Genomic DNA, 218,534 nt, shown 5'->3' with positions numbered 1-218,534 from the left:
CATGTCCTTTTTCGACAAGGGGCGCTTTGGCTTTAGGGCGCAGTGACTCTGATAGTTGTCTTTGAGGTACGAGCGGGCTTGCAAGCACGCTCGCACCTCCAGGTTCCGTGGTTACTTGCCCCCGCTGCCCGCGACGCTTTCGCCGCCTCGGGTCAGGTAGTAGGCGCCGAGAATGGGCAGCATCGTGACGATCATCACCAGCATGGCGACCACGTTGGTCACCGGCACATCCCGTGGCCGGCTCAATTGGTTGAGCAGCCAGATGGGCAGGGTGCGTTCATGGCCTGCGGTAAAGGTGGTGACGATGATTTCATCGAACGACAGGGCAAACGCCAGCATGCCGCCGGCCAGCAGCGCCGAGCCGAGGTTCGGCAGGACGATGTAGCGGAAGGTCTGCCAGCCATCGGCGCCCAGGTCCATGGAGGCTTCGATCAGGCTGTGGGAAGTGCGCCGCAGCCGGGCGATCACGTTGTTGTAGACGATCACCACGCAGAAGGTCGCGTGGCCGATCACGATGGTCAGCATGCCGGGCTCGATCCCCAGGCTCTTGAAGGCCGACAGCAAGGCGATCCCAGTGATGATCCCGGGCAGCGCGATAGGCAGGATCAGCATCAGCGAGATGCCTTCCTTGCCGAAGAAATCGCGTCGGTACAGCGCTGCCGATGCCAGCGTGCCGAGGACCATGGCGATCAGCGTTGCGAGGCAGGCGATCTGGGCCGAGAGCTTGATCGACTCCAGCACGTCGGGGCGCGAGAACGCCACGCTGAACCACTTCAGGGTGAAGCCCGGGGGCGGAAAGCTGAAGGCTGCGTCTTCGGTGTTGAAGGCGTACATGAAGATGATCAGGATCGGGAAGTGCAGGAACACCAACCCGCCCCAGGCGGCGATGCGCAGCCCCAGGGAAGCTTTTTCAGAGTGCATCGAAGGCCCCCAGGCGTTTGACGATGGAGAGGTAAATGGCGATCAGCACGATCGGTACCAGGGTAAAGGCGGCGGCCATGGGCATATTGCCAATGGCCCCTTGCTGGGCGTAGACCATGCTGCCGACGAAGTAGCCGGGTGGGCCGATCAGTTGCGGGACGATAAAGTCGCCCAGGGTCAGCGAGAAGGTGAAGATCGAGCCGGCCGCGATGCCCGGGATCGACAGCGGCAGGATCACCTGCATAAAGGTCTGGCGCGGCTTGGCCCCCAGGTCGGCGGACGCTTGCAGCAGCGAAGGCGGCAGGCGCTCCAGGGAGGCCTGGATCGGCAGGATCATAAACGGCAGCCAGATGTAGACGAACACCATGAAGCGTCCCAGATGGGAGGTCGACAGGGTGCTGCCGCCAACGCCGGGGATTCCCAGGACAAACTGCAACACCGGCTCCAGCCCCATGTGCTGGATAAACCATTGGGCGACACCGCCCTTGGCCAGCAGCAGGGTCCAGGCGTAGGCCTTGACGATATAGCTGGCCCACATCGGCATCATGACGGCGATGTAGAAGAACGCCTTGGTCTTGCCGCTGGTGTAGCGTGCCATGTAGTAGGCGATGGGGAAGGCGACGATGGCACTGGCCATGGAGACGGCGATGGCCATGCCCAGGGTGCGTAGGATGATGTCGAAATTCGCCGGGTTGAACAGGGCCGCGAAGTTGGCCAGGGTCAGGTCCGGCGTCACCGCCATGGTGAAGTCGTCGAACGTGTAGAAGCCCTGCCATAACAGGGTCAGTAGGGATCCCAGGTAGATCGCGCCAAACCAGATCAGTGGCGGGATCAGCAACATCAACAGGTACAGGTTGGGACGCCGATAGAGCAGGTTGGCAACGCTGCGCATCGGTGAGGCGCTTGGCGCAGTCGGGGTGATGGCGAGGCTCATATCACACCTCGCTCGCCAGCACGGTCATGGCTTCGCGGGCCCAGCGCGCGGTCAGGCGCTGGCCGCTCTGGTGCTGGGCGCTGGTGTCCAGCCATTGGTTGTTGGCCTGGCTGACATTGAGGGTCTGGCCGTTGTCCAGCTTCAGCTCGTAGCGCGTGGCGCTGCCCTGGTACTGGATGTCGTGCAGCAACCCACTGACCTCGACCTCATGGCTGGCCGCCGGGCCTTCGGCAAAGCGGATGTGTTCCGGACGGATCGAGAACGGTTGGTCGACACCACTCAATTGCCGGGCCAGTTCACCGCGCAGCACGTTGGAGGTACCGACGAATTCGGCGACAAAGGCGGTGGCCGGTTTCATGTACAGGTTGCGCGGGGTATCCACCTGTTCGATACGGCCCTTGTTGAACACCGCGACCCGGTCGGACATCGACAGTGCTTCGGTCTGGTCGTGGGTCACGAAGATAAAGGTGATGCCGAGCTGGCGTTGCAGCTTTTTCAGCTCGCTTTGCATCTGCTCGCGCAGCTTCAGGTCGAGGGCGCCCAGGGGTTCGTCGAGCAGCAGCACGCGCGGGCGATTGACCAGGGCACGGGCCAGGGCCACGCGCTGGCGCTGGCCGCCGGACAGTTGTGCCGGCTTGCGTTCGCCGTAGCCGCCCAGGGCGACCATGGCCAGGGCCTCTTCAGCACGGGCCAGGCGTTCTTGCTTGCCGACGCCCTTGACCTTCAGGCCATAGGCAACGTTGTCGCGCACGTTCATATGGGGGAACAGGGCGTAATCCTGGAATACGGTGTTGACGTCGCGCTGATAGGGCGGCAGGCCGGCGGCTTCGTTGCCGTGGATGCGGATCGAGCCGGCGCTCGGTTGCTCAAAGCCGGCGATCAGGCGCAGGCACGTGGTCTTGCCCGAGCCGGAAGGGCCGAGCATGGAAAAGAACTCGCCGTCCTGGATATCGATGGACACCCGGTCGACGGCTTTGACTTCGCCGAACTGTCGGGATACTTGGGTGAACTGGACTGCAAGTGTCATGGTGCGGTGCTCCCAATAGGCACGGGCTCTCGCAGGCCGTACCTGGACTTCTAAAAAAGGGTCAGTCGGATATCAGTGTTGATGAACGAATAGCATTGAGTCGGGAACAGTCGTTCAGGGCGCGTAGCGGGCGGCGATCAGCCGTGTCCGGCCAGCGCGCAACACCCGCCGCGTACTGAGGTACGTGAGGGTGCGAGCGCTGCCCGGGCGCGGATAATCGACCCGCAGTCGCTACCGCTATGACTGTTAGCGGCCGCCCATGATCGCGATGTAGTCCTGGGTCCAGCGGCTGTAAGGGACGAATTTGCCGCCCTCGGCCTGCGGGGTTTTCCAGAAGGCGATCTTCTCGAACTGCTCATAGCCGTTGGTTTTGCAGCCTTCGGCGCCCAGCAGTTCACTTTCCTTGCACGCGGCAGGGACGGTTGGCAGCGAGCCGAACCAGGCGGCTACGTCGCCCTGGACCTTGGGTTGCAGGGACCAGTCGAGCCATTTGTAGGCGCAGTTCGGGTGCTTGGCATCGGCGTGCAGCATGGTGGTATCGGACCAGCCGGTAACGCCTTCCTTGGGAATGGTCGAGGCCACGGGCTGTTTGTCGGCTTGCAGGCCATTGACCATGTAGCCCCAGGAGCTGGAAGCGACGACGCCCTCGTTCTTGAAGTCGCTCATCTGCACGGTCGCATCGTGCCAGTAGCGGTGGATCAGCGGTTGCTGGGCGCGCAGCAGATCGAGCGCGGCCTTGTACTGGGCTTCGGTCAGCTCATAGGGGTTCTGGATGCCCAGTTCCGGCTTGGCCGATTTCAGGTACAGCGCGGCGTCGGCGATATAGATCGGCCCGTCATAGGCTTGCACGCGGCCCTTGTTCGGCTTGCCGTCGGGCAGGTTCTGCGCCTCGAACACCACGCTCCAACTGGTGGGCGCCTCTTTGAAAACATTGGTGTTGTACATCAGCACGTTCGGGCCCCATTGATAGGGCGCACCGAATACCTGCTTGTTGACCACGTACCACGGACCGTCCTTGAGGCGCGGGTCGATATTCTTCCAGTTCGGGATCAGCTCGGGGTTGATCGGCTGGACGCGCTTGCCGACGATCAGGCGCAGCGAGGCGTCGCCGGAGGCGGTGACCAGGTCGTAGCCGCCCTTGGCCATCAGGCTGACCATTTCATCGGAGGTGGCGGCGGTCTTGACGCTGACCTTGCAGCCGGTTTCTTTTTCGAAACCGGTGACCCAGTCATAGGCCTTGTCGCTGTCGCCCCGCTCGATGTAGCCCGGCCAAGCGACGATATCCAACTGGCCTTCGCCGGCGCCAACTGCCTTGAGTGGCTCGGCGGCCTGGATGCTGGCGCTGGCGAGCAGCGCGGTGGTGATTGCACTGAGCAGTGCGGTCTTGTGCGCGAACATGGAGGATCCCTCTTTTTTAATTATCAGTCGGGGCAGTAAACGATACGGGTGACACTTTCTTTGTTGTTCTTAGCGTAGCTGCGCTGTGATTGATTCTAGTGATCGCTTACAGCTGATCTCCGTGTCTTGCCATGATGTGGCGGACGACGCTGTAGTCCTGCAATGAGTCGCTCGACAGGTCTTTGCCATAGCCCGAACGCTTCAGGCCGCCGTGGGGCATTTCGCTGACCAGCAGGAAGTGGCTGTTGATCCAGGTGCAGCCATACTGCAGGCGTGCTGCGACCTGCATGGCTTTGTCCAGGTTCTGGGTCCAGACCGAGGAGGCCAGGCCGTATTCGGAGTCGTTGGCCCAATCCACCGCCTGGCTCAGTTCGTCGAAGCGGGTCACGGTGACCACCGGGCCGAACACTTCACGCTGGACGATTTCATCGCTTTGCTTGCAGCCGGCCAGCAGCGTTGGCTGGTAGTAGAAGCCTGCGCCGGAATGCACCGCGGCACCGGTCACGCGTTCGATATGGGGTTGGCTGAGGGCACGCTCGACGAAGCTGGCCACGCGATCGCGCTGGCGGGTGCTGATCAGCGGCCCGATTTCGTTGTCGCTGTCGCGCTTGCCGGCAAAGCGCAGGCTGCTGACCGCCGCGCCGAGTTCGGCCACCAGGCGGTCGTGAATGCCGGCCTGGGCATAGATGCGGCAGGCTGCGGTGCAGTCCTGGCCGGCGTTGTAGTAGCCATAGCTACGCACGCCCTGGACCACGGCGTGCAAATCGGCATCGTTGCAGACAATGACCGGGGCCTTGCCGCCCAGTTCCAGGTGGGTACGTTTGACGGTCTTGGACGCCGCCTGGAGGATTTTCTGGCCGGTGACGATGTCGCCGGTCAGCGACACCATACGCACCTTTGGATGGCTGACCAGATGGCTGCCCACGCCTTCGCCACCACCGCAGATGATATTGATCACTCCGCGTGGCAGTACTTCGGCCAGGGTCGGGGCCAGGGCCAGGATCGACAGCGGGGTATGTTCGGACGGTTTGAACACCAGCGTGTTGCCGGCGGCGAGGGCCGGGGCGATTTTCCACGCGGCCATCATGATCGGGTAGTTCCAGGGGGCAATCGAGGCGATCACCCCGATGGGGTCGCGGCGCACCATGCTGGTATAGCCCGGCAGGTACTCCCCGGATAGTTGGCCGGTCTGGCAGCGTACGGCGCCTGCGAAGAAGCGAAACACGTCGACCGTGGCCGTTAGGTCGTCCTGGCGTGCCAGGTGCAAGGGTTTACCGCAGTTCAGGGCTTCGAGGCGGGCGAGCTGGTCGGCCTGTTTCTCCACCGCGTCGGCGATGCGCAGTAACAGGTTGGAGCGTTGCTGCGGCGTGGTCCGCGACCAACTGGCAAAGGCATGGTGGGCGGCCAGGATGGCGCTCTCGACCTGCTCGGTGCTGGCTTCGGCGATATGGGTCAGGACTTCCCCGGTGGCGGGGTTGATGATCGGTTCGACAAACCCCTGGCCGGCAACGAGTTCGCCGTCGATCAGTAACGAGGTGAACAGGGGAGTCGATTGCGCGCCAGCCATTTTTCGAGGTCTCTTTTGTTGTGTGGTCATGGGGCTTCCCGATGGGCGCCCGACCGTCTCTATAGGACTGCCCAGAGACTAGTGGTCGGGCTGGAGGTCGACAAATACTAAATACTGAAAGGTGCATTCGATTAAATAGATGGCTTGCGCCCGCCGTGGGGCTGTTCGCGGGCCACGGTCAGAAACGGATCGACCAGGGCCGGCCGTGCGGTACCGCGGCGCCAGGCCAGGCCGACATCGAGGGTATGGCTCAGGTCGGCCAGGGGGCGGGCCTCGATAATGTCGCCTTCCAGCGACCAGGGGCGATAAGTCATGTCCGGCTGGATCGACAGTCCGAGGCCGGCGGCCACCAGGCTACGCACGGCTTCGGTCGAGGCCGTGCGCAGGCTGATCCGTGGCTGCAGGCCGGCGCCGGACCACATGCGCTGGGCATTGCGGTCCATTTCATCGACATTCAGTTGGATCAAGGGCTCGCGAGCGACGTCGGCCAGGTTGATGCTGTCGTGTTCCAGCAGCGGGTGCTGGGCAGGCAGCCAGAGCCGATGGGGCGAATGGGTCAGTACCTCGGTCTGCAAGGCATGGCGGTCTTCAAGATTGGAGAGGATCAGCACCCCCACATCGATTTCACCGCTGACCAGCAAGTGCTCGATATAAGGGCGCTCGTCTTCCATGACGCGGATTTCCACGTTCGGGTAGGCGCGCTGGAAGCGCGTGAGCAGGTCGGCCAGGTAGTAGCCGGCGACCAAGCTGGTCACGCCGACGGTCAGTTGCCCGGCGACCTGGTCGGTGCTCTGCTGCAGGCTGCGCTTGGCGTTGTCGACGGTGGCGAGGATCAGGTGGGCCTGGCGCAGGAATTGATGGCCCTGGTGTGTCAGGGTCATGCCCTTGGCATGGCGGTTGAACAGGTTGACGCCGATTTCCTGTTCCAATTGCTGGATCGCGAGGGTCAGGGTCGACTGGGAAATGAATACCGCCTGGGCCGCGGCGGAGATCGAGCCGGTTTCGGCCACGGCGATAAAGTGGCGGATCTGGCGCAGGGTCATCATGGGGAAGTACCAATCGGCCGAAGGCCCTGGGTAGGGTGCCTGGTTTTATGAATAGATCTCAGTGTATATCTTTTTTATGGAGGTTCAGGCGCTAAGTGTCTTGAGGATGATTTGGCAAGAGCTTGGCAACATCTGGAAGCACTCAAGCTCGGTGCGCGCCCTTGCATCGCTCTAATCTGGCATCACTTTGAATCGATGAAACCCATACTCGCGGGAGGTTGCAGATGAACACCAGTGGATTGCTCGATCAATTGCTGAAGTCCGGCCAGCAATTGTTGCAAAACAAGGCGGGGGCTCAACCCGGTCAGGCTCAGGGCGCTGACAAAGGCGCCCTGGGTGGCCTGCTCGGCGGTTCCGGCGGGCTCGGCAGCCTGCTCTCCGGCGCGGGCGGCGGCGCCCTGGCCGCCGGGGCCATGGGCTTGCTGCTGGGTAGCAAAAAGGCGCGCAAGGTCGGCGGTAAGGTCGCCACCTATGGCGGTCTCGCCGCACTTGGCGTACTGGCCTACAAGGCTTACGGCAATTGGCAGGCGCAACAGGCCAATGCGCCCCGCGGCGAGCCGCAGACCGTCGACCGTCTGCCGGCAGCTCAGGCCGAAGAACACAGCCAGGCGATCCTCAAGGCGCTGGTCGCGGCCGCCAAGGCCGATGGCCATGTGGACGAACGTGAGAGGCTGTTGATCGAGGGCGAATTCATCAAGCTGAGCCGCGACCAGGAGTTGCACAACTGGCTGCATGCCGAGCTGCACAAACCGCTGGACCCGGCCGAAGTGGCGCGGGCAGCGAGCACGCCGGAAATGGCCGCGGAGATGTATCTGGCCAGCGTCCTGCTGGTCGATGAAGAGCACTTTATGGAGCGCGCCTACCTGGACGAACTGGCCAAGCAGTTGAAGCTGGCGCCGGGGTTGAAGACCGAGCTGGAACACCAGGTGCGCGGTGCGGCGAACGCCACGTCCTGATCTCGCTGCCCGCAGGCCTGGTGTGCGCAGATATGCATCAGGCCTGCTCCTTCAGAGGGCCAGGTCCTGCTCGAACTCGGCGGCGTCTTGGCTCTTGACCGCCAACAGCAGTAGCCGGTGTTGCCACTGCTTGTGGGTGCGCCACATCAGGCCGCGGGCCTGACCCTGCACGAAGCTGTCCTGCTTGACCACGTCCCAGGTCCGGTACAGGTACCGGCCCAGCTCGTTGAGTTCACGTTCCTGCCAGCGGCAGCCGTGTTTTCTGAGTAACGCCGTGATATGGCCTACCAGCACCGCCTCGTGTTCCTGCTCCAGACCATGCAGCGCCGGGATCACATCCATGGCCTGCCATAGCGCGCCATAGCCGGAAAACGCCTGCTCGATGCTGTCGACCATGTCGTCGAGCGCGTTCCAGGTTTCGATCAGGCCCAGGTCGCTGGCGTAGATGGCCTGTACGCGTCGGCGTATCTCTTCGAGCCACTGCTGGGCCAGGCGGTAGACGATCGCTTCCTTGTTCGGGAAAAAGCGGTAGAGCGACTTGATGTCGATCCCACACCGTTCGGCGATGGCATTGGTATTGAGTTGGGTAATGCCGCCTTCCTTGAGCAAGGCCAGCGTGGTCTGTTCGACCTTCCTGACGATCGCCTGGGTGCGTTGCTGCCCCGGCTCGCGGCGCATTCTCAAATCTTGCGAGGTCATCCAGTAGCCGGCCGTATGGTTCAGGGGACTGCATTTCACATGGCCTGCCGGGTAGTGTCAAACCTCGCGGATTGACGCCTCTGAGCAACGCTGGCAGAAGCAATAATTACACTATTTACTGTAATTATTCTGGAGGATATATGCGATTAAAATTAAAACAACACTTGGCGCTTTCTTCCTTTGCCCTGCTCGCTGCAATGTCCGGTTGCAGCCAGACCCCCAGCCCACGGTGTACCTCAACGGCGAGATCTATCCCCAGGATGCCTGCAGCAACGACTTTATCCGTGAGCAGTTTGTGAAGATGCAGCAGTTGGGCCTGCTGAAAATGCGGATCACCGCCGCCAGCTGCTTTATCGAGGACGACTATAAGGCCGAAGATTTCAAAAACTACGCCAGTGCGCTCGATACCGAGGGTTTCAGCATCCATGTCCACAGCGTGGGCGGTCGGGCCACGCGTGTGGCAATCCATGCGTTGGAGGCGGCTCGCCAGCGCAATGGCGACCGTCATATCCCCCACAGCATTAACGACTTGCTCTACAACAAAAACAGTTACACCTGGCGTGCGGTCTACCCGGTGCAGAGCAGCTACAAAGCCTGCGCCGTGCTGGTGGCAGGCAGTGATGCACCGGTCGACTCATGTGATCCGCGGCCCTTTATAAACATCGCGGCAGGCATTTGTGCAGAAAGGCGGGATCAGGTGGCCAGGTGGAAATGCGCCTGGCCTTTGCCTGCATGCTTGGCGCGATACAGCGCCTGGTCCGCCAGACCCAGTACATCGCTCAACTCCGAATCATCCTGAGGCCATAACGCACCGCCGATACTGCAGCCGATATGGGCCGAGATGCCATCGAGCTCAATGGGGCGCGCCAGGCTGGTGAGGACCCGACCGGCGATCAAACGGGCCTGGTTGAGGCTGTCATGGCCGGTCACCTGCAAGACCATCAGAAACTCGTCGCCGCCCAGCCGGGCAACCATATCGCCGTCGCGCAAGGCATGGCGCAGGCGGTCGGCGACCTCGCGCAACAGCTGATCGCCGCCCGCATGGCCGAAGCGGTCATTGATCGCCTTGAACCCATCCAGGTCCAGGTACAACAGCGCCAGGCTGCTGTTTTGCGACTGACTGCGCTGCTGTGCCCGTGGCAGGTATTTCTCCAGGGCGGCGCGATTCGGCAGCCCGGTCAGTGGATCGTGGTGGGCCAGGTTTTCCATCATGCCCAGCGCGGTCTGCTGGGAACTCAGGCTTTCCACCAGATGGCGGATCGACTGGCTCAGTTGAGCGATTTCACGGGTGCCATCGATCTGCGGGATTTCAATGATCTGCCCAGCACTCAGGCGGTCGGCGGCCCGGGCAATCTGGCGCAGGGGCCGGGTGAAGTGACTGGCCAGCAACCAGCCGATAAAGGCGACGATCAGTGCGGAAATAATCCCCCAGATCAGAATATCCCGACGCAGCTCTTCGGCTGGGGCGTAGGCTTCTTCCAGCGATTGTCGGGCCACGACGGTCCAGCCCAGCCCGGGATAGTCTTTGTAGCCGCTGCTCAGGGCAACGCCATTGAGGTAGTCCTTGCCGTCGGGCCAGGTCTGCACGCCCCAGCGGGGTTGTTCCGTACTGAGCTTGTCGAACAGTGGCAGGTTCAAGTGCTGGCCGAGCAGCTCCTGTGGTCCAAGGATGATCCGCCGTTCAGTGTCGAGTACAAAAAACTCCACGGTGTGGCGGCTCTGGGCGGGCCGCTTCATCGCCTCGCGCAGATCCTGGGCCCACTCCCAGGCCAGGTGGGCGGCCAGCACGCCGGTCTTTTCCTGATGGGCATTGAACACAGGCATGCTGATATCGAGGAATTTCAGGGTTTCGCCACTAGGGTTGGGCAGCAGCTTGGACAGCAGCGCGGCGTCATGCACATCACCGATAAACAGATGCTCACGGCCGTTGAGAAAGACCGGGCGCTGGGCAATGCTCGTGCCTTCGAGGAGGCCGCCGCTGGCGGCCTTGACCCGACCCTGGAGGTCGCTCAGGCCAATCCAGGCAAATTCGGGAAAGGCCTGGTGTAGATGGTCGAGCAGGGGGCGCACGTTATCGCCTTGCAATTCCTGCAGGCGACTGAGCACCTGGATGATATGACTGCGGGTTGCTATCCCGCGGTCCAGTCGGTCGAGCATCTGGTAAGCGGTTTCGGCCAGGTCCTGGCCGATCTCACTGCGCATCCGGGTGCTGGAATCGTGGGCGATCAGCGATCCCAGCAGCCAGCTCAACAGGCTGACCAGAATGGCGATCAGGAGGGCAAAGCGGCTGCGCAGGCTTGGACCTGTCATGAACTGAATTCCCTGTTCGATTGCCGCATGGAGGTGGCCAAAATACGGGCAATTTGTTCCTGAGCGACGCTGGCATTTTCCCTTCTCTGTCAAGGAAAGTACCTGGCATCCTCAATGCCATGGGCTAGTCAAGGTTTAATGCGTTTCGCCGTAGTACAGATAGAGGGTAAATGATGGCACACCCTCGGCTATACTGCTTTCCATTTGACATGGCCCTAGGGGACTGACTGTGAAGAACTGGACTTTGCGCCAACGGATACTGGCCAGCTTTGCGGTGATCATCGCAATTATGCTGCTGATGGTGGTCGCAGCGTATTCCCGCTTGCTTGCGATCGAGTCCAGTGAAGAGAAAGTCCGCGCCGATGCGGTGCCGGGGCTGTATTACAGTTCGATGATTCGCAGTGCCTGGGTCGACAGTTATGTGCGGACCCAGCAACTCACCGGGGTATCTCACGAACGGGGCCTGACAAGCGCCGACCGTGACCTGTACAAGAGCTATGAAGACCATCTGAACCGCGAGTTGGCCAGTTACCGTGAAACCGCTTTCGAAAAGGTCGATCTGGACGCTGTTGAAGAATTCGAGCGTTTGCACCAGGCCTATAATCAGGCGTTGAACGGTGTGCTCGACCTGTACCAGCGCAAGGAGTATCAACAGGCTCGCGATCTGCTCGACAAGGAGCTGACGCCGGCGTGGTCCGCCGGCCGCCAGCACCTCAATGGCATGATCGAGCGCAATCGTGATGCTTCGGCCGAGGCCACCGACGATATCGCCCGGGCGGTGTTTGAGGCCAAGATCAGCATGGGCGTTTCCCTGCTGCTGGCCGTGCTGGCCGCCGCCATTTGTGGCCTGTTGTTGATGCGCGCGATCACCGGGCCCATGCAGCGCATCGTTGAAATTCTCGAAGTCATGCGCACCGGGGACTTGAGCAGCCGCTTGAACCTGGATCGCAAGGATGAGTTCGGCGCGGTCGAGAGCGGCTTCAACGACATGATGACCGAGCTGACGTCCCTGGTGTCCCAGGCCCAGCGCTCTTCGGTGCAGGTCACCACGTCGGTCACCGAGATCGCTGCCACGTCCAAGCAGCAGCAGGCCACGGCCACCGAAACCGCCGCGACGACTACGGAAATCGGTGCGACATCCCGGGAAATCGCCGCCACGTCCCGGGACCTGGTGCGGACCATGACCGAAGTGTCCTCGGCCGCCGACCAGGCCTCGATACTCGCGGGCTCCGGCCAGCAGGGCTTGGCACGGATGGAAGACACCATGCACTCGGTGATGGGCGCGGCCGACCTGGTCAATGCCAAGCTGGCGATCCTCAACGAGAAGGCTGGCAACATCAATCAGGTGGTCGTGACCATCGTCAAGGTCGCCGACCAGACCAACTTGCTGTCACTCAATGCCGCTATCGAGGCGGAAAAAGCCGGTGAGTACGGCCGCGGTTTTGCGGTGGTCGCCACCGAGGTGCGCCGCCTGGCGGACCAGACGGCCGTCGCCACCTACGATATCGAGCAGATGGTGCGCGAGATTCAGTCGGCAGTCTCGGCCGGTGTCATGGGCATGGACAAGTTCTCCGAAGAAGTGCGCCGAGGCATGTCCGAGGTGCAGCAGGTCGGCGAACAGCTGTCGCAGATCATTCACCAGGTCCAGGCTTTGGCGCCGCGAGTGCTGATGGTCAATGAGGGGATGCAGGCCCAGGCCACCGGCGCCGAGCAGATCAACCATGCGCTGGTGCAGTTGGGTGATGCCAGCAGCCAGACCGTCGAATCCCTGCGCCAGGCCAGTTTCGCCATCGACGAACTGAGTTCGGTCGCGGCCGGCCTGCGTGGCGGTGTTTCGCGTTTCAAAGTCTGATGAGTGGGGCGATGCTCGAGCGCGGCGTGGAAAGGATGCACAAGAATCGCTTGTTCCTGTTGTTTCGCATTGGCGGGGAACGCTATGCCCTGGAGGCCGGCGATGTAGCCGAGGTCTTGCCGTGTCTGCCGCTCAAGCCGATTGCCCGGGCGCCGGTCTGGGTTGCGGGGGTGTTCGCCCATCGTGGCGTGATGGTCCCGGTGATCGACGTCAGCGCCATGACCTTTGGCCAGCCGGCCCCGGTGCGCACCAGCACGCGGATGGTGCTGGTGCATTACTGCGAGGGAGCCGGGCAGCCGCCACACCTGCTGGGCTTGATCCTGGAACAGGCCACCGAAACCCTGCGCTGTGCCCTGGAGGATTTTCAGCCCTACGGCCTGGATAACCGCGATGCGCCGTATCTGGGGCCGGTGCGCGAAGACGAGCAGGGGCTGGTGCAGTGGTTGCGGGTCGATGACCTGCTGGCCCCTTCGGTGCGCGACTTGCTGTTTCCTGATGGTCAGCCGCCCGAGGTGCAGCCATGAGCAGCGAGCAGCGGGTGATCGATTTTCTCAAGGCGCGGATCGGCCTGGATGTCGCGTCGGTGGGCGAAGCGATTATCGAACGGGCGATACGCCAGCGCTGCACCCAATTGCAGGTGCAGGGCAGCGATCAGTACTGGCTGTTACTGCAAGGCTCGGCCGATGAGCAACAGGCTCTGATCGAAGCGGTGGTGGTTCCGGAAACCTGGTTTTTTCGCTACCCCGAATCCTTCGCCACCCTGGCCCGGCTGGCGCTGGCTCGTCTGGGCGAGCTCAAGGGCGGTCGGGCATTGCGTCTGCTGAGTCTGCCGTGTTCGACCGGCGAAGAGCCCTACTCGATGGCCATGGCCCTGTTCGACGCCGGCCTGGCGGCGCACCAGTTCAAGATTGACGCAATTGATGTCAGCCCACTGTCGATATCGCGGGCCAAGCGGGCGATCTACGGCAAGAATTCCTTTCGTGGCCAGCCCACCGACTTTCGCGAGCGCTACTTCACCGCCACCGAAGCGGGCGACCTGCTCCAGGAGCGGGTGCGTGAACAGGTACGCCTGCGTGTCGGCAACCTGCTGGACCCTGGCCTGCTCGCGGGTGAGCCGCCTTACGATTTCGTGTTTTGCCGCAACCTGCTGATCTACTTCGACCTGGCGACGCAGAAGCAGGTGTTCGAGGTGCTCAAGCGCCTGACCCACGACGATGGGGTCCTGTTTATCGGCCCGGCCGAAGGCAACCTGTTGGCGCGTCTGGGCATGCGCTCCATCGGAGTGGCGCAGTCGTTTGCCTTCAAGCGGCATGTGGAGCCTGCGCCCGAGCCGCTGCCGGTGTTCAAGCCGCAATCGCTGCCATTGCCGGTGCGAACGCCGGCAATGGCAGTGGCCCGGCCTCGACCTTTTACAAGCAAGGTGCGCAGCAGCGCAGGGGTCAAGTCGCCCGTGGCGGCGCCGGTGGCCGATGATGCGGCGACCTTGCTCGGCCAGATCGCGACCTTGGCCAACGAAGGGCGTAGCGCCGAGGCCCGGGCCGCGTGCGAATGCTATCTACAGCAGTATGAGCCGGTGGCCCAGGTGTTCTACTGGCTGGGCTTGCTCAGTGATGTGGCCGGTAGCACCTTTGAAGCCCAGGGTTACTATCGCAAGGCCCTGTACCTGGAACCGCAACACCCCGAAGCGCTGGCGCACCTGGCCGCGTTGCTGGCTTCCCAGGGCGACCTGGCCGGGGCCAGGCGCTTGCAGGAGCGGGCGCGCCGTGAACGCAGTGCTGACAGCGAGCGTGGAACATGAGTCTGGAAGCGCTAAACCTGACCCTGGCAGACGCCGAGGCCATTGACGACTGCTGGAACCGCATCGGTGTGCATGGCGACAAGTCCTGCCCGCTGCTGGCGGACCATATCCATTGCCGCAACTGCACGGTGTACTCGAAAGCCGCCACGCGGCTGCTCGACCGTTATGCGTTGCAGCAGGAGCACTACGAAGGGGCGATCAGCGCCGGGCCGCAGAGCACCCTGGTGACCCGTTCGCTGCTGATGTTCCGCCTGGGCGAGGAGTGGCTCGCGCTGGCGACCCGCTGTCTGGTTGAAGTGGCGCCGCAACAGTCGATCCATTCCCTGCCACACCAGCGCTCGCGGGCGTTGCTGGGGGTGGCGAATGTGCGCGGCGCGCTGGTGCCTTGCCTGTCCCTGACCGAGCTGCTCGGGCTCGACACCAGCGTTACCGTGCCGGCCTCGGCGCGGGTGGTGCCGCGCCTGCTGATTGTCGCGGCGGCCGGCGGCCCGGTGGTGGTGCCGGTGGATGAAGTCGACGGGATCCACGCCATCGACGAACAGATCCTCGCCTCAGCGTCCGCCTCCGGTTCCCAGGCGAGTGCCAGGTACACCCTGGGCGTTTTTCAATGGAAAGGCCGTAGCCTGCGCTGGCTGGATGAAGAAGAGTTGTTGTCGGCCGTGACCCGGAGCCTTGCATGACCCCCGACCAGATGCGTGATGCCTCGTTGCTCGAATTGTTCAGCCTGGAAGCCGAGGCTCAGACTCAAGTCCTGAGTGCCGGCTTGCTGGCGCTGGAGCGCAACCCGACCCAGGCCGACCAGTTGGAAGCCTGCATGCGTGCCGCGCACTCGCTCAAGGGCGCGGCGCGGATTGTCGGCATCGACTTTGGGGTCAGCGTGGCCCACGTGATGGAAGATTGCCTGGTTAGTGCCCAGGAGGGGCGCCTGTACCTGCAGCCCGAGCATATCGATGCCCTGTTGCATGGCACCGACCTGCTGCTGCGGATTGCTTCGCCCGGGCAGATGATTGGGGCGCAGGATGTCGAGGCCTACGTCAGCCTGATGCAGCGGCTACTCGATCCGTCGGCGCCACAGGTGGCGGTGCCAACGCTTGAGCCCGAGCGCCTGCCGGTGGTGCCAGCGGCCAGCGAAGCAGAGGCGGTCGAGGAGCCTGAGTCCGAGCCGGAGCCGGAGCTTGTGGAGCCCGATGCAATGGCCTCGACGCTGCGCGAGAATTCGGCGCATGCCCTCAACCGCCGCGTGAGCGAGGGGGGCGAGCGGGTCCTGCGGGTCACGGCCGAACGGCTGAATGGCCTGCTCGACTTGTCGAGCAAGTCCCTGGTCGAGACCCAGCGCCTAAAACCCTACCTGGCCAGCCTGCAACGCCTCAAGCGTATGCAGAACAGCAGCCTGCGGGCGCTCGACAGTCTCAACGACCAGCTAAAGCTGGCCGACCTGGGGCTGGAGGCCCAGGAAGCACTCAATGAGGCCCGGCGTTTGTTGGCCGAGTCCCAGCAACTGCTGATCGAAAGCACCGGCGATCTGGATGAGTTCGCCTGGCAGGCCGGCCAGCGGGCCCAGACCCTCTATGACACGGCGCTGGCCTGTCGCATGCGGCCCTTTGCCGACGTGCTGGGCGGCCAGGTGCGCATGGTCCGTGACCTGGGGCGTAGCCTGGGCAAGCATGTGCGCCTGGACGTCGAGGGCGAGAAAACCCAGGTCGACCGGGATGTCCTGGAAAAGCTCGAAGCGCCCCTGACCCACCTGCTGCGCAACGCTGTCGACCATGGCATTGAAACACCTGAGCAGCGGCGCCTGGCCGGCAAGCCGGAGGAGGGCACGATTCGTCTGCGCGCTTCGCATCAGGCCGGGCTGCTGGTGTTAGAACTCAGTGACGATGGCGGCGGCGTCGACCTGCAACGCCTGCGTCGCAGCATTGTCGAGCGCCAACTGTCCACAGCGGAAACGGTCGAGCAATTGAGCGAAGAAGAGCTGCTGACCTTCCTGTTCCTGCCCGGCTTCAGCCTGCGCGATACCGTCACCGAAGTGTCGGGCCGGGGCGTCGGGCTCGATGCCGTGCAGCATATGGTTCGCCAGTTGCGCGGTGCCATTGTGCTGGAGCAGCAGGCCGGGCAGGGCAGCCGCTTCCATCTGGAGGTGCCGCTGACGCTGTCGGTGGTGCGCAGCCTGGTGGTGGAAGTCGGTGGCGAGGCCTACGCCTTTCCGCTGGCGCATATCGAACGCATGTGCGACCTGGAGCCGGACGACATTGTCCAGCTCGAAGGGCGGCAGCACTTCTGGCACGAAGGCCGGCATGTCGGGCTGGTCGCGGCCAACCAGTTATTGCAGCGTCCGGCGGCGCAGAGCAACGATGAGACGGTCAAGGTCGTGGTTATCCGCGAGCGCGAGGCGGTCTACGGGGTGGCGGTGGAACGCTTTATCGGCGAGCGCACGTTGGTGGTGCTGCCCCTCGATCCCCGTCTGGGCAAGGTCCAGGATATTTCCGCCGGCGCCTTGCTCGACGATGGTTCGGCGGTGCTGATCATTGACGTGGAAGACATGCTGCGCTCGGTCGACAAGCTGCTCAATACCGGCCGCCTGGAGCGCATCGACCGTCGTCAGCGCCAGGCCAGTGCCCTGGCGCGCAAGCGGATCCTGGTGGTCGACGATTCGCTCACCGTGCGCGAACTGCAACGCAAGCTGTTGCTCAACCGTGGCTATGATGTGGCAGTCGCGGTCGATGGCATGGACGGCTGGAACGCCTTGCGCGCCGAAGATTTCGACCTGCTGATCACCGATATCGATATGCCGCGGATGGACGGTATTGAATTGGTGACTTTATTGCGTCGGGACAATCGCTTGCAGTCGTTGCCGGTTATGGTGGTGTCCTACAAGGACCGCGAAGAAGATCGCCGTCGTGGCCTGGACGCTGGCGCTGACTATTATCTAGCCAAAGCCAGTTTCCACGACGATGCCTTGCTGGACGCCGTGGTGGAACTGATCGGGGGAGCCCAATGAGGATCGCTATTGTCAACGACATGCCCATGGCCGTCGAGGCGCTGCGCCGGGCGCTGGCGTTCGAGCCAGCGCATGAGGTGGTCTGGGTCGCGGGCAATGGCGCCGAGGCGGTGGCGCGGTGCGCGGAATTGACCCCGGACTTGATTCTGATGGACCTGATTATGCCGTTGATGGACGGCGTCGAGGCGACCCGACGGATCATGGCCGAAACACCGTGCGCCATCGTGATCGTGACCGTCGACCGTGAGCAAAACGTGCATCGGGTCTTCGAGGCCATGGGCTACGGTGCGCTGGATGTGGTCGATACCCCGGCGCTGGGGGGCGGCAATGCCCAGGAAGCGGCTGCGCCGCTGCTGCGCAAAATCCTCAATATTGGCTGGCTGATCGGCCAGCGCGGCAGCCCCGTACGCAGCGTTACCGCGCCTGTGCGCGAGTCCGGCCCGCGCCAGGGGCTGGTGGCGATTGGTTCTTCGGCAGGCGGCCCGGCGGCGCTGGAAATACTGCTCAAGGGGCTGCCGGTGAACTTTCCAGCGGCCATTGTGCTGGTCCAGCATGTCGACCAGGTCTTTGCCACGGGCATGGCCGAATGGCTGAGCAGTGCCTCCGGGCTCAAGGTGCGCCTGGCCCGTGCGGGTGAGCAGCCACAAAGCGGCACCGTGCTGCTGGCCGGCACCAATCATCATATTCGTCTGCTCAAGGATGGCACCCTGGCCTATACCGCCGAGCCGGTGAATGAGATCTATCGCCCCTCGATCGATGTGTTTTTCGAGAGCGTCGCCCACTACTGGAATGGCGATGCGGTGGGCGTGCTATTGACTGGCATGGGCCGCGATGGCGCCCAGGGCCTGAAACTGATGCGTCAGCAGGGTTTTCTGACCATCGCCCAGGATCAGCAGAGCAGCGCGGTTTACGGTATGCCCAAGGCAGCGGCCGCGATCGATGCGGCTTGCGAAGTTCGTCCACTGGACAAGATTGCGCCAAGGTTGCTGGAGATGTTTGCCAAATGACTGACAAAACCCGCTGCACTGGCTTGAAAGAACAGATTCAGGTGACCGCGCATGAATGAGATTTCGCTCGAAGACATCAAAACCGTGGACGAGAACGCCGCGATGGTGCTGCTGGTCGACGACCAGGCCATGATCGGTGAGGCCGTACGTCGCGGCCTGGCCAATGAGGTGAATATAGATTTTCACTTCTGCGCCGATCCGCACCAGGCCATTGCCCAGGCGATGCGTATCAAGCCGACGGTGATCCTCCAGGACCTGGTGATGCCGGGGCTCGATGGCCTGACGCTGGTGCGCGAGTACCGCAACCACCCGGCGACCCAGAACATTCCGATCATCGTGCTTTCGACCAAGGAAGACCCGCTGATCAAGAGTGCGGCCTTTGCTGCCGGGGCCAACGACTACCTGGTCAAGCTACCGGACAATATCGAACTGGTGGCGCGGATCCGCTATCACTCGCGTTCCTACATGACCCTGCTGCAGCGCGATGCCGCCTACCGCGCGTTGCGGGTGAGCCAGCAGCAGTTGCTCGATACCAACCTGGTCCTGCAACGGCTGATGAACTCGGACGGGTTGACCGGGCTGTCCAACCGCCGGCATTTCGACGAGTACATGGAGCTGGAATGGCGCCGAGCCATGCGGGAGCAGGCGCAAATCTCGCTCCTGATGATCGATGTCGACTACTTCAAGTCCTACAACGACAACTTTGGTCACCTGGAGGGCGATGAAGCCCTGCGCAAAGTGGCCACGGCCATTCGCGAAGCCAGCAGCCGTCCGTCGGATCTGCCGGCCCGCTATGGCGGTGAAGAGTTCGCCCTGGTGTTGCCCAATACCTCGCCGGGTGGGGCGCGGCTGGTGGCGGAGAAGCTGCGCCAGACGGTCGCCGGCATGCGCATTCCCCATGTTTTCCCCGCTGAAGGCTCGATCCTGAGCGTCAGTATCGGCCTATCGACCATGACGCCGGAGCCGGGCAGTAACTGCCGGCAACTGATCCTGGCGGCTGACAAGGGCCTGTATATGGCCAAGAACAACGGGCGTAACCAGGTCGGGATCGAATAGCCCCCCGAGAACCGCGTGGGTTGGGTGGCCAGGCCAGCCTGGAGCTTTTGCGCACTCAGGCCGTCGGGCGGGCTGCCGTGAGGACATGAGTGCGTTATACTCGCCGGCTTTCAAAAGTTCGCCAACGAGTGCTGCCCGCCATGGAAATCAACCCGATCCTTAACAGCATCAAGGACCTGTCCGAGCGCTCCGAAACTATTCGGGGGTATCTTTGACTACGATCAAAAGCATGAGCGTCTGACCGAAGTCAATCGCGAGCTTGAAGATCCGAGTGTCTGGAACAACCCCGAGTACGCGCAGAATCTGGGCCGCGAGCGTTCGCTGCTGGCACAGATCGTCGAAACCCTCGATGAGATGTCCAGCGGTCTGGCCGATGCCAAAGACCTGCTGTTGATGGCCGCCGAGGAAGAAGACCAGGGCGCCGTCGACGACGTTTCCCTGGAAGTGGAGCGCCTGCGCGAAGCCCTGGAGAAACTTGAATTTCGCCGGATGTTCAGTGGCGAGATGGATGCCAACAACGCCTACCTGGATATCCAGGCCGGTTCCGGCGGCACCGAAGCCCAGGACTGGGCCAATATCCTGCTGCGCATGTACCTGCGCTGGGCCGACAAGCGCGGTTTCGACGCGACCATCATGGAGCTGTCCGCCGGCGAAGTCGCCGGGATCAAGGGCGCGACCGTGCATATCAAGGGTGAATACGCCTTTGGCTGGTTGCGTACTGAAATCGGTGTGCACCGTCTGGTCCGCAAGAGCCCATATGACTCCGGTAACCGCCGTCACACCTCGTTCTCGGCGGTGTTCGTTTCCCCGGAAATCGATGACAACATCGAAATCGATATCAACCCGTCGGACCTGCGCATCGACACCTACCGTTCCTCCGGGGCCGGTGGTCAGCACGTTAACACCACCGACTCGGCCGTACGGATTACCCACGTACCGACCAACACCGTGGTTAGCTGCCAGAACGAACGTTCCCAGCATGCGAACAAAGACACCGCGATGAAAATGCTGCGGGCCCGTTTGTACGAACAGGAAGTGCAGAAGCGCAACGCCGCGTCCCAGGCCCTGGAAGAAACCAAGTCGGATATCGGCTGGGGTCACCAGATCCGTTCGTACGTTCTCGATGCCTCGCGTATCAAGGACCTGCGCACCAATATCGAACGCAGCGACTGCGACAAGGTGCTCGATGGCGACATCGACGAATACCTGATCGCCAGCCTCAAGCAAGGCCTGTAGGCCTCGCGGTAGCACAGCCGCCGCGCCCCCCTGCCGTCAGGTGGGGGCAACGAATCAGTGATGGAAAATTTAAAGACATGAGCGACCAACAACTCGATCCGCAAGCCCTGCAACAGGAAGAAAACGCCCTGATCGCCCTGCGCAAGGAAAAGCTTGCCGCCGAGCGTGCCAAAGGCCAGGCCTTCCCCAACGACTTCCGTCGCGACAGTTACTGCGAAGATTTGCAGAAGCGGTACGCGGACAAGACCAAGGAAGAGCTGGAAGCAGCCGAGATTCCGGTCAAGGTTGCGGGTCGCATCATGCTCAACCGTGGTTCGTTCATGGTGATCCAGGACATGTCCGGGCGCATCCAGGTCTACGTCAACCGCAAGACCCTGCCGGAAGAAACCCTGGCGGCCGTGAAAACCTGGGACCTGGGCGACATCATTGCCGCCGAAGGCACCCTGGCCCGTTCCGGCAAGGGCGACCTGTACGTTGAAATGACCCAGGTCCGCCTGCTGACCAAGTCCCTGCGTCCGCTGCCCGACAAGCACCACGGCCTGACCGACACTGAGGCGCGTTATCGCCAGCGCTATGTCGACCTGATCGTCAACGAAGACGTGCGCAAGACCTTCCGCGTGCGCTCGCAGGTCATCGCCCATATCCGCAGCTTCCTGATGAAGCGCGACTTCCTCGAAGTCGAAACGCCGATGTTGCAGACCATTCCTGGCGGTGCCGCAGCCAAGCCGTTTGAAACCCACCACAATGCCCTGGACATGGACATGTACCTGCGCATCGCGCCGGAGCTGTACCTCAAGCGTCTGGTGGTCGGTGGCTTCGAGCGTGTGTTCGAGATCAACCGCAACTTCCGTAACGAAGGCGTTTCGACCCGGCACAACCCCGAGTTCACCATGCTCGAGTTCTACCAGGCCTATGCCGACTACGAAGACAACATGGACCTCACCGAGGAACTGTTCCGTGAGCTGGCGCAGTTGGTGCTGGGCAGCACCGACGTGCCTTACCAGGGCAAGGTCTTCCACTTCGGCGAGCCGTTCGTGCGCCTGTCGGTGTTCGACTCGATCCTCAAGTACAACCCAGAAATTACCGCTGCCGACCTGCAGGACATCGACAAGGCCCGTGCCATCGCCAAGCAGGCCGGCGCCAAGGTCCTCGGCTTCGAAGGCTTGGGTAAGCTGCAGGTGATGATTTTCGAAGAGCTGGTCGAGCACAAGCTGGAGCAGCCGCACTTCATTACCCAGTACCCGTTCGAAGTGTCGCCGCTGGCTCGTCGCAACGATGAAAACCCGAATGTTACCGATCGCTTCGAGCTGTTTATCGGTGGCCGTGAAATCGCCAACGCCTATTCCGAGCTCAACGATGCCCAGGACCAGGCCGAACGCTTCCAGGCCCAGGTGGCCGACAAGGATGCGGGCGATGACGAAGCCATGCATTACGACGCCGATTTCGTCCGTGCCCTGGAGTACGGCATGCCGCCGACCGCCGGCGAAGGCATCGGTATCGACCGCCTGGTGATGCTGCTGACCGACTCCGCGTCGATCCGCGATGTGATCCTGTTCCCGCACATGCGCCCCGAGGCGTAATCGCGTTGAATAACAAGCCGCCTCATTCAGGCGGCTTTTTATTGCGCGCCGCAGACGGCGCGAAGCTGTGGTTTTCCTGGCAACTGAAGAGGTCTGCTCGTGAACTGTGCAATAGCGCCCCAGGGCGCGGCGGGGATCGCCACGGCGGTGGCCCAGAGTGTGCAATACCAGGGGCGCAAGGCGAGCCGGCAAGGCAGTGAGCAGCGCCGTCAGGCGATTCTCGACGCCGCCATGCGCATTGTCGTGCGTGAGGGCGTACGCGGCGTGCGTCACCGTGCGGTGGCGGCAGAAGCCGGCGTGCCGCTGTCGGCCACCACCTACTATTTCAAGGATATCGATGATCTGCTCACCGATACCTTTGCCCAATACGTCGAGCGCAGCGCGGCTTACATGGCCAAACTGTGGGAGAACACCGAAGGTTTGCTGCGCGAGCTGATGGCCCGCGGCGATGGCAGCGCCGAGTCGCGGGCGCAGTTGGCCGACGAGATCGGCCGCATGGCGGCCGACTACGTCAAGCGCCAGCTGGTCGGTCGCCGCGAGCACCTGATGGCCGAACAGGCCTTTCATCAGGAAGCCCTGCTGAACCCGCGTCTGGCGGTGCTGGTGCGGGCGCATCAGGAAATCCTCTTGCGCGGCACCTGTCAGATCTTTCAGGTCCTGGGCTCCAGGGCGCCCGAGCACGATGCCAAGGTGTTGACGGCCATGATCGGGCGGATGGAATATCAGGGCCTGCTGGACAGCGCGCAACCGCTGGCCGAGCAAGAGATTCTGGCTATTCTCACGCGGTGTATGCATCTGGTGCTGGCGGCTGTGTAAGCGCGAGCGGCTTCTGTCTAGGAGTGTCGAATGAAAGGTTGGCGCGTTGCCATGGTGTTGTCGTTTTTACTGTTGAGCGGTTGCCTGGTGACCTTCAAGCAGCCGTTGCCCGCCGATCAGGCGGCACCCGCAGCCCTGCTCGGCAAATGGACCAGCAAGGATGCCTGGGGCGAGTCGCTGAACCTTGAGATCAAGCCTGCCGGGAGCAATCGCTACCGCGCCATCAGCTACCCCAAAGGCAAGCCTGGCCAGCGTGACGAGTACCTGTTCAGCGTGGCCCGCCATGGCAGTCGCTGGTACCTCTCGGCGCCGGTGCCGGAAAAATTCGGCGGGCATTTTACCCTGGCCGGCTTTGAGCTGACCGACAAGCACGAACTGGTGGTCTACAACCTGGATATGGATCAGTTGCGCCAGGCCCAGGGCGCCGCCGCACTGAGCTGGGAAACGGTCGAAACCCAGGAAGGCGAAGGCCTGCTGGTCACCAGCGAACAGAAGCAGGTGTTTGCCTACCTCGACGACCCGGCGAACTCCGATGTGTTTGTCGAAGCGGCCCGCTATCAGCGCGCCGGCCAGTAAACCCCGATAGATTCGCAAGGAGCCACCCGTGGACGAGTACCAGCAGACGATACGCAGCCTGTCCGATCGCATCGTACTGGCGCAGGCGCCAATCCGGGTGCTGGATGCGGTGAAGTGGGACGATTCGATCCGGCGCGGCTTCCTCAAGGGCAAGGGCCGGGAGATGCCGGCGGTGGACCGCGCCTACTACGCCGGGCGACCGCTGTCCTTTGACTCCAGCGCGGTGAAGCTGGAGTTCCAGAATATCGAGCGCGATATCACTCGCCAGTTGGGTCAGTTCAACCCGGTCGGGCAGATCATGCGGCGCATGTGTAAGGAGTACCGGATGGTGGTGCGCATGCTCGAGGCGCGTGGCACCGAGGATTTCGGGTTGATCTCCCAGGAGCTCTATGGCGCTGCGTCCGATGCCTTCCATGCGGGTGATCCGACCCTGTCCGACCTGGGCCTGATGCTTTCCGACTACCTGAACAATATCGATGGCCGTGGCGACCTCAAGGACGAAGCCAAGACGTTGACCGCCAAGGATGCCGTTAGCCTGCTGCAGGGGCGCCTGAACAAGGTGTTTGGCGAGGCCGAGGAAACCATTCGGGTGTTCGAGTCCGACGGTATCGTCGCTGATGCCGCAGCCGGTGCCGACTACATCAAGATCCGCGCCGACGCGATGTTCAACGAGCGCGATGTGCGCGCCCTGGAAGTCCATGAAGGGCTGGTGCACGTCGGCACCACGCTCAACGGGCTGAACCAACCGATCTGCACTTTCCTGTCCAAGGGCCCGCCCTCGTCGACCGTGACCCAGGAAGGCCTGGCGATCCTGATGGAAGTCATTGCTTTTGCGTCGTACCCCAGCCGCCTGCGCAAACTGACCAACCGTACCCGGGCGATCCATATGGTCGAGGAGGGCGCGGACTTCCTCCAGGTCTATGAGTTCTTCCGTGAGCAGGGCTTCGAGATGGCCGAAAGCTATGGCAACGCCAGCCGGGTTTTCCGCGGTTCGGTGCCCAATGGACTGCCCTTTACCAAGGACTTGTCCTACCTCAAGGGCTTTATCATGGTTTACAACTATATTCAGCTGGCCGTGCGCAAGGGCAAGCTGGAGCAGGTGCCCCTGCTGTTTTGCGGCAAGACCACGCTGGAAGATATGCGGACCTTGCGCCAGTTGGTAGACGAAGGGCTGGTGGTGGCACCGAAATACCTGCCCGAGCAGTTTCGCGATATGAACGCCCTGTCGGCCTGGATGTGCTTCTCCAACTTCCTCAATCACCTGAGCCTGGACCGGATCGAAGCGGACTACTCGAATATTCTCTGAGGGGTCCATCCGCGGCCGCTACCGCCGGGCGACGTCCGCTGCGTAGCGTTTGGAGGATAGACCAGCACTCTGCGTGCGGACGCAACTGGCGGTATCAGGTGAATTTCACAGGGGGCCATGTGCCAATCAGGTTTTTCGGAGTTCTCGCGCTGCTGCTGGCCCTGGCCGGCTGCAGTTCGTTGCTGTTCTATCCCGAGCCAGGCCAGCCCTTCACGCCCCAGGCCGCCCATTTGCCGTATCGCGATATCAGCCTGACGGCCGCCGATGGCACGCGGCTGCATGCCTGGTGGTTGCCGGCCAAGGCCGGGGTGGCCGTCAAGGGGACGGTGCTGCACTTGCATGGCAATGGCGGCAATCTGGCGGGGCATCTGGGCGGCAGTTGGTGGTTGCCGGAGCAGGGCTACCAGGTGCTGCTGCTCGACTATCGCGGTTATGGCCTGTCGGAGGGGACACCAAGCCTGCCGGAGGTCTTCGAGGATATCGACGCGGCGTTTGCTTGGCTGCAAAACGCCCCCGAAGTGCAGGGCAAGCCGTTGGTGGTCTTGGGCCAGAGCCTCGGCGGGGCGCTGGCGATTCGTTACCTGGCCGACCACCCCGAGGCCCAGGCTCGCCTGCAGGCCCTGGTACTCGACGGCGTGCCGGCCAGCTACCGTGAGGTCGGCCGTTACGCGTTGAGTACCTCCTGGCTGACCTGGCCGTTCCAGGTGCCGTTGTCCTGGCTGGTGCCGGACGCTGACAGTGCGATCCACGCGCTGCCGGCGTTGACGGGCGTGCCGAAATTGATCTTCCACAGCCTTGATGATCCAATCGTGCCTCTTTCCAACGGCATCCTGGTGTATCAAGCTGCGCCGCCACCCCGGGTGCTGCAACTGACGCGCGGTGGTCATGTACAGACGTTCGCTGATCCGACTTGGCGCCAGGTGATGTTGAGCTACCTCGACGACCCGCAGCACTTTAATGGCCTGCGCCGCCTGGGCGAGATCCCGAATTACCCTGTACCCACGAATTCCAAAGTTGAGCCCGAGAGAACGCAATGAGTGAAGAACGCAACGCCATCCCCCTGATCATCACCGGTATCTGCAGCATCATTGGTACCGTGGCCTGCCTCTGGTACTACGGTTATCTGCATTTCGCCAAGCCTGAAGACGCGCTGTTGCTGAGCGACTTCACCATGCTCAAGACCGTACCGGGCGAGGACTACAAGATCTCCCTGACCCCGGCCACTGAAGTCGCGCAGTGCATCGATGGCGTGCTGGTGATGTTCGATACCGAGCAGAAAGGCCTGACCGGCGTGCTGGTCAACAAGAAGAAACAGGCCGTGCGTTGCATGGGCCAGGAAACCCCGCAGTTGCTGCAGCAGTAAGGTGGCTTGAGCCTCCATGAAAAAACCGCCCGAGGGCGGTTTTTTTGTGGCTCAGCGCACGATCAGTTGCGACTCATCGACGAACGTGGTGCGACCGGCTGATTGTCGTTGGAGATGGTCACTTCCACCCGACGGTTCATTGCCCGGCCCGAAACGCTGCCGTTATCGGCCACTGGATACTCTTTGCCATAGCCCTGGGTCACGATACGAGTGGGGTCGACGCCCATCTTGATCAGCGCCATTTTTACAGAGCCAGCACGACGTTCGGACAGGGTCAGGTTGTAGGCGTCCGAGCCGGTGCTGTCGGTGTAGCCCTCGACAATCACTTTACGGTCGGGGTTTTCCTGAAGGAACTGCGCCAGTTTGTTGATATTGACCAGGCCGCTGGACTTCAGGTCGGCTTTGTTGGTGGCGAACAGCACATCACCGAAGGTCACCAGGGTGCCGCGCTCGGTCTGCTTGGCGTTGAGGCTGTTCTGCAACTGTGTGATCTGCGCGTCGCGGGCGTCCAGACGGGCCTGGGCGCGCTGGGCGGCGGAGGTTTTGAGCTCGGCTTCGGCGGTGCGCAGCGCAATGGTCTGCTTGGCCACTTCGACGCGCTGGTTGGTCAGGTAGGCCAACTGGTCGACTTTCTTCTCGTCTTCGCGTTCCTGGTAGGCCCGGTCAGCCTTGTCCAGCCAGTCGCTGGCGTCCTTGGTCTCCAGGGCCGCGACCTTGCTGGCCTGCGGATTGGCCTGCAGGCCGGCGTAATTGGTCCGTGCCTGCTCCAGATTGACGTTCGGTTGCGAAGAGCAGGCCGCCAGGCCAACGCTCAGGGCGAGGAGGGCAGGGATCATCAATTGTTTGCGCATAATAATTCGTCCTTTAGATCGCGTAACGGGTAGCAGAGGGAGGTAGCCGGGTGCTTATTGCACGTTGCGCATGCCTTCCTGACGCAGTTCCTGAACGCCCTGTTTGGCGTCCTGTACGGCTTTTTCGGCCTTGGCCGCCTGGGCTTTGCGTTCGGCGACGCGGGCGTCCCATTCGGCCTGTTCGGCCAGGCGCCGGGCTTCGTCGTACTTTTTGTCATGCATGGCCAGTTCGGCTTGTTTGAGCTTGTCCTGAGCAGACTTCATTTCCACTGCGGCGAACTCGGTGCCACCAGCGCTGACCGCGCTGTTGACCGCCGATTGGGTCACCGCGTACTGCTCGCTCGGCGGGTTGCCGGCACACCCGGCCAGAACGAGGCTGCTGCCTAGGGCCAGTGTGGCGAGCTTGAGGCTGCGCAGCGGTTTGAACGAGGATGTGGCAGTGCTGATCTTCATGGTCTTCAACTCCATTGGGTACGCCTGATAACTTTGTCATCCACCCTGGTCTTGCAGGCTTCAAGAGCACTTATGAAACGGCTGTTCCAGCGATGGCTACTGGCTGTGACCCGAGGCTTTTTTGAATAGTTCAGCAAAGATGGCCAGATGCCTGGAAAAAAACCTGACACCTTGGACAGTGATTTTTTTACGGAACTTTTGCCTGTGTACAGGGGTATCCCCGGCTTTCTAACGGCCGGGGACAGGTGTCTGGGAGTGAGTGCAGGGGGCGTTGATCAGTGTTTTGGCTTATCTGTCGAAGCGCTCAGGTCGTGCAGATAACGCCGTGACAGAGCGAGGAAGCGTGGGGTGGGGCCGACATCTTCGTAGAGTGGATCGCCTTCTTCATCCGTGGCGATCACCTGCTGACCCCGGATGTAGGGGAAGCTGGCTTCCAACTCCTCCAGTGCCGCGCCCAGCAGTTCCCCGAGCAGTTCTTCGGGGGTGCGCTTGGGGTACATCTCGGCAATGGCGGCCAGCCGGGCAGCCGCTTCCATATCCAGGTGAATGGCGTAGCCGGTCGGTGTCAGGGGCCCTTTGGCGGTTTCTTCCCACTGCTGGGCGAGTTCGCGGATTTTCATAGCAACCTCGGTTGTTGCCTGCGGGGGCAGGCACAGGTGAGTGATCAGCCATGGCAATGGCTTAACTAGAGACTAGACCCGATGCCGCAGGTTCACGGCGATCTTGTAAGTCCGCGGCGCGGTGGGGCACTCTTGGGCTTTGCATGTCTTCAAGAGTCCGCTGGAGAAGTGGCTGATGAGCGATATCGATCTGCGTTTGCGAGAGGACGTCCACCTGCTGGGCGAGCTATTGGGCAATACCATCCGGGATCAGCATGGCGCTGAGTTCCTCGACAAGATTGAACGCATCCGCCACGGTGCCAAGGCTGATCGGGGTGGTTCGGTAGGCGAGGCCCTGGGCGCCAGCCTCGATCAACTGCGCGAAGACGAACTGCTGCCAGTGGCGCGAGCGTTCAATCAGTTTCTCAATCTGGCCAACATCGCCGAGCAGTACCAACTGATTCATCGCCGCGATGATTCTCAGCCGGCACCGTTCGAGGCCCGGGTCTTGCCCGAACTGCTGGCTCGGCTGCTGGCCGAAGGGCATGGGGCCGAGGCGCTGGCCCGTCAGCTTGGCCGGCTGGAAATCGAGCTGGTGCTGACCGCTCATCCGACCGAGGTGGCCCGCCGTACGCTGATCCAGAAATACGATGCGATTGCCGCGCAACTGGCTGCCCAAGACCACCGGGACCTGACCCGCGCCGAGCGGGACGAGATCCAGCAACGGTTACAGCGGTTGATCGCCGAGGCGTGGCACACCGAAGAGATCCGCCGCGTGCGGCCGACGCCGGTGGACGAAGCCAAGTGGGGCTTTGCCGTTATCGAGCATTCGCTCTGGCACGCCATTCCCCATTACCTGCGCAAGGCCGACCAGGCCCTGCATGCGGCCACCGGATTGCACTTGCCCCTGGAAGCCGCGCCGATCCGCTTTGCGTCCTGGATGGGCGGCGATCGCGATGGCAACCCCAATGTCACGGCGGCGGTGACCCGCGAGGTGCTGCTGCTGGCGCGCTGGATGGCGGCGGACCTGTATCTGCGCGATGTCGAGCACCTGGCGGCCGAGTTGTCGATGCAGCAAGCCAATGCCGAGCTGCAGGCGCGGGTGGGTGATAGCAGTGAGCCTTATCGCAGCCTGCTCAAGCAGTTGCGTGACCGTCTGCGTTCCACGCGTAGCTGGGCCCAGGCCGCGCTGAAAGGCAACGTGCCGATGCCGGCGGATCTGTTGCAGCACAACCGCGAGCTGCTCGAACCGCTGCAGCTTTGCTACAACTCGCTGCATGAGTGCGGCATGGGCGTGATTGCCAATGGCCCATTGCTCGATTGCCTGCGCCGGGCGGCGACCTTCGGCCTGTTCCTGGTACGCCTGGACGTTCGTCAGGACGCGTCCCGGCATAGCGCGGCGATGACCGAAATCACCGACTACCTGGGCCTGGGGCGCTATGAAGAGTGGGACGAGGAGACGCGGCTGAGTTTCCTGATGACCGAGCTGAACAATCGTCGCCCCCTGTTGCCAAGCCACTTCAAACCCGCAGCGGACACGGCCGAGGTCCTGGCCACCTGCCGGGAAATTGCCGGTGCGCCGGCTGCCTCGCTGGGTTCCTATGTGATCTCCATGGCCGGGGCGGCCTCCGATGTGCTGGCGGTGCAGTTGCTGCTCAAGGAGTCCGGGGTGTTGCGGCCGATGCGGGTGGTGCCGCTGTTCGAGACCCTGGCCGATCTGGACAACGCCGGGCCGGTGATCCAGCGCCTGTTGCTGTTGCCCGGTTATCGCGCGCGTCTGCAAGGCCCGCAGGAAGTGATGATCGGCTATTCCGACTCGGCCAAGGATGCCGGTACCACGGCGGCGGCCTGGGCCCAGTACCGGGCCCAGGAGCAACTGGTGGAGATCTGCCGGGAGCAGCAGGTCGAACTGTTACTGTTCCATGGTCGCGGCGGCACGGTCGGCCGGGGCGGCGGCCCGGCCCATGCGGCGATCCTGTCGCAGCCGCCGGGGTCGGTGGCGGGACGTTTCCGGACCACCGAACAGGGCGAGATGATCCGCTTCAAGTTCGGCCTGCCGGATATCGCCGAGCAGAACCTCAACCTCTATCTGGCCGCGGTACTGGAAGCGACCTTGTTGCCGCCACCCCCACCGGAGCCGGCCTGGCGCGAGGTAATGGACAAGCTGGCCGCCGATGGCGTGAATGCCTACCGCGCGGTGGTGCGCGAGAATCCGCAGTTTGTCGAATACTTCCGCCAGTCGACGCCGGAGCAGGAACTGGGCCGGCTGCCGCTGGGCAGCCGACCGGCCAAGCGCCGGGCTGGCGGGATTGAAAGCCTGCGGGCGATTCCGTGGATTTTCGGCTGGACCCAGACGCGCCTAATGCTGCCGGCCTGGCTGGGCTGGGAGGCGGCCTTGAGCAAGGCGCTGGCGCGTGGTGAGGGTGCGCAGTTGCAAGAGATGCGCGGGCGCTGGCCGTTCTTCCGCACGCGCATCGATATGTTGGAAATGGTCCTGGCCAAAACCGATGCCGATATCGCCAGGCTGTATGACGAGCGGCTGGTCGAGCCGGATCTGCTGCCATTGGGGGTGCATTTACGCGACCTATTGTCGCAGGCGTGCAGTGTGGTGCTGGGCTTGACCGGGCAGTCGCAACTGCTGGCCCATAGCCCGGACACCCTGGAATTCATCCGCTTGCGCAATACCTATCTGGACCCGTTGCATCTATTACAGGCCGAACTGCTGGCCCGCTCCCGGCGTGCGCAAGCGCCCCAGGGAAGCCCGCTGGAACAGGCGCTGCTGGTCTGTGTGGCCGGAATCGCGGCGGGCTTGCGCAATACTGGCTGACACTCCAGGGCAGGGGCGAATCACGGCAACTGGCCGATCCGTAGGGATTGGCTACCCTGCTCAGGCGGTACTTCATTAGCGGGTTGCGCCTTGGCCTACTGGCTTTTTGGCGTCTTATTGACGCAGGTTTCTCCGACTTTCGGCGGCTTGTGTGGGCCCGGTCGGCTGTGTATCTTGATCAGCCTTTGGCCGTTTGGGCGGCCATGACCCTATATTTGAGATTGGCCCCATGAGGCGAATCCGACGTTATCTTTATAAAAAAATTGAGGAGCACATCGATGCGCGTGATTTTGCTGGGAGCTCCCGGGGCCGGTAAAGGTACTCAGGCTAAGTTCATCACCGAGAAGTTCGCTATTCCGCAAATCTCCACCGGCGACATGCTGCGTGCTGCCGTCAAGGCCGGCACCGAGCTGGGCCTGATCGCCAAGGGCGTCATGGACAGCGGTGGCCTGGTTTCCGATGAGCTGATCATCAACCTGGTCAAGGAACGCATCAGTCAGCCCGACTGCGTCAACGGCTTTCTGTTCGACGGCTTCCCGCGCACCATTCCCCAGGCAGAAGCGCTGGTCAAGAACGGTGTCGAACTGGACCACGTGATCGAAATCGCCGTCGATGACGAAGAGATCGTTCAACGTATCGCTGGTCGTCGCGTGCACGAAGCCTCGGGTCGCGTTTACCACACCATCTACAACCCGCCGAAAGTCGAGGGCAAGGATGATGTGACCGGCGAAGAGCTGGTACAGCGCAAGGACGACACCGAGGAAACCGTGCGCCATCGCCTCTCGGTCTACCACTCGCAGACCAAGCCTCTGGTGGACTTCTACCAGAACCTGGCGGCCAGCCAGGGCAAGCCGAAGTACAGCCATATCGCTGGCGTCGGTTCGGTGGAAGCGATCACCACCAAGGTGCTTGAAGCCCTGAGCTGAAAGCGCGTTTAGCGACATCTTCAACGGCCCGCTTGCGGGCCGTTGCTGTTTATAATGCCCGAACTTTTTTCTCCGCCGATGGAAACCCCGATGAGTACCTTGCTGGCCCTGGATACCGCGACTGAAGCTTGCTCCGTTGCCCTGCTGCACGATGGCAAGGTGACGAGCCACTACGAGGTGATCCCGCGCCTGCACGCCCAGAAGCTGCTGCCGATGATCCAGCAGTTGCTGGCCGATGCGGGCACCACCCTGAAGGCGGTCGATGCGATTGCCTTCGGTCGTGGGCCGGGCGCCTTTACTGGCGTGCGCATTGCCATTGGGGTGGTCCAGGGCCTGGCTTTTGCACTGGAGCGCCCGGTGTTGCCAGTGTCGAACCTGGCGGTGCTGGCCCAGCGTGCCTTGCGCGAACACGGCGCGACCCAGGTGGCGGCGGCGATCGATGCGCGTATGGACGAAGTGTACTGGGGCTGCTATCGCGAAGAGGCCGGGGAGATGCGTTTGCAGGGGCACGAAGCCGTGCTGGCCCCCGAGCTGGCGGCATTGCCGGCGGGCGCCGAGGGTAGCTGGTTTGGCGCGGGCACGGGCTGGGGCTATGCCGAGCGAATCGGGCTCAAACCCTACACTTTGGATGCCGGGATGCTGCCCCATGCTGAAGACTTGCTGACACTGGCACGCTTCGCCTGGGCCCGTGGCGAAGCCATCGTTGCCGATCTGGCGCAGCCGGTGTATCTGCGCGATAAAGTCGCGACGCCGAAGAAGCCGGCCGTATAAACGAGCAGCAGTCTGGCAATCTGCAGATAAACCTTTTCCAGGTTATGTGGTCTGGTTATCACTCGGGCATTTGCTTGTTTTAGCAGGTGCCGCTAAATTGCCATCATCGATACTGAGTAAGCATCTATGCGTATAGACGGCTTTTCATCCCATTCTTATCCGGTCAAGCGCAAGCCTCGCAAGAGCCAGGCCCAAGCGCCTGACGACGATGAGGTGATCGAGTTCGAAACGCCGCCAGCCCCGCGAAATCAGGCTTCTGGCGAGCGTATCGCCTCTTTGCCGGCACGCCAGCAGGACTTGATTTTCCCCCGCGCCATGAGCAAAAGCGTCGCCACGGCGCTGACGAGCTACCTGACCACAGCCGGTTTTGTCGACTGGGAGATGGAAGTGTTGGGGCTCGACCTGTATATCTGAGCAATGACTGCTTCTGCCCTCCCTTATTTCCTCGGTTGTCCCTCCTGGAGTGAAAGCGCCTGGCGCGAGTTTCTCTATCCAGCGGATGCCCGCTCCGGCGATTTCCTGAGCCTCTACAGCCAGGTGTTCAATGCCGTCGAAGGCAACACCACGTTCTATGCGCGCCCGGCAGTGACGACGGTCGAGCGCTGGGCACAGATGATGCCCGAGCATTTTCGCTTTACCGCCAAGTTTCCTCGCGATATCAGTCACGGGGGCAACCTGCATGAGCAACTCGGTGCTGCCGAGGACTTTCTGCAACTGCTCAAACCGCTGGGCGCGCGCGTGGCGCCGCTCTGGCTGCAATTACCTGCGAGCTTCGGCCCACAACGCCTGGCCGAGCTGATCGGCTTTATCGAGGCCCTGGAACGGCCGGTGGCGGTGGAAGTGCGGCACCCCGAGTTCTTTGCCCGAGGTGATGCCGAGCGGTTGCTGAACCGCCTGTTGAGCGAGCGTGGTGTCGAGCGCATATGTCTCGATCCGCGCGCCTTATTCAGTTGCACCCTGACCACGCCGGCGGTGCTGCATGCCCAGTCCAAGAAACCGCGCGTGCCGCCACGCCCGACGGCGTTCAGTGGGTGCCCTCAGGTGCGTTTTATCGGCCATCCGGAACTGGAAGCCAATGATCCGTTTTTACGGCCGTGGGTCGAGAAAATCGCCGGCTGGATCGAGGAAGGGCGCACGCCCTATATCTTCTTGCACACCTCCGACAACCGTCTCGCGCCCGAACTGGCCCGGCGTTTCCATGGGCAACTGATGACGCGCCTGCCTGGTTTGCCGGGCCTGCCTGAGTTATACAGAGAGCCCGCCGTGGAGCAACTTGGGTTGCTGTGACGGTACGGTTGTCACGGAGTCGAGCCCATGAGTGTGCAAACGCGCCAAGGCGAAATGTTCAAAGCGCTGCATGAGCGCGAAGGGGCTTTTGTGGTCCCCAATCCCTGGGATGCCGGTTCGGCGAAAATGCTCGCAGGGCTGGGATTCGAGGCGCTGGCGACCACCAGCGCGGGGTTGGCGTTTTCCCTGGGGCGTCCGGATGCCGAAGGTGCGCTGTCGCGTGCCGAGGTCCTGGGCAATGCCCGGGCGATTGTCGATGCCACCGGGTTGCCGGTGGCGGCGGATCTGGAGAATGGTTTTGCCGATGATCCCGCAGGCTGCGCCGAGACCATTCGCCAGGCGGCCGCGGCCGGGCTGGTCGGTGGCTCCATCGAGGATGCCAGTGGCCGGGCGGACGAACCTATCTATCCCTTCCATCTGGCCGTCGAGCGCATTGAAGCGGCGGTCGCGGCCGTGCGACGCCTGCCATTCGCCTTTACGCTGACCGCGCGTGCGGAAAACCTGCTCAATGGGCGCATGGATCTGGAGGACACCATCCGCCGGCTGCAGGCCTTTGCCGAAGCGGGTGCCGATGTGCTCTATGCGCCGGGCCTGCGCAATGTTCAGGAGATTTTGGCGGTGGTCAGGGCGGTCGCTCCCAAGCCGGTCAATGTGCTGATGCCGAGCCATGTGGCGCTGTCGGTGGCGGACCTGGCGGCCATGGGCGTCAAGCGTGTCAGCCTGGGGTCGGCCCTGGCTCGTGCGGCCTATGGCGCCTTTTATGAGGCGGCTGCGCAGATCCAGGGGCAGGGCCATTTCGAACGGGCCAGCCAGGCAATGCCGTTTGCACGGATCAATGGGCTGTTTAAAGGCTGAGGTTCGGGATCAGGCGGCGATGCGCAGGTTCTGTACGATCAATGGCCGAGCCCAGGCCAGGTCGTAGTCCAGGTGACGCTGCTGCTCGACCAGTTCTTCGCTCGGGTAAGGCTTGGCCGGTTTGTCCAGCAACTCCAGCTCGAATTCGGCGATGGGCAGATGCAGAGGGCGCGGTTGTGGCGCCGGGCCTGGCTCGGGAAGCGGTTGGCCCGCCGTCAGGACGATGGGGCGGACCCAGCCGCTGTCGAAATTCTGTTGCTGCTGTTGGGCGACGATTTCGTCGTCCGGGTAAGGCGGGGCGAGCTTTTTCAGCAGGTCCAGTTCCAGCTCGGCGATCGGCAGGAACAACGGCTCCGGTGGCTTGACCTCGGTTTCGTGGACATCGCACTGGCGCTGGTCGACGATTTTCGCCAGCAGGTCGCTACCGGCACTGGGCTCAATGGCCGGGTCCTGCGGCAAGGCCAGGGCCTGGGCATCAACCTCTGGAGCATCACCGATTTGCTCCTGCAACGCACGCGCAAAGAAGTCCTGCCACAGATGGCTGACGCCGCTCAGTGCCTGGGAGTTCTGCAGGCCGTAGTCGCTGTAGGGCGATACGTAACCTATGGATGTGCGTTGAATGTCTGACATGGCTCTCGGTTGACGCGCAGGTCTGGCAAAATGCGGAATCATTCTGTTATCGGCAGCTTTTGCCGATCATTAAATTTTTGAGCGTGTTTTTCCATGAGCGAGCATCAAACGGCCAGTCTGGTCAGAGTCCAAGCCCTGGACGCAGCGCTGGAGCCGCAGGCCCGGCAGTGGGCGGAGCGTCTTGGCCTGCCGTTAGAGGCAGAAGAAGCGCAGTTTGTCCTGCAGGTCTGCGACCAGGGGTTGCAGTTGCAGCAGCTCGGGCTGGATGCGCCGGGGCCGGTGCGGGTCGACTTTGTCGAGGGCGGCGCGGCCCATCGGCGGCTGTATGGCGGCGGTAATGGGCAAATGATTGCCAAGGCGGTCGGGGTTCAGCCTGGCGTGCGCCCGCGGGTGCTGGATGCCACGGCCGGGCTGGGCAAGGACGCGTTCGTGTTGGCCAGCCTCGGCTGCGAGATGAGCCTGATCGAGCGCCAGCCGCTGATCGCCGCCTTGCTGGAAGACGGGCTGGCGCGCGGGCAGGGTGATCACGAGGTGGCGCCCATCGTCGCGCGTATGCGTCTGTTCAAGGGCAATGCCATTGAGGTGATGACCCACTGGGAGGGCGAGCCGCCCCAGGTGATTTACCTGGATCCGATGTTTCCCCATCGCGACAAGAGCGCGCTGGTGAAAAAAGAGATGCGTGTGTTTCGGCCCCTGGTCGGTGACGACCTCGACGCCCCGGCCCTGCTGGCCGCGGCCCTGGCCCTGGCCAGCCATCGGGTGGTGGTCAAGCGCCCGCGCAAGGCGCCCTGCATTGATGGCCCCAAGCCAAGTCATGGGCTGGAAGGCAAGTCGAGCCGTTACGATATCTACCCCAAGAAAGCCCTCAAGCCCTGATGACGTAGTGGTTGCTGCCTAGCCAGCATGCAGGCCGTGATCGGGGTGGTAGGCGCGCATGAACAGCTTGACCACTTCCTCGACATGCGCCTCGGCTGCGGCCCCGCTGAGCGGCTCGCCGCAACCGTAGAGCAGGCGGAAGTTGGCCGCGCCCTTGAGGAGACAGAAAAAGTGCTCGGCGGCGGTCTGGGGATTCTCGAAGTAGAGCAGGCCGGCGTTCTGGATTTTGCCCAGCAAACGCTCCATTTCCTGGAGCATGCGCTGGGGGCCGGCTTCGAAGAACAGTTGGGAAAGCTTGGGGTCCTGGCTGCCCAGGGCGGCGATCAAGCGGTGCATATTGATCGACTCCTCGCTGTTGATCAGCGTCTGGAAACCCATGCCGATGCTGCGTAGCACCATTTCCAGGGGAACCCCTTGGGGCAATTCGAAGAGCAGTTCGGGCAGTTGCGAGCGGCATTTGGCTTCGATGGCCGCAGCAAACAGGGTTTCCTTGTCGTTGAAGTGACTGTAGACCGTCAGCTTCGACACCCCCGCCTCGGTGGCCACCGCATCCATGCTGGTACTGGCGTAGCCGTTGCGCACAAACAGGTTTTTTGCGGCATCGAGAATGGCCTGGCGCTTGGCCAGATCCTTGGGACGGCCAGGGCCGTTGGGAGAGGAGAAATTAGTGGGCATTCTGCGCTTTTAATACTGGACTGGTGAGTTTGCTATTAATAACATACTGGCCAGTATAAATACTCCAAGCGTCGTTTGCGAAAGGTCCGCCGCCATGTTCCGCCATGCCTTGTCCCTCGCTTTGCCTCTCGGTCTGCTGTCGCTTTTGAGCGCCTGCGACCATCAAGCCGCTGTCCAGGTCAATATTCGCCCCGCGATGGTGGTTCATCCAGAACCTTCGGCGCAGGCGTTGGACAGCTATCCGGGAGAAGTCCGGGCGCGGTTCGAGCCGGACCTGGCGTTCCGCATTGGCGGCAAGGTCAGCCGACGACTGGTCGAGGAAGGCGAGCGGATCAAGGCCAACCAGGCGCTGGCCGAACTGGATCCGCAGGATGTGCGTCTGCAACTGGAGGCGATTCGCGCCCAGGTCGCGGCAGCCCAGGCCAACCTCAATCTGGTGCGTTCCGAACGTGATCGCTACAAGACCTTGATGGAGCGCCAACTGGTCAGCCGTTCGCAGTTCGATAATGCCGAGAACCTCTACCGCGCCGGCGAAGCGCGGCTCAAACAGGTCCAGGCCGAGTTCGACGTGGCCAGCAACCAGGCCGGTTACGCCGTGTTGCGCGCGCCCCAGGATGGGGTGGTCGCCAAGCGCCTGGTGGAAGTCGGCCAGGTGGTGGCTGCCGGCCAGACGGTCTTTGTACTGGCGGCCGACGGCGCCCGTGAAGTGGCTATCAGTCTGCCGGAGCAGGCCTTTGGCCGGTTCCGGATTGGCCAGGAGGTCGCGGTCGAACTCTGGTCGCAGCCGGATCAGCGTTTTATCGGGCATATCCGCGAGCTCTCGCCGGCGGCCGATCCAAAGTCGCGGACGTTTGCCGCACGGATCGCTTTTACCGTCGACAAGGTGCCGGCCGAACTGGGCCAGAGCGCCCGAGTGTTTATCCAGCACGCCGGACAGGTGGCGCTGGCGGTGCCGTTGTCGGCCGTCACGGCGGAAAATGGCGCGGCCTATGTTTGGCGGCTCGACGCAGGCAACAAGCTGACACGGGTGCCGGTCAAGGTCGGGGCGTTTGGTGAGAAGACGGTGCCGGTTTTCGAGGGGCTGTCGGCCAACGACTGGGTCGTGGCGGCTGGGGTGCATGTGCTGAACGAGGGCCAGGAGGTCCGGCCGGTGGACCGCTCCAACCGCGTCGTCAGTCTGGCGGGCAAGGAGTAATCCCCGATGGGTTTCAATCTTTCCGCCTGGGCGTTGCGCAATCGCCAGATCGTCCTGTTCCTGATGCTGTTGCTCGCGATTGTTGGCGCGCTGTCTTACAACAAGTTGGGGCAAAGCGAAGATCCACCCTTCACCTTCAAGGCCATGGTCATTCGCACGCTGTGGCCTGGCGCCACGGCGGAGGAAGTTTCGCGGCAGGTCACCGAACGGATCGAGAAGAAACTGATGGAGACCGGCGAGTACGAACGCATTGTCTCGTTTTCTCGCCCAGGTGAGTCCCAGGTGACCTTCATGGCCCGTGACTCGATGCGTTCCCAGCAGATTCCCGAGCTGTGGTACCAGGTCCGCAAGAAGATCAGCGATATTCGCCACACCTTGCCGTCTGGGGTGCAGGGGCCATTCTTCAATGATGAATTCGGCACCACCTTCGGCAATATCTATGCGCTGACCGGCGACGGCTTCGATTACGCCGTACTCAAGGATTACGCCGACCGGGTGCAGATCCAGTTGCAGCGGGTCAAGGACGTGGGCAAGGTCGAACTGCTGGGGCTGCAGGACGAGAAGATCTGGATCGAGCTGTCGAACGTCAAGCTGGCGACCCTTGGCCTACCCCTGGCGGCCGTGCAGAAGGCGCTGGAGGAACAGAACGCGGTGTCCACCGCCGGTTTTTTCGAAACGCCGACCGAGCGCGTGCAACTGCGGGTCAGCGGTAACTTCAAGACGGTCGAGCAGATCAGCAATTTCCCGATTCGGGTCGGCGATCGTACCTTGCGCATCGCCGATGTGGCCGATGTCCGCCGGGCCTTCAACGACCCACCGGCACCGCGCATGCGCTTTATGGGCGAAGACGCCATCGGCCTGGCTGTCGCGATGAAGGACGGCGGCGATATCCTGGTTCTGGGCAAGGCCCTGGAAGCCGAGTTCGCGCGGATCCAGAACAACCTGCCGGCCGGGATGCACCTGAGCAAGGTGTCCGATCAGCCGGCGGCGGTCAAGACCGGGGTCGGCGAGTTTGTCCGGGTGCTGGTCGAGGCCCTGGCGATTGTCTTGCTGGTGAGCTTTTTCTCCCTGGGGGTGCGCACCGGGATGGTGGTTGCCCTGGCGATTCCGCTGGTGCTGGCGATGACCTTTGCCACCATGTATTACCTGGGCATCGGCCTGCACAAGATTTCCCTCGGGGCCCTGGTGCTGGCGTTGGGGCTGCTGGTGGATGACGCGATCATTGCGGTGGAAATGATGGCGATCAAGATGGAGCAGGGCTTCGACCGCTTCAAGGCGGCGAGCTATGCCTGGACCAGCACGGCATTCCCGATGCTGACCGGCACCCTGATCACCGCCGCCGGGTTCCTGCCGATTGCCACGGCACAGTCGAGTACCGGCGAGTACACCCGCTCGATCTTCCAGGTAGTGACCATCGCGCTGATTGCCTCCTGGATCGTCGCCGTGGTGTTTGTGCCCTACCTGGGTGAGCGCCTGCTGCCGGACCTGGCCAAGCTCCATGCGGCCAAGCACGGTAGCGGCCCCGATGCGCCGGACCCGTATGGCACGCCGTTCTACCAGCGCGTGCGGCGTCTGGTGGAGTGGTGCATCAATCGGCGCAAGACGGTGATTGTCCTGACGCTCTTGTTATTTGTCGGTTCTGTCGGCTTGTTCCGCTTTGTGCCCCAGCAATTCTTCCCGGCTTCCGGGCGACTGGAGTTGATGGTCGATCTCAAGCTGGCCGAGGGCGCTTCGCTGAGCAACACCGCCGACCAGGTCAAGCGTCTGGAAGGCTTGCTGAAGGAACATCCCGGCATCGACAACTATGTGGCTTATGTCGGCACCGGTTCGCCGCGTTTCTACTTGCCGCTGGACCAGCAACTGCCGGCGGCGAGCTTCGCCCAGATCGTGGTACTGGCCAAGTCGATTGAGGAGCGTGAGTCGCTGCGCACCTGGCTGATCGAAACCCTCAATGAAGAGTTTCCGTCGATGCGTTCGCGGGTGACGCGCCTGGAAAACGGCCCGCCTGTGGGGTATCCGGTGCAGTTCCGGGTGACCGGCGAGCATATCGAGGAAGTCCGCGCCCTGGCGCGCAAGGTGGCGGCCAAGGTTCGCGAAAACCCCTATGTGGCCAACGTGCACCTGGACTGGGAAGAGCCGAGCAAGGTGGTTTACCTCAATATCGACCAGGATCGCGCCCGTGCCCTGGGCGTGAGCACGGCCAACCTGGCGAAGTTCCTGCAAAGCTCGCTCACCGGCTCAGCCGTCAGCCAGTTCCGCGAAGACAACGAGTTGATCGAGATACTGCTGCGCGGCACGTTGCAGGAGCGTAGCGAACTGGCCTTGCTGCCGAGCCTGGCGGTGCCGACGGACAATGGCCAGAGTGTGCCGCTGTCCCAGGTGGCGACCCTGGAATACGGCTTCGAGGAAGGGATTATCTGGCACCGCAACCGCCTGCCCAATGTCACGGTACGGGCCGACATCTACGGCCCGGAACAGCCGGCGAGCCTGGTCAAGCAGATCCTGCCGACCCTGGAGCCGATCCGCGCCGAATTGCCCGATGGCTATCTGCTGGATGTGGGCGGTACGGTGGAAGATTCCAGCCGTGGCCAGGCCTCGGTCAATGCTGGCGTACCGTTGTTTATCGTGGTGGTGCTGACCTTGCTGATGCTGCAACTGCGCAGCTTTTCGCGCACGGCCATGGTGTTTCTGACGGCGCCCCTGGGGTTGATCGGCGTGGTGCTGTTCCTGCTGGTGTTCCGTCAACCGTTCGGCTTCGTCGCCATGCTCGGGACCATCGCGCTGTCGGGCATGATCATGCGTAATTCGGTGATCCTGGTGGACCAGATCGAGCAGGATATCCGCTCCGGGCTTGAGCCCTGGCGGGCCATTATCGAAGCGACGGTGCGCCGCTTCCGGCCTATCGTACTGACCGCCCTGGCGGCGGTGCTGGCGATGATTCCGCTGTCACGCAGCGTATTCTTCGGGCCGATGGCGGTGGCGATCATGGGCGGGTTGATCGTGGCGACGGCCTTGACCCTGTTGTTCCTGCCGGCGCTGTATGCGGCGTGGTTCAAGGTCAAGAAGGGGTAGACCGGGAGCAGGGTACTTGCTCGCGAGCGGCAAAGGCTCGCGAGCATCGGGCGCGGTCAGAGCGCGCCGAAGACTTTCTTGGCCAGGCTGGTGGCCGCTGCCGCCGGGTTCTGGCGGATGCTTTCTTCCTGCTGGGCGATCATCTTGAACAAACCGTTCAGCGCTTGTTCCGTCACGTAGTTTTCGACGCTGTCGCTGTTGCCACCGAGCAGGCCCATTGGAGCCTTTTTGGCGAGTGCGTTGTACTGCTGGGCGACACCGACCTTGTCCGTGGATTGCTTGACGATCGGTAGGAACTTGGCGCGGATCTGCTCGCGGCTGCTTTTGTCCAGATACTGGGTTGCCGAATCCTGGCCGCCGCTGAGAATGCCCTTGGCATCGCTCACGCTCATGTTTTTCACGGCATTCACCAGGATTGGCTGGGCCTGGGTCACGGCGGATTCGGCCGCTTTGTTCATGCTGGCCTCAAGTTCGGTGATTTGATCGCCCATACCGAGCATTTTCAGGGCGCCAGCGGCCTTTTCCAACTTGCCTGGCAAGCCGATCTTGACCTCGGGGTTGTTGCTGAAACCACCGGGAGCCCCCAGTTGTTTGACGGCGATCTGCGCGCCCTGGGTCAGTGCGTCCTTGAGCCCGCCAGTGGCGTCGCCCTGGGACAGGTCGCTCAGGGACAACGCCAGGGCATTGGCGCAAACCAGCAAGCCCGCGCACAGGCCGGCAAAGCGAAGGGAAGGACGGAGCATGGGGGGACTTCCTTATGCGAAAAGTTGAAGAATCATTGCACCGAGTCGACGCGAATCCGCAGCGGTTGCGGGTCCTGGCCGTTCAGTTGCACACCGTGGTGTTCGGTACTGATAAACAGTAGCTCGCCCGCGTGTTCGATGCGAGCGCTGACCGAGTAGCGATGGCCGGGTTTGACCTGCGCCGGGTCGTAGTCGAGGTGGAACGGCAGTGGCACCTGGCCGTGGACTGGGCCTTTCTGCTCGGCGAGGGTCACCGCCGGTGCGTCGGCCAGGGAAACGTCCTGCAGGGTCACGCTCAGCGTCGCGGCAGGTGGCAAGGCAATGCGTTGCAGGTAAAAGACTTCGCCGTCGAGCGCCGCCTTGGCCACGGGTTGCGGGCTTTGGCAGGCTGCCAGCAGGGCGGTGAGGCAGAGCAGGGACAGTTTTTTCATCGGGAGCTTCCTGTAGGGCGCCTCATCGAGAGGCGCTGTTCAGTCAATCTAGCGGGTTTTCTACTCGGCGCTCGGCTTCAGGTCCGCAGCGTCTTCGGCACGGTGCACGGCCACCTGGCGGATCGACAGGCGGATCTCGGCAGGCAACACCCGTTTGGCTGCACCTTCGGCCAGTTCGCCGAGCAGTTCGTGGTAACTCAATTTGCCGGCCGGGTCGCGGCGTAGCACGTCCAGGTCGAGCAGGGTCTGGATAAAGTGGCGGAACAGGCTTTTGTCGAAGAACTCCGGGGCGTTGAGGCCATGCAGGATCGACAGGCGCTGGGCCATGACTGTGCACAGGTCTTCCAGCTCTTCGGCGCTGATGCTGTGCTGGCCGCTGTTGAGCAGCAGCGAGATCGCCATGTAGAAGCGTTGCAGGGTCTGGGTGATGCTTTTGGACAGCAGGGTGAGCAGCACGAAATGTCGCGAACTCGGTGCCGGGCGCAGGTACAGCTCATTTTCGAAGCGCAGCAGGCCCTGCTCGACAAAGGCTTGCAGCCATTGGTCGACCACAGCGTCGAGCTCGTCCAGGGACCAACGGATAAACAACTCTGATTGCAGGTACGGGTACAGCGCGCGGGTGTAGCGCAGGATCTGTTCGCGGCTGATTCGTGAACTGCTCTGGAAGAAGCTCGCCAGCAGCGCCGGCAGGGCAAAGATATGCAGCACGTTGTTGCGGTAATAGGTCATCAGGACGGCATTCTGCTCGTCCAGGTAGAGGATCTTGCCCAGGGCGTCGCTTTGCTCGCAGACCAGGTCCATGCCCTTGACGTGTTCGATCAGCGCCCGGCCGTCGCCTTCGGGCAGGGTGGTATGGGGCGAATAGGGCACTTTGCGCAGCAGGGCCAGGTAGAGGTCGAGGACCCGGGCCATGGCGCGGTCGTCCAGCGCCAGGCGGCTGGTGGACAGCAGGGCTAGGGCCACCAGGTTGACCGGGTTGACCGCCGCCGCTTCATTGAGGTGGCGGGCGACGCGCTCGCCCAGGCGGTGGGTGGTTTCATTCAGCCAGGCCGGACGGTACTGCGGAGCCAGGTCCTGGGCGCGCCAGTCCGGCTGTTCATGGTCGAGAAACTCGGCCAGTTTTATCGGTTCGCCGAAGTTCACCGCCACCTGGCCAAAGCGCTGCTTGAGCGCGCCGACCACTTTGAAGATGTCGAAGATCGATTCCTTCTTCTTGCTCGCCCCGCGCAGTTCGCCCAGGTAGGTGCGGCCTTCCAGCACACGCTCATAGCCGATATACACCGGCACGAAGACAATCGGGGTGCGCGAGGAGCGCAGGAAGCTGCGCAGGGTAATCGCCAGCATGCCGGTCTTGGGTTGCAGCATGCGCCCGGTGCGCGAACGGCCGCCTTCGACGAAGTACTCCACCGGGAAGCCCTTGGTGAACAGGGTGTGCAGGTACTCGTTGAACACCGAGGTGTACAGCGGGTTGCCCTTGAAGGTCCGGCGCATGAAAAACGCGCCGCCACGGCGCAGCAGGCTGCCGATCACCGGCATGTTCAGGTTGATGCCGGCGGCGATATGGGGCGGTGTCAGGCCGTTGCGAAACAGCAGGTAGGACAGCAGCAAGTAGTCGATATGGCTGCGGTGGCAGGGCACGTAGATCACTTCATGACCTGGGGCGATGGCCTGCACGCCTTCGATATGGTTGACCTTGATGCCGTCGTAGATCTTGTTCCAGAACCAGCTCAAGACCACTTCGAGGAACCGGATCACCGTGTAGGTGTAGTCCGAGGCGATTTCATTGGCGTAGCGCAGGGCCTGGGCCTTGGCCTTTTCCGCAGAGATGTTCTCGCGCTCGGCTTCTTCGAGGATTGCCTGGCGCACCAGGGGCTCGTTGACCAGGCCCTTGACCAGGTTGCGACGGTGGGAGATGTCGGGGCCGATCACGGCGCTCTTCAGGTTGCGAAAGTGCACCCGCAGGATGCGCTGGGCCATGCGCACGGTACGTTCATGGCCCTTGTTGTGCTGGACCAGTTCGCGCAGATGGATCGGCGCGGAGAACTGCACGCGGGTCTTGCGGCCGAGGATCAGGATGCTCAGCAAGCGGCGCAGGCGCCCGGTGACGGCCCAGCTGTCGGCGAATAGCAGCTTCCAGGGGCTCGACTCGCTGGCCGGCGACTGGCCCCAGAAAACGCTGACCGGAATGATCTGGGCGTCTTCAGCGGGGTTTTCTTCCAGGGTGCTGACCAGGCGCTCCAGGGTGGGTGGGGCGCCGCGTTTGTCCTGGCGGCCGAGCCAGTCGGGCTCCGGGGTCAGGTAGAAGAATGCGGCGGGTTCCAGCAGCGAGCCGACCGCCACCGGCAGGACCGGGCGTGGCAGGCCGGCTTTGGTGCATTCGGCATCGACCACCGCCAGGTCGCTCAGGGACGGCGATTGCAGAACGTAGAACACCGGACGACTGCGGTCGAGGTTCAGGGTGAACGACGATTGGTTGATCGTCTCCGAGCGCACCCAGAGGTACAACAGGCGGCGTAGGGTGCCGAACACAAGACGACGGAAAGGGGAGCGAGTCATACGGCTTCTGCATTAGGTGGAGTAAACCGAGCGTTTGCTCGGGGCCGATAGTGTGCCGTATCTGCCTAAAATCGGCAAAAAAGCCGCTATTTATAGGGATGGGCGAGATTTTCGGGCTGCCTTATACTCGTCGCGCTTTCGCACGTACTGTCAGACCGCCATGAGTGGGCTGAAGTTCGGGCGGTGGCTTATCAGGGCAAGGGCTACCCGCTGCCCGCCCCATAATAAAAAAGGAGTAGGACTGTATGGCAACGCGCGAAACCGGCAACGTGAAGTGGTTCAACGACGCCAAGGGCTATGGCTTTATCCAGCGTGAAGACGGGGCGGACGTGTTTGTTCACTACCGTGCCATTCGCGGCGAGGGGCACCGCTCCCTGGCTGAAGGCCAGCAGGTGGAGTACGCCGTGGTAGACGGTCAGAAAGGCCTGCAGGCCGAAGACGTAGTAGGGCTGTAAGCGCTTCGCAGAGGCTGTCGCGGGCGGTTTCAGCCCCCGGAGCAGCCTCTGCGAGTGATCTTTTTACGCGGTACGCCAGGTGATTTCTTCTTCACCGTCGGCGCTGATCCGAATCCAGCGGTCAGCCGATTCTTCACCTTCTTCTTCGACCCAACTACCCGGCGCGCAGCGCACTTCCACGTTCAGCGCGGCAAAAGCGGCGCGGGCGCAGGCAATATCGTTTTCCCACGGCGTCTGGTCGCTTTCCAGGTAGAGGCTGTTCCATTTGCCCACGGCCTTGGGCAGCCAGGTCACCGGGATATCACCGGCCTTGCATTTGTAGGTCTGGCCTTTCTGGACCCAGTCGGTGCAGGGGCCGATAGCGCTGCTCAACCAGGCCGCGATGGCCTTGTAGTCGACGTCGGCGTCTTTCAGGTAAATCTCGATATCCGGTTGGCGCATGGATGTCCTCACTGTGGTTCTGAAAAATCCATTCGCGGATTCTGTCACCGATCGCCAGGGCGACCGGCCATGGTTTAGGGGTTATTGCAGCACAAAATAATCGTAGCGCATGGACACGCGGGTCTGGAACGGCTCGACCTGCTCGATGACCGCTGCCCGGCGTTCGGCGCTGGCGCGCCAGCCGTGGGGCGTCATGGCCAGTAGATTGGCACGATCCTGGGGGCAGGTGAGGGTCAGGTTGAAATCCAGGGTCTCACTGTGCGCCAGGGACATGCCGTCGGGCACCAGGGCCAGGTGCTTGTCGTCGGTGTAATCGCGCACTTCGTCATAGAGCTTTTCGCGCAGCTCCATCAGGTGTTCGCGGGTCGGGCCGACACGCATCAGGCCGCCGCCGGGGCTGAGCAGGCGCTTGGCCTCCTGCCAGTCGAGCGGGCTGAAGACACTGGCGAGAAACTGGCAGCTGGCGTCGGCCAAGGGCACGCGGGCCATGCTTGCAATCAGCCAGGTCAGGCGTGGATTGCGCCGGCAGGCACGTTTGACCGCTTCGCGCGAGATATCCAGGGCGTAGCCTTCGGCGTTTGGCAGGGCGTCGGCGATCTGCGCCGTGTAATAGCCCTCGCCGCAGCCGATATCCAGCCAGCGCTGTGGGGCCCGCTCGGCGGCCAGTTCGGCCAGGCGCCGGGCCACGGGGGCGTAGTGGCCGGCATTGAGGAAGTCGCGGCGCGCCTCGACCATGGCCTGGTTGTCACCCGGGTCGCGGCTGTTCTTGTGCTGCACTGGCAGCAGGTTCAGGTAACCCTGGCGGGCGCGGTCGAAACGGTGCCCCGCCGGGCAGCCGACGCCATTGTCCACGGCGTTGAGCGGGGCGCTGCAGATCGGGCAGGCAAGCATCAGGCGAGCAGCTCGATCAGGGTGCGGTAGTAGATTTCGGTCAGCACATCGAGGTCGCTGGCCAGGACCCGTTCGTTGACCTGGTGAATGGTCGCGTTGACCGGGCCCAGCTCGACCACCTGGGTGCCGAGTGTGGCGATAAAGCGCCCATCGGAGGTGCCGCCGCTGGTCGAGGCCTGGGTCTGACGGCCGGTGACGGCCAGGATGCTGGTCGAGACCGCGTCGAGCAGTTCGCCCGGTTCGGTCAGGAACGGCAGGCCCGAAAGCGCCCAGTCCACATGCCAGTCCAGGCCATGTTTGTCGAGAATGGTCGCGACCCGCTGCTGCAGGCCTTCGACGGTGGATTCGGTGGAGAAACGGAAGTTGAATACCGCGACCAGGTCACCCGGGATCACGTTGGTCGCGCCGGTACCGGCGTTTACGTTGGAGATCTGGAAGCTGGTCGGCGGAAAGAAGGCGTTGCCGTCGTCCCAGTGCTCGGCGGCCAGTTCGGCCAGGGCCGGCGCAGCCAGGTGAATCGGGTTCTTCGCCAGGTGCGGGTAGGCAACATGACCCTGCACACCGCGTACTGTCAGTTTCGCACCGAGGGAGCCACGACGGCCGTTCTTGACCACGTCACCGACCAGGGATGTGCTCGAAGGCTCGCCGACGATGCACCAGTCCAGGCGCTCCCGGCGTGCGGCAAGGCGCTCGACCACGGCCTTGGTCCCGTGGTGGGCCGGACCTTCTTCGTCGCTGGTGATCAGGAAGGCCACCGAGCCGCGGTGATCGGGGTAGTCGGCGACAAAGCGTTCGGCGGCGACCAGCATGGCGGCCAGGCTGCCTTTCATGTCGGCAGCGCCACGCCCGCACAGCATGCCGTGCTCATCGATCAGGGCATCGAATGGATCGTTCTGCCAGGCCTGCACCGGGCCAGTCGGAACCACATCGGTATGGCCGGCAAAGCACAGGACCGGGCCGTCGTGCTTGCCGTGGCTGGCCCAGAAGTTGTCCACGTCTTCGATACGCATAGGCTCGAGCTTGAATCCGGCGTCGCCCAGGCGCTGCATCATCAGCTTCTGGCAGTCGGCGTCAATCGGGGTCACCGAGGGGCGGCGGATCAGGTCGCAGGCGAGTTGAAGGGTCGGCGAAAGCTCGGCGTGGGCCGTCATGGGGGAACTCCGGTGCAAGGCAAGGCGGTAGTGGCGTTTTCTATCGAGTCAGCGCGGCGCTAGGTCAGCGGGCCAGCTCGGCCCTACAGGCAGGGCGCAAAATGGCGGTTATCTTAAAGCAAAACGGCGACCAGAGGCCGCCGTTTAGTGCATTGCCGTCGAATTAGGCGGCGGGGTCAGGCGCGTCCTTTGCGTCCGGTTTGGGCAGCGACGAAAGGAAGGCCATGATCAGGGCCGCCAGGTACGGCAGCGACTGCACCAGCAACATGGTCACCCAGAAGCGCATGTCGTTGCTCGGCAGGCCCTGCACCAGGCAGATACCCAGCGCCGCGCCCCAGAGCAGCAGCATGATGAACAGTTCCTCGCGAGCCTCCGAGATCGCCACCCAGAAGCCGTGATTATCGGCATTCTTCGGCGTGCGGAAGAACGGAATACTGCTGGTGAAGAAACCGTACAGCACCGCTTTGGCGATGGTATGGGACAGCGCCAGACCGGCCAGGGCCGCCGCGAACGCGTCCTTGAGGTTGACCCCGACCGCGCGGCGGTAGAGGAAAATGATCTTGCCGACCTTGAACACAAACAACGCCAGCGGTGGGATCGCGAAAATCAACAACGGCGGATCGACCCGTGTCGGCACGATGATCATCGCGGCCGACCAGAGCAGGGCACCGACGGTGAAGAAGATGTTCATGCCATCGGCCACCCACGGCAGCCAGCCCGCCAGGAAGTGGTAGCGCTGGCCACGGGTCAGTTGGGTGTCCTTGCCACGCAACAGGCTGGAGGTGTGCCGCTTGATGATCTGGATCGCTCCATAGGCCCAGCGGAAACGCTGCTTCTTGAAGTCGATAAAGGTATCGGGCATCAGGCCCTTGCCGTAGCTGTGGTGGTAGTAGGCCGCAGACAGGCCTTTTTCGAAGACCCGCAGGCCCAGCTCGGCATCCTCGCAGATGCACCAGTCGGCCCAGCCCAGCTCTTCGAGCACCGAGCGGCGGGTCATGGTCATGGTGCCGTGCTGGATAATCGCGTCGCGGTCGTTGCGGGTGACCATGCCGATGTGGAAGAAACCCTTGTATTCGGAGTAGCAGAGCTTCTTGAAGGTGCTTTCGTTCTGGTCGCGATAGTCCTGGGGTGACTGCACCACGGCAATCTTCGGATCGGCGAAGTGCGGGACCATGTGCTTGAGCCAATTGGGGTCGACGCAGTAGTCCGAGTCGATCACCGCGATCACTTCGGCATCCGGGGCGGTATGCGGGATCAGGTAGTTCAGCGCCCCGCCCTTGAATCCGGCCAGGGGCGCGACGTGGAAGAACTTGAAGCGCGGGCCCAGGGTTTGGCAGTAAGCCTGTACCGGTTCCCAGACGGCCGGGTCCTTGGTGTTGTTGTCGATGATCAGGACTTCGAAGTCCGGGTAGTCGAGGTTGGCCAGGGCATCGAGGGTCTGTTTGACCATGTCCGGCGGCTCGTTGTAGCACGGCACATGGATCGAGACTTTCGGTCGGTAGTCCGACTCGCCGACTACCGGCAGGAATTCGCGCCGGCGCTTGTGCGTCCAGACCGCTTCGGCCAATTCATGGGCCTCGGTCAGCAGCACGATAAAGACCCCCAGCGCACCCAGGGCGAGGAGAAAGCCCACCGTCAGGCTGAACCAGGTGCTGTATTGCTGGCTGTAGTCGTAGCCGATCCAGACCAGCACCGAGCCGCAGAGGAACGCGATAAAGGTCAGGAAGGTGCGGCCGCGCTGGCGCAGAGCCGAGCCGTCGATCAGCAGCAGGGCCAGGGAGAGCATGGCCAGGACCACCGAGCCGATGGCCAGGACCCGCCATTGGGGGATCGCGACCACCGGGCCTTCGAAGTTGAACTTCTGCTGGCGCGCGGCATTGTAGACACCCCAGTACGCACCTACCGAACCTTCGTCGCTGGCTTTCCAAGGCTGGTCGAAGGCTTCGATCACAAAGTAGTTGAAGCCCTGGCGGTTGAGTTTGTTCACCAGGGTCCGCAGGTAGATGGCCTGGTCTGCTGGCGTGGCATCGGCGCCACCGCGCATGCGGCCGTTACTCGGCCAGCCGACCTCGGACAGCAGCAGCGGTTTTTTCGGGAACATTTTCTTCAGATCACGGGCGCGATCCAGAACGAACTGGCCAGCCTTGTCGACGGGCACAAATTCCCAGTACGGCAGGATGTGGGCGGCGATCAGGTCGACATGCTTGGCCAGGCCCGGGTTTTCTTCCCAGACGTGCCATTGCTCGGAGGTGGTGACCGGCACCTTGACCGCGGCCCTGACACGATCGATCAGCACAGCCAGTTCCTCGGCGGTGATCTCCTTGCGGTAGATCGCTTCGTTGCCGACCACCACCCGCACGACACTGCGCGAGGTATTGGCGATTTCGATGGCGCGCTGGATTTCGCGCTCATTGCGCTCCAGGTCCGGGCTGATCCAGATCCCCAGGGTCACCCGCAGGCCAAACTCTTCGGCCAGCTTGGGGATATCGCCCAGGGTGCCGTCGACCGAGTAGGTTCGAATGTTATCGGTCAGCTTGCTCATGATCTCCAGGTCGCGACGCATTTCATCGTCCGATGGAAACTGGGCCTTCTGCGGGTACTGACCCTGCTGGAATGGCGAGTAGGAGAAGCCGGAAATATGCTCGGGCCAGTTGGGCGCCGATACCGGGCGATTGATCAGCGCCCAGAAACCGGTGAACAGGGCGGCGATTGCCACCACGACCACCAGGTTAAGTCCAAATTTACGCGATGACATAGAGAGCTCGGGTTCCAAAAAAGGGCGCAACGTCCAGAAGAGCACCTGCGCCAGGCGGCGGGAATCCTACACTGGCATGAGCGCAATGGCACATGTTGATCGGCAGAGGCCGAGCTTGGGCACTGCAATTGCGCTTAAGTTCTTGCCGGTGGCGCGTGGCACAACCGCGCGTGGGCCTGCCGGGTAATTAAAGCAGAGGATGGCGCCGTTCATGCCTTAAAGGTGTTCTGCGCGGCGCCGGGCCTTATACTGCGCGCCGGTTTTTTGGGTGATGGTCATGAGTACAGAAGATCCACGGTTTGCCGGTATTGCCCGGTTGTATGGCGTCGAAGGCCTGGAGCGCTTGCGCGCGGCCCATGTGGCGATTGTCGGCGTCGGTGGCGTGGGCTCCTGGGCGGCGGAAGCCATGGCGCGTTCCGGGGTGGGCGAGATCTCGCTGTTCGACCTGGATGATGTCTGTGTCAGTAACAGCAATCGCCAGTTGCATGCGCTGGCCAGCACGGTGGGCCAGGCGAAGGTGGAGGTCATGGCTGAACGCCTGCGCGGTATCAATCCAGACTGCAAGGTCCATGCAGTGGCGGACTTCGTGACCCGTGAAACCATGGCCGAATACATTACGCCGAATATCGATTGTGTGATCGACTGCATCGACAGCGTCAATGCCAAGGCCGCGCTGATTGCCTGGTGCAAGCGCCGCAAGATCCAGATCATCACCACTGGCGGGGCCGGTGGGCAGATCGATCCGACGCTGATCCAGGTCTGCGACCTGAATCGCACCTTCAACGACCCGCTGGCGTCCAAGGTGCGCTCGACCCTGCGCCGTGACTACGGCTTTTCGCGCACCGTGACTCGCCACTACAGCGTGCCTTGTGTGTTTTCCACCGAGCAACTGCGCTATCCGAAGCCCGATGGCAGCATCTGCCTGCAGAAGAGCTTTGTCGGTGACGGCGTCAAGCTCGACTGCGCCGGTGGGTTTGGGGCGGTGATGATGGTGACCGCGACCTTTGGCATGGTCGCCGCCACCAAGGCGGTGGACAAGATCGTGGCCGGGGTGCGGCGGCCGGCGGAGCGGGTCAAGGCGGGGTAATCACGCTGCCAGCCCGCTCGCTCCTACAGCGCAGGTGAGGCCTGGAGGTCGCGCATGCGTTGCAGGACGGCATTCAGGCCGTTGCTGCGCGACGGCGAAAGCTGGCGCGACAGCCCCAGTTGGTTGAACCAGTCTGTCAGGTCGACCTCTTGCAGGGCATCGCCGGATAAACCGTTGACCCGTACCAGCAGCAATGCCAGTAGCCCGCGAATCAGGCGCGCATCGCTGGCGGCGGCAAAATGCCAATGACCTTCGCGCAGTTCGCCCTTCAGCCAGACCTGGCTTTCGCAGCCATGCACACGGTGCGCTTCGTTGCGATCTTCATCGCTCAAGGCGGGCAGGCGTTCGCCCCATTGCATCAGCAGACGCGCGCGCTGTTCCCAGCCGGCGGCGGCCTCAAAGGCCTGCAAGGCGGCCAGTGCTTCGTCGGGGAGCGTCATCGCAGCAGATCCAGGGCCTGGTCCAGGGCTTCGAAGAAGCGCTCCAGGTCGGCAGAGTCGTTGTACAGCCCAAGGGAGACGCGGATCGCACCTGGCAGGCCAAGGCGTTTGAGCAGCGGCATCGCACAGTGATGACCGGCCCGCACCGCAATGCCCTGGTCGGTCAGCAGATGGGCCAGGTCGGCGTTATGCACGCCTTCGACCACGAAGCTGGCCAGGGCCACCTGCGGCGCGCCCAGCAGGCGGATGCCTTTGCGCACTTGCAGGCCTTGCAGCAGATGCGCATGCAGCGCGGCTTCATGGGTGTGCACGGCACTCTGATCGAGGGTGGCGAGGTAGTCGAGGCTGGCGCCCAGGCCGATCACGCTGGCGATCGGCGGCGTACCGGCTTCGAAGCCCAATGGCGCGGGGCGAAAGCGGGCGGCGTGATAGTCGGCGTCCTGGACCATCTCGCCACCAAACTGCCAGTGGCGCAGGCGCTGCAAGGCGTCATGGCGGCCATGGAGTACGCCCAGGCCGTCCGGGCCATAGAGCTTGTGGCTGGAAAAGACATAGAAGTCGCAGTCCAGGGCTTGGAGATCATGGCGGCCGTGGACCACGCCCTGAGCGCCATCGACCACGCTGAGCGCGCCGTGCTGCCTGGCCATTGCCAGCAGCGCCGGCAATGGCTGCCAGGCACCGAGCACGTTGGACAATTGGCTAAGGGCGACCAGGCGGGTGCGCGGGCCGATCAGGCCGGCCGCTGCTTCAAGGTCGATCAGGCCTTGGCTGTCCAGTGGCAATACCACCAGTTCAAGGCCGCGTCGCAGCGCCAGTTGTTGCCAGGGCAGCAGGTTGGCGTGATGTTCCAGGGCGCTGACAACGATCTGGTCGCCCTGGGAGAATGTGTGTTCCAGGCCGTAGGCCAGCAGATTCAGGGCCGAGGTGGCACCGTGGGTAAAGACGATCTGCCCGCTGTCGCCGCTGTTGAGCCATTGCCCGACCTTGTTCCGGCTGTCTTCGAACGCCTGGGTCGCATGGGCGCCGGGTAAATGCTGGGCACGGTGCACATTGGCTGCGCCGTTGGCGTAGTAGTGCGTCAGGGCATCGAGCAGGGCTTGGGGCTTTTGCGTGGTGGCAGCGCTGTCCAGATAGGTCTGGTCCTGGCGTTGCAGGGCGGCGATTGCCGGGAAGTCGGCGCGCCAGGGGGAGGGCAATAACATGATGGTCGGCTCTGGTGAGCGTGGGCGGGCCCGGATCCGGGCCCGCTCAATGCTGCTTAGTTGTGAGCGTGCAGCGCTTCGTTCAGCTCGATGGCCGACTTGTGGGTCTTGCATTCCACGGCGCCGGTTTCCGAGTTGCGACGGAACAACAGATCCGGCTGGCCGGCCAGGTCACGGGCCTTGACGACCTTGACCAGTTGGTTGTTCTCGTCGAGCAGTGCCACTTTGGTGCCGGCGGTCACGTACAGGCCCGACTCCACGGTGTTGCGGTCGCCCAGGGGAATACCGATACCGGCGTTGGCGCCGATCAGGCAGCCTTCACCGACCTTGATCACGATGTTGCCGCCACCGGACAGGGTACCCATGGTCGAGCAACCGCCGCCCAGGTCCGAACCCTTGCCGACGAACACACCGGCCGATACGCGGCCTTCGATCATGCCCGGACCTTCGGTGCCGGCGTTGAAGTTGACGAAGCCTTCGTGCATGACGGTGGTGCCTTCGCCGATGTAGGCGCCCAGGCGAATCCGCGCGCTGTCAGCGATACGCACGCCGCTCGGCACGACGTAGTCGGTCATTTTCGGGAACTTGTCCACCGAGAACACTTCCAGCAGCTCGCCACGCAGGCGGGCTTCCAATTGACGCTCGGCCAGTTCGCCCAGGTCGATGGCGCCCTGGCTGGTCCAGGCCACGTTTGGCAGCAGCGGGAAGATCCCGGCCAGGCTCAGGCCGTGGGGCTTGGCCAGGCGGTGGGAGAGCAGGTGCAGCTTGAGGTAGGCCTCAGGCGTGGACGTCAGGGCGGCATCTTCGGCCAGCAGGGTGGCGATCAGCGGCTTGTGGCTTTCGGCCAGGCGGGTCAGCAGGGCTGCCTGGGCCGCGTCGATACCCTTCAGGGCGTCGGCCAGTTGGGAAGCCTGGGCGGTGGTGAAGGCGATAGCCTGGTTGCCTTCGGTGTAGCCGAGGATCGGCGCAACGGCGGCGACCAGTTCGGCCGAAGGGTTAAGCAATGGCTGGGCGTAGAACACTTCCAGCCAGGTGCCTTGACGATTCTGGGTGCCGACGCCGAAGGCCAGGCTGAACAGGGTAGCGGACATGCAAATACCTCTTACGAAAATGGATGGACAGCCTTAATGGATAGCTGCCGCATAGATATCTGGCTTGAAGCCAATCAGGGTTCGGTCGCCGAGATCGAGCACCGGGCGCTTGATCATCGAGGGTTGTGCCAGCATCAGTTCGATTGCTTTCGCCTGGTCGAGATCGGCTTTGTGTTCGTCGTCGAGTTTGCGAAAGGTCGTACCGGCACGGTTCAGCACGGTTTGCCAGCCGTGTTCGTTGCACCACTGCGTCAGGTGTTCACGGTCGATGCCTGCGCTCTTGTAGTCGTGAAACGCATAGTTCACGCCTTTCTCATCGAGCCAGGTGCGAGCTTTTTTCATGGTGTCGCACGCTTTGATGCCGAAAAGGTGCAACGTTTTGCTTGAGTCGGTCACAGGATTGCCCCCTTTTGGTCATACGGGAATTCAAAGGTCCGGGATTATGCCATGGCCGGACGGGTTCGGCGCTGGCTGTGGCTGATGCTCGAATCATTGTGTTACATGTTCATCGGGGGACTTCGACTTATGTGCAGCGGTCGGCCGGCAGTCTAAGCGGCTAATATGGCATTGGAATGGCGAACTGTTTCCCCATATTTCTTCAATGGCTTTCATACGGGACCCTATCGCTTATGCAAACGGCTTACACCGTCCTTATTCTGCTGATGCTGGTCGGCGTTTCACGGTTGCTGGGCCGGTTGATTCCCCTGCCTTTGCCCCTGGTGCAGATTACCGCCGGCGCCCTGCTGGCGTGGCCAACCCTGGGGCTGCATGTGGCCCTGGACCCCGAGCTGTTTCTATTTCTGTTCTTACCGCCGCTGCTATTTTCCGATGGTTGGCGTATGCCCAAGCGCGAGTTCTGGCGCCTGCGTGGGCCGATCCTGACCCTGGCCGTCGGCCTGGTGCTGTTTACCGTGGTGGGTGCTGGCTATTTCATTCATTGGCTCTTGCCGGATATTCCCCTGGCGGTGGCCTTTGCCCTGGCCGCGGTGCTGTCGCCCACGGATGCCGTGGCGGTGTCGGCGATTTCCCAGGACCGCCTGCCCGCGCCCTTGATGCATATGCTTCAGGGCGAAGCGCTGATGAACGACGCGACCGGCCTGGTGACCTTTAAATTTGCCTTGGTCGCGGCGATTACCGGGGTGTTCTCCCTGGCCAATGCCAGCCTGACCTTCGTGTTGGTGGCTTGCGGCGGCTTGGCGATTGGTGTCGCCCTGAGCTGGCTGGTCGGACGCTTGCGCGCCTGGATGATTGCCCGGGGTTGGGACGATCCGGCCACTCACGTGGTGTTTATGTTGCTGCTGCCGTTCGCCGCCTATGTGCTGGCCGAACGTCTGGGCGCTTCGGGGATTCTGTCTGCGGTCGCGGCGGGGATGATGCAGAGCTGGCTCGACCTGTTGCCGCGCCAGACCAGTACGCGCCTGCTCAATCGCAGTGTCTGGTCGCTGCTGGAATTTGCGTTCAACGGGCTGATCTTCCTGCTGCTGGGCCTGCAATTGCCGGACATCATCAAGGCAGTGGTCAGCCATGAAACTACGCTGTGGCCGACACTGTTCTATCGCTGCCTGGATGTGGTGGCGATCTTCCTGGTGCTGCTGGTGCTGCGTTTTATCTGGGTGCAGAGCATCTGGCGATTGTCCGGCTGGCTGCGCCGCTGGCGCGGCAAGGGTGAACTGACCCTGGTGCCGACTGCGCGCTCCTGCTGGCTGCTTACCGTGGGCGGCGTGCGCGGGGCGGTGACGCTGGCGGGTGTGATGTCGGTGCCCCTGCTGCTCGCCCCGGGGCAGAATTTTCCGGAGCGCGACCTGCTGATCTTTATTGCCGCCGGGGTGATCCTGTTGTCACTGATCGCGGCCTGTATCACCTTGCCACTGTTGCTGCGCGGCATTGCGAAAAGTCCGGATGACAAGCGCCGCAGCGAGATCCGGGAAGCCTGGCGCAAAACCGCGGAAGCGGCGATCCATGCCCTGGAAAACGAAGAACTCAACGAGGCGGATAGCAGCCAGGATGCCGCCCAGGCAGCGCTGTCCGCTGAATTGAAGGCGCGGATCATGTCCGAGTATCGGCATCAGTTGGAGGTCTTCAACGACTCCGCCGAGGCCCAGGCCCTGGCGTCGCAAATGGATCTGCTGGAGCGGCGTCTGCGCTTGAAGGCACTACGGGCGCAGCGCCTGGAGTTGTACAGCCTCAGTCGGCATCACCAGATCGGCGATGATGTGTTGCGTGAGGTGCTGGCCGACCTGGATATGAGCGAGGCCAACCTGGGGACCGTGAAGTAAGCGTCCCGGCCGGTTCATTGCCCCAGGCATGAACCGGCCGGGAGGGTAGCCTTACTTGCGCTTCTGGATAAAGTCGCGCATCCGCTCGGCGGCTTCGACGCATTCGGCCAGTGGCGCAACCAGTGCCAGGCGGACCCGCCCGGCACCCGGATTGAAACCGTCGACTTCGCGCGACAGGTAGGAGCCGGGAACCACGGTCACATGTTCCTCGGCAAACAGCGCGCGGCAGAACTCGGCGTCGTCGCCTTCGACATTCGGCCACAGATAGAAGCCGCCGTCGGGACGCTGGACATCGAGTACCGGGCCGAGAATCTCCAGCACCGCGTCGAACTTCTCCCGATACAGGTCGCGGTTGGCGCGCACATGGGCTTCGTCGTTCCAGGCGGCGATGCTTGCCAACTGGGTTTGCACCGGCATCGCGCAGCCGTGATAGGTGCGATAGAGCAGGAAGGCCTTGAGGATCTGCGCATCGCCGGCGACGAAGCCCGAACGCAGGCCCGGCAGGTTGGAGCGCTTGGACAGGCTATGGAACACCACGCAGCGCTTGAAGTCGTTGCGCCCCAGGGCCACGCAGGCGCTGAGCAGGCCGGGCGGTGGGGTTTGCTCGTCGAAGTACAGCTCGCTGTAGCACTCGTCGGCGGCGATCACAAAGTCGTGCTCGTCGGCCAGGGCGATCAGCTTTTTCAGGGTGTCCAGTGGGATCAGCGCGCCGGTGGGGTTGCCGGGCGAGCACAGGAACAGAATCTGGCAGCGCTGCCAGACCTCGGCCGGGACCGCGTCGAAATCCGGGTTGAAACCGTTTTCGTCCAGGCACGGCAGGTAGTGCGGCTTGGCTCCGGCGAGGAAAGCCGCGCCTTCGTAGATTTGGTAGAAGGGGTTCGGGCTGACGACCAGCGCGTCATCGCCACGGTTGACCACCGTTTGGGTAAAGGCGAACAGCGCTTCACGGGTGCCATTGACCGGCAGCACGTGGCGGGCCGGATCGAGCCAGCCGCTCGGCACGCTGAAGCGGCGTTCGCACCACTGCGCAATCGCTTCGCGCAGGGCCGGGATGCCCAGGGTCGTCGGGTAGACCGCCATCTGCTCGAGATTGCTGGCCAGGGCCTCGGCGACAAAGGCCGGCGAGCGGTGCTTGGGTTCGCCGATGGACAGTGCGATGGCGCGCTTGTCGGCATTGGGCGTCACGCTGGCGAGCAGGGCGCGCAGTTTCTCGAACGGGTAGGGTTGCAACTGGTTCAGAGCGTTGTTCATCGGTACGGGGTCTCACTCGATGGGGCATGTCGCGCCGTCAGATACTCAGGCGCGTCAGTTCGGCATTGGGTTCGTGGTTGACGCGCAGTTGTTCGACGATTGCCGCCTGCAGGCGGCTGCACAGTAGCGGGTCGGACAGTGGCTGGTTGTTCGCATCGGTAATGAAGAACACGTCTTCCACGCGTTCGCCCAGGGTCGCAATCTTGGCGTTCTGCAACGACAGGTCGAACTCCAGGAAAATCTTGCCGATGCGCGCCAGCAGGCCCGGACGGTCCGGGGCGCTGAGTTCGAGCACGGTCACTGGGCGCTGGGCGTCGTTGTGGATGGTCACCACCGGGTCAAAGGCAAAGTGCTTGAGCTGACGCGGTACGCGGCGCTGGATGATCGTCGGGTAGTCGTCGGGGTTGCGCAGGGCTTCGGTCAGGCCATCGCGGATCTGCTGGATGCGCTCCGGGTTGTCGCCAATCGAGCCGCCGTCGGTATCGAGCACGATATAGGTGTCGAGGGTGAACTGGCTGCTGGAGGTGATGACCCGGGCGTCATGGATGTTCAGGTTGAGCTGGTCCATGGCGGCCACGGTCACGGCGAAGAAGTCGTGCTGGTCCGGGGCATAGATAAAGATCTGGGTACCCCCTTCGAATTCGCGCTGGGTGGTTTCCTTGATCAGCACCAGCGGGCCGCCATCGGCCGGCTGCTGGAGGATCGCGTCGCTGTGCCAGGCCACATCGCCGGCGGTATGGCGCAGAAAGTAGTCGTCGCCCAGCTGCGACCAGAGTTGCTCGACATCGTCCGGGTCGGTGCCGGCGCGCACCAGGATATCCAGCGCGGCGCTCTGGGTATGGCGGATCTGCTCTTCACGATCCACCGGGTTCTCCAGGCCGCGGCGCAGGGCGCGCTTGGTCTCGGTATAGAGCTGGCGCAACAGGCTGGCGCGCCAGGAGTTCCACAGGCTGGGGTTGGTTGCATTGATATCGGCGACGGTCAGCACGTAGAGGTAGTCCAGGCGTGTCTGGTCGTGGACGACTTGGGCGAAGTCGTGGATCACCTGGGGATCGGAGAGGTCCTTGCGCTGGGCCGTGGTCGACATCACCAGGTGGTTCTGCACCAGCCAGACGATCAATCGGCTGTCCCATTGCGGCAACTGGTGGCGGGCACAGAACGCCTGCGCATCGACGGCGCCCAGTTCGGAGTGATCGCCGTGCCGGCCCTTGCCGATATCGTGGTAGAGCCCGGCCAGGTAAATCAGCTCCGGCTTGGGCAGACGGCTCATCAGCTTGCTGGCCAACGGGAATTTCTCGGACACCTGGGTGTACTGCAATTTACGCAGGTGCTTGATCAGGTTCAGTGTGTGGGCGTCGACCGTATAGATGTGGAACAGGTCGTGCTGCATCTGCCCGACAATATCGCCGAACTCCGGCAGATAGCGCCCGAGAATGCCGTAGCGGTTCATCCGACGCAGGTTGCGGTGGATGCCGATCTCGCACTTGAACAGCTCGATAAACAGGCTGGTGTTGCGGATGTCGTGGCGGAACTCGTCGTCGATCAGGTGACGGTTTTCCCGCAGCAGACGAATGGTATCGGCGCGTACACCCTTGATTTCCGGGTGCTGGGCCATCAGCACGAAAATCTCCAGCATGGCGAACGGTGTGCGCTTGAAGACGTTGGGGCTCACCGCCTCGATATAGCCGTCGTGCAGTTGGAAGCGCGAGTTGATCGGTTGTGGCGGCGCTTCGTTTTCCGGGGCGAGGATCAGCTCTTCGAAGTGCTGGATGATCAGGTCGCTGAGCTGGGCGATGCTCATCACCACGCGGTAGTACTGCTGCATGAAGTTTTCGATGGCCTGCTTGGCATCGTCACCTTCAAACCCCAGCAGCGTGGCGATGCTGCGCTGATGGTCGAACAGCAGCCGATCTTCGGCACGCCCGGCCAGCATGTGCAGGGCGTACCGGACCTTCCAGAGAAACTCCTGGGAAGAGGCGAGCAGGGCGTTCTCGCTTTCCACCAAAAAGCCTTCGCCCGCGAGGGCGCGCAGATTCAGGGTGCCGTACTGGCGCCGAGCGATCCAGAGGATGGTCTGGATATCCCGCAGGCCGCCTGGCGAGCCCTTGACGTTGGGCTCTAGGTTGTACTCGGTGTCGTTGTACTTGTGGTGGCGAGCCTTCTGTTCGGCGCGCTTGGCCAGGAAAAACTCCTTGCTCGGCCACATGTGCGCCGTGCTGGTCACTTCCAGCATGCGCAGGCGCAGTGCCTCGGGGCCCGCGATGGTGCGGCTTTCCATCAGGTTGGTGACGACCGTGAGGTCGGCCCGGGCTTCTTCGGCACATTCGGCGACCGAGCGCACGCTTTGCCCGACTTCCAGGCCGATATCCCAGAGCAGGGTCAGAAAACGCTCGATGGAATCGCGAAAGATCTCATGATCGGCGCTGTCGAGCAGAATCAGCAGGTCGATATCCGAGTAAGGGTGCAACTCGCCCCGACCGTAGCCGCCCACTGCGACCAGCGCGATATCGGCGTCCTCGCTCCAGTCGAACTGTGCCCAGGCCTGGCGCAGGATATTGTCGACTAACCACGCACGATCCTCGATCAGCCGGCGAATCTCGCGGCCTTCGCGAAACCGCTGGTCCAGCACTTCGCGTGCCTGGCGGATGGCTTTCTTGAACGCCGGGATAGGGCTGGACTTGAGCGCCAGTTCCGCCTGGAACTGGCCGCGGTCGAACAGATCGGGGTCCACCTGGGGCATCGTTCGGCTTTCCTTGTGGCTATCGAAAAGTGTCTGTCGGAAACGGCTATCTATAGATCGTGCGTCAGGATCAATCAGGGTGCTACGCGAGGGATAGTGTCATCGCTGCGCAGGGTGAAGATCTCGTAGCCATCGGCAGTCACCAGCAGGGTGTGCTCCCATTGGGCCGAGAGCTTGCGGTCCTTGGTGATCGCAGTCCAGCCATCGCCCAGCACCTTGGTATCGGCTTTGCCCTGGTTGATCATCGGCTCGATGGTGAAGGTCATACCTTCCTTGAGTTCCATACCGGTGCCGGCACGACCGTAGTGCAGGATCTGCGGTTCTTCGTGGAACACCTTGCCGATGCCGTGGCCGCAGAACTCGCGCACGACGGAAAAGCCGTTTTTCTCGGCGTGCTTCTGGATCACTTCGCCAATATCGCCAAGGCGGCAGCCCGGGCGAACAATTTCGATGGCCTTGTACAGGCATTCCTGGGTGACCTGGGACAGGCGCTCGGCCCAGACCGGGACATTGCCGACATGGAACATCTTGCTGGTGTCGCCGTGATAGCCATCCTTGATCACCGTGATGTCGATGTTCAGGGTGTCGCCATCCTTGAGTGCCTTGTCACCGGGGATGCCGTGGCACACCACATGGTTGACCGAGGTGCAGATCGACTTGGGGAAACCCTTGTAGTTGAGCGGTGCGGGAATGGCCTGCTGCACGTTGACGATATAGTCGTGGCAGATGCGGTCCAGTTCCTCGGTGGTCACGCCGGGTTTGACGTATTCGCCGATCATTTCCAGGACTTCTGCGGCCAGGCGGCCGGCGACTCGCATTTTCGCGATGTCCTCGGCGGTTTTGAGGGTAACGGTCATACAGGCTCTCTTTGCGCTCAGGGACGCAACTATAAACAGACAAGGACGGGGGCGGTTGTCAGCACCTTTACCCGGCCCGAAAAGCGCGATTCTATCAGACGACCGGGGCAAAACATGCGCCGGCAGGCATCGCTTCTTTCTATAAGGCCGGGGTATTGTGCAGGGCTGGCGGGGGTGGCGCAAAAGTCCCCGTCGGCAAGGTGCATTGCGGGTTTCGTTTTTGCGAGTCCTGTGGTATAAAATGCGCCGCTTTCAGGGGATAGCCCCCGAAAGCTCAAACCCACACACGTGTCGACACGATGACCTGGGTGCCTACAGCTCGATGCTGGCGGTTGGTCATTGGGATACGTGGAGGCCTAACCCGACTTATCAAGGAACTATCATGTCCCAAGTCAACATGCGCGATATGCTGAAGGCCGGTGTGCACTTCGGTCACCAGACCCGTTACTGGAACCCGAAAATGGGTAAATACATTTTCGGCGCGCGCAACAAGATCCACATCATCAACCTTGAAAAAACCCTGCCAATGTTCAACGAAGCTCTGACTTTCGTAGAGCGTCTGGCCCAGGGCAAAAACAAGATTCTGTTCGTCGGCACCAAGCGTTCGGCTGGCAAGATCGTTGCTGAAGAAGCAACCCGTTGCGGTTCGCCGTACGTCGACCATCGCTGGTTGGGCGGCATGCTGACCAACTTCAAAACCATCCGTGCTTCCATCAAGCGTCTGCGTGACCTTGAAGTGCAAGCCGAAGACGGCACCTTCGCCAAGCTGACCAAGAAAGAGGCGCTGATGCGCTCTCGCGATCTGGAAAAGCTGGATCGTAGCCTGGGTGGTATCAAGGACATGGGCGGTCTGCCAGACGCTCTGTTCGTGATCGACGTTGACCACGAGCGCATCGCTATCACCGAAGCCAACAAGCTGGGTATCCCGGTTATCGGCGTAGTCGATACCAACAGCAGCCCGGAAGGTGTTGATTACATCATCCCAGGCAACGATGACGCCATCCGCGCCATCCAGCTGTACATGGGTGCAATGGCCGACGCAGTGATCGCTGGCCGCAACCACGTTGCCGGCGGCACCGAAGTATTCGAAGAAGCTCCGGTAGCAGCAGCTGAGTAAGTAGCGCCTTGGCGTTGACTCAGTAAGCAAAAAGGGGGCTTGGCCCCCTTTTTGCCACCTCGAAAACCACTTGTCGGCAGTGCCGATGCAGTTTCTGTAATGCGCAGCGGCTAACAAGATGGTTCGGGAAGAATTGAACGCCCGTTCGGTCGGGTGGAATGGTTGAAAACCTATCCAAGAGGAATTTTGAAATGGCAGAGATTACTGCAGCGTTGGTCAAAGAACTGCGCGAGCGTACCGGCGAAGGCATGATGGACTGCAAGAAAGCCTTGACCAAGGCTGGCGGCGACATCGAAAAAGCGATCGACGACATGCGTGCCTCGGGCGCCATCAAAGCGGCCAAGAAAGCGGGCAACGTTGCCGCTGAAGGCGCTATCGCAATCAAGGACGACGGCAAGTCTGCCGTTATCCTCGAAGTCAACTCGCAGACCGACTTCCTGGCTCTGCAGGACGACTTCAAGGCTTTCGTCGCTGCCGGCGTTGAAAAAGCATTCGCTGAAAAGCTGACCGACGCAGCTCCGCTGATCGCCGCTCTGGAACCTGCGCGTGAAGCCCTGGTTGCCAAAGTCGGCGAAAACGTCAACATCCGTCGCCTGGCACGTATCGAAGCTGACGTTGTAGGTTCGTACCTGCACGGCAACAAGATTGGCGTTGTGGTTGCCCTCAAAGGCGGCACCCCAGAGCTGGCCAAAGATATCGCCATGCACGTAGCAGCCAGCAACCCTGAGTTCCTGCTGCCGTCGCAAGTCTCCCCAGAAGCCATCGAGCGCGAGAAAGCCGTGTTCATGAGCCTCAACGAAGACAAGATCAAAGGCAAGCCAGCTGAAATCGTCGAGAAAATGATCGGCGGCCGTATCAGCAAGTTCCTGGCTGAAGCCAGCCTGGTCGAGCAGCCATTCGTTAAGAACCCAGACGTTACCGTGGGTACTCTGGCCAAGAATGGCGGCGCTGAAATCCTTTCCTTCGTCCGCTTCCAAGTAGGTGAAGGCATCGAGAAGCCAGTCGACAACTTCGCTGAAGAAGTTGCCGCTCAAGTGGCTGCCAGCAAGCAATAAGACGGTTCTAAACTGTCGACCCAAGAGGCTGCCCGCTCACGCGCGCAGCCTCTTTTCAAATGGGGGAGAGTATTTGTCTTCCTCTCGGAACTGACTTACAAAGTCGTGTTCCGATGGCGCGCAAGCCGCGCCGAGCTAGAGTAAGCGCAGGCTGTAAACAGCCGCACAGATTTTTTCAAAAAACGCCGCAGGAGAGATTCGCAATGGCTCAGCAGGGCAGTGGTTATCAAGCTCGCTATAAACGCATTCTACTCAAGCTTAGCGGCGAGGCCCTGATGGGGTCCGAAGAGTTCGGGATCGACCCGAAAGTCCTGGATCGCATGGCGCTGGAAGTCGGCCAATTGGTGGGTATCGGTGTTCAGGTGGGCCTGGTAATCGGTGGTGGCAACCTGTTCCGTGGGGCGGCGCTCAGCGCGGCCGGCATGGATCGGGTGACGGGCGACCACATGGGTATGTTGGCCACCGTGATGAACGCGCTGGCGATGCGCGATGCGCTGGAACGTGCGAATATCTCGGCCATCGTAATGTCGGCCATTTCCATGGTCGGTGTGACGGATCACTATGATCGTCGCAAGGCCATGCGTCATTTGAACGCCAAAGAGGTCGTGATCTTCGCTGCCGGTACCGGCAACCCGTTCTTTACCACGGATTCCGCCGCCTGCCTGCGAGCGATCGAAATCGATGCCGATGTCGTGCTCAAGGCGACCAAGGTCGATGGCGTATACACCGCTGATCCATTCAAAGACCCGCATGCCGAGAAGTTCGATCATCTGACATACGATGAAGTACTGGATCGCAAGCTGGGTGTCATGGATCTCACGGCCATCTGCCTGTGCCGTGACCATAAGATGCCGTTGCGCGTATTTAACATGAACAAGCCCGGCGCCCTGCTGAATATCGTGCACGGTGGCGCTGAAGGAACTCTGATCGAGGAAGGCGAGCAATGATCAACGAAATCAAGAAAGACGCCCAGGTACGCATGCAAAAGACCCTGGAATCCCTGGCGCATGCCTTTGGCCGGATTCGTACCGGTCAGGCGCACCCGAGCATTCTGGGCAGCGTGATGGTGCCTTACTACGGCACCGATACGCCGATCAATCAGGTCGCCAACGTGACCGTGAAGGATTCGCGCACCCTGCAGGTCGTGGCTTTCGAGCGCAACATGCTGGCTGCGGTCGACAAGGCCATTCAGAGCTCCGGCTTGGGTTTCAACCCGACCAACCTGGGTGAGCTGCTGCTGATCACCATGCCTGCGCTGACGGAAGAGACCCGCAAGGGCTTCACCAAACAGGCGCGTGATGCTGCCGAAGATGCCCGTATCGCGGTGCGCAATATCCGCCGTGATGCCTTGAGCCAGCTGAAGGATCTGGTCAAGGAAAAGGAAATCAGTGAGGACGACGAGCGTCGTGCGGCCGATGATGTCCAGAAGTTGACCGATAAGTTCGTGGCTGAAATCGAAGTGGCCGTGAAGCAGAAAGAAGCGGATTTGATGGCCGTATAAGGGTCGGTACGCTTTTATGGAAAAGACCAAGCAAGCGGTGCCCGTTGGGGCGCCGCGTCATGTCGCGATTATCATGGATGGTAATAATCGCTGGGCGAAGAAGCGCTTTTTGCCAGGTGTCGCGGGTCACAAGGCCGGTGTCGATGCGGTCCGTGCGGTCATCGAGGTGTGCGCCGAGGCTGGAGTCGAGGTCTTGACGCTGTTCGCCTTTTCCAGTGAGAACTGGCAGCGGCCGGCGGACGAAGTGAGCGCCTTGATGGATCTTTTCTTCAAGGCGCTGCGCCGTGAAGCCAAGCGCCTGAACGAGAACAATATCAGCCTGCGGATCATTGGTGATCGGACACGTTTCCATCCTGAGCTACAGGCTGCGATGCGTGAGGCCGAGGCGATTACGGCAGGTGATAACCGATTGGTCCTGCAGATCGCCGCCAACTACGGCGGTCAATGGGACATCGCCCAGGCTGCCCAGCGCCTGGCGCGCGAGGTTCAGGCCGGGCATCTGCAGCCGCAGGACATTACGCCTGAGTTACTGCAGACCTGTCTGTCGACAGGTGATCTGCCTTTGCCGGACCTGTGTATTCGCACCGGCGGCGAGCACCGGATCAGCAACTTTTTGTTATGGCAGTTGGCTTACGCCGAGCTGTACTTCTCCGACCTGTTCTGGCCGGACTTCAAACACGAAGCCATGCGCAATGCGCTGGCCGATTTTGCATCGCGTCAGCGCCGTTTCGGCAAGACGAGCGAGCAGATCGAAGCCGGAGCCCGGGTTTAATGCTTAAACAACGAATCATCACTGCACTGATCCTGCTGCCGGTGGCCTTGTGCGGGTTTTTCCTGCTCGAAGGTGTCGGCTTTGCACTGTTCATCGGCCTGGTCGTGACGCTGGGAGCCTGGGAATGGGCGCGCCTGGCGGGCTTCGAGGGCCAGGCGGCGCGGGTCGGCTATGGCGCCCTGGTGGCTGGACTGCTGTTTGTGATGCATCAGTTGCCCGGGCTTGCGCCCTGGGTGTTGGGTGCGGCAATGGTCTGGTGGGTCGTCGCGACCTATCTGGTACTGACCTTTCCACAGAGCAGCGCCCGCTGGTCGAGTGCGACCAGCAAGCTGCTGATTGGCTTGCTGGTACTGCTGCCCGCCTGGCAGGGATTGCTGTTCATCAAACAGCAGCCGTCCGGCAACTGGTTGATCCTGGCAGTGATGGTGTTGGTGTGGGGGGCCGATATCGGTGCCTACTTCTCCGGCAAGGCCTTCGGCAAGCGTAAGCTCGCGCCCCAGGTCAGTCCCGGCAAGAGCTGGGAGGGTGTCTATGGTGGTCTGTTGCTGTGCCTGGCAATGACCCTGGTGCTGGGTCTGACCCAGGGCTGGAGTGTCGGCCGCTTGTTTGCAAGCCTGTTGGGTGCGGCGGTGCTGGTCTTTATCTCGGTGGTGGGCGATCTGACTGAAAGCATGTTCAAGCGCCAGGCGGGGATCAAGGACAGCAGTAACCTGCTGCCCGGGCATGGCGGCGTACTGGATCGGATCGACAGCCTGACTGCTGCACTTCCCGTGTTTGCAGTGCTGCTCTGGATTGCTGCCCCATGAGTCGTGTGCAACGCATTACGGTATTGGGGGCAACCGGTTCCATCGGCTTGAGCACGCTGGATGTGATTGCGCGTCACCCAGAGCGCTATCAGGTTTTTGCCTTGAGTGGTTTTAGCCGCCTCAATGAGCTGTTCGCGCTGTGCCTGCGCCACGCCCCGCAGTTTGCCGTGGTACCCGAGGCTGTTGCTGCCCGGGCTCTGCAGGAGCGTTTGCGCGCGGCCGACTCGAAGACCGAAGTGTTGGTCGGCGAGGCCGGGCTGTGCCAGGTCGCGGCTGATCCGCAAGTCGATGCGGTGATGGCGGCGATTGTCGGTGCGGCCGGGCTACGCCCAACGCTGGCGGCGGTCGAGGCCGGGAAGAAGATTCTGCTGGCCAACAAGGAAGCGCTGGTCATGGCTGGCGCGCTGTTTATGCAGGCGGTGCGGCGCAGTGGCTCGGTATTGTTGCCGATCGATAGCGAGCACAATGCGATTTTCCAATGCCTGCCCACGGATTACGCCCGCGGCCTGGGTGCCGTGGGTGTGCGCCGTATTTTGTTGACGGCGTCCGGCGGACCGTTCCGCCAGACGCCGCTGGCGCAACTGGCAGATGTCACGCCGGAGCAGGCCTGTGCTCATCCCAACTGGTCGATGGGGCGCAAGATTTCCGTCGATTCGGCGAGCATGATGAACAAAGGGCTGGAACTGATCGAGGCGTGCTGGTTGTTCGATGCCAAGCCCAGTCAGGTAGAGGTGGTGATCCATCCGCAAAGCGTGATTCATTCGCTGGTCGATTACGTTGATGGCTCGGTGCTTGCGCAGTTGGGTAACCCTGATATGCGCACGCCTATCGCCAATGCACTGGCCTGGCCTGAGCGGATCGATTCGGGGGTTGCGCCGCTGGACCTGTTTGCTATCGCTCGTCTGGACTTCGAGGCGCCCGATGAAGTGCGCTTTCCGTGCCTGCGTCTGGCGCGGCAGGCCGCCGAAGCTGGAAACAGCGCGCCGGCGGTGCTTAATGCGGCCAATGAAGTCGCTGTAGCGGCCTTTCTTGAACGGCGCATCCGTTATCCGCAGATCGCGAGTATCATCGACGAGGTCATGGGGCAGATGCCGGTGGTTGCGGTCGATGAGCTTGAGGCTGTGTTTGCGGCGGACGCCCGGGCCCGCGAGTTGAGTGAGCAGTGGTTGAGTCGTCACGGGCGCTAGTTGCCCGGGTATGGCGTCGGGTACGGCGCTACGAACAGGATTGCGGAGAAAGTGAATGAGTGCGCTCTATATGATTGTCGGCACCCTGATTGCCTTGGGCGTGCTGGTTACTTTTCATGAATTTGGCCACTTTTGGGTTGCTCGCCGCTGTGGTGTAAAGGTTCTGCGGTTTTCCGTCGGTTTCGGCATGCCGCTGCTGCGCTGGCATGACAAGTACGGTACCGAGTTCGTGATCGCGGCCATCCCGCTGGGCGGCTACGTGAAAATGCTCGATGAGCGCGAAGGCGCGGTGCCGGCCGATCAGCTCGAGCAATCCTTCAATCGCAAGTCGGTACGTCAGCGGATCGCCATTGTCGCGGCAGGACCGATTGCCAACTTTCTGCTGGCCCTGGTGTTTTTCTGGGTGCTGGCGATGCTGGGCAGCGAGCAGGTTCGCCCGGTAGTCGGCGCGGTAGAGGCTGGCAGCATTGCCGCCAAGGCCGGCTTGAGCGCGGGTGAGGAAATTGTTGCTATTGATGGCGAACCGACCAGTGGCTGGGCGGCGGTCAATCTGCAATTGGTGCGTCGTCTGGGTGAAAGCGGTTCGGTGCAGTTGCTGGTGCGGGCCCCAGGGGCAACCGCTGATACGGCGCGTGAGTTGCTGCTCGATCAGTGGCTCAAGGGGGCCGATGAACCGGACCCGATTCGCTCCCTGGGTATTCGCCCGTGGCGTCCGGCCCTGGCGCCGGTGCTGGCCGAGCTGGACCCGAAAGGCCCGGCCCAGGCTGCCGGGCTGAAGACCGGCGATCGCCTGCTTGCACTGGACGGGGAGGCGGTCGGTGACTGGCAGCAAGTGGTCGATTGGGTCCGTGGTCGTCCGGATGGCAAGGTCGTACTGCAGGTCGAGCGCGACGGCGCCCGCATCGATGTGCCCCTGACCCTCGGCAGTCGCGGGGAAGGCAAGGCGGCGAGCGGGTATCTGGGCGCGGGTGTCAAGGGCGTCGAGTGGCCGCCCGAGATGCTGCGCGAGGTCAGTTTCGGGCCTTTGGAGGCAATTGGCGAAGGCGCTCGACGCACCTGGACCATGAGTGTGCTGACCCTGGATTCACTGAAGAAAATGTTGTTCGGCGAGCTCTCGGTAAAAAACTTGAGTGGACCGATAACCATTGCTAAAGTGGCGGGCGCTTCGGCCCAGTCGGGTGTTGCTGATTTCCTGAATTTCCTGGCTTATCTGAGTATTAGCCTCGGTGTTCTGAATTTGCTGCCCATCCCGGTATTGGATGGGGGGCATTTGCTGTTCTACCTGATCGAGTGGGCGCGTGGTCGTCCCTTGTCGGATCGGGTGCAAGGTTGGGGGGTGCAGATCGGTATCAGTTTGGTGGTTGGGGTGATGTTGCTTGCTCTGGTCAACGATCTGGGTCGTCTGTAACGCATCGCGAAAATTGCGAACCTGCCGCATATTGCGGCAGTTTGTTTATTGCCAGTTGGAATAAGAAAGGACTTCATGAAACGTCTGCTGCTAACTGCGGTTCTCGCCGTACTGATGATCGCCGAAGTTCACGCCGAGTCCTTCACTATCTCCGATATCCGTGTCAACGGCCTCCAGCGGGTTTCCGCCGGTAGCGTGTTTGGCGCGTTACCGTTGAACGTGGGTGAAGAAGCGGATGATCGGCGCCTGGTGGAATCCACCCGCGCCCTGTTCAAGACCGGCTTCTTTCAGGACATCCAACTGGGCCGCGATGGCAACGTCCTGGTCATTACTGTGGTCGAGCGACCTTCGGTCGCCAGTATCGAAATCGAAGGCAACAAGGCGATCTCGACTGAAGACCTGATGAAGGGCCTGAAACAGTCGGGCCTGGCCGAAGGCGAGATCTTCCAGCGTGCCACGCTCGAGGGCGTGCGCAACGAATTGCAGCGCCAGTACGTGGCTCAGGGCCGCTACTCGGCGACCGTCGAAACCGAAGTGGTGCCGCAGCCGCGCAACCGTGTCGGCCTCAAGGTCAATATCAACGAAGGCACCGTCGCCGCCATCCAGCACATCAACGTGGTGGGCAACACGGTGTTCCCGGACGAAGACCTGATCGGTCTGTTCGAACTCAAGACCTCCAACTGGTTGTCGTTCTTCAAGAACGATGACAAGTATGCGCGTGAAAAACTCTCCGGTGACCTGGAGCGTCTGCGCTCCTACTATCTGGACCGTGGCTATATCAACATGGATATCGCTTCGACCCAGGTATCCATCACCCCGGACAAGAAACACGTCTACATCACCGTCAACGTCAACGAAGGTGAGAAGTACAAGGTCCGTGACATCAAGCTCAGCGGTGACCTCAAGGTTCCCGAAGATCAGGTCAAGTCCTTGTTGCTGGTGCAGCCGGGCCAGGTCTTCTCGCGCAAGCTGATGACCACCACCTCCGAGCTGATCACGCGCCGCCTGGGTAACGAAGGTTATACCTTTGCCAACGTCAACGGCGTACCGACCCCGCATGACGATGATCACACCGTCGACATCACTTTCGTGGTCGATCCGGGCAAGCGTGCTTACGTGAACCGCATCAACTTCCGCGGCAACACCAAGTCTGAGGACGAAGTGCTGCGCCGTGAAATGCGCCAGATGGAAGGCGGCTGGGCTTCTACTTACCTGATCGACCAGTCCAAGACCCGTCTGGAGCGCCTGGGCTTCTTCAAGGAAGTCAACGTCGAGACTCCTGCAGTACCGGGTACCGATGACCAGGTTGACGTCAACTACAGCGTGGAAGAGCAGGCGTCGGGTTCGATCACCGCCAGCGTCGGCTTTGCGCAGAGTGCTGGTCTGATCCTGGGTGGTTCGATCACTCAGAACAACTTCCTCGGTACCGGTAACAAGGTCAGCATTGGCTTGACCCGCAGCGAATACCAGAGCCGCTACAACTTCGGCTATGTCGACCCCTACTGGACCGCCGATGGCGTGAGCCTGGGCTACAACGCCTTCTATCGCACCACCGACTACAAAGACCTCGACGTTGATGTGGCGAGCTATGCGGTAGACAGCCTGGGTGCTGGTGTCAGCGTCGGTTACCCGATCAGCGAGACTGCGCGTCTGACCTTTGGCCTGACCGCTCAACAAGACGAGATCAAGACCGGTGTCTATACCGTCGACGAGATTTTCGACTTCGTTAACCGTGAAGGTGACAGCTATCTGAACTTCAAGGCTTCGGCCGGTTGGTCCGAGTCGACCCTGAACAAGGGCGTCCTGGCCACCCGTGGTCATTCCCAGAGCCTGGTTCTGGAAGCCACCACGCCGGGTAGCGACCTGTCGTTCTTCAAGCTCGACTACCGTGGTCAGCTGTTCCAGCCGATTTCCGATAAATACACCCTGCGCATGCACACCGAACTCGGTTATGGCGACGGCTTTGGCGATACCAAAGGCCTGCCATTCTACGAGAACTACTATGCTGGTGGTTTCAACTCGGTACGCGGCTTCAAGGACAGCAGCCTTGGTCCACGCAGTACGCCAAGTAAAGGTAAAAACCCGGGTACTGCTTACGACCCGGACCAGGATCCACTGCCGTTCGGCGGTAACGTCCTGGTTCAAGGTGGTGTAGAGCTGCTGTTCCCGCTGCCTTTCGTCAAGGACCAACGTTCGCTGCGCACGTCCGTGTTTTGGGACGTGGGTAACGTGTTCGACACCAACTGCAAGTCGACCACCCAGAACTGTGATATCAGCTTGAGCAATATGGCCAGCTCCGTCGGTCTGGGTGTGACCTGGATTACCGCACTCGGTCCGTTGAGCTTCAGCCTGGCGATGCCGATCAAGGAACCGAGCGACGCCGATACCCAGGTGTTCCAATTCTCCCTCGGTCAGACTTTCTAATAGCCTGACCTTAGATAACGACAACGGATTTTGTAGGAGTGCATCGTGCGTAAGTTGACTCAATTGGTTCTCCTGGCGACTGTCCTGGTAGCGACCCCGGCCTTCGCCGAAATGAAAATCGCGGTTCTGAACTATCAGATGGCGCTGCTCGAATCCGATGCGGCGAAGAAATACGCCGTGGATGCCGAGAAAAAATTCGGTCCGCAACTGACCAAGCTCAAAACCCTGGAAAGCAGTGCCAAGGGCATCCAGGATCGACTGGTCAGCGGTGGCGACAAGATGGCCCAGGGTGAACGCGAGCGTCTTGAGCTCGAGTTCAAGCAAAAAGCCCGTGACTTCCAGTTCCAGTCCAAGGAACTGAACGAAGCCAAAGCCGTTGCCGACCGTGAAATGCTCAAGCAGCTCAAGCCGAAACTGGACAGCGCAGTGGAAGAAGTCATCAAGAAAGGTGCTTTCGACCTGGTCTTCGAGCGCGGTGCAGTGATTGATGTCAAACCTCAGTACGACATCACTCGCCAGGTTATCGAGCGCATGAATCAGCTGAAGTAAGCCATGACTGCGATCCTGAAACTCGGCCAGTTGGCCGAGTTCCTCGGTGCCACCTTGCGTGGCTCCGCGGAGAAAGAAATCACTGGGCTAGCCACCTTGCAGGAGGCTGGCCCAGCTCAGTTGAGCTTCCTGGCAAATCCCCAGTACCGCAAGTTTCTCGCTGATTGTCAGGCGGGCGTCGTGCTGCTCAAGGCCGGCGATGCCGACCTGTTCGCGGGCGATGCGTTGATCGTGCCCGATCCTTATGCCGCCTACGCGCGTGTTTCGCACTTCTTCGATCCAAAACCCAAGGCGGTAGCCGGTATTCACCCCTCGGCAGTCGTTGCGGCTGATGCGGTTGTGGATCCAAGTGCAAGCATCGGTCCTTTTGTGGTGATCGAGAGTGCGGCCCGGATTGGCGCGGGTGTCACCCTGGGCGCCCACTGCTTTGTCGGTGCGCGCAGCGAAATTGGCGAAGGTGGCTGGTTGGCCCCGCGTGTGACCCTGTACCACGATGTTCGCATCGGCAAGCGGGTGGTTATTCAGTCGGGTGCGGTACTCGGTGGTGAAGGCTTCGGCTTTGCCAATGAGAAGGGCATCTGGCAGAAGATCGCGCAGATTGGTGGCGTGACCATTGGCGACGATGTGGAGATTGGCGTGAATACCGCCATCGACCGTGGCGCCTTGGCCGATACGATCATCGGTAACGGGGTCAAGCTCGACAATCAGATCCAGATTGCCCACAACGTGCAGATTGGCGATCACACGGCCATGGCGGCGTGCGTCGGCATCTCCGGCAGTACCAAGATCGGCAAGCACTGCATGCTTGCAGGCGGTGTAGGGCTGGTGGGGCATATCGAAATTTGCGATAACGTGTTTTTGACCGGGATGACCATGGTCACCCATTCGATTACCGAGCCGGGGGCCTATTCTTCCGGTACAGCTATGCAGCCAGCGGCCGAGTGGCGCAAGAGTGCGGCACGGATTCGCCAGCTCGACGACATCGCTCGCCGGTTGCGACAGCTGGAAAAGCGGGTAGGCGACGTGACCCCCGACGGTAATGCTTCATCTGATGGCTGAGACCATTTCCATATCAAGTGTGCACAGCCGCTAGACTGCCTCCTTGATTTGCTAGTGGGGCGTGCGTCAGCCGCGCCCCCAATCTTTACTACAGGCTTCCCCACGAAATGATGGACATCAACGAGATTCGCGAATACCTGCCTCACCGTTACCCGTTCCTGTTGGTGGATCGCGTAACGGACCTGGACGTAGAGGGCCAGCGCATTCGTGCCTACAAGAATGTCAGCATCAACGAACCATTCTTCAATGGCCACTTCCCGGCGCACCCGATCATGCCGGGCGTGCTGATCATCGAAGCGATGGCGCAAGCCGCCGGTATCCTGGGTTTCAAGATGCTCGGCGCGAAGCCTGCCGATGGCACCCTTTACTACTTTGTCGGCTCCGACAAACTGCGTTTCCGCCAGCCGGTGCTGCCGGGCGACCAGTTGATCCTGGAAGCCAAGTTCCTGAGCTGCAAGCGTCAGATCTGGAAGTTCGAGTGCCAGGCTACCGTTGACGGCAAGCCGGTCTGCTCGGCTGAAATTATCTGCGCGGAACGCAAACTATGAGTTTGATTGACCCTCGCGCAATCATCGATCCGACGGCCGTTCTGGCCGACGACGTCGAAGTCGGCCCCTGGTCGATTGTCGGCGCAGGTGTGGAAATCGGCGAGGGAACAGTGATCGGGCCGCATGTGATCCTCAAGGGTCCGACCCGTATCGGTAAGCACAACCGCATCTACCAGTTTTCCTCGGTAGGCGAAGACACCCCGGATCTGAAGTACAAGGGCGAAGAAACACGCCTGGTGATCGGTGACCACAATGTCATCCGTGAAGGCGTGACGATTCACCGTGGCACCGTGCAGGATCGTGCCGAGACCACGCTGGGCGACCACAACCTGATCATGGCCTATGCCCATATCGGCCATGACAGCGTGATCGGCAATCACTGCATCCTGGTCAATAACACGGCGTTGGCCGGGCATGTCCATGTCGATGACTGGGCGATTCTCTCGGGTTTTACCCTGGTTCATCAGTTCTGCCACATTGGCGCCCACAGCTTTTCCGGCATGGGTACGGCGATTGGCAAGGATGTTCCGGCCTATGTCACGGTGTTCGGCAATCCGGCCCAGGCCCGCAGCATGAATTTCGAAGGCATGCGCCGTCGTGGCTTCTCCGATGAGGCGATCCACGCTTTGCGTCGGGCCTACAAGGTGGTCTATCGCCAGGGGCTGACGGTGGAGCAGGCGCTCGCCGAGCTGGTGGCTCCGGCTGCCCAGTATCCCGAGGTCGCGGTCTTTCGTGAGTCGATCCAGTCTTCGACTCGCGGCATTACCCGCTAATCATGGCCAGATTGCGTATTGCCCTGGTCGCGGGCGAGGCCTCCGGCGATATTCTGGGTTCCGGTTTGATGCGCGCACTCAAGGCGCAGCATGCCGATATCGAATTTATCGGGGTCGGTGGCCCGTTGATGCAGGCCGAGGGCCTGACCTCCTATTTTCCGATGGAACGTTTGTCGGTCATGGGGCTGGTCGAGGTGCTGGGGCGCCTGCCCGAGTTGCTCAAGCGGCGTAAACGCCTGATCCAGACACTGATCGCTGAAAAACCCGATGTGTTTATCGGTATCGATGCGCCGGATTTCACCCTGAATATCGAACTCAAACTGCGCCGTGCCGGGATCAAGACCGTGCATTACGTCAGCCCCTCGGTCTGGGCCTGGCGTCAGAAGCGGGTCCTGAAGATTCGTGAAGGCTGTGACCTGATGCTGACGCTGTTTCCCTTCGAAGCGCGTTTTTATCAGGAAAAAGGCGTTCCGGTGCGGTTTGTCGGGCATTCCCTGGCCGATACCATACCGCTGCAGGCGGACCGTGCCGCGGCGCGTGCCGAGCTGGGCCTGCCTGACGGACCGCTGGTCGCCTTGATGCCCGGTAGTCGCGGCGGGGAAGTGGGCCGCCTCGGCGCGCTGTTTCTCGATGCGGCGCAACGCTTGCGTGCCTTGCGGCCCGGTGTGCGCTTTGTCATGCCGTGCGCCAGCCCCCAGCGGCGGGCGCAGCTCGAAGAGTTACTGGTCGGGCGCGACTTGCCCCTGACCCTGCTCGATGGCCAGTCTCACCGGGCATTGGCGGCCTGCGATGCGGTCCTGATCGCCTCGGGGACGGCGACCCTGGAGGCGCTACTGTACAAGCGGCCGATGGTGGTCGCCTATCGCCTGGCACCCCTGACGTTCTGGATTCTCAAGCGCCTGGTGAAAAGCCCTTACATCTCTCTGCCCAACTTGCTGGCGCAGCGTTTGCTGGTGCCTGAGTTACTGCAGGACGATGCCACCCCTGAGGCGCTGGCCCAGACCCTGTCACCGCTGATCGGTGGTGGCGAGGAGCAGACCCGCGGTTTTGACGAAATTCACCGGACCCTGCGTCTGGATGCCTCGAATCAGGCGGCCGACGCCGTCTTGAGCTTGATTGGAAAACCTTTGTGAGTGCTTCGAAGATGCAAATGGGCCTGGATTTCACCCTGGTTGAAGATCTGGTGGCCGGGGTCGATGAAGTCGGGCGTGGCCCGCTGTGCGGCGCGGTGGTTACTGCTGCGGTGATTCTTGACCCGACTCGGCCGATTCTCGGTCTGAACGACTCGAAGAAGCTGACTGAAGCCCGCCGTGAAAAGCTCTACGACGAGATTTGCGAGAAAGCCTTGAGCTGGTGTATCGCCCGCGCTGAGGTGGAAGAAATCGATGAGCTGAATATTCTTCACGCCACCATGCTGGCTATGCAGCGCGCAGTCGAAGGGCTGAGCATTACCCCGAAACTGGCAATGATCGACGGCAATCGCTGTCCTAAGCTGGCCATGCCGGCCGAGGCGGTGGTCAAGGGTGATAGCAAGGTGCCGGCGATCGCTGCGGCATCGATTCTGGCCAAGGTCAGCCGTGATCGGGAAATGGCTGAATTCGAATTGATCTATCCCGGCTACGGGATTGGCGGGCACAAGGGCTATCCCACTCCCGTGCATCTGGAAGCCTTGGCCCGCTTGGGACCGACCCCGATTCACCGGCGCTCGTTCGCCCCGGTGCGCCTGGCCTTCGAGGCGCGGGAAAAGCGTTAGTCGGCTGATGTTTTAATCAAGGCCCGGTACAATCCGGGCCTTGTCGTTTTCACGCCTATACACAGGATCACTATGCCGGCTTCATTCATTCACTTGCGCCTGCACACTGAATACTCCCTGGTCGATGGCCTGGTGCGGATCAAGCCGCTGGTCAAGGCATTGGCGGGCTTGAATATGCCGGCCGTGGCGGTGACCGACCAGAACAACATGTGTGCGCTGGTCAAGTTCTACAAAACCACCATGGGCGCGGGGATCAAGCCGATCTGCGGTGTCGACCTGTGGCTCGCGAATAAGGATCCCGATGCGCCGCTGAGCCGGATCAGCCTGTTGGCGATGAATCCGCTGGGTTATCGCAACCTGACTGAGCTGATCTCGCGCGGGTTTATCGACGGCCAGCGTAACGGCATGATCATCATCGAGCGCGAGTGGGTCGCTGAAGCCAGCGACGGCGTGATCATGTTGTCGGCGGCGAAGGAAGGCGAGATCGGCCAGGCGCTGATCAGTGGCAATCCCGAGGAGGCCGAAGCGCTGACGCGCTACTGGATGAGCGTGTTCCCCGAGCGTTTCTATCTGGAAGTCCAGCGCACCAGTCGTCCCAACGACGAAGAGCAGTTGCACGGCGCCGTCGCCCTGGCCGACAAGCTGGGCGCACCGCTGGTGGCGACCAATGATGTGCGGTTTATCCGCCGCGAAGATTTCGAGGCCCATGAAACGCGGGTCTGCATCGGCGAAGGGCGGGCGCTCGACGATCCGCGCCGCTCGAAAAACTACAGCGACCAGCAGTACCTCAAAAGCGCCGAGGAGATGGCTGAGCTCTTCAGCGACCTGCCCGAGGCCCTGGCCAACACGGTCGAGATCGCCAAGCGCTGCAATATCGAAGTGAAGCTGGGCAAGCACTTCCTGCCCAACTTCCCGATTCCCGATGGCATGACCATCGACGAGTACTTTCGCAAGGTCTCGTTCGACGGCCTGGAGGACCGCCTGGCGGTTCTGTTGCCGCGTGACACTACCCAGGATTACGAAGCCAAGCGCCAGGTCTATGTCGATCGGCTGAATTTCGAGCTGGATATCATCATCCAGATGGGCTTCCCCGGTTATTTCCTGATCGTGATGGACTTTATCCAGTGGGCCAAGAACAACGGCGTGCCGGTGGGGCCTGGCCGGGGGTCGGGTGCCGGCTCGCTGGTGGCCTATGTGCAGAAGATCACCGACCTCGACCCGCTGGAATATGACCTGCTGTTCGAACGTTTCCTGAACCCGGAACGGGTATCGATGCCCGACTTCGACGTCGACTTCTGCATGGATGGCCGTGACCGGGTCATCGACTATGTGGCCGAGAAGTATGGCCGTAACGCGGTCAGCCAGATCATTACCTTCGGTTCCATGGCGGCCAAGGCGGTGGTGCGTGACGTCGCACGGGTGCAGGGCAAGTCCTATGGGCTGGCCGACCGGCTGTCGAAGATGATTCCGTTCGAAGTCGGCATGACCCTGGAAAAGGCCTACGAGCAGGAAGAGATTCTTCGCGACTTTATCAAGGTCGATGAAGAGGCCGCGGAAATCTGGGAGATGGCACGCAAGCTTGAGGGCGTGGTACGTAACGTCGGCAAGCACGCCGGGGGCGTGGTGATTGCGCCGACCAAGCTGACCGACTTCTCGCCGATCTACTGCGATGAAGAGGGTGATGGCCTGGTCACCCAGTTCGACAAGGATGATGTCGAGGCGGCGGGGCTGGTGAAGTTCGACTTCCTGGGGCTGCGGACGCTGACGATCATCGACTGGGCGCTCAAGACCATCAACCGCGATCGCGCCAAGGTCAACGAGCCGCCGCTGGATATCGCCTTTATCCCCTTGGATGACAAGCCGACCTATTCCCTGCTGCAAAAAGCCGAGACCACCGCGGTGTTCCAGCTTGAGTCGCGGGGTATGAAGGAGCTGATCAAGAAGCTCAAGCCCGACTGCCTGGAAGACCTGATCGCACTGGTGGCCCTGTTCCGACCGGGGCCACTGCAGTCCGGCATGGTGGATGACTTTATCAACCGTAAGCACGGGCGTGCCGAACTGGCCTACCCGCACTCGGATTATCAGTACGACGGGCTCAAGCCCGTACTAGCACCGACCTACGGCATTATCCTGTACCAGGAACAGGTGATGCAGATTGCCCAGGTCATGGCCGGCTACACCCTGGGTGGTGCCGACATGCTTCGTCGGGCCATGGGTAAGAAAAAGCCCGAGGAGATGGCCAAGCAGCGCGGCGGGTTTATTGAGGGCTGCGCGACCAACAATATCGATGCCGACCTGGCCGGTAACATCTTTGACCTGGTAGAAAAATTCGCCGGTTACGGTTTCAACAAGTCCCACTCGGCAGCCTATGGCCTGGTCTCCTACCAGACCGCCTGGCTCAAGGCGCATTACCCCGCGCCCTTTATGGCGGCAGTACTGTCTGCGGATATGCACAACACCGACAAGGTCGTGACCTTGATCGAGGAAGTGCGGACCATGAAGCTGCGCCTCGATTCGCCGGACGTGAATACCTCCGAATTCAAGTTCACCGTGAACGACGATGGCCGTATCGTCTATGGCCTGGGCGCGATCAAGGGCGTCGGCGAAGGCCCGGTGGAAGCCATTACCGAGGCGCGCCAGGATGGTCCCTTCAAGGATCTGTTCGATTTCTGTGCACGGGTCGACCTCAAGCGCATCAACAAGCGGACCCTCGATGGCCTGATTCGCAGTGGCGCGCTGGACCGTCTCGGCCCGTACTTCCATGACGAGCCCAAGGCCTATCAGGCCAGTATCGACCAGAACCGTGCAGTCCTGCTGGCGGCGATGGAAGAGGCGATCAAGGCGGCGGAGCAGACGGCCCGTACCCATGACAGCGGCCATGCCGACCTATTTGGCGGGTTGTTTGTCGAGGAAGACGCCGATGTCTACGCCAACCATCGCAAGGCCAAGGAGCTGACGCTCAAAGAGCGCTTGCGGGGCGAGAAGGAAACCCTGGGCCTGTACCTGACTGGCCACCCGATTGACGAATACGAGGGCGAGATCCGTCGCTTTGCCCGTCAGCGGATCATCGACCTGAAGCCGGCGCGCGATACGCAGACGGTGGCGGGGATGATCATCAACCTGCGGGTGATGAAGAACAAGAAGGGCGACAAGATGGGCTTCATCACCCTGGACGACCGTTCGGCGAGGATTGAAGCGTCATTGTTTGCCGATGCCTTTCAGTCGGCGCAGTCGCTGCTGCAGACCGATGCGATGGTGGTGGTCGAAGGCGAAGTCAGTAACGATGATTTCTCCGGTGGCCTGCGCTTGCGGGTCAAGCGCGTGATGAGCATGGAAGATGCGCGGACCAACCTTGCCGAAAGCCTGCGCCTGAAAGTGCGTGACGAGGCGCTCAAGGGCGAGCGTCTGAACTGGCTGGGCGACCTGCTCAAGCAGCACCGTGGTGCCTGTCCGGTGACGATGGAGTACACCGGCAGTGATGCCAAGGCCATGCTGCAGTTTGGCGATGGCTGGCGAATCGACCCGGCGGACAGCTTGATTCAAGCCCTGCGTGACCAGTTCGGGCGAGACAACGTCTTCCTCCAATACCGTTAGGCTGGCGAAGCCATTATTTCGCCATGACCTTGACCCTAATTTTTAATCTCGACCTGAACGCGCCATATCCCGTAAGGTATGGTGCGATACAGATCAACCGGCCGGCCGCTAGGCCGTCGACCCAAGACGGACGCCTATGAACCCGAATTTTCTTGATTTCGAACAGCCGATTGCTGACCTGCAAGCCAAGATCGAAGAACTGCGCTTGGTCGGTAACGATAATTCGCTGAATATCGGTGATGAAATCGCTCGCCTGCAAGACAAGAGCAGCACCCTGACTGCGGATATCTTCGGCAAGCTGACCAGTTGGCAGATCGCCCGCCTGGCTCGCCATCCGCGTCGCCCTTACACCCTCGACTACATCGAGCATATCTTCACCGAATTCGACGAATTGCACGGTGACCGGCATTTCTCCGACGATGCCGCCATCGTGGGTGGGATCGCGCGCCTGGAAGATCAGCCGGTCATGGTGATCGGTCACCAGAAAGGCCGTGAAGTGCGTGAGAAGGTTCGCCGCAACTTCGGCATGCCCCGTCCCGAGGGCTACCGCAAGGCGTGCCGCCTGATGGAGATGGCCGAACGCTTCAAGATGCCGATCCTGACCTTTATCGATACCCCGGGCGCGTACCCGGGCATCGATGCCGAAGAGCGCAACCAGAGCGAAGCCATCGCCTGGAACCTGCGTGTCATGTCGCGTCTGAAGACGCCGATTATCGCCACCGTTATTGGTGAAGGCGGTTCGGGCGGTGCATTGGCCATTGGTGTCTGCGATCAGCTCAATATGCTGCAGTACTCCACCTATGCGGTTATCTCTCCGGAAGGTTGCGCGTCGATTCTCTGGAAGACCGCCGAAAAAGCCCCGGATGCCGCCGAAGCCATGGGCATCACCGCCGAGCGCCTGAAGGGCCTGGGTATTGTCGACAAGGTGATCGGCGAACCGCTGGGCGGTGCGCACCGTGATCCGGCTGCCGCGGCAGAGTCGATCCGCCAGGAGCTCAGCTCGCAGTTGAAGATGCTGAAGAAGCTCGACCATGATGCGCTGTTGGCGCGTCGCTACGAGCGTCTGATGAGCTACGGTCTCTAACAGCCGTCTCCCGTAGGAGCGAGCTTGCCCGCGATGTTCAGCGATAAGCTCGCTCCTGCACAGGTTCTATGATCGATGAAGCCTGACCCTGTTCTAGCCGCCAGGCTGCTTCACACCCTCGCTCCCTGGCGCCAGGCTCGTACTTGGTATATCGCCTTGTCCGGTGGTCTCGACTCCACCGTCCTGCTGCATCTGCTCGCCCATCTGGCGACGTCCCATGACCTTCCCACGCTGCAAGCCCTGCATGTCCACCACGGACTGCAAGCGGCGGCAGACGCCTGGCCAATGCATTGTCAGGCCATTTGCGATGAGTTGGGCGTGCCCTTGCAGGTGCTTCGGGTGAGCGTGGCGGAGCAGGCCAGTGTCGAGGGCGCGGCGCGTGAGGCTCGTTATCGGGCACTGGGGGCCGTGGTCGGCAGCAATGAATTGCTGCTCACGGCTCAGCATGCGGACGATCAGGCGGAAACCCTGCTGTTCCGCCTGCTGCGCGGTGCGGGTGTCAGGGGGGCAGCGGCAATGCCGGTGCAGCGTCCACTGGGGGCGGGCTATCTGGTCCGGGCCTTGCTGGAGGTGTCACGCGCCGAGTTGGAACGGTATGCCCGCGATCATGGCTTGCGTTGGGTGGAGGATCCGACCAATGGCGATCAGCAGCTGTCCCGCAACTATCTGCGTCATGAGGTTTTTCCTCGCCTGACGGCTCGCTGGCCAAGGGCGGTCGGCGCCATGGTGCGGAGTGCGGCGCATTTTCGCGAGGCCCAGGGACTGCTCGATGACTTGGCCGAGCTGGATCTGGCCACCGCTCGGCCAAGCCCGCGGCAGCCCTGGCTCGGATTGCCAGTATTGGCGCTTGCGCCCTTGGCCGCGCTCTCGCCGGCGCGTCAGCGTAATGCCCTGCGCCATTGGTTGGCGCCCTTGACGCGACTGCCGGATGCCGAGCACTGGGCCGGCTGGGAGAGCTTGCGCGACGCCACAGAAGCGGCAACGCCGCTCTGGGCGCTGGCGGACGGCCAGTTACACCGGGCCGATGGTCATCTCTGGTGGCTCCCGGCGGGTTGGCAAGAGCCGTCGCTGAGTGCACTGACGTGGGCGCGTCCCGAGCTACCGTTGGTGTTGCCAGGCAATGGCGCGTTGTCGATCAGTGGCCAGTGTCCGTCCTGTGTCCTGCAGGTTCGCTATCGTGAGGGCGGCGAGGTGATGCAGTTGCCGGGGCGCGGTCGACGAGACCTCAAGCGGCTGCTCAACGAGCAGGGAGTACCGCCTTTTCTGCGTGGCAGATTGCCGCTGGTCTACCGGGAAGGACATTTGGTGGCGGTGGCAAACCTGCCTGGGCTCAATGCTGACGGCCCCGCGAGCTGGAATTTGCATTGGCAGCTACCAAAGAGCGATCAAGGTTTGAGCTGAAAGGGGCTTTCCGGTAGACTACGCTCCCTTCTTGATACAACTTCTGTGGATTCGCCTGAATCGCAGGAGTTGCCGATTACCAAGCAGTCTTTGCTGGGCGATTCTAAAAATGTGTAGCGCGTACCGCACCGGGATTTTTCTCTTCCGGTCTGTTTCAACGCAGCAGTTTTTCGAAAGGTGCACTGTGATTAATGCAGGTGATCGGGGGCTTCGGCCTTCCTTCGCTTTCCCCGGCGGCACTGACCGCTTTAACGCAGATTTCTAGGGTTTTTCATGACGCGCTACATCTTCGTCACGGGCGGTGTTGTTTCTTCATTGGGGAAGGGCATCGCCTCGGCTTCATTGGCAGCCATCCTGGAGGCGCGGGGACTTAAGGTCACCATGCTCAAGCTGGACCCCTACATCAACGTCGATCCGGGCACCATGAGCCCGTTCCAGCACGGTGAAGTGTTCGTCACCCACGACGGCGCCGAAACCGACCTGGACCTGGGCCACTACGAGCGGTTTATCCGCACGACCATGACCCAGAACAACAACTTCACCACCGGCCGCGTCTACGAGCACGTATTGCGCAAGGAGCGTCGTGGTGACTACCTGGGTGCGACCATCCAGGTGATCCCGCATATCACCGACGAAATCAAGCGCCGGATTATCAAGGGCGCGGGCGATGCCGACGTGGCCATGGTCGAGATCGGCGGCACGGTCGGTGACATTGAGTCGCAACCGTTCCTCGAAGCCATCCGCCAGTTGCGTGTCGAAGTCGGCGCCAAGCGCGCGATGCTGATGCACCTGACGCTGGTGCCGTACATCGCCACTGCTGGCGAGACCAAGACCAAGCCGACCCAGCACTCGGTGAAAGAGCTGCGCTCCATCGGCCTGCAGCCTGACGTCCTGATCTGCCGCTCCGACCATCCGGTGGATGTGTCTTCGCGTCGCAAGATCGCGCTGTTCACCAACGTTGAAGAGCGTGCGGTGATTTCCCTGGAAGACGTCGACACCATCTACAAGATCCCGGCCGTGCTGCACGCCCAGGGTCTGGATGATTTCGTCGTCGAACGTTTCGGCCTGCAATGCGGCGGTGCCGATCTGTCCGAGTGGGAAAAAGTGGTCGACGCCAAGCTCAATCCCGAGCATGAAGTCACCATCGCCATGGTCGGCAAGTACATGGAACTGCTGGATGCCTACAAGTCGCTGATCGAAGCGATGAGCCATGCTGGCATTACCAACCGTACCAAGGTCAACCTGCGCTATATCGATTCCGAAGATATCGAGAACCAGGGCACTGGCCTGCTCGACGGTGTCGACGCGATCCTGGTGCCTGGCGGCTTCGGCCTGCGTGGCGTGGAAGGCAAGATCACCGCCGTCCAGTACGCTCGCGAGAACAAGGTGCCTTACCTGGGTATCTGCCTGGGCATGCAAGTGGCCGTGATCGAGTTCGCACGTAACGTGCTGGGCTGGAAAGACGCCAACTCCACCGAGTTCGACCGCACTAGCGCTCATCCGGTCGTGGGTCTGATCACCGAGTGGGAAGATGCCACTGGCGCGGTCGAAACCCGTACCGAAGCGTCCGATCTGGGCGGCACCATGCGCCTGGGTGCGCAGGATTGCCAGCTGGAAGCCGGCTCCCTGGTGCACGACTGCTATGCCAAGGACGTGATCGTCGAGCGTCACCGTCATCGTTATGAAGTGAACAACAATCTGCTGCCGCAGTTGATCGAAGCGGGCCTGAAAGTGTCCGGCCGCTCCGGCGACGGCGCGCTGGTCGAAGTGGTCGAGGCGCCGGATCACCCATGGTTCGTGGCTTGCCAGTTCCACCCCGAGTTCACCTCGACGCCACGTGACGGCCATCCGCTGTTCAGCGGCTTCGTCAAGGCAGCACTGGCGCAACATCAGAAGAAGGCGTGATCGTAATGGCGCAGAAGATCATCCGCGTAGGCAATATTGAAATTGCCAACGATAAGCCGATGGTACTGTTCGGCGGCATGAACGTGCTGGAAAGCCGTGATATGGCCATGCAGGTCTGCGAAGAGTATGTGCGGGTTACCGAAAAACTGGGTATCCCCTATGTGTTCAAGGCCAGTTTCGACAAGGCCAACCGCTCTTCCGTGACCTCTTACCGTGGCCCCGGCCTGGAAGAGGGCATGCGGATCTTCGAAGATGTGAAGCAGGCCTTTGGCGTGCCGATCATCACCGACGTGCATGAGCCGGCCCAGGCGGCGGTGGTTGCCGAGGTCTGCGAGATCATCCAGCTGCCGGCGTTTCTGTCGCGTCAGACGGACCTGGTCGTGGCGATGGCCAAGACCGGTGCCGTGATCAATATCAAGAAGGCTCAGTTTCTCGCGCCCCAGGAAATGAAACATATCCTGAGCAAATGCGAAGAAGCCGGGAATGACCAACTGATCCTCTGCGAACGTGGTTCGAGTTTCGGCTACAACAACCTGGTGGTCGACATGCTCGGCTTCGGGATCATGAAGCAGTTCGAATATCCGGTGTTTTTCGATGTGACCCATGCGCTGCAAATGCCTGGCGGTCGTGCGGATTCCGCCGGTGGTCGCCGGGCCCAGGTCACCGACCTGGCCAAGGCGGGCATGAGCCAGGGGCTGGCCGGTCTGTTCCTTGAGGCCCATCCGGACCCGGACAATGCCAAGTGCGACGGCCCTTGCGCCTTGCGCCTGGACAAGCTGGAGCCATTCCTGGCCCAGCTCAAAGCGTTGGATGAACTGGTGAAGAGTTTTCCGACGGTAGAGACCGCGTAACCCGCGATTCTCCGGTAAAGTACCGCACGATTTTCGCTCTGGCCCTCGGGCCGGGGCCTTATCGTCTGCAAGTCTGCCCGCTGCTCAATCCTTGCCGACGATAAAAGTTTTCCTTCAGCTGCGTCGTTTTCGTCAACTTTGGAGTGTTTACAACAATGGCAAAAATCGTCGACATCAAAGGTCGTGAAGTTCTCGACTCCCGTGGCAACCCCACTGTGGAAGCCGATGTGCTTCTCGATAACGGCATCATCGGCAGCGCCTGCGCGCCGTCCGGTGCCTCCACCGGCTCGCGTGAAGCACTTGAGCTGCGTGATGGCGACAAGAGCCGCTACCTGGGCAAGGGTGTGCTGAAGGCCGTGGCCAATATCAACGGCCCGATCCGCGAGTTGTTGCTGGGCAAGGATCCTGCTGACCAGAAGGCACTGGACCACGCGATGATCGCGCTGGACGGTACCGAGAACAAAGGCAGCCTGGGCGCCAACGCAATCCTCGCCGTCTCCCTGGCCGCCGCCAAGGCTGCCGCCCAGGACCAGGACCTGCCGTTGTATGCGCACATTGCCAACCTGAACGGGACGCCAGGCGTTTACTCCATGCCTGTGCCGATGATGAACATCATCAACGGTGGCGAGCATGCCGATAACAACGTCGATATCCAGGAATTCATGGTTCAGCCGGTGGGCGCTAAGTCGTTCTCCGAAGGCCTGCGCATGGGCACCGAAATTTTCCATCACCTCAAAGCTGTATTGAAGGCCCGTGGCCTGAACACCGCAGTGGGTGATGAAGGTGGTTTCGCCCCGAACCTGGCGTCCAACGAAGATGCCCTGGCCGCCATTGCCGAAGCCGTGGCCAACGCCGGCTACACGCTGGGTACCGACGTGACCCTGGCCCTCGATTGCGCGGCCAGCGAGTTCTACGAAGATGGCAAGTACAACCTGGCTGGCGAAGGCCAAGTGTTTGATGCCGCCGGTTTCGCTGACTACCTGGCGGGCCTGACCCAGCGCTATCCGATCATCTCGATCGAAGATGGCCTGGACGAGTCCGACTGGGCTGGCTGGAAAATCCTGACGGACAAGATCGGCGAGAAGGTTCAACTGGTCGGCGACGACTTGTTCGTGACCAACACCAAGATCCTGAAGGAAGGCATCGACAAGAAGATCGCCAACTCCATCCTGATCAAGTTCAACCAGATCGGCACCCTGACCGAAACCCTGGAAGCCATCCAGATGGCCAAGGCAGCCGGTTACACCGCCGTGATCTCCCACCGTTCCGGTGAGACCGAAGATTCGACCATCGCCGACCTGGCCGTGGGTACTGCGGCTGGCCAGATCAAGACGGGTTCGCTGTGCCGCTCCGACCGCGTTTCCAAGTACAACCAATTGCTGCGTATCGAAGAGCAACTGGGTGCCAAGGCCAAGTACAACGGTCGTGGCGAGTTCCGCGGCTAAGCCAGAGATGGTAAAAAGACAGCGGATGGTGTCGTAAATATCGCCATTGCCGGGCGTTTGGCACTAATCTGATGCTCAATCAGCACAAAGCCTGGGTCTTCCAGGCTTCGTGCTGTTGGTCGTATCAAAGTTGTCGGCACGGCTGTTTTATTAGTGGATACCTGAAATTCGATGCGCAGTCCCAATTGGTTGTTCCTCGTCTTGCTTCTGCTGCTGGCTGGCCTGCAGTACCGCCTTTGGGTGGGTAATGGAAGCCTGGCGCAGGTTGCCGACCTGACTCAGCAGATTGCTGACCAGCACGCCGAGAATGAGCGTTTGCTGGAGCGTAATCGTGTGCTCGACGCCGAAGTGCTTGAGTTGAAAAAAGGTATGGAGACCGTCGAAGAGCGGGCTCGCCACGAACTGGGCATGGTCAAAGAGGGCGAAACCCTCTACCAGTTGGCCCAATGATTTCCTCGTCACCGGCCTTCTGGGCCGTGATTCCTGCCGCGGGCGTTGGTGCCCGCATGGCCGCTGACCGCCCCAAGCAATACCTGCAACTGGGCGAACAGAGCATTCTCGAACACAGCCTTGGCTGCTTCCTGGACCACCCCGGCCTGCAAGGCCTGCTGGTTTGCCTGGCCGCCGACGATCCCTACTGGCCATCCCTGAGCCTGGCGGGCGATCCGCGTATTCAGCGGGTCGACGGTGGCGCGGAGCGCTCCGGCTCGGTGCTCAATGCCTTGTTGCATTTGCATGCCCAGGGGGCGGATGAGCAGGATTGGGTGCTGGTCCACGATGCGGCGCGGCCCAATCTGTCACGCAATGACCTGGACAAGTTGCTGTTCGAACTGGCCGATGATCCGGTGGGCGGTCTGCTGGCCGTGCCGGCCCGCGATACGCTCAAGCGTGCCGATCGGCATGGGCGGGTGGCCGAGACGGTTGATCGCAGTTCGATCTGGCAGGCCTATACACCGCAGATGTTTCGCCTGGGGGCCTTGCACCGCGCCCTGGCCGACAGCCTGGTGGCTGACGCGACGGTCACCGATGAGGCTTCGGCAATGGAATGGGCCGGGCACGCGCCCCGGCTGATCGAGGGGCGTTCGGACAATATCAAGGTCACGCGTCCCGAGGATCTGGAGTGGCTGCGCCTGCGCTGGCGCCAGCGCAACTGAAGTCCACGGGCTAGGCCTGATACTCGGGCCGGCTGGCCAATCCCTGCTTGAGATAGTCCACCAGCTTGCGCACCTTCGGTGAGAGGTGCCGCTGCTGTGGGTAGAGTGCCCAGACGGCCGTGTTGGGCGGTTGGTGAGCTTCGAGCAGGGAGATCAAGCGGCCGTTTTGCAGATGTTCAAGCACGTAATAGTCCGGTAGCTGGCACAAGCCGACGCCTTCGAGCGCCGCATCGAGCACCGCCTGCCCGCTGTTGCAGCGCCAGTTTCCCTGGACCCGCTGGGAAAATTCCCGGTCATTCTGTTGCAGTTGCCAGATATCCGAACTGCCGATCAGGCAATTGTGGCGACTCAACTCCGACAGGCTATGGGGACGACCATAGCGCTCCAGGTAGGAGGGCGAGGCGCACAGATACATGCTTCGAGGAGCGAGGCGCGTCGCCACCAGCCGTGAGTCCTGCAGGCGTCCGAGCCGAATGGCCAGGTCGAGCCCTTCGTGTACCAGGTCGAGGGGGCGATTGCTCAGTTCGATATCCACCCGCAACTGTGGATACAGCCCCATAAAGCGTGTCACCAGCGGGACGATAAAGCGCTCGCCGTAGGCTACGGCGCAGGTCATGCGCAACATACCCTTAGGCTCGCTGGCCAGATCGCTTACGGCGCGCAGTGCCTCTTCGCGACCGTCTTGCAGACGTTGACAGTGCAAGAGAAAGGTCTGTCCAGCTTCGGTCAGCGTCACGCGCCGAGTACTGCGATAGAGCAGGCGCGTTTGCAGGCGTTCTTCCAGGCGCACGATCTGTCGACTGATATGCGACGACGACACCCCCAGGCGTTGCGCCGCCGCGGTGAACTGGCTGCATTCGGCAACGGCGACGAACTCGTCGATACCTTCCCAGCGATTGTCAGTCATGGCGCCGTCATTCCGATTGTCCCTGTGTAGCAATAATGTTTTGCTTTGGGCCTGATTATTCACCAAACGATGATGATTTACACTGTACCCATCGTTTTCACTGTATGGGAGAAGCTGGATGATCAAGTCACGTGCTGCTGTTGCTTTCGAAGCCAAGAAACCGCTGGAGATCGTCGAAGTCGATGTGGCCATGCCCCAGGCCGGGGAAGTGCTGTTGCGGGTTGTCGCGTCCGGTGTTTGCCATACCGATGCCTACACCTTGTCCGGGGCTGACCCGGAGGGGATCTTCCCGTCGATTCTTGGCCACGAAGGCGGGGCGATTGTCGAGGCCATCGGCCCAGGCGTGACCTCGGTGGCGGTGGGCGACCATGTGATCCCCCTGTACACCCCGGAATGCGGCCAATGTAAATTCTGTCTCTCGGGCAAGACCAACCTTTGCCAGGCGATCCGTGCGACCCAGGGCAAGGGCCTGATGCCCGATGGCACTTCGCGTTTCTCCTACAAGGGCGAGACGATTTTCCATTACATGGGCACCTCGACCTTCTCCGAGTACACCGTTCTGCCGGAAATCTCCGTGGCCAAGATCGCCAAGGATGCGCCGTTGGAAAAGGTCTGCCTGCTGGGTTGCGGTGTGACCACCGGGATCGGCGCCGTGATCAATACCGCCAAGGTCAAGCCCGGCGACACCGTGGCGATCTTCGGCCTCGGCGGCATTGGCCTGTCGGCAGTGATCGGAGCGGTCAAGGCCAAGGCCAGCCGTATCATTGCCATTGATATCAACCCTGCCAAGTTCGAGATCGCCCGCCAACTGGGCGCGACCGACTGCATCAACCCCAAGGACTACGATCGCCCGATCCAGGAAGTCATCGTCGACCTGACGGATGGCGGCGTGGACTTCTCTTTCGAGTGCATCGGCAATGTGCAGTTGATGCGTGCCGCCCTGGAATGCTGCCACAAGGGCTGGGGCGAGTCGGTGATCATCGGTGTCGCGGGCGCGGGCCAGGAAATCTCTACCCGCCCGTTCCAACTGGTGACCGGTCGCGTCTGGCGCGGTTCGGCCTTCGGCGGCGTGCGCGGGCGTACCGAGCTGCCGAGCTATGTCGACATGGCTCAGAAGGGCGAAATTCCGCTGGATACGTTCATCACCCACACCATGGGCCTGGAAGATATCAACAAAGCGTTTGACCTGATGCATGAAGGCAAGAGCATTCGCACTGTCATTCATTTCTGAAAAGCAGCTGCAAGTGGTTAGCTTAAAGCGCTAACCGCTTGGCGCTTGGAGCGGCTCTTATGTCCCTAGAGAATCTGTCGTGCCAGAAGAGCTTCGGTGGCTGGCATAAACGCTATAAACATCGTTCCTCAACCCTGGGCTGTGACATGGTCTTTGCCGTGTATCTGCCGCCCCAGGCCGAGTTGGATCGCAAGTTGCCGGTGCTGTACTGGTTGTCGGGGCTGACCTGCACCGACGAAAACTTTATGCACAAGGCCGGTGTGCAGCGTATTGCCGCCGAATTGGGCCTGATTATTGTGGCGCCGGATACCAGCCCGCGCGGGCCTGGGGTCCCGGGAGATCCGGATAACGCCTGGGACTTCGGTCTGGGCGCCGGGTTCTATCTCAATGCCACACAGGAACCTTGGGCCCAGCACTATCGGATGCACGACTATGTGGTGCACGAACTGCCTGCTCTGGTCGAGGAGCATTTCCCTGCTTCGCAGCGACGCGGTATCAGTGGCCATTCCATGGGCGGGCATGGCGCGCTTGTCTGTGCACTGCGCAATCCAGGGCGTTATCAGGCGCTGTCGGCATTTTCGCCGATCTGCAATCCGATGGATTGTCCTTGGGGGCAAAAGGCTTTTTCCCGTTACCTGGGCGAGGAGCGTGCGCGCTGGCGTGAGTGGGATGCCACGGTACTGATCGCTGAAGCGGGTGAGCAACTGCCGATACTGGTGGATCAGGGCGATCGGGATGACTTCCTGCAGACCCAGCTCAAGCCCGAGGCCCTGCAGCAAGCCGCGCGATTGGCAGGGCATCCGCTGACGCTGCGTCTGCAGCCCGGCTATGACCACAGCTATTTCTTCATCGCCAGTTTTATCGAAGACCATCTGCGCCATCACGCTGCAGCTCTTAGCGGCTAATGTCGGACAAAATAGGTAGAATTGCGCCCTGACTCTATCGGGGCGTTTTTTTTATGCGTATTGGCCACGGCTATGATGTGCACCGTTTCGCCGAAGGCGATTTCATTACTCTGGGTGGGGTTCGGATCGAGCATCACCACGGGCTGTTGGCACATTCCGATGGCGATGTCGTGCTCCATGCCTTGAGCGACGCCTTGTTGGGCGCTGCGGCGCTGGGCGATATCGGCAAGCACTTTCCGGACACCGATCCACGTTTCAAGGGGGCAGACAGCCGCGTGCTGCTGCGTCATGTCGTGTCCCTGATCAAGGCCAAGGGCTGGAAGGTCGGTAATGTCGACAACACCATTGTTGCCCAGGCGCCGAAGATGGCCCCGCATATTGAATCGATGCGCGCGCTGATCGCGGCGGATCTTGAAGTTGAGTTGGATCAAGTGAATGTAAAAGCCACCACCACGGAAAAGCTCGGTTTCACCGGGCGTGAAGAAGGTATCGCCGTGCACAGCGTCGCCTTGTTGCTGCGCTCATGACCGAACTTGAACTGCTCGGCCCATGTGCCTGGGGTGAAGCCCTGGGCAGCGCGGTACTCAAAGCGACGGCGGAAGATTTCCAAGTCGATGAAGTGCTGGACATTCCCTTGAGCGGCGACGGCGAGCACCTGTGGCTCTGGGTGGAAAAGCGCGGCCTGAACACCGAGGACGCTGCCCGGCGCATCGCCAAGGCCGCCGGTGTTGCGCTGCGTACGGTCAGCTATGCCGGTCTGAAGGACCGCCAGGCGCTGACGCGCCAATGGTTCAGCATACAACTGCCGGGCAAGGCCGACCCTGACCTGAGCGCGGCGCAAAGCGACACACTGCGAATCCTGAAAACCACGCGGCACAAGCGCAAGCTGCAGCGCGGTGCCCATGCCGCCAATGGCTTTACCTTGCGCCTGACCCAGCTGGTGGCGGACAAAGAGGGCCTGCAGGCACGCCTGGAAATGATTGCCAGGCAAGGCATTCCCAACTACTTCGGTGCCCAGCGCTTCGGCTACCAGGGCGGTAACCTGGGAGAGGCTCGCGAATACGCGGCTCGCCAGGCGTTGCCAGAACAGCGCGCTGTGCGTTCGCGGTTGCTGTCGACAGCCCGCAGTTACCTGTTCAACCAGGTCCTGGCTGCACGAGTCGCCGATGGCAGTTGGCAGCGTGCCCAAGTCGGCGACCTGCTTGCATTTACAGACAGTCGCAGTTTTTTTCCGGCCGGTGAGGCCGAGTGCAATGATCCGCGCCTGGCCATTCTCGATCTGCATCCGACGGGGCCGTTGTGGGGCAGCGGGCCGTCGCCCGCCAGCGGCGCGGCCTTTGCGCTGGAACAGGCGACCGGTGAGCGTGAAGCGGCGCTACGCGACTGGTTGGTCCGGGCTGGAATGGAACACGAACGACGCATCCTGCGACTGCCCATTGGCGGGTTGACGTGGCATTATCCCGAGCCTGACATTCTGCAACTGGAATTCGTCCTGCCGGCCGGATGCTTCGCGACTGCTTTGGTTCGCGAACTCGTCGATCTGGTGCCGGTGGGGCAGACGGACAGCCCATGCGTATTCTGATTTCAAACGACGATGGGGTAACAGCGCCCGGTCTCGCCGCGCTTCATGCTGCGCTGGCGGATTATGCCGAGTGCGTGGTCGTTGCTCCTGATCAAGATAAAAGCGGTGCCAGCAGTTCTCTGACCCTGGACCGTCCGTTGCACCCGCAGACGCTGGCCAATGGCTTTATCAGCGTCAACGGGACCCCGACCGACTGCGTGCACCTGGGCCTTAATGGTCTGCTGGAGCACGAGCCGGACCTGGTGGTCTCGGGGATCAACCTGGGCGCGAACCTGGGGGATGACGTGCTGTACTCCGGCACCGTCGCGGCCGCCCTCGAAGGGCGTTTCCTGTCGCGGCCATCCTTTGCCTTTTCTCTGGTTTCGCGTCAGGTCGACAATCTTGCCAGTGCGGCGTATTTCGCCCGCAAACTGGTCGAAGCCCACGAATCGCTGGATCTGCCGCCGCGTACCGTTTTGAATGTGAACATCCCCAACCTGCCCCTGGAACATATCCGCGGCATTCAGTTGACGCGCCTGGGCCATCGCGCGCGCGCTGCGGCCCCCGTGCGTATCGTTGACCCGCGAGGACGCGCCGGGTACTGGATCGCCGCGGCCGGGGATGCCGAGGACGGTGGCCCGGGCACCGATTTCCATGCGGTCATGCAGGGCTATGTGTCGATCACGCCGCTGCAGCTCGATCGTACCTTCGGCGATGGCTTCAAGAGCCTCGATGGTTGGCTTGAGGGGCTGCATTGATGGCGCGAGAACAGGACGAGATGCTACGCCGTGGTATCGGCATGACTTCCCAGCGTACCCGCGAGCGGTTGATCCAGCGGCTGTATGAGGAAGGCCTGTCCAATGCCCAGGTGCTGGAGGTTATTCGGCGCACGCCACGTCATCTGTTTGTTGACGAGGCACTGGCACACCGTGCCTACGAGGACACCGCATTACCCATAGGGCACAACCAGACGATTTCCCAGCCTTATATGGTGGCGCGCATGAGCGAGTTGCTATTGGCGGCAGGTCCGCTGGACAAGGTGTTGGAGATCGGCACAGGCTCGGGCTACCAGACGGCAGTACTTTCGCAACTGGTTGAGCGGGTTTTTTCGGTCGAGCGCATCAAGGTTCTGCAGGATCGGGCGAAAGAACGTTTGCTCGAACTCAATTTGCGCAATGTGGTTTTCCGTTGGGGCGATGGTTGGGAAGGCTGGCCGGCCCTGGCGCCATACAACGGCATTATCGTCACGGCCGTGGCGACGGATGTGCCCCAGGCGCTGCTCGACCAACTGGCCCCGGGCGGCCGCCTGGTGATCCCGGTGGGGGCTGGCGAAGTCCAGCAATTGCTGCTGATCATTCGCGAGGAGCAGGGCTTCTCGCGGCAGGTGCTTGGGGCTGTGCGCTTTGTCCCGTTGCTCAATGGGCCTCTGGCCTGAGCGGCGGTTGAATTCTGCCGGCCGGCGCGGGTCTTAGAGCCGCCTTGGTGTGTTACACGCGTGTTTAATACCTGTTTATTTTTTGCCCGGTTTTTTCAGCGCCGGGTTTGGCTGTCCGTAATTGATCTGCGGCCAGTTATACTTGTGTGATATTACGGCCTTGCGAGGCATCTCCATTTTTCAGCCACCACAAAGGGAGCGGCGGGTGAGTCTCACGGTCATTGCTCAGCACATGAGAACAGCAAGCTTTCAGCGACTGGTGATCGGTCTTGCCCTCGGTGCCTTGCTGGCTGGTTGTTCCAGTACCCCAAGCGGTGGCGTCCGGGTGGTCGACCGCAACAACAATGTCGCGCCGAAGCGTCCCACCGTGACCACCGGGCAGCATGTGGTCAAGCGCGGCGATACCCTGTTTTCCATCGCTTTTCGCTATGGCTGGGACTGGAAGGCGCTGGCCGCGCGTAACAACATTCCCGAGCCTTATACGATCCATGTCGGCCAGGCGATTCGCTTTGATGGGCGTTCAACGGCAACATCGTCTGGCGTCGTGACGACGAGCTCTTCGTCAGCTTCATCGTCGAGTAAAACCACGGTCATTCGTCGACCGGTGGCGGTTGCAAGCACCGCCAAGCCACCCGCCACAGTGACCCCCACACCTGCTCCAGGGCCTGCGCCCAAAGGCTGGGGCTGGCCAGCGAACGGTATTTTGATCGGGAAATTCTCTTCAAACGGTAGTTTGAATAAAGGCATTGATATCGCCGGGGATTTGGGACAGCCTGTTTTAGCTGCGTCTGATGGCACGGTCGTATACGCCGGGAGTGGCTTGCGGGGCTACGGCGAATTAGTAATTATCAAACACAGCGATACCTACGTCAGTGCATACGGCCATAACCGTAGACTGTTGGTTCGGGAGGGGCAGCAGGTCAAAGTCGGACAGACAATTGCCGAGATGGGCTCCACGGGTACAGACCGGGTGAAGCTGCACTTTGAAATTCGCCGCCAGGGCAAGCCGGTAGACCCTCTGCAATTCCTGCCACGTCGTTGATCCGTTACCAGCCTGTTCTTTTCACGTAGAAGGAACAGGCTCAGCGTTGCCAAGGATAAAGGCGCCGCTTGAGCTTGAGGTCGAACTCAGCAAAGGACTAAAAAAATGGCTCTCAGTAAAGAAGCGCCGGGGTTTGACATCGACGATGAGGTGCTCCTGATGGAAACCGGCATCGTCCTGGATGAGTCCTCTGAAGACGAGGCTCCACCACCGTCTCCCCGGAGCAAATCAAAAAGCTCCACTGCGCTTAAGCAGCACAAGTACATTGACTACACGCGGGCGCTGGATGCGACCCAGTTGTACCTCAATGAAATCGGCTTTTCTCCACTGCTCTCCCCCGAAGAGGAAGTCCATTTCGCACGCTTGTCGCAGAGCGGCTGCCCTGCGGGGCGCAAGCGCATGATCGAAAGCAACCTGCGGTTGGTGGTCAAGATCGCCCGGCGCTATGTCAATCGCGGGTTGTCATTGCTGGACCTGATCGAGGAAGGCAACCTGGGCTTGATCCGGGCGGTTGAAAAATTCGATCCCGAGCGCGGTTTCCGTTTCTCGACCTATGCGACCTGGTGGATTCGTCAGACCATTGAACGAGCCATCATGAACCAGACGCGGACAATCCGACTGCCGATTCATGTGGTCAAGGAACTGAACGTCTACCTGCGTGCCGCGCGTGAGCTGACCCAGAAGCTCGATCACGAACCTTCCCCCGAAGAAATCGCCAACCTGCTGGAGAAACCGGTCGGGGAGGTCAAGCGCATGCTGGGGCTGAACGAACGAGTGTCCTCGGTTGACGTATCGCTGGGGCCGGACTCGGACAAGACGCTGCTCGATACCCTGACCGACGACCGTCCAACCGACCCCTGCGAGCTGCTGCAGGACGATGATCTGTCGCAGAGCATCGATCAGTGGCTGTCTGAGCTGACTGACAAGCAGCGCGAAGTCGTCATTCGGCGTTTTGGCCTGCGGGGCCATGAGAGCAGTACCCTGGAAGATGTAGGTTTGGAGATCGGTCTTACTCGTGAGCGTGTAAGGCAAATCCAGGTTGAGGGCTTGAAACGTCTGCGCGAAATTCTTGAGAAAAACGGCCTTTCCAGCGAGTCATTGTTCCAATAATCGTATTTCTAAGCGCTGCAGAAGAACCCCGACTGGTCGGGGTTTTTTTATGCCTGGTACTTTGCCGTCGAAGTTCAGCACTATTGCGAAGGATTATCTGTGAAGTGTTGTAGGCATTTGCTTACTTGCAATGTAAGTCTTTGAGGATTTTGTTGGCGGATAGCTAACCTGAGTAAATAGTCTATTTTCAACTTGTTGATTTATAAGGATATTTATTATTTTCATGTGGCCGGTGTCCGTCAGACCCATGTTGCACTTGCCTAGGAACTCTCTAATATCAGGGCTGTGCCAACGGATGGGCATCGCTATCAGGGACGGTAGTCGAAGGACGTCACAGGCAGTGACTCATCAGGATGATGAAAGGGATAAAAAGGGAAATAGGGAAAAATGTGGGCGGGTCATACCGCCCCTTTTTTTGTCTGTCGAAAAGTGGCACAGGCCATTATGCAAAAAGGCCCGCAAGGGGCCTTTTCGTGGAGGGCGTAGCGCTTAGCGCACGAGGTCTTTGATCTTGCCTTTGACGCCATCGAACTCTTCCGCATCGGGAAGAGCATCTTTCTTCTCTGTGATGTTTGGCCAGATTTCCGCCAGCTCCACATTCAACTGAATAAATTCTTGCATGTCATCCGGCACTTCATCTTCGGAGAAGATGGCTTGCGCTGGGCATTCAGGCTCACACAGTGCGCAGTCGATGCACTCATCCGGGTGGATCACCAGGAAGTTCGGGCCTTCGTAAAAGCAGTCCACCGGACAGACTTCTACGCAGTCGGTGTACTTGCACTTGATGCAGTTGTCGGTGACGACGAAGGTCATTTCTAATTCTCTCCTCAGGCGGCGGCAGCGAAACCTGATCGGCACAGGCTCGCATGGTTCGGGAGCGATAGTCTGCGAACCAGGCTAATAGCCCGCAGCATCCCAAACCGCGCGAGATTCTATCAGCTTGCGGCGCTGTGCGTTAGATCCGTGTCTTCAATGTATAGAGCATTTCCAGGGCACGGCGTGGCGTCAGATCGTCCAGATCGAGCTTGGCCAGCTCGTCCAGGACCGGATGGGGCAGGCTGGCGAACATATCGCTCTGCTGTGGCGCCGCGCTCTTGCCCCGTTTGGGAGAGCTCACTTCGTGGGGCAGGCTGCTGGTTTCCAGGCGGCCAAGGTGTTCCCGGGCCCGCAAAATGACCTGCGTGGGGACCCCGGCCAACTGCGCAACTGCCAGGCCATAGCTCTGGCTGGCAGGCCCCGGCAGCACGTGGTGCAGGAACACGATGCGTTCGTTGTGCTCGGTCGCGTTGAGATGCACGTTGGCCACCAGCGGCTCACTCTCCGGCAGGACGGTCAGCTCGAAGTAGTGAGTGGCGAACAGCGTGTAGGCGCGCAGCTGGGCCAACCGTTCCGCGGCGGCCCAGGCCAGCGACAGGCCGTCGAAGGTGCTGGTCCCGCGGCCCACTTCGTCCATCAGCACCAGGCTGCGGTCGGTGGCGTTGTGCAGGATATTGGCGGTCTCGCTCATTTCCACCATAAAGGTCGAGCGGCCACCGGCGAGGTCATCGCTGGAGCCGATCCGGGTGAAAATGCGGTCGACCAGCGACAGTTCGCAACTGGCGGCCGGGACAAAGCTGCCGATATGGGCCAGCAACACGATCAGGGCGGTCTGGCGCATATAGGTGGATTTACCGCCCATGTTCGGACCGGTGATCACCAGCATCCGGGTGTTGTCGTCCAGGGACAGGTCGTTGGCCACGAAAGGGGTGGTCAGCACCTGCTCGACGACAGGATGTCGGCCCTGGCTGATGCGCATGCAGGGTTCTTCGACAAAGCGCGGGCAGTTCAGGTCCAGCGTCAGGGCGCGTTCGGCCAGATTGCTCAGGACATCCAGCTCGGCCAGGGCCGCTGCGGTGTCTTGCAAAGGTGGCAGTTCGCCGATCATGGTTTCGAGCAGGGCTTCGTAGAGCATCTTCTCCCGCGCCAGGGCCCGGCTTTTGGCCGACAGGGCCTTGTCTTCGAAGGCCTTGAGTTCGGGTGTGATAAAGCGCTCGGCACCTTTGAGGGTCTGGCGGCGCACATAATCGGCGGGTGCGGACTCGGCTTGCTTGCTGGGCAGCTCGATAAAGTAGCCGTGGATGCGGTTATAGCCGACCTTCAGGTTGGCCAGGCCCGTGCGGGCCTTCTCCCGGGCTTCCAGGTCGATCAGGAACTGGCCGGCGTTTTCGCTCAGGGCCTGCAGTTCGTCCAGCTCGGCGTCGTAGCCGGTTTTCAGAACGCCGCCGTCGCGGATCACGGCCGGCGGGTTATCGATAATCGCCCGCTCCAGCAGAATCGCCAGCTCCGGGTAGGTGCTGGTGGTGATGGCCAGCTGTTTGAGGTGGGGCGCTTCGAGCTCGAGCATGCCGTCCTGCAACTGCGGCAGGGCGGCCAGTGCGTCACGCAGCCTGGCCAGGTCCCGTGGGCGGGCATTACGCAGGCCGATACGGGCCAGGATGCGCTCGATATCGCCGATTTCCTTCAGCTGCGGTTGCAGCTTCTCGAAGCGATAGGCCTCGAGCAGGCAGGCGATGGAGTCCTGGCGCGACTGCAATACCTTGAGGTCGCGCAGCGGGCGGTTCAGCCAGCGGGTCAGCAAACGGCTGCCCATGGCGGTCTGGCAGCGATCGACAACCGATTGCAGTGTGTTGTCGCGCCCGCCGGCCAGATTGGTGTCCAGCTCCAGATTGCGCCGGCTGGCGCCGTCGAGCACCACAGTATCGTCGAGGCGCTCGTGGCGCAGGCTGCGCAGGTGGGGCAGGGCGGTGCGCTGGGTTTCCTTGGCATAGCTGAGCAGGCAACCGGCTGCGCCGATGGCCAGGGTCAGGTTTTCGCAGCCAAAGCCTTTAAGGTCCTGGGTGGAGAATTGTTGGCAGAGGCTTTTGTGCGCCGAGTCGCGCTCGAAGTCCCAGGGCGCGCGACGACGTACGCCGCGGCGTTTCTCGGCGGGCAGGCCCTGGGGCCAGTCATCGGGAATCAGCAACTCGACCGGGTTGACCCGCTCCAGCTCTGCCAGCAGGTTTTCCCAGCCCTTGATTTCCAGCACGCTGAAGTTGCCGCTGGTGATATCCAGCACCGCCAGGCCAAACAGGCGTTCATCGCCCAGGACGGCGGCGATCAGGTTATCGCGGCGTTCATCGAGCAGTGCTTCATCGCTGACCGTGCCTGGAGTAATGATCCGCACGACCTGGCGGTCTACCGGGCCTTTGCTGGTTGCTGGGTCGCCGACCTGCTCACAGATCACCACCGATTCGCCCAGCTTGACCAGCTTGGCCAGGTAGCCTTCGGCGGCGTGGTAAGGAATCCCGCACATCGGAATCGCCTGTCCGGCTGACTGCCCACGGGCGGTCAGGGTGATATCCAGCAGTTTGGCGGCCTTTTTCGCGTCCTCGTAGAAGATCTCGTAGAAGTCGCCCATGCGGTAGAACATCAGCTGATCGGGGTGCTGGTTCTTCAGGCGCCAGTACTGCTGCATCATCGGGGTGTGGCCGGACAGATCGGTAGTCGATTTACTCATTGGAAGGCTTAGGCGGATTCGTCGAGAGTGAGGGGCAAAGTCAGGCTGCAAGCCAGGCTTTTTGCGATGGGCGCAAGGTTACCACGCCCACTCCAGCCTTCGCAGGGATGGCCTTTTGTCTCGCAGTGGGTTTTTATCCGCAGATATGCAAATTTGCATTTGCGCGCCAGGGCAAAGCCCAGCAATATTGCGCCTATGCAAAAGCGCACTGTATCTATCGTCCTACGAGAACTGCTCGATCGCGATGGCATCTCCCCTACGGAGTTGCATCGGCGTACCGGCGTTCCTCAATCCACTCTGTCGCGAATTCTCAGCGGCAAGATCGTCGACCCTTCGGATAAGCATATCTCGAAGATCGCCGAGTATTTTCGCGTCAGTACCGATCAGTTGCGTGGCCGTGCCGAGATCGGCAATACGTCGGGACCGTCGGTGCATTCGGAACTCAAGGACATAAGCCTGTGGGATGACGAAACCCCCGTCGATGATGACGAGGTGTCGATCCCCTTTCTTCGCGAGGTTGAATTGGCTGCTGGATCAGGAAGATTCGTTATCGAGGAAAGCGAGAAGTCCAGCCTGCGTTTTGGCAAGCGGAGCCTGCGGCACAACGGTGTGCAGTTCGATCAGGCCAAGTGCGTGACGGTGCGCGGCAACAGCATGCTGCCGGTGCTGCGCGATGGCGCCACGGTCGGGGTCAATGCCGGCAAGTGCGCGATTGGCGATATCGTCGATGGCGATCTCTATGCGATCAACCATAACGGCCAGTTGCGGGTGAAGCAGTTGTACCGGCTACCGACCGGCATACGCCTGCGCAGCTTCAATCGCGATGAGCATCCGGACGAGGACTACAGCTTCCAGGAGATGCAGGACGAGCAAATCAGCATCCTCGGTCATGTCTTCTGGTGGGGTATGTACGCCCGCTAGTCACTCCCGCTAGAGAAAAAACCCACGCATGCGTGGGTTTTTTTACGCCCGAAATAAAGACCAAACCCCTGATTTCACAAGGATTAATGCGTTTGTGCATTTTTTGTCCGGAAAATAAATGCATTTGTGCATTGACTGTATATGCATACATGCATAATCTCAGCCCCAAGCCGGCCGAAACCGGCGCAGAAAAGGCGGCGACGCCTGGGGTGACCCGAAGCTCTTTAGTGGTACGCAAGTAGGCAGCGATGAACGAGCCTTGATCGTTCAGAGGGTTGGCAACTGACCCGGGTGTGCAGCGTAAAGCACCGTAAACAGTTATCCGGCGGACAGGGTCGCGGTCGGAGGAACAATTTGAATCGATCCGTACCGCGCCAGTAGCGCCGAACGATCAAGAGCCACGCATTACTGAAAAGCCTGGGTGACCGGGCTTTTTGGAATGCCAGCCCTTAATGCATGGATATGCACACGTGACTTTGATCATTGATTACCGGCCCATCCCCGCGGCCTTTGGACTGACAGGAGGCCTGCCATGACCCACGAGCAACAAGCATTGTTGGAAATGCCCATCTGGCTGGTGATCGCCCTGGCGGTCGTCGGCGGGGTCAGCGGTGAAATGTGGCGCGCTGATAAGGAGGGCGCCCGTGGCTGGTCGCTGTTACGGCGCCTGGTGTTGCGCTCCGGGGCCTGCATGGCCTGCGGCGTCTCGACGCTGATGCTGCTGTATGCCCTCGGCATGTCGATCTGGACGGCGGGTGCCATTGGTTGCCTGACGGCCATGGCCGGCGCGGATGTCGCCATTGGCCTCTACGAGCGCTGGGCCGCCAAGCGCCTGGGTGTTGCCCAAGCGCCTGAACAGCGCTCGGCGCCCGATCAATAAGCGGTTTGCGCTCCGCTGTTCTTCCTCCACTTCTTCAAGGTATCGCTTATGAACATCACCCCGGTCCTGACTCAACTGCGTACGCAGTGCCCGGCATTGACGGTACGCATCGCCCCGGGCCTGGACCTTGAGTCTCTGCAAGCGCTGGGTGTGTCGACAGCGCCTTTGGCTTGCCTGGTATCGCTGGCCGACCTGGCCGGCCCGGCGCTTTCGCAGAACAGCTATGGCCAGAAGATCAGCGATCGTTTCGAGATCACGCTGGTGCTGCCAACCGCCGCTGATCAGGGACAGAGCGCCCTGGACCAGGTGCACAAGTGGCGCGCCGACATCTGGCGTGCCCTGGTCGGCTTCAAGCCCGGTCCGCAGTACGACGCCATCGAGTACGACGGCGGTGAGCTGCTGGCTCTTAACGACAGCGGCCTGTTTTATCGCCTGCGTTTCCTCGCCGCCTTCCAGCTGGGGCGCAACCGTTCCAGCGATCCGGCAGAAACCTGGCACGAGTGTGAACAGGACGGCTTGCCGTCCTTTACCGGGATGACGGTCCGGGTCGATGCCATCGATCCGGCCGATCCCAATCTGCAACAGCCGGGGCCTGACGGGCGCCTGGAGCTGACTTTTTCAGGAGAAGTAACCCCATGAGCAAACGCATCACTGTGTTGCCGGCCGCTGGCCGTGCGGTACCGGACCCGGAAGCGGGCGATCTGTTGCCTGTCGACGGTCGCGAAGTGTCGGACAGCCCCTGGTGGCGCCGACGCCTGGCCGATGGCGATATCACCACCAAGGCCGTGAAAACGGCAAAACCACAAGGAGCCAAATAATGGCAATCGGGTTCAGCAATATCCCTGCGGACATTCGTGTGCCGCTGTTCTATGCCGAGATGGACAATTCCGCAGCCAATAGCGCCTCTTCGGCCATGCGCCGGCTGATCGTCGCCCAGGTCAACGACAACATCGAGGCCAGCGAAGTCGGGAGCCTGGTACTGGTCTCCAGCGTGGCCCTGGCCAAGAGCATCGGCGGCCAGGGCTCGATGCTCGCCGCCATGTACGAAACCTGGCGCAAGACCGATCCGGTCGGTGAGATCTGGTGCCTGCCGCTGCATAACGGCGAAGGCAGCGTGGCCAAGGCCGAAGTGAAATTCACTGGCGCAGCGACGCAAAGCGGCGTGCTCAATCTGTACATCGGCGGTACCCGCGTTCAGGCCGCCATCGTCAAGGGGGCGACGCCGGCTCAGGCAGCGACCGCGTTGGCCTTGAAGATCAATGCCGCAGCAGACCTGCCGGTCACGGCGGTGGCGCTGGAAGGGGTGATTACCCTGAACGGCAAATGGACGGGTGACAGCGGCAACGATATCAGCCTGCAACTCAATCGCCTGGGCAAGGCCAACGGCGAGGAAACCCCGGCCGGCCTGAGCGTGGTAGTGGGCAAGATGAGCGGTGGTACCGGCGTACCGGACCAAGTGGCTGCCCTGGCGGCCCTGGGTGACGAACCCTTTGAATTCATCTGCCAGCCTTGGACCGATGTGGCGAGCCTGAATGCCTGGCAAGCGGCGATGGATGACAGCGTCGGTCGTTGGTCCTGGGCCAAGCAGTTGTTCGGCCATGTCTACACCGCCAAGCGCGGCACCCTCGGCACCCTTGTGGCGGCCGGTCAGGCGCGTAATGACCAGCATATGACCATCCAGGCGCTGGAGCCGGGAGTGCCACAACCGTTCTGGGTCCAAGCAGCCGCCCTGGCGGCACGGACGTCGGTGTTTATCTCCGCCGATGCCAGCCGTCCGACCCAAAGTGGCAGCCTGCCGGGCATCGAGCCTGCGCCAGCCAGCGAGCGCTTTACCCTGACCGAGCGTCAGTCGTTGCTCAGCTACGGCATTGCTACCGCCTACTACGAAGGCGGTTACATGCGTATCCAGCGAGCGATCACTTCCTACCAGAAGAATGCCTACGGCCAGGCCGATAACTCCTACCTGGACAGCGAAACCATGCACCAGTCGGCCTACATCGTGCGTCGCCTGCAAAGCGTGATCACCAGCAAGTACGGGCGCCACAAGCTGGCCAGCGACGGCACCCGCTTCGGCGCCGGCCAGCCCATTGTTACGCCAAGCACCCTGCGTGGCGAGCTGATTGCCCAGTACGCCAAGCTGGAAATGGAAGGCCACGTGGAAAACGCCGAGCTGTTTGCCGAGCACCTGATCGTCGAGCGCGACAGCCTGGACCCGAGCCGCGTCAACGTGCTGTTCCCGCCGGACTACGTCAATGGCCTGCGCGTCTTCGCGTTGCTCAACCAGTTCCGCCTGCAGTACGACGCCGCGGCCTGAACCGCACCGCGCACTGTGTAAACCCAGCCCGCGCCATGCGGGCTTTTTATTGCAAGTTTTTTTAGGGCAAGGAGAAACACTATGGGTCAACTGATTGCAGGCACGTGCTACGTCAAAGTGGACGGCGCCCAACTGACCATCAATGGCGGCTGCGAAGCACCGCTGATGGCCGTCAAACGCGAAACCGTGGTTCCGGGTTTCTACAAGGAAACCGATATCACCCCATCGTTCAAGGTCACGGCCTTGCACACCCCGGACTTCCCGCTCAAGCAACTGATCGCCGGTAACGATATGACCGTTACCTGCGAATTCAGTAACGGCAAAGTCTATGTCCTGGCGGGTGCCTACCTGATCGAAGAACCGATGGCCAAGGGTGATGACGCGGCCATCGAACTGAAGTTCGAGGGCATCAAGGGGACCTGGCAATGAGCGAGCCGGTGAAGTTGCACGTCGCCATCGAAGCCCACGGCGAGCCGCTGACCGAACTGACCCTGCGCCGTCCGACGGTGCAGGAGGTGCGGGCGATCAAGGCGCTGCCGTACAAGATCGACAAGGGCGAGGAGATCAACCTCGATATGGAAGTGGCCGCCAAGTACATCGCGGTCTGTGCGGGGATCCCGCCGTCCTCGGTCAACCAACTGGATCTGGTCGATCTCAACGCCCTGAGCTGGGCGGTGGCGGGTTTTTTCATGAGTGCGGCATCGCAACCATCGGCGAGCTGATCGCGGTCGCCTATGACCTGGCCTGGTTCTGGAAGGTTGACCCCGAACAGATGATGGCCAGGCCACTGGATGTGCTTTGCGAGTCTCTGGAGCACGCACAACGGATCAATGCGATGCAGCAGGTGCAGTGATGGCAGCTATCAAAATCAAGCAAAAGTTTGTCAGCAAGGTTCAGGTTGAAAACACCGTGAATCTTGCAGTCATGGTGGTGAACCTCCCCAAGGTTGAGAAGGAGATCGAAGTTGTACGGAGCAAGTTCGATCGGTTTCGCGACAGTCTGCAGAGCAGCGGTCTCGGCGGCCTGGATATTTCGGAGTCTTTAAGTGGGGGTGGGTTGTTCAAGCCCTTTCTGGACGGGATCCATTTAGCGATCAAGGCTGAAGATGAGGCGGCCAAAAACTCCGTCAAGAATCGGCAGTTGCCCACGTCAGATTCGGGCATCGGCGAAACGCAAGCCAACCTGGACGCGCTCAAGGCTTCGGTGGCGAGCGTCTCGCTCGAGATCGGTAATGCCTTGCTACCTGCGGTGAATGCTATCGCTGTCGCATTGGTGCCGCTGATTACCCAAGTCGCTTCCTTTTTGGCGCAAAACCCGCAGCTGGTTCAGGGGGTGGCGGCGGGTGTTCTGGCGTTCAACGCCATTCGTGCAGCGATCACGGGTGTTGAAGTGGCGATGCAGTTGCTCAAGTCGGGTTTTCTCACGTCTCCCATCGGCCTGGCCGCCATGGCCATTGCCCTGGCGGCGGGCTTGATCATCGCCAACTGGGACTCGATCAGCGCCTTTTTCGCCAAGCTTTGGGAGGGAATCAAGGCGCTTGCCGCGCCGGTTGTCGACTTCTTCAAGACACTGTTTTCCTGGACGCCACTGGGCATGATCGTGGCCAACTGGCAGCCTCTGGTCGGACTGTTTTCGGCGGTCTGGGATTTGCTCGTGGCACTGGCTCAACCCGTGCTGGCATTTTTCAGAACGTTGTTCGACTGGTCGCCCGTGGGCATGGTCGTCGCCAATTGGGAGCCGATCAGCGAGGCGTTCGCCACCTTGTGGGAAGGCCTCAAGGCGATTACCGCACCGGTGTTCGATGTGCTCCATGGCCTGTTCGACTGGTCGCCGCTGGGGATGATCATCAAGCATTGGGAGCCGATCACCGAATGGTTCGGCAAGATGTGGGAAAAGCTCAAAGATATCTTCGGATCGGTCAAGGAAATGCTCGGTGGCACTGTCGCCGGCTTTATCGGCAAGGTGACCGGTACGGTCGAAGGCGTGACTGAAAAGCAGGAGCAGATCAATGGCTTCTTTGGTTGGGGTACGGACGAAGAACAGCCGAGGATCAGCTCCGACCTGCCGCAATCTTCCAGCGCTCTCCTGCAACAGTCCGTCATCAACAACCGTGCCCAGCTCGAAGGCGGCCTGACCGTGCGCTTTGAAAATGCGCCGCCCGGGATGCGCGCCGATGCGCCGCACAGCAACCAGCCGAATCTGCAACTGACCTCGCTGATCGGCTATCGCTCACTTTCTCTAGGAGGTTCCCATGACGGCCAACTGGCGTGATCGTTTGTTGCCGGCGTCGTTTCGCGGTGTCGCCTTCTGGGTCGACAAGGCGACGACGCCGGTAGGCCAGAAGGGCCAGTTGCACGAGTATCCGCAGCGTGACCTGCCGTTTTTCGAGAGCCTTGGCCAGCAGGCCAAGCTCCACGATCTGACGGCCTTTATCATCGGCCCCGATTGCCATGAGCAGCGTGACAAACTGCTCAAGGCCCTGGAGGAGGGCCGAGGTGAACTGGTCCATCCCTGGTTGGGGCGGATGCAGGTCAAGGTCGGTGAATGCGATATGACCCAGACCCGCCAGGATGGCGGGCTGGTGACCTTTGCCCTGAAGTTCTACCCCGACGAGCCCCTGCGTTTCCCCGTTGCGGTGGTCAATACCCAGCAGCAGTTGCTGCTGTCTTCGGACAGCCTGCTGGGGGCGTTGGTCCTGCGCTTTGAGCAGGCCCTGGCCTTGATCAACCTGGCGCGTGTCGGCGTGCAGGCCCTGCGCAACGCGCTGACCCAAGTGTTCGAAGTGATCGAGCACCAGCTCAAGCCTTTGCTGGACACCTATGCCGAGCTCAATGCGCTGGTGCGGGCGGTCAAGGCCATGCCCAAGGAGGTCAGTGCGGCCTTCAAGGATCTGCTGAGCGATATCCACGGGCTCAAGGACTTCGCCCTCAGTGGCTATCGCGGTGTGCTGGCCAATATCTCCCAGCAGGTCGAGGCGGCCAAGTCGGTCGAGGCGCCGAAACTGACCACGGGCAAGGATTCGGTCGCGACCGCCCAGGCCGTGGCCAATCTGGTCCAGGATGCCTTGCTGGTCCAGATCGCCCAATGGGTCGCGAGTATGCCGGTGGCGACCCAGGCGGTCACGCTGGTGAGCACCCCGACGCTGGCCCAGCAAGCGTTGCAGCCAGTGGTGCGGGCCGAGGTGCCGGTGGTGGACGATGTGCTGGCGCTGCGCGACAGCCTCAATGAGTTGATCTGGCAGGCATCGCTCAAGGCCGATGGCGAGCATTACCTGATTCTCAATAACCTGCGTCAGCAGATGTTGCGCCACCTGACGGCCGTGGCCTCTTCGGGCGTGCGGCTGATCAACCTGACCCCGGTGCAGAACTTGCCGGCCCTGGTGCTGGCCTACGACTGTTTCACCGATGCCACGCGGGTCGGCGAGATCATACAGCGCAACCGTATCGTGCATCCGGGCTTTGTTGCGCCGAGGCCGATCCAAGTCGCTCGGGAGTAAGACATGGCCGATCTGGACAATAGCGTGCTCCTGACCCTTGGCGGCCTGGACTATGGCGGCTGGAAGAGTATCGAAATCAGTGCGGACCTGGAGCGTCAGTTCCGCAGTTTCAAGCTGGGAATCACCTGGCAATGGCCCGGGCAGGTCCTGCCGGAGCCGATCAAGGCTGGCGCGCGCTGTGAAGTGCGCATCGGCTGCGACCTGGTACTGACCGGCTATGTGAACAAGGCGCCGATCACTTATGACGGCCGGCAGATTACCCTGAGTGTCGAAGGCAGTTCATTGACCCAGGACCTGGTCGACTGCGCGGCGATCAATCGCCCCAGCCAATGGCGCGAGCAAAGTGTCCTGAGCATTGTCCAGGCCCTGGCGGCGCCGTATGGCGTCGGGGTGCGCAGCGAGATTGCAGAAACCGGCAAGTTGCGCACCCACAGCATTGTGCCGGGGGAAAGCGTATTCCAGTCCATCGACCGCTTGCTGACGCTGTACCGCGTGTTCTCCACCGACGATGCCGAAGGCCGTGTCGTGCTGGCGCAACCGGGCAGCGGTGGACGGGCGCTGGAAGTGCTGGAGCTGGGCAAGAACATCCTCTCGGGCAATGCGTCGATGGACTTCAGCAAGGTGTTTTCCGAGTACCGGGTGATCGGCCAGCACAAGGGCGATGACCAGAAAAGCGGAAGCGCGGTCAGCGAAGTCAGCGGCGTTGCCGTCGATGCCGGGTTGGGGCGCAAACGGGTGACGGTGATCAGCGAAACCGCGCAGTTGACCAGTGAACTGGCGCAAAAGCGGGCCGACTGGGAAAGCGCTACCCGCATGGGCCGCGCCTTGACCACCACTTACACGGTGCAAGGCTGGCGGCAAGCCAACGGTGCGCTGTGGCGCCACAACACCCTGGTGCGGGTGATTGACCCGGTATTGGGGTTCGACCAGGACATGCTGATCTCCAAGGTGACCTACACGCTGTCGGCCCAGGGTTCGATCACCACTTTGCAGGTGGCGCCGCCACACACATTCGACGCCGACCCCGCCCCTAAAAAGAACTAGCCCCGCCCACCCTGTAGGCGCGTCGTCTGCTCACGATCGGTGATCGGCGAGCCGGCACCGCCCCAACAGCCCGGATACGGGCTTCAAGGAAATTCAATGAGCCTACTGACTCGCCTCTTGGCGCGCGGAACCGTCGTGCTCGCCAACTCGGCCAACAAACTGCAAGCGTTGCAAATGCGCCTCACCGCCGGTGAGGTCATCGACGATATGGAGCATTTCGAACCCTATGGCTTTACCAGCCACCCGCTGGCGGGTGCCGAAGGGGTGGCGACGTTCCTCGGTGGCGACCGTTCCCACGGCATCGTGCTGGTGGTTGCTGATCGCCGTTTCCGCCTCAAGGCCCTGGAGCCTGGCGAGGTGGCGATCTACACCGATGAAGGTGACCGGATTCATTTCAAGCGCGGACGCATCATCGAGATCGACACCGCGACCCTGAATCTGCGTGCCAGCACGGCGCTGAACATCGATACGCCGACCCTGAATATCCGCGCCGCCAGCACCGTGGCCATCGAGACACCGACGCTGTCCCAGAGCGGCAAGATCGTGTCCCAGGGCGATCAGCTCGCCGGCGGCATCAGCCAGATCAACCATGTCCACCCTGGCGTCATGGCCGGCCCTGGGCAGACTGCACCGCCTGCAGGAGGCTAATGATGATGACCGCGATCAATCTCAAGGCCGCGCTGACCCGCGCGGTGCAGATCAGCCTGTTTACCTGGCGCCGGGCCAATGTCGACGACGTGCTGGATGACGACCAGCGCTTTGGCTGGTGGGGCGACAGCTTTCCCAGTGTCGCCGATGACCGTATCGGTTCGCGCCTGTGGCTGCTACGGCGGGTCAAGTTGACTACGCAAACCCAGCTGGACGCCGAGTTCTATGCCCGCGAAGCCCTGCAATGGCTGATCGACGATGGCCATATCCGTGCGGTCGATATTCAGACCGAGCGGCTTGATGACCAGCGCCTGAACCTGCGGATTTATTTGGCCCTGGCCGACGGCGAGCGTCTGGATATCAACCTCAATAACAGCTGGCAGGTGACCTATGCCGTTTGAAACCCCTTCGCTGCCGGTGCTGGTTCAACGCACCCAAAGCGACCTGGCCAGCGATTCGCTGCGCCAGTCCGATGCACAGGTGCTGGCCCGTACCCTCAGTGGTGCGGCCTTTGGCCTGTATGGCTACCTCGACTGGATCGCCGAGCAGATCCTCCCCGACTCGGCCGATGAAAGCACCCTGGAACGCATTGCTGCGCTGCGCCTCAACCAACCGCGCAAGGCCGCCCAGGCGGCCAGCGGCAGTGTGAGTTACACCGCGGCAGCGGGCGCGCTGCTCGACAGCGACACCTTGCTGCAAAGCAACGACGGCCGCAGCTACAAAGTGCTGACTACCCGGCTGAGCAGTAACGGCAGCAACAGTGTGCAGATCCGCGCCCTCGATGGTGGCCCGCTGGGCAATGCCGACCCGGGTCTGGAGTTGTTCCCGGTGCAGCCGGTTCAAGGCATCGGCAACCGGTTTGTGGTCGAGGCGCCGGGGCTGATAGGCGGCCTGGCGGTGGAAAGCATTGAATCGTTACGAGCCCGGGTGATTCGCTCCTATCGCGTGGTGCCCCACGGCGGCTCGGCCGCCGACTACGAAACCTGGGCCCTGGAATACCCGGGCGTCACCCGGGCCTGGTGCCGACGTAACTATCTGGGCCCGGGCACTGTCGCGCTGTTCGTGATGCGCGATGAAGATGTCACGCCGCAGCCGGACGCGGCGCAACTGGCCGAGATTCAGGCCTATATCGAGCCCCTGCGGCCGGTGACGGCCGAGTTGCGGGTGCTGGCGCCGGCGCTGGTGCCGGTGCGCTACAAGCTGCGGCTGACCCCGACCACCAACGCCGTACGTGCGGCCGTCGAGGCCCAATTGCGCGATTTGCATAACCGCGAGGGCGGGCTGGGTGAAACCCTACTGTTGACCCATATCGCCGAAGCCATCAGCAGTGCGGCCGGCGAGACCGATCACTTGCTGGTCGAGCCCCACGCCGATGTCACGGCCCAGCCCAGGGAGCTGTTGGTATTCGGAGGTTTCGAATGGCTGACCTGAGAACCGTCGCCGAGTACCACGGCCAATTGCGCAGCCTGCTGCCCAGCGGCCCGGCCTGGGACCCCGAACGGGTCCCGGAAATCGACCAGGTACTCAAGAGCATTGCCCGGGAGTTGCAGCGTATCGATACCCGCGCGGTCGAGCTGCTTAACGAAATGGACCCGGCCGGCGTCAATGAACTGGTACCGGAGTGGGAGTTTGTCATGGGCCTGCCGGATCGCTGTCTTGGCATTTCGCCTGCCTTTGAAGAGCGCCGCCTGGCTGTACGTCGACGGCTGGTCGATGTCGGCGGCCAGACTCCGGCGTTCTTTGCCCGTCTGGCCCAGTCCTTGGGGTATCCCGAGGCCAGGGTCACGGAATATCGGGCGCCACGCTTTGGCCGTTCGCGCCTGGGCCAGTCGCACTTCGGCACCTGGACGGCGCAACTGATGTGGACCCTGGAAAGCGGCCCGCGTCGACGCCTGGGCCGGCGTTTTGGCGCGAGTTACTGGGGGCAGCGGTTTGGGTCCAACCCGGCCCGCTCGCTGGAGTGCGTGATGCGCCGCAGCGCACCGGCCCATGGGTTGGAATTTATCAATTACGGGAGTGGGATGTAGATGGATTATCCAAAGACGGTACTTAACGTCGGCCTGGTCAATGGCAAGTTTATTGACGAGGACAACGACACCGGGCAGGCCGGTTCGCTGATTCCTGCGGTATGGGGCAATGCGGTGACCGATGAGTTGCTGGCGGTGATTCGGGCGGGGGGGCTGGAGCCTGCGGAAGACGATCACGATCAACTGCAGCAGGCGCTTGGCAGCATTGTCCAGCAGACACTGGTGCAGACATTGCCGAGCCAGGACTTGACCGCGTTCACGACGACGGGAACCGCACCCGGTTACGTGCTGAGTCCGGTGCCGGCGCTGGAGGCTTATCGGGCCAATCAACGATATCGGGTGAAGTTTGGAGCGGCAGGGGCTGGGGCGCTGACGCTGAATATTTCAGGGCGCGGCTCCAAACCCCTCAAACAATACGATTCGACCGGAAGCAAGGTCGATACCGTTGTGGTGGCGGGCCAGTTGGCGGATATCGAGTATGACGGCGCCCACTTTGTGCTGCTCACGCCACTGCCCAACGGCGTCAAGGCTAGCGAGACCAGCCAGGGGGCGGCCAAGATTGCCACGCAGGTTCAGGTCGATAACGGTGTGGATGACGGGGCAATTGTTACGCCGAAGAAACTGCGGTTTGGCTTTGCAGCCAACATTGCCGTGAATGGGTATATAGCGTTTCCATCCTGGCTCGGGGGGGTAGTTCTCCAATGGGGTACGACTACCGGTTCCTCTGTAACCTTTCCTCTTCAGTTCCCCTCGGGGGTTCAGCACTTGGAACTGAAGATTAATAATTTCTCCAGTACGGGAACGCCGGCCGGGCATTACACGGTTGTTACGGAATCGTCGAACACGGGGTTTGCTCTTCAATACGCCGTATCTGGTTTCGGTGCAGGTGCACAAGTCAAATGGCTGGCAATCGGGAATTAAGGGGGACGAATGATTTACTCAAAATGGGTCGAAGCAGATGGTCGTTTTGCTTTCTCGCTGACTGACAATGGAGGCCAAAAGCTCACTGAAGCTGCTCGCGATGAGCTGCTTGCGGATGAGGCTGATGGCAAGGTCCTTTCGCCCGATGCCAAAGGTTTCCCGGTCGCGCTGGATCCGCCGGATCGGGCAATTCAGTTGGCCGAAAAGGAAAGGACATGGCGCGACCAGGTCATGGCGACTCTGATGGGGTTGCGTGATCGTCATCGCGATCAGTTGCAAATCGAGATCGATACAACGCTGACCGATGATCAGTTCAAGGAGCTATTGGTGCATATGCAAGCATTGCGCGACTGGCCGCAATCGTCTGATTTTCCAGACAGTCAATATCGACCGAGCTTGCCACTCTGGCTCACCGAGCAGCTCCACTAAACGCCCCGCACTGACGGGGCGTTTTCTTATCTGCGGTTTAAAGCGAAGCCATGATTGGCAATGGCTGCCCATGGCTTGTTTGTGCGCGATCGAAAGCGCTACGCAGATTTATTACTACAAGAGGATAGACGTGTGGATTATCCAAAGAGTGTGCCCGGTATCGGGCTGGTCAATGGCAAGTTTGTCGATGAAAACACCGCCAGCGGAACGCCGGGGTCGCTGATTCCCTCCACCTGGGGCAATTCGCTGACGGATGAGCTGTTGAATGTGATCGAGGCCGGCGGTCTGGAGCCGTCGGAGGTGGAGCGCGATCAATTGCTTGAAGCGATTCGGGCGTTGATCGAAAAACGGGTGAATGATGCTTCGGCCTTGCCTATAGGGTCGATGGTGCCGTTTCCCAAAGGCGTGGTGCCGCCAGGGTTTCTTGAGGTTGATGGCAGTGTTCGCAGCACTGCGACTTATCCTGATTTGGCGGCTTACCTGGGGACAACGTTTAATACGGGTACTGAGCCGGCGGGGCATTTTCGGTTGCCGGAGTCGCGGGGCGAGTTTCTACGAGGCTGGGACCATGGGCGCGGGGTGGATGCTGGGCGCTCTTTGGGGAGCTTTCAACTCGATGCCCTTCAAGGGCATAAATTTCGGATTTTGACTGGCGACGGTGATGGCTATCTGCACAGTCCGTCAGGTACTGGGGGGACGGGGACGGGTACTAGCTTTGTAATTTCCCAGGGTACAAGCAAGGAGTTTTTGGTTGGCGATCCAATCAGCGATAGTTTGAATGGTGAACCCCGTGTAGGTAAGGAAACCCGTCCACGCAACCTGGCAGTCATGTGGTGTATCAAGGCCTGGAGTGCACCGACCAGCCAGGGTTTGATTGATATCGCCGCCCTGGCTCTTGAAGTCCAGAAACAAAAGCCGATTGCGATTGTGGGCGGGCATAAAAACCTGGTGCTTTCCGCTTCGGGTTTAAGCGCCATGGTTAATGTTTCGGCTGATCAGTTGATTGTTGGGGCCGGCGAACTGGTGAGCTCCTTGAGCGGGATCAACTTGAGTTTTAACGGTTTGACCAAGGGCGCCAACGGGCTTGATACCGGGGTGCTAGCTGCCTCGACCTGGTACAGCGTCTGGGTGATCTGGAATGGCAGCGCGGCGGCAGGCTTGTTGTCACTGAGCACAACGGCTCCGACGATGCCGGCGGGATATACGCATAAGGCGAGAGTGGGCTGGATTCGCACCGATGGCACCACTAACAAGTATCCATTTTCGTTTTCCCAGGTGGGCCGCCGCGTTCAGTACAAGGTCGCGTCCGGTTCAAACGTACTGAACATGCCGATAATCATTTCTGGTGTGCAAGGCAACATGGCAACTCCGCTCTGGGTGTCTGCCAGTGTTACGGCATTTGTGCCGCCAACGGCTAAAACTATTGTTGTTTCCGCAATCAATGGCGGCGTTAGCGGAGGTAATGCACTGGTGGCACCGAACAGCAGCTATGGCGCTGGTGGATCAGTTAGCAATCTGGTGGCTGTCCAGGCGGGCGGCGGTAGTAATGCCGTAATGGTTGTTCAAGGTAGTTTGCTGATGGAGTCAATGAACATTTATTACGTCGGCAGCAGCACCGGCAATGCCGTGGCGTGCTCTGGCTGGGAAGACAATCTATGAGCTATGCAGTGCGTAACGACAAACAAGGATGGAGGGCTGTTTCTGGTCCTGATGATATTGGGCCGGACGAGTGGTATTGCTTGGAGAGCCCTCCTGCCCCCACTCCGCTTCCTCCAACGACCCATGAGTTGGCTGTATACGCCGTCCAGGAGCGCGATCAGCTTTTGGCCAGCGCTACAAACCGTATGGGGCCACTACAAGACGCCATCGACGAAGGTGTCGCCACGGCTGACGAGGTAACGCGCTTGAAGCTGTGGAAGCAGTATCGCATCGCTCTGAACCGGATCGAGCATCAGGACGGTTTTCCCGCTACGGTCCTCTGGCCCGTTGTTCCCGAGTGATTTGTCGTCAATCCCTACCGGAGGCCAAGCCTGTGCGCCTTACCGAACCCCAACTCCTGCACATCATGCCCAACGCCCGCCGCCAAGCGGGCGTGTTTGTTTCTGTGTTGAATGCCGCCATGGCGCGTTATCGCATTGATACCGCGAAACGCAGGGCGGCGTTTCTGGCGCAGATCGGCCATGAGTCGGGGCAACTGCGTTATGTGCGTGAACTGGGCAGCGAGCAGTATCTGAGCAAGTACGACACGGGCAGCCTGGCCGCGCGTCTGGGCAATACGTCCGAGGCCGATGGCGATGGGCAGCGCTTTCGTGGACGCGGGCTGGTGCAGATTACTGGCCAGGATAATTATCGGCGCTGCAGCCTGGCGCTGTTTGCCGATCTGCGGCTGTTGCAGCAGCCAGAGTTGTTGGAGCAGCCGCAGTGGGCCGCCGAGTCGGCGGCCTGGTTCTGGCAGGTGAATGGGCTCAATGAGCTGGCTGATCGCGATCAGTTCAACAGCATTACCCGGCGGATCAATGGTGGCCTCAATGGCCTGGAAGACCGCTTGCAACTCTGGGCGCGGGCGAGGGCGGTGCTATGTGCGCCCTCGCCTTGATGCCGGGGGCCTATCGCCAGGTTTTCGTGGTCGCGTTGCTGGTCATTCTGGCCGGCGGTTCGGCGGCGCTGGCCTGGCAGATGCAAGCCTGGCGCTACGGCCGGCAACTGGAGGCGCAAGCCCGATTGCAGGCCGAGGCGCGGGACCAATTCAATCGGGCTCAGGTCCAGCAGCAGCGCACCGACCAGGCCCGACGCCTGGCGCTGGAGCAACGCCTGCAGGCCAGCGAGCAACAGCATTATCAGGAGATGAGCGATGTTCAACGCGATCAAGCACGTCTGCGTGATCGGCTTGCCACTGCTGATCTGCGCTTGTCAGTCCTGGTCGAGCGCAGCACCGGTGCCAGCGCCGCACTGCCTGCCACCGCCGGCGCCGGCGGCGTGGATCATGGTGCCGTACGCGCCCGACTTGACCCGGCGCATGCTCGACGAATTATCGCCATCACCGACGACGGCGACCGCGCCCTGATCACCTTGCAGGCGTGCCAGGCCTATGTGCGTGGGTTGTTGCCCTGATCTGCTTGCATGGCTTGGGTGCTGGTGTAGGGTAGGGGGCTTTGCCCCTTGGATCAGGAGTTGCCCGTGGACGAAATCACTGCACTGGCCGTCGAACTGGGTCAGCGCTTGCGGACCCTGAATGCGCAGGTCAGTACGGCCGAGTCCTGCACCGGCGGCGGTATTGCCGAAGCCATCACCCGGGTGCCGGGCAGTTCGGCCTGGTTCGAGGCCGGCTATGTCACGTATTCCAATGCCCAGAAAACCCGCCAGTTGAATGTGCCGTCGGCGTTGTTCGACACCGTCGGTGCGGTCAGTCGTGAAGTGGTCGAGGCCATGGCGCGCGGCGCCCAGGCGCAGAGTGGCGCGCGTTTTGCCGTGGCGGTCAGCGGTGTGGCCGGGCCGGACGGCGGCTCGCCGGCCAAGCCGGTCGGTACCGTCTGGCTGGCCTGGGCCGTGGGCGAACAGGTCCTGGCCGAGTGCCGGCACTTTCCCGGCGACCGCGATGCTGTCCGCCGACAAACGGTGAAGGCCGCGCTAGAGGGGCTGCTCCGGCATGCCGCGGCAGAAATCGCAAAACAGGGGTAGGCGATCCTCAAACGCTGTGGAATAATACTGGCTACTTATACAGGTGTTGGCCGTCAGGCCTTATTGATTACGTGAGGACTTTAATGGACGACAACAAGAAGAAAGCCTTGGCTGCGGCCCTGGGTCAGATCGAACGTCAATTCGGCAAGGGTGCCGTGATGCGTATGGGCGATCAGGACCGCCAGGCGATCCCGGCCATCTCCACCGGCTCCCTGGGCCTGGACATCGCGCTGGGCATTGGCGGCTTGCCCAAAGGCCGTATTGTTGAAATCTACGGTCCTGAATCTTCCGGTAAAACCACGCTGACCCTCTCGGTCATCGCCCAGGCCCAGAAAGCCGGCGCGACCTGTGCGTTCGTCGATGCCGAGCACGCCCTGGACCCCGAGTACGCCGGCAAGCTGGGCGTCAATGTCGACGACCTGCTGGTCTCGCAGCCGGACACCGGCGAACAGGCCCTGGAAATCACCGATATGCTGGTGCGTTCCAATGCCGTTGACGTGATCATCGTCGACTCCGTGGCGGCCCTGGTGCCGAAGGCGGAAATCGAAGGTGAAATGGGTGACATGCACGTGGGCCTCCAGGCTCGCCTGATGTCCCAGGCACTGCGCAAGATCACCGGCAACATCAAGAATGCCAACTGCCTCGTTATCTTCATCAACCAGATCCGGATGAAGATCGGTGTAATGTTCGGCAGCCCGGAAACCACCACCGGTGGTAACGCGCTGAAGTTCTACGCCTCGGTTCGTCTGGATATCCGCCGTACCGGCGCGGTGAAGGAGGGCGATGAAGTGGTGGGTAGCGAAACCCGCGTCAAGGTGGTGAAGAACAAGGTCGCTTCGCCGTTCCGCCAGGCCGAGTTCCAGATTCTTTACGGCAAGGGCATCTACCTCAATGGCGAGATGATCGACCTGGGTGTTTTGCACGGCTTCGTCGAGAAGTCCGGCGCCTGGTACAGCTACAACGGCAGCAAGATTGGTCAGGGCAAGGCCAACTCGGCCAAGTACCTGCAAGACAACCCGGATATCGCCGCCACACTCGAGAAGCAGATTCGCGACAAGCTGCTGACGCCAGGTGTGGACAGCAAGGCTGCCGCCGTCGTCGAGACGGCTGATGACCTGGCTGACGCTGATAGCTGAGTTAACCGATGACCGCCGTACTGGATACGCCCGTTGCCGTGCGGCGGGCTGCAATGGACCTGCTCGCGCGACGCGAGCACGGTCGGGTCGAGCTGACGCGCAAGCTGCGTCAGCGCGGCGCTCCCCCCGAATTGATCGACAGTGCCCTTGACCGTCTGACGGAAGAAGGGTTGCTATCGGAATCCCGTTACCTCGAAAGTTTTATTGCCTACCGAGCCCGCTCTGGTTACGGCCCTTTGCGCATCCGCGAAGAGCTGAGCCAGCGCGGGCTTTTGCGTTCGGACATCGAGCAGGCCCTGCGCGAAAGCGGGCTCGATTGGCAGGCCCAGTTGCAAGAGACCTGGCAACGCAAATATTCCGGGCAATTACCTGGCGATGCTCGCGAGCGTGCCCAACAAGGACGCTTTCTGAGTTATCGCGGGTATTCCATGGAAATGATCGGCCGCCTGCTTAGCGGCCGAGGGCTGGATGACTGACAGCGTTGCGTGAAGTCAGCTCGCTTGGAGTGGCTCGCGCGATTGGAACTGGGCGTGAGCCTGGGCCTTTTCCCAGTGCTGCGGCAGGTTGATAAAGTCCACCAGTTCACGCAGGCGTCCCTGGTCCCGGGCGGTAAAGATAAACGTCAGGCGGGTCAGTGCGCTGAACTGCGCTTCGTTGTGTTCGGCTTCGTTGTAGGCATGTTGGTGGAACCCCCCGCTGATGCAGAGACTGGCGAATTCGTCCTGCATCTTCTCCAGCGCTTCTGCGTTCAAGGGGTGGTTCATGCGGATGACAAACTGGTTCTTCCACCAGCGGCTTGAGTGGAAGTTGCTATAGAACCGCTGTATCTCCTCGACCGCCTCCTGCGTGCTGTACACCAGGCGCATCAGCTTCAGGTCTTTGGGCAGGATGTAGCGGTTGGCTTCCAACTGATGACGGATAAAGTCCAGGGCCTGCTGCCAGAAGGTCCCCCCGGGGCTGTCCAGCAGCACCACGGGAACCAGGGGGCTCTTGCCGGTCTGGATCAGCGTCAGCACTTCAAGCGCCTCATCCAGCGTGCCGAAACCACCCGGGCAGAGCACCAGCCCGTCGGCTTCCTTGATGAAGAACAGTTTGCGCGTAAAGAAGAAGTGGAAGGACAGCAGGTTGGATGTTCCGCCGACTGTAGTGTTGGCGTGCTGTTCAAAGGGCAGGGTGATATTGAAGCCCAGGCTATGGTCGAGCCCGGCGCCTTCGTGGGCGGCGGCCATGATGCCGCCGCCTGCGCCGGTAATGACCATCAGGTCCGAGCGGGCCAGGCTGGCGCCCAGTTCCCGGGCCATGGCATAGAGTGGGTGCTCGACCGGAGTACGGGCCGATCCGAAGACGGTGATCTTGCGTCGTCCCTTGAATTGATCCAGTACGCGGAAGGCATGCTCCAGTTCACGCAGCGTCTGGGCCACGATCTTGGCATTCCAGCGATCCCGATCGTCGTGGGCCAGGCGCAGCACGGTCAACATCATCTCACGATACAGCGCCAGGTTCGGGCTGTTGGGGGCGACCTGAGCGAGTTGCTCGTCGACCCGGCGGGCCAGCTCGGCGGCGTTGCCCTCAAAGTCCAGGGGTGGGTGGTCGTTCGATAAACCAGGCATTGATTTCTCCTTCTGTGCGCAACCTGTGCTTTCCCAGGCGGCGATACTCGCCGATGCACCTTGCACCCTGGCCGCGGGGGTTCCAGCCGTGGTTGCGCCGTTCCTGTTCGTTGCCCTTTATGATTGCCGGACCAGGCGAGGTCCTGCGCTCGAAGCCTGGTCTTTGCGCCGCAGAGAACGCGGCGGCGATGGCCGATCATGGGCCTGGAAAGTCATGGCTGGCAAGCGTCGGATACATCTTCAAGCCGCTGGTCAGAAGGTCTTCGCAATGGCCGCTCCTCTGATTTACTCATACCTGAGCAGTAAGGGAGTACCCGTCGCGGATTTCTCGCCAGCGCAGTCGAGGCTGTCCAGGGAGTCGGCGTCAGGTCAATGCCACGGAGGTGCAAACGATGCGGATGAAACTGGAACTCGATGCAGAGCTTTATCACAGCCTGCAACTGGCGGCACAGGCCAATCGGCTGAGCCTTGAAGAGGAGTGTCGGCGCCGTCTGGAGGGCGGGGAGCGGCGATCACGCTATATGCAGGCGTTAGTCGCAGAATTGCGCGCCGATGACGAACAACGGCGCGCAGCGCGGCGGTGACTACTTCTTCTTGACCGGCGCCTTGGGAGCCAGGCAGTCGGACTCCTTGAAGCGTTCGGTCGCGACCGGGCGATTGGTCTTGTACTCGGTGAACTCGTAGCGCAGCACTGCACCCTTGGCCATCAGTTTGCGAAAGCTTTCGTTACGACAAACGCTGGCACCCAACTGGTAGTACACCGCTTCGGGGTTGGCGCGCATTTTTTCTGCGTGGCTCGATTGCACGCTCAAATGATTGACCAGTTCCTTGCCGTCGACGGTGTAGCCCTGGTCGAGGATATCTTCATTGATGGCGCGTGGCGTACCGACGCTGCTTTGTTGGGCAACCTGGGTCAGCATCTTGCTCAGCTCCAGATCTTTGAGCGAGGCGGCCTGCGCGCAGAAGGGCAGGGCCAGCAACAGGGCGGTGGTCGCAACGATTGGGCGCAGCATGAAACTCTCCTGGTTCGGTGGCTGCTGCTTCGACAGCGTTACGCAGCTATGGGTTCAGTCGCGGCGAAGTATAGTGGAGCGTCGAGGGTCGAACTAGAGCGGGCGCTGGCAGGGCCGACGCTGGTCTCTGGTAGACTGCGCCGCTCTTTTGCCTGATCGAGTCGTTTTTCGTGTCGATAATCCCTTTTGTGAGCTGCGTTCTGCGATGAGCCATGCCGTTTCCCGTTTGCGTGCGCAGCGCCTGGCTCGTTCGACCAAGCCGTTCTTTGCCCGTGGCTCGCGTGCCGAACGCTGCCCCGGTTGCCGGGTTATTCCGGCCTATTGCCTGTGTGCCTGGCGGCCCAGCGTGCCAACACGCTCGGCAATGTGCCTGCTGATGCACGATGTCGAGCCGATGAAGCCAAGCAATACGGGTTGGCTGATTGCCGATCTGGTGCCTGACACCCGTGCGTTCAGTTGGTCGCGTACCGAGGTCGATCCGCAATTGCTGGCGCTGTTGGCCGATCCGCAGTGGCAGCCGTATATCGTATTTCCCGGCGAGTTCGTGGCTCAGGAGCGGGTGGTCAGCGAGGTCGACGTGGCGCCGGGCAAGCGCCCGCTGTTTATCCTGCTGGATGCGACCTGGACCGAAGCGCGGAAGATGTTTCGCAAAAGCCCGTATCTTGAGCACTTGCCGGTGTTGAGCCTGGAGGCTGAGCAACTGTCACGCTACAAGCTGCGCCGTTCCAAGCGCGACGACCATTTTTGTACCGCAGAGGTCGCGGCCCTGTGCCTGGAGCTGGCCCAGGATCAGCGCGCCGCCGACGCGCTGAACAGTTACCTGGACGTCTTTACCGCGCACTATCTGGGGGCCAAGTTCCTGCTGGCGATTGACCCCGACGATGAGCCACATACGCGGCTCAAGGCTTTTCTCTAGCCTTTGGCAGGCACACGCTCGAGCTTTTTCGGCCAGAGCTGCGCCACCAACATCCCGGTGAGCATCAGGGCACAGCCGAAATAGCCACGCAGATGCAAGGACTCGTCCAGCAGCCAGGCGCCCGCGATGGCGGCAAACACCGCTTCCAGCGACAGAATGATGGCGGCGTGGGAGGCAATGGCGTCTTTCTGGGCAATGACCTGCAGGGTGTAACCGATGCCGACGGCCACGATGCCGCCGTAGAGAATCGCCGGTCCAGCCGCGATAATCGCCGTTAACTCGATGGGTTCGAAGCAGAGTGCCAGGAGCAGACTGACCACCGAGCAGGTGACAAACTGCAGGAACGCCAGGCGGATGGCGTCATGCCGGCTGGCGAACAGTCCGACCAGAATCACATGCCCACCCCAGACGAATGCGCCGATCAGCTGTAGCCAGTCGCCAGAAGAAACCTGGAAATTTTCCCCTACGCTCAGCAGAAACATCCCGACTACCGCAAGGATGGCGCCCAGCCAGGTGCCCATGCCGGTCTTGTGGCCGACCAGCAAACCCAGAAGAGGCACTACAATCACATAGAGCCCGGTAATAAAGCCGGCATTGGTGACAGTGGTGAACAGCAGGCCGACTTGTTGAAGGTTGATGCCGACCGCCAGGGCCAGCCCCATCAGTCCGCCACCCAGCAGCAGGCCACGGCTGAGAAAGGGCTCTGCCCCCGTGGGGTTGCGCTGACTGCGCAGCACCAGGGGCAGCAGGCACAACGAACCAAGGGCAAAGCGCAGGCCAGAGTAGAGGTAGGGCCCGACATGGTCCATGCCGGAGGATTGGGCGACAAAGCCGGTCCCCCAAATCATGGCCGTGACAAGCATCAATAGATCGGCCCGCAGGGCTTGTCTTTGCATGATGGCACTCTTATTAGTTAGCCGATAACTTTGCCGTAAAGCATCGAACTTGACCACCCCGGCTTCGCTGGGCATGCTTGGCGCCGATTCGGGCACGACTGCCGCTTGAAGCGCTGATTTTCATGGGTCTTGGCGTTGAACGTGCCTGCTGACGCATAGCCTTTTAGGCTATTGCTCAAGATGCCGGCGAAAACCGAATTGATTGGTGCTCGCACAAAAAACAGGATCATTTGAAAAATGGCCACATACGAAATCCTGATTGCCGATGATCACCCCCTGTTTCGTAGTGCACTGCACCAGGCAGTCACCCTGGGGTTGGGCTCCGAGGTGCGCCTGGTCGAAGTGGCGAGCATTGCCGAACTGGAAAGCCGCCTGGCCGAGAAAGCCGACTGGGACTTGGTCCTGCTCGACCTGAATATGCCAGGGGCCTACGGTTTCTCCGGGTTGGTGATGCTCCGCGGGCAACACCCGCAGATTCCGGTGGTGATGGTTTCTGCGCAGGAGGAGGCGGCAGTGGTCGTCAGGGCACGTGAATTCGGGGCCAGTGGCTTTATCCCCAAATCCAGTTCAATGGAAACCATCCAGCAGGCCGTGCGCAGTATTCTCGACGGTGATGTCTGGTGGCCACCTCAGGCATTTGAAGCGGTTAGCGTCTCCGCCGAAGCCAAGGCCGCCAGTGAAGGCCTTGCCAGCCTGACGCCCCAGCAGTTTCGCGTGTTGACCATGGTCTGCGAAGGTTTGCTGAACAAGCAGATTGCCTATGAACTGAACGTCTCGGAAGCGACGATCAAGGCCCATGTCACCGCCATCTTTCGCAAGCTCGGTGTGCGCACCCGCACCCAGGCGGCGCTGCTGCTCCAGCAGTTGGAGTCGGTTTCAGGCAGTTGAACGAACCCTCTTCACGCTTTTTTGACCGAGGCTGAATTAGCTTCTCCCTTTCTTTTTGCTAAGTTGCCCACTCTATGTCGCCTTTCAAGGGTCAAACCGGTTTCAGACGTATCCTCAACGCCTCGGGCTATTCCTTTGCCGGGCTGCGCGCGGCATTTGTCGGCGAAGCGGCTTTCCGCCAGTTGGTACTGCTCAATGTGATCCTGATTCCCATCGCGTTCTGGCTGAACGTCAGCCGCGTCGAGCGGGCCTTGCTGATCGCGGTGTGCCTGCTGGCCTTGATTGTCGAATTGCTCAATTCCGCAGTCGAAGCGGCCATTGACCGGATTTCCCTTGACCTGCATCCCTTGTCGAAAAACGCCAAGGATATGGGCAGTGCCGCCCAGTTCGTGGCATTGGGCATGATTACCGCCGTCTGGGCCGTCATCCTGCTCTGAGGGTGCTAGGCAATGGCGGGTAAAACGATCTCGTCACTGCGCTGAACCCCTTCGGTAAAGCTGCGGCACAGTTCAAGAAACTCGCGCATGGCCGAAGTCTGGTACTTCTGTTTGTGCCAGATGAAGTAGAACTGGCGCGCCAGGTCCAGGTCCGGTGTTTCCACCGGGACCAGGCTGCCGCGCCGGAAGGCGTCGCGCAGGGCCAGGCGCGAGATGCAGCCGATCCCCAGGCCTGATTCGACGGCGCGCTTGATGGCTTCCGTGTGTTCCAGCTCAAGACGGATATTCAGGGCGTTGCGGTGATGGCGCATGGCCTGGTCAAAGGTCAGTCGTGTCCCCGAGCCCTGCTCGCGAAGTATCCAGCCCTCAGCGCACAACTCCTCCATGCTGGCCTGGCCGCGCTTGGCCAATGGGTGCTGGGGCGCGCAGAACACCACCAGTTCATCTTCGACCCAGGGTTGGACCTCGATGTCCGGGTGGCTGCAGTCGCCCTCGATTAGACCCAGGTCAATCTCGTAATGGGCGACTTGTTGCACGATATGCGCGGTGTTTTGCACATGGAGTTTGACCTGGCTTTCCGGATGGACCCGCATAAAGCTGCCGATCAGCAGCGTGGCCAGGTAATTACCGATGGTCAGCGTCGCGCCGACGGCCAGTGAGCCGAACCCGGACTTGCCGTTGAGCAGGTCTTCGATTTCCTTGGCCTGGTCCAGCAAGGCCACGGCTTGCGGCAGCAGTTGCTTGCCCAGGGCATTGAGGCTCAGGCGTTTTCCGGCCCGATCGAACAATTGGCAGCTGGTTTGCCGCTCCAGTTCGGTGATCGAAGTGCTGGCCGCTGATTGCGACAAAGCCAGCAACCCGGCAGCGCGTGAAACGCTCTCTTGCTGGGCCACGGCGACGAATACTTGGAGTTGACGGAGAGTAAATCGCATATCGATATAACCGATAACCCTTATCTTGATAATTCAGTTAACAGATATTGTCGCCGCCATTAGAATGCCACGCAATTGCGCTCATCGTCGGCGCCGGCTAAATCTCCAGGAGCCCCAGTAAATGAGCAACATGAATCACGAGCGCGTCCTCAGTGTGCACCACTGGAACGACACGCTGTTCAGCTTCAAGTGCACGCGCGATCCGGGCCTGCGCTTCGAGAACGGTCAGTTCGTGATGATCGGCCTGCAGCAGCCCAATGGGCGTCCACTGATGCGTGCCTACTCGATCGCCAGCCCGAACTGGGAGGAGCATCTGGAGTTTTTCAGCATCAAGGTGCCGGATGGCCCGCTGACTTCCCAGTTGCAGCACCTGAAGGAAGGCGACGAGATCATCATCAGCAAGAAACCCACCGGCACTCTGGTGCTGGACGATCTCAAGCCGGGCAAGCACCTCTATCTGCTTAGCACCGGTACCGGCCTGGCGCCATTTATGAGCATCATCCAGGATCCGGAAACCTACGAGCGCTTCGAAAAGGTCATCCTTTGCCATGGCGTTCGCTACGCCAACGAAGTGGCCTACCGCGAGTTCATCACCGAGCACTTGCCGCAGAACGAGTTCTTCGGCGAGGCCCTGCGTGAAAAGCTGATCTACTACCCCACCGTGACGCGCGAGCCTTTCGAGAATCAGGGGCGTTTGACTGACCTGATGCGCAGCGGCAAATTGTTCAGCGATATCGGCTTGCCGCCGATCAACCCGCAGGACGACCGCGCGATGCTGTGCGGTAGCCCGAGCATGCTCGACGAGACCAGCGAAGTGCTCAACAGCTTCGGCCTGACCGTATCGCCGCGTATGCGCGAGCCGGGTGACTACCTGATCGAGCGCGCTTTCGTCGAGAAGTAAGCGAGCCGCATCATTGAAAAGCCCGCGTGGCCTGTAAAGGTCACGCGGGCTTTTTCGTGTGTGCGGCCTTAGGCGACGGGGTTTACAACGGGGACCACTTCCAGCACCCGGATCACGCCCGGCTGCGGATAGTGCCAGCGCACGTCCAGATCCCAGAACTGTGCGCCATATTCGCGTTCGGGCGTCGGCATTTGGTACGCCGGACGCGGATCCTGGGCCAGGCACTGCTCGACCAGTTCGACCAACGGCTCCTGTAGGCGCTGGGCCTGCGTTTGCGCCTGAATCAGGGCCGTGTCCGTCCAGTGGACTGGAATCAGCTCAGGCGGCGCGCTGGCGATGCCGTTGCAGGCCTCATCGACGCGGTCAGCGTAGGGCACATAGGGTTTGATATCGAGAATCGGCGTGCCATCCAGTAGGTCGATGCCGGAGATCCACAATCGGTTGGCTTCAACCTTATCCAGCTTGACCACGGACTGGCCGATGCCATTGGGTCTGTGGGTGGCCCGGGTGGCGAACACGCCCATCGATTTGTTGCCGCCCAGGCGGGGCGGGCGGACCTTCAGGCGCGGCTTGTCTTCAAGGGCCTGGTGGAACAGGAACAGTAGCCAGACGTGGCTGACCTGCTCAAGGCCCTGTACAGCATCGCCCTGATCGAAGGGCGCCAGCAATTCCAGCGTGCCGCGTGCTGCCGGGGCCAGCTGTGGCTGGCGCGGGATGGCGAATTTCTCCTTGAAGCAGGAGCGCACGAAGCCGATGGGGGAAACACTGTAGGTCATGGTCATACCCTGACATCCTCGCAGCAAGCCGCTCCTTCACACGCTGTAGGAGCGGGCAGGCTGGCGAGTCCTTGGCTCAGCCGCGAACGCGCAGGGTCAGACCCTTGAGGAAATTACGCAGCAACTGGTCGCCGCACGGGCGGTAGTTGGTGTGGCCGAACTTGCGAAACAGTGCGCTCAGCTCCGGCTTGGACACCGGGAAGTCGGCCGCCTTGAGGATGGCATGCATATCGTCTTCCTTCAGTTCGAAGGCCACGCGCAGTTTTTTCAGGATGATGTTGTTGGTGATGGGCAGCTCGATGGGCTGCGGCGGACGGCTTTCGTCCTTGCCGCGCTTGAAGATCACCAGGCCGTCGAGAAAGTGCGCCATGACTTCGTCCGGGCAATGCACGAAACCTTCTTCGTCATCTTTCTTCAGGTAGGCGATGACATCGGCCTTGCTGATTTCGAAACCGGTGAGCTGGATGATCTCGACCACTTTGTTGTCGCTGATATCGAGCATGTAGCGCACGCTGCGCAATACGTCGTTGTGAATCATAAGAGGCAATCCTGATTGTTCAGTGGTGAGCGGCGCACAAGGGCGTCGCTGGAAAAGGGCGGCTTAGAATTTTTCCTTGGCGGACAGATAGCGCCACTGGCCCACGGGCAGCTTGCCCATGGAGACGCCGCCAATCCGGATCCGGCGGATGGTGATGACCTTGAGGCCGACCGCTTCGCAGAACAGGGCAATGGCCCCGGGCGGCGGGTTTTTCAGGGCAAAGCGCAGGCGGTTTTCATTCTGCCAGCTGGCCTTGACCGGCGGCAGCTCCTTGCCCTTGTAGCTCAGGCCGTGCTGCAGGCGGTTCAAGCCGTGGGCGACCATGTCGCCCGACACTTCGACGATGTATTCCTGTTCGATCTTGTTGGCATCGGCGGTGAGCTTGCGCAGGATTTTCCAGTCCTGGGTAAACACCACCAGGCCGCTGGCGCCTGGCTGCAGGTCGGCCGTTGTACTCAGACGCAGGAAGTGGCCCTTGAGCGGGCGTTTGCCGTAGCGATGCTCCTCGGCCAGGGTCTGGGGGCTGAGCAATTGCAGCGCACTGTCGGCGTCCAGGCCGGCCGGCTGGTGCAGGAGCAGGGTAACGGGCTCCGGTGCGCTGGCCTTGGCTTGTGGATCAAGCTCGACTTTCTGGGTGCCGACCTTGAATTGCGGCTCGTCGACGACCTCGCCGTCCACCGTGACCCAGCCACCTTCAATGAACAGCTCGGCCTCCCGGCGGGAGCAGCCGACCAGCTCGATAAGGCGTTTGGAAAGGCGAATGGGTTCAGACATGACGACGGCCGTAGCAAAGGGGGGCGGCCATTGTACCCTTGTTCCCCCCGATAGACGCGAGCTTGCGCGCGAAGCCGGCTAGGCGGCTGCGGATTTCAGGCGCATATGCAGCAGCGGGTAGGGCTGGCCCATGCCATCGATCTCGGAGCGACCGATGATTTCAAAGCCCTGCTTGAGATAGAAGCCCAGTGCCTGAGGGTTCTGCTCGTTGACGTCGAGCTCGTCGGCATTGAGGTGGTGGACCGCATAGTCGAGTAGCTGCTTGCCCAGCCCCTGACCACGCTGGTCGGGGTGGATAAAGAGCATTTCGACTTTGCCGGCAGCCACGCCGGCGAAACCGCTGATGTGCTGGCGCTCGTCCTTGCAGCAGATGAGCATGACCGCGTCCAGGTAGCGATCTCGCACCAGCTCTCGCAGCAGGGTGATGTAGCTGTCCGGTAGGAAATCATGGGTGGCACGTACCGACGCCTCCCAGACATTGACCAGTTCTTCGTAGTCCGATGGCTTCGGTGTATGGATAACCGAATGGTGCCCCATGCCGCAGTACTCCTGAGTGATGGCGCGAAAAGTCGCCTATTGAACTCAACCATAGCTGCAAAAAAAAGCCCCGCCGCATGTGCGGCAGGGCTTTTCCCATGGGGGCCGTACTTAGATCGTTTCAGCCCAGAGGTCGTACTCGTCGGCGTCGGTGACGCGGCACCAGACCTTGTCGCCGGGCTTGAGGTCTTTAGGGCTGTCGATAAACACGTTGCCGTCGATTTCCGGCGCGTCGAAGAAGCAGCGGCCTACCGCGCCCTGTTCGTCGACTTCGTCGATCAGCACTTCGATTTCCTTGCCAACGCGCATTTGCAGGCGTGCAGCACTGATTTCCTGCTGGTGGGCCATGAAACGCTCCCAACGGTCCTGCTTGATCTCGTCCGGGACGATTTCCAGGTCCAGGTCATTGGCCGGCGCGCCTTCCACTGGGGAGTACTGGAAGCAGCCGACGCGGTCGAGCTGGGCTTCGGTCAGCCAGTCGAGCAGGTACTGGAAGTCTTCTTCGGTTTCACCGGGGAAGCCGACGATAAAGGTCGAGCGGATGATCAGTTCCGGGCAGATCTGGCGCCAGTTCTTGATCCGGGCCAGGGTCTTGTCTTCGAAGGCCGGGCGTTTCATGGCCTTGAGCACTTTCGGGCTGGCGTGCTGGAAGGGGATGTCCAGGTACGGCAGGATCTTGCCGGCCGCCATCAGCGGGATCAGCTCGTCCACGTGCGGGTACGGGTAGACATAGTGCAGGCGGACCCAGACGCCGAGGCTGGAAAGCGCTTCGCACAACTCGGTCATGCGGGTCTTGACCGGGGCGCCGTTCCAGAAGCCAGTGCGGTATTTGACATCGACGCCGTAGGCGCTGGTGTCCTGGGAGATCACCAGCAGTTCCTTGACGCCGGATTTGACCAGGCGCTGGGCCTCGTCGAGGACATCACCGAGCGGCCGGCTGACCAGCTTGCCGCGCATCGACGGGATGATGCAGAAGCTGCAGCTGTGGTTGCAGCCTTCGGAAATCTTCAGGTAGGCGTAGTGGCGTGGCGTCAGCTTGATGCCCTGGGGCGGTACGAGGTCGATCAGTGGGTTGTGGTCCTGGCGTGGCGGCACCACTTCGTGGACGGCGTTGACCACCTGCTCGTACTGCTGTGGGCCGGTGACGGCCAGTACGCTGGGGTGAACGTTGCGGATATTGCCTTCTTCCACGCCCATGCAACCGGTGACGATCACCTTGCCGTTTTCCTTGATCGCTTCGCCGATCACTTCCAGGGATTCGGCCTTGGCGCTGTCGATAAAGCCACAGGTGTTGACCACCACGACGTCGGCGTCCTGGTAGGTGGACACGACTTCATAGCCTTCCATGCGCAGTTGGGTAAGGATGCGCTCGGAGTCGACCAGGGCCTTGGGGCAACCCAGGGAGACAAAACCGACCTTGGGGACGGCAGGCGTGGAGACGGTGGACATGGCTAACCTCGGTGTTTGTTGACGCCGCCGCACGGGTACGACGAGTGGGCGCTTGGCGCGCCTCTGATCAAAAAGTGCGCAATTCTAGCGATGGGCAACGCACTTGACCAGCTTTATGCAGGGAAATACGACGAGTGCTGCGCTATGCTTCGCCGCGTTGCGCCAGTGCGTCTTTACAGGGCTGATCAATCGTCAGCCTTTGCCATAAAAGCAACGCTTGCTGCACCGCAAAGCATAGTGCTTCTTCACGAAGCCTCGGTCTGGGTTGTAGGAGTAATGGATGGGTCAGGCAAGCAGTCACGTGGCGCAGGACGGGCATACGGCGGCAAAGCCGCTGGGCATGTTGGTCGCAGCGGTGGGAGTGGTCTATGGCGATATCGGCACCAGCCCGTTGTACACCCTCAAGGAGGTGTTTTCGGGTAACTACGGTGTGCCGGTCAACCATGACGGTGTCTTCGGTATTCTGGCGCTGATTTTCTGGTCGCTGGTGTGGGTCGTTTCGATCAAGTACGTGTTGTTTATCCTACGAGCCGACAATCAGGGCGAGGGCGGTATCATGGCCCTGACGGCGCTGGCCCGGCGCGCAGCGGCGCCGTATCCGCGCTTGCGGGTGGTGCTGGTGATTCTCGGGCTGATCGGCGCGTCGCTGTTCTATGGCGACAGTATGATCACCCCGGCGATCTCGGTCCTGTCGGCGGTGGAAGGCATGGAGTTGGCATTCGACGGGCTGGAGCACTGGGTCGTGCCGCTGGCGCTGATCGTGCTGGTGGGGCTATTCCTGATCCAGAAGCACGGCACCGACCGAATCGGCAAGCTGTTCGGCCCGGTCATGGTCCTGTGGTTCGTGGTGCTGGGTGTCCTGGGTGTGCATGGCATCGTGCAGTATCCCGCCGTCCTCAATGCACTCAATCCGGTCTGGGCCGTGCGCTTCTTTATCGTCCATCCGGGCATGGGCGTGGCGATCCTGGGCGCGGTGGTGCTGGCCTTGACCGGCGCCGAAGCCCTGTACGCCGACATGGGCCATTTTGGCCGCAAGCCCATTGCCCGGGCCTGGTTCGCCCTGGTCCTGCCGGCCCTGGTGCTCAACTACTTTGGCCAGGGCGCCTTGTTGCTGGGCAACCCTGAGGCGGCGCGCAACCCCTTCTATCTGCTGGCGCCGAGCTGGGCCCTGCTGCCATTGGTGGGCCTGGCGACACTGGCCACGGTGATTGCCTCGCAGGCCGTGATTTCCGGGGCCTTTTCCCTGACGCGCCAGGCGATCCAACTGGGCTATATCCCACGCATGCATATCCAGCACACCTCCAGTGCGGAGCAGGGGCAGATCTATATCGGGGCGGTGAACTGGTCGCTGATGGTGGGCGTGATCCTGCTGGTGCTGGGGTTCGAGTCTTCCGGGGCCCTGGCTTCGGCCTATGGCGTTGCCGTAACGGGAACCATGCTGATCACCAGCATCCTGGTCTCGGCGGTGATGTTGCTGCTGTGGAAATGGCCACCGCTGCTGGCCGTGCCGGTACTGATCGGCTTTCTCCTGGTCGACGGGCTGTTCTTCGCCGCCAACGTGCCGAAGATCGTCCAGGGCGGGGCCTTCCCGGTGCTGGCGGGGATTGTGCTGTTTATCCTGATGACCACCTGGAAACGCGGCAAGGAGCTGCTGGTCGATCGCCTGGACGAAGGCGGGCTGCCACTGCCGATCTTTATCAGCAGTATCCGCGTACAGCCGCCTCACCGAGTGCAGGGCACGGCGGTGTTCCTGACCGCGCGCCCGGATGCCGTCCCCCATGCCTTGCTGCATAACCTGCTGCATAACCAGGTGCTGCATGAGCAGGTGGTGCTGTTGACGGTGGTCTACGAGGATATTCCGCGGGTGCCGGCCCAGCGTCGTTTCGAGGTGGACGCCTATGGCGAGGGCTTCTTCCGGGTGATCCTGCACTTTGGCTTTACCGACGAGCCGGATGTGCCCGAGGCGCTGAAGCTGTGCCATCTTGATGAGCTGGATTTCAGCCCGATGCGGACCACCTATTTCCTGAGTCGCGAGACGGTGATCGCTTCCAAGCTGGTGGGCATGGCCCGTTGGCGCGAGGCCCTGTTCGCCTTTATGTTGAAGAACGCCAACGGCAACCTGCGGTTCTTCAAACTGCCGGTCAATCGGGTGATCGAGTTGGGGACCCAGGTCGAGATGTAGCGTGGGCAGGATCCAGGCCCCTAAGTAAAAGCCCCCCGTTGCCTTGTGGCAGCGGGGGCTTTTGTTTTTGGGGTAGGGGGGGGCTTCAGTTGCCCTGGCGTTTCTTGATCGCCTCGACCAGGCGCTGGGCCAGGGCCGGGTAGTTCTCGTCGAAGTGATGCCCGCCTGGCAGCTTCATGGCCTCGCCCACGGCGGTCTTGGTGGTGCAGCCGCTTTCATCGACTTCTTCCACGCCATAGATGCACAGCACCTTGGCTGCCGGGAGCTTGGCCATGTCCGGGCCCGTGTCGGTTTCCATGCCGGCCTTGCCGAGCCAGCCGTCGACATGGATCTCGAAGCTGCCACTGCGGGCGAAGGCCAGCAGGATCACGGCATCGACCCGCTGCTGTTCAGTCGCCGGCAGGTTGTTGTAGATGGCGGGCAGGACATCGGCGCCGAAGGAGTAGCCGGTCAGAACGAAGCGCTTGATGCCCCACTTCTGTCGATAGTGCTGCATCAGCTCGGTCAGGTCGCTGGCGCTCTGCTCGGGGCTTTTGTGCTGCCAGTAGTAGCGCAGGGTGTCGATACCGACCACGGGGTAGCCGATCTTCGCCATCTCGCCCGCCACGTCACGATCCAGGTCGCGCCAGCCGCCATCGCCGGAGAGAAACAGGGTCAGGGTGTCGGTGGTCTGGCCGGCCGGGACTTCCACCACCGGGATATTCAGGCCGCCGTTTTCCGAGCCGACCAGCAGCTTGCGCAGTTCATTGCTCAGTACCTGTGGCAGGTGGACGTCATAGTCGCTGATGCTGGTTTCGGCATTGGCCTGGTTGCGTACGAAGGCCGCGCTGGTGTCGTCCGGCCAATCGTTCCAGGCGACCAGCCAGTGGCCATGGGCAGCACTTTGCGCGGCTGGGGTCTTGCAGCCGGGTTGTTCCAGCAGAAAACCCACCGACACGGCCTGGGCCTTGTCGTTGTTCTGGTTCGCCAGCCAGTTCCACGCCAGGGATGCCCCCGGGCCAATACCGCTGACCAGCGTGGCCGGGCCCTGCAATTGCTGCTGGGCGCTGGCCAGGGCGGTTTGTTGCAGGGCGCAGTCGTCCTTGGGCAGGATCACTTGAACGATGCGGGCCGAACCGCCACGGCTCAGGGCTACCAGTTGCTTGTCGCTCAAGGCGTCCTCGCTCAGCGTGGCGACGATCACCTGGGCGCGGGCCTGGGTGCCAGGCACTACCAGCGTCAGGCTGGAACCGTCCGCTTGGGGCAGATGGTCGACCCGGGGTTCCGGGGCCGGCCGATTCCAGAACCAATAGCCACCTGCCGCCAGCGCGACCAGCACCACAATGACCACTACATACCACCAGGAGCGTCGAATCATCAGCGTTTCACCAATCCAGTCAAGCCACCCGCGATCAGGGCAGCGGTATCGGCCAGAGCGACCAGCGGGTCGAGCCCAGCGGGGACGGCCATGTAACGGGGTTCCCAGTCCGGCTGGAACTTGTCCTTGAAGCGGCGCAGGCCCTGGAAGTTATAGAGTTGTTCGCCGCGGCGAAAGACCATCGAGCCCAGGCGCTGGGTCAGCGGCGCGCCCCGGCGTGGTTGCAGCCCCGAGAGTGGGACCATGCCCAGGCTGAAGCGGGCGTAGCCATGCTCTTTGTAATGGAGGATCAGGCCGACCATCATGAATTCCATGGTCAGCTTGGGTGCGTCCGGATGGGCGCGCATCAGATCGAGGCTGGCCAACTCATGGCTGTAGGTCTCGAGCAGGTTGGCAAAGGCTACCGGGCGCCCTTCGAAGCGGATCACCGCGACGCGAAAATGCTGGATATAGGACTCGCTGAAGCGGCCCAGGGAGAAGCCTTTCTCGCGGACATTCTTGCCGGTCAGCCAGGCGTCGGAGATGACCTTGAGCTCATCCATCGGCGCATGGCCGGGCTCGTGGATCTCCAGGGACAGGCCGTCGCGGCCGCCCCGGTTCCAGGTGTAGCGCAGGTCCTTCATCTCCTTGCCCTTGGCTTCCAGATCGAAGCGGCGCAAGTCCACGCGGGCTTCCTCGCCGAGCTTGATCGCGGTCAGGCCGATATCCATGTAGTAGGGCAGGTTCTCCGCGCGGACCTGGTAGAACACCGGGCGCGCGTGGTGCAGGTCGCAGAGGTCGCGAAACTGCCAGATCAGCTCGGCGCGCTGCTGGGGCGGGCCGATTGGGTCATACAGCGCCACCAGGCTGCGGCCGCGACGTGCATACATCAGGAAGGCATTGTCATTGGGGTGGAACAGCAGGGCCTTGTCGCCGGTCAGCGCCAGGCCGCCGTCGGGCTGGTCGGAGGCCATCAGGATCTTGGCTGCCCGATCCAGCTCCTGCGAAGTCGGCAGGTGGATCACCGGGCGTGCGGTGCGCAACAGCCAGGTCAGGGACACCACGACCAACAGCACTGCCGCGCCGAGCAGCGAGCGCAGGCCGCGCGGCGCATCGGCATCAAGGGTGAACTGCCACCACAACTGATGGCTGTAGGGCACATCCTGATAGGCGAACAGCAGCAGCCAGATCGAGGCGCCCAGGACGCAGAGGCTGGCCATTAGATAAAGCGGCGAGAAGGGCACTTCGGTCAAGCGGCTGGGGCGATAGAAAGCGCGCCGAAACAGCGCCAGCAGGCTGGCGGTCAGAATCATCAGGGACGCTTCTTCCCAGTCGAAGCCTTTGAGCAGCGAGAGCAGGGCGCCGACCAGCAGCAGAATGGTGGTCAGCATCCAGGCGGCTGACAGGCGCCGACGCAGGCCCTGGGCGAGCAGCAGGCAGAGTACGCCGATCAGGCTGGCGCCAAAGTGCGAGGCGTCGATCAGGCGGTGGGGAATCAGGAAGCCGATGTGTTCCAGGCGGGTGTCGATCTCCGGTGTCGCGCCGGAGAAGAGCAGGACCACCCCGGAGAGAAACACTAAGATGGACAGCACCGGGGCGGCCAGGCCGGAGGCCACGCGCAGGGTCTGGCGACTGGGGAGCAGGCGTACGGCTTCGTTGACCAGCAGCATGATGCAGGCTACCAGCAGCGGCAGCAGCACATAGATCAGGCGATAGAGCAGCAGGGCCGCTGCCAGGGGCGCTGCGCCCAGGGTGTTGGCAAAGGCGGCGAGCAGGATCGCCTCGAACACCCCGACACCACCCGGTACATGGCTGAGCACACCGGCCGCCAGAGCGAGCAGGTAGACCAGGATAAAGGCGCCAAAGGGCGGCGCTTCTGGCAGCAGCAGGTAAAGCACGGTGGCGGCGGCGGCGACGTCGAGGGCGGTGATAAACAGTTGCAGCAGGGTCAGGCGCGGGCCCGGCAGGCGCAGGGTGCGACGCCCGACCCGAACCAGCAGGTTGTCGGGTTCGGGCTGTTCCGGGAGGCGCCGGCGATAGATGCCAACGGCCAGCAGGGCGCCGAGTGCCAGGATCGCCACGGCAATGCCACCCAGCAAAGGCGCGGGCAGGCGCAAGGCGGCGGCAGCGGCCGGCAGATTGCTCAGGGTGGCGAGGGCGGCCAGTGGCGGCAGGGCGCAGCCCAGGGACAGGCTGGCAAACAGCGTCATATGGGCAACGTCGGACGCCCCAAGGCCGTGGCGCGCATACAGGCGATAGCGCACCGAGCCGCCGGACAGTAGCGACAGGCCAATGGCATTGCCGATGGCGAAGGCAGTAAACCCGCCAAAGGCCAGGGTGCGCGGCGGCAAGGTCACGCCGGCATAGCGGCTGGCGGACCATTCATAGCCCAGTAGCACGATAAAGCCGACAGCGGTGGCTGCCAGGGCGCCGAACAGTGCCGGCTTGGGCACCTCCAGAATCGAGTCGCGCAGGGCATTGAGGTCCAGCTCGATCAGCAGATGGCGACAGGCGATCAGGGCAATGGCGAACAGCAGTAGCGTGACACCGATGCCGACGGGCTGGCGGTATTGGCTAAGCCACTCAAGCAAACGCAGACGGTGAGGTGCTACGGGGTGCATCGCGGTGACGGAGTCTTGTGGTTCGAACGAGTTGGTGCGCATCAATCACCTCTTGGATGGTGCGCAACAGGATGGAGGTATCCAGCCAAGTTACCAATCCCTATGCAGAAATATTTTGAAATGCCTGCCTGTCGAGCGAGCTTCGCCGAGGCGGCCACACCGCGCAATTGGGGGGAGGGCGGTCATGGCTACAAAGCATAGCTGCTGATAAAGGTGTTATTTGTGAAATTGCTGTCGACGTTTCATTCAGGTCATTGAAAGACAGAACTTTTTCATCGGACACAAAAAAGGCCACTCTTTCGAGTAGCCTTTCTTGATGTTTGGTTGCGGGAGCCGGATTTGAACCGACGACCTTCGGGTTATGAGCCCGACGAGCTACCAGACTGCTCCATCCCGCGTCTGTGTGGCGCGCATTCTACAGGCAGACGAATGAGTGTCAACCTTTAATCCGCAATCGCTCTGAAATAACCCTTGGCGCGGACAAAACCCTCACGCACAAAAAAGGCCACTCTTTCGAGTAGCCTTTTCTGATGTTTGGTTGCGGGAGCCGGATTTGAACCGACGACCTTCGGGTTATGAGCCCGACGAGCTACCAGACTGCTCCATCCCGCGTCTGTGTGTCGGCATTCTACAGAGTCCCGCCGGGCTGTCAAACCTTAATTCAGGGAAAAGCCTTTTTGGTTCAATCGGTTAGGGCTTTTCCTCGGTGCGAGAGAGGCGTTGCGGCCAGCACCGGTGGGGCTTTGCTCTCTATTGAGTACGGTATTTCAATTGAAAAAATATATTCGAGCAGGGGCTTTCCCACCTCATCTGTAGGAAGAATCAAACTACTGGTGCTATATACAGTTCCCGGTGAGATACTGCGTACCGAGCCGCCTTTAGCCTTCCATAGAACCCTGCCGGTCATGACGCAGCGCAAAATCATCCATATCGACTGTGACTGTTTCTACGCTGCCATTGAGATGCGCGATGACCCGCGCCTGGCTGGCAAGCCCATGGCGGTGGGCGGATCCTCGGACCGGCGGGGCGTAATCGCTACCTGCAATTACGAAGCCCGGGCCTTTGGCGTGCGTTCGGCCATGTCTTCGCGCCATGCCATGCAATTGTGCCCGGATCTGGAAATCGTCAAGCCGCGGATGGACGCCTATAAAGAGGCGTCTAAGGAAATCCAGGCGATCTTTCGCGATTACACCGAGCTGATCGAGCCGCTGTCGCTGGATGAAGCCTATCTGGACGTTTCCGATAGCCCGCACTTTGCAGGGAGTGCCACACGGATCGCCCAGGATATTCGGCGGCGTGTGTCCCGGCAGTTGCATATCACCGTTTCGGCCGGTGTGGCGCCGAACAAGTTCCTGGCCAAGATCGCCAGCGACTGGAACAAACCCAACGGGCTGTTTGTGATTACCCCCGATCAGGTCGAGGACTTTGTTGCGGTGTTGCCGGTCAGCAAGCTGCATGGTGTCGGCAAGGTCACTGCCGACAAGCTCGGGCGCCTGGGGATTGTCCATTGCGTGGATTTACGCGGCTGGAACAAGCTGGCCCTGGCCCGCGAGTTCGGCAGCTTTGGCGAGCGCCTGTGGGGGCTCGCCTGGGGGATCGATGAGCGGGCGGTGCATAACGACAGTCGGCGGCAGTCGGTCAGTGTTGAAAATACCTTCGATACGGACCTGCCGGACCTGGACAGTTGCCTGGATAAACTGCCGGAGCTGTTGAGCAGTCTGGACGGCCGCCTGGCGCGGATCGACAGCAGCTATCGACCCGGTAAACCCTTCGTGAAGGTCAAGTTCCACGACTTTACCCAGACCACTCTGGAGCAGGCTGGGGCCGGGCGGGATTTGGAGAGCTATCAGCAGTTGTTGAGCCAGGCCTTCAAGCGCGGTGCAAAACCGGTGCGCCTGTTGGGTGTCGGCGTGCGCCTGGTGGATCTGCGTGGGGGAGTGGAGCAGCTGGAGTTGTTTGCGCCGTAGCGCACTCGCTCGCCGCGAACGGGCGAGCGGGTAGGCTTGCCTTCAGCGAGCGCCAGGGTCGGCGACCAGGCGGCCGGCATCCTTGGTCAGGGACTTGAGAAACTCGCGTTGCAGTTCCGGATCGTTGCGGGTCAGCTCGATCAGGCTCTGCTCCAGCTCGCTGGCTTCCTCTTCCAGGCCCAGCTCCGACAGGCGCTTGACGCGGTGCACCCACTGGCTGACTTCATCGTCCTCGAGGTCGTCGTAGATCAGCGCGTGGGCTTCGAGCAGCTTGCTACGCAGGGCGCTGCTGATCGAGAGCGAGGAGTCCGAATGCACGTCATCCTGAGCATCCTCGACCATGATCTGCAACTGCCTGACGTGATCCAGATTCTGCTCAGAAAACGGGCTGTCCAGCAGGTTCAGGCGCAGCACGCCATTACGGTCGGTACTCAGCTCGTGGGTCTGGTTGCCGGCCTTGACCTGCACCGGTCGTTCGCTCCATGGCAGGCTGGAATATTCCAGGCGCTTGTCGATCTGCTTTTCCTCGATGGCGGCGAGGTTTTGCTGGGCGCGCCCGTGGGACTGGGTGTTCATGGCCGGGTTGAGGCCGGCGAAGCCGTAGCTGATCCAGTCCTTGGTCACGCTGTCCGGCAGGCGTCCGAGGGCGAAGACGTTGACGATATTGGCGCCGACCCCGGCCACTACAGCTACCGCACCCAGTGGGATCTCGTAGATCTCCCGCCAGGCCTGGTAGGGGGTGTAGCGGTCGTAGCGCCGGGTGACTTCGAACTCGGTGACTTCGAAGGTTTTCTGCTCATGGATCCGCACTCGGCGCTGGGGGAGTTCCAGCACCTTGGGCTCCCCTGCATCGATCTGCAGGCTGTGTTCGAGCAATTTGCGCTCGACGCGTTCCTCGTGTTCGCTACGTTGCGACATGTGGTTGGCGCAGCCGCTGATCAGCAGGGTGCCGCACAAGGCGGCGCCACCGAGGGAGGTGGTACCGCGCTTGAAGATACTTCGCTTGAGCATGACGTCTCTATCTGGTTTCAGCGACTGATACGGGCCTGCAGGAACGCCAGGACATCGGCGACGGGCAATGCCTGTGGTTCGGCTTGCGTACGGCTCTTGTATTCCAGGTTGCCTTCGGCAAGGCCGCGGTCGCTGACCACGATCCGGTGAGGAATACCGATCAACTCCATGTCCGCAAACTTGATGCCCGGGCTGGTTTTCTTGTCGCGGTCATCCAGCAGCACTTCGAAGCCGGCAGCCGTCAGTTCGGCGTAGAGCTTGTCGGTGGCCTCGCGGACCAGGTCGGTTTCATAGCGCAGCGGTACCAGGGCGACCTGGAAGGGCGCCAGGGTGTCGCTCCAGATGATGCCGCGCTCGTCGTTATTCTGCTCGATGGCGGCTGCCACCACGCGGGAGACGCCGATGCCATAGCAGCCCATGTTCAGGGTGACTGGCTTGCCGTTCTCGCCCAGTACCTGGCACTTCATCGCTTCGCTGTATTTGGTGCCCAGCTGGAAGATATGCCCGACTTCGATGCCGCGCTTGATTTCCAGGGTGCCCTGGCCATCCGGGCTTGGGTCGCCGGCCACGACGTTGCGCAGGTCGGCCACGGTCGGCACCGGCAGGTCGCGCTCCCAGTTGACGCCAAAGTAGTGCTTGTCGTCGATATTGGCGCCGATGCCGAAGTCGCTCATTAGTTCGACCGAGCGGTCGATGATGATCGGCAGAGGCAGGTTCAGCGGGCCGAGGGAGCCGGCGCCGGCACCGATGGCGGCACGCAATTCGGCTTCGGATGCCATGACCAGCGGGCTGGCCACGCCGGCCTGGTTGCCGGCCTTGATTTCGTTGAGTTCGTGGTCGCCACGGATAATCAGCGCGATCAGCTTGCCGGCTTCTTCGGCGTGCACCACCAGGGTCTTGACGGTGCGTTCGATCGGCAGGCCGAACTCTTCGACCAATTGGGCGATGGTCTTGGCATTGGGCGTGTCGACCAGGCGCAGTTCTTCGGTGGGCGCCGCGCGGGAGGTTTCCCGTGGCACAGCCTCGGCTTTCTCGATATTCGCCGCGTAGTCGGAGCCATTGCTGAAGACGATATCGTCTTCGCCGGATTCGGCCAGTACGTGGAACTCGTGGGAGCCGGCACCGCCGATAGAGCCGTTGTCAGCCTCGACCGGGCGGAACTTGAGGCCCAGGCGGGTAAAGATATTGCAGTAGGCCAGGTGCATGCGATCGTAGGTGATCTGCAGCGATGGCTGGTCGGTGTGGAAGGAGTAGGCGTCCTTCATGATGAATTCGCGACCGCGCATCAGGCCGAAGCGCGGACGGATTTCATCACGGAATTTGGTCTGGATCTGGTACAGGCTGATCGGCAGTTGCTTGTAGCTGCTCAGCTCGTTGCGGCACAGATCGGTGATCACTTCTTCGTGGGTCGGGCCGGCGCAGAATTCGCGACCGTGGCGATCCTTCAGGCGCAGCAACTCCGGGCCGTACTCTTCCCAGCGTCCCGATTCCTGCCACAGCTCTGCCGGCTGGATGCCCGGCATCAGCACTTCCAGCGCGCCCGCAGCGTCCATTTCCTCGCGGACAATGGCTTCGACCTTGCGCATCACGCGCAGCCCCATGGGGAGCCAGGTGTAGAGGCCGGAAGCGAGCTTGCGGATCATCCCGGCGCGCAGCATCAGCTGATGGCTGATCACGACCGCATCGGAAGGCGTTTCTTTCTGTGTGGCGAGCAGATATTGACTGGTGCGCATGGTAGGCCGTTGTCGGTTGCTGGTGACTAGAAATGACGGAGCATTGTACGGGTGAGACCCGGCTGCGTACAGGCGTGTGGCGGGGAGGGCCGCGGGCGGCTCGCTCCCCTGGCGTTTACGGGGTTTCCTCGTCCGGTCGCGGCGCGGCACCAGCATGTTCACGGAGGGGGCCGCGTGATTGTTGATACCAGTGCAGGGCGATCAGCAATAGGGTCGGTACGCCCAGCAGGGCGGTGATCAGGAAGAAGTCGTGGTAACCGTATTTTTCCACCATCACCCCCGAGTAACCGCCGATCAGCCGTGGCAGCAGGAGCATGATCGAGCTCAGCAGTGCGTACTGGGTGGCGGAGAACTTCAGGTTGGTCAGGCTCGACAGGTAGGCGACAAAGGCTGATGTAGCCAGGCCCGAGCTGAAGTTGTCCAGGGAAATGGTGACAATCAGCATTTGCAGGTCCGGGCCCATGCCGGCCAGCATCAGGAACAGCAGGTTGGTGCCTGCCGACGCGGCGCCGCCGATAAACAGGATGGGCAGGATGCCAAAACGTACGATCAGCAGGCCGCCCATCCCGGCGCCCACCAGGGTCATGATCAGGCCGAAGATCTTGCTGACACTGGCGATCTGGTCCTTGGTGAAGCCCTGGTCGATATAGAAGACGTTGGCCATCACGCCCATGACCGTGTCGGACATCCGGTAGGTCGCGATCAGCCCGAGCAGCAGCAAGGCTTGCCAGCGATAGCGCACGATAAAGTCATTGATTGGCGTCAGCACCGGCGCCAGGCCGCGTCGGCCGATATTGGACAGGCACAGGCCGGTCAGGGTGGTATAGAGGATCGCGCGCAGGAAGGCGCGGTCGTCGAGCAGCAGATCGAGCAGGCTGGAGTCGCCAAACAGTACGCTGGCGAAGTCGGTGTTATAGAGCTGGGTGAACATGGCCGGTACGGAAACCAGCAGTACGATCAGGACAAACACCGACACCAGTTGATGACTGAACCCATAGCGTGCGGCCGACAGTTGCGTACGCAGCGGCACGGGTGGCTCGCGCATCAGCAGGGTGGTCAAGAGTGCCGGGACCATCAACAAGCCGAACAGCAGATAGGTGCCGGCCCAAGCCGAATGCTTGTAGCTGAAGCCGGTGGAGCCGAAACCCTCGGCAAAGAACAGTGCGCCGGCGGTGGCCAGCAGCGCGGCGATCCGATAGCCCGACATATAGCTGGCAGCCAGGGCGGCCTGGCGGCTGTCATCGACGATTTCCAGGCGGTAGGCGTCGACGGCAATGTCCTGGGTGGCGGAAGCGAAGGCCACCACCACGGCAATCGCGATCAGCCAGGACAGGTGTTTCTGCGGATCGCAGAAACCCATGCCGATCAGGCCCAGAATGACCAGCACCTGGGACAGCACCAGCCAGGAGCGGCGGCGTCCCAGCTTGCCGAGCACGGGCAGGCGCCATTGGTCGAGCAGCGGCGACCAAACCCACTTAAAGGCATAGGCGAGGCCGATCAGGCTCGCGTAGCCAATGGTTTCGCGAGCGACACCGGCTTCACGCAGCCAGACGGACAGCGTTGAGAACACGAGCATGTACGGCAGGCCGGCGGCAAAACCGAGCAGCAACAGCACTAGGGTCGACGGGCTGGCATAGGCGGCGAGCGCGGCGCGCCAGGTTTTACGGGGCATGGGCTGGAGTCTGCCTCAGATTCGCGAAAACAAAGCGCGCACTCTAACCGCTGTGCTCTGTCGGGCGCCAGCCATGGCGCTCTATATCCACGCGATTGTTACGGATGCTTACACCCTCGTCGCGCAGGCGCGCGCGCTGTTCGTCGCCGGACGGGCTGCCGAGGGGCAGGCTCAGGCGACCGCCGGCGGCTACGACCCGGTGCCAGGGCAGGCGGGTGTCGTCCGGCAGTTGGCTCAGGGTGCGCCCGACCCAGCGTGCCGCCCGGCCCAGTCCGGCCATGCTGGCCAACTGGCCGTAGCTCACGACGCAGCCGGCCGGCACCTGGGCCAGGGTCAGGTAGAGCGTGGTACGGCGGATCTGGCTCGGGGTTTCCTGGGCGGCGTCAGTCACGGTACGGGTTCCGGGCGGTGGCAGGCTGGTGGGGCAAGCAGGGCTGGCCAAACAAGAAAGATTATTGAACTCGAGGTCGATCGTCCGGTCATTGCCTTGTACTGGCGATCCACCCAAGGATAATGCCTGCTTTTACGCGAACCGAGCCCCGAATCTGCTTATGTTGTCCAGAACCCTGCTGTGCCTTGCTGTCATCAGTGCTTCCACCCCCCTGCTCGCCGATACCGTTTGGTTGAAGAATGGCGATCGCCTGAGCGGCAAGATCAAGGTCTTTGATGGGGGCAAACTGTTGATCCAGACGGACTATGCCGGCGCGATTCCCATTGACTGGAAACAGGTCAAAACCCTGGAAAGCGACCAGGAGTTGATGGTCAAGCAGGATGCCTACAGCGGTGAGAAAGCCAAATCCCTTCGGGCTGCCGAGCCGGGCAAGGTGGTGCTGGCCAATGGCGAAGAGCCCAAAACCGTCGAGTTGGCGAGTATCCAGCAGATCATCAAGCCCAAACCGGTGATCGAGGACCTGATCTGGAAGGGCAATGTCGATGTGGCGCTGGACTACAAACGGGCCGAAAAAGACACCGATGACTACGATGTCGACTTCAAGACCACCGCCCGTCATGGTCGCTGGCGCCATCATGCCGAAGGCGAGTACAACCGCGAATTCCAGAACGACGAAGTGACCACCGACAACTGGAGCGCCGAGTACGCCCTCGACCGATTCATGAGCGAGAAATGGTTCTGGCAGGGGCGTTTGACCTACAAGCGCGACAGGATCGAAGACCTGGCCCGCCAGCGTACGGTCGGTACCGGCCCGGGTTACCAGTTCTGGGATGACGAACTGGGGGCGTTCTCCCTGGGCTCGCTGTTGAACCGTTCAGACTACGAATACTCCGACGGGAAGAAGGAAAACTTCTACTCACTGGGTATGAAGTGGGATTACAACCGCTATCTGGTCGGTAAGACCGTGGAGTTCTTCACCACGGGGGAAGTGGGCCGGCCATTGGGTTCGGCGGCGGATTACAGCCTGGATGCCGAGGTTGGCCTGCGCTACCGGGTCACCGAATGGGCCTCGCTCAACCTCAAGGCCGAGAAAGATATCGTTGGCGGCACTGATGGCAACAACGACCTGAACAAAACCCGCTATACCGCAGGCTTTGGCGTGACCTGGTAAGAAAACGCCCCTCTGTAGGCACTCGCACCTACAGAGGAGGTTGCAACATCAGACCCGTAAACCGCCATCGAGCTCCAGAATCCGCCCGGTGTAATAGTCATTCTCGAAAATGTACGCCGCGCTGTGGGCGATTTCTTCGGGTTTGCCCATGCGCTTGAGTGGAATACCTGCGGTCATTTTCTCCAGGGCTTCGGGTTTCATGCCCAGGGTCATCTCGGTTTCGATAAAGCCCGGCGCGATGCCTGCCACACGGATGCCGTAACGAGCCAGTTCCTTGGCCCAGGTCACGGTGGCGGCGGCGACGCCGGCCTTGGCTGCGCTGTAGTTGGTCTGGCCGATATTGCCGGCGCGTGAGATCGAGGAAATGTTGATGATCGTCCCTGCGTTCTGCAGTTCGACCATCTTGGCCGCGACTTCACGGGTGCACAGGAAGACCCCGGTCAGGTTGACGTCGATCACGGCCTGCCATTGGGCCAGGCTCATCTTGGTCATTTCGCCGTCCTTGACCTTGAGCAACAGGCCGTCACGCAGGATCCCCGCGTTGTTGATCAGGCCGTGGATCGCGCCGAAGTCGTCGGCCACCTGGGCGACCATCTGGGTCACCTGCGCTTCGTCGGCGACGTTGCACAGGTAACGGCGGGCCTCGACCCCCAACTCGCGGCAGGCGGCAACGGCCTGGTCGAGCTTTTCCGGGTTCAGGTCGACCAGCGCCAGTTTCGCGCCCTTGGTCGCGAGGTATTCGGCCATGGCGCGGCCCAGGCCCTGGCAGCCACCGGTGATGATGATTACTTTGTCATTGAGTTGCATGGGCAAGTCTCGGCAAGTCAGAGTAGGTGCCTTACAAGGCTTCCGGTTACGCCTCGATCAATCGGCGTTAAGCTGGAAGTGGCGTGAATGCTGCTCAGTGAACGGCATTCGAATGCTCGTCGATTTCTGACGATATCTATATAAGGAGTCATAAGTTGAGCGTAACAGCGGCCAAGAATGCACGAGAATTGCTGCTCAAGGAATACCGGGGCGTGCTCTCGACGCACTCCAAGGCCATGCCCGGTTTCCCGTTCGGTTCGGTGGTGCCTTATTGCCTGGACGAGCAAGGTCGGCCGTTGATCCTGATCAGCCGGATCGCCCAGCACACCCATAACCTGATCAAGGACCCTAAGTGCTCGTTGCTGGTGGGGGAGCGCGACGCCGACGATGTCCAGGCGGTGGGGCGCCTGACGGTGCTGGCCGAAGCGAGCAAGCTGCTCGACAGCGAGGCGATTGCCGCGGCGGCCGAGCGCTACTACCGCTACTTTCCAGAATCGCAGAACTATCACCAGGCCCATGATTTCGACTTCTGGGTGCTGGAGCCGGTACGCCATCGTTACATCGGCGGTTTTGGCGCCATTCACTGGCTCGATCAGGTCACCCTGGCCAACCCGTTCTTCGGTGCGGTCGAGGGGCGTATGGTCGAGCATATGAACAGCGACCACGCCAAGGCGATTGCCCACTATGTACAGTTGGCAGGCTTGCCGGACGGTGTCGAGGCCCAATTAGCCGGGATCGACAGCGAAGGCCTGCACCTGCGCATTGGCCAAAGCCTGTACTGGCTGCCATTTGAAACGCCTTGCAATACTCCGGTGGAGGTTCGCGAAGCCTTGGTTTCTCTGGCCCACGCGTCGTTTTGGCCGAAAAAGTTGGTGCCTGAAACTTGAATTCACGAAATGGCGACGTCATCTAAGGTGAACTGGAAGCCATCTTCCGTAGAGGAAACCAATCGATGCGCGCTTTTCTTTTGCTCTTTGTGCTGTTCCCGGTGCTTGAGCTGTACGTCTTCTTCAAGGTCAGCACCGCTATCGGGTTTTTCCCCGCGTTGCTGCTGATCGTGCTGGGCTCGATGTTCGGTGTACTGATCCTGCGTGTGGCGGGTCTGGCGACGGCCTTGCGGGCCCGCGAGAGTCTCAATCGTGGCGAGCTGCCCGCTCAGCAGATGCTCGAAGGGTTGTTTATGGCCCTGGGTGGCGGCCTGATGTTGCTGCCGGGTTTTGTCAGCGACGTGATCGGCCTGATCCTGCTGTTGCCGATCACCCGACGCCTGCTGGTCAACCGCATGCGTCAGCGCGCCGAGGAACAGGCGATTCGCCAGCGTGCCTTTGCCGATGATCTGCAGGCGGTCCGTCGCCCAGGTGCGGCCCCATCGGGGAGTCGCCAGCCCAATGTGATCGAAGGCGAATTCGAGCACCGCGATTCCTGAATACTGACGCTCCAGCACACGGCACCTTCGGGTGCCGTGTTCGTTATTGCGGGCCGCTGACATAAAAAATTTTTCGTGACCAGCCTTGTAATCGACTTGTGCGCCCTTATGTAACGGTCACCGCAAGGTTTCTGGTGTTCACGCCAGACAGACTTCCGCGGTTCGCTCGACGAACCGCACCCGGCACCGCCGGACTTTGTAAACCCGCCGGGACTACACCGGCCGATGAAAACCACAATTAGGAGAGATCGACAATGAAGCTTCGTCCTCTGCATGACCGCGTCGTAATCCGTCGCAGCGAAGAAGAAAAGAAAACTGCTGGTGGCATCGTCCTGCCAGGTTCGGCTGCTGAAAAAGCCAACAGCGGTGAAATCCTCGCTGTGGGTACCGGCCGTGTGCTGGAAAACGGTGAAGTACGTGCGCTGTCCGTGAAAGTGGGTGACAAGGTTGTGTTCGGCCCTTACTCCGGCAGCAACACTGTGAAAGTAGATGGCGAAGACCTGCTGGTGATGAGCGAGAACGAGATTCTCGCTGTTATCGAAGGCTGATTCCCCGTTCAATTTCCCGCTACTACAAAGTATTTAAGGAATATCGATCATGGCTGCTAAAGAAGTTAAATTCGGCGATTCCGCCCGTAAGAAAATGCTCGCCGGTGTCAACGTCCTGGCTGACGCAGTAAAAGCGACCCTCGGTCCAAAAGGCCGTAACGTGATCATCGAGAAGAGCTTCGGCGCTCCGACCATCACCAAGGACGGCGTTTCCGTCGCCAAGGAAATCGAGCTCAAAGATCGCTTCGAAAACATGGGCGCGCAGCTGGTCAAAGACGTTGCCTCCCGTGCCAACGATGACGCAGGCGACGGCACCACCACCGCTACCGTTCTGGCTCAATCGATCGTCAACGAAGGCCTGAAAGCCGTCGCTGCCGGCATGAACCCGATGGACCTGAAACGCGGCATCGACAAGGCGACCATCGCCATCGTCAAAGAGCTCAAGTCCCTGTCCAAGCCATGCGCTGACAGCAAGGCCATTGCTCAGGTCGGCACCATCTCGGCCAACTCCGACAGCTCCATCGGCGACATCATTGCCGAAGCCATGGAAAAAGTCGGTAAAGAAGGCGTGATCACCGTTGAAGAAGGCTCGGGCCTGGAAAACGAACTGTCGGTTGTAGAAGGCATGCAGTTCGACCGTGGCTACCTGTCCCCTTACTTCGTCAACAAGCCGGACACCATGACCGCCGAGCTGGACGGTCCGCTGATCCTGCTGGTCGACAAAAAGATCTCCAACATCCGCGAAATGCTGCCAGTACTGGAAGCCGTTGCCAAAGCCGGCCGCCCACTGCTGATCGTGGCTGAAGACGTTGAAGGCGAAGCCCTGGCGACGCTGGTTGTGAACAACATGCGTGGCATCGTTAAAGTCGCGGCCGTCAAGGCTCCTGGCTTCGGCGATCGTCGCAAGGCCATGTTGCAGGACATCGCTGTCCTGACCGGCGGTACCGTTATCTCCGAAGAGATCGGCCTGAGCCTGGAAAGCACCACCCTGGAGCACCTGGGTAACGCTAAGCGCGTGATCCTGTCCAAGGAAAACACCACCATCATCGACGGCGCCGGTGTTGAAGCCGACATCCAGGCTCGCGTTGTGCAGATCCGTCAGCAAGTGGCCGACACTTCCTCGGACTACGACCGTGAAAAACTGCAAGAGCGTCTGGCCAAGCTGTCCGGCGGCGTTGCAGTGATCAAGGTTGGCGCTGGCTCCGAAGTTGAAATGAAAGAGAAGAAAGCCCGCGTTGAAGACGCCCTGCACGCTACCCGTGCAGCCGTTGAAGAAGGCGTGGTACCTGGCGGTGGCGTGGCACTGGTTCGCGCTCTGCAGGCCATCAGCGAACTGAAAGGCGACAACGCCGATCAGGATGTCGGTATCGCTCTGCTGCGTCGTGCGGTTGAAGCACCGCTGCGTCAGATCGTTGCCAACTCCGGCGACGAGCCAAGCGTGGTGGTCGACAAGGTCAAGCAGGGTTCGGGTAACTACGGTTACAACGCTGCGACCGGCGAGTACGGCGACATGATCCAGATGGGTATCCTGGACCCGGCCAAAGTGACTCGTTCTGCTCTGCAGGCCGCGTCCTCGATCGCCAGCCTGATGATCACCACCGAAGCGATGATTGCAGAAGTACCGGAAGACAAACCAGCTGGCGGCGGTATGCCAGACATGGGCGGTATGGGTGGCATGGGCGGCATGATGTAAGCCAGCCGGCACCCCGCAATAGAAAAAGCCCCGCCTTGTGCGGGGCTTTTTTATGCCTGGTGTTTGTTCAGCCGGTTTGGCTCAGCGTGCTTGTCAGCGGTTCCGCGTCCCGAGCCCATTTCCCCGGCCGGTACAGCAGGAAGTAGTAAGTCCCAAAGCTGATCAACCAGCAGAAGATTGCGGTCCAGACGTTATGGGAGAAAAAGTGTGCCCCCTGCAGCATGCGCCCGATGGAAAATACGCAGCCCAGGGTCACAGCGACTGCCAGGGCCGCTCGGGCCATGCGCGGACGCCGGTCGCGCAGGGCAAAGAACAGCGCGAACAGGGAGAAACCGGTGGCCGCATGCCCGCCTGGCCAGCAGCGGCCTGGCTTGTCCGTGGCCGGACGCGGGCTGAGCAGCTCGCTATAGACTTCCTTGCCGCCAAACTGCTCCAGGCTCCAGGGGCACTGTACGGCGGTCACTGCTTTGACAGGCGTGACGAACGCCGTCGAGAGGGCCATCGACAGGACCAGGCAACCCAGCTCCCGGCGCACTGGCTTGAGGCGTTCGAGCAGCAAACTGCCGATAAACGCGACAATCGCCAGTAACGACAGGCCGATTACGGCCTGTTTCGCGCGCTCATGCAGGATGTTTTCCAGAAAATAGCTGTGTCTACCAATAAAATCACCCGCGAGCGGGTCATAGGCGAGCCTGGCGATATCCATATCCAGTGTGGTCAGTTCCAGCAGCACCAAGACCACCGCTGCAAGAAGGGGGATGCCCAGGTACACCCACAGATTCAATGGACGCGACTGTGGGCGGGTGAATGACGACATGGAGGATCCTGCATGGTTGACGGATTCTTGGAGCACCGGCCCCCGGGCCTTGACCCGGAAGCTGGTGCTAGCGTTGGCTAATGGCCGAAGCCTGTTCGGCGGGTTTCCAGCCAAGCAGACGTTCCTTGAAGCCATGGCTGGCGGCCTGGTAGTAGGCAATCCCACGCTGTATCAGCGGGTCGCGCGCCGTGACGGTGGACTCATGGCTTTCGGCCAATGCCTGGTCGTGGCGACGTAAGCCCTGGCGCGGACTGAGAATGGCCAGATCCTTGCCATCGAACAGGCCCAGGTGCTGATAGTTGCCGACCACCACGCGAGGAGGCAGGGCGTTGTCCACCAGCAGATTGCGGCCAAAAAAGGTCGACTCGTAACTGAGGTTGAGCAAGCCCAGCAGGGTTGGAGCCAGATCGATCTGGCTGGCCAACTGATTGCTTTCGCGGGCCTCGATCATTGTCGGCGCATAGATCCAGAGCGGGATCTGATAGTTGGCAATCGGCAGGTCTTCCTTGCCGGCGCTGCCGGCGGTGTGGTCGGCGACGAAGACAAACAGGGTGTTATCGAACCAGGGTTTGGTGCGCGCCTGCTCCAGGAACTGGCCGATGGCGTAGTCGGTGTACTTCACCGCGCCGTCGCGACCGTTGCCTGACTGGATATCGATGCGCCCGTCCGGGTAGGTATAGGGACGGTGGTTGGAGGTGGTCATCAGTTGCAGTAAAAAGGGCTTGTGCTGGGCGAAATTGGCGTCGGCCAGCTTCAGGGTCTGGCGATACAGGTCTTCGTCGGCCATGCCCCAGGCGTTCTTGAAGTGGATGTCGGTTTCATCGACGCTGCTCTGATCGACCACGCGATAGCCGTTGCCAGCGAAGAAGGCATTCATATTGTCGAAGTACCCACGGCCACCATAGACGAACACACTGTCATAGCCCACGGCGTGAAGTTGCTGGCCCAGGCTGGCAAAACCGCTTTCCCGGCCGACCCGCTTGACGATGGAGCGCCCGGGAGTGGGTGGGATCGACAGGGTAATGGCTTCCAGGCCACGATCTGTGCGGGTGCCGGTCGCGTAGAAGTTGTTGAAATACAGGCTCTGCTTACGCAGTCGATCAAGATTGGGCGTGAGATTGCGCCCGTCGCCATTGCTGCCCAGGTACTTGGCGCTCAGGCTTTCGATGGTCACCAGGATGATGTTCGGTTGCCGTGGGGTGCCCGGGTTGCTGATCATGCGCCGGATATCCAGCGGGTCGCTGGCGATAAAGCGGGCATTGGGCTCGCTCAGTTCCCGGCGCAATTGCTGGCCGGCGATGTCGGCGGGCAGGCTGCTGTAGAACTGTTGATAGTCGAGTTCGTTGTTGCGAAAGGCGGCGAAAAATTGATAAGGCCCGTTGCTCGCCAGTTCATGCTGATAGGCATTGCCGCCCTGGCCGCGCGGGCTGTCCTGATTGAGTAATTGCAGGCTCAGGCCGGCGGCGAGCAGCAGCCCGAGGCCGCCTGCCAGGCGTGTGCGCAGGTTGGGCAGCGGTGCGGCCATGGCTGCGTTGAAAGGTTTGCGCAACAACAGGCTCAGGCTTAGGGCGATGACACCAATGCCGCTCAGCAGCCAGGCAATGGGGTAGGACTCCAGCAGGTTATGCAGTACTTCGTCGGAATAGACCAGGTAGTCCACGGCGATAAAGTTGAAGCGCACGCCAAACTCGTCCCAGAACAGCCATTCCGCCACGGCGGTAAACAGCATGGCGAACAGGCTGAGGGTGAGCAGTGCCTGGAGGAACCCGCGATGGCCACGCCGGCGCCACAGGGCCGGGGGGCAAAGTAGCAGGTAGAGGCCTAGAGGCAGGGCGGCATAGGCAATGAAGCCCAGGTCATAAAGCAGGCCGATGCCGAAAATCGGCAGGATGTGACCACCGGCTTCATCCAGGTGGCTGAGCAGCAACAAGGTTCGGGTCAGCAGGAAAACCGTCATCCATGCAGCGGTGACCAGCAGTAGGTAGCGCATCGGCGCTGTTTGAGGCTTGCGCATTGGCAATGTTCCTTATTGTTCTCAATGGTGCCGAAGTCTGGCGCTGGGACTGTAGTCAGCGTGTGAGGTGTTGGTGAAAAATTTGTTAACTCAATTTTGCTTGCCAGCCATTGACCGGGTGGCCCTAGCCGTGAACAAAACTTGGCCGTAAGCTGCGCGGGCCAAGACGGCCGTTACTGTGTACGGAGAAGCTGCCCATGCGAATTCTATTGGTTGAAGACAACCGCGATATCCTCGCCAACCTGGCCGACTACCTGGGCCTCAAGGGCTATACCGTTGATTGCGCGCAGGATGGTCTGTCGGGGCTGCACCTGGCGGCCACCGAACATTATGATTTGATCGTGCTCGACATCATGCTGCCCGGCATCGATGGCTACACCCTGTGCAAGCGCCTGCGTGAAGACGCCCGGCGTGATACGCCAGTGATCATGCTGACCGCCCGCGACCAGTTGGACGATCGTTTGCAGGGCTTCAAGTCCGGCGCCGACGATTACCTGGTCAAGCCGTTCGCCCTGTCTGAACTGGCCGCGCGTATCGAGGCGGTTATGCGCAGGGCCCAGGGCGGAGGCCGGCGCGCCTTGCAGGTAGGCGACCTGCATTACGACCTCGATACCCTGGAAGTGACCCGCGAAGGGCGGCTGCTCAAGCTCAACCCGGTCGGCCTGAAGCTACTGGCGGTGCTGATGCAGAAAAGCCCCCATGTCCTGCGGCGCGAAGTGCTGGAGGAGGCACTGTGGGGCGATGATTGCCCGGACAGTGACAGCCTGCGTAGCCACGTTCACCAGTTGCGCCAAGTGATCGACAAACCGTTCGCCAAGCCGCTGCTGCACACCGTGCACGGTGTGGGCTACCGCCTGGCCGAGGGCCGAGATGGAGTTTAAGCAGAGCCTAGCCCAGCGGATCATCATTGCCTTTGCCTTGATGAGTGCGCTGGTGGCGGGCACCTTCGCCATGGGGATCGTGGCGACCGTGCACTTGGTCGAGGAGAAGCTGATCACGGCGGGCCTGGGCGGTGACCTGCAGCGCCTGCTGCTGATGGACAGTATCAGCGACTGGAGCCACCGGCCCGAGCCTGACCAGTTGTTCTATTTCAGCGGCGGCCCAGGTGATTTTGACGTGCCCAAGGATTTAAGGCATCTGGAGCCCGGCGTTCACGAAGTCTTTCGTGAGCACCTGTCCTACCACGCCATGGTGGAGATCGTGGACGGTCGCCGTTACGTGCTCCTGCAGGACCAGAGCGATTTCGAAGAGCGTGAGCGCGTGCTGTTTGCCGTGGTGCTGGTCGGCTTTGTTCTGAGCCTGGTGCTGGCGGTGTTTCTCGGCTGGACCCTGGCGCGGCGGGTGATGGCGCCTGTGGTGCGCCTGGCCCAACAGGTGCGTCATCGCGATCAGTTGCTCGGCCTCGCCCCGCCACTGGCGCCAGACTATGCGGCGGACGAAGTTGGCGAGCTGGCGGTCGCCTTCGATGCGACCCTGGGTCGCTTGCGTCAGGCCCTGACTCGCGAGCGGTTGTTTACCAGTGATGTCAGCCACGAGCTGCGTACCCCGTTGATGGTTCTTGCCACCTCCTGCGAGCTGCTGCTGGAGAACCCGGCGCTTGACCCGCGCGGACGGGCGCAGGTGGAGCGTATTGCCCGTGCTTGCAGCGAAATGCGCGAGCTGGTGCAGACTTTCCTGATGCTGGCGCGTGCTCAGCATGAAGATGCCAGCGACGCTTCAAACGTGCCGATGGACGTGGTTGCGCAGGACCTGATCAACCTCTGGCGCGAGCCCATCGAGGCCAAGGGGCTGGAGTTGATCTACGTGCCGGGCCCGCCCCAGGACGGGCGCTATCATGTGACATTCCTGCATGCGGTCATGGGCAATCTGCTGCGTAATGCGTTGCACTACACCGACCACGGCTTTATCCGCCTGACGCTTTACCCGGGCGGTTTTTTGGTCGAGGACAGTGGCGTGGGGATTCCCGAGGAAAAGCGTGAAGCGATGTTCCAACCCTTTGTCCGTGGCAGCGAAAAACGCGGCGAAGGACTGGGCCTGGGCCTTTCGTTGGTCCAGCGGATTTGCGACAGCCAGGGCTGGGTAGTCACCTTGACGACCATGGAGCCCATGGGTTGCCGGTTCCAGGTCGACCTGGAGCCAACGCGCGGCTGAGTATGGGCGCAGCAGGTTTTTCGACGTATTGATCGAAGATGGCCCTCGGCTACTGTGGTCTTTCTGTAAAACCTTGCAATACTCAGCTGGATGGATGACGAAATTTTCACCTGGGCATGACCTGTCGCTGACGCGCCGTTGATTAGGGTGGCGCATCAGCTTCAGGAGAGCCCCATGACGACGCCGATCAAGCTCCAGTTTTCCGACAAATACGATACGCAGCACGCCCATGACTACCTGCTCAAGCACCAGAGCGGCTTGGCGCGGCAGCTTTCGCACAAGCGCGATGTCCATCTGGCGCGCCGTGCCTTGAAGTTGGCGGGCGAACCCGGCCTGGTGCTTGATCTGCCCTGTGGCGCCGGGCGGTTCTGGCCGTTGCTGGCGGAAAAGGAGAACCGGGTGATCATCGCTGCGGACAACTCGGCAGCGATGCTGGGCATCGCCCAGGTCGCACAGCCGGCGGAGGTGGTGAAACGGGTATGTACTTTGCAGACCTCTGCCTTCGAGATCGACCTGCCCGATAACGCGGTCGATAGCATTTTTTGCATGCGCCTGCTGCACCACATCGGTGAGGCCAGCCATCGCCAGGCTCTATTACGCGAGTTTCATCGGGTCAGCCGGGACAGCGTGATCGTTTCGTTGTGGGTCGATGGCAACTTCAAGGCCTGGCGACGCAAGCGTCTGGAGAGCAAGCGCGCAGAGGAAGGTGAGACGAGCGGTTACCAAAATAGGTTTGTGTTACCAAGCGCTACTGTCGAATCGGAGTTCCGCGAGGCCGGATTCCAGATTCAGGAGCACCTGGACTTTGCCCCGCTTTATGCGATGTGGCGGGTTTATGTATTGAGAAAGAGGTAGGTCGATGGCCGTTGATTTTGTAACGCAGCCCACTGAAACCAAGGATAGTTTCGCGCATTTCTGGAGCCAGCACGGTGAATGGGTGGAAGAGCCCAATCAGCGCCGGGGTGGTGAAAGCGGTGTCCAACGGGTTATCGGTACAAAAGGCCAACTGCTGTATATCAAGCGCCAGATTGGCCACACCTACCGCAGTTGGTTGCACCCGCTGGGGAGGCCCACGGTGTTGCGCGAGCGTGATGCCTTGCGCGAATTGAGCCTGTTGCAGGTCGGTGTTCCCGAGTTGGTGTTTGCCGGGGCTCGGCGCAGTGATGATGGCCAGTGGCAAGCATTGCTGGTCACCGCCTCGCTGGACGGCTATATGGACATCGAGAGCTGGTACACCGCCGGCGAGCGTGAACGCATCGGTGAGGCGGTGCACGAGCGCCTGCTGGCGACCCTGGCGACCACCCTGGCGCGCATGCATCAGGGGCGCTGGCAGCACAGCTGCCTGTATATGAAGCATATTTTCGTGCGAGTGACGGGCGAGGGGAGTGCGGCCCAGATCGATATCGCCTTGCTGGACCTGGAAAAAAGCCGCAAGCGCCTGACGGGGCAGCGGGCTGCAGCCCACGATCTGAAGCAGTTGCGCCGCCATTCGTCGTGGAATGCAGCAGACTGGACCAAGCTCTACTATTTTTACGAGAAGGCGTTTGGCAGCGCTATCAAAGGTTTACAGTGATGAAACTCGAAACAGCACGAACTTTGTTTCTGGTCGGGGGGCTGGTTGTCACCTCCCTGGCTGTTGCGGCCTGGGAGCAGCCGCGGATGCAGGTGCTCAGCGCCGTGCAAGCGGCTGACCAGCACTGCCCGTTGCCGCGTGTGGCCAGGACCTCAGTGGCGGTCAAGCCGGATCACGATCTGCTGCTGTTTATGTTCGGTTTATCCCAGGGGCTCAGGCCCCAGAGCTGAGCGCTTGAGTCCACTCCCCCCAAGGCCTCGCCCAGTGCGAGGCCTTTTTTTGCGAGGCCTTCAGCCCGTCCGTCCCGGCTTGGCCAGCAGGCTATAGACGCAGGGCAGGACAAACAGGGTGAACAGAGTGCCCACCGACATCCCTGTGGCGATGACCATGCCGATATCGAAGCGGCTGACCGCGCCAGCGCCGGTGGCAAGGATCAGCGGCACCATGCCGAAGACCATGGCTGCGGTGGTCATCAGGACCGGCCGCAGGCGGATGGCGGCGGCTTCTTCCACTGCATCGCGGGCGCTCAGGCCCTTTTCCCGGCGCAGTTGGTTGGCAAATTCGACGATCAGGATCCCGTGCTTGGTAATCAACCCGATCAAGGTCACCAGGCCCACCTGGGTGTAGATATTCAGGCTCGACCAGCCCAGGAACAGCGGGATCAATGCGCCGCAGATCGACAGCGGCACCGTGACCAGAATCACCAGCGGGTCGCGGAAGCTTTCGAACTGCGCGGCCAGGACCAGGAAGATAATCGCCAGCGCCAAGGTGAAGGTGACCCACAGGGCATTGCCCTCCTGGATAAACTGGCGCGAGGTGCCGGCATAGTCGAAGGCGTAGCCGGGAGGTGTTTCCTCCAGGGCAATCTGACGGACGGCCTCGATGGCCTCGCCCTGGCTGACAATGGGGAAGCCGGAGATGATCGCCGAGTTGAGCTGCTGGAACTGGTTCAACTGCCGCGGCCGGGCCCGGTCGGTGACCTTGATCAGGGTCGACAGGGGCAACAGTTCGCCCTGGGTGTTTTTCACGTAGTAATGGTTCAGCCAGTCGGGGTTGTCCCGATAGGGGCGCTCGACCTGGGCGATCACCTTGTAGCTGCGCCCTTCGAGGGTGAACCGGTTGATTTCGGCTTCGCCCAGCAGCGTCGCCAGCGTGCCGCCCAGGACCTCCATCGAAACGCCCATTTGCGCGGCCTTGTCGCGGTCGATATCGACCACTACTTCAGGTTTGTCGAACGCCAGGTCGATATCCAGGAAGGCGAACTTGCCTGAGGCCTGGGCGCGCTGCTTGATCCGCTCAGTAACCTCCAACAGGGAGGCATAGTCGTTGGGCGTGTTGATGACGAACTGGAAGGGCAGCCCTTCGCCGGTCCCCGGTAGTGACGGCAGGTTGAAGCCGAAGATCTGCAGGCCGCTGATTTGCGCAAGCTTGCTCTGTACATCGGGCAGGATCTGCATCTGGGTACGATCACGCTCGTTCCATGGCTTGAGCAGGAAGCCGCCGATCCCGGACTGCACGCCGTTGAAACCATTGATCTGGAACGAGGAGTAGTACTCCGGGAACGCCTTGAAGATCTTGATGAATTCATCGGTGTAACTGTTCAGGTAATTCAGGTTGGTTGGCTGCGGCGCGGTGGCGATCATGAAGATGATGCCCTGGTCTTCGTCCGGGGCCAGTTCCGACTGGGTGAACTTCAGGAGCACCGGGATCAGGCACAGCACGATCACGGCAAACACCATCACCACCGGACGGGTATTGAGGGTGCCGTGCAGGGCGCTCTGGTAGCGGCGCTTGAGCCGCTCGAACAGTTGATCAAGGCGATGGGCCAGGCCGCTGGGGTTTTCGTCGCGCCGTAGCAGCAGCGCGCACATCATCGGTGACAAGGTCAGGGCGACGATCCCGGAAATCACTACGGCCCCGGCCAGGGTCAAGGCGAACTCCTTGAACAGGGCGCCGGTCAGGCCCTGGAGAAAGCCGATCGGCGCGTAGACGGCGGCGAGGGTGATGGTCATCGAAACCACCGGCACGGCAATTTCCCGTGCGCCTTCCAGGGCTGCGTCGAACGGCGTTTTACCTTCTTCGATGTGCCGGTGAATGTTCTCGACCACGACAATCGCATCATCCACCACCAGGCCGATGGCCAGGACCATGGCCAGCAGCGTCAGCAGGTTGATCGAGTAGCCCATCAACTGCATGAAGAACAGTACGCCGATCATCGACAGCGGAATGGTGATGACCGGGATCACCACCGAACGCAGGGCACCGAGGAACAGGAACACCACGACGATAACGATCAGTACCGCTTCGAACAGGGTTTTCACCACCTCGTTGATCGAGGCCTGGATAAACAGTGTGGCGTCGTAGGCAATTTCGGCCTTGAGGTTGGGCGGGAGCTGGGATTCGAGCTCCGGCATGATCTTGCGCACTTCCTTGATGACGTCCAGCGGGTTGGAACTGGGCGTGCCCTTGATACCGATATAGACCGAGGGCGTGCCATCGAAGGAACTGATGGTGTCGTAGTTTTCCGCGCCCATTTCCACCCGCGCCACATCACCCAGCAGGACCCGGCTGTCGCCTACGGTCTTGAGTGGAATGGCGGCAAAGGCTTCAGCGGATTTGAGCTCGGTATTGGCGTTGATACTGGTGACCACGTACTCGCCCTTGACCTCGCCCGCGGCGGAGAGAAAGTTGTAGTGGCGCACCGCGTCGGTCACATCGCTGGCCGCCAGGCCATAGCCGGCGAGCTTGACCGGGTCGAGCCACAGGCGCATGGCAAACACCTGGTTGCCGAGGATCTCGGCCTCGGCCATGCCCGGCAGGGTCGCCAGCTTCGGCTGGATGACGCGCGACAGGTAGTCGGTGATCTGCGGGTTGTTCAGTTCCTTGCTGAAGAAGCTGATGTACATCAGCGCCGAGGCGTCCGCCGCCTCCTTGCTCAGTACCGGGTCTTCGGCGTTGGCCGGCAGCTTGTTCTTCACCTCGTTGGCCTTGGCCAGTAGTTCGGTAAACAGCCGATCGCTGTTGGAACCGATACGGGCGTAGATCGAGATCACTGAGAAGTTCTGACGGCTGACGGAGGTCATGTAGTCAATGCCTTCGGCGCTTGCCAGGCTTTGCTGCATCGGTTGGGTGATATAGCCCTGGATGGTCTCGGCATTGGCCCCGGGGTAAGCGGTGGTCACCGTGATCAGGGCGTTTTCCATTTGCGGGTACTGGCGAATGGTCAGCTTGGTGAATGCCTGCATGCCCAGCAGGACGATCAGCAGGCTGACCACGGTAGCGAGCACCGGGCGGCGAATGAACGGGTCGGTAAAGGCCATGGGGGGCTCCTTGATCAGTCAGCGCGGGGCGGGCTGGTCTGTGGGGCCGACAAGGCCTTGTCGGGGCTGATGGCCAGGGTCGCGCCGTTGTCGAGCTTGAGTTGGCCGGCACTGACCACCTGGTCGCCGTCCTGCAGGCCCTTGATCACCTTGACCAGGCCGTCGCGGCGTTCGCCGGTCTCGACGAAGCGCCGCTCGGCGATCAGTACCGGCTGGCCTTGCGGGTCATTTTCCGGTTGGCCATTGGCGTCCTTCTTGGGGACGACTGCGTACACCGAATTGCCGTAGAGCGTGTAGGTAATCGCGGTTTCCGGAATGACGATCTGTGGTTGTGGATCCGGCAGCAGCACCTGGAGGCTGGCGAACATACCGGGCAGCAATTTGCCGTCCGGGTTGGCCAGGGTGGCGCGGATCAGCACATTGCGGGTGCTGTCCTCGACCTTGGGATTGATGGCCTTGAGTTCACCGGGGAAGCGCTGGTTGGGATAGGCCGGCACGCTGACCTGGAGCGGTTGGCCAATGGACAATTTGGGAATGGCTTGTTCCGGCAGGTAGAAGTCGACGTAGAGGCTGCTCACGTCCTGCAGGGTCGCGATGATTGCGCCGCTGGCGAGGTAGTCGCCGACGTCCACCTGGCGAATCCCGATGGTGCCGCTGAACGGCGCGACGATGTGTTTCTTCGCCAGGCTGGCCTTGAGTTGGTTGACCGTGGCCTTGTTTTTTTGCAATTGCGCAAAGAGGCGGTCGAACTCGCCCTTGGAGATCGCCTGGCTGCCGACCAACTGACTGCCGCGGCCATAGTCGAGCTGGGCCAGGCCCAGGTCGGCCTGGGCGGTGCCGAGCAGGGCGGTTTCCACGGCATTGTCGAGCTGGACGATGGGTTGCCCGGCCTTGACCTTCTGGCCGGACTCGAACTGTACGTCCGTTACGGTGCCCGCCACTTCCAGGCTCAGGTCGACGCCCTGCAAGGCGCGCAGGGTGCCGACGGTCGGCAGACGCTCCTGCCACGGCTGTTCGCGGGCGATGGCCACGGCCACGCTGACCGGCGGTTTCGGCGCGGAGAAGACCTGGATCTGTCGGTAGATGGAAAAGGCTTTGTAGCCGGCGAGCGCCAGCACGATCAACACGACAATACCCAACATGATCAGCATGCGGCGGCGCAGCATATTCCGGTTCCTTGGAAAACGTCGAAGAGCCAACGAGAGAACGTCGTTCAGACCCGCACCTTAATCCGCCCCCCGGGCGCTGCCAAGGGGGAGGATATCGGTGAGGTTAAATCAGGTGCAGATGGTTGTCCCACAGGCCAGCGGGAAGGTCCAGCGGCTGGGCGGCCAGCGTGGGTTGGCGGCAGTTGTAGAGACGGCAGCGGCCTTGGCCTGAGGTGACGACAAAGCCATCGGCCACCGCGCCGACCCCGGCACAGTCCGGCAGCGGCGCGTCCAGGCGCAGGGCGCCGCTGTCCAGATCCCAGATAAAGAAGCGATTGCCCCGTGGTGCGGTCAGCGCCACCAGGCGCAGTTCGCTGTGCACGGCGACACTGGCGGTGTAATGGCCCATGGCGTGCAATTGCTCGGCAGCGACCGGGAAGGCCTCGAAGGGTTGGCCAGGACGCTTGATCGCCAACAGCTGCGAGGTCTCGTGAGCATCGCCCATGAACTGCTGGCCGGCGACGATGGTGCCGTCGCTGGCGATCCCTAGGTGGCGCACGCTGTTCATCTGCTGGGCCAGGGTCTCTTTGCTCAGCAGCGTGCCGTCGCGCTGCATCAGCACCAGGCTTGGCTGCATTGCATCCAGGTTCATCTCGACCCGGCTTTCGGCTTCGGTACGAATACCGCCGTTGGCCACCACCAGGGTTTCGCCATCGGGCATCCAAGACACCTGGTGCGGACCGATGCCGTGGGTGGAAATCTCGCCGCTGTGGACCAGCCGCTCATTCTCGAAGCGATAGACCCCGAGCAGACCACGGCCTGGGTCGGTGGTGTCGTTCTCAGTGGCGTACAGCCATTGGCCGCTCTGGTGGATCACCGCGTGGCCGTAGAAATGCCGGTTCGGCTGGGAGGCGACGGTCTGCAGCAGGCGCCCGTCGCGCAGGTCGATCAGGTAGCTCTCGGTGCCGGGGCGGCGGGCGACAAACAGAGCCAAGGGCTGGCTGGGATGATTGATGATGTCGTGGCAGCGCTGGGCCACCTGGGTGGCGAACACCCGGGTGCCGTCCAGGCGGTAACCCACGGCATAGTGCTGGCCGTCGCCATCGTCACGGGCCGACAGCAGCAATGGCTGGCTGCCCTTGCTTTTGAACAGCGTCCAGCCGCCCAGTGTCACTGCACTGAGCAACAGGCTACCGAGAGCCACTGCCTGGCGTCTTAGCATTATCAGTCACCGTCGTTGGCGTTGAAGCCCAGTTGGATGCCCAGCGCCTTGGCCAGTTCGCCTTCGTGCAGGCGATGGACCACATTGAGGCTGTCATAGAGGTCATTGAGTTGCTGACGGCCGGCATCGTCGCCGAGCATCTCAGTCAGCGAACGCTGGTTGCTGGCGAACAGTTTCAGGGACGCGTCATAGGCCGCGTCGATCTTCTCGGCCAGGGCCTTCTGCTCGGCGGGCAGCAGGCCGCGCAGGCCTTTGCCGTCGACCCCGGCCCAGACGGTACGGGCCGCCGCGAGGCTAGCTTCGAGGCCTTGCAGGGACGACTGGCTACGCCAGGCATCGGCCTGGAAGGGTTGTGCGATGCCTTTGCTTTGGCGCCCCATGGGCGTGCCCAGTTTTTTCTTCAGGCTGTCCAGAGCGGTGACTTGAACACGCAACAGATCGGCAATGGCTTCGTGGGAATCGGCGTAGCGCTGATTGGGGAACTTGCTCATCTGCGCAAGCATGCCGTCGTTGGTATTCCAGCGCTCGAGGATTTCCTCGGCCAGTTGCTTCTGGCGCTCGCCAATGGCGGTCAGCAGTGGGCAGTAGCGCGCTTTCTGGGCGCTGTCGGCCAGGTCGATCTTGCTGTCGTAAAGGATGTACTCATAGGCCGAGAGGCCCTGGACCACGACGCTGGACTTGGCCAGAGCGGCGGCATCGATCTGCGGCTGGGCCGTGACCAATTGCTCGACCTGACGGCCGACCAGGTTTTTCTTGTCCGGCCAGAACTGCACCTGCCAGGCCCGATTGCCTTCGGCCAGCGGGCCGATCAGCAACGGTTGCAACTCAGCCCAGGCTTTTTGAGCGTGGAGGAAGTCGGCCCGGGCAGTGTCCAGGCTTTCCTTGCCCTGGCAGAAGGCCAGGGCGCTGACCGCCAACTGACGGTCGGCTTCGACCCAGCGGCTGTAGGTCGGCAGGATCACTTGCTTTGCAATGGCCGCCGAGGTGACCGCCTGGGGATCCTGCGGCGAGCAGGCACCGAGGGCGAGGGCGGCAAGGCTGGTGAACAACAGTTTGGGGCGGAACATATCCGGCTCCTCTTATAAAGAATTCAGGAACGCCAGAAGCGCGGCGCGCTGCTCGGCATTGAAGGTCAGAACATGTTGCTGGGCCGGGAGTGCTTCGCCGCCGTGCCAGAGCACCGCTTCGAGCGCATTGCGGGCGCGGCCGTCGTGCAGCAACTGGGTATGGCCGCTGACGGTTTGTGTCAGGCCCAGGCCCCAGAGTGGTGGCGTGCGCCAATCCTGGCCCCCGGCCTGGAATTCGCTGCGCTGGTCGGCCAGGCCCGGGCCCATGTCATGGAGCAGCAGGTCGCTGTACGGACGGATCATCTGGTTGGCCAGTTCGGGTTCCGCGGCATCGGCCCCGGTGGTGAAACTCGGTACATGGCAGGCCGGGCAGCCGGCCTGGTAGAACAGATTCTTGCCGGCCAGTACCTGGGGCGCACCGACATCGCGCCGCGCGGGCACGGCGAGGTTGCGGCTGTAGAACAGCACCAGGCGCAGGATGTTGTCGCTGACTTCCGGCTCGTTGTCCGGGCCATTGCCATTGGGGGCCTGCAGGCAGGCGGTCTGGGTCGGTGTGCAGTCATCGGTACGCTTCAGGCTGGTGGTCAGGCCCATATCACCAGAAAACGCGTGAACATTTTGTTGATTGAGGTTCGGTTGGCCGGCTTTCCAGCCAAACCGGCCGATCACCGGCTTTTGCAGGGCGTCGTCCCAGACAATATTGGCCCGGCCGGCAATGCCGTCGCCATTCTTGTCCTCGGGGTCGGCATTGGCCAGGATTGCTGCATCGGGGATCGCTTCCAACAGGCCCAGGCCGATCATCGGTGGGGCGACCCGTGCCGAGAAGCGGGTATCCGGGTGCATCGGGCCATAGCCCAACTGGGTAATGGCCAGTCGCGGTTTGCGCAACTCGACCAGGGTGCCGTCCTTGAAGCGTACCGGCACGCTGTCGTACTCGACCCGGACCTTGCCCTCCGGCGTCACGCCGGGGATGGCCATATCCTGCAACTGAACGCCGTAGACCGGCTCCGGCACAACGCCAACCTGCTCGATGACACTGGCGTAGGCCGGGGCATCGGGGATCGACAGCCGTATCAGCATCGACACTGCATGCTTTGCCCCCGGCGCGGGCGGATGGCCGCGGCCGTCCTTGATATGGCAGTTCTGGCAGGCATTGGTATTGAACAGTGGGCCGAGGCCGTCGCGGGCCGTGGTCGTGGCGGGGGCGATGACCCAGGGATTGCGGAAAAAACTGTTGCCGACGTTGAAGTCCAGGCGCCGGGTGGGCGACAGGTTGGCCGAGGGCAGGGAAAAGGCATTGCGATCGGCCTTGCGCACGGTGGTACTGCCACCGGAGCGTGCTTCGCCGGGTTCTGCCTGAGTGAAACGCGGTGCGTCATCACAGGCGCTCAAGCCGAGCACCAGCAGCAGCGTTGACAGGCGAAGGGGCAGCGAAGGCATCGGGGGTCCAGGGCGGCGGGCAGAATCGGAGGCGCAAAGTCTATCAGGGTAGGGGAGTTTGAATAAGAGGGATTAGCGTTTGCTTTGATTTGGCGCAAGTGCGCGGGGGTGTGGAAGAGCGGCGATGAAAAAAGGCGACCCGTAGGTCGCCTTTTCAGTCACACGGCCAGGCAGATCAGAATTCGTGATCGGCGTTGTCCGGGTTCAGGTCGCTGATGCCCAGCTTGCCAGCGGCCTGCTCGATCGAACCGGTCTGTTTGACCAGGGCGGCGATGGCGTCGCGTACGATCTGGTTGCCGGCTTCGTTGCCTGCGGCGATCAGTTGGTCGTAGTGCTCACCCTTGTTGGCGTGGTCGACGATGACCTGCATTTTCGCTTCGGTGGCTTCCAGGTCGGCCTTGAGGGCCGCATCGGTAGCCGGGTCGATCTTGGCGACCAGGGAGGACAGGCTGGCGCCGGTCAGCTGGGTGCCATCGGTACGGGTGTACTCGCCCAGGTAGACGTTACGGATGCCCTTGGCGTCGTAGAACTGCGAGTTGTGGGTGTTGTCGCTGAAGCAGTCGTGTTCGTCTTCCGGGGAGTTGGCTTCCAGGGAAACCTTCATGCGCTCGCCGGCCAGTTCGCCGAGAGACAGGCTGCCCATGCCGAACAGCATTTTGCGCAGGCCGCTTTCGGCAGGTTCTGCTTCCAGGGTGGCGCGGTAGTTGTCGGCCACGTTCGGCTTCCAGTTGCCGACCATTTCTTCCAGATCGCTGACCAGCAGCTCGGTCACGGCTTTGAGGTAAGCGCGACGACGGTCGTTGTGGCCACCGGTCGCACCGGTGCCTTCCAGGTAGTCCGTGGCCGGACGGTTGCCGGCGCCCGGGCCGGTGCCGTTCAGGTCCTGGCCCCAGAGCAGGAATTCGATGGCGTGGTAGCCGGTCGCGACGTTGGCCTCGGAACCGCCCAGCTCGTTCAGGCTGGCGAGTTTCTCGGGGGTGATGTCCTTGACGTCGATCTTGTCTTCGCCGACCTGGATCTCGGTGTTGGCGATGATATTGGCGGTCGCGCCAGGGTTGCCCAGGGCGTGCTCGTAGCTCTTGTCGACGTAGTCGATCAGGCCTTCGTCCAGGGGCCAGGCGTTCACCTGGCCTTCCCAGTCGTCGATGATGGTGTTGCCGAAGCGGAACACTTCGCTCTGCAGGTAAGGTACGCGTGCAGCGACCCAGGCGGCCCGGGCGGCTTTCAGGGTGTCGTCGTTGGGCTTGGCGAGGAATGCGTCGATTGCGGTTTGCAGGGTTTTCGCAGTGGATTCGGCGTCACTGTAGACCGCGAAGACCAGGTCGGCGTAATGCCCGACAACCGCTTTGGCGGCGGCTTCATCGACCTGGCCGGCGCTGGCGGCAGGAGCGGTGGTGCTGGCGGCTGGGGTCGGTGCTTGAGGAGCAGCCGCCTTTTCCTTGTCGCCGCAACCGGCGAGGGAAATGGCGATGGCCAACAGACTGGCGGTGGCCAGAGGCATACGAATCATGGCGAAAATCCTGCTTCGAGAGGTTGGACAGGCGCGCGGCGCGCGCAAAACTGACACATAATGCGAAAGATTTGCATTTTATGTAAAGGGCTGGAGTTGTAAATATTTCCTATTCACGCGGCGCTCGAGCGTCGTCGGGCACCGCGTGAAGGTCGGGGCTCAGGAAATCGCCGCCTTGCTGCGCTGCGCCTGCTTGAGATAGACGCTCAACTCCCGTGCCGGCAGCGGCTTGCTGTAGAAGTAGCCCTGGCCCTCATGGCAACCCTCGCTGATGATATAGGCCTCCTGCTCGCGGGTTTCGACGCCCTCGGCAATCACCTGCATACCCAGGCTTTTGCCCAGCTGGATAATCGCCCGCACGATGGTGGCGTCGTCATCGTCGTCGAGCAGGTCCTGGACGAAGCTCTTGTCGATCTTGATTTTGTCCAGGGGCAGGCTTTTCAGATAGCTGAGCGATGAATAGCCGGTGCCGAAGTCATCGATGGCGATCAGCGCGCCGGAGCGGCGCAGGCTGAGCAGGTGCTGGGCGGCCGTGCTGATGTCTTCCATCAGGCCGGTCTCGGTGACTTCCAGCTCCAGGCTGCGCGGCGGCAGGCGGTACATCTGCAGGAGGTTGTTGACCACGCGCGGCAGTTCGCTGTGGTGCAACTGCACCGTGGACAGGTTGACCGCCATGCGCAAATCGCTGAAGCCCTGGTCATGCCATTCGCGCAATTGGCGGCAGGCCTGGTCCAGCACCCATTCGCCGATGGCGATGATGGTGCCGTTCTGTTCGGCCAGGGGGATAAACAGGTCCGGCGGCACCAGGCCATGTTCGGGGTGCTGCCAGCGGATCAGGGCTTCGACGCCGACCACGCGCTGGTCGCGGTAGCTGATCTGCGGCTGGTAGACCAGGTAGAACTGGTTGCGCACCAGGGCTTCGCGCAAATCCTTTTCCAGCTCCCGGCGGCGACGCATTTCACTGTCGACACTGGCGATATAGAACTGGTAACGATTGCGCGAGCGGGTCTTGGCCAGCGTCATCGTCTGTTCGGCTTTTTGCAGCAGCTTTTCGGTACTGTCGCCGTCTTCAGGGAACAGGGTGATCCCGATGGTGGCGCGCAGGCGGATTTCCTGGTGGTCGAGGGCGAAGGGCGCCTCCAGGTCATCGAGAATGCTCTGGGCCAGTTCGGCGGCCTCGTAGGGTTGCTCGATATCGGCCTGGACCAGGGCGAACTGGTCGCCGCCGAGGCGGGCGAGGGCGCCGAGCCGACCGCTGTGGGCGCGCAGGCGATCGGCCAGGGCCAGGAGCAGTTGGTCGCCGGTCTGGTAGCTGAATTGCTCGTTGATCCCCTTGAAATCATCCAGGCCCACGCACAGTACCGCGACCCGTCGTTGCAGGCGCCCGGCATCGACCAGAATCTTGTCCAGTTGCTGTTGTAGCTGCTGGCGGTTGGGCAGACCGGTCAGGAAGTCGTACTGGGCCATGCGCAGCAGGCTGTTCTCGGCTTCGTGGCGCAAATGGGTATTGCGCTCGATGGACGCCAGCAGCTGGTTGGCTGTGTTGATCCAGATGCCCAGCTCGTTTTTTTCGTGGCCCTTGAGCAACGGTAATTGATGCTCGCTGGGGCGATCGGGGTTGATCGTGGTCAGGTGCTCGATAATCCGCGACAGCGGCTTGGTCAGCAGCCAGTGGTAGACCAGGTACAGCACCAGGCCCATGGCCAGTGCGCGCAGGACACCGGAGATAAAAATGATCACTGCGTTGACCAGGAAACCCTGGCCGTAGTTGGCGGTGTCGAGGGTGATGCTCAGGTCGCCGTAGTACTCGCTATAAGGCCCACGCCCCACCAATTGGGTGGTGAAGGTGCGTTCCTGGCCGAGGATCAGGTCGGTCAGCCAGCGGCTGGGCGACTGCTGCAATTGTCGGGATTTCTGCGCGAGCATGGTTTCGTTGGGGTGGCCGATGGAGGCCTGGCGCACAGACTCGTCCTGAAACAGGCCTTCGATGACTTGCATGCCCATCTCCCGGTCCAGGCTGTAGACGGCCTGGGTCGAGGGGTCGCGAAACATGTCGAGGATGCGCTGGGCGTCGCTGGCGACCGCCTGGCGGGTCTTGTAACCGTCGAATACGATCTGCGCACAACTGAGTACCACGCCCACAATCAGTGCCGAAAGCAGCACGACTCTCAGCAACTTCACCGACAAGCTGTTCTTGAGTTCCAGCTTCAAAGGGCTATTCCTTGTTCCGAGCGAGTGGCATCAAGTTGCCATGAGTATTGGCAATCCGGTCCCGGCAGTCAAAGGGACATTCAAGCCCGTCCGGCTTTCAGGGCGGGCCTGGACCCCGCGGTTGGTGCGTATTCGTCGGGGGCTGGACAGTATGTCGGTCGGCAAACCGCGCAACTTGAGGGGGGCACGGTTTTTTTTGCGCAGATTTGATACTAGTTGCGTACGGGCATTGCTGCTTTGAAAGTGCTTGGAGAACACGCAAAAAAAACCCGGCCAGGCCGGGTTTTTTCTGTGGCGAGAAGCGGTCTTAAGCGACGAAGTGCTTGCCTTCGAACTGCTCGGCGACGAACTTCCAATTCACCAGGTTCCAGAAAGCTTCGACATACTTCGGACGTACGTTGCGGTAGTCGATGTAGTAGGCGTGTTCCCAGACGTCGCAGGTCAGCAGCGGGGTGTCGCCGCTGGTCAGCGGGTTGCCGGCGCCGATGGTGCTGGCCAGCGCCAGGGAACCGTCAGCCTTCTTCACCAGCCAGCCCCAGCCGGAGCCGAAGGTGCCGATGGAGGTCTTGCTGAACTCTTCCTTGAACTTGTCGAAGGAACCGAACGCTGCGTTGATGGCCTCGGCCAGTGCGCCGGTTGGCTGACCGCCGCCATTAGGCGATAGGCAGTTCCAGTAGAAGGTGTGGTTCCAGACCTGGGCGGCGTTGTTGAAGATGCCGCCGGAAGAGGATTTGACGATCTCTTCCAGAGTCTTGCCTTCGAACTCGGTGCCTGGCACCAGGTTGTTCAGGTTCACGACGTAGGTGTTGTGGTGCTTGTCGTGGTGGAATTCCAGGGTTTCCTTGGAAATGTGCGGCTGCAGGGCATCGTGTGCGTAAGGCAGCGGCGGCAATTCGAAAGCCATGATGATTCTCCTAATCAGGTCAGTTGCGGTGAGCGCAAGGCCGATCACGGGCGGCCAGACACGCGCCGTGGAGTTTGTACTCTTTGCGGCGCAAGTCTTGGATCATAGCACCGGGGGTGCGGCAAAACCACGCAACAACTTTGTGGAATAGAGGTTCCAGAGCCTTTTGGAATAATCAGCCAGCACTGATCAACTGAGCGGCGACGGCGAACATCATGGCGGCTACCAGCACGTCGAGAATGCGCCAGGTGGTTGGGCGTGCCAGCCACGGAGCGAGCCAGGCACCGCCGAAGGCCAGGGCCGAGAACCACAGCAACGACGCGCTGGCCGCGCCCACGACATACGCGCCGGGAACGCTTTGCTGGGCGCCGAGCGAACCGATCAGCAGCACGGTATCGAGATAGACATGGGGATTGAGCAGCGTAACCGCCAGGGCGCTCAGCATTACCGTGCGCAGTGAGCGTGCGGTGTGGCCGGCGTCCTGTTGCAGGCTCTGTTTAGAGCAGGCCCGACGCAGCGCCATGGCGCCGTACCAGAGCAGGAACGCGGCGCCGCCCCAGCGTGCGATCGACAGCAGCAACGGGCTTTGCGCGAGGATGGTCGCCAGACCGAAGACCCCGGCGGCGACCAGCAACCCATCGCAGATCACGCAGAACGCGGCGACCGGCAGATGATGTTCACGGCGCAGGCTCTGGGCCAGGACAAAGGCATTTTGGCTTCCGATCGCCATGATCAGGCCGAAGGCCATTAACAGGCCATTGATATAGCTTTGCCACATCGTCGTTACTCCCCGTGGGCTGCGAGTTGTTTCAATACGGCCATGGCGCGCGCGGCGTCGGCACGGGCGACAAACAGATGGTCGTGGTAGAAGCCGGCAATCACGTTGCAACTGATCTCGGCGCGTCCCAGTGCACCGGCGAAAGCGGCGGTCAGACCCACGGCGGCGAGTGCGGAGTGCACGCTCAGGGTGATCCAGGCGGCCACGTAGTCGTAGCTCAGACCCAGGGCATCGGCGTCCTGCCGGGCGAGTACGACACTCAGACCTTCCTGTTCGCGGATGCTGGCAATGACGCTGCGGCCCTGTAGCGGGGTGTCTTCGGCCAGGGTGCAAAAGACATAGTCACCCTCGTTCAACTGCGGGCTCATGCTGCGCAGAAGGAGAGGCAGGGAGGTTTGGCCAGACATGGGGCGATCCTTGGTTCGGGATTTCGTGCTGGCTATTTTGCGCTAGCGGTGTATATAAGAAAAACCAATATTACTGATCGCTCATTAGGAAAACTGATGTTCGACTACAAGCTGCTTTCCGCCCTTGCCGCGGTGGTGGAACAGGCCGGATTCGAGCGTGGCGCCCAGGTGCTAGGGCTTTCGCAGTCGGCGATTTCCCAGCGGATCAAACTGCTGGAAGCACGGGTCGGCCAGCCAGTGCTGATTCGTGCAACACCGCCGACGCCGACCGAGATAGGCCGGCGCCTGCTCAACCACGTGCAACAGGTGCGCCTGCTTGAGCGGGATTTGCAGAGCCTGGTGCCGAGCCTGGATGAAGAGGGCCTGCCGGACCGCCTGCGCATCGCCTTGAACGCCGACAGCCTGGCCACCTGGTGGGCGGCGGCGGTCAGCGATTTTTGCGCGCAGCAACATCTGCTGCTGGACCTGGTGGTGGAGGACCAGACGGTTGGCCTTAAGCGCATGCGCGCTGGCGAGGTCGCGGCTTGTATCTGCGCCATCGAGCGTCCGCTGGCCGGCGCCCGTAGCCTGCTGCTGGGGTCGATGCGCTATCGGGCCTTGGCCAGCCCGGACTTCATTGCCCGCCACTTCACCGATGAGGTGGTCCCGGCCCAACTGCCGCGCACGCCGGCGCTGGTCTTTGGTCCGGATGACTTTCTTCAGCACCGCTACCTGGCGTTACTGGGGGTTGATGGCGGTTTCGAGCACCACTTGTGCCCATCCTCCGAAGGCTTTATTCGCCTGATCGAGGCAGGGCTGGGCTGGGGCCTGGTGCCGGAATTGCAGGTGCGCGAGCAACTGGAACGCGGGGTTTTGCGCGAGTTGTTGCCAGATAAGCCCATCGATGTGCCCCTGTACTGGCATCATTGGCGCAATGGCGGTCAGTTATTGGCGCTGTTGACCGAGCAGTTGTCCCGCGAGTCGGGGCGTTGGCTGGTTTCTAGTCTATAAAAGCGTGGCATCAGGCAATGGGCAGTACGAATCAAGGCAATTGGAGCAAGGCATGAAAATTCTGGTCACCGGCGCGAGCGGCTTTATCGGCGGGCGCTTTGCGCGCTGCGCCCTGGAGCAGGGTTTCGAGGTCCGCGTCAACGGGCGCCGGGAGCAAAGCGTCGAGCATCTGGTACGCCGTGGCGCCGAGTTTGTTCCGGGTGATCTGACCGACGGGCAACGGGTGCACGACCTGTGCCGTGATGTCGAAGCCGTGGTGCATTGCGCGGGTGCGGTGGGGTTGTGGGGCCGTTATCAGGACTTTCACCAGGGTAATGTGCTGGTCACCGAGAACGTGGTCGAGGCCTGCCTCAAACAGCAGGTGCGCCGGTTGGTGCATTTGTCGTCGCCGTCGATCTACTTCGATGGACGCTCCCATCTTGGCTTGACCGAGGAGCAGGTGCCCAAGCGATTTAAGCACCCTTACGCGGCGACCAAGTTCCTCGCCGAACAGAAGGTGTTCGGTGCCCAGGAGTTTGGCCTGGAAGTGCTGGCGCTACGGCCGCGCTTCGTGACCGGCGCCGGCGACATGAGCATTTTCCCACGCCTGTTGCGCATGCAACGCAAGGGCCGTTTGGCCATTGTCGGCAATGGTCTGAACAAGGTCGATTTCACCAGCGTGCAGAACCTGAACGCGGCATTGCTCAGCGCCCTGCAGGTTGGCGAGGCCGCTTTGGGCAAGGCCTACAACATCAGCAACGGCGCGCCGGTGCCGCTCTGGGACGTGGTCAATTACGTGATGCGGCGTATGCAGGTGCCTCAGGTCACGCGCTACCGTTCTTATGGCCTGGCCTATAGTGTGGCGGCGCTCAACGAAGGTGTATGCAAGCTCTGGCCGGGGCGTCCGGAGCCGACGCTGTCGCGCCTGGGCATGCAGGTGATGAACAAGGATTTCACCCTGGATATCAGTCGCGCCCGGCACTATCTCGGTTATGAACCCAGCGTGAGTCTGTGGACCGCCCTGGATGAGTTCTGCCATTGGTGGCAAGCCCAGGATACATCCGGTCAATATGTCTGAACCGATTGTGGCCTGCGCAGTCGATCAGTGCGCCGGGCAAGCTGTTTATACTTCCGGCATTTAGCCGGTACCGCTGAGAAAGGTTGATCCATGCGTAATGATGCCAATGACGATTTCGATTTGCCGAGCTTGAGTGCCAAGGAACGCGACGAGGATGATTATCCGTCCACGGTTGGCGCCCGCGAACGCACCACGGTGTCGTCGCGCACTACGCCGGTGGTGCGGGTCAAGGGGCCCAGTACCGGGCCGTTGTGGGCGTTGCTGGGGGCGTTTTTCATTGCCCTGGTCGGCTTGGGCTGGTGGAGCTTCCAGCAGATCTCCCTGATGGAACAACAGTTGGTGGCGACCCAGGAAAGCTTCGCGCGGATCAGCGAGGAAGCCGCGGGGCGGTTGCAGGATATCTCCGGCAAGGTGGTCGCCAGTGAATCGAGCGTGACCAGTGACAGCGAGGCGCTCAAGTTGCAGGTTCGCCAGTTGGAAAGCCGCCTGCTGGAACAGGGTAAGCAGCAACAGGGCGTAGCCGGCCAGCAGAGCGGCCTGGACAAGCGTTTGGAGCAGATGAGCGCGCAGACCGCCGAGCAACTCAATGTCCAGGGCCAGTTGCAGGCCCAGGTCAAAAGCCTGACGGCGGAGTTGGCCAGCCTCAAGGCGGCCCAGGGCGATCAGGCCAAGCTTGAGGCTCAACTCAAGAGCCTGGCGAGCGACATCGCGGCCCTGAAGAAACAGGGCAATCCGAGTGCGGCTATCGAGCGTCTGGAACAGGAACTGATCGTTCTCAAGAGCGAGCAGGAAACCCGCCCCGCGGCCGCGAGCGGTGCCAGCACGGCCGAGTTCGATGCGTTCCGTGGCCAGGTCACGCGCAATATCAGCACGCTGCAAAGCCAGATCCAGAATCTGCAGCAACAGCTCAACGCCCGTCCTTGAAGCCTGCCAGGCTGGCCCCAGCGATCCCGTTGAGGCCAGCCTTGGCATTCTCCTACTGAATGCTTGGTCATTTCTCTCGACCGTCTACGCTCTGATGACACGCACAGGAGCGAGGGACGCGAGATGGGTAAGTGGTTCACATGCATGCTGCTGGGCTGGCTGCTGCTAAGCGGCAGTCAGTTGCAGGCCGCCGAAGAAAGCGCCGAGCAGGCGCGTGCGGCCAAAGCCTTGCTAGAGAAGGCCCTGGCCTACTACCACGACAATGGTGACAAGGCGTTCGCCGCGTTCAGCCGCCAGGGCGAATTCGTCGACAAGGACCGCTACGTCTTTGTGGTTGATACCCACGGCGTGATGCTTGCCAGTGGCGGCCCCAGCTCGGCCTTGATCGGGCGGGATGTCTCGGCGGTGCTAGGGCCGGAGTTGCGCAAAGCATTTGCCGATGCGCTGAAGATTCCCGAGGCCAACGGTATCCAGCAGGCCGAGTACCGCTGGCAGAATTGGAATGACGGCAAGGTCGAGCGCAAGCGGGTGTATTTCCAGCGCATTGGCGATCGGATCCTTGCGGTGGGCTATTACCTGCCCCGTGCGTCGGCGGATCAGGCGCGAGCGCTGCTCGACAAGGCTGCCAGTGATTTGGGCAAGGACGAGGCGGGCACGCTCAGGGCGATCAATGACCTGCGCGGCGGTTATCTGCAGGACGATCTCTATGTCTTCGTGGTTGACCTGGACACTGGGCGCTACGTGGCCCACGGCACCAATCTGCGCTTGATCAACACCGACTTCAGCAAGGTCAAGGACCCGCAAGGCAAGCCGGTGGGCGAGCCAATCCTGGCGATGATGGCCGGCCAGGATCAGGGCGAATATGAGTATCGCTGGAAAAACCCGGTGACCGGCAAAATCGAAGACAAGCACGCGTATCTGCGCAAGGTCGGCCACTGGCTGATTGCGGTGGGCTATTACAGCCCCTGATCAAGCGCGTCGAGTTCAGTCAGGGCGCACACCAGGCGCTGAAGATGCGCCTCGCGCGTGCTCAGGCTCGGGGTGACGCGGATGCACGGGCCGCAGGCCGAGCCCTCGCGGGCCACGGTAAACAGGCCGTAGTCCGCGAGTAATCGGTCGACCATGGGCTGTTGGTCGACACGATTGCGAAAGCGCAATGCGGTAATGGTGCAGTACAGGCGCGGATCGTCCGGCGTCAGCACCTCGATGTTCTTGAGTTGGCGGACCGGGGCGACCCAAAGATCGCGCAAATAGTTCAGCCGCGGGCCCTTGACCGCAGCTCCGCCCAGGCTGCGGTACTCTTCGAACACCAGCGGCAGGGTCATCCAGGCGGCAATATTGGGGGTGCCGTAGGGCACGCGGGAGCGGATATCGGCTGCATTGACCTGGGGCGCCTGCATATCCGGGTCGATATCGCCCAGGCGCCCCGCAGCGATGTAGATAAAACCCAAGCTGAGCGGGCCGCCGATCCATTTCTGCAGGTTGTAGCCGGCAAAGGCCACACCCAGATCTTCCAGGTCGAATTCAACCAGCCCGAGGGCGTGCGCGCCATCGAGCACGACATCGATGCCGTGCGCTTTCGCAACATGGGCAATGTCCCGCACCGGCAAGACCAGCCCGGTGCGGTGCGTCACATGGGTCAGGACCATCAGCTTCAGGCGCGGGTAACGCAGGAAGGCCTGGCGGTAGCTGTCGACCAGGGCGTCATGGCTGGCGGGATGGGGCAGGGCGATCTCAATCAGCTCGACCCCGCGCTGGCCAGCCAGCCAACGCATGGCACCTTGCACGCTGGGGTAGTCGAGGTCGCAGATCAGTACTTGATCGCCCGGCTGCAGGCGGTTGTAGTTACGGATCAGTGAGAGCAGGCCTTCGCTGGCGCTGCGGGTCAGCGCGAGGGTGTCGCTGTCCAGGCCCAGCAGGTCGGCCAGTTGCTGGCGAATCTGCAGGCTGGTGCCGTGCTCGAAGTGCTGGCGCACATACACCGAGTTACTGCGGTTGATAAAGGCGATCTGGCGCTGGTACTCCTCGAGCACCGTACGGGTCATGCGCGCGAAGTAGCCGTTTTCCAGGTTGATCGGCCCCTCCTCGGCGTCATAGCGCTCGGCATAGGCGTTCCAGAAGGCTTCGTTGCGGGCGTGCGGCGCATGGCGGGGCATGGGGGGGCTCGGTCAGTGGCGGGGTTTGGGCTTGCCGTGCTTGGCACGCAAGGGGTCGAGCAGATCGGACAGGCCGTTGTGGTCTATCTCCTGCATCAAGGCCAGCAACCCGCCAAGTTCTCCGTGGGGAAAACCTTCGCGGGCGAACCAGTTGAGGTATTGACCGGGCAGGTCGGCCAGGATGCGACCCTTGTATTTGCCAAAGGGCATCTCGCGAGTGACCAGCAGTTCGAGCTTTTCGGGATTCATGGAAGGCAGGGGTCTCGGGCCATAGCGGTCGTTTTGAAAAATACAGGCATTCTGCATGCAGGCCAATTGACAGATCATGCAAATAGCGCGGGTACAGTTTTCTAGTTTATATTTAACTAATTGATTTTATTGAGTATTTTATTTTCCTGAAACTGGCATGACGTTCGCACTCTTCAGGGTAGCGGTTTCAAACTCCCACCCCGCAGAAGGAATTGAATAATGAGCAACGTCAATAAAGAAGCGATCTCGGTATTGAACGATTTGATCGAAACCAGCAAGGATGGCGAAGAAGGTTTTCGCACCTGTGCCGAAGATATCAAGAATCCCGAGCTAAAAAGCCTGTTTATCAAGCGCTCCCAGGGTTGCGCCACGGCGGCGGCAGAATTGCAGGCGGAAGTGCGTGCACTGGGCGGTGATCCTGAAACCTCGACCAGCGTCAGCGGTGACCTGCATCGCCGCTGGGTCGACCTCAAGTCGCTGATTACCGGCAAGGACGAAGAGGCGGTGCTCAATGAGGCCGAGCGCGGTGAAGACCACGCCCTGAAGGCTTACAAGCACGCCCTGTCCAAAGAGCTGCCGGCCCATGTGCGGGCAGTGGTCGAGCGTCAGTTCCACGGCGTGCAGCGCAACCATGATCAGGTCAAGGCACTGCGCAATATTGCCCGCGCGAGCTGATCGCCTCCGTCTTGAAAGCGCCAGCCAGTCTGGCGCTTTTTTGTGGGCGATGATTTTGTACTGGACGGGAATTAGTTCGCTAGCTAATAATTAGTTTGCTTGTTTTAATCCCGTCCGCCGGGATTTTTTAGCGGCTATCTTTCTTTCAGGTTATCGGTTCAAGCAGGTTCGATTGTGCGTATCACACTGCAAGCCATGTTCGCCCCCAGCCCAGCGGCCTTGCAGTTCGCCATCAAGACGTTGCTCGGCGGTGCGCTGGCGCTCTGGCTCGCTTTGCGTTGGGGGCTGGAGCAGCCGGCCTGGGCCTTGATGACCGCATTTATCGTCGCTCAACCGCTGTCAGGGATGGTGGTGCACAAGGGCCTGGCGCGGCTGCTCGGAACGCTGGTCGGGACCATTATGTCCGTGGTCTTCATGAGCCTGTTCGCCCAGACGCCCTGGTTGTTCCTGCTGGCCCTGGCCCTGTGGCTGGGGTTGTGCACGGCCTGTTCGACCCTGCTGCGCAGTGCCTGGTCCTATTCCTTCGTGCTGGCCGGCTACACAGTGGCGATCATTGCCCTGCCGTCGCTCAGTCATCCGTTGCTGGTGTTCGACCAGGCCGTGGCGCGGTGTACGGAAATCTCCCTGGGCATTCTCTGCGCCACGGCCAGCAGCGCGTTGCTCTGGCCGTCACGGGTCGAACGGCAACTGGCCAGCCAGGCCCGCAGTGCCTGGCAAAGCGGGTTACAGGCGGCGCAGGCGACCCTGGCGGGAGAAGGCGCTGCCCGCAAAGGGTTGCTGGAAATCCTTGGGCGGATTGTCGCGGTGGATGCCCAGCGCGAGCATGCCTGGTTCGAAGGCGACCTGGGGCGTCAGCGCGCGCGGGCGGTGAGTGGCCTGAGCCAGAAGCTGCTGATGCTGTTGCGCGTGGCCCGTGCCGTTCGCCGCCAGTGGCGGCAGATGGATGAGGCCGAGGCGGCGCAACTGGCGCCCTGGCTGGCGGAGGTCGAGCAGGCGCTGGCGGGCGGCGATGAGGAGCTGATGCGCAGCGTGCGCCCGCGTATCCAGGCAGCCGCGCATGAGCCGGTGTGGAGCTCGGTGCAACGTTACTGCCTGGCCCGCCTGGCCCTGTTGCTCGATACCGCGCTCGCCGCCGGGGCGGCCTTGCAGGCGGTGGAAGAGGGCCGCAGTGGCAGCGAGGCACCCCGCAGTCTGGCGCCTCATCGCGATCTGTCGCTGGCGCTGGTGTTTGGCGCGCGCAGCGCCCTGGCCTTTCTGGTCGTGGCGAGCTTCTGGATGGCCACGGCCTGGCCGGCCGCGTCCGGTGCCATGCTGCTGACCTGCGTGGTCTGCAGTCTGTTCGCCAGTCGCGAGAACGGCGCGCAGATCGGCATGAGTTTTATGCGGGGGATTTTCCTCGCATTGCCGGTGGCATTTGTCGTCGGCCAGTTGCTGTTACCCCAGTGGAGCGGCTTTGCCCTGTTGTGCATGGGCATGGGCGTGCCGTTGTTCTTCGGGGCGCTGTGCATGGCCAAGCCGCAGATTGGCGCGACGGCCACCTCTTTCTGTCTGCACTTCATCGTCCTGGTGGCACCGCTCAATCAAATGAGTTTCGATGTCGCGGTTTTTCTCAATAGCGCCCAGGCCATGATTATCGGTGTGGGTACGGCGGTACTGGCCTTCCATCTGCTGATCCTGCGCAACCCGCAATGGCATGGGCGCCGTCTGCTGGCCGCGACCCTACATGATCTGGTGCGTCTGACCCGGCGCGATCTGCGTGGGGCCGAGAGCTGGTTTGGCGGACGTATGGCCGACCGCCTGATGCAGTTGGCGCGCCACTATCCGGAACTGCCGCAGCAGGCCCGCAGTCGCTGGGATGATGGCCTGCTGGGTCTGGATATGGGCGACGAATTGCTGCATCTGCGCTTGAGCCTGGCAGTGGCCCAGATACCCAGGGATGCGGCCTTGCGCAGTTACTTGCAACAGTTACAGGCATTACTCGAACAGGGCCCGGCCGCCGAGCGTGCCGACGCGCTGCAAGCGGCCAGTGAAAAGCTGCTGCACAGCCTGCAGGCCCTGCCGCCCAGCGATCCGTTGACGCTGGCCCAGGGCGCGGTGCTGCAATTGCACAACAGCTGGCGCACCTGGTGCCAGCAACAGGAGGCAGGCCATGGGGCTGCGTGAGTGGGCGTTGGGCGGCATTCTGCTCAGCCCTTTTTTGATTGATGTGCTGCTGGCGTTGCTGGTGACCGGCGCCGTGCGCGTGTTGATTCGCGTGACGCCTTTGGGGCGTTGGATCTGGCACGAAGCGTTGTTCGATTGTGCGCTGTTTGTCTGCATTCTGACCTTGATTACCGTGGTTCTTGGGCCTTTATAAGGAGCTGTCCATGCGCACTTCTGTACGTGTCGCCATAACGCTGGGCCTGGTGGTGGCGGCACTGTTTGCCGGTTATCACCTCTGGCAGTACTACATGTTGACGCCCTGGACCCGTGATGCGCGGGTACGGGCCGATGTGGTGATCGTGGCGCCGGACGTCTCCGGCTGGGTGCGCGAGTTGAAGGTCAGCGACAACCAGGCGGTTAAGGCCGGCGACCTGTTGTTGTCGATCGATCGCGAGCGTTTCGAGGCCGCGTTGGAAAAGGCCCAGGCCGTGGCCCAGACCCGCCAGCAGCAGCTCAGCCTGCGTGAGCACGAGGCAGCACGACGGGCCGCCCTCGGGCCCCAGGCGATCAGCGCCGAGCTGCGTGAAAATGCCCAGATCAATGCGGGTATCGCCCGTGGTGAATGGCGCGAGGCGTTGGCGGACGTGAAGGTCGCCGAACTCAACCTGGCCCGTAGCCAGGTGCGTGCGCCCCGTGACGGACACATCACCAACCTGCGCCTGGCCGAAGGCAATTATGTGAATGCCGGGCAGCCGGTGATGGCGTTGATCGCTGATGGCAGCTTCTACGTGCAGGCGTACTTCGAGGAAACCAAACTGCCGCGTATCCAGGTCGGTGCGCCGGTCAAGATTTGGCTGATGAGTGCCGGCGAGGCCCTGCAAGGGCAAGTGGAAAGCATCAGTCGCGGGATTACCGATCGCAACGCGACGCCGGATGGGCAGTTGCTGGCGCAGGTCGAACCGACCTTCAACTGGGTGCGGCTGGCCCAGCGGATCCCGGTGCGGATTCGTTTTGATCGCTTGCCCGAAGGCGAGCGGCTGAGCGCGGGGATGACCGCGAGCGTCCAGGTGGACGAGGGTAAATAGGGCAGGGCCGGTGCGGACGGCAGCGTGAGTCTGCCATCCGCGTTTAGTCCCGGGAGGCGCTCAGCCGATGCTGATGGGCGGCAGGACCGGCAGGTTCACGGTCTGCTGTTTGCGCGGTGCGAGGATCTCGGCTTCGCCATCGACCACCAGTTCATCGTTCTGGTTGAACACACGGGTCGCGATACGTACGCGGAACTTGGGCAGTTTTTCCAGGATTTCCAGGCGCACGGTCAGGGTGTCGCCAATCTTTACCGGCTTCTGGAAAGTCATTTGCTGGCCCAGGTAGATGGTGCCCGGCCCGGGCAGCTCGCAGGCGACCGCCGCGCTGATCAGCGCGCCACTGAACATGCCGTGGGCAATTCGCTCCTTGAACATGCTGGCTGCGGCAAACTCGGGGTCCAGGTGCACAGGGTTGTGATCGCCGGACATGGCCGCGAACAGCTGGATATCGCGCTCCTGCACATGCTTGCTGTAGCTGGCGGTCTGGCCGACTTCGAGGTCTTGGTAAGGCGTGTTGGTAACCTGGGTCATCGTTTTAAAATCCTGTCACGGTTGGAGGGAACCGATTGCTCGGTCCCACGGCTGTCGAGGTGGCGTGCTCTGGTGGCAGCCTTACTCTGCTCGTTGCGCCCGGCGGTGGCTCAGGGCCTGCTCCAGCCACTGGATCAGCTGGGCAGTCACTTCGTCGCGGTTGATCTCATTGAAGAGTTCATGCCGGGCCTGCGGGTAGAGGGTCAGTTGCAGATTCTGGCTGCCGGCCTTGCGCAAGGCGTCGGCAAGATCCTTGAGACGCTTGCCGGCACTCACCGGATCACATTCGCCGCCAATGACCAGCAACGGCAGGCCTGGATCGATCTGGGCCAGGTTGTTCGGCTTGCTGATTTGCTGCAGGCCGCCGAGCAGGTCGATCCATAACTGGTTGGTGCAGCGGAACCCGCACAGCGGGTCGCTGGCGTACTTGTCGACTTCATCGGGGTCGCGGCTCAGCCAGTCGAAGGCGGTGCGGTTGGGTTTGAAGGCCTTGTTGAACGAACCGAACGAGAGCCATTCGATCAACGCACTGCGCCCGGTCGGGCCCTGGCGCCAGCGTTCGAAGCGGGCGATCAGGCGGGCGGCGCGGTAGAGCGCAATAGGCTGGAAATTCGAGCCGCTGAGTACGGCGCCGTGCAGGCTGGCACTGTGGTGGAGCAGATAGGCCTGGGCCAGGTAGCTGCCCATGCTGTGGCCCAGCAGAAAGATCGGTACGCCGGGGTATTCCAGGCCCATGTGCTGGTTGAGGCTGGCCAGGTCGCCGACCACCGTGCTCCAGCCATCCTCGTCGGCGTAGTGGCCAAGCACCCCGTGCTCGGCCGTGCGGCCGTGGCCACGCAGGTCCGGAGCGACCACACCGAAGCCGGCGGCACACAGGGCGGCTGCCAGGCGTTCGTAGCGACCGCTGTGCTCGGCCATGCCGTGAGCCAGCAACACCAGGGCCTTCGGGGTGCCCTCGGGTAACCACTGATTGACGTAAAGGCGGCTGTGGTCTCTGACACTCAACCAGAAATTAGCGTGGTTCATGGCGATTCCTTTGCACAGGGTCGTTGCATTGTATAGCCAGCGCAGAGATTCACGCGGCTAATGACGCAGGTTGGCATATTTGCCTGTTCCGGCATAACTGCTAACGTCCGCACAGCTCCGCTGTTGCGCTTGGCGCTAAGCGGCCCGGACACACTCAGGTACGAGGACAATAACAATGCAACCTGATTTCTGGAGTGACAAACGCCCGGCCGGGGTCCCCAACACCATTGATCTGACGGTCTACAAGTCGGTCGTCGAGGTGTTTGAGCGGTCCTGCAAGAAGTTCGCCGACCGTCCGGCATTCAGCAATATGGGGGTGACGCTCACCTACGCCGAACTGGAGCGTCTTAGCGCCGCCTTCGCCGGTTACCTGCAAGCCAACACGGACTTGCAGCCGGGTGACCGCATCGCCGTACAGATGCCCAACGTCCTGCAATATCCAATTGCCGTATTTGGTGCCATGCGCGCTGGTCTGGTGGTGGTCAACACCAACCCGCTCTACACCGCACGGGAGATGCGCCATCAGTTCAAGGATGCCGGCGTGCGGGCGCTGGTTTACCTCAACATGTTCGGCCAGAAGGTGCAGGAGGTCTTGCCCGATACCGGTATCGAATACCTGATCGAGGCGAAGATGGGTGACCTTATGCCCGCCGCCAAAGGCTGGCTGATCAACACCGTGGTCGACAAGGTGAAGAAGATGGTCCCGGCCTATCAGCTGCCGGGCGCCGTGTCGTTCAAGAGCGCCCTGCGTCTGGGGGGTGGGCATCCCATCCGCCCATTGACGGTGGGGCTGGACGACATCGCCGTGCTGCAATACACCGGTGGCACCACCGGGTTGGCCAAGGGCGCGATGCTGACCCACGGCAACCTGGTCGCCAATATGCAGCAGGCCCGGGCCTGCCTGTCGCAGCCTGGGCCGGATGGTCAGCCACTGCTGCGCGAAGGCCAGGAAGTGATGATCGCGCCACTGCCGCTCTACCATATCTATGCTTTCACCGCGAATTGCATGTGCATGATGGTGACCGGCAATCACAACGTGCTGATCACCAATCCGCGTGATATCGCCGGCTTTATCAAAGAGTTGGGCAAGTGGCGCTTTTCCGCGTTGCTGGGGCTCAACACGCTGTTTGTCGCGCTGATGGATCACCCAGAGTTCAAGAAACTGGATTTCTCGCGGCTCAAACTGACCAACTCCGGCGGCACGGCCCTGGTCAAGGCCACGGCCGAGCGCTGGAAGCAGCTCACCGGTTGCGGCATTGTCGAAGGCTATGGCCTGACCGAGACATCCCCGATTGCCTGCACCAACCCCTATGGTGATCGGACTCGCCTGGGCACCGTGGGCATCCCTGTGCCGGGCACCACGCTCAAGGTCATCAATGATGATGGTGTCGAACAGGCGCTGGGCGAGCGGGGCGAGTTGTGCATCAAGGGGCCGCAGATCATGAAAGGCTACTGGCAGCAGGACGCGGCCACCGCCGAGGTGCTGGACGCCGAGGGCTGGTTCAAGACCGGCGATGTGGCGGTGATCGACCCCGATGGCTTTGTGCGCATCGTCGACCGCAAGAAGGACATGATTATCGTCTCGGGTTTCAACGTGTACCCCAATGAGATCGAGGACGTGGTCATGGCGCACCCGAAAGTAGCCAACTGCGCGGTGATCGGCGTGCCGGACGAGCGTTCGGGCGAGGCGGTGAAGTTGTTTGTGGTCGCACGCGAGGCGGGGGTCAGCGTCGAAGAGCTCAAGGCCTATTGCAAGGAAAACTTCACCGGCTACAAGGTGCCCAAGCACATCGTGCTGCGTGACTCGTTGCCGATGACGCCGGTGGGCAAGATTCTGCGTCGCGAGTTGCGCGATACCGCCTGATGTCTTGAACGCATTTGCGCCAATCGCGAGCATGCTCGCTCCTACAGGGACGCGTTTTTTCTGTAGGAGCAAGTTTGCTCGCGATTTTTATTGCCTGAAAGGTGCATTCCAGAGCGGTTTGAAAAGTATTGGTATGTTTACTCTAAATGTGACCGGTCGGTCGTCTTGAGTCATGTTTATGACTAATGCTGGGTGTTCGGCCTCTAGTCGACTCAAGGCAAAGCTGCTACTCTCGGCGCGCTTTGGGACTTCTCGGTCAGTGAAAAAGCCGGATTCACCCATAAAAAACACAGACAAATAATAATCGCATCAAATGCGGTGAAGAATTCGCGTTGCTGAGGAGTGGGCTTCCATGATCGAAGACTTTTGGAAGGATAAATACCCAGCTGGGATTGCTGCCAGTATCAATCCTGATGAGTATCCGAACATTCAAACGGTGTTGAAGCAGTCCTGCCAACGCTTTGCCGATAAACCGGCCTTTAGCAACCTCGGCAAGACGCTGACCTACGGCGAACTCTACGAACTGTCGGGCGCGTTTGCCGCCTACCTGCAACAGCACACCGACCTGCAGCCGGGCGATCGTATCGCCGTGCAACTGCCCAACCTGCTGCAGTACCCGATTGCCGTGTTCGGCGCCATCCGCGCCGGGCTGATCGTGGTTAACACCAACCCGTTGTACACCGCGCGGGAAATGGAGCACCAGTTCAACGATTCCGGCGCCAAGGCGCTGATCTGCCTGGCCAACATGGCGCATCTCGCCGAGAGCGTGGTGCCCAAGACCTCGGTCAAGCACGTGATTGTCACCGAAGTGGCCGATCTGTTGCCACCCCTCAAGCGTCTTCTGATCAATAGCGTGATCAAGTACGTGAAGAAAATGGTGCCGGCGTATCACCTGCCCAAGGCCATCAAGTTCAATGACGTGCTGCGTCAGGGCCATGGCCAGCCGGTCAAGGAAGCGAGCCCGGTCAGCAGCGATGTCGCTGTGCTGCAGTACACCGGCGGCACCACGGGTGTGGCCAAGGGGGCGATGCTGACGCACCGCAACCTGATCGCCAACATGCTGCAATGCAAGGCACTGATGGGCTCCAACCTCAACGAAGGCTGCGAGATCCTGATCACGCCGCTGCCGCTGTATCACATCTATGCGTTCACCTTTCATTGCATGGCAATGATGCTGATCGGTAACCACAACATCCTGATCAGCAACCCGCGGGACCTGCCAGCCATGGTCAAGGAACTGTCGAAGTGGAAGTTCAGCGGTTTTGTCGGGCTCAACACCCTGTTCGTGGCGCTGTGCAATAACGAAGCCTTCCGCAAGCTGGACTTCTCGGCCCTCAAGGTCACGCTGTCGGGGGGCATGGCCCTGCAACTGGCTGCCGCCGAGCGCTGGACGGCCGTGACCGGCTGCGCGATCTGCGAAGGCTATGGCATGACCGAGACGAGTCCTGTCGCGACGGTCAACCCGCAGCAGAAAATCCAGATCGGTACCATTGGTATTCCGGTGCCTTCGACCCTGTGTCGGGTTATCGACGATGCCGGCAACGAGTTGCCCCTGGGCGAGACCGGCGAGCTGTGCGTCAAGGGCCCGCAGGTGATGAAGGGGTACTGGCAGCGCCAGGATGCCACCGACGAGATCCTCGACAGCGAAGGTTGGCTCAAGACCGGCGATATTGCGGTGATCCAGCCGGACGGCTATATGCGTATCGTTGACCGCAAAAAGGACATGATCCTGGTTTCCGGCTTTAACGTTTACCCCAACGAGCTGGAGGACGTGCTGGCGGCCTTGCCGGGCGTGCTGCAATGCGCGGCCATCGGTATTCCGGATGAAAAGGCGGGCGAGGCGATCAAGATCTTTATCGTCGCCAAGCCGGGTGTGACCCTGACCAAGGAGCAGGTGATGGCGCATATGCGCGCTAATGTCACCGCCTACAAGGTGCCCAAGGCGGTCGAGTTTCGCGATGCACTGCCGACCACCAACGTCGGCAAGATCCTGCGTCGGGAACTGCGCGACGAAGAGCTGAAGAAGCTTGGCGTGAAAAAATAAGCCAGCTGTTAATCCACAAGCCCCGCAGATGCGGGGCTTGTGGGTTCTGGGCGGCGGGCCGGCTATTGCCGGTTACAGCAGAAACGGAGTGAAGTCGACGCCGGTTCCGGCAGGGCGGACATCCTTGAGGAACGAATCCTTGTCGGCGCTCAACTCCAGGCTGACGGTGGACTTGCGCTTGCCGGCATTGCGTACCACCAGGCCCTCGAGCTTCTCGCGCAGAAACACCGTGGGTACTTTCAGGTGCAATAACTCATCGGTGCTCGGGGTGTGCAGCAGCAAGTGAATCCACTCGTATTGGCCGATGGCCAGACGGCTGACCGGAATATCGAACCACCAGATATTGCGGTTGCTGTTGAGCGCGGTGAAGTGGCAGTTATTGACGCCGAGCACGGCACCGCCAAGTTCCTGGTTTCTGCGGGCAATGGCCTGCTTTTTATCGAGTTTCATAACCTTCCTACCAATGGGTGCTTCAGCGCCGTGGCCTGAATACGCCGCGTATTCTCGGGGGTTGGCGAACAAACATAAAGCCCAACCTGCGCCAGGCGCCGAAATGCACGCCATAAAAATTGAAACTCTGGCGCCAGGCCGGGAGTCAACTCAGGTGTCGAGTCTCAGACTCTCGCATTTTCGTCAGGAGAATCCCCATGGGCAGTACTTCGGATAAAGTGAAAGGCATGGCCAATGAAGCTGTTGGCTCGGTCAAGCAAGGCATCGGCAAGGCCACCGACAATGATCGGTTGCGGACCGAGGGCAAGGCCCAGGAACTGAAGGGCGAAGCCCAGCAGGCGCTAGGCAAGACCAAGGATGCCATCAAGAAAGGGGTCGACAAGGCCTGATGCCTTGATCGAGTGCAAAGGTGCCAACGGCCATCCCGGGATGGCCGTTGGCACGTCAAGGCACCGCGTCGTGTTGTTTAGAAAATGTTTCGAGAGTCGCCAACTGGGCTACTTTGAGTTAAAACCTCTGCCCTGAAGTTGCCTGCCGGCTTGCCCTGCTGACCTCTTTTTGCGGCGAAAGGAGACGCTATGTTGTTCCCGGTTCTCAAAGACTTGCCCCTGCATCGCGTTCTGATACGCACGGTCACCGAGTTCGTCGACGACGAAATGTCCACCTATGCCTCGGCTCTGGCCTACCAGATGCTGTTCTCGCTGTTTCCCTTCCTGTTGTTCCTGATCGCCCTGATCGGCTTTTTGCACCTGCCCGACTTTTTCAGCTGGTTGCGCCTGCAATCGGAACTGGTGCTGCCGCCCCAGGCCCTGGAACAGGTCAACCCAGTGATCGACCAGTTGCAGCAGTCCAAGGGTGGGTTGCTTTCGGTCGGTATCGTGATTGCGCTGTGGACCGCCTCGGCGGGCGTGCGCTTGATGATGAGCGCGATGAATGCCGCCTACGACGTGGTGGAAGGCCGGCCGATCTGGAAGCGCCTGCCGCTGTCGATTTTCTACACCGTCGGGATTGCCGTGATGCTGCTGGCGGCCGCCGGCCTGATGGTCACCGGGCCACAGGTGATGAGTTGGCTGGCCGGGCAGATCGGCATGGAAGATTTTGTCGTGACCCTGTGGACGATCCTGCGCTGGCCGGTGATTGTCTTTCTGCTGATGTTCGCCGTGGCCCTGATCTATTACGTGATGCCGGATGTGAAGCAGAAATTTCGCTTTATCACCCCCGGTTCGGTGCTCGCGGTGGTGGTCTGGATCATCGCGTCGTTGGGCTTTGGTTACTACGTGAAAACCTTCGCGGACTACAACGCGATGTATGGCAGTATCGGGGCGATTATCGTGCTGCTCCTGTACTTCTATATTTCCGCCGCAGTGCTGTTGCTGGGGGCGGAAATGAACGCGGTGATCGAACATATGTCGGCCGAGGGCAAGAACCCAGGCGAGAAGGACTTTAGCGACGATCCCAAACAACATGTTTCCGGGCTGGGACGGGACCACTCGCTCAAGCCAGTGACTGACGAGAGCTGAACATGATTCGCGAAATTCTCAAGATGGGCGACCCGCGGCTGCTGCGTATTGCCCAGCCGGTGCCGGCGCAGATGTTCGATAGCGCCGAACTGTGGCAACTGATCGACGATATGTTCCAGACCATGGAGCATGTCGGCGGCGTCGGGTTGGCGGCCCCGCAGATCGGTGTGGACCTGCAGTTGGTGGTCTTCGGCTTCGAGCACAGTGAACGTTATCCCGATGCCGAGGCGGTGCCCCAGACGATTCTGATCAACCCGCTGATTACGCCGTTAACGCCGGAGCTGGAGGAGGGCTGGGAGGGCTGTCTGTCGGTCCCCGGCCTGCGCGGTGCGGTGCAGCGTAATCGCAGCATCCGCTATGAAGGCTTCACGCCCAAGGGCGAACCGCTGGTGCGTTTTGCCGACGGTTTCCATGCGCGGGTGGTGCAGCACGAGTGCGACCACCTGATCGGCCGCCTCTACCCATCGCGCATCAGCGATTTCAGCAAGTTCGGCTATACCGATGTGCTGTTTCCCGACCTTGATCCTGCCGGCGACTGACAGGCCAGCGCCATCAACGGTTTGCTGCGCGAATACCGCGCCAAGCGGTCGGCCAGGGCCTGGGGCAGGGCAGTCGCCTGGCTGAAGCCGAGCTTTTGATAGAAGCCGAGCAGGTCCGGGTGGCAGAACAGCCAGATAGGCCCCTGACACTGCGCGCTGGCCTGCTCGATTAGGCGCCGGGCAATGGCCTGGTTGCGCCAGGCGGGGTCGACGAACAGCCCGGTCAGCCAGTTGCCCTCCGCCACGCTGCTGAGCGACAGGCCGGCAATAATCTGCGGTGCACGTGCCACCCACAGGCGAGCGCCAGCGGCTGCGCGCATGGATGAGCCCTGGGCGCGATAGAACTTGTCGAGCAGCGGGCGCGAGGTCTCGGACAGTTGAGCGAAGCACGGGTTGGGCATGGCAGGGGCACAGGAATGAGCGACGGCGGATTGTAATCGAGTGGCGCGCTTGGGGGGCTGATAAGCCCGCTCCGTCCAACCATCTATTCTGTAGGAAACGGGATGGCTCGGGAACTCTTACCTGAAATGTGTAGGAATAGTCCTTTTTGGCCGGGCGCCAACGGCTGGATCCGCTTATCCGAGCTAAGGTCGCTAATACGCCAATGCCTGCTCTAGCCGTTTATCGCCGGGAGATGCGCCATGTCACTGTTCCAGAATCTGTTCCGCGCTTCGCTACTTGCCCTCGCTCTCATGAGTGGGTTGGCCGGTGCGCAAGAGCGCGCGCAAACCATCCACTTTGGCGACCTGACCTGGGAAAGCGGCAGCTTGATCACGGAAGTCCTGCGGTTGATCGTGGAAAAGGGCTACGGCTTTCCCACCGATACCTTGCCCGGCAGTACGGTCAGCCTCGAAACCGCCCTGGCCCGGAACGATATCCAGGTGATCGGTGAGGAGTGGGCCGGGCGCAGCCCGGTCTGGATCAAGGCGCAGGCCGAGGGCAAGGTGTTCGGCGTGGGGGATACAGTCAAGGGCGCCACCGAAGGCTGGTGGGTGCCGGAGTATGTGATCAAGGGCGACCCAGCGCGCAATATCGCGGCCGTGGCGCCGCAATTGAAGTCGGTGAGCGACCTGCCGCGCTACAAAGCGCTGTTTCTCGACCCGGAAGACCCCACTCGTGGGCGCTTTCTCAATAGCCCCAGTGGCTGGACCTCGGAGACCGTCAATAGCCAGAAGCTCAAGGCCTACGGATTGACCGACGATTACGTGAATTTTCGTACCGGCTCGGGGGCTGCGCTGGATGCCGAAATCAGCTCGTCGATCCGACGGGGCAAGCCCGTGCTGTTCTACTACTGGTCGCCGACGCCGCTGTTGGGCCGCTTCAAGCTGGTCAAGCTAGAGGAGCCGGCATTTGACGCCGCCGCCTGGGAAACCCTGACCGATGGCAACCATCCCAACCCGCAGGGCAGCCGTTCCCTGCCGGCTAACCTGACCATTGGCGTTTCTGCACCCTTCAAGGCGCGTTACCCGCAGTTGGTCGAATTCTTCGCCAAAGTCGATTTTCCGATTGATCTGCTGAACCAGACCCTTGGCCAAATGAGCGAGAAGCGGCTGGCGCCTCGGCAGGTGGCCGAAGCCTTTTTGCGCGAGCAGCCGCAAATCTGGCACGCCTGGGTGCCGGCCGAAGTAGCCAGTCGGGTGAGTGCGGGGTTGTAGTTGATGGCTGGGAGAGTACAGGTAGGTTCTTTTATGATCGGCCAACTAACTACCGTTTGGCGGCGGTCGGATTTTGTTAGTAGCCATTGGCTTGCATCCGTACTTTAGCTGTCTATGCTTTGACCAAGTGCAGTTCAGGGCATTAAGTAACTGGCGAGTTCTACCGCGATATATGTTCTAGCAGGCAACTTGGGTGACCGTATTGGCGGTTATCGGGACATGGATAGCTTGATAGCAACGATGAGTCAGGAATGTTTAAGTGTTACTCATCGTCGCTCGCCCGAGCAGCGGCTTTAATCTGAAATGGCGGCAACTTGACTCGATTCGTTAACCGTACGTAGATAGACAGCGCTAAAGGGATTCAGCCATGTTCGATGCCCATCGCAAAGCCGACCTGCTCGAGATTCAACGTTACAGCGATGAACTGTCCAGGGCCAACGCACGCATTGCCGCCATCGGCCGGTCCATGGCCATGATCGAGTTCACCCCTGATGGGCTTATCCTCGACGCCAATGAAAATTTCTGTCTGACCATGGGTTTTTCCGTCGAAGAAATTCGCGGCAAGCACCATAGGATCTTTTGTGAAGAGTCCTACCGAAAAACTGAGGAGTACGCCCGCTTCTGGCGCGAACTGGCGCGTGGCGAACCGCTGAGCGGGACCTTTGTACGCTTGCACAAGACTGGACGGGAGATCTGGCTGGAGGCCAGCTACATGCCCGTCCTGGGCCCTGACCGGCAGGTGCTCAGCGTGATCAAGCTGGCGTCGGACATCACCGCCCGGGTCAGCCATGAGAACGAAGTGCAAAGCCTGGCCAACGCACTGAGTCGTTCCATGGCAATGATCGAATTCAGCCCGGACGGGCGCGTCATCACCGCCAACGAAAACTTTCTCAAGACCATGCATTACTCCCTCAATGAAGTCGTGGGCCAGCACCACAGCATGTTTTGCCATCGGGCGGAAAGCGAGTCACCAGCCTATAAGGCATTCTGGGCATCGCTCAATCGTGGAGAGTTTCACTCTCATCGCTTCGAGCGGGTCGACAAGTACGGCCATACGGTTTTTCTCGAGGCATCCTACAACCCTATCTTCGATGTCAAAGGCCGACTGTATAAGGTCATCAAGTTTGCCAGCGATATCACCACCCAGGTGACGACGCTGCAAACGGCGGCCGAGTCGGCCCATAGCACTTCAGTACAGAACGATGCCTGCGCCCAGAAGGGCTCCCAGGTGGTGCAGCAGACGGTGCAGATCATCGAGGATATTTCCCGCGACCTCAATCAGGCCGCCGAAAGCATCGATGCGGTAAGCAAGCAGTCGGATATTATCGGCACCATCGTCCAGACCATCCGCGGGATTGCCGACCAGACCAACCTGCTGGCGCTCAACGCGGCCATCGAAGCGGCCAGGGCCGGCGAGCATGGACGGGGGTTTGCGGTGGTCGCCGACGAGGTCCGCAGCCTGGCGGCGCGGACCAGCCAGGCGACGCTGGAAATCGTCGAGGTGGTGCGCAAGAACCACGATCTGTCCCTCAGCGCGGTCAACAGCATGCAGTCGAGCCTGAGTCGAACCGGGCGCGGTGTGGCTCTGGCCAATGAGGCCGGGGAGGTAATCATGGAAATTCAACAGGGCTCAAGGCATGTGGTCGATGCCATCAGCCAGTTCAATGAAACATTGCAGTTACATTAAAGTGAATCGATATAAACAGTACCGGCTAGAAAAACTTTTATGGCAGAGGTACTGTTTATTTCCAATCGATATTTAGTTCGACGCCAAAAATTTGTCTGGAACTTGCTCTTTATCCTGTTCCTGCTCTTTGGCCACTTGCTGCAGTTCGGCCTTTTCCTTCATGCGTTGTGCAATTTCTTTCTCTACGGCCTCGCGTCTTTCCGGTGACATGGCTTGTAACTGCTCTTCAGTCAAGCCCATGCTCTTGAGGATTTCATCGCGCACTCTTTCGGCGACAGGTTTGCTCATGTATTCCCTGAACGCCTGTACTGCCGAGCCTTCGTTGTAGCTTTGTTCATGACTGGTGTTGCGCGTTGCGGTCGCCGGCTCGGCGGCTTGCAGCAGCACACGGGTTTTGGCGAACGCAGCGTCGACGTTGTTGCTGGCCGTGTTGTCGGCAGCCTGGGCGCTCGCGGCGGCGTGCGTGCTGGCTTGGGGGTTATGGATCAGGCCACTGAACAGTGCACTGGCGGCAGCGGTGGTGGGGTCCATATCCGTTCGCGCGGTGTGCTGTATCTGTGCGGCAGTAGCGTTGACCAACATGATGGCGACCTCATGGTAAGTGTTCTATTTAAGAGGGCAAATTCCATGCCGGGTGCCTTGGACGCGGATTTGGCGGACGCTGGCGATGCCGAAGGCTCACCGTTGGTCTCCAAGCGGCCAGGACTTGCCGTTTGGCGGCGAGGCGGCGTTGACAAATGGTAACAGTCTGTAGTGATAATGAGATTAATTACCATTTAGTACTGTTCCAGGCTCGATTCCGTGCAGACTCTCTCCAACTCCAATGCGACCTTGCCGACGTCCGATGTGCGTGAAGTCGAACTCGACCGTCAGATGCATGCCGCGATCGACTGGATGCTGCGTTTGGATGCAGCCCAGGCTACGGCCGAGGACTACCTGGCGTTCAATGCCTGGTTGCAGGCTGACCCGCGTCACGCGCAGATCTGGCAGGAGGTCAGCGGGTTGCTGCACCAGGCCCCGAAGAAGTGGCAGCTGGCACAGAGGGGAGGCTCGCGGCCATCACGGGCGCCGGCTGAAGCAGGCCACCTGCCGCGACGCACAGTCGTGCGGGGCACGTTAGGTCTGCTGCTGCTCGGGATGGGGGGCGCGGCGCTGTACGACCGTTTCACCCCCTTGCAAGGGCTGATCACCGATCGCCATACCGCCACCGGCGAGCGTCGAACCCTGGTGCTGCCGGACGGCAGTCGACTGACCCTGGCCCCGCGCACGGCCGTGGATATTGCCTTTGATGGCCAGCAGCGACGAATCCGTTTGCACCAGGGCAGCTTGAGTGTTGCGATCGGGCCGGACCCACGTCGGCCCTTGATCGTGGCCACCGCCGAGGGTGAGGTGCGGGCCTTTGGTGCACGCTTCAGTGCTCACCAGGAGCCCGGGCGCAGCCTGATATCGGTTCAGCAGCACAGCGTACGCCTGGATACCCGAGGAGGTTATCGGGCGCAGTTGGAGGCCGGTAAGGCGGCGTGGCTGGCGGGCAATACCCTGATGGCGGCCGAACCGAGCCTGTGGACTCGTTCAGATTGGGCGGCCGGGGTGATCGAGGTTCGCGATGAGCCTCTGGCGCGAGTCATCGAGGCGCTCAAACCTTATCGGCGGGGCATTCTGCGTGTCAGCGAGGCGGTTGCGCAGATGCGGGTTTCCGGAAGCTTTGTTCTGGACAGTAGTGACAGCGCCTTGCAGGCGCTGGGTGAAAGCCTGCCGATCGAGGTCAGGCGCTATGGGGCCTTGCTGACCTTGATCGACCGGCGCTGAACCCGCGCCAGGGTAAACCTGCGCGGGCAAGCTCGTACCTACAGGGGGAAGCGGTCAGTCCTGGAGCTTTTCATCCGCCCGAAACATGGCGCGAATGCCACGTACGGCCTGGCGAATACGGTCCTGGTTCTCGATCAGGGCGAAACGTACATGGTCGTCGCCATACTCGCCAAACCCCACGCCTGGCGAGACGCAGACCTTGGCTTCGGCCAGCAGTTTCTTGGCGAACTCCAGCGAGCCGAGATGAGCGTAGGCCGGCGGAATTTTGGCCCAGACATACATCGAGGCCTTGGGGTTTTCGACCATCCAGCCCAGTTCGTGCAAGCCCTTGACCAGCACATTACGCCGCTGGCGATACTGCTCGGCGATGTCCTTGACGCACTGCTGGTCGCCTTCGAGCGCCGCAATGGCCGCGACCTGCAGCGGAGTGAAGGTGCCGTAGTCGTGATAGCTCTTGATCCGTGCCAGCGCGTTGACCAGCTCCGGGTTGCCGACCATAAAGCCGATACGCCAGCCTGCCATGTTGTAGCTCTTGGACAGGGTGAAAAACTCCACGGCGATGTCCTTCGCACCCGGTACCTGCATGATGGAAGGCGCTTTCCAGCCGTCGTAGACGATATCGGCGTAGGCCAGATCATGGACCACCAGGACGTCGTACTGCTTGGCCAGGGCCACCACCCGCTCGAAGAAGTCCAGTTCCACGCACTGGGCGGTCGGGTTGGACGGAAAGCCGAGGATCATCATCTTCGGTTTCGGGATCGAGCCGCGAATCGCCCGCTCCAGTTCGGCAAAGAAGTCCACGCCTGGTATCAGGGGGACGGAGCGGACCTGGGCGCCGGCAATCACGGCACCGTAGATATGAATCGGGTAGCTGGGGTTGGGCACCAGTACCGTGTCGCCCTGGTCGAGGGTCGCGAGCATCAGGTGGGCCAGGCCCTCCTTGGAGCCGATGGTGACAATGGCTTCGCTTTCCGGGTCGATATCGACTTCGTAGCGGTCCTTGTACCAACGGGAAATAGCCCGGCGCAGTCGCGGGATACCTCTGGACGTAGAGTAGCCATGGGTATCTTCGCGCTGTGCGACGGTGACCAGTTTTTCAACGATATGCGGCGGTGTCGGACCGTCGGGGTTACCCATGCTCAAGTCAATGATGTCTTCGCCACGACGACGCGCGGCCATCTTCAGCTCGGCAGTGATATTGAACACGTAAGGGGGGAGTCGATCTATGCGCGCAAAGCGGCGCGGCGAACCTTGGTCAGCCATGTATGCCTCGAAGACGTAAGCGCCCGGAACCGTCCGAGCGACGTTGGCCACTGTGGTGGCCTGGCGCAGAAGATACGAGCGATGCTGGCAGTTTGTCCAGATGCTGTTTCGAAATTTCTCCAGGTCGCGATAGGGGCGAAGGTGCCGATATTTTTTCGACACACCGGCGCGGATATTGCGTTAAATACGCCGGCGTTCGTGCCGTATGTGCTGGATTGGAGAGGGTGGATGGAGTTTACCAGTGGCTTTTTGCTGAGCCTGTCGCTGTGCCTGGATATCGGTGTGGCCAATATCGCGATGATTACCCTGGCCATGCAGCGCGGTTTTTTCCGTGGTTTCTGCCTGGGCATGGGCACCTGTTTTGGTGACCTGATTTATGCCGTGCTGGCCCTTGCGGGCATGACGGTCCTGTTGCAGTACGCGCCGGTGCGCTGGGTCTTGTGGATCGGCGGCTCGCTGTTGCTGTTGTACTTTGCGGCCAAGATGGTGCACTCGGCGATTCATCACGGGGCCCTGGTGGCTGACGGCGCATCGGTCGATACCGGTTCACCGCGCAAGGAATTCTTTCGCGGGATGTTCCTGGCTATGTCGTCGCCCAGTGCGATTCTCTGGTTTGCAGCCGTGGGCGGCACGTTGATCGCCCGCTCGGGAGGTGGCAGCCTGGCCAACTCGGGGCTGTTCCTCGCGGGATTCTTCTGCGCTGGGGTGCTCTGGAGCGTGGGCATCTGCCTGGCGGCAACCCACGGTGGCAAACTGCTGGGCGACCGGCTGCTGCGCTATTCCTACTGGGCATCGGCGGCGATCTTCTGTTATTTCGCGATCTACGTGATCCTTTCCGGGTATCACGAGTTTCTCGGCCCAGTCAGCGTGCCTGAGCCACTCTGACTGAATGCGGCGGCTAAAGCGTCAGCGCCAGTCGCCGCTCGAAACCGTCCTTGCTTCGATAGGCTTCGCCCGTATCGGCCCAGCCTTGCTGTAGGTACAGGCCGATGGCCGGGCGGTTGGCCGGGTCCACCGAGAGCATCACCCTGCGAATCTCCGGCCAGGCCTGGCGCGCCGCCTGGGGCAGCGCTTGCAGGCAGGCGCGGCCAAGGCCCTGGCCCTGGGCGCGTTTGTCCACCTGCAGGGCATGCAGGGTCGCGCTATCGGGCTCGGCCCAGTGGGGGAGTAGCGGATGGCGCTTGAGTAGGAAAAAGGCCAGGGGCTGCTCGCCGACCAACAGGGTAAAGCCCTTGATTCCCGGGTGCCCGGCGCTCGGTAATGAATACAAGGCGCAGTCGATGTCGCCGCAGAAGGGCAATTGTTCTGGATGGACCTCCAGGGCCCGCAATTGCTCGCGCTGGGTGCTAGTGAGCGCGGTGTAGTCAACCAGTCGAATGTTCACGCCGCTGTAGCCTGGGGATTTACGCAAGGGCGCGAATTCTAGCGGCTTTGTGCGTGCGCCGCGGGCTTTTTGCCGAGCGCGTTACTCCAGCATTTTTGCCAGCAGCCAACTGCCGGCTGGCCCTAGTGGATGCAGGCGCGACCACAGGGCATCGACGCTGATCGGTTGCGGCCAGCCACGGACGTTGAGCTCAATCAACTGTTCGTTGCCAAAGCGCCCCACCAGCCAACGCGGCAAGGGCGCCCAGCCAAAACCGCGCTGGGCCATCTCCAGCAGCATCAGGTAGCTGGAGGCCGACCAGACCTGGCCTTGGGGGCGACGTTCATACGGATTGACGATGGTTGCCAGGCGCAGTTCGCGATGGCCTTGCAGGGCCTGTTTGTCGATGGCGGCCAGACGTGCCAGCTGATGCTCCCGGGCGACAAACAGAGCGAACTCGGTGCGCTCATCGACGGTGGCGTTGTTCAGGTCGGCGGGATAGCTGGGCTGCATCTCGGCGAAGGCCAGCTGTGCCCGACCCTGTTGCACCAACTCGATCAGGTCGTCGCATTCGGCAATCAGGCATTCGAGCTCAAGGTCTGGGTAGCGCTGGGCAAAGCCGCTCAAGGCGGCTTCGAAGCGGTCCGACTGGTACGTATCGGAGATCACCACGGTGAGCTTGGCTTCAAGCCCCTGGGCGAGCTGGCTGGCCGCCAGCTCCAGGCGACTGTTGGCAGCCAGGATATCTTCGGCTTTCTGCAGCATGACGTGGCCGGCCGCGGTAAGGCTGGGCTTGCGCGTGCGGCGATCGAACAGCTCGACGCCCAGGTCGATTTCGAGGCCGGCAATGGCCGCGCTGATGGTCGATTGGCTTTTACCCAGCTTGCGCGCGGCAGCCGAAAAGGAACCTTGGGTCGCGGCTTGGACAAAGGCCAGCAAGACTTCGTGTGAGGCCATAAACTATCGTTCCGGTCGATGGTTTTCGACTTTTAGTATCTATAGGGCTGGCGATAATGGCAACCTCACAATCTGGAGCGAAGTACCATGAACGCCGCAAAATCGATGACTGAAAGGGTCCTGCAAGCCATTGGCTTCGAGTTCTTCGCCATCCTGATCTGCACCCCGTTGTTTGCGTGGGTGATGGGCATCTCCCTGGTGAACATGGGCGTGGTCACGGTTGCGACCTGCCTGATCGCGCTGGGCTGGAACGTGCTGTTCAATGCGCTGTTCGACCGCCTGCGTGCACGCTATGCCCTGGGTCAGGGCGGCTGGACCCGCCTGTTGCATGCCCTGTTGTTCGAAGGTGGGCTGATTGTGGTCAGCGTGCCGCAGGTGGCCTGGTGGCTGGACATGAGCCTGCTGCAGGCGCTATGGCTGGATATCGGCGTATTGTTGTTTTTCCTGCCTTACACCTACGTTTACCATTGGGCCTACGATGCCCTGCGTCCACGCTTTCTGCGTGTGCCCAGCGCGGTTTGACGAGCGCAGCGCGAGGCCGAAAAAAATCCCGACCTGATGACTCAGGCCGGGATTTTTCACTTCTGGGGTCAATCAGAACAGTTGCGTAAATAGCCAGTACAGGCTGCCCGAAAGCAGGATGGCGGCCGGCAGGGTCAATACCCAGGCCATCAACAGGTTGCGGATGGTCTTCATTTGCAGGCCGGCGCCATTGGCAGTCATGGTCCCGGCGACACCGGACGACAGCACATGGGTGGTTGAGACCGGCAGGCCGAACATATCGGCGGCGCCGATGGTCAGCATGGCCACGGTTTCTGCCGAAGCTCCCTGAGCGTAGGTCATATGGGTCTTGCCGATTTTTTCGCCGACGGTCACCACGATGCGCTTCCAGCCGACCATGGTGCCCAGCCCGAGAGCGATGGCCACGGAGATCTTGACCCAGAGTGGGATGTAGCGAGTTGCGCTGTCGATCTGCTGCTTGAACAGTTGCACCTTGTCATGGGTGTCGGTATCGAACTGGCCGATCTTGTCCTTGTCCATCAGGCGAATGGTTTCGGAGGCCAGGTACATGTCATTGCGCACGTTGCCCATGGCTTCGGCGGGTACCTTGGCCAGCGAGCCGTAGCCCCTGACTTCACTGCCGATGCTGCCGGCGAGCGCTGCGAGGGCAGGGATCAGTTCGGCACTGGCCTGTTTACTGCGTACGTATTCCGACAGCACTGGACGCGGATCGGCCGGGGCGGGCTGGGGAGCGTGCTTGAGCAAGGCCTGTTGGGTGACTTCGGCGACCACGGCAAATTGCAGGGCCTGGTCGGCCGGCATGGTGCGGTTGAGGGCGTAGGCCATCGGCAGGGTGCCGACCAGGATCAACATGATCAGGCCCATGCCTTTCTGGCCATCGTTGGAGCCGTGAGCAAAGGAAACACCGGTGCAGGTCAGGATCAGCATGCCCCGGATCCACCACGGCGGCGGAGCCTTGCCCTTGGGGGCCTTGTACAGGGCGCGGTTTTTGACGAACAGGCGCAGGGCCAACAGCAACAGGGCGGCGAACACAAAGCCGATCACCGGCGAGAACAGCAGGGCATAGCCCACTTTGGTGGCCTGGGCCCAGTCGACGCCAGTGGTGCCATCGCGTCCCTGCATCAGGGCATTGGCCACGCCGACGCCAATGATCGAGCCGATCAATGTATGCGACGACGACGCGGGCAGGCCCAGCCACCAGGTGCCGAGGTTCCAGAGGATCGCGGCGATCAGCAGGGCGAAGATCATGGCGAAACCGGAGGATGAACCAACCTGCAGAATCAGCTCCACGGGGAGCAGGGCAATGATGCCAAAGGCCACTGCGCCGCTGGAGAGCAGGACCCCCAGGAAATTGAAGAAGCCGGACCAGACCACCGCGAAATGCGGCGGCAGCGAATGGGTATAGATCACCGTGGCGACAGCGTTGGCGGTGTCGTGGAAACCGTTGACGAATTCGAAACCGAGGGCAATCAGCAGGGCGACGCCCAGCAACAGAAAAGGCGTCCAGGTAATGACTTCGGTGCCGAGGGCGTGGACGTCCTGCATCAGGCTATAGGCAGTAAAAAGCAGCCCCAAGGCCAGGACCGAAAAGAACAGCACGACGGTGAGCAGCCCTGGTTTCTGCTCGATTTGCGGCTTGCTGTCGCCAGTGTTGGAGGGCGAAGCAGCCGTCATAGAGGGGGTGGTCATGCACACGATCCTGTCGAAAGACGAGGCTTAAAGGATGATGGCCATTTGTTACTGCCAGGCTGCCTTGGATCAGTATTTGTGTATTTAGGCGCTGCATTTGCCCTGTATTCAGCCGAATCCGCTGTCGCGCAGCGGTGATCCGAGAGCGACTTCATGGCTCAGTAATCCTGGCGCTTGCGAAAGGCCCAGCGCCCCGCCAGCAGGGTAAATGTGGCCACCAGCGCGACCAGGATCCAGAAGCCCTCGGGGTCGGCTGACAGCGGAATGCCACCGACATTCATGCCGAAGAAGCCAGCGATGATGTTGATGGGCAAGGCCAGCACGGTGACCACCGTCAGGGTGAACAGCGTGCGGTTGCTTTGCTCGTTGAGGTTGGCCGCGATTTCTTCCTGCAAAAGTTTGATTCGTTCACCCAGGGCAGTGAGGTCGCTGAGGATCAGGGCGAACTCCTCGGTGGATTTGCGCAGTTCCTTGACGTCCTCCTTCTGCAACCATTGCGGTGGCCGGTTGAGCAGCCGCAGCAGCGAGCCCGGTTCCAGGGCCAGCAGGCGTTGCAGGCGCACCAGCACCCGGCGCATGGCGCCCAGTTCGGCGCGGTTGTTGCTTAGGCGCAGGGACAGCAACTGGTCTTCGATCTGATCGACGCTAAGGCTGGTCTTGCGCACTATCTGGGTCAGTACTTCGCCCTGGTCGCGCAACAGGTGGACCAGCAGTTCCAGAGGCGAGCGAAAACGCTCGCCGGCCTTGACCGAGGAGCGCAGTTTGTCCACCGAGTGCAGGGGTTGCAGGCGTGCGCTGATCAGCAACTGACTGCGAGCGCAGACCCACAGAGTGGAGATATCCGAGGAAACCATGTTGCTGAGGTTGAACACCACATCGTTGACCACCGCCAGCAGGGTGGAGTCAACGTGCTCGATGCGGGTCGAGCGTGAACCTTCGTGCAGAGCCTCGAAGAACTCTTCGGGGAGGTCCAGGTGGGTTTTCATCCAGCGTTCGCAGGCTGCATGGGCCAGGTTCAGGTGAAGCCAGAGAAAGGTGTCGGGTGCCGCCGGCTGTTGCAGATGGTGCAAGGCACTGGCCGAGTCGATCTGCTCACCGCGTTCGCCGGGCCGGAAACGAAAGCCGTACAGCAGGCCGAAAAGGTCCGAGTCGCGGTGGCTTTGGTCGATGCTGTGGTTCATGCAGGCTCGCAGGCGGGAAGGTGTCGCAGCTTTCAGCTCATCATTGCAAGCGGATCTGACGGTTCCATGACACGGACTGTATCGAGAGGCTGACAAGGTGCTTACACGAAAGCCCTCAAGGCGGGCCGGTGTTTGTCGATGATGGATTTAACCTTTTTTCAGAGAGCCCATCCCATGATCAGCCTCGGCAGTTTCTCTATCGCTACGTCCGCGAACACGGCGAGTCCCCAGGTGCAAACCAGCGACACCGCTGTCGAAGCCGAAGCCGTTGGCAGTACTGAGGCGACGCCAACCACGGCTGTTGCCGTGGGCGGCGCTGCGGGTTCTTCCGCAGCGGCGTCGGATAGCGACAGTGAGGAATCGAGCGCTGTCCAAGCCTTGCGCAAATTGATTGCCGAGTTGCAGAAGCAAATGCAGGAGCAGCAACAAGCGCTGCAGGCCGCACAGGCGGGCAGCCAGAGTGAGGAGGCGAAGGCTGCTGCCGTGGCGGGGGCTCAGGCCCAGATTGCCAGCACCACGGCGGCGTTGATGACGGCCACCGGGCAGTTGTTGAAGGCCTTGCAGGACTCCGGCAGCAGTGGCACCGGTTCGATGGTCAGCACGACCGCCTGAAGCCGGCGTTATGGCGTGTTGATCACCCGCGTGATCGCCAGCATGTCACCCAGGCGCCGCCTGGAGCCGAAGAAAATGAAAATCCAGTCAAAGAAACCGATGAAGGGAGTGGTCAGGTTCCGAATGACCGACTGGACGATGGAGCAAGGCGCGTGGGTTTCGAAGTGAACCACGCTCATCTTCAATAGGCGTTTGCCGATGCTCTGGCCATTGGGCAGGGCATCGGACAACAGATAGTAACCGCCGCCGAACAACAGTGGCAGCAGGTCTGCCCCACGGCCCTGGATTGCGAATAGCCGCGTCAGATAGACGGTGCCCATGACCAGGGCAAAGGTCACCAAGGTATCAATCAACTGGCCACCCAGGCGACGGGCCGGGCTGGCCAGGTTGCCGGGCTTTACATAGAGGGGAACGGCGGCAGGCAAGGGAGCATCCAATCAGAGTGAAAATCAGGAGGCAATCCTAAGGGCGGCTCGGGCAGGCGTCCAGGCGGTTGCACGGTTGCAGGCACCCATAAAAAACCGCATGGCCTTGTGGGCCATGCGGTTTGGGGACTTACAACAACTTAGTGGTCTTGTTTGTCGACAAGCACTTCGCCGGTTTTAGCGTCCAGGTCGACATCCCATTTCACGCCTTTCGCGTCGAGCAGTTCGACCTCATAGACGTAGCGTCCAGCCTTGTGATCCAGTTCGGTGTCGACAATGCTGCCGCCTGGGTGTTTGGCCTGGGCGGCCTGGTTGAGCTTGTCGAAATCCATGATCGCGCCGGACTTGAGCAGGCCCGGAATATGGTCTGGACGGACATCTGCCTGGGCCAGGCCGGCAGTCAGGGTCAGAGCAGCGGTAGCGAGCAGTACGTTCAGCTTTTTCATGGATGAGTCCTTTGGGGTGAGCTGTTTAAGTGAAGCCAGGTTACTGAGTCGAACTTAATTCAGGCTTAATCACTGAGGTTGCGCGGTTTGTTCAATCCTTTCACCAACGCTGCGTCCATCTTAGCCCTTCATTTGTAAGGAGGTGTCTATGCGTGGGGTTTTGAAGGGGATTTATGCGCCTGTGTTCTGGCTCGGGTTTATCGGGGCGAGCCTGGTGCAGGTGAATTCGCCGGGCGGGCTGTTGGTATTGTTTGCCGGCGCGCTGGCGCTGTCGTTTATGGCCGAGTGGTGGCTGCCCTATGAACCTCAATGGAATCGCGCCCAGGACGATCGATGGCGGGATCTGTTGCATGCCCTGGTCAATGAAAGTCTGAATGCCCTGGGGTTGCTAGCCTTGCCGGCACTGGCAGGCATGCTGTCGCTGGGGCAACTGTGGCCGCAGGCGTGGCCATTGTGGTTGCAGTTGCTGCTGGCCATTGTGATTGCCGACTGTGGCATCACCCTGGCGCATTACTTCAGCCATCGCTGGCATTGGCTTTGGCGCCTGCATGCCGTGCATCACAGCGTAGAACGCTTGTACGGCTTCAACGGCCTGATGAAGCATCCGCTGCATCAGGCCGTCGAAGCCAGCGCCGGACTGCTGCCATTGCTGTTGTTGGGGATCCCGCAATCGGTGGCGACGCTGCTGGCATTCGCCATCGCGATTCAGTTGTTGTTGCAGCATTCCAATGTCGACATGCGCCTCGGGCCGCTACGGTGGATATTTGCCTGGGCGCCGGTGCACCGTTTCCACCATATGAAATACGGGCGGGCAGGGGACGTGAATTTCGGTCTGTTCTTCACCTTGTGGGATTGGCTGTTGGGAACGGTCTTGCATACCGATCAGTACCGTATTGGCAGTGGTGATCTGGGCATCGGCAGCCGTCCGGATTTTCCCGTTGACTACCTGGGACAATTACTCGACCCGCTGCGGAGCTCCCAGGTGAGCCGCGAACCGCCGACGCCGGAGGCCTTGCGGCGCTGATTCAATCCAGCAGGCGGCACTCGAGAGGGGGCAGCGAGCGGCCGGCGCTGACACCGAACAGCTTTTTCATGGTGCGTGAAAAGTGCGCCGAGTCAGCAAAACCGGCGTTGTGGGCGGCGACGGTCAACGAGCTTCCCGCCAGGACCTGGGCAAGCGCCAGGCGTAGCCGCCGCCAGAGCACCAGGCGGCGTATCGGCAAGCCGAGGTGCTCACCAAACAGCCGTTCCAACTGGCTCAAGGACAGATGCGCAGCCTGGGCCAGCTGGCGCGCGGCCACCTTGCCCGAGATCAACTCATCGAGTTCTGCCAGCGCCCGCTCCAGGCGCGAATCCCCCAGCGGCTGGCGCGGGCACTGGCGCAGGGCCTGATCCAGTGCGGGCAGGGACCATTCGACAGTGGCCACGGCCGATTGCAGGGCGGCAGCGCTGATGGCCAGAGGCTCGGCATACAGGCTGAACACTTCGCCGGGCGCGGCAAGGATCGCGTGGCGACGCTGGGCTTCGATAAACAGCCTTTGGCCGCTCAATGGTCGACCCTCAAGGCTGATGGTGACAGCCTCCCGGGGCGCCAGGAGCAGTTGGTGGGCATAGTGGGCGTGCTCCGTGGTCTTTCCAAGTGCGCCCCGGATCAGACCATAGTCACGGCCTAGCCACAGCTGACCGGCCCATTCGTTGTTACTCACTCAGTATCCGTGCTCTTCAAGAATGCTCGTGGTCGAGCGGGGGGAGGGGCGCTGGAGGATATCCAGCATTGCCGTCGGACGATTGGTGAAGATCCCGTCGACACCGGCAGCCAGCACGCGCCGCACGTCTACCGGTTCGTCGACCGTGTAGGCGTGCACCAGCAGGCCCCTTTCGTGGGCCAGTTGGTTCATCCAGGGCTGTACCAGGTCGGCGTAGCTCTGCTCGCCACCCGCCGCCAATGCCACGGACGGGCCGACACCTATGGCACCCCCGTCCTTGGCTGCATCCAGCCAGCGAATCAGCTCCGCCTGGTCTCTGGGCTGTTGGCTGGCGTAGAAGGCGGCTTTGTCGCTTAGCCCGGACTCGGCAAAGCTCTGGGGCGATTTTGGCTCGATGCTACCTTTGCCGACCCAGAGCAGCAGGACCTTGGGTACGTGTGGCATGGCCTGGTGCAGCAGCGCCAGGCTGCGCTTGTCAAAGCTTTGCAGTACAACCCGGCCCGGGCCCTGGCCGATGGCCAGCGTCCCTTTGGCCTGTTGGGTAATGGCGGGGCTTAGCCAGCCACGGGCCAGCAATTGCGCTTTGAGGTCCTGCTCGATACCGGGGAACAGGTGCGGGGACTTGGTCTCGATATAGAGGCCGGGTTGGTGTGTGTTACTACCTTGGGCAATGTCGATGATTTCATCGAGGGTCAGGACCTGCAGCCCGCGGAAGGCCGGGCGAGCCCGCTCGGGATAGGCCTGGTTGAACCAGCTTCCGGCGTCCAGGGTTTTCAGTTCGGCCAGGGTGAATGCATGGGCCGGGCTGTCCTTGCGCTCGGGGAATTTGCTGGCGACATCGGTGGTACGCTGCAGGTTGTCGTCATGCAGGGCGAACAGCACGCCGTCCTTGCTGCGTTGCAGGTCCAGTTCGAGATAGTCGGCGCCCAGTTCCCGGGCCAGTCGGTAGGCTGGCGCCGTCGATTCGGGGGCATCGAACGAGGCACCGCGATGGGCGATCACGGCAGGCCGGGGAATGCCGCTGGGCGGCATCAACTGCGTGGACTGAGGCGCGGCCGCTGGGCTGGCCTCGACAAGGTTCAGACTCATCAGCAGGCCGAGCAAGGCCCAGCGAGGTTGGATAGTCACTGGCATGTGCAAACTCCTGGCAGCGCGTGATCGGGTTTTCCTTTTAGCAACTGCCAGCCCATGCGGCTATCGCGCAATCAATACAAAACAGCGTTACAGGTGTTTTTTTCAGCACGCTGGGGGGCTGCTTTGCAGTACTCTTATGCGGCATTTTCCCCAGCAGAGGGAAAGCCTGAGCCACTGCCTCGCGTGTAAACCATCGATCCCTGTGTCCTTTGGACCATGACCTTGAGGTTTACCATGCGCATCACTTCCGAGCTTATCTGCCAGGCCGCCGACCAACTGCGGGGCTTTGTCGGCCTGAATCGCAAAACCGGCAAGCATATCGTGCGTTTCAGCGAAGATTCCTTCGGCATGGACGTGGCGGATGACGCCATTATCGCGGCCAGCGAATTTGTCTGGCAGGCTGGCACCGACCAGACCATGACCCTCAAGCGCGAAGCGATCCGGCTGTTGCTGGAGCAGAACATCGACGATCGGATCAATATCACCGAGCCCCTGCGCGTTTATGTGCGCCGCGACGACATGCCGGAAATAGCGGCCATGCGCAGCCTGGTGAGGGCTTAAGGCTTAGCCGATTTGACCAGGTGCTCGTGCATCTGTGAGGTCAGGTTCTCGATGCGCTCGCTCAAGTGCTGGGTCATTTCGGTGAGCCGCGTGTTTTGCTCGAGCAGTGTTAGCAATTGCGCGGCGTTCTGTGCGGCCTCGGCCTGGCGTCGGGAGTTGGCCTCGGCCAGGGCTTCGCGGTGCTGCGCATCGGCGTCGGCCTGAGCCTTGTCGCGCGCGGCCTGGCGTGTCTGCGCCAGCAGAATCAAGGGCGCGGCATAGGCGGCTTGAAGGCTGAAGGCTAGGTTCAGCAGGATAAAGGGATAGACGTCGAAGGTCGTGACACCAAACAAATTGAGGCAGATCCACACCACGACAATTGCCGTCTGTGCGCCAAGAAACATCGGTGTGCCAAAGAAGCGGGCGAACGCCTCGGCCTTCAGGGCGAAGCCGTCGTTACCGAACGTTGGCGCAAGGTGGGCATGGGGGCGGTGAAAGCGCAGGTGATCCTGCTGGGCTTGGGGCTGGAGGGGGTCTGGCTTCATAGCGCACTCTGCAGGGACCGGGGACAGAAACAACTATAGCCTTCCGGCCCCGGCTCGCAGTCAGCGTTGACCGCGCTCGCTGGCGAAAATGCTGACGGCCTGCACCGCTTCGCCTGCACCATCGCGGATTTGCACGATCACCTCACCTGCCTGATCGGCCAGCTCGACACCTTTTGCGGCGCGCATCTGGGTGCTGCTCATGCTCTTGATCGCCTGCTGGGTTTCATTCTGGATCATGTCGATCATCCCGGAGATTTCCGCAGTCGAACCACTGGTGCGCGCGGCGAGCAGACGGACCTCGTCGGCCACGACGGCGAATCCGCGTCCCTGCTCGCCGGCCCGGGCGGCTTCGATGGCGGCGTTTAGGGCCAGAAGATTGGTCTGGTCGGCAATGGCGCGAATGGTATTGACGATGGCGGTAATCTGCTCCGAACGTTCGCCGAGTTTGGCAATCAGCCCTGAAGAGTCCTCGATATTCGCCGCAATTTCTCGCATTTCGCTGGCGGCCTGCTGGATGACGGCGGTGCCTTGCTCGGCGATTTTTTGGGTCTCGATGGAGATGTGATAAGCCTGGGTCGCGCTCTGGGCATCCTGCTCATGGCGCTCGACCCGGCTGCTGACGTCCGAGGCGAACTTGACCACTTTGTAGAGCTTGCCGTCGGCATCGTAGACCGGGTTGTAGTTGGCCTCCAGCCACAGGGTCTGGCCCCGCTTGCCAACACGCTCGAACTGGCCGCTGAAGAACTCACCCTGGTTGAGTCGACGCCAGAAATCCTGGTACTCGCTGCTTTGGGCGACGCCAGGCTTGCAGAACAGGCTGTGGTTCTGGCCCGTCACTTCGGCTTGGCTGTATCCAACCAGGCTGAGGAAGTTCTGGTTGGCGCTGATGATGCGGCCATCCAGATTGAATTCGATAACGCCCATGGCGCGGTCAATAGCGTTCAGCTTGGCTTGGGCTTCGCTTTTTTCCTGTACATCCCGGGTAATGTCCAGGGCGTACGTGACGATTTTCACCACCTGGCCGCCGGCATCACGCACCGGGTTGTAACTGGCCTCCAGCCAGACCGTGCGGCCGTCGGCGGTGACGCGAGCATAAGTGCCGGACTCGCATTGGCCGTTTTTGAGACGAGCCCAAAATTGCGTGTACTCGCCACTGTTGGCGTAGTTCGCCATACAGAACTTGCGATGGGGTTGGCCCAGTATCTGGTCGAGGCGATAGCCCATGGTACTCAGAAAGTTATCGTTGGCGTGCAGGACGCTGGCGTCCAGCCCGAACTCGATGACCGCCATCGATCGGTTCAGGGCGTCGAGCAAGCTGGCTTGCTCAGCGATAGTATTGTGCAGTGCTTGGAGTGTTTTTTTATGACCGCTGAATAGCATGATGTCTGCTCTGGAATAAAGAAGCCTGAAAGTGGTTCCTTGTGTGCACGCGGGCGAACCGCTTGAGCAAAAGCCCGAAGGCTGGCTCTGTACCAGCATCCATGTGCTGATAGCGTTAGGGGCAGAGCTGTCCGGGGCGCAGAGAGCGTTTGCGGACATTGCATCAGCACGACTTCTTACAGGCCAGGGGCGATGGATAGAACACAGCCCGAGCAGACTTCATGCACAACGATACATAGCGGCATTATGCTATCTATTAGTTGTACAAACAAAGGACTTTAGTACAGGTTTTTTGGCAATTCAGACCAGCGTGCAGTGGCCGCGTATCAGGCTGAGTGGACAGGCTGGTGGGGTGAGGAGGAAGAGAGGGTGGCGCTGTTGATTTTGTCGCGGCCGGTATTCTTGGCCACGTACAAGGCTTTGTCGGCTTCCTGGAGCCACTGAGTTGCTTCACTGAAGTGTGGTTGGAATGAGGCTAGGCCAATGCTCAGGCTGACGCGCAACTGTGGGACTTCCTGGCAGCGAGAGTCTGCGATTGCTTTGCGCAGTCGCTCCATCACTTCCATGGCTTGATCCAAAGGCACGTCGGGCAGGATCACGCAGAACTCGTCTCCTCCGTAGCGTCCGGCGAGGTCGTCTTCGCGCAGGTTGTCGCGCAGGGTTTGACTCAGGTGGCGTAGCACCTTGTCGCCGATGATATGGCCATAGGTGTCGTTGATCCGTTTGAAGTGGTCGATATCGATCAGGGCGATGACGGCATTGCTCTGTTCGAGCAAGCATTTATGGAACTTGCTATGCAGCAGATCTTTCCAGGAGCCGTGGTTGAGCAGGCCGGTCAGGCTGTCCGTGCGACTGAGGGCGCTAAGGGCGCGCTTGTGTTCGGAGAGTTTGATCGCCAACTGATAGCAGACCATGCCCAGGGCAAGAGGGTAGAGGGACAACATTGGCAGGCAGGCGTACACCTGCATCTGGCTGGTCTGGGGGCTGAAGGCGGGGCCGAAGAGCAGCCAGGACAGCAGTACCCCCGCAGCCTGTGCCAGGGAACCGCGAACCAACAGGCGCTGCCCGCCAGCCGCTACATTGTTCATGGTCATCATTGCCAGAATGGTGACGGTCGGTAGCGGGTTGAACTGCATGGTCGCGGCCCAGAACCCGCCGAACAGTGAGTCTACCAGCAGGTTGCGACGTTCAGCCTGGTAGGGGTAGGCCGCGCGCTTGGCGATCTGAAAGGCTAGGTGAGGCCAGATAAAACCATTGAACAGCAGCAGTCCCCAGAGCCAGTTTGGCGGTTGCAGGGGGTAGAGGGCCGCACCGACACTCAGGAAGCCGATCCCCAGGCCGACAATGCGCGGTAGATAGATGCGTTTGGCAAACGATAGCCCTTTGCCTCTTTGGTTTTCCATAATGCTCTGCGTGAAATGTCCCGGCCAGGCTGCAGCAGTGGAGCCTGGTGAAATCGCCGTTTATCGGATAAGCCTGATTAATATTGTCGATTATTCTGAACGGAATAATCAGTGTCCTTCCAGGCCATTTCTTGCGAAAACGTGCGATTCCAGGCGTGTCCGTGGCAAGGAAAGGCTGGCGCAGGGCCTTCGCAGTGGCGCCTTGAATGGCTTTGAGCATTTGCTTCGCAGGCGCTACCTGGCCCAGAGTGCTTTCGTGGCCAGGAGGCGAAAGGCCGTCAGGTCCTGGATTGGCGGGGCTCAAGGCGTGAATGGTTGGGCGTGTTGTGCTCTAAGGGGGAAGGCGGATGCTGCGCAATGCGTCTTTCGAATGGCCAAGCCTTGCATGCATTGGCCGCTTACTTTTGTGTCAGGAGCCCCAGGCTTCTTGGAGTCACTCAATCATGGCCACTGATCAGGATCGCGAGCAGCCGTTTCGACGGGGGTTTCGCAATGATGTCGCCACGCCTGCCCATGGATTTCTCAAGACGTTGGGGATCTTCTGGAAACTGCTCTTGCGCAAGCCGGGTAATACCCGGCCCGTCGGTAGGCTACCGGTACAGCCGTTAACCCGCGCGCAGCTGTTTGACGCGCCGGACCATAGTGTCTATCGCCTGGGGCATTCGACGTTGTTGCTCAAGCTTGGGGGCAAGTTCTGGCTGACTGACCCGGTCTTTGCCGAGCGGGCTTCGCCGGTGCAGTGGACAGGGCCAAAGCGCTTTCATCCACCCCCCATCAGCCTGGCGGATTTACCGCCTATTGAGGCGGTGATCCTTTCCCACAACCATTACGACCACCTCGACTATCAGGCCGTCCTTGAACTGGCGGATAAAACCGAGCATTTCCTGGTGCCGCTGGGTGTTGGCGATCTATTGGTCAAGTGGGGGATACCGGCCGACAAGATTCGCCAATTGGCCTGGTGGGAGGAAACCGCCGTCGCGGGCCTGCGCTTTGTCGCGACCCCGGCACAGCATTTTTCCGGACGCACCTTGCGCGATGGCAATCAAACACTGTGGGTTTCATGGGTCATCATCAGCGATAAGGCGCGAATATTTTTCAGCGGTGACAGTGGTTACTTCGAGGGTTTCAGCCAGATTGGCGAGCGTTTTGGTCCCTTCGACCTGACACTGATGGAGACGGGTGCCTACAACGTTGACTGGCCTCACGTGCACATGCAGCCAGAGGAAAGCCTGCAGGCCCATATCGACCTGCGCGGCCAATGGTTGCTGCCCATCCACAACGGCACCTTTGATCTGGCATTCCATGCCTGGCATGAGCCTTTTGACCGGATCCTCACGCTAGCCCGGGAGCGTAATGTGGCCATTACGACGCCGCAGATGGGTGAGGGGTTCAACCTGCTGCAGCCACACCGGGGATCTGCCTGGTGGCTGGATGTCGAGGGCGTGACGGCCCTCGACAAAACCTCGATGGCTGTGCGCTGAGGGTTGCAACTGAGGGGGCGATCTTGAACATCGTTCCCCCTGCTGTGCCCATATCGGCGGGTTACGCTCACCGAAAGCGAGTGGATCATGGCGACCGTTACTCGATCAGGGCGAAATCGTTTCGTTTGACCGGGTTGGGTGTGGTGCCGCGAATATTGGTCCCTTTGGAAGGCGCAAAGCCCGGGAAGAATACCAGCCCCTCGGCTTCCAGCCGAAAGGCCAGGGCCAGGTGAGTGACATCACGCAGGCGGTCACCCTGCTCGAAGCGCTGGATGGCGTGTTCGGAGACGCCTGATTCACGTGCCAGATCGGCCTGGCTCCAGCCAAGCATGGCGCGCGACTGCACGCAGTGCAACGCGGTGAACTGGTGAAGGACGATACGTTCGATGGCGATGTTCATCGCGAGATTCGTGGACATACTAGGCTCCGGGCTTGATCGCGAAGGTAAAAAGTACTGTGTTTTTGTACAGTTATTTGAAGGCGCAATCAAATGTTTTTTCTGTGGCCTGCCGTACGGTGGGAGGGGCGCTTTGTTATTGCCCCAAGCCTGGAGCATGAATGCGTATGTCTGGAGAGATGCGCGTGTCTACAGGCACAAAAAAGCCCTGAATAGTCAGGGCTTTTTCGTTAGCGGGGGAGGGGAATCAATCCCAGCTCAAGGCGCCGCCAGTCTGGTACTCGATCACGCGGGTCTCGAAGAAGTTCTTCTCTTTCTTCAAGTCCATGATCTCGCTCATCCATGGGAAGGGGTTGGTTGTACCAGGGTACTCTTCCTTCAGGCCGATCTGCGACAGACGACGGTTGGCGATGAACTTGAGGTAGTCCTCCATCATCGCTGCGTTCATGCCCAGTACGCCGCGTGGCATGGTGTCTCGTGCGTATTCGATTTCCAGCTGAGTGCCCTGCAGGATCATCTGGCTGGCTTCTTCCTTCATCTCGGCATCCCACAGGTGCGGGTTTTCGATCTTGATCTGGTTGATCACGTCGATGCCGAAGTTCAGGTGCATGGATTCGTCGCGCAGGATGTACTGGAACTGCTCGGCGACACCGGTCATTTTGTTGCGACGGCCCATGGACAGGATCTGGGTAAAGCCGCAGTAGAAGAAGATGCCTTCCAGAACGCAGTAGTAGGCGATCAGGTTGCGCAACAGTTCCTTGTCGGTTTCGACGGTGCCGGTTTCGAACTTCGGATCAGAGATCGAGCGGGTGTACTTCAGGCCCCAGGTCGCTTTCTTCGCGACCGAAGGAATCTCGTGGTACATGTTGAAGATCTCGCCTTCATCCATGGCCAGCGACTCGATGCAGTACTGGTAAGCGTGGGTGTGGATCGCTTCTTCGAACGCCTGGCGCAGGATGTACTGGCGGCACTCGGGGTTGGTGATCAAGCGGTAGACCGCCAGCACCAGGTTGTTGGCAACCAGGGAATCGGCGGTGGAGAAGAAGCCCAGGTTGCGCATCACGATGCGGCGTTCGTCGTCGGTCAGGCCTTCCGGGTCTTTCCAGAGGGCGATGTCGGCGGTCATGTTGACTTCTTGCGGCATCCAGTGGTTTGCGCAGCCGTCCAGGTACTTCTGCCAGGCCCAGTCGTATTTGAATGGAACCAGTTGGTTGAGGTCGGCACGGCAGTTGATCATGCGCTTTTCGTCGACCGCGACGCGGGCGGAAGCGCCTTCAAGCTCGGCCAGGCCTTCAGCGATATCGAGTCGGTCGAGGGCGGCCTTGGCGCGGATGATCGCTTCGGAGTCGGTCGCGGTTACGGCCCGGGCTTCAAGAGCCGCAGCACCACCGGCGCTGTCGAGGCGGTCCATGTTTGCTTCGGTGGCGTGCCCGGCGTTGGCGCCTTTGGCAGCGACTTCGCCTTCTTCTTTATCGAATTCGTCCCAGCTCAGCATGACGTATCGTCTCCTGCGTGAGGGCCGGATGGCCGCGTGAAAACACTGATGGTTTGGTTGTCACACGACCGTTGGCCGCTATGGATCTTAAGGAATCGTTTGTTGCCGCTTGCAGCACGCAAAAAACATAAATGTGTACGGGGAAACCCCGAATTGGCTGGGGGAAGGCACGGGGTCCTGTCCCAGTGCCCCTGAGAGGCAAGCCAGCCTGGGTTTATAGCCCGATCAGGGGGTATTTCAAGCCCTTTTGACCGGCCCAGTATAAGGGTTTTTTACCGGGCATTTCAGTCAGATTTCAGGTTTGGGTGCGGCAGATTGGCCGGGGAGGCCGATGACATGGAGGTTTCTTTAGGCGGGGCGGGGGTTTGCGGGAGTTTGTTTGCGCGAAGGATTTTTTTTAGGCGTGCAGGAGGGGCCGGAAGTGACCGGGTGGATCCCCCGTGGGAGGACAAGCTGGCGCTTTGGAAAGGGCGGGTAAAGCGCGGCGGGTACCGGCGGTCGGGAAAGAGGGGAGGTGCGGTGCAGCGATTCCCGTGTGAGGGGATGCACCCCCGGCATCTTGCCGCAAGAACCATTTCTTGCGGCCGGCGTTGTATAAAAACCAGCGGTTCAATAAGGGTTAATTAACCGTTAGAGCAACCATTACCCATAACGCGGTATTCAAGTGTGTGTTGTTTACCTTGGGAGTCTTCATAAACCATGCGGGCCGGCACAACTTCGCAAACATTCGGGACTTCGCTCAGGGAAATAACTTTGGCGATATCCAGTTTGGTCGAATAAGAATACTGCTCGACCGGGGCTTGTTGGTTGCTGGCCTCGTCCGCCATGGCAGTGGCACAAAAACCGGCAAGGGCCAGAACGACTAACGCTTTCATTTAATAATTACCTTCTTAAGGGTGTGTGGGGTCACACAGCCCTTGTGAGGCTGCGTGTAGAACAGTTATTAATTTCGGGTGATAAGCGGATTAACATGCCTTCGTGGGGGCTGTAACTTGAGTTAATCACGTTGCCTTTGTTGGCGAGGTTGATTTTAGGCGTCACCCACAACGGCATATAGAGGGGCTTTTGATAAAGACTTTTGACGGATTCTGTAACAATCCCGAGGCGCGTTTCGTTAAATCGCGCGGGACGGCGGTTTTTTCTCCTCTGCAAAGTGCTCTGAAAGTGCCGTGCTTGAGCCTTGCCGTGAAAAGACACGGCGTTCGGTAGGGTTTTGTTACTACCATCGTCGAATGGTCCCAAGGGCGTGGGCCGGCTAAAACAGGGCCATAAAACAACAACTATCCACCGAGGTAAAAAAGATGAGTGCGGCTTCCCTGTATCCCGTTCGTCCCGAGGTTGCGGCCAATACGCTGACCGATGAGGCGACCTACAAGGCCATGTACCAGCAGTCGGTCATCAACCCTGACGGCTTCTGGCGCGATCAAGCCAAGCGCCTCGACTGGATCACGCCTTTCACCAAGGTCAAGCAAACCTCCTTCGACGATCACCATGTCGACATCAAATGGTTTGCTGATGGCACTCTGAACGTTTCCTACAACTGCCTGGACCGCCACCTGGCCGAACGTGGCGATCAGCTGGCAATCATCTGGGAAGGCGACGACCCTTCCGAATCGCGCAACATTACCTATCGCGAGCTGCACGAGCAGGTCTGCAAGTTCGCCAACGCCCTGCGTGGCCAGGACGTGCACCGTGGCGACGTCGTGACTATCTATATGCCGATGATCCCCGAGGCCGTGGTCGCCATGCTGGCGTGCGCCCGTATCGGTGCGATCCACTCGGTGGTCTTCGGCGGCTTCTCGCCGGAAGCCCTGGCGGGGCGGATTATCGACTGCCGCTCCAAAGTGGTGATCACGGCCGACGAAGGTGTGCGCGCCGGCAAGAAGATCCCGCTCAAGGCCAACGTTGATGACGCCTTGACCAACCCGGACACCCACAGCATCCAGAAAGTTATCGTGTGCCGTCGCACCGGTGGTGATATCAAGTGGAACCAGCACCGTGACATCTGGTTCGAAGACCTGATGAAAGTCGCGGGCAGCGTTTGCGCGCCCAAGGAAATGGGCGCTGAAGAAGCCCTGTTTATCCTTTACACCTCCGGTTCCACCGGCAAGCCAAAGGGTGTGCAGCACACCACCGGCGGCTACCTGGTGTATGCGTCCCTGACCCATGAGCGCGTGTTCGACTACCGTCCGGGCGAAGTCTACTGGTGCACCGCCGACGTCGGCTGGGTCACCGGCCACACCTATATTGTCTACGGCCCGCTGGCCAACGGCGGCACGACCGTTCTGTTCGAAGGCGTACCGAACTATCCGGACATCACCCGGGTGGCGCAGATCGTCGACAAGCATCAGGTCAATATCCTCTACACCGCTCCGACCGCGATCCGCGCAATGATGGCGGCGGGTACTGCAGCGGTTGACGGCTCCGATGGCAGCAGCCTGCGCCTGTTGGGCTCGGTGGGTGAGCCGATCAACCCGGAAGCATGGGACTGGTACTACAAGAACGTCGGCAAGTCCCGTTGCCCGATCGTCGATACCTGGTGGCAGACCGAGACCGGCGGCAACATGATGAGCCCGCTGCCAGGGGCGCATGCGCTCAAGCCGGGTTCGGCGGCACGTCCCTTCTTCGGCGTGGTTCCGGCGCTGGTGGACAACCTGGGCAACATTATCGACGGTGCCGCCGAAGGCAACCTGGTGATCCTCGATTCGTGGCCAGGCCAGGCCCGTACCCTGTACGGCGACCACGACCGTTTCGTCGACACCTACTTCAAGACTTTCCGCGGCATGTACTTCACCGGTGACGGTGCCCGTCGCGACGAGGATGGCTACTACTGGATCACTGGTCGAGTGGATGACGTGCTCAACGTTTCCGGCCACCGGATGGGGACCGCCGAGATCGAGAGCGCCATGGTTGCTCACCCGAAAGTCGCCGAAGCCGCCGTTGTTGGCGTGCCGCACGACATCAAGGGCCAGGGCATCTATGTCTACGTCACCCTCAATGGTGGCGAAGAGCCTAACGAGGCGCTGCGCCTGGAGCTCAAGAACTGGGTGCGCAAGGAAATCGGCCCGATCGCATCGCCAGATGTCATTCAGTGGGCGCCGGGCTTGCCGAAGACCCGTTCGGGGAAAATTATGCGCCGTATCCTGCGCAAGATTGCCACGGCCGAGTACGACGGCTTGGGTGATATCTCCACCCTGGCCGACCCAGGCGTGGTGCAGCACCTGATCGACACACACAAGACCATGAACGTCGCCTAAGACGGATATGTGTCCACCCGCCCCGCCCGGCCCTGCGCCGGGCGGGGCTTTTTTGTGCGCGCCAGATTGTGCGCTGTGAATGGGCCTGGTTCCGCCGTCACAGCGGCGTGAGAACGCGCGCAAGCGACAGGGTAGAGCGGCTGTGTGCTGATGCGGGCCCTGTAGGAAGTGAGATAAATATCGGTTTTTCCGCGCGCCGCTAGCCGATTGTTACCGTTGAAACGCGGTGTAACTGGATATGTAACCGCTTTGCTCGAAAAGGGGGCGCAGGGAAACGCTGCGCCCCGTTTTGGGACGGTAGGGCGCGCGAAATAAACAATGCTGAACGCTGGACTTGCCGGAATAGAAGGCTTTGCCAATAATAGGCCCGCTATTTGCAGTTATTATCGGTTCTATGCTTTTTGCTCTTGCATGAATTTCGAGAGCTGTCAATATCCTCGATCGCAGTTCTCAGTGCTTCTGTAATTAGTTGTCGCATTGAAGAAATATCGGCTTCGGGGCTGTCGTTAAAATGCCGATCACTCGCCCGTTGCTGCCCGTGTTGATTTTTTAATCAACTCTGTAGGACGAAGCGCCGCTTTTCCATTGACTCATTCGCAAATTGGGCTGTCGCTCACTCTGCCGTTTTCGCCCTTTACCGATGGAGTTCTAAGATGAAGAAACTCGTGCTTCTTGGCGCCCTGGCACTGTCCGTACTGTCCTTGCCAACATTCGCCGATGAAAAGCCTCTGAAAATTGGTATCGAGGCAGCCTACCCTCCGTTCGCCTCCAAGGCGCCGGACGGCAGCATCGTCGGTTTCGACTACGACATCGGCAATGCCCTGTGCGAAGAGATGAAGGTCAAGTGCGTTTGGGTCGAGCAGGAGTTCGATGGCCTGATCCCGGCTCTGAAGGTGCGCAAGATCGACGCCATCCTGTCCTCCATGTCGATTACCGATGATCGTAAGAAGTCTGTCGATTTCACCAACAAGTACTACAACACTCCAGCGCGTCTGGTGATGAAGGACGGTACGACTGTTGGCGACAACCTGGCCGAGCTCAAGGGCAAGAAAATCGGCGTGCAGCGCGGTTCGATCCACAACCGCTTTGCCGATGAAGTCCTCAAGCCGCTGGGGGCTGAAATCAAGCCTTACAGCTCGCAGAACGAAATCTACCTCGACGTGGCGGCCGGTCGCCTCGATGGCACCGTGGCCGATGCCACCCTGCTCAACGATGGCTTCCTGAAAACCGACGCTGGCAAAGGCTTTGCCTTTGTAGGCCCGGCCTTTACCGATGAGAAGTACTTCGGTGACGGTATCGGCATCGCGGTCCGGAAAGGCGACAAGGCCAATCTCGACCGGATCAATGGCGCTATTGCGGCCATTCGCGAGAACGGCAAGTACAAGCAAATCCAGGACAAGTATTTCGACTTCGACATTTACGGTAAGTAAATACGTCGCAGCGGTAAGTCCGAAATGGCGCAAGCAACAGGATCTCTGCGGTTTGCGCCATTTTTTCATCCCAATTTTCGAGGACCTGAATCATGTTGAAAGGCTACGGGGCTGTCATCCTCGATGGCGCTTGGCTGACGCTTCAGCTGGCCTTGTCGTCCATGGCCTTGGCCATTGTTCTGGGTCTGATCGGGGTCGCACTGCGCCTGTCGCCGATTCGTTGGCTGGCCTGGCTGGGCGATCTCTATTCCACGGTTATTCGCGGTATTCCCGATCTGGTGCTGATTTTGCTGATTTTCTATGGCGGTCAGGACCTGCTCAATCGCATCGCGCCGCTGCTGGGCTTTGATGACTACATCGACCTGAACCCGCTGGCGGCCGGGATCGGTACCCTGGGTTTTATCTTTGGTGCCTACCTGTCGGAAACCTTTCGCGGGGCCTTCATGGCGATCCCCAAAGGGCAGGCCGAAGCCGGCATGGCTTACGGCATGAGTGGTTTTCAGGTGTTCTTCCGGGTGATGGTGCCGCAGATGATTCGCCTGGCGATTCCCGGCTTTACCAACAACTGGCTGGTACTGACCAAGGCAACCGCGCTGATTTCCGTGGTCGGCCTGCAAGACATGATGTTCAAGGCCAAGCAGGCAGCCGATGCCACGCGTGAGCCTTTCACCTTCTTCCTCGCAGTGGCAGCCATGTACCTGGTGATTACCAGTGTCTCGCTGCTGGCATTGCGTCACCTTGAGAAGCGCTACTCGGTAGGCGTAAGGGCGGCTGATCTATGATCTTCGACTACAACGTCATCTGGGACAGCCTGCCGCTGTACTTTGATGGCCTGCTGACCACCCTGAAGCTGCTGCTGATTTCGCTGTTCTTTGGCCTGCTTGCGGCGCTGCCCCTGGGTCTGATGCGGGTGTCCAAGCAGCCGCTGGTCAACATGAGCGCCTGGTTGTTCACCTACGTGATTCGCGGCACGCCGATGCTGGTGCAACTGTTCCTGATCTACTACGGCCTGGCCCAGTTCGAGGCGGTGCGCGAGAGCTTTCTCTGGCCGTGGCTGTCCAGTGCGACCTTCTGTGCCTGCCTGGCCTTTGCCATCAATACCAGTGCCTACACCGCGGAAATCATCGCCGGTAGCTTGCGGGCCACGCCCAACGGCGAGATCGAGGCGGCCAAGGCCATGGGCATGTCCAGGATCAAGATGTACCGGCGGATTCTGCTGCCTTCTGCCTTGCGTCGTGCACTGCCGCAGTACAGCAATGAAGTGATCATGATGCTGCAGACCACCAGCCTGGCGTCCATCGTCACGTTGATCGATATCACCGGTGCCGCGCGCACGGTCAACGCCCAGTATTACCTGCCGTTCGAGGCCTACATCACGGCCGGCGTGTTCTATCTGTGCCTGACCTTTATCCTGGTGCGCCTGTTCAAGCTGGCCGAGCGTCGCTGGCTGGGCTACCTCGCCCCGCGGAAGCACTGAGCATGGAGCGCATCGATCATCCGCTGCCCTGGAGTAGCCTGGGCAGCGAGCGCCACTTGACGGTGTTCCGCTTTGGTCAGGGCGAGCGCAAGGCCTATATCCAGGCCAGCCTGCATGCCGACGAGTTGCCGGGGGTGCGCACGGCCTGGGAGCTGAAGAAGCGTCTGCTGGAGTTGGAAGCGCAGGGCCTGCTCAATGGCGTGATCGAGTTGGTGCCGGTGGCCAACCCCCTGGGGCTTGACCAATTGTTGCAGGGTGCCCATCAGGGGCGCTTCGAATTCGGCAGTGGGAAAAACTTCAATCGCGACTTCGTCGAGTTGAGTACGCCGGTGGCGAGCGCTGTCGAGGGGCGGTTGGGTGACGATCCACATGCCAATATCCACCTGATTCGCCAGGCCATGGGCGAGGCGCTTGCCGCCTTGCCAGCCCCGGTGAGTTCGTTGCAGGGCCTGCAGCGTGTGCTGCTGGCCCATGCCTGTGACGCCGATGTGGTGCTCGACCTGCATTGCGATGCCGAGGCGGCGCTGCATATGTATGCGTTGCCCCAGCATTGGCCTCAGTGGCGTTCTCTGTCCGCGCACCTGAATATGCAGGTCGCGTTGCTGGCCGAAGATTCGGGGGGCAGTTCGTTCGATGAGGCTTGCTCGCTGCCCTGGCTGCAGCTGTCTCGCCGGTTTCCCGAGGCGCAGATTCCCCTGGCCTGCCTGGCAACCACCCTGGAGTTGGGCGGGCAGGCCGATACCGGTCGCGCCGAGGCTCGGACCCATGCTGAAGGTATCCTGGCATTTCTGGCCGAGCAGGGCTTGATTCTGGGTGACTGGCCGGCGCCAGCCCATGAGCCTTGCGAAGGCCTGCCCTTCGAAGGTACCGAGCTGCTCTTTGCCCCGCACCCCGGTGTGATCAGCTTCCTGCAGCCGGCGGGCGCGCGGGTGGCGGTGGGTGAGCCGCTGTTCGAGGTGATCGATCCTTTGTCCGACCGTGTCAGCACGGTCTGTGCCGGCACCGCCGGCGTGTTGTTTGCCGTTGAACGGCTACGTTATGCCCAACCCGGTTTCTGGCTGGCCAAGGTGGCGGGGCGCGAGCCTCTGCGCCACGGGCGCCTGCTCAACGACTGACTGACCTGACCGCTTTTGTGAGAACCGACCGCATGTACAAGCTTGAAGTCCAAGACCTGCATAAACGCTATGGCAGTCACGAAGTGCTCAAGGGTGTTTCCCTGGCGGCCGCCGCTGGCGATGTGATCAGCATCATCGGCTCGAGCGGCTCCGGCAAGAGTACTTTCCTGCGCTGTATCAACCTGCTCGAACAACCCCATGCCGGCAAGATCCTGCTCAACAACGAAGAGTTGAAGCTGGTGCCGAACAAGGATGGCGCGCTCAAGGCGGCCGATCCCAAGCAGTTGCAGCGCATGCGCTCGCGCCTGTCCATGGTGTTCCAGCATTTCAACCTGTGGTCGCATATGACGGCCCTGGAGAACATTATCGAGGCGCCGGTGCACGTGCTCGGGCTGTCGAAAAAGGAAGCGTTGGAAAAGGCCGAACACTACCTGGCGAAAGTCGGCGTGTCCCACCGCAAGGATGCCTATCCGGGGCATATGTCCGGCGGCGAGCAGCAGCGCGTGGCGATTGCCCGGGCGCTGGCCATGGAGCCGGAAGTCATGCTGTTCGATGAGCCGACCTCGGCGCTCGATCCCGAGCTGGTGGGGGACGTGCTCAAGGTCATGCAGGCGCTGGCTCAGGAAGGTCGGACGATGGTTGTGGTAACCCATGAAATGGGCTTTGCCCGTGAAGTCTCCAACCAGTTGGTATTTCTGCACAAAGGTGTCGTGGAAGAGCGCGGCAATCCACGCGAAGTCCTGGTCAATCCGCAGTCCGAGCGCCTGCAGCAATTTCTGTCGGGTAGCCTGAAGTAATTGTCGCGGTTCGTGCTGCCGCTATGCACCAAAATAGGTCATGCTGCGCCACGCGCGCGGCCTGGTCTATGGTGGTAATGGCTGCGCTCGGCCCTTTCATCCTGTTTTTGTTTCGGATTGCCCGCCCATGACTGCCCATCGAATTGGTTTCCTGATTTGGCCCAGCACTAAAGCCTTGACGCTGGCGCTGGCCGAGGAGGCCTTGCGTGTTGCTCAGCGGGTGCATCCGGACGTGTCCTATGAGCTGCTGTTTCTCCAGGCCGAGCCGCCCCTGGAAGGGGGCGCCTGGCAACTGCCGGGAGAACCGTGGGCGGGGAAGCTGGAAGGGTGTCAGAAGTTGTTTCTACTGGCCGACGAACCGCCGGCCACCCTGGCCACGCCGCTGGGCAGTGCGCTCAAGCAACTGGTGCGGGCCGGCTGTGTGATTGGTGGTCTGTCGGCTGGGGTGTATCCGTTGGCACAGCTGGGCCTGCTCGACGGTTATCGGGCCGCGGTGCACTGGCGTTGGCAGGATGATTTTGCCGAGCGCTTTCCTAAAGTCATTGCTACCAGCCATCTGTTCGATTGGGACCGTGATCGCCTGACGGCCTGCGGCGGGATGTCGGTCCTGGATTTGCTGCTGGCGGTGTTGGCGCGCGACCATGGTGCCGAGTTGGCGGGCGCGGTCTCGGAAGAACTGGTGGTCGAGCGGATCCGCGAAGGCGGCGAACGCCAGCGTATCCCATTGCAGAATCGCCTGGGGTCCAGCCACCCCAAGCTGACTCAGGCCGTGCTGCTGATGGAGGCGAATATCGAAGAGCCTTTGACCACCGACGAAATTGCCCAGCATGTCTGCGTGTCCCGTCGGCAGTTGGAGCGCATCTTCAAGCAATACCTCAATCGTGTGCCGAGCCAGTACTACCTGGAGTTGCGATTGAACAAGGCGCGGCAGATGCTGATGCAAACCAGCAAATCGATTATCCAGATCGGGCTGTCCTGCGGTTTTTCCTCGGGGCCGCACTTCTCCAGCGCGTACCGCAATTTCTTTGGCGCGACGCCGCGCGAAGACCGTAACCAGCGTCGCAGCAGCAGCCCGTTCGAGCTGTCATCGGTCCCGGCCGAACGCGGTTAAGCCTCTACTCCTTTTGCAGCATCGCGCTGGCTGGCGATCCGTTCAGTTCGCCGGTGCCGGCGCGAAGGGCGTGCGTCTGCATTAAAAGTGGGCGATTGTGCTACCTGGGCCGTTAAATCAAATCCCGCCAGACCCTGCCGCTCATCCCCTTAAGCGGTTTAAACTGCGCCTTTGCGACGGTA

209 protein-coding genes, 2 tRNA genes and 1 pseudogene are annotated in these 218,534 nt (G+C 61.3%); 128 read left to right on the top strand and 84 right to left on the bottom strand.

Annotation, left to right across the window (positions count from 1 at the left end; all coding sequences use genetic code 11):
• Window positions 1–111: 111 nt before the first annotated feature.
• The 6 genes from NPS46_RS15400 to NPS46_RS15375 all read right to left on the bottom strand — a co-directional run bounded on the left by NPS46_RS15400 (window position 112) and on the right by NPS46_RS15375 (window position 6,893).
• A complete protein-coding gene (locus NPS46_RS15400) occupies window positions 112–921 on the bottom strand; it encodes an ABC transporter permease (RefSeq protein ID WP_274108536.1) in 810 nt (269 codons plus the stop codon).
• The gene (locus NPS46_RS15395; RefSeq protein WP_274108534.1) at window positions 911–1,855 is read right to left on the bottom strand and encodes an ABC transporter permease; all 945 of its coding nucleotides are present in this window, start codon (window positions 1,853–1,855) and stop codon (window positions 911–913) included. Before NPS46_RS15395 ends, NPS46_RS15400 begins: the two co-directional genes overlap by 11 nt.
• A 1-nt stretch (window position 1,856) precedes the next feature.
• On the bottom strand, window positions 1,857–2,882 hold the full coding sequence (locus NPS46_RS15390) for an ABC transporter ATP-binding protein (RefSeq protein WP_274108532.1): 1,026 nt from the start codon (window positions 2,880–2,882) through the stop codon (window positions 1,857–1,859).
• Window positions 2,883–3,128: 246 nt separating this feature from the next.
• On the bottom strand, window positions 3,129–4,280 hold the full coding sequence (gene ydcS / locus NPS46_RS15385; RefSeq protein WP_274108529.1) for a putative ABC transporter substrate-binding protein YdcS: 1,152 nt from the start codon (window positions 4,278–4,280) through the stop codon (window positions 3,129–3,131).
• A 106-nt stretch (window positions 4,281–4,386) separates the two neighbouring features.
• A complete protein-coding gene (locus NPS46_RS15380) occupies window positions 4,387–5,877 on the bottom strand; it encodes a gamma-aminobutyraldehyde dehydrogenase (protein ID WP_274108527.1) in 1,491 nt (496 codons plus the stop codon).
• A gap of 101 nt (window positions 5,878–5,978) precedes the next feature.
• The gene (locus NPS46_RS15375; protein WP_274108525.1) at window positions 5,979–6,893 is read right to left on the bottom strand and encodes a LysR family transcriptional regulator; all 915 of its coding nucleotides are present in this window, start codon (window positions 6,891–6,893) and stop codon (window positions 5,979–5,981) included.
• Between the two features lie 224 nt (window positions 6,894–7,117).
• On the opposite strand from NPS46_RS15375, the gene NPS46_RS15370 reads away from it, so the two are divergent.
• Window positions 7,118–7,849, top strand: coding sequence for a tellurite resistance TerB family protein (locus NPS46_RS15370; protein WP_274108523.1), 732 nt, complete (start codon window positions 7,118–7,120; stop codon window positions 7,847–7,849).
• 51 nt (window positions 7,850–7,900) lie between these two features.
• Here NPS46_RS15370 and NPS46_RS15365 read toward each other — a convergent pair whose 3' ends face one another.
• The 3 genes from NPS46_RS15365 to NPS46_RS15355 form a co-directional block, all read right to left on the bottom strand.
• On the bottom strand, window positions 7,901–8,527 hold the full coding sequence (locus tag NPS46_RS15365; protein WP_274108521.1) for a TetR/AcrR family transcriptional regulator: 627 nt from the start codon (window positions 8,525–8,527) through the stop codon (window positions 7,901–7,903).
• 145 nt (window positions 8,528–8,672) lie between these two features.
• Window positions 8,673–9,056: a hypothetical protein gene (locus NPS46_RS15360; protein WP_274108520.1), complete on the bottom strand. Its 384-nt coding sequence runs from the start codon at window positions 9,054–9,056 to the stop codon at window positions 8,673–8,675.
• A gap of 185 nt (window positions 9,057–9,241) precedes the next feature.
• Window positions 9,242–10,858 (bottom strand): GGDEF domain-containing protein, encoded by a 1,617-nt coding sequence (locus NPS46_RS15355; RefSeq protein ID WP_274108518.1) that lies wholly within the window; start codon window positions 10,856–10,858, stop codon window positions 9,242–9,244.
• Between the two features lie 229 nt (window positions 10,859–11,087).
• Here NPS46_RS15355 and NPS46_RS15350 point away from each other — a divergent pair, with 229 nt between their 5' ends.
• The 14 genes from NPS46_RS15350 (at window position 11,088) to NPS46_RS15285 (ending at window position 26,446) form a co-directional block, all read left to right on the top strand.
• Window positions 11,088–12,710: a methyl-accepting chemotaxis protein gene (locus NPS46_RS15350; protein WP_274108517.1), complete on the top strand. Its 1,623-nt coding sequence runs from the start codon at window positions 11,088–11,090 to the stop codon at window positions 12,708–12,710.
• Complete coding sequence (locus NPS46_RS15345; RefSeq protein ID WP_274108515.1) at window positions 12,710–13,234, top strand: chemotaxis protein CheW; 525 nt, start codon at window positions 12,710–12,712, stop codon at window positions 13,232–13,234. Before NPS46_RS15350 ends, NPS46_RS15345 begins: the two co-directional genes overlap by 1 nt.
• The gene (locus NPS46_RS15340; RefSeq protein ID WP_274108513.1) at window positions 13,231–14,508 is read left to right on the top strand and encodes a CheR family methyltransferase; all 1,278 of its coding nucleotides are present in this window, start codon (window positions 13,231–13,233) and stop codon (window positions 14,506–14,508) included. The genes NPS46_RS15345 and NPS46_RS15340 overlap by 4 nt, the downstream gene beginning before the upstream one ends.
• On the top strand, window positions 14,505–15,188 hold the full coding sequence (locus NPS46_RS15335; protein WP_274108511.1) for a chemotaxis protein CheW: 684 nt from the start codon (window positions 14,505–14,507) through the stop codon (window positions 15,186–15,188). The genes NPS46_RS15340 and NPS46_RS15335 overlap by 4 nt, the downstream gene beginning before the upstream one ends.
• Entirely contained in the window at window positions 15,185–17,506 is a 2,322-nt protein-coding gene (locus tag NPS46_RS15330) for a hybrid sensor histidine kinase/response regulator (RefSeq protein WP_274108510.1), read from the top strand. The genes NPS46_RS15335 and NPS46_RS15330 overlap by 4 nt, the downstream gene beginning before the upstream one ends.
• The gene (locus NPS46_RS15325) at window positions 17,503–18,513 is read left to right on the top strand and encodes a chemotaxis response regulator protein-glutamate methylesterase (RefSeq protein WP_274108508.1); all 1,011 of its coding nucleotides are present in this window, start codon (window positions 17,503–17,505) and stop codon (window positions 18,511–18,513) included. The genes NPS46_RS15330 and NPS46_RS15325 overlap by 4 nt, the downstream gene beginning before the upstream one ends.
• A 51-nt stretch (window positions 18,514–18,564) precedes the next feature.
• Window positions 18,565–19,569, top strand: coding sequence for a response regulator (locus NPS46_RS15320; protein WP_274108507.1), 1,005 nt, complete (start codon window positions 18,565–18,567; stop codon window positions 19,567–19,569).
• A gap of 140 nt (window positions 19,570–19,709) precedes the next feature.
• Window positions 19,710–20,805, top strand: a protein-coding gene (prfB, locus tag NPS46_RS15315) for a peptide chain release factor 2 (RefSeq protein WP_274108506.1) whose coding sequence is annotated in 2 segments (ribosomal slippage) — window positions 19,710–19,781 and window positions 19,783–20,805 — 1,095 coding nt in all. Because the reading frame shifts where the segments join, the coding sequence is not laid out codon by codon here.
• A gap of 77 nt (window positions 20,806–20,882) precedes the next feature.
• On the top strand, window positions 20,883–22,385 hold the full coding sequence (gene lysS / locus NPS46_RS15310; protein WP_274108505.1) for a lysine--tRNA ligase: 1,503 nt from the start codon (window positions 20,883–20,885) through the stop codon (window positions 22,383–22,385).
• Window positions 22,386–22,496: 111 nt separating this feature from the next.
• Complete coding sequence (locus NPS46_RS15305; RefSeq protein WP_274108557.1) at window positions 22,497–23,201, top strand: TetR/AcrR family transcriptional regulator; 705 nt, start codon at window positions 22,497–22,499, stop codon at window positions 23,199–23,201.
• Window positions 23,202–23,231: 30 nt separating this feature from the next.
• Window positions 23,232–23,777 carry a hypothetical protein gene (locus tag NPS46_RS15300; RefSeq protein ID WP_274108504.1) on the top strand — a complete coding sequence of 182 codons (546 nt, stop codon included), beginning with the start codon at window positions 23,232–23,234 and terminating at the stop codon, window positions 23,775–23,777.
• 28 nt (window positions 23,778–23,805) lie between these two features.
• Window positions 23,806–25,083 carry a flavohemoglobin expression-modulating QEGLA motif protein gene (locus NPS46_RS15295; RefSeq protein ID WP_274108503.1) on the top strand — a complete coding sequence of 426 codons (1,278 nt, stop codon included), beginning with the start codon at window positions 23,806–23,808 and terminating at the stop codon, window positions 25,081–25,083.
• A 125-nt stretch (window positions 25,084–25,208) separates the two neighbouring features.
• Complete coding sequence (locus NPS46_RS15290) at window positions 25,209–26,120, top strand: alpha/beta hydrolase (RefSeq protein WP_274108555.1); 912 nt, start codon at window positions 25,209–25,211, stop codon at window positions 26,118–26,120.
• Complete coding sequence (locus NPS46_RS15285) at window positions 26,117–26,446, top strand: hypothetical protein (protein ID WP_274108502.1); 330 nt, start codon at window positions 26,117–26,119, stop codon at window positions 26,444–26,446. The genes NPS46_RS15290 and NPS46_RS15285 overlap by 4 nt, the downstream gene beginning before the upstream one ends.
• A 62-nt stretch (window positions 26,447–26,508) precedes the next feature.
• Here the strand turns inward: NPS46_RS15285 and NPS46_RS15280 are convergent, their stop codons facing one another.
• The 3 genes from NPS46_RS15280 to NPS46_RS15270 all read right to left on the bottom strand — a co-directional run bounded on the left by NPS46_RS15280 (window position 26,509) and on the right by NPS46_RS15270 (window position 28,370).
• Window positions 26,509–27,297 (bottom strand): OmpA family protein, encoded by a 789-nt coding sequence (locus NPS46_RS15280; protein ID WP_274108501.1) that lies wholly within the window; start codon window positions 27,295–27,297, stop codon window positions 26,509–26,511.
• Window positions 27,298–27,351: 54 nt separating this feature from the next.
• Window positions 27,352–27,750 (bottom strand): DUF4398 domain-containing protein, encoded by a 399-nt coding sequence (locus tag NPS46_RS15275; protein ID WP_274108500.1) that lies wholly within the window; start codon window positions 27,748–27,750, stop codon window positions 27,352–27,354.
• Window positions 27,751–28,025: 275 nt separating this feature from the next.
• Window positions 28,026–28,370, bottom strand: coding sequence for a pilin assembly protein (locus tag NPS46_RS15270; protein ID WP_274108499.1), 345 nt, complete (start codon window positions 28,368–28,370; stop codon window positions 28,026–28,028).
• A 175-nt stretch (window positions 28,371–28,545) separates the two neighbouring features.
• Here NPS46_RS15270 and ppc point away from each other — a divergent pair, with 175 nt between their 5' ends.
• The 6 genes from ppc to NPS46_RS15240 all read left to right on the top strand — a co-directional run bounded on the left by ppc (window position 28,546) and on the right by NPS46_RS15240 (window position 35,015).
• Window positions 28,546–31,176, top strand: coding sequence for a phosphoenolpyruvate carboxylase (gene ppc, locus NPS46_RS15265; protein WP_274108498.1), 2,631 nt, complete (start codon window positions 28,546–28,548; stop codon window positions 31,174–31,176).
• Between the two features lie 278 nt (window positions 31,177–31,454).
• Window positions 31,455–32,102, top strand: a complete 648-nt coding sequence (adk, locus tag NPS46_RS15260) for an adenylate kinase (RefSeq protein WP_274108497.1) — start codon at window positions 31,455–31,457, stop codon at window positions 32,100–32,102.
• Window positions 32,103–32,192: 90 nt separating this feature from the next.
• On the top strand, window positions 32,193–32,873 hold the full coding sequence (gene tsaB / locus NPS46_RS15255) for a tRNA (adenosine(37)-N6)-threonylcarbamoyltransferase complex dimerization subunit type 1 TsaB (RefSeq protein ID WP_274108496.1): 681 nt from the start codon (window positions 32,193–32,195) through the stop codon (window positions 32,871–32,873).
• Between the two features lie 126 nt (window positions 32,874–32,999).
• Window positions 33,000–33,287, top strand: a complete 288-nt coding sequence (locus NPS46_RS15250) for a hypothetical protein (protein WP_274108495.1) — start codon at window positions 33,000–33,002, stop codon at window positions 33,285–33,287.
• 3 nt (window positions 33,288–33,290) lie between these two features.
• The gene (locus NPS46_RS15245; RefSeq protein WP_274108494.1) at window positions 33,291–34,160 is read left to right on the top strand and encodes a DUF72 domain-containing protein; all 870 of its coding nucleotides are present in this window, start codon (window positions 33,291–33,293) and stop codon (window positions 34,158–34,160) included.
• Between the two features lie 27 nt (window positions 34,161–34,187).
• Window positions 34,188–35,015 carry an isocitrate lyase/PEP mutase family protein gene (locus tag NPS46_RS15240; RefSeq protein ID WP_274108493.1) on the top strand — a complete coding sequence of 276 codons (828 nt, stop codon included), beginning with the start codon at window positions 34,188–34,190 and terminating at the stop codon, window positions 35,013–35,015.
• A gap of 9 nt (window positions 35,016–35,024) precedes the next feature.
• Here the strand turns inward: NPS46_RS15240 and NPS46_RS15235 are convergent, their stop codons facing one another.
• Entirely contained in the window at window positions 35,025–35,645 is a 621-nt protein-coding gene (locus tag NPS46_RS15235; protein WP_274108492.1) for an energy transducer TonB, read from the bottom strand.
• A gap of 93 nt (window positions 35,646–35,738) precedes the next feature.
• On the opposite strand from NPS46_RS15235, the gene NPS46_RS15230 reads away from it, so the two are divergent.
• Window positions 35,739–36,521, top strand: coding sequence for a class I SAM-dependent methyltransferase (locus NPS46_RS15230; protein ID WP_274108491.1), 783 nt, complete (start codon window positions 35,739–35,741; stop codon window positions 36,519–36,521).
• Window positions 36,522–36,539: 18 nt separating this feature from the next.
• Here the strand turns inward: NPS46_RS15230 and NPS46_RS15225 are convergent, their stop codons facing one another.
• On the bottom strand, window positions 36,540–37,196 hold the full coding sequence (locus NPS46_RS15225) for a TetR/AcrR family transcriptional regulator (protein ID WP_274108490.1): 657 nt from the start codon (window positions 37,194–37,196) through the stop codon (window positions 36,540–36,542).
• A gap of 94 nt (window positions 37,197–37,290) precedes the next feature.
• On the opposite strand from NPS46_RS15225, the gene NPS46_RS15220 reads away from it, so the two are divergent.
• Window positions 37,291–38,391 carry an efflux RND transporter periplasmic adaptor subunit gene (locus NPS46_RS15220; protein WP_274108489.1) on the top strand — a complete coding sequence of 367 codons (1,101 nt, stop codon included), beginning with the start codon at window positions 37,291–37,293 and terminating at the stop codon, window positions 38,389–38,391.
• Window positions 38,392–38,397: 6 nt separating this feature from the next.
• Window positions 38,398–41,463 (top strand): efflux RND transporter permease subunit, encoded by a 3,066-nt coding sequence (locus tag NPS46_RS15215; RefSeq protein WP_274108488.1) that lies wholly within the window; start codon window positions 38,398–38,400, stop codon window positions 41,461–41,463.
• A gap of 56 nt (window positions 41,464–41,519) precedes the next feature.
• Here NPS46_RS15215 and NPS46_RS15210 read toward each other — a convergent pair whose 3' ends face one another.
• From NPS46_RS15210 to plsB, 3 genes are read right to left on the bottom strand one after another with little or no spacing between them, the layout of a single operon-like run.
• On the bottom strand, window positions 41,520–42,206 hold the full coding sequence (locus NPS46_RS15210) for a DUF4197 domain-containing protein (RefSeq protein WP_274108487.1): 687 nt from the start codon (window positions 42,204–42,206) through the stop codon (window positions 41,520–41,522).
• A 32-nt stretch (window positions 42,207–42,238) separates the two neighbouring features.
• A complete protein-coding gene (locus NPS46_RS15205) occupies window positions 42,239–42,637 on the bottom strand; it encodes a YbaY family lipoprotein (RefSeq protein ID WP_274108486.1) in 399 nt (132 codons plus the stop codon).
• A 60-nt stretch (window positions 42,638–42,697) separates the two neighbouring features.
• On the bottom strand, window positions 42,698–45,193 hold the full coding sequence (gene plsB / locus NPS46_RS15200) for a glycerol-3-phosphate 1-O-acyltransferase PlsB (RefSeq protein WP_274108485.1): 2,496 nt from the start codon (window positions 45,191–45,193) through the stop codon (window positions 42,698–42,700).
• Window positions 45,194–45,438: 245 nt separating this feature from the next.
• Here plsB and NPS46_RS15195 point away from each other — a divergent pair, with 245 nt between their 5' ends.
• Entirely contained in the window at window positions 45,439–45,648 is a 210-nt protein-coding gene (locus NPS46_RS15195; RefSeq protein ID WP_054595898.1) for a cold shock domain-containing protein, read from the top strand.
• 63 nt (window positions 45,649–45,711) lie between these two features.
• Here the strand turns inward: NPS46_RS15195 and NPS46_RS15190 are convergent, their stop codons facing one another.
• The 4 genes from NPS46_RS15190 to NPS46_RS15175 form a co-directional block, all read right to left on the bottom strand.
• Complete coding sequence (locus NPS46_RS15190) at window positions 45,712–46,089, bottom strand: hypothetical protein (protein WP_274108484.1); 378 nt, start codon at window positions 46,087–46,089, stop codon at window positions 45,712–45,714.
• An 81-nt stretch (window positions 46,090–46,170) separates the two neighbouring features.
• Entirely contained in the window at window positions 46,171–46,980 is an 810-nt protein-coding gene (locus NPS46_RS15185; protein ID WP_274108483.1) for a putative RNA methyltransferase, read from the bottom strand.
• Window positions 46,980–48,131, bottom strand: coding sequence for a succinyl-diaminopimelate desuccinylase (dapE, locus tag NPS46_RS15180; RefSeq protein ID WP_274108482.1), 1,152 nt, complete (start codon window positions 48,129–48,131; stop codon window positions 46,980–46,982). Before dapE ends, NPS46_RS15185 begins: the two co-directional genes overlap by 1 nt.
• A gap of 163 nt (window positions 48,132–48,294) precedes the next feature.
• Window positions 48,295–50,886 (bottom strand): glycosyltransferase, encoded by a 2,592-nt coding sequence (locus NPS46_RS15175; protein WP_274108481.1) that lies wholly within the window; start codon window positions 50,884–50,886, stop codon window positions 48,295–48,297.
• A gap of 277 nt (window positions 50,887–51,163) precedes the next feature.
• Between NPS46_RS15175 and tcdA the strand changes: the two genes are divergently transcribed.
• Window positions 51,164–51,973 carry a tRNA cyclic N6-threonylcarbamoyladenosine(37) synthase TcdA gene (gene tcdA, locus NPS46_RS15170; protein ID WP_274108480.1) on the top strand — a complete coding sequence of 270 codons (810 nt, stop codon included), beginning with the start codon at window positions 51,164–51,166 and terminating at the stop codon, window positions 51,971–51,973.
• Between the two features lie 23 nt (window positions 51,974–51,996).
• On the opposite strand, the gene NPS46_RS15165 is transcribed toward tcdA, so the two are convergent.
• The 4 genes from NPS46_RS15165 to NPS46_RS15150 are packed head-to-tail and all read right to left on the bottom strand — an operon-like array spanning window position 51,997 to window position 55,102.
• Window positions 51,997–52,413 (bottom strand): SufE family protein, encoded by a 417-nt coding sequence (locus NPS46_RS15165; protein ID WP_274108479.1) that lies wholly within the window; start codon window positions 52,411–52,413, stop codon window positions 51,997–51,999.
• The gene (locus tag NPS46_RS15160; protein WP_274108478.1) at window positions 52,410–53,615 is read right to left on the bottom strand and encodes an aminotransferase class V-fold PLP-dependent enzyme; all 1,206 of its coding nucleotides are present in this window, start codon (window positions 53,613–53,615) and stop codon (window positions 52,410–52,412) included. The genes NPS46_RS15165 and NPS46_RS15160 overlap by 4 nt, the downstream gene beginning before the upstream one ends.
• 56 nt (window positions 53,616–53,671) lie before the next feature.
• A complete protein-coding gene (gene dapD / locus NPS46_RS15155; protein WP_274108477.1) occupies window positions 53,672–54,706 on the bottom strand; it encodes a 2,3,4,5-tetrahydropyridine-2,6-dicarboxylate N-succinyltransferase in 1,035 nt (344 codons plus the stop codon).
• 33 nt (window positions 54,707–54,739) lie between these two features.
• Window positions 54,740–55,102, bottom strand: a complete 363-nt coding sequence (locus NPS46_RS15150) for an ArsC family reductase (RefSeq protein WP_274108476.1) — start codon at window positions 55,100–55,102, stop codon at window positions 54,740–54,742.
• A 233-nt stretch (window positions 55,103–55,335) separates the two neighbouring features.
• On the opposite strand from NPS46_RS15150, the gene NPS46_RS15145 reads away from it, so the two are divergent.
• Window positions 55,336–56,982 carry a Na+/H+ antiporter gene (locus tag NPS46_RS15145; protein WP_274108475.1) on the top strand — a complete coding sequence of 549 codons (1,647 nt, stop codon included), beginning with the start codon at window positions 55,336–55,338 and terminating at the stop codon, window positions 56,980–56,982.
• 51 nt (window positions 56,983–57,033) lie between these two features.
• On the opposite strand, the gene dapC is transcribed toward NPS46_RS15145, so the two are convergent.
• The 3 genes from dapC to map all read right to left on the bottom strand — a co-directional run bounded on the left by dapC (window position 57,034) and on the right by map (window position 61,830).
• The gene (gene dapC, locus NPS46_RS15140; RefSeq protein WP_274108474.1) at window positions 57,034–58,233 is read right to left on the bottom strand and encodes a succinyldiaminopimelate transaminase; all 1,200 of its coding nucleotides are present in this window, start codon (window positions 58,231–58,233) and stop codon (window positions 57,034–57,036) included.
• Between the two features lie 37 nt (window positions 58,234–58,270).
• Window positions 58,271–60,973, bottom strand: coding sequence for a [protein-PII] uridylyltransferase (locus tag NPS46_RS15135; RefSeq protein ID WP_274108473.1), 2,703 nt, complete (start codon window positions 60,971–60,973; stop codon window positions 58,271–58,273).
• 74 nt (window positions 60,974–61,047) lie between these two features.
• Window positions 61,048–61,830, bottom strand: a complete 783-nt coding sequence (gene map / locus NPS46_RS15130) for a type I methionyl aminopeptidase (RefSeq protein WP_274108472.1) — start codon at window positions 61,828–61,830, stop codon at window positions 61,048–61,050.
• 382 nt (window positions 61,831–62,212) lie between these two features.
• Between map and rpsB the strand changes: the two genes are divergently transcribed.
• The 23 genes from rpsB (at window position 62,213) to ispD (ending at window position 88,216) form a co-directional block, all read left to right on the top strand.
• Window positions 62,213–62,947: a 30S ribosomal protein S2 gene (gene rpsB / locus NPS46_RS15125; RefSeq protein WP_274108471.1), complete on the top strand. Its 735-nt coding sequence runs from the start codon at window positions 62,213–62,215 to the stop codon at window positions 62,945–62,947.
• A gap of 191 nt (window positions 62,948–63,138) precedes the next feature.
• Complete coding sequence (tsf, locus tag NPS46_RS15120; protein ID WP_274108553.1) at window positions 63,139–64,002, top strand: translation elongation factor Ts; 864 nt, start codon at window positions 63,139–63,141, stop codon at window positions 64,000–64,002.
• A gap of 203 nt (window positions 64,003–64,205) precedes the next feature.
• Window positions 64,206–64,949, top strand: a complete 744-nt coding sequence (gene pyrH / locus NPS46_RS15115) for a UMP kinase (protein WP_019692086.1) — start codon at window positions 64,206–64,208, stop codon at window positions 64,947–64,949.
• Window positions 64,946–65,503 (top strand): ribosome recycling factor, encoded by a 558-nt coding sequence (gene frr / locus NPS46_RS15110; protein WP_274108470.1) that lies wholly within the window; start codon window positions 64,946–64,948, stop codon window positions 65,501–65,503. The genes pyrH and frr overlap by 4 nt, the downstream gene beginning before the upstream one ends.
• A 16-nt stretch (window positions 65,504–65,519) precedes the next feature.
• The gene (uppS, locus tag NPS46_RS15105) at window positions 65,520–66,275 is read left to right on the top strand and encodes a polyprenyl diphosphate synthase (protein WP_274108469.1); all 756 of its coding nucleotides are present in this window, start codon (window positions 65,520–65,522) and stop codon (window positions 66,273–66,275) included.
• Complete coding sequence (locus NPS46_RS15100) at window positions 66,275–67,081, top strand: phosphatidate cytidylyltransferase (protein ID WP_274108468.1); 807 nt, start codon at window positions 66,275–66,277, stop codon at window positions 67,079–67,081. The genes uppS and NPS46_RS15100 overlap by 1 nt, the downstream gene beginning before the upstream one ends.
• Window positions 67,078–68,268: a 1-deoxy-D-xylulose-5-phosphate reductoisomerase gene (gene ispC / locus NPS46_RS15095; protein WP_274108467.1), complete on the top strand. Its 1,191-nt coding sequence runs from the start codon at window positions 67,078–67,080 to the stop codon at window positions 68,266–68,268. The genes NPS46_RS15100 and ispC overlap by 4 nt, the downstream gene beginning before the upstream one ends.
• A gap of 55 nt (window positions 68,269–68,323) precedes the next feature.
• Window positions 68,324–69,676 carry a sigma E protease regulator RseP gene (gene rseP / locus NPS46_RS15090; RefSeq protein ID WP_274108466.1) on the top strand — a complete coding sequence of 451 codons (1,353 nt, stop codon included), beginning with the start codon at window positions 68,324–68,326 and terminating at the stop codon, window positions 69,674–69,676.
• A 75-nt stretch (window positions 69,677–69,751) separates the two neighbouring features.
• Complete coding sequence (gene bamA / locus NPS46_RS15085) at window positions 69,752–72,100, top strand: outer membrane protein assembly factor BamA (RefSeq protein ID WP_274108465.1); 2,349 nt, start codon at window positions 69,752–69,754, stop codon at window positions 72,098–72,100.
• A gap of 45 nt (window positions 72,101–72,145) precedes the next feature.
• Entirely contained in the window at window positions 72,146–72,649 is a 504-nt protein-coding gene (locus tag NPS46_RS15080; protein WP_019692093.1) for an OmpH family outer membrane protein, read from the top strand.
• 3 nt (window positions 72,650–72,652) lie between these two features.
• The gene (gene lpxD, locus NPS46_RS15075; RefSeq protein WP_274108464.1) at window positions 72,653–73,708 is read left to right on the top strand and encodes a UDP-3-O-(3-hydroxymyristoyl)glucosamine N-acyltransferase; all 1,056 of its coding nucleotides are present in this window, start codon (window positions 72,653–72,655) and stop codon (window positions 73,706–73,708) included.
• A gap of 107 nt (window positions 73,709–73,815) precedes the next feature.
• Window positions 73,816–74,256: a 3-hydroxyacyl-ACP dehydratase FabZ gene (fabZ, locus tag NPS46_RS15070; protein WP_274108463.1), complete on the top strand. Its 441-nt coding sequence runs from the start codon at window positions 73,816–73,818 to the stop codon at window positions 74,254–74,256.
• Window positions 74,253–75,029, top strand: coding sequence for an acyl-ACP--UDP-N-acetylglucosamine O-acyltransferase (lpxA, locus tag NPS46_RS15065; RefSeq protein ID WP_274108462.1), 777 nt, complete (start codon window positions 74,253–74,255; stop codon window positions 75,027–75,029). The genes fabZ and lpxA overlap by 4 nt, the downstream gene beginning before the upstream one ends.
• 2 nt (window positions 75,030–75,031) lie before the next feature.
• Window positions 75,032–76,162 (top strand): lipid-A-disaccharide synthase, encoded by a 1,131-nt coding sequence (lpxB, locus tag NPS46_RS15060; protein WP_425312742.1) that lies wholly within the window; start codon window positions 75,032–75,034, stop codon window positions 76,160–76,162.
• Between the two features lie 11 nt (window positions 76,163–76,173).
• Complete coding sequence (gene rnhB, locus NPS46_RS15055) at window positions 76,174–76,782, top strand: ribonuclease HII (protein ID WP_274108549.1); 609 nt, start codon at window positions 76,174–76,176, stop codon at window positions 76,780–76,782.
• Between the two features lie 72 nt (window positions 76,783–76,854).
• Window positions 76,855–80,376 carry a DNA polymerase III subunit alpha gene (dnaE, locus tag NPS46_RS15050; RefSeq protein ID WP_274108461.1) on the top strand — a complete coding sequence of 1,174 codons (3,522 nt, stop codon included), beginning with the start codon at window positions 76,855–76,857 and terminating at the stop codon, window positions 80,374–80,376.
• Between the two features lie 136 nt (window positions 80,377–80,512).
• Window positions 80,513–81,460 (top strand): acetyl-CoA carboxylase carboxyltransferase subunit alpha, encoded by a 948-nt coding sequence (locus tag NPS46_RS15045; RefSeq protein ID WP_274108460.1) that lies wholly within the window; start codon window positions 80,513–80,515, stop codon window positions 81,458–81,460.
• Between the two features lie 75 nt (window positions 81,461–81,535).
• Window positions 81,536–82,861 carry a tRNA lysidine(34) synthetase TilS gene (gene tilS, locus NPS46_RS15040; RefSeq protein WP_274108459.1) on the top strand — a complete coding sequence of 442 codons (1,326 nt, stop codon included), beginning with the start codon at window positions 81,536–81,538 and terminating at the stop codon, window positions 82,859–82,861.
• A 273-nt stretch (window positions 82,862–83,134) separates the two neighbouring features.
• A complete protein-coding gene (locus NPS46_RS15035) occupies window positions 83,135–84,766 on the top strand; it encodes a CTP synthase (RefSeq protein WP_274108458.1) in 1,632 nt (543 codons plus the stop codon).
• 5 nt (window positions 84,767–84,771) lie between these two features.
• Window positions 84,772–85,617, top strand: a complete 846-nt coding sequence (kdsA, locus tag NPS46_RS15030) for a 3-deoxy-8-phosphooctulonate synthase (RefSeq protein ID WP_274108457.1) — start codon at window positions 84,772–84,774, stop codon at window positions 85,615–85,617.
• Between the two features lie 155 nt (window positions 85,618–85,772).
• Window positions 85,773–87,062, top strand: a complete 1,290-nt coding sequence (gene eno / locus NPS46_RS15025; RefSeq protein WP_274108456.1) for a phosphopyruvate hydratase — start codon at window positions 85,773–85,775, stop codon at window positions 87,060–87,062.
• Between the two features lie 171 nt (window positions 87,063–87,233).
• Window positions 87,234–87,512, top strand: coding sequence for a cell division protein FtsB (gene ftsB, locus NPS46_RS15020; protein ID WP_274108454.1), 279 nt, complete (start codon window positions 87,234–87,236; stop codon window positions 87,510–87,512).
• The gene (gene ispD / locus NPS46_RS15015; RefSeq protein ID WP_274108452.1) at window positions 87,509–88,216 is read left to right on the top strand and encodes a 2-C-methyl-D-erythritol 4-phosphate cytidylyltransferase; all 708 of its coding nucleotides are present in this window, start codon (window positions 87,509–87,511) and stop codon (window positions 88,214–88,216) included. The genes ftsB and ispD overlap by 4 nt, the downstream gene beginning before the upstream one ends.
• Before the next feature lie 10 nt (window positions 88,217–88,226).
• Here ispD and NPS46_RS15010 read toward each other — a convergent pair whose 3' ends face one another.
• The gene (locus tag NPS46_RS15010) at window positions 88,227–89,123 is read right to left on the bottom strand and encodes a LysR substrate-binding domain-containing protein (RefSeq protein WP_274108450.1); all 897 of its coding nucleotides are present in this window, start codon (window positions 89,121–89,123) and stop codon (window positions 88,227–88,229) included.
• Between the two features lie 118 nt (window positions 89,124–89,241).
• Here NPS46_RS15010 and NPS46_RS15005 point away from each other — a divergent pair, with 118 nt between their 5' ends.
• The 8 genes from NPS46_RS15005 (at window position 89,242) to rpoS (ending at window position 96,407) form a co-directional block, all read left to right on the top strand.
• Window positions 89,242–90,354 carry an S-(hydroxymethyl)glutathione dehydrogenase/class III alcohol dehydrogenase gene (locus tag NPS46_RS15005; RefSeq protein ID WP_274108448.1) on the top strand — a complete coding sequence of 371 codons (1,113 nt, stop codon included), beginning with the start codon at window positions 89,242–89,244 and terminating at the stop codon, window positions 90,352–90,354.
• Between the two features lie 59 nt (window positions 90,355–90,413).
• Window positions 90,414–91,259 (top strand): S-formylglutathione hydrolase, encoded by an 846-nt coding sequence (gene fghA, locus NPS46_RS15000; protein WP_274108447.1) that lies wholly within the window; start codon window positions 90,414–90,416, stop codon window positions 91,257–91,259.
• Window positions 91,260–91,312: 53 nt separating this feature from the next.
• Window positions 91,313–91,786 (top strand): 2-C-methyl-D-erythritol 2,4-cyclodiphosphate synthase, encoded by a 474-nt coding sequence (gene ispF, locus NPS46_RS14995; RefSeq protein WP_274108446.1) that lies wholly within the window; start codon window positions 91,313–91,315, stop codon window positions 91,784–91,786.
• Window positions 91,783–92,841, top strand: a complete 1,059-nt coding sequence (gene truD / locus NPS46_RS14990; RefSeq protein ID WP_274108445.1) for a tRNA pseudouridine(13) synthase TruD — start codon at window positions 91,783–91,785, stop codon at window positions 92,839–92,841. The genes ispF and truD overlap by 4 nt, the downstream gene beginning before the upstream one ends.
• Window positions 92,829–93,578: a 5'/3'-nucleotidase SurE gene (gene surE, locus NPS46_RS14985; RefSeq protein WP_274108444.1), complete on the top strand. Its 750-nt coding sequence runs from the start codon at window positions 92,829–92,831 to the stop codon at window positions 93,576–93,578. Before truD ends, surE begins: the two co-directional genes overlap by 13 nt.
• Window positions 93,579–93,619: 41 nt before the next feature.
• Window positions 93,620–94,255, top strand: a complete 636-nt coding sequence (locus tag NPS46_RS14980) for a protein-L-isoaspartate(D-aspartate) O-methyltransferase (protein ID WP_274108547.1) — start codon at window positions 93,620–93,622, stop codon at window positions 94,253–94,255.
• 205 nt (window positions 94,256–94,460) lie between these two features.
• The gene (locus tag NPS46_RS14975) at window positions 94,461–95,297 is read left to right on the top strand and encodes a peptidoglycan DD-metalloendopeptidase family protein (RefSeq protein ID WP_274108443.1); all 837 of its coding nucleotides are present in this window, start codon (window positions 94,461–94,463) and stop codon (window positions 95,295–95,297) included.
• A 105-nt stretch (window positions 95,298–95,402) separates the two neighbouring features.
• Entirely contained in the window at window positions 95,403–96,407 is a 1,005-nt protein-coding gene (gene rpoS, locus NPS46_RS14970; RefSeq protein ID WP_274108442.1) for an RNA polymerase sigma factor RpoS, read from the top strand.
• Between the two features lie 489 nt (window positions 96,408–96,896).
• Here the strand turns inward: rpoS and fdxA are convergent, their stop codons facing one another.
• Both fdxA and mutS read right to left on the bottom strand, forming a co-directional pair.
• Window positions 96,897–97,220: a ferredoxin FdxA gene (gene fdxA, locus NPS46_RS14965; RefSeq protein WP_274108441.1), complete on the bottom strand. Its 324-nt coding sequence runs from the start codon at window positions 97,218–97,220 to the stop codon at window positions 96,897–96,899.
• Window positions 97,221–97,362: 142 nt separating this feature from the next.
• Window positions 97,363–99,942 carry a DNA mismatch repair protein MutS gene (gene mutS / locus NPS46_RS14960; RefSeq protein ID WP_274108440.1) on the bottom strand — a complete coding sequence of 860 codons (2,580 nt, stop codon included), beginning with the start codon at window positions 99,940–99,942 and terminating at the stop codon, window positions 97,363–97,365.
• Window positions 99,943–100,137: 195 nt separating this feature from the next.
• On the opposite strand from mutS, the gene NPS46_RS14955 reads away from it, so the two are divergent.
• From NPS46_RS14955 to recX, 23 genes are all read left to right on the top strand, one after another.
• A complete protein-coding gene (locus NPS46_RS14955; protein WP_274108439.1) occupies window positions 100,138–100,863 on the top strand; it encodes a LexA family transcriptional regulator in 726 nt (241 codons plus the stop codon).
• A 532-nt stretch (window positions 100,864–101,395) separates the two neighbouring features.
• Window positions 101,396–101,743: a phage holin family protein gene (locus NPS46_RS14950; protein WP_274108438.1), complete on the top strand. Its 348-nt coding sequence runs from the start codon at window positions 101,396–101,398 to the stop codon at window positions 101,741–101,743.
• 48 nt (window positions 101,744–101,791) lie between these two features.
• On the top strand, window positions 101,792–102,382 hold the full coding sequence (locus NPS46_RS14945) for a phage tail terminator protein (RefSeq protein ID WP_274108437.1): 591 nt from the start codon (window positions 101,792–101,794) through the stop codon (window positions 102,380–102,382).
• On the top strand, window positions 102,379–102,561 hold the full coding sequence (locus tag NPS46_RS14940; RefSeq protein ID WP_274108436.1) for a DUF2635 domain-containing protein: 183 nt from the start codon (window positions 102,379–102,381) through the stop codon (window positions 102,559–102,561). The genes NPS46_RS14945 and NPS46_RS14940 overlap by 4 nt, the downstream gene beginning before the upstream one ends.
• Window positions 102,561–104,057, top strand: a complete 1,497-nt coding sequence (locus NPS46_RS14935) for a phage tail sheath subtilisin-like domain-containing protein (RefSeq protein WP_274108435.1) — start codon at window positions 102,561–102,563, stop codon at window positions 104,055–104,057. The genes NPS46_RS14940 and NPS46_RS14935 overlap by 1 nt, the downstream gene beginning before the upstream one ends.
• 81 nt (window positions 104,058–104,138) lie before the next feature.
• A complete protein-coding gene (locus NPS46_RS14930) occupies window positions 104,139–104,486 on the top strand; it encodes a phage tail tube protein (RefSeq protein WP_274108434.1) in 348 nt (115 codons plus the stop codon).
• On the top strand, window positions 104,483–104,779 hold the full coding sequence (locus NPS46_RS14925; protein ID WP_274108433.1) for a phage tail assembly protein: 297 nt from the start codon (window positions 104,483–104,485) through the stop codon (window positions 104,777–104,779). Before NPS46_RS14930 ends, NPS46_RS14925 begins: the two co-directional genes overlap by 4 nt.
• Before the next feature lie 130 nt (window positions 104,780–104,909).
• Window positions 104,910–106,328, top strand: a complete 1,419-nt coding sequence (locus NPS46_RS14920; RefSeq protein ID WP_274108432.1) for a hypothetical protein — start codon at window positions 104,910–104,912, stop codon at window positions 106,326–106,328.
• The gene (locus NPS46_RS14915; RefSeq protein ID WP_274108431.1) at window positions 106,309–107,553 is read left to right on the top strand and encodes a DNA circularization protein; all 1,245 of its coding nucleotides are present in this window, start codon (window positions 106,309–106,311) and stop codon (window positions 107,551–107,553) included. Before NPS46_RS14920 ends, NPS46_RS14915 begins: the two co-directional genes overlap by 20 nt.
• A 3-nt stretch (window positions 107,554–107,556) precedes the next feature.
• Complete coding sequence (locus NPS46_RS14910; protein ID WP_274108430.1) at window positions 107,557–108,597, top strand: phage baseplate assembly protein; 1,041 nt, start codon at window positions 107,557–107,559, stop codon at window positions 108,595–108,597.
• Window positions 108,598–108,693: 96 nt separating this feature from the next.
• Window positions 108,694–109,245: a phage baseplate assembly protein V gene (locus NPS46_RS14905; RefSeq protein WP_274108429.1), complete on the top strand. Its 552-nt coding sequence runs from the start codon at window positions 108,694–108,696 to the stop codon at window positions 109,243–109,245.
• Window positions 109,246–109,247: 2 nt separating this feature from the next.
• Window positions 109,248–109,646: a phage GP46 family protein gene (locus tag NPS46_RS14900; protein WP_274108428.1), complete on the top strand. Its 399-nt coding sequence runs from the start codon at window positions 109,248–109,250 to the stop codon at window positions 109,644–109,646.
• Window positions 109,636–110,676: a baseplate J/gp47 family protein gene (locus tag NPS46_RS14895; RefSeq protein ID WP_274108427.1), complete on the top strand. Its 1,041-nt coding sequence runs from the start codon at window positions 109,636–109,638 to the stop codon at window positions 110,674–110,676. Before NPS46_RS14900 ends, NPS46_RS14895 begins: the two co-directional genes overlap by 11 nt.
• Entirely contained in the window at window positions 110,664–111,272 is a 609-nt protein-coding gene (locus NPS46_RS14890; RefSeq protein WP_274108426.1) for a YmfQ family protein, read from the top strand. The genes NPS46_RS14895 and NPS46_RS14890 overlap by 13 nt, the downstream gene beginning before the upstream one ends.
• Complete coding sequence (locus NPS46_RS14885) at window positions 111,273–112,193, top strand: gp53-like domain-containing protein (RefSeq protein WP_274108425.1); 921 nt, start codon at window positions 111,273–111,275, stop codon at window positions 112,191–112,193. It abuts the gene before it with no gap.
• Between the two features lie 9 nt (window positions 112,194–112,202).
• On the top strand, window positions 112,203–112,622 hold the full coding sequence (locus tag NPS46_RS14880) for a phage tail protein (RefSeq protein WP_274108424.1): 420 nt from the start codon (window positions 112,203–112,205) through the stop codon (window positions 112,620–112,622).
• A 60-nt stretch (window positions 112,623–112,682) separates the two neighbouring features.
• Window positions 112,683–114,281: a phage tail protein gene (locus tag NPS46_RS14875; RefSeq protein ID WP_274108423.1), complete on the top strand. Its 1,599-nt coding sequence runs from the start codon at window positions 112,683–112,685 to the stop codon at window positions 114,279–114,281.
• Window positions 114,278–114,622 (top strand): tail fiber assembly protein, encoded by a 345-nt coding sequence (locus NPS46_RS14870; RefSeq protein WP_274108422.1) that lies wholly within the window; start codon window positions 114,278–114,280, stop codon window positions 114,620–114,622. The genes NPS46_RS14875 and NPS46_RS14870 overlap by 4 nt, the downstream gene beginning before the upstream one ends.
• 32 nt (window positions 114,623–114,654) lie before the next feature.
• Window positions 114,655–115,218, top strand: coding sequence for a glycoside hydrolase family 19 protein (locus NPS46_RS14865; RefSeq protein WP_274108421.1), 564 nt, complete (start codon window positions 114,655–114,657; stop codon window positions 115,216–115,218).
• Window positions 115,200–115,733 (top strand): lysis system i-spanin subunit Rz, encoded by a 534-nt coding sequence (locus NPS46_RS14860; RefSeq protein ID WP_274108420.1) that lies wholly within the window; start codon window positions 115,200–115,202, stop codon window positions 115,731–115,733. Before NPS46_RS14865 ends, NPS46_RS14860 begins: the two co-directional genes overlap by 19 nt.
• A 66-nt stretch (window positions 115,734–115,799) precedes the next feature.
• Window positions 115,800–116,300: a CinA family protein gene (locus NPS46_RS14855; RefSeq protein ID WP_274108419.1), complete on the top strand. Its 501-nt coding sequence runs from the start codon at window positions 115,800–115,802 to the stop codon at window positions 116,298–116,300.
• An 83-nt stretch (window positions 116,301–116,383) separates the two neighbouring features.
• Window positions 116,384–117,436 carry a recombinase RecA gene (gene recA / locus NPS46_RS14850; protein WP_274108418.1) on the top strand — a complete coding sequence of 351 codons (1,053 nt, stop codon included), beginning with the start codon at window positions 116,384–116,386 and terminating at the stop codon, window positions 117,434–117,436.
• 8 nt (window positions 117,437–117,444) lie between these two features.
• Window positions 117,445–117,912 carry a recombination regulator RecX gene (gene recX, locus NPS46_RS14845; RefSeq protein WP_274108417.1) on the top strand — a complete coding sequence of 156 codons (468 nt, stop codon included), beginning with the start codon at window positions 117,445–117,447 and terminating at the stop codon, window positions 117,910–117,912.
• Window positions 117,913–117,927: 15 nt separating this feature from the next.
• On the opposite strand, the gene NPS46_RS14840 is transcribed toward recX, so the two are convergent.
• Window positions 117,928–119,046: an LOG family protein gene (locus NPS46_RS14840; RefSeq protein ID WP_274108416.1), complete on the bottom strand. Its 1,119-nt coding sequence runs from the start codon at window positions 119,044–119,046 to the stop codon at window positions 117,928–117,930.
• A 392-nt stretch (window positions 119,047–119,438) separates the two neighbouring features.
• Here NPS46_RS14840 and NPS46_RS14835 point away from each other — a divergent pair, with 392 nt between their 5' ends.
• A complete protein-coding gene (locus NPS46_RS14835; RefSeq protein ID WP_274108415.1) occupies window positions 119,439–119,630 on the top strand; it encodes a hypothetical protein in 192 nt (63 codons plus the stop codon).
• On the opposite strand, the gene NPS46_RS14830 is transcribed toward NPS46_RS14835, so the two are convergent.
• Window positions 119,631–120,059 carry a quorum-sensing-regulated virulence factor family protein gene (locus NPS46_RS14830; RefSeq protein ID WP_274108414.1) on the bottom strand — a complete coding sequence of 143 codons (429 nt, stop codon included), beginning with the start codon at window positions 120,057–120,059 and terminating at the stop codon, window positions 119,631–119,633.
• 205 nt (window positions 120,060–120,264) lie between these two features.
• On the opposite strand from NPS46_RS14830, the gene NPS46_RS14825 reads away from it, so the two are divergent.
• A complete protein-coding gene (locus tag NPS46_RS14825; protein WP_274108413.1) occupies window positions 120,265–120,975 on the top strand; it encodes a tRNA-uridine aminocarboxypropyltransferase in 711 nt (236 codons plus the stop codon).
• Here the strand turns inward: NPS46_RS14825 and NPS46_RS14820 are convergent.
• Entirely contained in the window at window positions 120,972–121,871 is a 900-nt protein-coding gene (locus tag NPS46_RS14820; protein ID WP_274108412.1) for a DMT family transporter, read from the bottom strand. The two genes, NPS46_RS14825 and NPS46_RS14820, sit on opposite strands and share 4 nt — an antisense overlap.
• Before the next feature lie 17 nt (window positions 121,872–121,888).
• Complete coding sequence (locus NPS46_RS14815) at window positions 121,889–122,116, bottom strand: hypothetical protein (protein WP_274108411.1); 228 nt, start codon at window positions 122,114–122,116, stop codon at window positions 121,889–121,891.
• Between NPS46_RS14815 and erdR the strand changes: the two genes are divergently transcribed.
• A complete protein-coding gene (erdR, locus tag NPS46_RS14810; RefSeq protein ID WP_274108410.1) occupies window positions 122,109–122,759 on the top strand; it encodes a response regulator transcription factor ErdR in 651 nt (216 codons plus the stop codon). The genes NPS46_RS14815 and erdR overlap by 8 nt on opposite strands.
• A 74-nt stretch (window positions 122,760–122,833) precedes the next feature.
• A complete protein-coding gene (locus NPS46_RS14805; RefSeq protein WP_274108408.1) occupies window positions 122,834–123,196 on the top strand; it encodes a diacylglycerol kinase in 363 nt (120 codons plus the stop codon).
• A 5-nt stretch (window positions 123,197–123,201) separates the two neighbouring features.
• On the opposite strand, the gene NPS46_RS14800 is transcribed toward NPS46_RS14805, so the two are convergent.
• Window positions 123,202–124,128, bottom strand: a complete 927-nt coding sequence (locus NPS46_RS14800) for a LysR family transcriptional regulator (protein WP_274108406.1) — start codon at window positions 124,126–124,128, stop codon at window positions 123,202–123,204.
• A 121-nt stretch (window positions 124,129–124,249) separates the two neighbouring features.
• On the opposite strand from NPS46_RS14800, the gene fpr reads away from it, so the two are divergent.
• Window positions 124,250–125,029 (top strand): ferredoxin-NADP reductase, encoded by a 780-nt coding sequence (fpr, locus tag NPS46_RS14795; RefSeq protein WP_274108404.1) that lies wholly within the window; start codon window positions 124,250–124,252, stop codon window positions 125,027–125,029.
• A gap of 68 nt (window positions 125,030–125,097) precedes the next feature.
• Here fpr and tsaA read toward each other — a convergent pair whose 3' ends face one another.
• The 5 genes from tsaA to rimO form a co-directional block, all read right to left on the bottom strand.
• Window positions 125,098–125,805, bottom strand: a complete 708-nt coding sequence (tsaA, locus tag NPS46_RS14790; protein ID WP_274108545.1) for a tRNA (N6-threonylcarbamoyladenosine(37)-N6)-methyltransferase TrmO — start codon at window positions 125,803–125,805, stop codon at window positions 125,098–125,100.
• A 76-nt stretch (window positions 125,806–125,881) separates the two neighbouring features.
• A complete protein-coding gene (locus NPS46_RS14785) occupies window positions 125,882–126,343 on the bottom strand; it encodes a DUF1456 family protein (protein ID WP_274108402.1) in 462 nt (153 codons plus the stop codon).
• Window positions 126,344–126,406: 63 nt separating this feature from the next.
• Complete coding sequence (locus tag NPS46_RS14780; protein WP_274108400.1) at window positions 126,407–127,117, bottom strand: rRNA pseudouridine synthase; 711 nt, start codon at window positions 127,115–127,117, stop codon at window positions 126,407–126,409.
• A 78-nt stretch (window positions 127,118–127,195) separates the two neighbouring features.
• A complete protein-coding gene (locus NPS46_RS14775) occupies window positions 127,196–127,654 on the bottom strand; it encodes a GNAT family N-acetyltransferase (RefSeq protein ID WP_274108398.1) in 459 nt (152 codons plus the stop codon).
• Window positions 127,655–127,765: 111 nt separating this feature from the next.
• Window positions 127,766–129,103 (bottom strand): 30S ribosomal protein S12 methylthiotransferase RimO, encoded by a 1,338-nt coding sequence (gene rimO / locus NPS46_RS14770; RefSeq protein WP_274108396.1) that lies wholly within the window; start codon window positions 129,101–129,103, stop codon window positions 127,766–127,768.
• A gap of 340 nt (window positions 129,104–129,443) precedes the next feature.
• Between rimO and NPS46_RS14765 the strand changes: the two genes are divergently transcribed.
• Window positions 129,444–131,285 (top strand): potassium transporter Kup, encoded by a 1,842-nt coding sequence (locus NPS46_RS14765; protein ID WP_425312746.1) that lies wholly within the window; start codon window positions 129,444–129,446, stop codon window positions 131,283–131,285.
• 85 nt (window positions 131,286–131,370) lie between these two features.
• On the opposite strand, the gene NPS46_RS14760 is transcribed toward NPS46_RS14765, so the two are convergent.
• The 4 genes from NPS46_RS14760 to NPS46_RS14745 form a co-directional block, all read right to left on the bottom strand.
• Window positions 131,371–132,642 carry a virulence factor family protein gene (locus NPS46_RS14760; protein WP_274108392.1) on the bottom strand — a complete coding sequence of 424 codons (1,272 nt, stop codon included), beginning with the start codon at window positions 132,640–132,642 and terminating at the stop codon, window positions 131,371–131,373.
• Window positions 132,642–135,284 carry a bifunctional lysylphosphatidylglycerol flippase/synthetase MprF gene (gene mprF / locus NPS46_RS14755; protein ID WP_274108390.1) on the bottom strand — a complete coding sequence of 881 codons (2,643 nt, stop codon included), beginning with the start codon at window positions 135,282–135,284 and terminating at the stop codon, window positions 132,642–132,644. Before mprF ends, NPS46_RS14760 begins: the two co-directional genes overlap by 1 nt.
• A gap of 279 nt (window positions 135,285–135,563) precedes the next feature.
• A tRNA-Met gene (locus NPS46_RS14750) sits at window positions 135,564–135,640 on the bottom strand.
• 137 nt (window positions 135,641–135,777) lie between these two features.
• A tRNA-Met gene (locus NPS46_RS14745) sits at window positions 135,778–135,854 on the bottom strand.
• Window positions 135,855–136,147: 293 nt separating this feature from the next.
• On the opposite strand from NPS46_RS14745, the gene dinB reads away from it, so the two are divergent.
• A complete protein-coding gene (gene dinB / locus NPS46_RS14740; RefSeq protein WP_274108387.1) occupies window positions 136,148–137,209 on the top strand; it encodes a DNA polymerase IV in 1,062 nt (353 codons plus the stop codon).
• Window positions 137,210–137,251: 42 nt separating this feature from the next.
• Here the strand turns inward: dinB and NPS46_RS14735 are convergent, their stop codons facing one another.
• The 4 genes from NPS46_RS14735 to NPS46_RS14720 form a co-directional block, all read right to left on the bottom strand.
• Entirely contained in the window at window positions 137,252–138,205 is a 954-nt protein-coding gene (locus NPS46_RS14735) for a hypothetical protein (protein ID WP_274108543.1), read from the bottom strand.
• A 32-nt stretch (window positions 138,206–138,237) separates the two neighbouring features.
• Window positions 138,238–139,953 carry a proline--tRNA ligase gene (locus tag NPS46_RS14730; RefSeq protein ID WP_274108385.1) on the bottom strand — a complete coding sequence of 572 codons (1,716 nt, stop codon included), beginning with the start codon at window positions 139,951–139,953 and terminating at the stop codon, window positions 138,238–138,240.
• Between the two features lie 115 nt (window positions 139,954–140,068).
• A complete protein-coding gene (locus NPS46_RS14725; RefSeq protein ID WP_274108383.1) occupies window positions 140,069–141,625 on the bottom strand; it encodes an AmpG family muropeptide MFS transporter in 1,557 nt (518 codons plus the stop codon).
• 43 nt (window positions 141,626–141,668) lie between these two features.
• Window positions 141,669–142,040 (bottom strand): MGMT family protein, encoded by a 372-nt coding sequence (locus NPS46_RS14720; protein WP_425312745.1) that lies wholly within the window; start codon window positions 142,038–142,040, stop codon window positions 141,669–141,671.
• Window positions 142,041–142,176: 136 nt separating this feature from the next.
• Here NPS46_RS14720 and NPS46_RS14715 point away from each other — a divergent pair, with 136 nt between their 5' ends.
• Entirely contained in the window at window positions 142,177–143,187 is a 1,011-nt protein-coding gene (locus NPS46_RS14715) for a DUF481 domain-containing protein (RefSeq protein ID WP_274108379.1), read from the top strand.
• Window positions 143,188–143,235: 48 nt separating this feature from the next.
• Here the strand turns inward: NPS46_RS14715 and NPS46_RS14710 are convergent, their stop codons facing one another.
• The gene (locus NPS46_RS14710) at window positions 143,236–143,994 is read right to left on the bottom strand and encodes an SDR family oxidoreductase (protein ID WP_274108377.1); all 759 of its coding nucleotides are present in this window, start codon (window positions 143,992–143,994) and stop codon (window positions 143,236–143,238) included.
• A gap of 155 nt (window positions 143,995–144,149) precedes the next feature.
• Here NPS46_RS14710 and NPS46_RS14705 point away from each other — a divergent pair, with 155 nt between their 5' ends.
• The 4 genes from NPS46_RS14705 (at window position 144,150) to groL (ending at window position 147,661) form a co-directional block, all read left to right on the top strand.
• Window positions 144,150–144,881, top strand: a complete 732-nt coding sequence (locus NPS46_RS14705; RefSeq protein ID WP_274108375.1) for a HugZ family protein — start codon at window positions 144,150–144,152, stop codon at window positions 144,879–144,881.
• A 65-nt stretch (window positions 144,882–144,946) separates the two neighbouring features.
• Window positions 144,947–145,420 carry an FxsA family protein gene (locus tag NPS46_RS14700; RefSeq protein WP_274108373.1) on the top strand — a complete coding sequence of 158 codons (474 nt, stop codon included), beginning with the start codon at window positions 144,947–144,949 and terminating at the stop codon, window positions 145,418–145,420.
• Between the two features lie 254 nt (window positions 145,421–145,674).
• A complete protein-coding gene (locus tag NPS46_RS14695) occupies window positions 145,675–145,968 on the top strand; it encodes a co-chaperone GroES (RefSeq protein WP_007985847.1) in 294 nt (97 codons plus the stop codon).
• A gap of 49 nt (window positions 145,969–146,017) precedes the next feature.
• Window positions 146,018–147,661 (top strand): chaperonin GroEL, encoded by a 1,644-nt coding sequence (gene groL / locus NPS46_RS14690; RefSeq protein ID WP_274108370.1) that lies wholly within the window; start codon window positions 146,018–146,020, stop codon window positions 147,659–147,661.
• A 67-nt stretch (window positions 147,662–147,728) separates the two neighbouring features.
• Here groL and NPS46_RS14685 read toward each other — a convergent pair whose 3' ends face one another.
• On the bottom strand, window positions 147,729–148,478 hold the full coding sequence (locus NPS46_RS14685) for a phosphatase PAP2 family protein (protein WP_274108368.1): 750 nt from the start codon (window positions 148,476–148,478) through the stop codon (window positions 147,729–147,731).
• A 67-nt stretch (window positions 148,479–148,545) separates the two neighbouring features.
• On the bottom strand, window positions 148,546–150,492 hold the full coding sequence (locus tag NPS46_RS14680; RefSeq protein WP_274108366.1) for an LTA synthase family protein: 1,947 nt from the start codon (window positions 150,490–150,492) through the stop codon (window positions 148,546–148,548).
• A 197-nt stretch (window positions 150,493–150,689) separates the two neighbouring features.
• On the opposite strand from NPS46_RS14680, the gene colR reads away from it, so the two are divergent.
• The 5 genes from colR (at window position 150,690) to NPS46_RS14655 (ending at window position 154,446) form a co-directional block, all read left to right on the top strand.
• Entirely contained in the window at window positions 150,690–151,373 is a 684-nt protein-coding gene (colR, locus tag NPS46_RS14675) for a two-component system response regulator ColR (protein ID WP_274108364.1), read from the top strand.
• Window positions 151,363–152,643, top strand: a complete 1,281-nt coding sequence (locus NPS46_RS14670; RefSeq protein ID WP_274108362.1) for a sensor histidine kinase — start codon at window positions 151,363–151,365, stop codon at window positions 152,641–152,643. Before colR ends, NPS46_RS14670 begins: the two co-directional genes overlap by 11 nt.
• 174 nt (window positions 152,644–152,817) lie before the next feature.
• Window positions 152,818–153,498 carry a class I SAM-dependent methyltransferase gene (locus NPS46_RS14665; RefSeq protein WP_274108360.1) on the top strand — a complete coding sequence of 227 codons (681 nt, stop codon included), beginning with the start codon at window positions 152,818–152,820 and terminating at the stop codon, window positions 153,496–153,498.
• Window positions 153,499–153,502: 4 nt separating this feature from the next.
• Window positions 153,503–154,216 (top strand): lipopolysaccharide kinase InaA family protein, encoded by a 714-nt coding sequence (locus NPS46_RS14660; protein ID WP_274108358.1) that lies wholly within the window; start codon window positions 153,503–153,505, stop codon window positions 154,214–154,216.
• Window positions 154,216–154,446, top strand: coding sequence for a hypothetical protein (locus NPS46_RS14655; RefSeq protein ID WP_274108356.1), 231 nt, complete (start codon window positions 154,216–154,218; stop codon window positions 154,444–154,446). Before NPS46_RS14660 ends, NPS46_RS14655 begins: the two co-directional genes overlap by 1 nt.
• 60 nt (window positions 154,447–154,506) lie before the next feature.
• On the opposite strand, the gene NPS46_RS14650 is transcribed toward NPS46_RS14655, so the two are convergent.
• From NPS46_RS14650 to NPS46_RS14605, 10 genes are all read right to left on the bottom strand, one after another.
• The gene (locus tag NPS46_RS14650; RefSeq protein ID WP_274108354.1) at window positions 154,507–157,536 is read right to left on the bottom strand and encodes a multidrug efflux RND transporter permease subunit; all 3,030 of its coding nucleotides are present in this window, start codon (window positions 157,534–157,536) and stop codon (window positions 154,507–154,509) included.
• A 14-nt stretch (window positions 157,537–157,550) separates the two neighbouring features.
• Window positions 157,551–158,702: an efflux RND transporter periplasmic adaptor subunit gene (locus NPS46_RS14645; protein WP_274108352.1), complete on the bottom strand. Its 1,152-nt coding sequence runs from the start codon at window positions 158,700–158,702 to the stop codon at window positions 157,551–157,553.
• A gap of 106 nt (window positions 158,703–158,808) precedes the next feature.
• Entirely contained in the window at window positions 158,809–159,906 is a 1,098-nt protein-coding gene (locus NPS46_RS14640) for a DUF1513 domain-containing protein (RefSeq protein WP_274108351.1), read from the bottom strand.
• A 2-nt stretch (window positions 159,907–159,908) separates the two neighbouring features.
• Window positions 159,909–160,973: an imelysin family protein gene (locus NPS46_RS14635; RefSeq protein ID WP_274108349.1), complete on the bottom strand. Its 1,065-nt coding sequence runs from the start codon at window positions 160,971–160,973 to the stop codon at window positions 159,909–159,911.
• A gap of 12 nt (window positions 160,974–160,985) precedes the next feature.
• Complete coding sequence (locus tag NPS46_RS14630) at window positions 160,986–162,413, bottom strand: di-heme oxidoredictase family protein (RefSeq protein ID WP_274108347.1); 1,428 nt, start codon at window positions 162,411–162,413, stop codon at window positions 160,986–160,988.
• Between the two features lie 175 nt (window positions 162,414–162,588).
• Window positions 162,589–163,923 carry an imelysin family protein gene (locus NPS46_RS14625; RefSeq protein WP_274108345.1) on the bottom strand — a complete coding sequence of 445 codons (1,335 nt, stop codon included), beginning with the start codon at window positions 163,921–163,923 and terminating at the stop codon, window positions 162,589–162,591.
• 159 nt (window positions 163,924–164,082) lie between these two features.
• On the bottom strand, window positions 164,083–166,134 hold the full coding sequence (locus tag NPS46_RS14620) for a putative bifunctional diguanylate cyclase/phosphodiesterase (RefSeq protein WP_274108343.1): 2,052 nt from the start codon (window positions 166,132–166,134) through the stop codon (window positions 164,083–164,085).
• A gap of 307 nt (window positions 166,135–166,441) precedes the next feature.
• Entirely contained in the window at window positions 166,442–167,038 is a 597-nt protein-coding gene (locus tag NPS46_RS14615; RefSeq protein WP_274108341.1) for a superoxide dismutase, read from the bottom strand.
• 175 nt (window positions 167,039–167,213) lie between these two features.
• The gene (locus NPS46_RS14610) at window positions 167,214–167,816 is read right to left on the bottom strand and encodes a LysE/ArgO family amino acid transporter (protein WP_274108338.1); all 603 of its coding nucleotides are present in this window, start codon (window positions 167,814–167,816) and stop codon (window positions 167,214–167,216) included.
• A gap of 5 nt (window positions 167,817–167,821) precedes the next feature.
• Window positions 167,822–168,223 (bottom strand): ACT domain-containing protein, encoded by a 402-nt coding sequence (locus tag NPS46_RS14605; protein WP_274108336.1) that lies wholly within the window; start codon window positions 168,221–168,223, stop codon window positions 167,822–167,824.
• A 96-nt stretch (window positions 168,224–168,319) separates the two neighbouring features.
• On the opposite strand from NPS46_RS14605, the gene NPS46_RS14600 reads away from it, so the two are divergent.
• The 4 genes from NPS46_RS14600 (at window position 168,320) to NPS46_RS14585 (ending at window position 172,163) form a co-directional block, all read left to right on the top strand.
• Window positions 168,320–169,213, top strand: coding sequence for a LysR family transcriptional regulator ArgP (locus NPS46_RS14600; protein ID WP_274108334.1), 894 nt, complete (start codon window positions 168,320–168,322; stop codon window positions 169,211–169,213).
• Window positions 169,214–169,265: 52 nt separating this feature from the next.
• Window positions 169,266–170,270 carry an NAD-dependent epimerase/dehydratase family protein gene (locus tag NPS46_RS14595; RefSeq protein WP_274108332.1) on the top strand — a complete coding sequence of 335 codons (1,005 nt, stop codon included), beginning with the start codon at window positions 169,266–169,268 and terminating at the stop codon, window positions 170,268–170,270.
• Between the two features lie 90 nt (window positions 170,271–170,360).
• Window positions 170,361–171,194 (top strand): ATPase, encoded by an 834-nt coding sequence (locus tag NPS46_RS14590; RefSeq protein WP_274108330.1) that lies wholly within the window; start codon window positions 170,361–170,363, stop codon window positions 171,192–171,194.
• Window positions 171,195–171,317: 123 nt separating this feature from the next.
• Complete coding sequence (locus NPS46_RS14585; protein ID WP_274108328.1) at window positions 171,318–172,163, top strand: cache domain-containing protein; 846 nt, start codon at window positions 171,318–171,320, stop codon at window positions 172,161–172,163.
• Here the strand turns inward: NPS46_RS14585 and NPS46_RS14580 are convergent.
• Complete coding sequence (locus NPS46_RS14580; protein WP_274108326.1) at window positions 172,151–173,350, bottom strand: aminotransferase class V-fold PLP-dependent enzyme; 1,200 nt, start codon at window positions 173,348–173,350, stop codon at window positions 172,151–172,153. The two genes, NPS46_RS14585 and NPS46_RS14580, sit on opposite strands and share 13 nt — an antisense overlap.
• Before the next feature lie 12 nt (window positions 173,351–173,362).
• Window positions 173,363–173,599, bottom strand: a complete 237-nt coding sequence (locus NPS46_RS14575) for a DUF3820 family protein (protein ID WP_274108324.1) — start codon at window positions 173,597–173,599, stop codon at window positions 173,363–173,365.
• A gap of 219 nt (window positions 173,600–173,818) precedes the next feature.
• Between NPS46_RS14575 and NPS46_RS14570 the strand changes: the two genes are divergently transcribed.
• From NPS46_RS14570 to NPS46_RS14555, 4 genes are all read left to right on the top strand, one after another.
• A complete protein-coding gene (locus NPS46_RS14570) occupies window positions 173,819–174,274 on the top strand; it encodes a PA2169 family four-helix-bundle protein (RefSeq protein WP_274108322.1) in 456 nt (151 codons plus the stop codon).
• Window positions 174,275–174,448: 174 nt separating this feature from the next.
• Complete coding sequence (locus tag NPS46_RS14565) at window positions 174,449–176,437, top strand: FUSC family protein (RefSeq protein WP_274108320.1); 1,989 nt, start codon at window positions 174,449–174,451, stop codon at window positions 176,435–176,437.
• Window positions 176,424–176,630, top strand: coding sequence for a DUF1656 domain-containing protein (locus NPS46_RS14560; RefSeq protein WP_274108318.1), 207 nt, complete (start codon window positions 176,424–176,426; stop codon window positions 176,628–176,630). The genes NPS46_RS14565 and NPS46_RS14560 overlap by 14 nt, the downstream gene beginning before the upstream one ends.
• A 10-nt stretch (window positions 176,631–176,640) precedes the next feature.
• Window positions 176,641–177,501 carry an efflux RND transporter periplasmic adaptor subunit gene (locus NPS46_RS14555; RefSeq protein WP_274108316.1) on the top strand — a complete coding sequence of 287 codons (861 nt, stop codon included), beginning with the start codon at window positions 176,641–176,643 and terminating at the stop codon, window positions 177,499–177,501.
• Between the two features lie 60 nt (window positions 177,502–177,561).
• On the opposite strand, the gene NPS46_RS14550 is transcribed toward NPS46_RS14555, so the two are convergent.
• Both NPS46_RS14550 and NPS46_RS14545 read right to left on the bottom strand, forming a co-directional pair.
• Entirely contained in the window at window positions 177,562–178,032 is a 471-nt protein-coding gene (locus NPS46_RS14550) for a MaoC family dehydratase (protein WP_274108314.1), read from the bottom strand.
• Window positions 178,033–178,113: 81 nt separating this feature from the next.
• On the bottom strand, window positions 178,114–179,058 hold the full coding sequence (locus NPS46_RS14545; RefSeq protein ID WP_274108312.1) for an alpha/beta hydrolase: 945 nt from the start codon (window positions 179,056–179,058) through the stop codon (window positions 178,114–178,116).
• Between the two features lie 175 nt (window positions 179,059–179,233).
• Here NPS46_RS14545 and fadD2 point away from each other — a divergent pair, with 175 nt between their 5' ends.
• Both fadD2 and fadD1 read left to right on the top strand, forming a co-directional pair.
• The gene (gene fadD2, locus NPS46_RS14540) at window positions 179,234–180,922 is read left to right on the top strand and encodes a long-chain-fatty-acid--CoA ligase FadD2 (protein WP_274108310.1); all 1,689 of its coding nucleotides are present in this window, start codon (window positions 179,234–179,236) and stop codon (window positions 180,920–180,922) included.
• Between the two features lie 352 nt (window positions 180,923–181,274).
• The gene (gene fadD1 / locus NPS46_RS14535) at window positions 181,275–182,966 is read left to right on the top strand and encodes a long-chain-fatty-acid--CoA ligase FadD1 (protein ID WP_274108308.1); all 1,692 of its coding nucleotides are present in this window, start codon (window positions 181,275–181,277) and stop codon (window positions 182,964–182,966) included.
• Window positions 182,967–183,038: 72 nt separating this feature from the next.
• On the opposite strand, the gene NPS46_RS14530 is transcribed toward fadD1, so the two are convergent.
• Window positions 183,039–183,416, bottom strand: a complete 378-nt coding sequence (locus NPS46_RS14530) for a hypothetical protein (RefSeq protein WP_274108306.1) — start codon at window positions 183,414–183,416, stop codon at window positions 183,039–183,041.
• A 197-nt stretch (window positions 183,417–183,613) separates the two neighbouring features.
• On the opposite strand from NPS46_RS14530, the gene NPS46_RS14525 reads away from it, so the two are divergent.
• The 3 genes from NPS46_RS14525 (at window position 183,614) to def (ending at window position 185,475) form a co-directional block, all read left to right on the top strand.
• The gene (locus NPS46_RS14525) at window positions 183,614–183,805 is read left to right on the top strand and encodes a CsbD family protein (RefSeq protein WP_274108304.1); all 192 of its coding nucleotides are present in this window, start codon (window positions 183,614–183,616) and stop codon (window positions 183,803–183,805) included.
• A gap of 189 nt (window positions 183,806–183,994) precedes the next feature.
• Entirely contained in the window at window positions 183,995–184,936 is a 942-nt protein-coding gene (locus tag NPS46_RS14520) for a YihY/virulence factor BrkB family protein (protein WP_274108302.1), read from the top strand.
• 2 nt (window positions 184,937–184,938) lie between these two features.
• Window positions 184,939–185,475 carry a peptide deformylase gene (gene def, locus NPS46_RS14515; protein ID WP_274108299.1) on the top strand — a complete coding sequence of 179 codons (537 nt, stop codon included), beginning with the start codon at window positions 184,939–184,941 and terminating at the stop codon, window positions 185,473–185,475.
• On the opposite strand, the gene NPS46_RS14510 is transcribed toward def, so the two are convergent.
• Window positions 185,430–185,876, bottom strand: a complete 447-nt coding sequence (locus NPS46_RS14510) for a GNAT family N-acetyltransferase (protein ID WP_274108297.1) — start codon at window positions 185,874–185,876, stop codon at window positions 185,430–185,432. The genes def and NPS46_RS14510 overlap by 46 nt on opposite strands.
• Before the next feature lie 240 nt (window positions 185,877–186,116).
• Between NPS46_RS14510 and NPS46_RS14505 the strand changes: the two genes are divergently transcribed.
• The 3 genes and pseudogenes from NPS46_RS14505 to NPS46_RS25390 all read left to right on the top strand — a co-directional run bounded on the left by NPS46_RS14505 (window position 186,117) and on the right by NPS46_RS25390 (window position 188,817).
• On the top strand, window positions 186,117–187,130 hold the full coding sequence (locus NPS46_RS14505; RefSeq protein WP_274108295.1) for an ABC transporter substrate-binding protein: 1,014 nt from the start codon (window positions 186,117–186,119) through the stop codon (window positions 187,128–187,130).
• A gap of 367 nt (window positions 187,131–187,497) precedes the next feature.
• Window positions 187,498–188,274: pseudogene (locus NPS46_RS25395) on the top strand (PAS domain-containing protein); the annotation flags it as partial.
• Between the two features lie 3 nt (window positions 188,275–188,277).
• A complete protein-coding gene (locus NPS46_RS25390; RefSeq protein WP_425312744.1) occupies window positions 188,278–188,817 on the top strand; it encodes a methyl-accepting chemotaxis protein in 540 nt (179 codons plus the stop codon).
• A 72-nt stretch (window positions 188,818–188,889) separates the two neighbouring features.
• On the opposite strand, the gene NPS46_RS14495 is transcribed toward NPS46_RS25390, so the two are convergent.
• The gene (locus NPS46_RS14495; RefSeq protein ID WP_274108291.1) at window positions 188,890–189,348 is read right to left on the bottom strand and encodes a hypothetical protein; all 459 of its coding nucleotides are present in this window, start codon (window positions 189,346–189,348) and stop codon (window positions 188,890–188,892) included.
• A gap of 270 nt (window positions 189,349–189,618) precedes the next feature.
• Between NPS46_RS14495 and NPS46_RS14490 the strand changes: the two genes are divergently transcribed.
• Entirely contained in the window at window positions 189,619–190,626 is a 1,008-nt protein-coding gene (locus NPS46_RS14490) for a FecR domain-containing protein (RefSeq protein ID WP_274108289.1), read from the top strand.
• 54 nt (window positions 190,627–190,680) lie between these two features.
• Here the strand turns inward: NPS46_RS14490 and alaC are convergent, their stop codons facing one another.
• A complete protein-coding gene (gene alaC / locus NPS46_RS14485; protein WP_274108287.1) occupies window positions 190,681–191,889 on the bottom strand; it encodes an alanine transaminase in 1,209 nt (402 codons plus the stop codon).
• Between the two features lie 228 nt (window positions 191,890–192,117).
• Between alaC and NPS46_RS14480 the strand changes: the two genes are divergently transcribed.
• Entirely contained in the window at window positions 192,118–192,774 is a 657-nt protein-coding gene (locus tag NPS46_RS14480; protein ID WP_274108285.1) for a LysE family translocator, read from the top strand.
• Window positions 192,775–192,787: 13 nt separating this feature from the next.
• Here the strand turns inward: NPS46_RS14480 and NPS46_RS14475 are convergent, their stop codons facing one another.
• Window positions 192,788–193,273, bottom strand: a complete 486-nt coding sequence (locus NPS46_RS14475; protein ID WP_274108283.1) for a GNAT family N-acetyltransferase — start codon at window positions 193,271–193,273, stop codon at window positions 192,788–192,790.
• An 81-nt stretch (window positions 193,274–193,354) separates the two neighbouring features.
• A complete protein-coding gene (locus tag NPS46_RS14470) occupies window positions 193,355–194,209 on the bottom strand; it encodes a LysR family transcriptional regulator (RefSeq protein WP_274108281.1) in 855 nt (284 codons plus the stop codon).
• 87 nt (window positions 194,210–194,296) lie between these two features.
• On the opposite strand from NPS46_RS14470, the gene NPS46_RS14465 reads away from it, so the two are divergent.
• A complete protein-coding gene (locus NPS46_RS14465; RefSeq protein ID WP_274108279.1) occupies window positions 194,297–194,731 on the top strand; it encodes a multidrug/biocide efflux PACE transporter in 435 nt (144 codons plus the stop codon).
• A 72-nt stretch (window positions 194,732–194,803) separates the two neighbouring features.
• Here the strand turns inward: NPS46_RS14465 and NPS46_RS14460 are convergent, their stop codons facing one another.
• Together NPS46_RS14460 and NPS46_RS14455 are read right to left on the bottom strand one after the other, a co-directional pair.
• Complete coding sequence (locus NPS46_RS14460; protein WP_274108277.1) at window positions 194,804–196,420, bottom strand: inorganic phosphate transporter; 1,617 nt, start codon at window positions 196,418–196,420, stop codon at window positions 194,804–194,806.
• Between the two features lie 158 nt (window positions 196,421–196,578).
• Window positions 196,579–197,601 carry a transporter gene (locus NPS46_RS14455; protein WP_274108275.1) on the bottom strand — a complete coding sequence of 341 codons (1,023 nt, stop codon included), beginning with the start codon at window positions 197,599–197,601 and terminating at the stop codon, window positions 196,579–196,581.
• Window positions 197,602–197,775: 174 nt separating this feature from the next.
• On the opposite strand from NPS46_RS14455, the gene NPS46_RS14450 reads away from it, so the two are divergent.
• Complete coding sequence (locus NPS46_RS14450; RefSeq protein ID WP_274108273.1) at window positions 197,776–198,213, top strand: hypothetical protein; 438 nt, start codon at window positions 197,776–197,778, stop codon at window positions 198,211–198,213.
• Window positions 198,214–198,221: 8 nt separating this feature from the next.
• On the opposite strand, the gene NPS46_RS14445 is transcribed toward NPS46_RS14450, so the two are convergent.
• Together NPS46_RS14445 and NPS46_RS14440 are read right to left on the bottom strand one after the other, a co-directional pair.
• On the bottom strand, window positions 198,222–198,638 hold the full coding sequence (locus NPS46_RS14445; RefSeq protein WP_274108271.1) for an RDD family protein: 417 nt from the start codon (window positions 198,636–198,638) through the stop codon (window positions 198,222–198,224).
• Between the two features lie 140 nt (window positions 198,639–198,778).
• Window positions 198,779–199,084, bottom strand: a complete 306-nt coding sequence (locus NPS46_RS14440; protein WP_274108269.1) for a PepSY domain-containing protein — start codon at window positions 199,082–199,084, stop codon at window positions 198,779–198,781.
• Between the two features lie 148 nt (window positions 199,085–199,232).
• Here NPS46_RS14440 and NPS46_RS14435 point away from each other — a divergent pair, with 148 nt between their 5' ends.
• Window positions 199,233–200,108 carry a sterol desaturase family protein gene (locus NPS46_RS14435; protein ID WP_274108267.1) on the top strand — a complete coding sequence of 292 codons (876 nt, stop codon included), beginning with the start codon at window positions 199,233–199,235 and terminating at the stop codon, window positions 200,106–200,108.
• A 1-nt stretch (window position 200,109) separates the two neighbouring features.
• Here the strand turns inward: NPS46_RS14435 and NPS46_RS14430 are convergent, their stop codons facing one another.
• The gene (locus NPS46_RS14430) at window positions 200,110–200,790 is read right to left on the bottom strand and encodes a helix-turn-helix transcriptional regulator (RefSeq protein ID WP_274108265.1); all 681 of its coding nucleotides are present in this window, start codon (window positions 200,788–200,790) and stop codon (window positions 200,110–200,112) included.
• Window positions 200,791–201,924: a glycerophosphodiester phosphodiesterase gene (locus tag NPS46_RS14425; protein ID WP_274108263.1), complete on the bottom strand. Its 1,134-nt coding sequence runs from the start codon at window positions 201,922–201,924 to the stop codon at window positions 200,791–200,793.
• A 234-nt stretch (window positions 201,925–202,158) separates the two neighbouring features.
• Between NPS46_RS14425 and NPS46_RS14420 the strand changes: the two genes are divergently transcribed.
• Window positions 202,159–202,485 carry a DUF2025 family protein gene (locus NPS46_RS14420; RefSeq protein ID WP_274108261.1) on the top strand — a complete coding sequence of 109 codons (327 nt, stop codon included), beginning with the start codon at window positions 202,159–202,161 and terminating at the stop codon, window positions 202,483–202,485.
• On the opposite strand, the gene NPS46_RS14415 is transcribed toward NPS46_RS14420, so the two are convergent.
• The 3 genes from NPS46_RS14415 to NPS46_RS14405 all read right to left on the bottom strand — a co-directional run bounded on the left by NPS46_RS14415 (window position 202,482) and on the right by NPS46_RS14405 (window position 205,792).
• On the bottom strand, window positions 202,482–203,009 hold the full coding sequence (locus NPS46_RS14415; RefSeq protein WP_274108258.1) for a DUF1003 domain-containing protein: 528 nt from the start codon (window positions 203,007–203,009) through the stop codon (window positions 202,482–202,484). The genes NPS46_RS14420 and NPS46_RS14415 overlap by 4 nt on opposite strands.
• 60 nt (window positions 203,010–203,069) lie before the next feature.
• A complete protein-coding gene (locus tag NPS46_RS14410) occupies window positions 203,070–204,389 on the bottom strand; it encodes a methyl-accepting chemotaxis protein (protein ID WP_274108256.1) in 1,320 nt (439 codons plus the stop codon).
• 326 nt (window positions 204,390–204,715) lie between these two features.
• Complete coding sequence (locus tag NPS46_RS14405; protein ID WP_274108253.1) at window positions 204,716–205,792, bottom strand: diguanylate cyclase; 1,077 nt, start codon at window positions 205,790–205,792, stop codon at window positions 204,716–204,718.
• 443 nt (window positions 205,793–206,235) lie between these two features.
• On the opposite strand from NPS46_RS14405, the gene NPS46_RS14400 reads away from it, so the two are divergent.
• Window positions 206,236–207,273, top strand: a complete 1,038-nt coding sequence (locus NPS46_RS14400) for an MBL fold metallo-hydrolase (RefSeq protein WP_274108251.1) — start codon at window positions 206,236–206,238, stop codon at window positions 207,271–207,273.
• 97 nt (window positions 207,274–207,370) lie between these two features.
• Here NPS46_RS14400 and NPS46_RS14395 read toward each other — a convergent pair whose 3' ends face one another.
• The 3 genes from NPS46_RS14395 to NPS46_RS14385 all read right to left on the bottom strand — a co-directional run bounded on the left by NPS46_RS14395 (window position 207,371) and on the right by NPS46_RS14385 (window position 210,040).
• A complete protein-coding gene (locus NPS46_RS14395) occupies window positions 207,371–207,691 on the bottom strand; it encodes a helix-turn-helix transcriptional regulator (RefSeq protein WP_274108249.1) in 321 nt (106 codons plus the stop codon).
• Window positions 207,692–207,917: 226 nt separating this feature from the next.
• Window positions 207,918–209,165 (bottom strand): ribonucleotide-diphosphate reductase subunit beta, encoded by a 1,248-nt coding sequence (locus tag NPS46_RS14390; RefSeq protein ID WP_274108247.1) that lies wholly within the window; start codon window positions 209,163–209,165, stop codon window positions 207,918–207,920.
• 623 nt (window positions 209,166–209,788) lie between these two features.
• Window positions 209,789–210,040, bottom strand: a complete 252-nt coding sequence (locus tag NPS46_RS14385; RefSeq protein ID WP_274108244.1) for a DUF2790 domain-containing protein — start codon at window positions 210,038–210,040, stop codon at window positions 209,789–209,791.
• A 426-nt stretch (window positions 210,041–210,466) separates the two neighbouring features.
• On the opposite strand from NPS46_RS14385, the gene acs reads away from it, so the two are divergent.
• From acs to argR, 7 genes are all read left to right on the top strand, one after another.
• A complete protein-coding gene (gene acs, locus NPS46_RS14380) occupies window positions 210,467–212,422 on the top strand; it encodes an acetate--CoA ligase (RefSeq protein WP_274108242.1) in 1,956 nt (651 codons plus the stop codon).
• 653 nt (window positions 212,423–213,075) lie between these two features.
• Window positions 213,076–213,852 (top strand): ABC transporter substrate-binding protein, encoded by a 777-nt coding sequence (locus tag NPS46_RS14375; protein WP_274108240.1) that lies wholly within the window; start codon window positions 213,076–213,078, stop codon window positions 213,850–213,852.
• A 92-nt stretch (window positions 213,853–213,944) separates the two neighbouring features.
• Window positions 213,945–214,634, top strand: a complete 690-nt coding sequence (locus tag NPS46_RS14370; RefSeq protein WP_274108238.1) for an ABC transporter permease — start codon at window positions 213,945–213,947, stop codon at window positions 214,632–214,634.
• Window positions 214,631–215,329 (top strand): ABC transporter permease, encoded by a 699-nt coding sequence (locus tag NPS46_RS14365; RefSeq protein WP_274108236.1) that lies wholly within the window; start codon window positions 214,631–214,633, stop codon window positions 215,327–215,329. Before NPS46_RS14370 ends, NPS46_RS14365 begins: the two co-directional genes overlap by 4 nt.
• A gap of 2 nt (window positions 215,330–215,331) precedes the next feature.
• Window positions 215,332–216,444: a succinylglutamate desuccinylase/aspartoacylase family protein gene (locus tag NPS46_RS14360; RefSeq protein WP_274108234.1), complete on the top strand. Its 1,113-nt coding sequence runs from the start codon at window positions 215,332–215,334 to the stop codon at window positions 216,442–216,444.
• A gap of 32 nt (window positions 216,445–216,476) precedes the next feature.
• Window positions 216,477–217,241 carry an ABC transporter ATP-binding protein gene (locus NPS46_RS14355; RefSeq protein WP_274108232.1) on the top strand — a complete coding sequence of 255 codons (765 nt, stop codon included), beginning with the start codon at window positions 216,477–216,479 and terminating at the stop codon, window positions 217,239–217,241.
• Between the two features lie 127 nt (window positions 217,242–217,368).
• On the top strand, window positions 217,369–218,352 hold the full coding sequence (gene argR / locus NPS46_RS14350) for a transcriptional regulator ArgR (protein ID WP_274108230.1): 984 nt from the start codon (window positions 217,369–217,371) through the stop codon (window positions 218,350–218,352).
• Window positions 218,353–218,534: the final 182 nt, after the last annotated feature.

The organism is Pseudomonas putida (assembly GCF_028682395.1).
Lineage (GTDB): Bacteria > Pseudomonadota > Gammaproteobacteria > Pseudomonadales > Pseudomonadaceae > Aquipseudomonas > Aquipseudomonas putida_AB.
Note: the sequence above shows the minus strand (reverse complement) of the source record. Positions and strands in the feature narration are given on the sequence as shown.

Bases quoted from the DNA above. Each gene is read 5' to 3' on its own strand.
- NPS46_RS14915 (WP_274108431.1), top strand. From the start codon at position 106,309: ATGACGGCCAACTGGCGTGATCGTTTGTTGCCGGCGTCGTTTCGCGGT.
- NPS46_RS15165 (WP_274108479.1), bottom strand. From the start codon at position 52,413: ATGACGCTCCCCGACGAAGCACTGGCCGCCTTGCAGGCCTTTGAGGCC.
- tilS (WP_274108459.1), top strand. From the start codon at position 81,536: ATGAAGCCTGACCCTGTTCTAGCCGCCAGGCTGCTTCACACCCTCGCT.
- NPS46_RS15380 (WP_274108527.1), bottom strand. From the start codon at position 5,877: ATGACCACACAACAAAAGAGACCTCGAAAAATGGCTGGCGCGCAATCG.
- NPS46_RS15230 (WP_274108491.1), top strand. From the start codon at position 35,739: ATGAGCGAGCATCAAACGGCCAGTCTGGTCAGAGTCCAAGCCCTGGAC.
- colR (WP_274108364.1), top strand. From the start codon at position 150,690: ATGCGAATTCTATTGGTTGAAGACAACCGCGATATCCTCGCCAACCTG.
- map (WP_274108472.1), bottom strand. From the start codon at position 61,830: ATGACCGTTACCCTCAAAACCGCCGAGGACATCGCGAAAATGCGAGTC.
- fghA (WP_274108447.1), top strand. From the start codon at position 90,414: ATGTCCCTAGAGAATCTGTCGTGCCAGAAGAGCTTCGGTGGCTGGCAT.
- fdxA (WP_274108441.1), bottom strand. From the start codon at position 97,220: ATGACCTTCGTCGTCACCGACAACTGCATCAAGTGCAAGTACACCGAC.
- NPS46_RS14395 (WP_274108249.1), bottom strand. From the start codon at position 207,691: ATGTCCACGAATCTCGCGATGAACATCGCCATCGAACGTATCGTCCTT.
- NPS46_RS14775 (WP_274108398.1), bottom strand. From the start codon at position 127,654: ATGGGGCACCATTCGGTTATCCATACACCGAAGCCATCGGACTACGAA.
- NPS46_RS14510 (WP_274108297.1), bottom strand. From the start codon at position 185,876: ATGCCCAACCCGTGCTTCGCTCAACTGTCCGAGACCTCGCGCCCGCTG.
- NPS46_RS15300 (WP_274108504.1), top strand. From the start codon at position 23,232: ATGAAAGGTTGGCGCGTTGCCATGGTGTTGTCGTTTTTACTGTTGAGC.
- NPS46_RS14600 (WP_274108334.1), top strand. From the start codon at position 168,320: ATGTTCGACTACAAGCTGCTTTCCGCCCTTGCCGCGGTGGTGGAACAG.
- NPS46_RS14480 (WP_274108285.1), top strand. From the start codon at position 192,118: ATGGAGTTTACCAGTGGCTTTTTGCTGAGCCTGTCGCTGTGCCTGGAT.
- NPS46_RS15005 (WP_274108448.1), top strand. From the start codon at position 89,242: ATGATCAAGTCACGTGCTGCTGTTGCTTTCGAAGCCAAGAAACCGCTG.
- NPS46_RS15100 (WP_274108468.1), top strand. From the start codon at position 66,275: ATGCTTAAACAACGAATCATCACTGCACTGATCCTGCTGCCGGTGGCC.
- NPS46_RS14385 (WP_274108244.1), bottom strand. From the start codon at position 210,040: ATGAAAGCGTTAGTCGTTCTGGCCCTTGCCGGTTTTTGTGCCACTGCC.
- NPS46_RS14590 (WP_274108330.1), top strand. From the start codon at position 170,361: ATGCGTAATGATGCCAATGACGATTTCGATTTGCCGAGCTTGAGTGCC.
- NPS46_RS15185 (WP_274108483.1), bottom strand. From the start codon at position 46,980: ATGCTTGCCTGCCCGATCTGCAGCGCCCCGCTCAACGCCGTGGACAAT.
- NPS46_RS14725 (WP_274108383.1), bottom strand. From the start codon at position 141,625: ATGCCCCGTAAAACCTGGCGCGCCGCGCTCGCCGCCTATGCCAGCCCG.
- NPS46_RS15205 (WP_274108486.1), bottom strand. From the start codon at position 42,637: ATGAAAAAACTGTCCCTGCTCTGCCTCACCGCCCTGCTGGCAGCCTGC.
- NPS46_RS15360 (WP_274108520.1), bottom strand. From the start codon at position 9,056: ATGACGGTCGCCATTGCGCTGGCGAGCCGCCTCCAACGCATGGATTGC.
- NPS46_RS14950 (WP_274108438.1), top strand. From the start codon at position 101,396: ATGACCCACGAGCAACAAGCATTGTTGGAAATGCCCATCTGGCTGGTG.
- NPS46_RS14595 (WP_274108332.1), top strand. From the start codon at position 169,266: ATGAAAATTCTGGTCACCGGCGCGAGCGGCTTTATCGGCGGGCGCTTT.
- NPS46_RS14870 (WP_274108422.1), top strand. From the start codon at position 114,278: ATGAGCTATGCAGTGCGTAACGACAAACAAGGATGGAGGGCTGTTTCT.
- NPS46_RS14780 (WP_274108400.1), bottom strand. From the start codon at position 127,117: ATGTCTGAACCCATTCGCCTTTCCAAACGCCTTATCGAGCTGGTCGGC.
- NPS46_RS15035 (WP_274108458.1), top strand. From the start codon at position 83,135: ATGACGCGCTACATCTTCGTCACGGGCGGTGTTGTTTCTTCATTGGGG.
- NPS46_RS14685 (WP_274108368.1), bottom strand. From the start codon at position 148,478: ATGTCGTCATTCACCCGCCCACAGTCGCGTCCATTGAATCTGTGGGTG.
- NPS46_RS15400 (WP_274108536.1), bottom strand. From the start codon at position 921: ATGCACTCTGAAAAAGCTTCCCTGGGGCTGCGCATCGCCGCCTGGGGC.
- NPS46_RS14715 (WP_274108379.1), top strand. From the start codon at position 142,177: ATGTTGTCCAGAACCCTGCTGTGCCTTGCTGTCATCAGTGCTTCCACC.
- ispF (WP_274108446.1), top strand. From the start codon at position 91,313: ATGCGTATTGGCCACGGCTATGATGTGCACCGTTTCGCCGAAGGCGAT.
- dapE (WP_274108482.1), bottom strand. From the start codon at position 48,131: ATGACGGCCCACGCCGAGCTTTCGCCGACCCTTCAACTCGCCTGCGAC.
- rnhB (WP_274108549.1), top strand. From the start codon at position 76,174: ATGCAAATGGGCCTGGATTTCACCCTGGTTGAAGATCTGGTGGCCGGG.
- NPS46_RS14695 (WP_007985847.1), top strand. From the start codon at position 145,675: ATGAAGCTTCGTCCTCTGCATGACCGCGTCGTAATCCGTCGCAGCGAA.
- lpxB (WP_425312742.1), top strand. From the start codon at position 75,032: ATGGCCAGATTGCGTATTGCCCTGGTCGCGGGCGAGGCCTCCGGCGAT.
- NPS46_RS14635 (WP_274108349.1), bottom strand. From the start codon at position 160,973: ATGTTCCGCCCCAAACTGTTGTTCACCAGCCTTGCCGCCCTCGCCCTC.
- NPS46_RS14805 (WP_274108408.1), top strand. From the start codon at position 122,834: ATGTCGCCTTTCAAGGGTCAAACCGGTTTCAGACGTATCCTCAACGCC.
- truD (WP_274108445.1), top strand. From the start codon at position 91,783: ATGACCGAACTTGAACTGCTCGGCCCATGTGCCTGGGGTGAAGCCCTG.
- NPS46_RS14930 (WP_274108434.1), top strand. From the start codon at position 104,139: ATGGGTCAACTGATTGCAGGCACGTGCTACGTCAAAGTGGACGGCGCC.
- NPS46_RS15235 (WP_274108492.1), bottom strand. From the start codon at position 35,645: ATGTCAGACATTCAACGCACATCCATAGGTTACGTATCGCCCTACAGC.
- NPS46_RS14425 (WP_274108263.1), bottom strand. From the start codon at position 201,924: ATGCCAGTGACTATCCAACCTCGCTGGGCCTTGCTCGGCCTGCTGATG.
- rseP (WP_274108466.1), top strand. From the start codon at position 68,324: ATGAGTGCGCTCTATATGATTGTCGGCACCCTGATTGCCTTGGGCGTG.
- NPS46_RS14910 (WP_274108430.1), top strand. From the start codon at position 107,557: ATGGCCGATCTGGACAATAGCGTGCTCCTGACCCTTGGCGGCCTGGAC.
- tcdA (WP_274108480.1), top strand. From the start codon at position 51,164: ATGAGTACAGAAGATCCACGGTTTGCCGGTATTGCCCGGTTGTATGGC.
- fpr (WP_274108404.1), top strand. From the start codon at position 124,250: ATGAGCAACATGAATCACGAGCGCGTCCTCAGTGTGCACCACTGGAAC.
- recX (WP_274108417.1), top strand. From the start codon at position 117,445: ATGACCGCCGTACTGGATACGCCCGTTGCCGTGCGGCGGGCTGCAATG.
- NPS46_RS14650 (WP_274108354.1), bottom strand. From the start codon at position 157,536: ATGGCCTTTACCGACCCGTTCATTCGCCGCCCGGTGCTCGCTACCGTG.
- NPS46_RS14625 (WP_274108345.1), bottom strand. From the start codon at position 163,923: ATGATTCGTATGCCTCTGGCCACCGCCAGTCTGTTGGCCATCGCCATT.
- NPS46_RS15340 (WP_274108513.1), top strand. From the start codon at position 13,231: ATGAGCAGCGAGCAGCGGGTGATCGATTTTCTCAAGGCGCGGATCGGC.
- NPS46_RS14760 (WP_274108392.1), bottom strand. From the start codon at position 132,642: ATGATTCGACGCTCCTGGTGGTATGTAGTGGTCATTGTGGTGCTGGTC.
- NPS46_RS15145 (WP_274108475.1), top strand. From the start codon at position 55,336: ATGCAAACGGCTTACACCGTCCTTATTCTGCTGATGCTGGTCGGCGTT.
- fabZ (WP_274108463.1), top strand. From the start codon at position 73,816: ATGATGGACATCAACGAGATTCGCGAATACCTGCCTCACCGTTACCCG.
- NPS46_RS14420 (WP_274108261.1), top strand. From the start codon at position 202,159: ATGCGCATCACTTCCGAGCTTATCTGCCAGGCCGCCGACCAACTGCGG.
- NPS46_RS15375 (WP_274108525.1), bottom strand. From the start codon at position 6,893: ATGATGACCCTGCGCCAGATCCGCCACTTTATCGCCGTGGCCGAAACC.
- NPS46_RS14660 (WP_274108358.1), top strand. From the start codon at position 153,503: ATGGCCGTTGATTTTGTAACGCAGCCCACTGAAACCAAGGATAGTTTC.
- NPS46_RS14530 (WP_274108306.1), bottom strand. From the start codon at position 183,416: ATGAAACTCGATAAAAAGCAGGCCATTGCCCGCAGAAACCAGGAACTT.
- NPS46_RS14885 (WP_274108425.1), top strand. From the start codon at position 111,273: ATGGATTATCCAAAGACGGTACTTAACGTCGGCCTGGTCAATGGCAAG.
- NPS46_RS14570 (WP_274108322.1), top strand. From the start codon at position 173,819: ATGAGCAACGTCAATAAAGAAGCGATCTCGGTATTGAACGATTTGATC.
- NPS46_RS14955 (WP_274108439.1), top strand. From the start codon at position 100,138: ATGCAAAAGCGCACTGTATCTATCGTCCTACGAGAACTGCTCGATCGC.
- NPS46_RS15190 (WP_274108484.1), bottom strand. From the start codon at position 46,089: ATGCGCCAACCGGATATCGAGATTTACCTGAAAGACGCCGACGTCGAC.
- uppS (WP_274108469.1), top strand. From the start codon at position 65,520: ATGGAAAAGACCAAGCAAGCGGTGCCCGTTGGGGCGCCGCGTCATGTC.
- NPS46_RS14610 (WP_274108338.1), bottom strand. From the start codon at position 167,816: ATGTGGCAAAGCTATATCAATGGCCTGTTAATGGCCTTCGGCCTGATC.
- ppc (WP_274108498.1), top strand. From the start codon at position 28,546: ATGAGCGATATCGATCTGCGTTTGCGAGAGGACGTCCACCTGCTGGGC.
- NPS46_RS14550 (WP_274108314.1), bottom strand. From the start codon at position 178,032: ATGACCCAGGTTACCAACACGCCTTACCAAGACCTCGAAGTCGGCCAG.
- rpoS (WP_274108442.1), top strand. From the start codon at position 95,403: ATGGCTCTCAGTAAAGAAGCGCCGGGGTTTGACATCGACGATGAGGTG.
- NPS46_RS14580 (WP_274108326.1), bottom strand. From the start codon at position 173,350: ATGCCCCGCCATGCGCCGCACGCCCGCAACGAAGCCTTCTGGAACGCC.
- groL (WP_274108370.1), top strand. From the start codon at position 146,018: ATGGCTGCTAAAGAAGTTAAATTCGGCGATTCCGCCCGTAAGAAAATG.
- NPS46_RS15270 (WP_274108499.1), bottom strand. From the start codon at position 28,370: ATGAAAATCCGCGAACTCGCCCAGCAGTGGGAAGAAACCGCCAAAGGG.
- NPS46_RS15355 (WP_274108518.1), bottom strand. From the start codon at position 10,858: ATGACAGGTCCAAGCCTGCGCAGCCGCTTTGCCCTCCTGATCGCCATT.
- NPS46_RS14945 (WP_274108437.1), top strand. From the start codon at position 101,792: ATGAACATCACCCCGGTCCTGACTCAACTGCGTACGCAGTGCCCGGCA.
- frr (WP_274108470.1), top strand. From the start codon at position 64,946: ATGATCAACGAAATCAAGAAAGACGCCCAGGTACGCATGCAAAAGACC.
- NPS46_RS14365 (WP_274108236.1), top strand. From the start codon at position 214,631: ATGATCTTCGACTACAACGTCATCTGGGACAGCCTGCCGCTGTACTTT.
- NPS46_RS14925 (WP_274108433.1), top strand. From the start codon at position 104,483: ATGAGCGAGCCGGTGAAGTTGCACGTCGCCATCGAAGCCCACGGCGAG.
- NPS46_RS14360 (WP_274108234.1), top strand. From the start codon at position 215,332: ATGGAGCGCATCGATCATCCGCTGCCCTGGAGTAGCCTGGGCAGCGAG.
- fadD2 (WP_274108310.1), top strand. From the start codon at position 179,234: ATGCAACCTGATTTCTGGAGTGACAAACGCCCGGCCGGGGTCCCCAAC.
- kdsA (WP_274108457.1), top strand. From the start codon at position 84,772: ATGGCGCAGAAGATCATCCGCGTAGGCAATATTGAAATTGCCAACGAT.
- bamA (WP_274108465.1), top strand. From the start codon at position 69,752: ATGAAACGTCTGCTGCTAACTGCGGTTCTCGCCGTACTGATGATCGCC.
- NPS46_RS14555 (WP_274108316.1), top strand. From the start codon at position 176,641: ATGCGCACTTCTGTACGTGTCGCCATAACGCTGGGCCTGGTGGTGGCG.
- dapD (WP_274108477.1), bottom strand. From the start codon at position 54,706: ATGTCCGCTACCCTGTTCAGCCTGGCCTTCGGCGTCGGCACCCAGAAT.
- NPS46_RS14575 (WP_274108324.1), bottom strand. From the start codon at position 173,599: ATGAATCCCGAAAAGCTCGAACTGCTGGTCACTCGCGAGATGCCCTTT.
- rpsB (WP_274108471.1), top strand. From the start codon at position 62,213: ATGTCCCAAGTCAACATGCGCGATATGCTGAAGGCCGGTGTGCACTTC.
- NPS46_RS14410 (WP_274108256.1), bottom strand. From the start codon at position 204,389: ATGCTATTCAGCGGTCATAAAAAAACACTCCAAGCACTGCACAATACT.
- NPS46_RS14440 (WP_274108269.1), bottom strand. From the start codon at position 199,084: ATGAAAAAGCTGAACGTACTGCTCGCTACCGCTGCTCTGACCCTGACT.
- NPS46_RS15285 (WP_274108502.1), top strand. From the start codon at position 26,117: ATGAGTGAAGAACGCAACGCCATCCCCCTGATCATCACCGGTATCTGC.
- NPS46_RS14375 (WP_274108240.1), top strand. From the start codon at position 213,076: ATGAAGAAACTCGTGCTTCTTGGCGCCCTGGCACTGTCCGTACTGTCC.
- NPS46_RS15345 (WP_274108515.1), top strand. From the start codon at position 12,710: ATGAGTGGGGCGATGCTCGAGCGCGGCGTGGAAAGGATGCACAAGAAT.
- lpxD (WP_274108464.1), top strand. From the start codon at position 72,653: ATGACTGCGATCCTGAAACTCGGCCAGTTGGCCGAGTTCCTCGGTGCC.
- NPS46_RS15245 (WP_274108494.1), top strand. From the start codon at position 33,291: ATGACTGCTTCTGCCCTCCCTTATTTCCTCGGTTGTCCCTCCTGGAGT.
- NPS46_RS14630 (WP_274108347.1), bottom strand. From the start codon at position 162,413: ATGCCTTCGCTGCCCCTTCGCCTGTCAACGCTGCTGCTGGTGCTCGGC.
- surE (WP_274108444.1), top strand. From the start codon at position 92,829: ATGCGTATTCTGATTTCAAACGACGATGGGGTAACAGCGCCCGGTCTC.
- NPS46_RS14460 (WP_274108277.1), bottom strand. From the start codon at position 196,420: ATGACCACCCCCTCTATGACGGCTGCTTCGCCCTCCAACACTGGCGAC.
- NPS46_RS14665 (WP_274108360.1), top strand. From the start codon at position 152,818: ATGACGACGCCGATCAAGCTCCAGTTTTCCGACAAATACGATACGCAG.
- ydcS (WP_274108529.1), bottom strand. From the start codon at position 4,280: ATGTTCGCGCACAAGACCGCACTGCTCAGTGCAATCACCACCGCGCTG.
- NPS46_RS14415 (WP_274108258.1), bottom strand. From the start codon at position 203,009: ATGAAGCCAGACCCCCTCCAGCCCCAAGCCCAGCAGGATCACCTGCGC.
- NPS46_RS14820 (WP_274108412.1), bottom strand. From the start codon at position 121,871: ATGCAAAGACAAGCCCTGCGGGCCGATCTATTGATGCTTGTCACGGCC.
- tsf (WP_274108553.1), top strand. From the start codon at position 63,139: ATGGCAGAGATTACTGCAGCGTTGGTCAAAGAACTGCGCGAGCGTACC.
- dinB (WP_274108387.1), top strand. From the start codon at position 136,148: ATGACGCAGCGCAAAATCATCCATATCGACTGTGACTGTTTCTACGCT.
- NPS46_RS14405 (WP_274108253.1), bottom strand. From the start codon at position 205,792: ATGGAAAACCAAAGAGGCAAAGGGCTATCGTTTGCCAAACGCATCTAT.
- NPS46_RS14895 (WP_274108427.1), top strand. From the start codon at position 109,636: ATGCCGTTTGAAACCCCTTCGCTGCCGGTGCTGGTTCAACGCACCCAA.
- NPS46_RS14390 (WP_274108247.1), bottom strand. From the start codon at position 209,165: ATGCTGAGCTGGGACGAATTCGATAAAGAAGAAGGCGAAGTCGCTGCC.
- NPS46_RS14785 (WP_274108402.1), bottom strand. From the start codon at position 126,343: ATGATTCACAACGACGTATTGCGCAGCGTGCGCTACATGCTCGATATC.
- erdR (WP_274108410.1), top strand. From the start codon at position 122,109: ATGGCCACATACGAAATCCTGATTGCCGATGATCACCCCCTGTTTCGT.
- NPS46_RS15160 (WP_274108478.1), bottom strand. From the start codon at position 53,615: ATGTTATTGCCCTCCCCCTGGCGCGCCGACTTCCCGGCAATCGCCGCC.
- NPS46_RS15045 (WP_274108460.1), top strand. From the start codon at position 80,513: ATGAACCCGAATTTTCTTGATTTCGAACAGCCGATTGCTGACCTGCAA.
- NPS46_RS14655 (WP_274108356.1), top strand. From the start codon at position 154,216: ATGAAACTCGAAACAGCACGAACTTTGTTTCTGGTCGGGGGGCTGGTT.
- NPS46_RS15330 (WP_274108510.1), top strand. From the start codon at position 15,185: ATGACCCCCGACCAGATGCGTGATGCCTCGTTGCTCGAATTGTTCAGC.
- NPS46_RS14615 (WP_274108341.1), bottom strand. From the start codon at position 167,038: ATGGCTTTCGAATTGCCGCCGCTGCCTTACGCACACGATGCCCTGCAG.
- NPS46_RS15335 (WP_274108511.1), top strand. From the start codon at position 14,505: ATGAGTCTGGAAGCGCTAAACCTGACCCTGGCAGACGCCGAGGCCATT.
- argR (WP_274108230.1), top strand. From the start codon at position 217,369: ATGACTGCCCATCGAATTGGTTTCCTGATTTGGCCCAGCACTAAAGCC.
- NPS46_RS14670 (WP_274108362.1), top strand. From the start codon at position 151,363: ATGGAGTTTAAGCAGAGCCTAGCCCAGCGGATCATCATTGCCTTTGCC.
- NPS46_RS14875 (WP_274108423.1), top strand. From the start codon at position 112,683: ATGGCTGCCCATGGCTTGTTTGTGCGCGATCGAAAGCGCTACGCAGAT.
- NPS46_RS15370 (WP_274108523.1), top strand. From the start codon at position 7,118: ATGAACACCAGTGGATTGCTCGATCAATTGCTGAAGTCCGGCCAGCAA.
- NPS46_RS14710 (WP_274108377.1), bottom strand. From the start codon at position 143,994: ATGCAACTCAATGACAAAGTAATCATCATCACCGGTGGCTGCCAGGGC.
- NPS46_RS15325 (WP_274108508.1), top strand. From the start codon at position 17,503: ATGAGGATCGCTATTGTCAACGACATGCCCATGGCCGTCGAGGCGCTG.
- NPS46_RS14450 (WP_274108273.1), top strand. From the start codon at position 197,776: ATGATCAGCCTCGGCAGTTTCTCTATCGCTACGTCCGCGAACACGGCG.
- NPS46_RS15250 (WP_274108495.1), top strand. From the start codon at position 33,000: ATGCGTATAGACGGCTTTTCATCCCATTCTTATCCGGTCAAGCGCAAG.
- NPS46_RS14860 (WP_274108420.1), top strand. From the start codon at position 115,200: ATGTGCGCCCTCGCCTTGATGCCGGGGGCCTATCGCCAGGTTTTCGTG.
- NPS46_RS14765 (WP_425312746.1), top strand. From the start codon at position 129,444: ATGTTGGTCGCAGCGGTGGGAGTGGTCTATGGCGATATCGGCACCAGC.
- eno (WP_274108456.1), top strand. From the start codon at position 85,773: ATGGCAAAAATCGTCGACATCAAAGGTCGTGAAGTTCTCGACTCCCGT.
- NPS46_RS14835 (WP_274108415.1), top strand. From the start codon at position 119,439: ATGCGGATGAAACTGGAACTCGATGCAGAGCTTTATCACAGCCTGCAA.
- NPS46_RS14525 (WP_274108304.1), top strand. From the start codon at position 183,614: ATGGGCAGTACTTCGGATAAAGTGAAAGGCATGGCCAATGAAGCTGTT.
- mutS (WP_274108440.1), bottom strand. From the start codon at position 99,942: ATGAGTAAATCGACTACCGATCTGTCCGGCCACACCCCGATGATGCAG.
- NPS46_RS14435 (WP_274108267.1), top strand. From the start codon at position 199,233: ATGCGTGGGGTTTTGAAGGGGATTTATGCGCCTGTGTTCTGGCTCGGG.
- NPS46_RS14505 (WP_274108295.1), top strand. From the start codon at position 186,117: ATGTCACTGTTCCAGAATCTGTTCCGCGCTTCGCTACTTGCCCTCGCT.
- dapC (WP_274108474.1), bottom strand. From the start codon at position 58,233: ATGAACAACGCTCTGAACCAGTTGCAACCCTACCCGTTCGAGAAACTG.
- NPS46_RS15395 (WP_274108534.1), bottom strand. From the start codon at position 1,855: ATGAGCCTCGCCATCACCCCGACTGCGCCAAGCGCCTCACCGATGCGC.
- ispD (WP_274108452.1), top strand. From the start codon at position 87,509: ATGATTTCCTCGTCACCGGCCTTCTGGGCCGTGATTCCTGCCGCGGGC.
- NPS46_RS14935 (WP_274108435.1), top strand. From the start codon at position 102,561: ATGGCAATCGGGTTCAGCAATATCCCTGCGGACATTCGTGTGCCGCTG.
- NPS46_RS14825 (WP_274108413.1), top strand. From the start codon at position 120,265: ATGAGCCATGCCGTTTCCCGTTTGCGTGCGCAGCGCCTGGCTCGTTCG.
- NPS46_RS14880 (WP_274108424.1), top strand. From the start codon at position 112,203: ATGATTTACTCAAAATGGGTCGAAGCAGATGGTCGTTTTGCTTTCTCG.
- NPS46_RS15390 (WP_274108532.1), bottom strand. From the start codon at position 2,882: ATGACACTTGCAGTCCAGTTCACCCAAGTATCCCGACAGTTCGGCGAA.
- pyrH (WP_019692086.1), top strand. From the start codon at position 64,206: ATGGCTCAGCAGGGCAGTGGTTATCAAGCTCGCTATAAACGCATTCTA.
- NPS46_RS14545 (WP_274108312.1), bottom strand. From the start codon at position 179,058: ATGAACCACGCTAATTTCTGGTTGAGTGTCAGAGACCACAGCCGCCTT.
- NPS46_RS14520 (WP_274108302.1), top strand. From the start codon at position 183,995: ATGTTGTTCCCGGTTCTCAAAGACTTGCCCCTGCATCGCGTTCTGATA.
- NPS46_RS14905 (WP_274108429.1), top strand. From the start codon at position 108,694: ATGAGCCTACTGACTCGCCTCTTGGCGCGCGGAACCGTCGTGCTCGCC.
- NPS46_RS14800 (WP_274108406.1), bottom strand. From the start codon at position 124,128: ATGCGATTTACTCTCCGTCAACTCCAAGTATTCGTCGCCGTGGCCCAG.
- NPS46_RS14680 (WP_274108366.1), bottom strand. From the start codon at position 150,492: ATGCGCAAGCCTCAAACAGCGCCGATGCGCTACCTACTGCTGGTCACC.
- def (WP_274108299.1), top strand. From the start codon at position 184,939: ATGATTCGCGAAATTCTCAAGATGGGCGACCCGCGGCTGCTGCGTATT.
- rimO (WP_274108396.1), bottom strand. From the start codon at position 129,103: ATGTCCACCGTCTCCACGCCTGCCGTCCCCAAGGTCGGTTTTGTCTCC.
- NPS46_RS14920 (WP_274108432.1), top strand. From the start codon at position 104,910: ATGGCAGCTATCAAAATCAAGCAAAAGTTTGTCAGCAAGGTTCAGGTT.
- NPS46_RS14980 (WP_274108547.1), top strand. From the start codon at position 93,620: ATGACTTCCCAGCGTACCCGCGAGCGGTTGATCCAGCGGCTGTATGAG.
- NPS46_RS14730 (WP_274108385.1), bottom strand. From the start codon at position 139,953: ATGCGCACCAGTCAATATCTGCTCGCCACACAGAAAGAAACGCCTTCC.
- NPS46_RS14640 (WP_274108351.1), bottom strand. From the start codon at position 159,906: ATGCTAAGACGCCAGGCAGTGGCTCTCGGTAGCCTGTTGCTCAGTGCA.
- dnaE (WP_274108461.1), top strand. From the start codon at position 76,855: ATGCCGGCTTCATTCATTCACTTGCGCCTGCACACTGAATACTCCCTG.
- fadD1 (WP_274108308.1), top strand. From the start codon at position 181,275: ATGATCGAAGACTTTTGGAAGGATAAATACCCAGCTGGGATTGCTGCC.
- tsaB (WP_274108496.1), top strand. From the start codon at position 32,193: ATGAGTACCTTGCTGGCCCTGGATACCGCGACTGAAGCTTGCTCCGTT.
- plsB (WP_274108485.1), bottom strand. From the start codon at position 45,193: ATGACTCGCTCCCCTTTCCGTCGTCTTGTGTTCGGCACCCTACGCCGC.
- NPS46_RS15210 (WP_274108487.1), bottom strand. From the start codon at position 42,206: ATGCTCCGTCCTTCCCTTCGCTTTGCCGGCCTGTGCGCGGGCTTGCTG.
- NPS46_RS15275 (WP_274108500.1), bottom strand. From the start codon at position 27,750: ATGAAGATCAGCACTGCCACATCCTCGTTCAAACCGCTGCGCAGCCTC.
- NPS46_RS14700 (WP_274108373.1), top strand. From the start codon at position 144,947: ATGCGCGCTTTTCTTTTGCTCTTTGTGCTGTTCCCGGTGCTTGAGCTG.
- NPS46_RS15365 (WP_274108521.1), bottom strand. From the start codon at position 8,527: ATGCGCCGCGAGCCGGGGCAGCAACGCACCCAGGCGATCGTCAGGAAG.
- NPS46_RS14355 (WP_274108232.1), top strand. From the start codon at position 216,477: ATGTACAAGCTTGAAGTCCAAGACCTGCATAAACGCTATGGCAGTCAC.
- acs (WP_274108242.1), top strand. From the start codon at position 210,467: ATGAGTGCGGCTTCCCTGTATCCCGTTCGTCCCGAGGTTGCGGCCAAT.
- ftsB (WP_274108454.1), top strand. From the start codon at position 87,234: ATGCGCAGTCCCAATTGGTTGTTCCTCGTCTTGCTTCTGCTGCTGGCT.
- NPS46_RS14900 (WP_274108428.1), top strand. From the start codon at position 109,248: ATGATGACCGCGATCAATCTCAAGGCCGCGCTGACCCGCGCGGTGCAG.
- NPS46_RS15195 (WP_054595898.1), top strand. From the start codon at position 45,439: ATGGCAACGCGCGAAACCGGCAACGTGAAGTGGTTCAACGACGCCAAG.
- ispC (WP_274108467.1), top strand. From the start codon at position 67,078: ATGAGTCGTGTGCAACGCATTACGGTATTGGGGGCAACCGGTTCCATC.
- lpxA (WP_274108462.1), top strand. From the start codon at position 74,253: ATGAGTTTGATTGACCCTCGCGCAATCATCGATCCGACGGCCGTTCTG.
- mprF (WP_274108390.1), bottom strand. From the start codon at position 135,284: ATGCGCACCAACTCGTTCGAACCACAAGACTCCGTCACCGCGATGCAC.
- lysS (WP_274108505.1), top strand. From the start codon at position 20,883: ATGAGCGACCAACAACTCGATCCGCAAGCCCTGCAACAGGAAGAAAAC.
- NPS46_RS14645 (WP_274108352.1), bottom strand. From the start codon at position 158,702: ATGCTGCGCCGCCGCATGCTGATCATGTTGGGTATTGTCGTGTTGATC.
- NPS46_RS14830 (WP_274108414.1), bottom strand. From the start codon at position 120,059: ATGCTGCGCCCAATCGTTGCGACCACCGCCCTGTTGCTGGCCCTGCCC.
- NPS46_RS14465 (WP_274108279.1), top strand. From the start codon at position 194,297: ATGAACGCCGCAAAATCGATGACTGAAAGGGTCCTGCAAGCCATTGGC.
- NPS46_RS14470 (WP_274108281.1), bottom strand. From the start codon at position 194,209: ATGGCCTCACACGAAGTCTTGCTGGCCTTTGTCCAAGCCGCGACCCAA.
- NPS46_RS15240 (WP_274108493.1), top strand. From the start codon at position 34,188: ATGAGTGTGCAAACGCGCCAAGGCGAAATGTTCAAAGCGCTGCATGAG.
- NPS46_RS14495 (WP_274108291.1), bottom strand. From the start codon at position 189,348: ATGGACCCCACCACCGCTGCCGCCAGTGCACTGTTCAGTGGCCTGATC.
- adk (WP_274108497.1), top strand. From the start codon at position 31,455: ATGCGCGTGATTTTGCTGGGAGCTCCCGGGGCCGGTAAAGGTACTCAG.
- NPS46_RS15320 (WP_274108507.1), top strand. From the start codon at position 18,565: ATGAATGAGATTTCGCTCGAAGACATCAAAACCGTGGACGAGAACGCC.
- NPS46_RS15215 (WP_274108488.1), top strand. From the start codon at position 38,398: ATGGGTTTCAATCTTTCCGCCTGGGCGTTGCGCAATCGCCAGATCGTC.
- NPS46_RS14605 (WP_274108336.1), bottom strand. From the start codon at position 168,223: ATGTCTGGCCAAACCTCCCTGCCTCTCCTTCTGCGCAGCATGAGCCCG.
- NPS46_RS14400 (WP_274108251.1), top strand. From the start codon at position 206,236: ATGGCCACTGATCAGGATCGCGAGCAGCCGTTTCGACGGGGGTTTCGC.
- NPS46_RS14560 (WP_274108318.1), top strand. From the start codon at position 176,424: ATGGGGCTGCGTGAGTGGGCGTTGGGCGGCATTCTGCTCAGCCCTTTT.
- NPS46_RS14890 (WP_274108426.1), top strand. From the start codon at position 110,664: ATGGCTGACCTGAGAACCGTCGCCGAGTACCACGGCCAATTGCGCAGC.
- NPS46_RS14585 (WP_274108328.1), top strand. From the start codon at position 171,318: ATGGGTAAGTGGTTCACATGCATGCTGCTGGGCTGGCTGCTGCTAAGC.
- NPS46_RS15220 (WP_274108489.1), top strand. From the start codon at position 37,291: ATGTTCCGCCATGCCTTGTCCCTCGCTTTGCCTCTCGGTCTGCTGTCG.
- NPS46_RS15135 (WP_274108473.1), bottom strand. From the start codon at position 60,973: ATGCCCCAGGTGGACCCCGATCTGTTCGACCGCGGCCAGTTCCAGGCG.
- NPS46_RS15225 (WP_274108490.1), bottom strand. From the start codon at position 37,196: ATGCCCACTAATTTCTCCTCTCCCAACGGCCCTGGCCGTCCCAAGGAT.
- NPS46_RS14940 (WP_274108436.1), top strand. From the start codon at position 102,379: ATGAGCAAACGCATCACTGTGTTGCCGGCCGCTGGCCGTGCGGTACCG.
- recA (WP_274108418.1), top strand. From the start codon at position 116,384: ATGGACGACAACAAGAAGAAAGCCTTGGCTGCGGCCCTGGGTCAGATC.
- tsaA (WP_274108545.1), bottom strand. From the start codon at position 125,805: ATGACCTACAGTGTTTCCCCCATCGGCTTCGTGCGCTCCTGCTTCAAG.
- NPS46_RS15175 (WP_274108481.1), bottom strand. From the start codon at position 50,886: ATGTCATCGCGTAAATTTGGACTTAACCTGGTGGTCGTGGTGGCAATC.
- NPS46_RS15280 (WP_274108501.1), bottom strand. From the start codon at position 27,297: ATGCGCAAACAATTGATGATCCCTGCCCTCCTCGCCCTGAGCGTTGGC.
- NPS46_RS15010 (WP_274108450.1), bottom strand. From the start codon at position 89,123: ATGACTGACAATCGCTGGGAAGGTATCGACGAGTTCGTCGCCGTTGCC.
- NPS46_RS14840 (WP_274108416.1), bottom strand. From the start codon at position 119,046: ATGCCTGGTTTATCGAACGACCACCCACCCCTGGACTTTGAGGGCAAC.
- alaC (WP_274108287.1), bottom strand. From the start codon at position 191,889: ATGGCTGACCAAGGTTCGCCGCGCCGCTTTGCGCGCATAGATCGACTC.
- NPS46_RS14455 (WP_274108275.1), bottom strand. From the start codon at position 197,601: ATGAACCACAGCATCGACCAAAGCCACCGCGACTCGGACCTTTTCGGC.
- NPS46_RS14370 (WP_274108238.1), top strand. From the start codon at position 213,945: ATGTTGAAAGGCTACGGGGCTGTCATCCTCGATGGCGCTTGGCTGACG.